Source organism: Pantoea sp. 9140 (genome assembly GCF_000745295.1).
GTDB lineage: Bacteria > Pseudomonadota > Gammaproteobacteria > Enterobacterales > Enterobacteriaceae > Pantoea > Pantoea vagans.
The window spans coordinates 1,771,667-2,002,352 of the sequence record NZ_JQNO01000001.1; the positions used below are offsets into that span (position 1 = coordinate 1,771,667).

The 230,686-nt window shown below is 54.8% G+C and carries 211 protein-coding genes, 2 tRNA genes, 2 other RNA genes, 2 pseudogenes and 1 other annotated feature (2 of these 218 cut by a window edge); of the genes and pseudogenes, 110 read left to right on the forward strand and 107 right to left on the reverse strand.

Features of this window, described 5'->3' with window-relative positions:
* The 3 genes in view from xdhB to guaD are tightly spaced (each overlapping or abutting the next) and all read right to left on the reverse strand, a layout consistent with a single transcriptional unit that may run on beyond the window.
* A protein-coding gene (gene xdhB, locus FA92_RS08395; RefSeq protein ID WP_033783142.1) for a xanthine dehydrogenase molybdopterin binding subunit crosses the window boundary here: on the reverse strand, positions 1-405 show its beginning. 1,962 nt of this gene lie to the left of the window's left edge; only the first 405 of its 2,367 coding nucleotides appear in the window; its start codon is at positions 403-405; its stop codon lies off the left edge, out of view.
* Positions 395-1,837, reverse strand: a complete 1,443-nt coding sequence (xdhA, locus tag FA92_RS08400; protein WP_033783143.1) for a xanthine dehydrogenase small subunit — start codon at positions 1,835-1,837, stop codon at positions 395-397. Before xdhA ends, xdhB begins: the two co-directional genes overlap by 11 nt.
* Entirely contained in the window at positions 1,834-3,162 is a 1,329-nt protein-coding gene (gene guaD / locus FA92_RS08405) for a guanine deaminase (RefSeq protein WP_033783144.1), read from the reverse strand. The genes xdhA and guaD overlap by 4 nt, the downstream gene beginning before the upstream one ends.
* Before the next feature lie 401 nt (positions 3,163-3,563).
* Between guaD and ydfG the strand changes: the two genes are divergently transcribed.
* Entirely contained in the window at positions 3,564-4,310 is a 747-nt protein-coding gene (ydfG, locus tag FA92_RS08410) for a bifunctional NADP-dependent 3-hydroxy acid dehydrogenase/3-hydroxypropionate dehydrogenase YdfG (RefSeq protein WP_033733008.1), read from the forward strand.
* Between the two features lie 31 nt (positions 4,311-4,341).
* On the opposite strand, the gene FA92_RS08415 is transcribed toward ydfG, so the two are convergent.
* Entirely contained in the window at positions 4,342-4,668 is a 327-nt protein-coding gene (locus tag FA92_RS08415) for a YnfA family protein (protein WP_033784586.1), read from the reverse strand.
* Positions 4,669-4,801: 133 nt separating this feature from the next.
* Between FA92_RS08415 and FA92_RS08420 the strand changes: the two genes are divergently transcribed.
* Positions 4,802-5,125 carry a DUF1283 family protein gene (locus FA92_RS08420; RefSeq protein WP_013357904.1) on the forward strand — a complete coding sequence of 108 codons (324 nt, stop codon included), beginning with the start codon at positions 4,802-4,804 and terminating at the stop codon, positions 5,123-5,125.
* A 45-nt stretch (positions 5,126-5,170) separates the two neighbouring features.
* On the forward strand, positions 5,171-5,467 hold the full coding sequence (locus FA92_RS08425) for a DUF1161 domain-containing protein (protein ID WP_013357905.1): 297 nt from the start codon (positions 5,171-5,173) through the stop codon (positions 5,465-5,467).
* A gap of 39 nt (positions 5,468-5,506) precedes the next feature.
* On the opposite strand, the gene FA92_RS08430 is transcribed toward FA92_RS08425, so the two are convergent.
* Complete coding sequence (locus FA92_RS08430; protein ID WP_033783145.1) at positions 5,507-6,973, reverse strand: MDR family MFS transporter; 1,467 nt, start codon at positions 6,971-6,973, stop codon at positions 5,507-5,509.
* Positions 6,974-7,365: 392 nt separating this feature from the next.
* On the opposite strand from FA92_RS08430, the gene FA92_RS08435 reads away from it, so the two are divergent.
* The 4 genes from FA92_RS08435 to osmV are packed head-to-tail and all read left to right on the forward strand — an operon-like array spanning position 7,366 to position 10,804.
* On the forward strand, positions 7,366-8,082 hold the full coding sequence (locus FA92_RS08435) for an ABC transporter permease (protein WP_013357908.1): 717 nt from the start codon (positions 7,366-7,368) through the stop codon (positions 8,080-8,082).
* Positions 8,083-8,099: 17 nt separating this feature from the next.
* Positions 8,100-9,011, forward strand: a complete 912-nt coding sequence (locus tag FA92_RS08440; RefSeq protein WP_033783146.1) for a glycine betaine ABC transporter substrate-binding protein — start codon at positions 8,100-8,102, stop codon at positions 9,009-9,011.
* A 9-nt stretch (positions 9,012-9,020) separates the two neighbouring features.
* Positions 9,021-9,668: an osmoprotectant ABC transporter permease OsmW gene (gene osmW, locus FA92_RS08445; protein WP_010244802.1), complete on the forward strand. Its 648-nt coding sequence runs from the start codon at positions 9,021-9,023 to the stop codon at positions 9,666-9,668.
* Positions 9,668-10,804 carry an osmoprotectant ABC transporter ATP-binding protein OsmV gene (gene osmV, locus FA92_RS08450; protein WP_013357910.1) on the forward strand — a complete coding sequence of 379 codons (1,137 nt, stop codon included), beginning with the start codon at positions 9,668-9,670 and terminating at the stop codon, positions 10,802-10,804. The genes osmW and osmV overlap by 1 nt, the downstream gene beginning before the upstream one ends.
* 540 nt (positions 10,805-11,344) lie before the next feature.
* Here the strand turns inward: osmV and FA92_RS08460 are convergent.
* The 4 genes from FA92_RS08460 to FA92_RS08475 form a co-directional block, all read right to left on the reverse strand.
* A complete protein-coding gene (locus FA92_RS08460) occupies positions 11,345-12,721 on the reverse strand; it encodes a nucleobase:cation symporter-2 family protein (protein ID WP_033783148.1) in 1,377 nt (458 codons plus the stop codon).
* A 180-nt stretch (positions 12,722-12,901) separates the two neighbouring features.
* Positions 12,902-13,600 carry a dethiobiotin synthase gene (gene bioD / locus FA92_RS08465; protein ID WP_033783150.1) on the reverse strand — a complete coding sequence of 233 codons (699 nt, stop codon included), beginning with the start codon at positions 13,598-13,600 and terminating at the stop codon, positions 12,902-12,904.
* Between the two features lie 113 nt (positions 13,601-13,713).
* On the reverse strand, positions 13,714-14,931 hold the full coding sequence (locus tag FA92_RS08470) for an ROK family transcriptional regulator (protein WP_013357913.1): 1,218 nt from the start codon (positions 14,929-14,931) through the stop codon (positions 13,714-13,716).
* 130 nt (positions 14,932-15,061) lie between these two features.
* Positions 15,062-15,955, reverse strand: a complete 894-nt coding sequence (locus FA92_RS08475; RefSeq protein ID WP_013357914.1) for a LysR family transcriptional regulator — start codon at positions 15,953-15,955, stop codon at positions 15,062-15,064.
* Positions 15,956-16,049: 94 nt separating this feature from the next.
* Between FA92_RS08475 and FA92_RS08480 the strand changes: the two genes are divergently transcribed.
* The 3 genes from FA92_RS08480 to FA92_RS08490 all read left to right on the forward strand — a co-directional run bounded on the left by FA92_RS08480 (position 16,050) and on the right by FA92_RS08490 (position 19,200).
* Positions 16,050-17,300, forward strand: a complete 1,251-nt coding sequence (locus FA92_RS08480) for an MFS transporter (RefSeq protein ID WP_033783152.1) — start codon at positions 16,050-16,052, stop codon at positions 17,298-17,300.
* Between the two features lie 168 nt (positions 17,301-17,468).
* Entirely contained in the window at positions 17,469-17,729 is a 261-nt protein-coding gene (locus FA92_RS08485) for a hypothetical protein (RefSeq protein ID WP_033732735.1), read from the forward strand.
* A 286-nt stretch (positions 17,730-18,015) separates the two neighbouring features.
* A complete protein-coding gene (locus tag FA92_RS08490; protein WP_013357917.1) occupies positions 18,016-19,200 on the forward strand; it encodes a sugar transporter in 1,185 nt (394 codons plus the stop codon).
* 78 nt (positions 19,201-19,278) lie between these two features.
* On the opposite strand, the gene FA92_RS08495 is transcribed toward FA92_RS08490, so the two are convergent.
* Together FA92_RS08495 and FA92_RS08500 are read right to left on the reverse strand one after the other, a co-directional pair.
* The gene (locus tag FA92_RS08495; protein ID WP_013357918.1) at positions 19,279-19,536 is read right to left on the reverse strand and encodes a YdgH/BhsA/McbA-like domain containing protein; all 258 of its coding nucleotides are present in this window, start codon (positions 19,534-19,536) and stop codon (positions 19,279-19,281) included.
* Between the two features lie 37 nt (positions 19,537-19,573).
* Positions 19,574-19,831: a DUF1471 domain-containing protein gene (locus FA92_RS08500; RefSeq protein ID WP_013357919.1), complete on the reverse strand. Its 258-nt coding sequence runs from the start codon at positions 19,829-19,831 to the stop codon at positions 19,574-19,576.
* A 308-nt stretch (positions 19,832-20,139) separates the two neighbouring features.
* On the opposite strand from FA92_RS08500, the gene FA92_RS08505 reads away from it, so the two are divergent.
* Positions 20,140-20,790, forward strand: coding sequence for a TetR/AcrR family transcriptional regulator (locus FA92_RS08505; RefSeq protein ID WP_033732736.1), 651 nt, complete (start codon positions 20,140-20,142; stop codon positions 20,788-20,790).
* Positions 20,791-20,823: 33 nt separating this feature from the next.
* Here the strand turns inward: FA92_RS08505 and rhaM are convergent, their stop codons facing one another.
* The 4 genes from rhaM to rhaB are packed head-to-tail and all read right to left on the reverse strand — an operon-like array spanning position 20,824 to position 24,702.
* On the reverse strand, positions 20,824-21,138 hold the full coding sequence (gene rhaM / locus FA92_RS08510; protein WP_033732737.1) for an L-rhamnose mutarotase: 315 nt from the start codon (positions 21,136-21,138) through the stop codon (positions 20,824-20,826).
* The gene (gene rhaD / locus FA92_RS08515; RefSeq protein ID WP_033783155.1) at positions 21,128-21,970 is read right to left on the reverse strand and encodes a rhamnulose-1-phosphate aldolase; all 843 of its coding nucleotides are present in this window, start codon (positions 21,968-21,970) and stop codon (positions 21,128-21,130) included. The genes rhaM and rhaD overlap by 11 nt, the downstream gene beginning before the upstream one ends.
* 10 nt (positions 21,971-21,980) lie before the next feature.
* The gene (locus FA92_RS08520; protein ID WP_033783156.1) at positions 21,981-23,237 is read right to left on the reverse strand and encodes an L-rhamnose isomerase; all 1,257 of its coding nucleotides are present in this window, start codon (positions 23,235-23,237) and stop codon (positions 21,981-21,983) included.
* Entirely contained in the window at positions 23,230-24,702 is a 1,473-nt protein-coding gene (rhaB, locus tag FA92_RS08525) for a rhamnulokinase (RefSeq protein ID WP_033783158.1), read from the reverse strand. Before rhaB ends, FA92_RS08520 begins: the two co-directional genes overlap by 8 nt.
* A gap of 291 nt (positions 24,703-24,993) precedes the next feature.
* Between rhaB and rhaS the strand changes: the two genes are divergently transcribed.
* Both rhaS and rhaR read left to right on the forward strand, forming a co-directional pair.
* Positions 24,994-25,815 carry an HTH-type transcriptional activator RhaS gene (gene rhaS, locus FA92_RS08530; RefSeq protein ID WP_033783160.1) on the forward strand — a complete coding sequence of 274 codons (822 nt, stop codon included), beginning with the start codon at positions 24,994-24,996 and terminating at the stop codon, positions 25,813-25,815.
* Between the two features lie 11 nt (positions 25,816-25,826).
* On the forward strand, positions 25,827-26,693 hold the full coding sequence (rhaR, locus tag FA92_RS08535; RefSeq protein WP_013357926.1) for an HTH-type transcriptional activator RhaR: 867 nt from the start codon (positions 25,827-25,829) through the stop codon (positions 26,691-26,693).
* A 286-nt stretch (positions 26,694-26,979) separates the two neighbouring features.
* Here the strand turns inward: rhaR and rhaT are convergent, their stop codons facing one another.
* Positions 26,980-28,014 carry an L-rhamnose/proton symporter RhaT gene (gene rhaT, locus FA92_RS08540; protein WP_013357927.1) on the reverse strand — a complete coding sequence of 345 codons (1,035 nt, stop codon included), beginning with the start codon at positions 28,012-28,014 and terminating at the stop codon, positions 26,980-26,982.
* Between the two features lie 358 nt (positions 28,015-28,372).
* Between rhaT and FA92_RS08545 the strand changes: the two genes are divergently transcribed.
* A complete protein-coding gene (locus tag FA92_RS08545; protein WP_013357928.1) occupies positions 28,373-28,696 on the forward strand; it encodes a hypothetical protein in 324 nt (107 codons plus the stop codon).
* 43 nt (positions 28,697-28,739) lie between these two features.
* Positions 28,740-28,838, forward strand: coding sequence for a YoaK family small membrane protein (locus FA92_RS23260; RefSeq protein ID WP_008925225.1), 99 nt, complete (start codon positions 28,740-28,742; stop codon positions 28,836-28,838).
* Positions 28,839-28,841: 3 nt separating this feature from the next.
* Here FA92_RS23260 and FA92_RS08550 read toward each other — a convergent pair whose 3' ends face one another.
* Positions 28,842-29,108 carry a DksA/TraR family C4-type zinc finger protein gene (locus FA92_RS08550; protein ID WP_013357929.1) on the reverse strand — a complete coding sequence of 89 codons (267 nt, stop codon included), beginning with the start codon at positions 29,106-29,108 and terminating at the stop codon, positions 28,842-28,844.
* A gap of 196 nt (positions 29,109-29,304) precedes the next feature.
* Between FA92_RS08550 and aldA the strand changes: the two genes are divergently transcribed.
* Positions 29,305-30,741 (forward strand): aldehyde dehydrogenase, encoded by a 1,437-nt coding sequence (gene aldA, locus FA92_RS08555; protein ID WP_033783162.1) that lies wholly within the window; start codon positions 29,305-29,307, stop codon positions 30,739-30,741.
* Positions 30,742-31,005: 264 nt separating this feature from the next.
* Here aldA and FA92_RS08560 read toward each other — a convergent pair whose 3' ends face one another.
* Positions 31,006-32,274: an MFS transporter gene (locus FA92_RS08560; protein ID WP_013357932.1), complete on the reverse strand. Its 1,269-nt coding sequence runs from the start codon at positions 32,272-32,274 to the stop codon at positions 31,006-31,008.
* The gene (locus FA92_RS08565; RefSeq protein ID WP_033783164.1) at positions 32,271-33,692 is read right to left on the reverse strand and encodes a M20 family metallopeptidase; all 1,422 of its coding nucleotides are present in this window, start codon (positions 33,690-33,692) and stop codon (positions 32,271-32,273) included. Before FA92_RS08565 ends, FA92_RS08560 begins: the two co-directional genes overlap by 4 nt.
* 140 nt (positions 33,693-33,832) lie before the next feature.
* Between FA92_RS08565 and FA92_RS08570 the strand changes: the two genes are divergently transcribed.
* On the forward strand, positions 33,833-34,747 hold the full coding sequence (locus FA92_RS08570) for a LysR family transcriptional regulator (RefSeq protein ID WP_033784587.1): 915 nt from the start codon (positions 33,833-33,835) through the stop codon (positions 34,745-34,747).
* A 62-nt stretch (positions 34,748-34,809) separates the two neighbouring features.
* On the opposite strand, the gene FA92_RS08575 is transcribed toward FA92_RS08570, so the two are convergent.
* Entirely contained in the window at positions 34,810-36,405 is a 1,596-nt protein-coding gene (locus FA92_RS08575) for an ABC transporter substrate-binding protein (RefSeq protein ID WP_013357935.1), read from the reverse strand.
* A 127-nt stretch (positions 36,406-36,532) separates the two neighbouring features.
* Between FA92_RS08575 and pepT the strand changes: the two genes are divergently transcribed.
* Positions 36,533-37,759, forward strand: coding sequence for a peptidase T (gene pepT, locus FA92_RS08580; protein ID WP_033783166.1), 1,227 nt, complete (start codon positions 36,533-36,535; stop codon positions 37,757-37,759).
* A gap of 36 nt (positions 37,760-37,795) precedes the next feature.
* Here the strand turns inward: pepT and FA92_RS08585 are convergent, their stop codons facing one another.
* Both FA92_RS08585 and FA92_RS08590 read right to left on the reverse strand, forming a co-directional pair.
* Positions 37,796-38,572 (reverse strand): transporter substrate-binding domain-containing protein, encoded by a 777-nt coding sequence (locus tag FA92_RS08585; protein ID WP_013357937.1) that lies wholly within the window; start codon positions 38,570-38,572, stop codon positions 37,796-37,798.
* A 63-nt stretch (positions 38,573-38,635) separates the two neighbouring features.
* Positions 38,636-39,802: a methionine aminotransferase gene (locus tag FA92_RS08590; protein WP_033783167.1), complete on the reverse strand. Its 1,167-nt coding sequence runs from the start codon at positions 39,800-39,802 to the stop codon at positions 38,636-38,638.
* A gap of 125 nt (positions 39,803-39,927) precedes the next feature.
* Here FA92_RS08590 and FA92_RS08595 point away from each other — a divergent pair, with 125 nt between their 5' ends.
* Positions 39,928-40,809 carry a LysR family transcriptional regulator gene (locus FA92_RS08595; RefSeq protein ID WP_033783169.1) on the forward strand — a complete coding sequence of 294 codons (882 nt, stop codon included), beginning with the start codon at positions 39,928-39,930 and terminating at the stop codon, positions 40,807-40,809.
* On the opposite strand, the gene FA92_RS08600 is transcribed toward FA92_RS08595, so the two are convergent.
* From FA92_RS08600 to FA92_RS08615, 4 genes are all read right to left on the reverse strand, one after another.
* Positions 40,767-42,431, reverse strand: a complete 1,665-nt coding sequence (locus FA92_RS08600; RefSeq protein WP_033783171.1) for a methyl-accepting chemotaxis protein — start codon at positions 42,429-42,431, stop codon at positions 40,767-40,769. The two genes, FA92_RS08595 and FA92_RS08600, sit on opposite strands and share 43 nt — an antisense overlap.
* Before the next feature lie 217 nt (positions 42,432-42,648).
* Positions 42,649-44,169, reverse strand: coding sequence for a carboxylesterase/lipase family protein (locus FA92_RS08605; protein WP_033783172.1), 1,521 nt, complete (start codon positions 44,167-44,169; stop codon positions 42,649-42,651).
* A 429-nt stretch (positions 44,170-44,598) separates the two neighbouring features.
* Positions 44,599-45,942, reverse strand: a complete 1,344-nt coding sequence (locus FA92_RS08610; protein WP_033783174.1) for a VOC family protein — start codon at positions 45,940-45,942, stop codon at positions 44,599-44,601.
* Positions 45,943-46,009: 67 nt separating this feature from the next.
* Positions 46,010-47,344: an aromatic acid/H+ symport family MFS transporter gene (locus FA92_RS08615; RefSeq protein ID WP_033783176.1), complete on the reverse strand. Its 1,335-nt coding sequence runs from the start codon at positions 47,342-47,344 to the stop codon at positions 46,010-46,012.
* A gap of 322 nt (positions 47,345-47,666) precedes the next feature.
* Here FA92_RS08615 and FA92_RS08620 point away from each other — a divergent pair, with 322 nt between their 5' ends.
* Positions 47,667-48,587: a LysR substrate-binding domain-containing protein gene (locus FA92_RS08620; protein ID WP_003853723.1), complete on the forward strand. Its 921-nt coding sequence runs from the start codon at positions 47,667-47,669 to the stop codon at positions 48,585-48,587.
* Here FA92_RS08620 and smrA read toward each other — a convergent pair.
* Complete coding sequence (gene smrA / locus FA92_RS08625; RefSeq protein ID WP_033783177.1) at positions 48,584-49,150, reverse strand: DNA endonuclease SmrA; 567 nt, start codon at positions 49,148-49,150, stop codon at positions 48,584-48,586. The genes FA92_RS08620 and smrA overlap by 4 nt on opposite strands.
* A 317-nt stretch (positions 49,151-49,467) precedes the next feature.
* Between smrA and FA92_RS08630 the strand changes: the two genes are divergently transcribed.
* Positions 49,468-50,220, forward strand: coding sequence for an FNR family transcription factor (locus FA92_RS08630; protein ID WP_010244686.1), 753 nt, complete (start codon positions 49,468-49,470; stop codon positions 50,218-50,220).
* A 117-nt stretch (positions 50,221-50,337) separates the two neighbouring features.
* Positions 50,338-51,294 (forward strand): universal stress protein UspE, encoded by a 957-nt coding sequence (gene uspE, locus FA92_RS08635; RefSeq protein ID WP_033783178.1) that lies wholly within the window; start codon positions 50,338-50,340, stop codon positions 51,292-51,294.
* A gap of 282 nt (positions 51,295-51,576) precedes the next feature.
* On the opposite strand, the gene pntB is transcribed toward uspE, so the two are convergent.
* Both pntB and pntA read right to left on the reverse strand, forming a co-directional pair.
* Positions 51,577-52,965 (reverse strand): Re/Si-specific NAD(P)(+) transhydrogenase subunit beta, encoded by a 1,389-nt coding sequence (pntB, locus tag FA92_RS08645; RefSeq protein ID WP_033783181.1) that lies wholly within the window; start codon positions 52,963-52,965, stop codon positions 51,577-51,579.
* Between the two features lie 3 nt (positions 52,966-52,968).
* On the reverse strand, positions 52,969-54,501 hold the full coding sequence (gene pntA / locus FA92_RS08650; protein ID WP_033783183.1) for a Re/Si-specific NAD(P)(+) transhydrogenase subunit alpha: 1,533 nt from the start codon (positions 54,499-54,501) through the stop codon (positions 52,969-52,971).
* A 539-nt stretch (positions 54,502-55,040) separates the two neighbouring features.
* On the opposite strand from pntA, the gene ydgH reads away from it, so the two are divergent.
* The gene (ydgH, locus tag FA92_RS08655; RefSeq protein ID WP_033783185.1) at positions 55,041-55,994 is read left to right on the forward strand and encodes a DUF1471 family protein YdgH; all 954 of its coding nucleotides are present in this window, start codon (positions 55,041-55,043) and stop codon (positions 55,992-55,994) included.
* Positions 55,995-56,199: 205 nt separating this feature from the next.
* Positions 56,200-57,591, forward strand: a complete 1,392-nt coding sequence (locus FA92_RS08660) for a basic amino acid/polyamine antiporter (protein ID WP_033783186.1) — start codon at positions 56,200-56,202, stop codon at positions 57,589-57,591.
* A 19-nt stretch (positions 57,592-57,610) separates the two neighbouring features.
* On the opposite strand, the gene FA92_RS08665 is transcribed toward FA92_RS08660, so the two are convergent.
* The gene (locus tag FA92_RS08665; protein ID WP_033783187.1) at positions 57,611-58,024 is read right to left on the reverse strand and encodes a hypothetical protein; all 414 of its coding nucleotides are present in this window, start codon (positions 58,022-58,024) and stop codon (positions 57,611-57,613) included.
* 178 nt (positions 58,025-58,202) lie between these two features.
* On the opposite strand from FA92_RS08665, the gene rstA reads away from it, so the two are divergent.
* The 5 genes from rstA (at position 58,203) to FA92_RS08690 (ending at position 63,521) form a co-directional block, all read left to right on the forward strand.
* The gene (rstA, locus tag FA92_RS08670; RefSeq protein WP_013357953.1) at positions 58,203-58,928 is read left to right on the forward strand and encodes a two-component system response regulator RstA; all 726 of its coding nucleotides are present in this window, start codon (positions 58,203-58,205) and stop codon (positions 58,926-58,928) included.
* Positions 58,925-60,226 (forward strand): two-component system sensor histidine kinase RstB, encoded by a 1,302-nt coding sequence (gene rstB, locus FA92_RS08675; protein ID WP_033783189.1) that lies wholly within the window; start codon positions 58,925-58,927, stop codon positions 60,224-60,226. Before rstA ends, rstB begins: the two co-directional genes overlap by 4 nt.
* Before the next feature lie 19 nt (positions 60,227-60,245).
* Entirely contained in the window at positions 60,246-61,733 is a 1,488-nt protein-coding gene (locus FA92_RS08680; protein ID WP_033783191.1) for a carboxypeptidase M32, read from the forward strand.
* Positions 61,734-61,892: 159 nt separating this feature from the next.
* Positions 61,893-62,417, forward strand: a complete 525-nt coding sequence (asr, locus tag FA92_RS08685) for an acid resistance repetitive basic protein Asr (protein WP_013357956.1) — start codon at positions 61,893-61,895, stop codon at positions 62,415-62,417.
* A gap of 294 nt (positions 62,418-62,711) precedes the next feature.
* Positions 62,712-63,521, forward strand: coding sequence for a serine protease (locus tag FA92_RS08690; protein WP_008925243.1), 810 nt, complete (start codon positions 62,712-62,714; stop codon positions 63,519-63,521).
* Positions 63,522-63,573: 52 nt separating this feature from the next.
* On the opposite strand, the gene hrpA is transcribed toward FA92_RS08690, so the two are convergent.
* Entirely contained in the window at positions 63,574-67,476 is a 3,903-nt protein-coding gene (gene hrpA, locus FA92_RS08695) for an ATP-dependent RNA helicase HrpA (protein WP_033783193.1), read from the reverse strand.
* A 257-nt stretch (positions 67,477-67,733) separates the two neighbouring features.
* Between hrpA and FA92_RS08700 the strand changes: the two genes are divergently transcribed.
* Complete coding sequence (locus tag FA92_RS08700; RefSeq protein ID WP_013357959.1) at positions 67,734-68,333, forward strand: FMN-dependent NADH-azoreductase; 600 nt, start codon at positions 67,734-67,736, stop codon at positions 68,331-68,333.
* A gap of 61 nt (positions 68,334-68,394) precedes the next feature.
* Here the strand turns inward: FA92_RS08700 and FA92_RS08705 are convergent, their stop codons facing one another.
* Genes FA92_RS08705 through FA92_RS08715 form a run of 3 tightly spaced genes read right to left on the reverse strand, consistent with a single transcriptional unit; the run spans position 68,395 to position 71,557 of the window.
* Positions 68,395-68,733 (reverse strand): YdbL family protein, encoded by a 339-nt coding sequence (locus tag FA92_RS08705; protein ID WP_013357960.1) that lies wholly within the window; start codon positions 68,731-68,733, stop codon positions 68,395-68,397.
* An 11-nt stretch (positions 68,734-68,744) separates the two neighbouring features.
* Positions 68,745-68,933, reverse strand: a complete 189-nt coding sequence (locus tag FA92_RS08710) for a YnbE family lipoprotein (RefSeq protein WP_013357961.1) — start codon at positions 68,931-68,933, stop codon at positions 68,745-68,747.
* Complete coding sequence (locus FA92_RS08715; protein ID WP_033783194.1) at positions 68,930-71,557, reverse strand: YdbH family protein; 2,628 nt, start codon at positions 71,555-71,557, stop codon at positions 68,930-68,932. Before FA92_RS08715 ends, FA92_RS08710 begins: the two co-directional genes overlap by 4 nt.
* Positions 71,558-71,702: 145 nt before the next feature.
* Between FA92_RS08715 and FA92_RS08720 the strand changes: the two genes are divergently transcribed.
* Positions 71,703-72,695, forward strand: coding sequence for a 2-hydroxyacid dehydrogenase (locus FA92_RS08720; protein WP_033783196.1), 993 nt, complete (start codon positions 71,703-71,705; stop codon positions 72,693-72,695).
* Positions 72,696-72,741: 46 nt separating this feature from the next.
* Here FA92_RS08720 and FA92_RS08725 read toward each other — a convergent pair whose 3' ends face one another.
* Positions 72,742-73,017, reverse strand: coding sequence for a DUF333 domain-containing protein (locus FA92_RS08725; RefSeq protein ID WP_003853763.1), 276 nt, complete (start codon positions 73,015-73,017; stop codon positions 72,742-72,744).
* 184 nt (positions 73,018-73,201) lie between these two features.
* On the opposite strand from FA92_RS08725, the gene FA92_RS08730 reads away from it, so the two are divergent.
* The 4 genes from FA92_RS08730 (at position 73,202) to ttcA (ending at position 76,407) form a co-directional block, all read left to right on the forward strand.
* Positions 73,202-73,858 carry an MgtC/SapB family protein gene (locus tag FA92_RS08730; RefSeq protein WP_013357964.1) on the forward strand — a complete coding sequence of 219 codons (657 nt, stop codon included), beginning with the start codon at positions 73,202-73,204 and terminating at the stop codon, positions 73,856-73,858.
* A 219-nt stretch (positions 73,859-74,077) separates the two neighbouring features.
* Positions 74,078-74,344 carry a hypothetical protein gene (locus FA92_RS08735; RefSeq protein ID WP_033783197.1) on the forward strand — a complete coding sequence of 89 codons (267 nt, stop codon included), beginning with the start codon at positions 74,078-74,080 and terminating at the stop codon, positions 74,342-74,344.
* Positions 74,345-75,083: 739 nt separating this feature from the next.
* The gene (locus tag FA92_RS23265; RefSeq protein WP_156105690.1) at positions 75,084-75,329 is read left to right on the forward strand and encodes a hypothetical protein; all 246 of its coding nucleotides are present in this window, start codon (positions 75,084-75,086) and stop codon (positions 75,327-75,329) included.
* Between the two features lie 142 nt (positions 75,330-75,471).
* Positions 75,472-76,407, forward strand: coding sequence for a tRNA 2-thiocytidine(32) synthetase TtcA (gene ttcA / locus FA92_RS08740; RefSeq protein WP_033783198.1), 936 nt, complete (start codon positions 75,472-75,474; stop codon positions 76,405-76,407).
* 491 nt (positions 76,408-76,898) lie between these two features.
* Here ttcA and zntB read toward each other — a convergent pair whose 3' ends face one another.
* Positions 76,899-77,882, reverse strand: a complete 984-nt coding sequence (gene zntB, locus FA92_RS08745) for a zinc transporter ZntB (RefSeq protein ID WP_033783199.1) — start codon at positions 77,880-77,882, stop codon at positions 76,899-76,901.
* A 118-nt stretch (positions 77,883-78,000) separates the two neighbouring features.
* Positions 78,001-79,620 (reverse strand): peptide ABC transporter substrate-binding protein, encoded by a 1,620-nt coding sequence (locus FA92_RS08750; RefSeq protein WP_033783200.1) that lies wholly within the window; start codon positions 79,618-79,620, stop codon positions 78,001-78,003.
* Positions 79,621-79,772: 152 nt separating this feature from the next.
* On the opposite strand from FA92_RS08750, the gene mpaA reads away from it, so the two are divergent.
* Positions 79,773-80,480, forward strand: a complete 708-nt coding sequence (gene mpaA / locus FA92_RS08755) for a murein tripeptide amidase MpaA (RefSeq protein ID WP_033783201.1) — start codon at positions 79,773-79,775, stop codon at positions 80,478-80,480.
* On the opposite strand, the gene ycjG is transcribed toward mpaA, so the two are convergent.
* Positions 80,455-81,438, reverse strand: coding sequence for an L-Ala-D/L-Glu epimerase (gene ycjG / locus FA92_RS08760; RefSeq protein WP_033783202.1), 984 nt, complete (start codon positions 81,436-81,438; stop codon positions 80,455-80,457). The two genes, mpaA and ycjG, sit on opposite strands and share 26 nt — an antisense overlap.
* Before the next feature lie 146 nt (positions 81,439-81,584).
* Here ycjG and tpx point away from each other — a divergent pair, with 146 nt between their 5' ends.
* On the forward strand, positions 81,585-82,088 hold the full coding sequence (gene tpx, locus FA92_RS08765) for a thiol peroxidase (RefSeq protein WP_013357974.1): 504 nt from the start codon (positions 81,585-81,587) through the stop codon (positions 82,086-82,088).
* Between the two features lie 49 nt (positions 82,089-82,137).
* Here the strand turns inward: tpx and tyrR are convergent, their stop codons facing one another.
* Positions 82,138-83,703, reverse strand: a complete 1,566-nt coding sequence (gene tyrR / locus FA92_RS08770; protein ID WP_013357975.1) for a transcriptional regulator TyrR — start codon at positions 83,701-83,703, stop codon at positions 82,138-82,140.
* Between the two features lie 229 nt (positions 83,704-83,932).
* Between tyrR and FA92_RS08775 the strand changes: the two genes are divergently transcribed.
* The 3 genes from FA92_RS08775 to FA92_RS08785 are packed head-to-tail and all read left to right on the forward strand — an operon-like array spanning position 83,933 to position 86,708.
* Entirely contained in the window at positions 83,933-84,289 is a 357-nt protein-coding gene (locus FA92_RS08775; RefSeq protein WP_033783203.1) for a GtrA family protein, read from the forward strand.
* Complete coding sequence (locus FA92_RS08780; protein WP_013357977.1) at positions 84,289-85,239, forward strand: glycosyltransferase family 2 protein; 951 nt, start codon at positions 84,289-84,291, stop codon at positions 85,237-85,239. The genes FA92_RS08775 and FA92_RS08780 overlap by 1 nt, the downstream gene beginning before the upstream one ends.
* A 47-nt stretch (positions 85,240-85,286) precedes the next feature.
* Positions 85,287-86,708 (forward strand): hypothetical protein, encoded by a 1,422-nt coding sequence (locus FA92_RS08785; protein ID WP_239780518.1) that lies wholly within the window; start codon positions 85,287-85,289, stop codon positions 86,706-86,708.
* 43 nt (positions 86,709-86,751) lie between these two features.
* Here the strand turns inward: FA92_RS08785 and FA92_RS08790 are convergent, their stop codons facing one another.
* Genes FA92_RS08790 through pspA form a run of 6 tightly spaced genes read right to left on the reverse strand, consistent with a single transcriptional unit; the run spans position 86,752 to position 90,766 of the window.
* The gene (locus FA92_RS08790) at positions 86,752-87,813 is read right to left on the reverse strand and encodes a YcjF family protein (protein WP_033783206.1); all 1,062 of its coding nucleotides are present in this window, start codon (positions 87,811-87,813) and stop codon (positions 86,752-86,754) included.
* Positions 87,810-89,207, reverse strand: a complete 1,398-nt coding sequence (locus FA92_RS08795) for a YcjX family protein (RefSeq protein WP_033783208.1) — start codon at positions 89,205-89,207, stop codon at positions 87,810-87,812. The genes FA92_RS08790 and FA92_RS08795 overlap by 4 nt, the downstream gene beginning before the upstream one ends.
* Entirely contained in the window at positions 89,188-89,436 is a 249-nt protein-coding gene (gene pspD / locus FA92_RS08800; RefSeq protein ID WP_003853796.1) for a phage shock protein PspD, read from the reverse strand. The genes FA92_RS08795 and pspD overlap by 20 nt, the downstream gene beginning before the upstream one ends.
* Positions 89,437-89,490: 54 nt before the next feature.
* Entirely contained in the window at positions 89,491-89,841 is a 351-nt protein-coding gene (pspC, locus tag FA92_RS08805; protein WP_013357981.1) for an envelope stress response membrane protein PspC, read from the reverse strand.
* The gene (gene pspB, locus FA92_RS08810) at positions 89,838-90,065 is read right to left on the reverse strand and encodes an envelope stress response membrane protein PspB (protein ID WP_033783210.1); all 228 of its coding nucleotides are present in this window, start codon (positions 90,063-90,065) and stop codon (positions 89,838-89,840) included. Before pspB ends, pspC begins: the two co-directional genes overlap by 4 nt.
* Before the next feature lie 35 nt (positions 90,066-90,100).
* Entirely contained in the window at positions 90,101-90,766 is a 666-nt protein-coding gene (gene pspA / locus FA92_RS08815; RefSeq protein ID WP_033783211.1) for a phage shock protein PspA, read from the reverse strand.
* A 164-nt stretch (positions 90,767-90,930) separates the two neighbouring features.
* Here pspA and pspF point away from each other — a divergent pair, with 164 nt between their 5' ends.
* Positions 90,931-91,932 (forward strand): phage shock protein operon transcriptional activator, encoded by a 1,002-nt coding sequence (pspF, locus tag FA92_RS08820; protein WP_033783213.1) that lies wholly within the window; start codon positions 90,931-90,933, stop codon positions 91,930-91,932.
* Between the two features lie 138 nt (positions 91,933-92,070).
* Here the strand turns inward: pspF and FA92_RS08825 are convergent, their stop codons facing one another.
* Positions 92,071-93,360 (reverse strand): MFS transporter, encoded by a 1,290-nt coding sequence (locus FA92_RS08825; RefSeq protein WP_071822208.1) that lies wholly within the window; start codon positions 93,358-93,360, stop codon positions 92,071-92,073.
* A gap of 108 nt (positions 93,361-93,468) precedes the next feature.
* Here FA92_RS08825 and FA92_RS23270 point away from each other — a divergent pair, with 108 nt between their 5' ends.
* The 4 genes from FA92_RS23270 to FA92_RS23275 all read left to right on the forward strand — a co-directional run bounded on the left by FA92_RS23270 (position 93,469) and on the right by FA92_RS23275 (position 96,654).
* A complete protein-coding gene (locus FA92_RS23270) occupies positions 93,469-93,660 on the forward strand; it encodes a hypothetical protein (protein WP_033783215.1) in 192 nt (63 codons plus the stop codon).
* 152 nt (positions 93,661-93,812) lie between these two features.
* A complete protein-coding gene (sapA, locus tag FA92_RS08835) occupies positions 93,813-95,435 on the forward strand; it encodes an ABC transporter substrate-binding protein SapA (protein WP_033783217.1) in 1,623 nt (540 codons plus the stop codon).
* On the forward strand, positions 95,436-96,401 hold the full coding sequence (gene sapB, locus FA92_RS08840) for a putrescine export ABC transporter permease SapB (protein ID WP_033783219.1): 966 nt from the start codon (positions 95,436-95,438) through the stop codon (positions 96,399-96,401).
* Positions 96,402-96,483: 82 nt separating this feature from the next.
* Positions 96,484-96,654 (forward strand): hypothetical protein, encoded by a 171-nt coding sequence (locus tag FA92_RS23275; RefSeq protein WP_156105692.1) that lies wholly within the window; start codon positions 96,484-96,486, stop codon positions 96,652-96,654.
* A gap of 692 nt (positions 96,655-97,346) precedes the next feature.
* Here FA92_RS23275 and FA92_RS08850 read toward each other — a convergent pair.
* Positions 97,347-98,933 carry a sensor domain-containing diguanylate cyclase gene (locus FA92_RS08850; protein WP_081917131.1) on the reverse strand — a complete coding sequence of 529 codons (1,587 nt, stop codon included), beginning with the start codon at positions 98,931-98,933 and terminating at the stop codon, positions 97,347-97,349.
* Between the two features lie 595 nt (positions 98,934-99,528).
* Positions 99,529-99,708: a general stress protein gene (locus FA92_RS08855; RefSeq protein ID WP_033783222.1), complete on the reverse strand. Its 180-nt coding sequence runs from the start codon at positions 99,706-99,708 to the stop codon at positions 99,529-99,531.
* Positions 99,709-100,818: 1,110 nt separating this feature from the next.
* Between FA92_RS08855 and sapC the strand changes: the two genes are divergently transcribed.
* The 5 genes from sapC (at position 100,819) to FA92_RS08880 (ending at position 105,770) form a co-directional block, all read left to right on the forward strand.
* Positions 100,819-101,709 (forward strand): putrescine export ABC transporter permease SapC, encoded by an 891-nt coding sequence (gene sapC, locus FA92_RS08860; RefSeq protein WP_033783223.1) that lies wholly within the window; start codon positions 100,819-100,821, stop codon positions 101,707-101,709.
* Complete coding sequence (sapD, locus tag FA92_RS08865) at positions 101,710-102,705, forward strand: putrescine export ABC transporter ATP-binding protein SapD (protein WP_013357992.1); 996 nt, start codon at positions 101,710-101,712, stop codon at positions 102,703-102,705.
* Between the two features lies 1 nt (position 102,706).
* A complete protein-coding gene (gene sapF / locus FA92_RS08870) occupies positions 102,707-103,510 on the forward strand; it encodes a putrescine export ABC transporter ATP-binding protein SapF (protein ID WP_013357993.1) in 804 nt (267 codons plus the stop codon).
* 141 nt (positions 103,511-103,651) lie between these two features.
* Positions 103,652-104,440 carry an enoyl-ACP reductase FabI gene (gene fabI, locus FA92_RS08875; protein ID WP_010244547.1) on the forward strand — a complete coding sequence of 263 codons (789 nt, stop codon included), beginning with the start codon at positions 103,652-103,654 and terminating at the stop codon, positions 104,438-104,440.
* 217 nt (positions 104,441-104,657) lie between these two features.
* Positions 104,658-105,770 carry an oxidoreductase gene (locus FA92_RS08880; protein ID WP_033783224.1) on the forward strand — a complete coding sequence of 371 codons (1,113 nt, stop codon included), beginning with the start codon at positions 104,658-104,660 and terminating at the stop codon, positions 105,768-105,770.
* A 6-nt stretch (positions 105,771-105,776) separates the two neighbouring features.
* Here the strand turns inward: FA92_RS08880 and FA92_RS08885 are convergent, their stop codons facing one another.
* The 4 genes from FA92_RS08885 to FA92_RS08900 form a co-directional block, all read right to left on the reverse strand.
* A complete protein-coding gene (locus tag FA92_RS08885; protein ID WP_033783225.1) occupies positions 105,777-106,673 on the reverse strand; it encodes a LysR family transcriptional regulator in 897 nt (298 codons plus the stop codon).
* A gap of 199 nt (positions 106,674-106,872) precedes the next feature.
* Positions 106,873-107,595, reverse strand: coding sequence for a YoaK family protein (locus tag FA92_RS08890; protein WP_033783226.1), 723 nt, complete (start codon positions 107,593-107,595; stop codon positions 106,873-106,875).
* 152 nt (positions 107,596-107,747) lie between these two features.
* Positions 107,748-109,292, reverse strand: a complete 1,545-nt coding sequence (locus FA92_RS08895; RefSeq protein ID WP_033783230.1) for a methyl-accepting chemotaxis protein — start codon at positions 109,290-109,292, stop codon at positions 107,748-107,750.
* Between the two features lie 185 nt (positions 109,293-109,477).
* Positions 109,478-111,064, reverse strand: coding sequence for a PTS transporter subunit EIIC (locus FA92_RS08900; RefSeq protein ID WP_033783231.1), 1,587 nt, complete (start codon positions 111,062-111,064; stop codon positions 109,478-109,480).
* 261 nt (positions 111,065-111,325) lie between these two features.
* Between FA92_RS08900 and FA92_RS08905 the strand changes: the two genes are divergently transcribed.
* The 5 genes and pseudogenes from FA92_RS08905 to pdeR all read left to right on the forward strand — a co-directional run bounded on the left by FA92_RS08905 (position 111,326) and on the right by pdeR (position 120,374).
* A complete protein-coding gene (locus FA92_RS08905) occupies positions 111,326-113,629 on the forward strand; it encodes an FdhF/YdeP family oxidoreductase (protein ID WP_033783232.1) in 2,304 nt (767 codons plus the stop codon).
* A gap of 112 nt (positions 113,630-113,741) precedes the next feature.
* On the forward strand, positions 113,742-115,676 hold the full coding sequence (locus FA92_RS08910; protein ID WP_033783233.1) for an exoribonuclease II: 1,935 nt from the start codon (positions 113,742-113,744) through the stop codon (positions 115,674-115,676).
* A gap of 200 nt (positions 115,677-115,876) precedes the next feature.
* On the forward strand, positions 115,877-117,946 hold the full coding sequence (locus FA92_RS08915) for a carbon starvation CstA family protein (RefSeq protein WP_033783234.1): 2,070 nt from the start codon (positions 115,877-115,879) through the stop codon (positions 117,944-117,946).
* Entirely contained in the window at positions 117,939-118,229 is a 291-nt protein-coding gene (locus FA92_RS08920; RefSeq protein WP_013358002.1) for a CstA-like transporter-associated (seleno)protein, read from the forward strand. The genes FA92_RS08915 and FA92_RS08920 overlap by 8 nt, the downstream gene beginning before the upstream one ends.
* 159 nt (positions 118,230-118,388) lie before the next feature.
* Positions 118,389-120,374: pseudogene (gene pdeR / locus FA92_RS08925) on the forward strand (cyclic di-GMP phosphodiesterase).
* A gap of 12 nt (positions 120,375-120,386) precedes the next feature.
* Here pdeR and FA92_RS08930 read toward each other — a convergent pair.
* From FA92_RS08930 to araD, 3 genes are all read right to left on the reverse strand, one after another.
* Complete coding sequence (locus tag FA92_RS08930) at positions 120,387-121,253, reverse strand: crotonase/enoyl-CoA hydratase family protein (protein WP_003853843.1); 867 nt, start codon at positions 121,251-121,253, stop codon at positions 120,387-120,389.
* Positions 121,254-121,398: 145 nt separating this feature from the next.
* Entirely contained in the window at positions 121,399-122,382 is a 984-nt protein-coding gene (kdgT, locus tag FA92_RS08935; protein ID WP_013358004.1) for a 2-keto-3-deoxygluconate transporter, read from the reverse strand.
* Positions 122,383-122,599: 217 nt separating this feature from the next.
* Positions 122,600-123,298, reverse strand: coding sequence for an L-ribulose-5-phosphate 4-epimerase (araD, locus tag FA92_RS08940; protein ID WP_033783235.1), 699 nt, complete (start codon positions 123,296-123,298; stop codon positions 122,600-122,602).
* A 348-nt stretch (positions 123,299-123,646) separates the two neighbouring features.
* Here araD and osmB point away from each other — a divergent pair, with 348 nt between their 5' ends.
* Positions 123,647-123,862, forward strand: coding sequence for an osmotically-inducible lipoprotein OsmB (osmB, locus tag FA92_RS08945; protein WP_003853848.1), 216 nt, complete (start codon positions 123,647-123,649; stop codon positions 123,860-123,862).
* Positions 123,863-123,940: 78 nt separating this feature from the next.
* Here osmB and yciH read toward each other — a convergent pair whose 3' ends face one another.
* From yciH to pgpB, 5 genes are all read right to left on the reverse strand, one after another.
* A complete protein-coding gene (gene yciH, locus FA92_RS08950; protein ID WP_033783236.1) occupies positions 123,941-124,264 on the reverse strand; it encodes a stress response translation initiation inhibitor YciH in 324 nt (107 codons plus the stop codon).
* Positions 124,264-124,983: an orotidine-5'-phosphate decarboxylase gene (pyrF, locus tag FA92_RS08955; RefSeq protein WP_033783238.1), complete on the reverse strand. Its 720-nt coding sequence runs from the start codon at positions 124,981-124,983 to the stop codon at positions 124,264-124,266. Before pyrF ends, yciH begins: the two co-directional genes overlap by 1 nt.
* 197 nt (positions 124,984-125,180) lie before the next feature.
* A complete protein-coding gene (gene lapB / locus FA92_RS08960) occupies positions 125,181-126,350 on the reverse strand; it encodes a lipopolysaccharide assembly protein LapB (protein ID WP_033783240.1) in 1,170 nt (389 codons plus the stop codon).
* A 6-nt stretch (positions 126,351-126,356) separates the two neighbouring features.
* Positions 126,357-126,665, reverse strand: coding sequence for a LapA family protein (locus FA92_RS08965; protein WP_013358009.1), 309 nt, complete (start codon positions 126,663-126,665; stop codon positions 126,357-126,359).
* A 134-nt stretch (positions 126,666-126,799) separates the two neighbouring features.
* A complete protein-coding gene (pgpB, locus tag FA92_RS08970) occupies positions 126,800-127,558 on the reverse strand; it encodes a phosphatidylglycerophosphatase B (protein ID WP_033783242.1) in 759 nt (252 codons plus the stop codon).
* A 227-nt stretch (positions 127,559-127,785) separates the two neighbouring features.
* Between pgpB and ribA the strand changes: the two genes are divergently transcribed.
* Positions 127,786-128,379 (forward strand): GTP cyclohydrolase II, encoded by a 594-nt coding sequence (gene ribA / locus FA92_RS08975; protein WP_033783243.1) that lies wholly within the window; start codon positions 127,786-127,788, stop codon positions 128,377-128,379.
* 32 nt (positions 128,380-128,411) lie between these two features.
* Here ribA and acnA read toward each other — a convergent pair whose 3' ends face one another.
* The 4 genes from acnA to topA all read right to left on the reverse strand — a co-directional run bounded on the left by acnA (position 128,412) and on the right by topA (position 136,203).
* Positions 128,412-131,093: an aconitate hydratase AcnA gene (gene acnA, locus FA92_RS08980; protein ID WP_033783245.1), complete on the reverse strand. Its 2,682-nt coding sequence runs from the start codon at positions 131,091-131,093 to the stop codon at positions 128,412-128,414.
* Positions 131,094-131,691: 598 nt separating this feature from the next.
* Positions 131,692-131,850 carry a YmiA family putative membrane protein gene (locus tag FA92_RS22570; RefSeq protein WP_003853864.1) on the reverse strand — a complete coding sequence of 53 codons (159 nt, stop codon included), beginning with the start codon at positions 131,848-131,850 and terminating at the stop codon, positions 131,692-131,694.
* A 496-nt stretch (positions 131,851-132,346) separates the two neighbouring features.
* Positions 132,347-133,321, reverse strand: a complete 975-nt coding sequence (gene cysB, locus FA92_RS08985) for an HTH-type transcriptional regulator CysB (RefSeq protein WP_013358012.1) — start codon at positions 133,319-133,321, stop codon at positions 132,347-132,349.
* 257 nt (positions 133,322-133,578) lie between these two features.
* Complete coding sequence (gene topA, locus FA92_RS08990; protein WP_013358013.1) at positions 133,579-136,203, reverse strand: type I DNA topoisomerase; 2,625 nt, start codon at positions 136,201-136,203, stop codon at positions 133,579-133,581.
* Between the two features lie 371 nt (positions 136,204-136,574).
* On the opposite strand from topA, the gene FA92_RS08995 reads away from it, so the two are divergent.
* A complete protein-coding gene (locus FA92_RS08995) occupies positions 136,575-136,823 on the forward strand; it encodes a YciN family protein (protein ID WP_033783247.1) in 249 nt (82 codons plus the stop codon).
* A gap of 26 nt (positions 136,824-136,849) precedes the next feature.
* Here FA92_RS08995 and sohB read toward each other — a convergent pair whose 3' ends face one another.
* Entirely contained in the window at positions 136,850-137,896 is a 1,047-nt protein-coding gene (sohB, locus tag FA92_RS09000) for a protease SohB (RefSeq protein WP_013358015.1), read from the reverse strand.
* 174 nt (positions 137,897-138,070) lie between these two features.
* Between sohB and FA92_RS09005 the strand changes: the two genes are divergently transcribed.
* A complete protein-coding gene (locus tag FA92_RS09005) occupies positions 138,071-138,832 on the forward strand; it encodes a YciK family oxidoreductase (RefSeq protein WP_033784591.1) in 762 nt (253 codons plus the stop codon).
* Positions 138,832-139,422, forward strand: coding sequence for a cob(I)yrinic acid a,c-diamide adenosyltransferase (cobO, locus tag FA92_RS09010; RefSeq protein WP_033783248.1), 591 nt, complete (start codon positions 138,832-138,834; stop codon positions 139,420-139,422). The genes FA92_RS09005 and cobO overlap by 1 nt, the downstream gene beginning before the upstream one ends.
* A 54-nt stretch (positions 139,423-139,476) precedes the next feature.
* Here the strand turns inward: cobO and rluB are convergent, their stop codons facing one another.
* On the reverse strand, positions 139,477-140,367 hold the full coding sequence (rluB, locus tag FA92_RS09015; RefSeq protein ID WP_013358018.1) for a 23S rRNA pseudouridine(2605) synthase RluB: 891 nt from the start codon (positions 140,365-140,367) through the stop codon (positions 139,477-139,479).
* 779 nt (positions 140,368-141,146) lie between these two features.
* Here rluB and FA92_RS09020 point away from each other — a divergent pair.
* Positions 141,147-141,794 carry a hypothetical protein gene (locus tag FA92_RS09020; protein WP_033783249.1) on the forward strand — a complete coding sequence of 216 codons (648 nt, stop codon included), beginning with the start codon at positions 141,147-141,149 and terminating at the stop codon, positions 141,792-141,794.
* A gap of 12 nt (positions 141,795-141,806) precedes the next feature.
* Here FA92_RS09020 and FA92_RS09025 read toward each other — a convergent pair whose 3' ends face one another.
* On the reverse strand, positions 141,807-142,427 hold the full coding sequence (locus FA92_RS09025) for an L-threonylcarbamoyladenylate synthase (protein ID WP_013358020.1): 621 nt from the start codon (positions 142,425-142,427) through the stop codon (positions 141,807-141,809).
* Between the two features lie 12 nt (positions 142,428-142,439).
* Positions 142,440-143,357: a PHP domain-containing protein gene (locus FA92_RS09030; protein WP_197061493.1), complete on the reverse strand. Its 918-nt coding sequence runs from the start codon at positions 143,355-143,357 to the stop codon at positions 142,440-142,442.
* A gap of 120 nt (positions 143,358-143,477) precedes the next feature.
* Positions 143,478-143,579, forward strand: a sequence feature (Trp leader region).
* 23 nt (positions 143,580-143,602) lie between these two features.
* Here FA92_RS09030 and FA92_RS09035 point away from each other — a divergent pair.
* The 6 genes and pseudogenes from FA92_RS09035 (at position 143,603) to FA92_RS09065 (ending at position 150,630) form a co-directional block, all read left to right on the forward strand.
* A complete protein-coding gene (locus FA92_RS09035; RefSeq protein ID WP_033783251.1) occupies positions 143,603-145,168 on the forward strand; it encodes an anthranilate synthase component 1 in 1,566 nt (521 codons plus the stop codon).
* Positions 145,168-146,762: pseudogene (trpD, locus tag FA92_RS23585) on the forward strand (bifunctional anthranilate synthase glutamate amidotransferase component TrpG/anthranilate phosphoribosyltransferase TrpD). The gene FA92_RS09035 and the pseudogene trpD overlap by 1 nt, the downstream one beginning before the upstream one ends.
* A 2-nt stretch (positions 146,763-146,764) precedes the next feature.
* Positions 146,765-148,126, forward strand: a complete 1,362-nt coding sequence (gene trpCF / locus FA92_RS09050) for a bifunctional indole-3-glycerol-phosphate synthase TrpC/phosphoribosylanthranilate isomerase TrpF (RefSeq protein ID WP_033783255.1) — start codon at positions 146,765-146,767, stop codon at positions 148,124-148,126.
* A gap of 46 nt (positions 148,127-148,172) precedes the next feature.
* Entirely contained in the window at positions 148,173-149,363 is a 1,191-nt protein-coding gene (gene trpB / locus FA92_RS09055) for a tryptophan synthase subunit beta (RefSeq protein ID WP_013358026.1), read from the forward strand.
* On the forward strand, positions 149,363-150,166 hold the full coding sequence (trpA, locus tag FA92_RS09060) for a tryptophan synthase subunit alpha (RefSeq protein ID WP_033783257.1): 804 nt from the start codon (positions 149,363-149,365) through the stop codon (positions 150,164-150,166). The genes trpB and trpA overlap by 1 nt, the downstream gene beginning before the upstream one ends.
* A 149-nt stretch (positions 150,167-150,315) precedes the next feature.
* On the forward strand, positions 150,316-150,630 hold the full coding sequence (locus tag FA92_RS09065) for a BON domain-containing protein (RefSeq protein WP_009089937.1): 315 nt from the start codon (positions 150,316-150,318) through the stop codon (positions 150,628-150,630).
* Between the two features lie 48 nt (positions 150,631-150,678).
* Here FA92_RS09065 and ompW read toward each other — a convergent pair whose 3' ends face one another.
* Positions 150,679-151,368 (reverse strand): outer membrane protein OmpW, encoded by a 690-nt coding sequence (gene ompW, locus FA92_RS09070; RefSeq protein ID WP_223811659.1) that lies wholly within the window; start codon positions 151,366-151,368, stop codon positions 150,679-150,681.
* Between the two features lie 197 nt (positions 151,369-151,565).
* Between ompW and FA92_RS09075 the strand changes: the two genes are divergently transcribed.
* Genes FA92_RS09075 through yciA form a run of 4 tightly spaced genes read left to right on the forward strand, consistent with a single transcriptional unit; the run spans position 151,566 to position 153,817 of the window.
* Complete coding sequence (locus FA92_RS09075; RefSeq protein ID WP_013358029.1) at positions 151,566-151,982, forward strand: YkgJ family cysteine cluster protein; 417 nt, start codon at positions 151,566-151,568, stop codon at positions 151,980-151,982.
* Between the two features lie 27 nt (positions 151,983-152,009).
* Positions 152,010-152,744 (forward strand): YciC family protein, encoded by a 735-nt coding sequence (locus FA92_RS09080; protein ID WP_013358030.1) that lies wholly within the window; start codon positions 152,010-152,012, stop codon positions 152,742-152,744.
* A gap of 51 nt (positions 152,745-152,795) precedes the next feature.
* Positions 152,796-153,335 (forward strand): septation protein A, encoded by a 540-nt coding sequence (locus FA92_RS09085; protein ID WP_033783259.1) that lies wholly within the window; start codon positions 152,796-152,798, stop codon positions 153,333-153,335.
* A 59-nt stretch (positions 153,336-153,394) separates the two neighbouring features.
* A complete protein-coding gene (gene yciA, locus FA92_RS09090; protein WP_013358032.1) occupies positions 153,395-153,817 on the forward strand; it encodes an acyl-CoA thioester hydrolase YciA in 423 nt (140 codons plus the stop codon).
* A gap of 36 nt (positions 153,818-153,853) precedes the next feature.
* Here the strand turns inward: yciA and tonB are convergent, their stop codons facing one another.
* Complete coding sequence (gene tonB, locus FA92_RS09095; RefSeq protein WP_033784593.1) at positions 153,854-154,597, reverse strand: TonB system transport protein TonB; 744 nt, start codon at positions 154,595-154,597, stop codon at positions 153,854-153,856.
* Positions 154,598-154,794: 197 nt separating this feature from the next.
* Between tonB and FA92_RS09100 the strand changes: the two genes are divergently transcribed.
* Together FA92_RS09100 and FA92_RS09105 are read left to right on the forward strand one after the other, a co-directional pair.
* Positions 154,795-155,091 carry a YciI family protein gene (locus FA92_RS09100; protein ID WP_003853909.1) on the forward strand — a complete coding sequence of 99 codons (297 nt, stop codon included), beginning with the start codon at positions 154,795-154,797 and terminating at the stop codon, positions 155,089-155,091.
* 76 nt (positions 155,092-155,167) lie between these two features.
* A complete protein-coding gene (locus FA92_RS09105; RefSeq protein WP_033783260.1) occupies positions 155,168-155,353 on the forward strand; it encodes a hypothetical protein in 186 nt (61 codons plus the stop codon).
* 192 nt (positions 155,354-155,545) lie between these two features.
* Here FA92_RS09105 and ycgZ read toward each other — a convergent pair whose 3' ends face one another.
* Complete coding sequence (gene ycgZ / locus FA92_RS09110; RefSeq protein ID WP_033783261.1) at positions 155,546-155,788, reverse strand: regulatory protein YcgZ; 243 nt, start codon at positions 155,786-155,788, stop codon at positions 155,546-155,548.
* Positions 155,789-156,132: 344 nt separating this feature from the next.
* Here ycgZ and FA92_RS09115 point away from each other — a divergent pair, with 344 nt between their 5' ends.
* Complete coding sequence (locus FA92_RS09115; protein WP_033783262.1) at positions 156,133-156,450, forward strand: hypothetical protein; 318 nt, start codon at positions 156,133-156,135, stop codon at positions 156,448-156,450.
* A gap of 22 nt (positions 156,451-156,472) precedes the next feature.
* On the opposite strand, the gene FA92_RS23280 is transcribed toward FA92_RS09115, so the two are convergent.
* Entirely contained in the window at positions 156,473-156,646 is a 174-nt protein-coding gene (locus FA92_RS23280; protein ID WP_095707117.1) for a YciY family protein, read from the reverse strand.
* 170 nt (positions 156,647-156,816) lie between these two features.
* Here FA92_RS23280 and cls point away from each other — a divergent pair, with 170 nt between their 5' ends.
* Together cls and FA92_RS09125 are read left to right on the forward strand one after the other, a co-directional pair.
* Entirely contained in the window at positions 156,817-158,277 is a 1,461-nt protein-coding gene (gene cls / locus FA92_RS09120) for a cardiolipin synthase (RefSeq protein WP_013358038.1), read from the forward strand.
* A gap of 45 nt (positions 158,278-158,322) precedes the next feature.
* A complete protein-coding gene (locus tag FA92_RS09125; RefSeq protein ID WP_033783263.1) occupies positions 158,323-158,646 on the forward strand; it encodes an HI1450 family dsDNA-mimic protein in 324 nt (107 codons plus the stop codon).
* Between the two features lie 43 nt (positions 158,647-158,689).
* Here the strand turns inward: FA92_RS09125 and oppF are convergent, their stop codons facing one another.
* From oppF to FA92_RS09160, 7 genes are all read right to left on the reverse strand, one after another.
* A complete protein-coding gene (oppF, locus tag FA92_RS09130; RefSeq protein WP_013358039.1) occupies positions 158,690-159,691 on the reverse strand; it encodes a murein tripeptide/oligopeptide ABC transporter ATP binding protein OppF in 1,002 nt (333 codons plus the stop codon).
* On the reverse strand, positions 159,688-160,701 hold the full coding sequence (locus tag FA92_RS09135) for an ABC transporter ATP-binding protein (protein ID WP_013358040.1): 1,014 nt from the start codon (positions 160,699-160,701) through the stop codon (positions 159,688-159,690). The genes oppF and FA92_RS09135 overlap by 4 nt, the downstream gene beginning before the upstream one ends.
* Before the next feature lie 11 nt (positions 160,702-160,712).
* Positions 160,713-161,621, reverse strand: a complete 909-nt coding sequence (oppC, locus tag FA92_RS09140) for an oligopeptide ABC transporter permease OppC (protein WP_013358041.1) — start codon at positions 161,619-161,621, stop codon at positions 160,713-160,715.
* Positions 161,622-161,635: 14 nt separating this feature from the next.
* Entirely contained in the window at positions 161,636-162,556 is a 921-nt protein-coding gene (gene oppB, locus FA92_RS09145; protein ID WP_013358042.1) for an oligopeptide ABC transporter permease OppB, read from the reverse strand.
* Positions 162,557-162,648: 92 nt separating this feature from the next.
* Complete coding sequence (gene oppA, locus FA92_RS09150; protein WP_013358043.1) at positions 162,649-164,289, reverse strand: oligopeptide ABC transporter substrate-binding protein OppA; 1,641 nt, start codon at positions 164,287-164,289, stop codon at positions 162,649-162,651.
* Positions 164,290-164,443: 154 nt separating this feature from the next.
* The gene (locus FA92_RS09155) at positions 164,444-166,069 is read right to left on the reverse strand and encodes an ABC transporter substrate-binding protein (protein WP_033784595.1); all 1,626 of its coding nucleotides are present in this window, start codon (positions 166,067-166,069) and stop codon (positions 164,444-164,446) included.
* 581 nt (positions 166,070-166,650) lie between these two features.
* The gene (locus FA92_RS09160) at positions 166,651-167,298 is read right to left on the reverse strand and encodes a YchE family NAAT transporter (RefSeq protein ID WP_033783264.1); all 648 of its coding nucleotides are present in this window, start codon (positions 167,296-167,298) and stop codon (positions 166,651-166,653) included.
* A gap of 459 nt (positions 167,299-167,757) precedes the next feature.
* Here FA92_RS09160 and adhE point away from each other — a divergent pair, with 459 nt between their 5' ends.
* Entirely contained in the window at positions 167,758-170,445 is a 2,688-nt protein-coding gene (adhE, locus tag FA92_RS09165; RefSeq protein ID WP_013358047.1) for a bifunctional acetaldehyde-CoA/alcohol dehydrogenase, read from the forward strand.
* A gap of 68 nt (positions 170,446-170,513) precedes the next feature.
* Here the strand turns inward: adhE and tdk are convergent, their stop codons facing one another.
* Positions 170,514-171,134: a thymidine kinase gene (gene tdk, locus FA92_RS09170; RefSeq protein ID WP_033783265.1), complete on the reverse strand. Its 621-nt coding sequence runs from the start codon at positions 171,132-171,134 to the stop codon at positions 170,514-170,516.
* Positions 171,135-171,542: 408 nt separating this feature from the next.
* Between tdk and hns the strand changes: the two genes are divergently transcribed.
* On the forward strand, positions 171,543-171,953 hold the full coding sequence (gene hns, locus FA92_RS09175; protein ID WP_013358049.1) for a histone-like nucleoid-structuring protein H-NS: 411 nt from the start codon (positions 171,543-171,545) through the stop codon (positions 171,951-171,953).
* Positions 171,954-172,029: 76 nt separating this feature from the next.
* Here the strand turns inward: hns and FA92_RS09180 are convergent, their stop codons facing one another.
* From FA92_RS09180 to rssA, 5 genes are all read right to left on the reverse strand, one after another.
* Positions 172,030-173,037, reverse strand: coding sequence for an NAD-dependent epimerase (locus FA92_RS09180; RefSeq protein ID WP_013358050.1), 1,008 nt, complete (start codon positions 173,035-173,037; stop codon positions 172,030-172,032).
* 14 nt (positions 173,038-173,051) lie between these two features.
* Positions 173,052-174,392, reverse strand: a complete 1,341-nt coding sequence (locus FA92_RS09185) for a UDP-glucose/GDP-mannose dehydrogenase family protein (RefSeq protein ID WP_013358051.1) — start codon at positions 174,390-174,392, stop codon at positions 173,052-173,054.
* Between the two features lie 22 nt (positions 174,393-174,414).
* Positions 174,415-175,323, reverse strand: a complete 909-nt coding sequence (galU, locus tag FA92_RS09190; RefSeq protein ID WP_013358052.1) for a UTP--glucose-1-phosphate uridylyltransferase GalU — start codon at positions 175,321-175,323, stop codon at positions 174,415-174,417.
* 193 nt (positions 175,324-175,516) lie between these two features.
* Positions 175,517-176,533, reverse strand: coding sequence for a two-component system response regulator RssB (gene rssB / locus FA92_RS09195; protein WP_013358053.1), 1,017 nt, complete (start codon positions 176,531-176,533; stop codon positions 175,517-175,519).
* 99 nt (positions 176,534-176,632) lie between these two features.
* On the reverse strand, positions 176,633-177,538 hold the full coding sequence (gene rssA, locus FA92_RS09200) for a patatin-like phospholipase RssA (protein ID WP_013358054.1): 906 nt from the start codon (positions 177,536-177,538) through the stop codon (positions 176,633-176,635).
* Positions 177,539-177,634: 96 nt separating this feature from the next.
* Between rssA and FA92_RS22575 the strand changes: the two genes are divergently transcribed.
* The 7 genes from FA92_RS22575 (at position 177,635) to xthA (ending at position 180,659) form a co-directional block, all read left to right on the forward strand.
* Positions 177,635-178,090 carry a YchJ family protein gene (locus FA92_RS22575; RefSeq protein WP_072008961.1) on the forward strand — a complete coding sequence of 152 codons (456 nt, stop codon included), beginning with the start codon at positions 177,635-177,637 and terminating at the stop codon, positions 178,088-178,090.
* 56 nt (positions 178,091-178,146) lie between these two features.
* Positions 178,147-178,995, forward strand: coding sequence for a formyltetrahydrofolate deformylase (gene purU, locus FA92_RS09210; RefSeq protein WP_003852258.1), 849 nt, complete (start codon positions 178,147-178,149; stop codon positions 178,993-178,995).
* Between the two features lie 144 nt (positions 178,996-179,139).
* Positions 179,140-179,224 (forward strand) — tRNA-Tyr (locus tag FA92_RS09215).
* 38 nt (positions 179,225-179,262) lie between these two features.
* Positions 179,263-179,347: transfer RNA gene (locus FA92_RS09220), tRNA-Tyr, on the forward strand.
* 40 nt (positions 179,348-179,387) lie between these two features.
* Positions 179,388-179,515: non-coding RNA, RtT sRNA (locus tag FA92_RS22580), on the forward strand.
* 40 nt (positions 179,516-179,555) lie between these two features.
* Positions 179,556-179,682: non-coding RNA, RtT sRNA (locus FA92_RS22585), on the forward strand.
* A 170-nt stretch (positions 179,683-179,852) separates the two neighbouring features.
* A complete protein-coding gene (gene xthA / locus FA92_RS09225) occupies positions 179,853-180,659 on the forward strand; it encodes an exodeoxyribonuclease III (protein ID WP_033783267.1) in 807 nt (268 codons plus the stop codon).
* A gap of 33 nt (positions 180,660-180,692) precedes the next feature.
* On the opposite strand, the gene FA92_RS09230 is transcribed toward xthA, so the two are convergent.
* The 3 genes from FA92_RS09230 to FA92_RS09240 all read right to left on the reverse strand — a co-directional run bounded on the left by FA92_RS09230 (position 180,693) and on the right by FA92_RS09240 (position 183,662).
* Positions 180,693-181,004: a YnjH family protein gene (locus tag FA92_RS09230; protein WP_003852760.1), complete on the reverse strand. Its 312-nt coding sequence runs from the start codon at positions 181,002-181,004 to the stop codon at positions 180,693-180,695.
* Entirely contained in the window at positions 181,001-182,917 is a 1,917-nt protein-coding gene (locus FA92_RS09235; protein WP_033783268.1) for a DNA topoisomerase III, read from the reverse strand. Before FA92_RS09235 ends, FA92_RS09230 begins: the two co-directional genes overlap by 4 nt.
* 193 nt (positions 182,918-183,110) lie before the next feature.
* On the reverse strand, positions 183,111-183,662 hold the full coding sequence (locus tag FA92_RS09240; RefSeq protein ID WP_013358057.1) for an NAD(P)H nitroreductase: 552 nt from the start codon (positions 183,660-183,662) through the stop codon (positions 183,111-183,113).
* A 173-nt stretch (positions 183,663-183,835) separates the two neighbouring features.
* On the opposite strand from FA92_RS09240, the gene sppA reads away from it, so the two are divergent.
* The 3 genes from sppA to pncA all read left to right on the forward strand — a co-directional run bounded on the left by sppA (position 183,836) and on the right by pncA (position 187,422).
* Entirely contained in the window at positions 183,836-185,698 is a 1,863-nt protein-coding gene (gene sppA, locus FA92_RS09245) for a signal peptide peptidase SppA (protein ID WP_033783269.1), read from the forward strand.
* A gap of 85 nt (positions 185,699-185,783) precedes the next feature.
* Complete coding sequence (gene ansA, locus FA92_RS09250; protein ID WP_033783270.1) at positions 185,784-186,797, forward strand: asparaginase; 1,014 nt, start codon at positions 185,784-185,786, stop codon at positions 186,795-186,797.
* A 16-nt stretch (positions 186,798-186,813) separates the two neighbouring features.
* Positions 186,814-187,422, forward strand: coding sequence for a bifunctional nicotinamidase/pyrazinamidase (pncA, locus tag FA92_RS09255; protein ID WP_033783271.1), 609 nt, complete (start codon positions 186,814-186,816; stop codon positions 187,420-187,422).
* Positions 187,423-187,452: 30 nt separating this feature from the next.
* Here pncA and FA92_RS09260 read toward each other — a convergent pair whose 3' ends face one another.
* On the reverse strand, positions 187,453-187,734 hold the full coding sequence (locus tag FA92_RS09260; protein ID WP_033783272.1) for a DUF1315 family protein: 282 nt from the start codon (positions 187,732-187,734) through the stop codon (positions 187,453-187,455).
* Between the two features lie 4 nt (positions 187,735-187,738).
* Positions 187,739-188,149 carry a peptide-methionine (R)-S-oxide reductase MsrB gene (gene msrB / locus FA92_RS09265; RefSeq protein ID WP_013358062.1) on the reverse strand — a complete coding sequence of 137 codons (411 nt, stop codon included), beginning with the start codon at positions 188,147-188,149 and terminating at the stop codon, positions 187,739-187,741.
* Between the two features lie 340 nt (positions 188,150-188,489).
* Here msrB and gapA point away from each other — a divergent pair, with 340 nt between their 5' ends.
* Positions 188,490-189,488 (forward strand): glyceraldehyde-3-phosphate dehydrogenase, encoded by a 999-nt coding sequence (gene gapA, locus FA92_RS09270; RefSeq protein ID WP_013358063.1) that lies wholly within the window; start codon positions 188,490-188,492, stop codon positions 189,486-189,488.
* Between the two features lie 74 nt (positions 189,489-189,562).
* The gene (locus tag FA92_RS09275; RefSeq protein WP_033783273.1) at positions 189,563-190,456 is read left to right on the forward strand and encodes a D-hexose-6-phosphate mutarotase; all 894 of its coding nucleotides are present in this window, start codon (positions 189,563-189,565) and stop codon (positions 190,454-190,456) included.
* Positions 190,457-190,458: 2 nt separating this feature from the next.
* On the opposite strand, the gene FA92_RS09280 is transcribed toward FA92_RS09275, so the two are convergent.
* Both FA92_RS09280 and FA92_RS09285 read right to left on the reverse strand, forming a co-directional pair.
* On the reverse strand, positions 190,459-191,310 hold the full coding sequence (locus FA92_RS09280) for an aldo/keto reductase (RefSeq protein ID WP_033783274.1): 852 nt from the start codon (positions 191,308-191,310) through the stop codon (positions 190,459-190,461).
* A 72-nt stretch (positions 191,311-191,382) separates the two neighbouring features.
* The gene (locus tag FA92_RS09285; RefSeq protein WP_033783275.1) at positions 191,383-192,132 is read right to left on the reverse strand and encodes a MipA/OmpV family protein; all 750 of its coding nucleotides are present in this window, start codon (positions 192,130-192,132) and stop codon (positions 191,383-191,385) included.
* 420 nt (positions 192,133-192,552) lie between these two features.
* On the opposite strand from FA92_RS09285, the gene yeaG reads away from it, so the two are divergent.
* The 6 genes from yeaG to FA92_RS09315 all read left to right on the forward strand — a co-directional run bounded on the left by yeaG (position 192,553) and on the right by FA92_RS09315 (position 201,303).
* Positions 192,553-194,487, forward strand: coding sequence for a protein kinase YeaG (gene yeaG / locus FA92_RS09290; RefSeq protein ID WP_003852739.1), 1,935 nt, complete (start codon positions 192,553-192,555; stop codon positions 194,485-194,487).
* Between the two features lie 89 nt (positions 194,488-194,576).
* Entirely contained in the window at positions 194,577-195,851 is a 1,275-nt protein-coding gene (locus tag FA92_RS09295) for a YeaH/YhbH family protein (RefSeq protein ID WP_033783276.1), read from the forward strand.
* Between the two features lie 248 nt (positions 195,852-196,099).
* On the forward strand, positions 196,100-197,827 hold the full coding sequence (locus FA92_RS09300; RefSeq protein WP_033783277.1) for a potassium/proton antiporter: 1,728 nt from the start codon (positions 196,100-196,102) through the stop codon (positions 197,825-197,827).
* A gap of 78 nt (positions 197,828-197,905) precedes the next feature.
* Positions 197,906-198,139: a DUF1480 family protein gene (locus FA92_RS09305; RefSeq protein WP_013358069.1), complete on the forward strand. Its 234-nt coding sequence runs from the start codon at positions 197,906-197,908 to the stop codon at positions 198,137-198,139.
* A gap of 376 nt (positions 198,140-198,515) precedes the next feature.
* Entirely contained in the window at positions 198,516-199,982 is a 1,467-nt protein-coding gene (gene wbaP, locus FA92_RS09310; protein WP_013358070.1) for an undecaprenyl-phosphate galactose phosphotransferase WbaP, read from the forward strand.
* Positions 199,983-200,109: 127 nt separating this feature from the next.
* Positions 200,110-201,303, forward strand: coding sequence for a multidrug effflux MFS transporter (locus FA92_RS09315; RefSeq protein ID WP_033783278.1), 1,194 nt, complete (start codon positions 200,110-200,112; stop codon positions 201,301-201,303).
* Here FA92_RS09315 and dadX read toward each other — a convergent pair.
* The gene (gene dadX, locus FA92_RS09320) at positions 201,296-202,366 is read right to left on the reverse strand and encodes a catabolic alanine racemase DadX (RefSeq protein ID WP_033732859.1); all 1,071 of its coding nucleotides are present in this window, start codon (positions 202,364-202,366) and stop codon (positions 201,296-201,298) included. The genes FA92_RS09315 and dadX overlap by 8 nt on opposite strands.
* A gap of 19 nt (positions 202,367-202,385) precedes the next feature.
* On the reverse strand, positions 202,386-203,687 hold the full coding sequence (locus FA92_RS09325) for a D-amino acid dehydrogenase (protein ID WP_033784597.1): 1,302 nt from the start codon (positions 203,685-203,687) through the stop codon (positions 202,386-202,388).
* Between the two features lie 504 nt (positions 203,688-204,191).
* Here FA92_RS09325 and FA92_RS09330 point away from each other — a divergent pair.
* Positions 204,192-205,727, forward strand: coding sequence for a SpoVR family protein (locus tag FA92_RS09330; RefSeq protein WP_013358074.1), 1,536 nt, complete (start codon positions 204,192-204,194; stop codon positions 205,725-205,727).
* A gap of 41 nt (positions 205,728-205,768) precedes the next feature.
* Here the strand turns inward: FA92_RS09330 and fadR are convergent, their stop codons facing one another.
* Positions 205,769-206,488, reverse strand: a complete 720-nt coding sequence (gene fadR / locus FA92_RS09335) for a fatty acid metabolism transcriptional regulator FadR (protein ID WP_013358075.1) — start codon at positions 206,486-206,488, stop codon at positions 205,769-205,771.
* A gap of 471 nt (positions 206,489-206,959) precedes the next feature.
* Between fadR and dsbB the strand changes: the two genes are divergently transcribed.
* Positions 206,960-207,490 carry a disulfide bond formation protein DsbB gene (gene dsbB, locus FA92_RS09345; RefSeq protein ID WP_013358077.1) on the forward strand — a complete coding sequence of 177 codons (531 nt, stop codon included), beginning with the start codon at positions 206,960-206,962 and terminating at the stop codon, positions 207,488-207,490.
* A gap of 71 nt (positions 207,491-207,561) precedes the next feature.
* Here dsbB and FA92_RS09350 read toward each other — a convergent pair whose 3' ends face one another.
* The 3 genes from FA92_RS09350 to FA92_RS09360 form a co-directional block, all read right to left on the reverse strand.
* Positions 207,562-208,008 carry a YcgN family cysteine cluster protein gene (locus FA92_RS09350; RefSeq protein ID WP_013358078.1) on the reverse strand — a complete coding sequence of 149 codons (447 nt, stop codon included), beginning with the start codon at positions 208,006-208,008 and terminating at the stop codon, positions 207,562-207,564.
* Between the two features lie 65 nt (positions 208,009-208,073).
* Entirely contained in the window at positions 208,074-208,733 is a 660-nt protein-coding gene (locus FA92_RS09355) for a fumarylacetoacetate hydrolase family protein (RefSeq protein WP_013358079.1), read from the reverse strand.
* 317 nt (positions 208,734-209,050) lie between these two features.
* Entirely contained in the window at positions 209,051-209,326 is a 276-nt protein-coding gene (locus FA92_RS09360; protein ID WP_003852719.1) for a YcgL domain-containing protein, read from the reverse strand.
* A 155-nt stretch (positions 209,327-209,481) separates the two neighbouring features.
* Between FA92_RS09360 and minC the strand changes: the two genes are divergently transcribed.
* The 3 genes from minC to minE are packed head-to-tail and all read left to right on the forward strand — an operon-like array spanning position 209,482 to position 211,314.
* Positions 209,482-210,195 carry a septum site-determining protein MinC gene (gene minC / locus FA92_RS09365; protein WP_013358080.1) on the forward strand — a complete coding sequence of 238 codons (714 nt, stop codon included), beginning with the start codon at positions 209,482-209,484 and terminating at the stop codon, positions 210,193-210,195.
* Between the two features lie 33 nt (positions 210,196-210,228).
* Positions 210,229-211,041: a septum site-determining protein MinD gene (gene minD, locus FA92_RS09370; RefSeq protein ID WP_003852716.1), complete on the forward strand. Its 813-nt coding sequence runs from the start codon at positions 210,229-210,231 to the stop codon at positions 211,039-211,041.
* A gap of 3 nt (positions 211,042-211,044) precedes the next feature.
* The gene (gene minE / locus FA92_RS09375; RefSeq protein ID WP_008925314.1) at positions 211,045-211,314 is read left to right on the forward strand and encodes a cell division topological specificity factor MinE; all 270 of its coding nucleotides are present in this window, start codon (positions 211,045-211,047) and stop codon (positions 211,312-211,314) included.
* A 53-nt stretch (positions 211,315-211,367) separates the two neighbouring features.
* Here minE and rnd read toward each other — a convergent pair whose 3' ends face one another.
* The 7 genes from rnd to FA92_RS23440 all read right to left on the reverse strand — a co-directional run bounded on the left by rnd (position 211,368) and on the right by FA92_RS23440 (position 219,586).
* Complete coding sequence (gene rnd, locus FA92_RS09380; RefSeq protein WP_013358082.1) at positions 211,368-212,489, reverse strand: ribonuclease D; 1,122 nt, start codon at positions 212,487-212,489, stop codon at positions 211,368-211,370.
* A 98-nt stretch (positions 212,490-212,587) separates the two neighbouring features.
* Positions 212,588-214,264 (reverse strand): long-chain-fatty-acid--CoA ligase FadD, encoded by a 1,677-nt coding sequence (gene fadD / locus FA92_RS09385; protein WP_156105694.1) that lies wholly within the window; start codon positions 214,262-214,264, stop codon positions 212,588-212,590.
* Positions 214,265-214,470: 206 nt separating this feature from the next.
* Complete coding sequence (locus FA92_RS09390; protein WP_013358084.1) at positions 214,471-215,067, reverse strand: Slp family lipoprotein; 597 nt, start codon at positions 215,065-215,067, stop codon at positions 214,471-214,473.
* A gap of 60 nt (positions 215,068-215,127) precedes the next feature.
* The gene (gene tsaB / locus FA92_RS09395) at positions 215,128-215,826 is read right to left on the reverse strand and encodes a tRNA (adenosine(37)-N6)-threonylcarbamoyltransferase complex dimerization subunit type 1 TsaB (RefSeq protein WP_033783280.1); all 699 of its coding nucleotides are present in this window, start codon (positions 215,824-215,826) and stop codon (positions 215,128-215,130) included.
* 44 nt (positions 215,827-215,870) lie between these two features.
* The gene (locus FA92_RS09400) at positions 215,871-217,787 is read right to left on the reverse strand and encodes an ATP-dependent DNA helicase (RefSeq protein WP_033783281.1); all 1,917 of its coding nucleotides are present in this window, start codon (positions 217,785-217,787) and stop codon (positions 215,871-215,873) included.
* 249 nt (positions 217,788-218,036) lie between these two features.
* Positions 218,037-218,774, reverse strand: coding sequence for a carbonic anhydrase family protein (locus FA92_RS09405; protein WP_033783282.1), 738 nt, complete (start codon positions 218,772-218,774; stop codon positions 218,037-218,039).
* Positions 218,775-219,418: 644 nt separating this feature from the next.
* The gene (locus FA92_RS23440; protein ID WP_013358089.1) at positions 219,419-219,586 is read right to left on the reverse strand and encodes a hypothetical protein; all 168 of its coding nucleotides are present in this window, start codon (positions 219,584-219,586) and stop codon (positions 219,419-219,421) included.
* Positions 219,587-219,927: 341 nt separating this feature from the next.
* Between FA92_RS23440 and FA92_RS09410 the strand changes: the two genes are divergently transcribed.
* On the forward strand, positions 219,928-220,287 hold the full coding sequence (locus tag FA92_RS09410) for a hypothetical protein (RefSeq protein ID WP_013358090.1): 360 nt from the start codon (positions 219,928-219,930) through the stop codon (positions 220,285-220,287).
* Between the two features lie 68 nt (positions 220,288-220,355).
* Positions 220,356-220,700 (forward strand): RidA family protein, encoded by a 345-nt coding sequence (locus tag FA92_RS09415; RefSeq protein WP_013358091.1) that lies wholly within the window; start codon positions 220,356-220,358, stop codon positions 220,698-220,700.
* A gap of 12 nt (positions 220,701-220,712) precedes the next feature.
* On the opposite strand, the gene FA92_RS09420 is transcribed toward FA92_RS09415, so the two are convergent.
* On the reverse strand, positions 220,713-220,907 hold the full coding sequence (locus FA92_RS09420; protein ID WP_013358092.1) for a YoaH family protein: 195 nt from the start codon (positions 220,905-220,907) through the stop codon (positions 220,713-220,715).
* Positions 220,908-221,017: 110 nt separating this feature from the next.
* On the opposite strand from FA92_RS09420, the gene pabB reads away from it, so the two are divergent.
* The 4 genes from pabB to FA92_RS09440 all read left to right on the forward strand — a co-directional run bounded on the left by pabB (position 221,018) and on the right by FA92_RS09440 (position 226,283).
* The gene (gene pabB / locus FA92_RS09425; RefSeq protein ID WP_033783284.1) at positions 221,018-222,397 is read left to right on the forward strand and encodes an aminodeoxychorismate synthase component 1; all 1,380 of its coding nucleotides are present in this window, start codon (positions 221,018-221,020) and stop codon (positions 222,395-222,397) included.
* Positions 222,381-222,944: a CoA pyrophosphatase gene (locus FA92_RS09430; RefSeq protein WP_033783285.1), complete on the forward strand. Its 564-nt coding sequence runs from the start codon at positions 222,381-222,383 to the stop codon at positions 222,942-222,944. The genes pabB and FA92_RS09430 overlap by 17 nt, the downstream gene beginning before the upstream one ends.
* 186 nt (positions 222,945-223,130) lie before the next feature.
* Positions 223,131-224,495: an L-serine ammonia-lyase gene (locus FA92_RS09435; protein ID WP_033783286.1), complete on the forward strand. Its 1,365-nt coding sequence runs from the start codon at positions 223,131-223,133 to the stop codon at positions 224,493-224,495.
* Positions 224,496-224,720: 225 nt separating this feature from the next.
* The gene (locus FA92_RS09440) at positions 224,721-226,283 is read left to right on the forward strand and encodes a cyclic diguanylate phosphodiesterase (RefSeq protein ID WP_033783287.1); all 1,563 of its coding nucleotides are present in this window, start codon (positions 224,721-224,723) and stop codon (positions 226,281-226,283) included.
* A gap of 136 nt (positions 226,284-226,419) precedes the next feature.
* Here FA92_RS09440 and FA92_RS09445 read toward each other — a convergent pair whose 3' ends face one another.
* A complete protein-coding gene (locus FA92_RS09445; protein WP_013358097.1) occupies positions 226,420-228,012 on the reverse strand; it encodes a TerC family protein in 1,593 nt (530 codons plus the stop codon).
* Between the two features lie 504 nt (positions 228,013-228,516).
* Between FA92_RS09445 and manX the strand changes: the two genes are divergently transcribed.
* The 3 genes from manX to FA92_RS09460 form a co-directional block, all read left to right on the forward strand.
* Entirely contained in the window at positions 228,517-229,479 is a 963-nt protein-coding gene (manX, locus tag FA92_RS09450; protein ID WP_033783288.1) for a PTS mannose transporter subunit IIAB, read from the forward strand.
* Positions 229,480-229,542: 63 nt separating this feature from the next.
* Positions 229,543-230,343 carry a PTS mannose/fructose/sorbose transporter subunit IIC gene (locus FA92_RS09455; RefSeq protein ID WP_033733019.1) on the forward strand — a complete coding sequence of 267 codons (801 nt, stop codon included), beginning with the start codon at positions 229,543-229,545 and terminating at the stop codon, positions 230,341-230,343.
* 15 nt (positions 230,344-230,358) lie between these two features.
* On the forward strand, positions 230,359-230,686 hold the start of the coding sequence (locus tag FA92_RS09460; RefSeq protein ID WP_033783289.1) for a PTS mannose transporter subunit IID. It continues 518 nt past the right edge of the window; the window shows 328 of its 846 coding nt (coding positions 1-328); its start codon is at positions 230,359-230,361; its stop codon lies beyond the right edge, outside the window.

A 230,686-nucleotide genomic window follows, 5' to 3' on the forward strand; every position in this document is an offset into this window, starting at 1 on the left:
CGCGCCAAGACGTGCAGCGTCCGGCGATTCCGCCGCCACGGCGATCACGATCTGCCCCAGATACTCCACTTTGTCATGGGCCAGCAGCGGATCGCCCGGCTCCAGCGGGCCAACATCATTAATGCCCGGCACATCCTGCCAGGTTAAGACGCTGACAACGCCAGGCACGACATAACAGGGCTGCACATCTATGCGCAGGATGCGCGCATGCGCATGTTCACTCAGGCGCGGACAGAGGTGCAGCAGACCCGGCAGTTCCGGCTTGTCGTCGATAAAACGCGCCTCGCCGGAGACATGTTTTTCCGCGCTCTCATGACGGTGACTGCGACCCACGCCGCTCTGTAAATCCGCGGCATACTGCGCCTTGATCACCTCTTCGTTGAGTTCAGGACGGTTATGAGACATAGCGGGAGACCTCAAGACAGGTTATTTCGCCGTTATGGCGATGCCAGTAGCGGCGGAGCAGATTGCGTGCCACCTGAAGGCGGTAGTCACTGCTGGCGCGAAAATCAGAAAGCGGCTGGAAATCTTCTGCCAGCGCGGCGGCTGCCCGTGACACCGTCACGGCATTCAGTGGCTGACCGGCCAGTGCCGCTTCACAGTGCCGGGCGCGCTGCGGTGTGGCCGCCATGCCGCCAAAAGCGATATGGGCGGAACTGACAATGCCCTGTTCCATTTGCAGGTTAAAGGCAGCGAACACGGCAGAGATATCATCATCCAGCCGCTTCGAGACTTTCCATGCCACGAAATCAGGTGACACCGTTACTTTATCGATTCGAATCGCGCGGATAAACTCCCCTTTTTCCAGCTGCGTCTGGCGATAGCCGGTAAAGAACTGGTCAAGCGGCAGGCTGCGCTGCTGCTCTCCGCATTGCAGCAGCAAGCTGGCATTGAGGGCCAGCAGCACCGGCGAGGCGTCGCCTATCGGAGAGGCGTTACCAATGTTGCCGCCGAGTGTCCCCTGCAGGCGGATTTGCAGCGAAGCGAAACGCTGCAGCATCTCGCTGACGCCGGGAATGCGGCTGGCAAGAAACTCGCTGACCTGCTGCAGCGAGGCGCCCGCACCCAACAGGTAGTGGTCATCAAATTCGCTGCAGACTTTGAGCGCGGCAACCTGCTCCAGCGCAATCAGCAGCGGAATTTTTTTATGCTGCTGGGTGATCTGCAGGCTGAGATCGGTACCACCGGCAATCAGCTTCGCGTCGGGATGCGCCTGATAGATTGCCGCCAGCTGGGACGGGGTTTTGGGCAGAAAGCAGCGATGCCCCTTATCGCCTATTTCCTGCATCTCCGGAGTGGCCAGCGCCTCGAGCCGCTGTACGGTGCTGGCAGCACTGTGATCGAACTGGTCATTGACCGGCTGCGAGCAGAGCTGTTCGGCGGCAGCCATAATTGGCCGGTAGCCGGTGCAGCGGCAGAGGTTGCCCGCCAGTGCGGTTTCCGCCTGATGCCGATCCCAGCCCGCTGTTTTTTTTTGCAGGCTGAACAGCGACATCACAAAGCCTGGCGTACAGAACCCGCATTGTGAACCGTGGCAGTCAACCATCGCCTGCTGCGCCGGATGCAGTGCGCGACCGTGACGCAGATCCTCAACCGTGATCAGCTGCTTGCCCTGTAAGGCGGAGACCAGCGTCAGGCAGCTGTTGACCGTTTCATACTGCATCTCTCCCTCAACAGCTTTGCCCAGCGTGACGCTACAGGCACCGCAGTCGCCGGAGGCACAGCCCTCTTTGGTGCCAGGCCGATGCTGACGGGTGCGCAGATAGTTAAGCACGGTGAGATTCGGGTCGAGCGCGTCTTCGCTGACCAGCTGATTGTTTAACAGAAACTGGATCATGCGGCTTGCTCCTTTGCATCGCGCTGCCAGACCGGACGACCGCCGACCCAGGTCTGGGCAATGTTTCGGTCGTCGCCCAGCGTCATTAATACGAACAGCTTTTCCCAGATATCTTTGCTGTTGCCGATGCGGAGTTGCTGCAGCGCAGAGACCGCCGGATCGAGCACCACAAAGTCCGCCTCTTTGCCAACGCTGAAATTACCAATTTCATGGTCGAGATCCAGCGCACGCGCCCCGCCCAGCGTGGCGTGATAAAAGGCTTCGGCGGCGCTGAGCCGGTAGTGCTGCAGCTGGCCCACCTTGTAGGCTTCGCCCAGTGTCTGCAGCATATTAAAAGTGGTGCCTGCGCCGACATCGGTGCCAATACCGACTTTCACGCCCTGCTGCCAGCTGCGTTTGATGTTAAACAGGCCGCTGCCGAGGAACAGGTTTGAGGTGGGACAGAAGGCAATGGAGGAATCGGTATCGTGTAAACATTGCCACTCTTTATCTTCAAGATGCAGGCAGTGCGCAAAGACGCTGCGGCGACCGGTCAGCTCGTGATGATGATAAACATCCAGATAACCCTCGCGCTCCGGAAACAGTTCTTTCACCCAGGCAACCTCCTGCGGGTTTTCGCTGAGATGGGTGTGCAGCCAGGTATCCGGGAATGCCTGACGCAGCTGCTGCACTTTTTCCAGCAGCTGCGGGGATGAGGTCGGCGCAAAGCGCGGCGTCAGCGCATAATTCAGCCGTCCACGCTTGTGCCAGCGCTCAATCAGCGCCCGCGTCTGCTGGTAGCTCTGTTCCGGGGTTTCGATGAGATTGTCGGGCGCATTGCGATCCATCATCACTTTGCCGGCAATCAGCCGCATGTTCAGGGCTTCGGCTGCGCTGAACAGCGCGTCAATCGATTGCGGATGCACGGTGCCAAACACCAGCGCGCTGGTAGTCCCGTTGGAGAGCAGCTGATGCAGGAAAAAAGCGGACATCTTCGCAGCGTGATCGGGGCAGTGATACTGCGCTTCCACCGGGAAGGTGTAGTGATTCAGCCACTCCAGCAACTGTTCGCCAAAGGCACCAATCATCTCCGTCTGCGGATAGTGAATATGGGTATCGACAAAGCCTGGCACAATCAGTTTGCCGCGCAGATCGGTCACGGGATGACCTGCCAGCTTCGCCTCGCTGTTCTCCCAGCTATCCAGCCCAATTACGTGTCCGTCGCGCAGCAGCAGCACCCCATCCTCCAGATAGCGAGCCTTTCCGGTCAAATCGTCGGGATGATCCACCACGCCAGTGAAGTCAAAGAAGCTGGCGCGTATCGCCGTATCGGTTGCTGATAGCATGGTATGTCCTTTCTGAAAGCGCGATTGATTATCTGCAGAGGAATCTCTGTTAAAAACCCTGCAACCTGCGTGCCAGATTTGGAATGCAATAAAAACCTTAAATATCAGTAAATTAACAAAAAAGCAGGGCGTTGCGCAACAAAAGTGGCCTCCGGCAGCGTCGCAACCGTTTGCGGAGCCGATGCAAACGGTTGCGATGCGTTATTACGGAGACAGGTTAACCTGAGTATGGCCTGCCGCCCGACAATCTGCCCTTTTACGGTGCAGGCTGCCCTGAAAAGGCGCAGCGAAATACCCGTTAAAATCCGTTTACAGGCCAGCCTGCTTTTCCACGCGCAGAAGCAGAAATGAAATGCTATGGTGAAGCCATCGACTCTGAAAATGGCATAAGGAACAGTGAGATGATTATTTTTGTCACCGGCGCGACCGCCGGTTTTGGTGAAAGCATCACCCGCCGCTTTATTGAAAACGGTCATAAAGTGATCGCCACCGGACGCCGCGCGGAACGTCTGAAAGCGCTGAAGGATGAGCTGGGCGACAGCCTCTATACCGTACAGCTGGATGTACGTAACCGTGCCGCTATTGAAGAGGCGGTGGCACAGTTACCGGCCGAATGGCGCAATATTGACGTACTGGTTAACAACGCCGGTCTGGCGCTGGGCATTGAGCCTGCGCACAAGGCTAACGTCGAAGACTGGGAAAATATGATCGACACCAACACTAAGGGGCTGGTCTATATGACCCGCGCCCTGCTGCCACAGATGGTGGAGCGGGATGTGGGTCATATCATCAATATCGGTTCCATTGCCGGCAGCTGGCCGTATGCCGGGGGCAACGTTTACGGAGCGACCAAAGCCTTTGTGCGTCAGTTCAGCCTGAACCTGCGTACCGATTTGCACGGCACCGCGCTGCGTGTGACCGATATTGAGCCGGGTCTGGTTGGTGGCACCGAGTTTTCCAACGTGCGCTTCAAAGGCGATGATGACAAAGCCGGTCAGGTCTATGAGGGCGCTACTGCCCTGACGCCGGAAGATGTGACTGAAGCGGTCTGGTGGGTCGCCACACTGCCTAAGCATGTCAATATCAATAGCCTGGAAATGATGCCGGTCAGCCAGACGCTGGCGGGCCTGAAAGTGCATAAGCCGTAAGCCTCTGCCGCGCCAGCCATCACGGCTGGCGCTAGCCGCGTCCCCAGCCCAGCACGATGATCAGCATGCCGCTGAAGGCAATCAATGCACCGCTCCAGTCCCACGCACTTAACTTCACGCCATCCACCACCCGTAACCAGAGCAGTGCGGTCAGCACATAAACACTGCCATAAGCGGCATAGACCCGTCCACTGGAGGCAGGATGCAGCGTCAGCAGCCAGACAAACAGCGCCAGACTCGCCGCGGCGGGCAGTAACAGCCACACCGATCCCCCTTTTTTAAGCCATAGCCACGGCAGAAAGCAGCCGGTGATCTCCGCCAGCGCGGTAATAAAAAAAAGCAAGGCGGTCTTAATCAGCACTCTTACCTCTCCTGAACGTAAACAAACGACTCACCGCTGGTGAGCAAAGAAACGGCGATGATATACTATGAGTACTCGCTGCAACAGCCGTCCCGGATGGCGATGTTTGCGTTAACTAAAGGAAATTGTGATGAAAAAAATGATCCCTGCCGTGCTGATGGTGCTGCTCTCCACAGCGGCGTTGACTGCTACTGCGAATACTAATCGTCTGATCATTGAAGATGGCAGTTCTGCGCTGAGCAATGAAGCAGCGCGTCAGGACAAAGAGCAATGGAATGACACGCGTATGCTGCGCAACAAAGTGAACACCCGCGTCGAAAAAGAGTTTGATAAAACCGATCGCGCCTTTGACACCCGCGACAAGTGCGAGCAGAGCCTCAATCTCAACGCGTACTGGGAACCTAACACCCTGCGTTGTCTTGATCGCCGTTCAGGTCGCCCGGTAGCGCCGTAAATTTGAGCTATAGTAATGACGGACGACTAACATAAGGAAGACGTGATGAAGCTACAGAGGGTTTTGTTAAGCGCGGCGTTATTTGCTCTGCCGCTGATGGCGCAGGCATCCTGCGAATCGGTAAAAGCCGATATCAGCCAGAAGATTATTCAGAACGGCGTACCTGAATCGGGTTTTAGTCTCGATATCGTTGCCAACGATCAGGTCGATCAGGCGGGCGGTCAGGTCGTTGGACATTGTGAAAACGACACACAAAAGATTGTTTACAAGCGTACAGGCCGTGACGATGAAGCCAGCGTCCCAGCCAGTGCCGGCAGTTCTCAGGACGCGCCAGCACAGTAGTGAGCACCAAACCAGGGCGACATCCTGTCGCCCTGCCCGTTATTCCGCCTGTTCCGGCCGCTGACGCGGCATCATCCATGCCACTCCCACCGCAAACAGAGCAATCACCAGGGCTACCACGAATACCCAATGCAGGGATGCGGCTATCGCTGCGACCATCTGCTGCAGGTTTTCCAGCTGTAACTGCTGGCGGCTGGGCTCGGACATAATCTGCTGCACCGGATCCTGCACCTGCGGCAGACGCCACTGCAGATTAAGATTCAGCACCGCCCCCATAATCGCCGTCCCTACCGCCGAACCCATCATCCGGCTGAACATAATAGAGGCGGTACAGATGCCCCGGATCTGGTAATCCGCCTGGTTCTGCACAGAGACCAGGAAGGTGGTGCTGGTCATCCCCATGCCGGTGCCAATCAAAAACGCCGTGAAGCCCGCCTGATAGAGGGAGCTGGCGGGCTGCAGGAACAGCAACAGGGCGCTGCCGGCGACCAGCAGCAGCGCGCCAAGCTGGGCAGTAAAGCGGTAGGAGGTGTGCAGCATCAATCTGCCACTCAGCGTGCTGGCCAGCGGCCAGCCAATCGACATCATTGCCAGCACACTGCCCGCCTGTAACGGTGAGCCGCCGCTGATCCCCTGAATCCAGGTGGGCAGAAACGCGCTGATGCCCATCATCGCCGCCCCGATAATCAGGTTACCCGCATTGCCTGCCACAATTAGCCGGCTGCGCCAGATCACCAGCGGAAACAACGGTGCCGCAGCACGCTGCTCGTGACGCTTGAGCTGCCAGCCCGCGAACAGAGAGAAAAGCAGGAACGGCACCAGCCAGAGGCCCAGCTGTTCCGCCTGCAACAGTGCAATCAACAGGGCCGTCACGCAAAGCATCAGCCAGCTGCTGCCCGCCAGGTTCAGCGGCTGCGATGACTCCTCTTTCTGATGCGCCGGTAACCAGCGCGCCAGCATCAGCATGCTAATCAGGCCAATCGGCAGATTGACCCAGAAAATCACCGACCAGCTAAAGTGCTGCACCAGCCAGGCACCGGTCAGCGGCCCCACTATCGCCGCCACACCCCAGACACTGGAGAGCCAGCCCTGCACGCTGGCGCGTTCACGCGGCGAATAGATGTCGGCCACGATGGTGGAGCTGAGCGGCATGATGGCACCCGCGCCAAGGCCCTGAAAGGCCCGGAAAAGAATCAGCCAGGTCATGGTATGGGCAAAGCCACAAAGCATCGATCCCACCAGGAAAATCGAGGTGCCGACGAAAAACATCGTTTTGCGCCCCACCATATCCGCCAGCCGCCCATAGAGCGGCACGCTGACCGCCTGCGTCAGCAGATAGATGGAGAAGACCCAGCCAAACTGCGAAAAACCGCCAAGGTCAGCAATAATGGTCGGCATCGCGGTGGCCACAATCGTGACTTCAATGGCCGCCATAAACATCGCCAGCATGCAGGCGATTAAGATCCAGTGGCGATGTCCGGTATGGATTTGTGCGCTGTCAGTCATAGGGTTCCTTTTTTAATCTGCAAGGCTAGCTGAAAAACAGCCAGTGCAGTTTCCCACGCGTGCGCATTTTCTGCGCCATCTGTGACGGTGTAACATAAAGTCGATGAATTTTTTTTATTGTCGCATTAGCCCAGCGGCTACGCGGCTTTATCACGCTTTTAACCTGTTTCTATCTGCCTGATTTCGGGCTTAAAAGCTGGCTTGTACAAAAAAGGCCTGCTATAGCATTACACCATCTTATTCGGTATTCACTGAAAAAGAGTGGATAAACAGTCATTTTATCTACATTTTATCGCAGTTTCGGTATTGGGCGCGGCGGCAGTTTTTGCCGTACCTGTCGGACTGTTTATGTTTGTTATAACAATTGAGATCGTTATCAGGGAGATTCTCCTATGCAAAATGCTTCACTGGCCCGACGCGCCGGTCTGGCACTGCTTGCAGTGGTCGCGGTGATCGCGGTGCTGATCTGGGGCTTAGGCTGGGATCAGCTGGTCGCACGTAAAGTCGATCTGCTTTATCTCGGGCAACAACACCTTTTCTTAGTTTTCTGGTCAATGCTGTTCGCCCTGCTGGTCGGTATTCCCAGCGGCATCCTGCTTAGTCGCCCGTTTGCGCGTCGCTGGGCCGAGTATGTGATGCAGATTTTCAATGTCGGTAACACCCTGCCACCGCTCGCGGTGCTGGCACTGGCGATGGTTATTATCGGCATTGGCGACCGTCCGGCGCTGATTGCGCTGTTTCTGGCGTCGCTGCTGCCCATCGTCCGCAATACCTTCTCGGGTCTGAGCGCGGTTCCTCCGTCGCTGATTGAGGCCGCCAACGGCATCGGCATGACCAAATGGCAACGTCTGCGTCAGGTTGAGCTGCCCAACGCGATGCCGGTGATCCTCTCTGGCGTGCGTATCGCCACCGCTATCAACGTTGGCACCGCGCCACTGGCCTTCCTGATTGGTGCCAGCAGTTTTGGCGAGCTGATCTTCCCGGGTATCTATCTGAATGACTTCCCGACCCTGATTCTGGGTGCCGTTGCGACTGCGCTGGTGGCACTGGTTCTGGATATGATGCTGGCCGCGCTGGGCCGCTTTCTGAGTCCGCACGCTGCGGCCTGACCACAAGGAGCTTTGCAATGCTAACGAAGTGGATTAAGAAAAGCGCTGTCGCGGTGACCGCGACGCTGCTGCTCAGCCAGACGGCACAGGCGGCTGCCCCGCTGGTAATGGCAACCAAGAGTTTTACCGAGCAGCATATCCTGTCAGCCATGACGGTACTCTGGCTGCAAAAGAAAGGTTTTGAGGTGGTCCCTAAACGCAATATCGCCACCACCATTGGCCGTAACGCGCTGCTGAATAAACAGATTGATATGGTCTGGGAGTATACCGGTACGTCACTGATTATCTTCAACCACATCAGCCAGCCGATGTCTTCACAGCAGGCGTATGAGACGGTGAAACAGCTGGACGGAAAACTGGGACTGGTCTGGCTGAACCCGGCGCCGATGAACAACACCTACGCCTTTGCCATGACTCAGGAGCGGGCCAAAAAAGAGGGCATTAATACGATGTCACAACTGGTCGCGAAAGTGGAACAGGTTCGTCAGTCTGACCCGGACCACAACTGGCGGCTGGGGCTGGATCTGGAATTCGCAGGTCGTTCAGACGGTCTGAAACCGCTGCAGAAGACTTACAACCTGGCGCTGGATCGCCCGCAGATCCGTCAGATGGACCCGGGTCTGGTTTATAACGCTATTCGTGACGGATTTGTGGATGCCGGTCTGATCTACACTACCGATGGCCGGGTTAAAGGCTTTAATCTGAAAGTGCTGGAGGATGATAAACACTTCTTCCCAAGCTATAACGTGACGCCGGTCGTACGTCAGGATGTGCTGGCGAGCCATCCAGGGCTGGATAGTGCCCTTAATCAGCTCTCTGCACAGATCACCAATGAGGCGATTACCGAGCTGAACAAGCGGGTCGATATCGACCATGAGTCACCGGAAAAAGTGGCACGTGATTTCCTTCAATCCAAAAACATGCTGTAAGGAGGCACTGTGGATACCCTTCACTACATCATGGATAACTGGAGCACCCTGCTCACCCTGAGCTGGCAGCACAGCTGGCTGGTGCTGGTTGCGGTCGGTCTGGCCATTGTGATTGGCGTGCCGCTGGGCATTCTGATCGTGCGCGTCAGATGGCTGGCTACACCGATTCTCGGTATTGCCACCGTAGTACTGACCATTCCGACTATTGCGCTGTTTGGTCTGATGATCCCGCTGTTTTCGCTGATCGGTCAGGGCATCGGCGCGCTGCCAGCGATTACCGCCGTGTTTCTCTACTCGCTGCTGCCGATTGTCCGCAACACGCATACCGCGCTGGAGAATCTGCCGGACGGTTTGCGTGAGGCCGGTCGCGGCATCGGCATGACCTTCTGGCAGCGTCTGCGCTGGGTTGAAATCCCGATGGCACTGCCGGTGATTTTCGGCGGCATCCGAACCGCCGTGGTGATGAACGTTGGCGTGATGGCGATTGCCGCCGTGATTGGCGCGGGCGGTCTGGGCCAGCTGCTGCTGGATGGTATCAGCGGCAGTGATATTCGTATGCTAATTGCCGGCGCATTGATGATTTGTCTGCTGGCTATTTTTCTTGACTGGCTGCTGCACCGTTTGCAGCAGGCGCTGACTCCAAAGGGGATTCGATAATGATTACGCTGGAAAACCTGACGAAAACCTTTACTCAGAAAAACGGCACCACCAATAAAGCCGTCGATAACGTCAGCCTGCATGTGCCAGCCGGTGAGATGTGCGTGCTGCTGGGTCCATCGGGCTGCGGTAAAACCACCACGCTGAAGATGATTAACCGCCTTATTCCGGCCACCAGTGGCCGGATCCTGATTAATGGCGAAGACACCAGTACGCAGGACACAACCACCCTGCGCCGCAACATTGGCTATGTGATCCAGCAGATTGGTCTGTTTCCCAACATGACCATCGAGGAGAACATTACCGTCGTGCCGCGCATGCTGGGCTGGAATAAGAAGCAGTGTCATGAGCGCGCTACAGAGTTAATGAGCATGGTTGCGCTGGACCCTAAAAAGTTCCTGCACCGCTATCCGCGTGAGATGTCCGGCGGTCAGCAGCAGCGTATCGGCGTGATTCGTGCGCTGGCCGCGGATCCACCGGTATTGCTGATGGATGAGCCGTTCGGTGCTGTCGACCCGATTAACCGTGAAGTGATTCAGAACGAGTTTCTCGATATGCAGCGTCAGCTTAAGAAAACCGTAATGCTGGTGAGCCACGACATTGATGAGGCGCTGAAGCTCGGCGATCGCATCGCGGTATTTGGTCAGGGTAAAATCGTGCAGTGCGCCAGCCCGGATGAGTTGCTGGCTACCCCGGCCAATGAGTTTGTCGGCTCGTTTGTCGGTCAGGACCGCACCCTTAAGCGCCTGTTACTGGTGCAGGCGGGCGACGTAACCGATCAGCAGCCGACCATTACTGTGCGCCGCTCGACGCCGCTGGAAGAAGCCTTTGGCACTATGGATGAGAACGATATGCGGTCGATTACCGTGGTCGATGAGGATGGCAAACCGCTGGGCTTCGTGAAGCGTCGTGAAGCACGTAACGTCAGCGGCCGCTGTGAAGAGAAGCTGCACACCTTTAAGGTCACGGGTAAAGCCGAAGAGAACCTGCGAGTGGTGTTGTCGAAACTCTACGAGCACAACACGGTCTGGATGCCGATTGTCGATGAAGAGGGTCGCTACAGCGGGGAAATTTCGCAGGATTATATCGCGGATTACCTCAGCTCGGGTCGAACCCGTCGTCGTCTGAATCCATAGTCCAGTCAGACGAAAGGGCCGCCATGGCCCTTTTAATCGCAGAGAAACCCTAATCTGGGTGAAACTGACAGCAATACAAAAGCTTAATGCGCAGGGAACTGGGTCATAAGAGAAAAGCGTCCCGCGGCATGGACAAAAACGCCGGGAGCGTTTTTGAACAACGCAACGCGTTGGCCCGGTTACGGGCGCACCTCATGGATGTGGTGCGTAATCGCGCGGGCCGAGCGTGCCAGGGATGGCGGCTTTTGCGGCTTTTGCGACTTTCCGCTCTGACCCTGTTCCCTGAGCAGGCTCGCTCTTAAAGCGAATCAGTTTACTGGCTGCATCGGACCATTCTTTCTGGTGTTTCAGGTAATGGCTCAGGGAGCATACGCCCTCCGCAAAGACGCAAAACCCGCCATCCCTGGCGGGCTCAGCGCGGACCATCCCTGGCCCGCGATGCTTTGCTACACGCGTATGCTTCCATCGCTTTAATTTCTGTGTTGTCTGTAAGAAATACATTGATCCTTCTGTGTTTCTAAACTTCCTGATTATCTGCTTTTAACTTCCAGTCAGCGTTTCCGCCTCAACCTCGTCCACCGCAGGTGCCTCATCTGGCAGCACCAGATTGAGCACAATCGCCAGAATGCCGCCGGTCGTCACCGCATGACCAAATAAATTGTTAATCAGCGGCGGGAACTGCTTCAGTACCTCCGGCACGGCTTCCACACCCAGTCCAATCCCGAATGAGATCGCGACAATCAGCATCTCGCGGCGGCCCAGCGGCGTCTGCGTCATCACCCGGATACCGGCAGCGACTACACTGCCAAACATCACCACTGTCGCCCCGCCCAGCACGGGCGGCGGGATCTGCTGCAACAGCGACCCGACATAGGGAAAGAGCCCCAGCAGCGCCAGCATAATCCCCAGCAGCATACCGACATAACGACTGGCAACGCCGGTCATCTGGATCACGCCATTGTTTTGCGCAAACGTGGTGTTAGGAAAGGCAGAAAAGACCGCGGCCAGCACGCAGCTCAGGCCGTCGGCAACAATGCCGCCCTGCAACCGCTGCTGAAAAGGTTTGCCGGTAATCGGCTGTTGTGAAATCAGGCAGTTAGCGGTGAGATCCCCGACCGCCTCAATCACCGCAATCACAGACACCAGCGCAATCGGCAGAAAAATGGTCCAGTCAAAGGCGAAACCAAACCGGAAGAAAGCAGGCAGCACCAGCCAGCTGCTCTCCGGCGCGGCCCTGAGTTGCAGATGACCAGTTAAGGCTGCTGCAATACATCCCACCGCAATGCCAGCCACCACCGCCACCAGTCGCGCCCAGCGGTTACGTGAGCGGTTCAGCGCCACAATCACCAGCAGCGTCAGTGCGCCCAGCGCCAGATTCCCCGGTGAGCCAAAATCTGTGGCGTTGTGGCCACCTGCCCAGTCAGTGATGCTGACTTTAATCAGGCTGATGCCTATCAGGGTAATGACCGTACCGGTCACCACCGGCGTCAGCACTTTGCGCAGCGTGCCAACGCAGCGACTAATCAGAACCGGGATTAGCGCCGCCACCAGATTGCAGCCAAACAGCATCGCCATAATCTCTTCCGGCGAGCCGCCACGCCCTTTTACCATCAGGCCACCGGAGAGAATCACGCCCAGAAATGCAAAACTGGTTCCCTGCAGACAGATCATACCCGCGCCAACGCCATAAAAACGTCGGGCCTGCATAAACGTGCCTAAACCGGAGACGAACAGCGACATGCTAATCAGATAAGGAATATAGGCCTGCAATCCCAGAACCGAGCCAATAATCAGCGGTGGTGTGATAATGCCCACCACGCTGGCCAGCAGATGTTGCAGCGCGGCGAAGAACGCCGGGACGGGGCCAATGCGGGCTTCAAGCCCATATAACAAACCTTTCTCGTGCGAGTGCGACATGGTGGTGCTCCGGCTCTGTGTGATAAGCGGAGTTAATGCATTTTCTGCGCCATGACGTCAGGGTTTCGCGACAGTCGATCCAGGTCTTTCAAATTTAAACAGAAATAGTTGCAGACAGTCCGGGATGAGTCTGAAACTTTAGGCTCACCCCGGACCCAGTTGATTTGTTTTGTTTCATAATCAGGCGATCTTTGCACTCACAGCGTGCAAAGCATCCTTTTCCAGCAGTGAAATATCGACCCAGGACGTGAGATCGCGCTGTTCAGCGCGTGGCAGATAAGGCAGTTCGCCCAGCAGTGGCGCAGCAATTTTTTCCTGCAGCACTTCAATAATGTCGCTGTATTGTGCCAGTCCCGGATTGATGCGGTTCGCAACCCAGCCGACCAGTGGCAGTCCATCCCGCGCTATCGCCTCTGCCGTCAGCAGAGCATGACTGATACAACCCGACTGGATGCCGACCACCAGCACCACCGGAAGCTGCTGCTCAACGACCCAGCAGGAGAGCGGACGTCCGTCATTCATCAGGCTGCGCCAGCCGCCTGTGCCCTCAACTACCACGCGATCGGCCTGCTGCGTCAGGCTGGTTAATCCCCGGGTCAGCAATCCGTAATCGATAACCTGCCCCGGATGGGTGCAGATCTCCTCTTCCTGGAAAGCCAGCGGATTGATCGCCAGATAGGGTAAGTCGATAGATGACGAACTTTGCAGAACCTGTGCATCTTTATTACGCAGGCCATCAGCGGTTTTAAGGGCACAGCGCGCGACGGGCTTGTAGCCCACAGCACTCTGTCCGGTCTGGATAAAACTTTGTAACAGCGCGCGGGACACCACCGTTTTGCCCACTGCGGTGTCGGTGCCGGTAACAAATAATCTGTTCACACAACTTCTCCTCTCGAACCGTTGCGGTTAATCGGTGATTAACCTTGCTGCGAAACGGCATTTTAAGGAATGATGGATGAGAATGGATTGCGTTAGCGCAAGTTCAGGTCTGCTTAACCTTGCAACAGTTTCACTAACAGGTGCCCGTTGTAGAGTGCGTCTTTGATCAACGCGGCACCGCCCAGCGTTCCAGGCTCGCTGAATTCAGTGGGTGCCAGCTGAATGCCGGCGCTGTAGGCAGGCAGTGACTGCTGCAGAATAGTGTTGCTTACCGCGGGAAACAGCACATCAGCGGCGGCATTGAGAGGAGAACCGATAAGAATATGTTGTGGATTGAAGATATTAACCATCATTGCCAGGATCCGCCCAACGTGATGCCCGACGCTGGCAATGGTGTCACGCGCCAGACGATCGCCCGACTGCGCGGCCGCACACAGTGACTGAAGCGTCAGCGGCTGGTTATTGAGCAGGCTGTCAGGCTGGGCAGGCAGTCGCTGCGCCGCCAGCGCGAGTAAACTGCCAGTGCTGGCTACCGTCTCCAGACAACCATGATTCCCGCAGTAACACTGCTGGCCATAAGGGTCGATCTGAGTATGGCCAATCTCGACCAGCGCCCGACCGCTCTTATGCAGCAGCTGACCGCCACTGATGACGCCAGCTCCCACAGTTTCATCAATCACAATCTGAATCACATCCTGGGCACCGCGCGAAGCACCAAACAGCGACTCCGCCAGCGTCCAGGCTGAAATGTCATGCTGTACAAACACCGGCAAGCCGGTTCGCGCCGCCAGCGCATCGCCCAGCGGCATATCGCGTACCTGATAACCCGGCAGCCGATGCACCACGCCTGACGCAGCGTTGATCAACCCCGGCAGCGTAATGGCGATGGCCGTGAGACGTTCCAGCTTCTTCTGATGACGAATAAAGAAAGCATCGACCTGTTCAATCAGCGAGGTCAGTAAGGGCTGAGCAGATTCATCGGGCAGCGGGAGACGCTCTTCCGCCAGCTCACGGCTGCTGAGATCGCGCAGCGTAAAGGTCATGGCACCGCGATGCAGACGAATCGCCAGATAGTGCCAGGCGTCGGTATCCAGTATCAGGCCAATCGCCGGACGGCCACGGCTGCCGGGATCCTGAAACTCGGTCTCCTGCACCAGATGCGCATCCAGCATCTCACGCACAATTTTGGTTATGCTGGCCGGAGCAAGCTGAGCACGGCGGGAAAGTTCGATACGCGAAATGGGACCGTAACGGTCAATTAATCGATATACGACACCTGCATTGGTCTGCTTGATCTGGTCAATGTGGCCAGGTTGACTGTCCGGATTCACAACCCTGCTCCCGGTTATTTTCGCGCTTCTAAATAAACATGCGCCATGGTGAGGCAGATCAGGCGACAGCGTCAAATATTTGATTAGAAATGTGATTTATCGCACAGATTGATGCTGTGTCGCGCTCGCTTCAGACCCGGTTTTCCCGCAGCAACGTCATCATATTCTCCATCTGTGCATTTATTTCGCGTCCGGCTGACCAGACCAGCCAGAGTTCTGAAATCGCATCCTCTTCCGTTAACGGCAGCCAGACCAGATCGGCCAGCCGCGCCCGGCGAAAAGAGGCGGGCAGAATGGAAACGCCTAAACCGGTTGCCACCAGCCCCAGGATGGTCATCGCTTCACCGACTTCCTGAGTAATGTAAGGCTTGATGTGGTAGCGGTGCAGCAGTGCCAGAATGTCGCTATAGAGCGCGGTTCCGCCCTGAGGATCGAAAAAGACAAAGGGTTCAGCCGCCAGCGCCGTCACAGAGATCTTTTCAGCCTCAGCCAGCGGATGCGCCTTGTGGACCACGGCATAGAGCGGCTCGCTCAGCAGCAGCTGATGACGCAGGTCGGCGGGCAGCGGCGTGTTGCGCATCACGCCGAGGTCGAGCCGTCCGTCATGTAACGGGGCCAGCTGCTGGCGGGTATTAATCTCCTGCATCTGAATATGCACCTGTGGCCAGCGCTGTCGGAACCGGAAGAGCGCATCAGAAACGACAGCGGTAAAGGGTGCCGACGAGGTAAAGCCGATACGCAGCTCTCCCTCTTCACCACGATGCAGCCGGGCAGCACGATCGGCGGCCTGCTCAACCTGCAGGATTATCGTGCGGGCATCACTCAGCAGTTGCTGTCCGGCAGCGGTAAGCTGCACGCTGCGGTTGGTGCGATTGAACAGCCTTGCGCCGGTCTCCGCTTCCAGCTGAATAATCTGCTGACTGAGCGGCGGCTGGGAAATATTCAGACGCCGGGCCGCCCGCCCGAAATGGAGCTCTTCCGCCACCGCAATGAAGTAGCGCAAATGACGCAGTTCGATATTCATATTTTAAACGTCTTATTTGAGATTATTAATATATTAGACAGCATAATACCGCTTTCCTAAGCTGACGACAGGTTTCTGACTATGAGGAAGATGTGTGAGTCGCTCAATACAGGCAACAGTGGATGAGAAAGCGGTGACTGAACCGCAGGCGTCCGTTGCCGCAGCTGGTTATATCCGGCGGGGAACACCCGCTTTTATGCGCGTCACGCTGGCGCTTTTCTCTGCCGGGCTGGCGACGTTTGCCCTGCTCTACTGTGTGCAGCCGATTCTGCCGGTGCTGTCACAGCAGTTTGGTATTTCTCCGGCGACCAGCAGTCTTTCGCTCTCTATCTCTACCGGCCTGATGGCGCTGGGTCTGCTGGTGACCGGGCCGCTCTCTGATGCCATCGGGCGAAAATCGGTGATGGTGACCGCTCTGATGCTGGCGGCCATCTGCACGCTGATCTCCGCCACCATGACCAGCTGGCACGGCATTCTGATTATGCGGGCGCTGATGGGACTGTCGCTCAGCGGTGTTGCGGCGGTCGGTATGACCTATCTGAGCGAGGAGATGGATGCGCGGGTCGTCGCCTTTTCGATGGGGTTATATATCAGCGGTAACTCCATTGGCGGGATGAGCGGGCGTCTGTTAAGCGGTGTCCTGACCGACCTCTTCTCCTGGCGCATCGCCGTGGCGGTGATTGGCTGTTTTTCGCTGGCTTCAGCACTGATGTTCTGGAAAATCCTGCCTGCATCGCGTCATTTCCGCCCTATTACGCTGCGCCCGCGCAATCTGCTGATTAACTTCCGGCTGCACTGGCGCGATCCGGGCCTGCCCTGGCTGTTTGCCGAAGGTTTTCTGCTGATGGGTGCCTTTGTCACCCTGTTTAACTATATCGGCTACCGTTTACTGGATGCGCCCTGGCATCTCAGCCAGGCCGTGGTGGGTCTGTTGTCGGTGGTCTATCTCACCGGCTCCTGGAGTTCACCTAAAGCGGGTGCGCTGACCAGTCGCCTGGGACGCGGGCCGGTGATGCTGGGCGCGACAGCCATCATGCTGCTGGGTCTGCTGGTCACTGCCTTCGACTCGCTCTGGCTGATTCTGCCCGGAATGATGCTGTTCACCGCCGGCTTTTTTGCCGCCCATGCGGTCGCCAGCGGCTGGATTGGTCCCCGTGCACGCCGGGCGCGTGGGCAGGCTTCGTCGCTCTATCTGTTCAGCTACTATGTGGGTTCCAGCGTGGCGGGCACGCTGGGCGGTCTGTTCTGGCATAATTTCGGCTGGAGTGGAATCACGCTGTTTATCAGCGTCCTGTTAATCCTGGCGCTGCTGGTTGCCTGGCGTCTGCATAGTAAAAGACTCTGACTGATTTTTCTCATGCCAGGCCCCGACCTCTCCGGCGGGTCTGGCAGCTTGTCACGCTGAACATTCCCTTCAGATCCATAACAAACAAAACGTGCTTTTCCCGCTATAATCCTTTTTATTGTAATAATTCATCTGCTTTGCCTTTTAACACGGCAACAAGGAACGCCTGTGGCTCTCTACTATTACGTTAATAAACAATCGGGATATAACGATAATCATGTTGTTCATGCCGCGGGCTGCCCCCATCTTCCCGACATGGATAACCGACTGTTTCTGGGCAGTTTTTATCATGTGAACGCCGCTATTCTGCAGGCAAAAAAATATTATGCGGGCGCCATCGGCTGCGAAAACTGCTGTCCGCTTAATCACAGCGACCCGCAGGCCAGTCAGCTCAGCGTGGCCCTGAAACATACTCCACCATCGCGTTAATCGACTGGACAGTACGGAGGTAAAACGCTTTCCGCTGTGCTGTTCAATTACATTCTGCCTGAGGGCAAACCCCTGCTCTGAATGATGTCTGCACCGCTTCGCCCTCGATAACCTCAGGCTATCGCCCTGTCACAGGGCGATAATAAAAAATCAGCAATAAAAGGCATTTATAAGGTTTCGCTTCCCGCTTTATTCACTACAATAGTCAGTAATTTGTGACGCAGGTCACTTTCACTGGATGTTTCTGCCACATCCGATTTCGCTGTACTGACTGACTTGACTCCTCATGCAACCAACAACTGTTTCACGTAAAACTGCCTGGCTACGCGTGGTATTGCTGGCCATCGCCGCATTTGTCTTCAATACCACCGAGTTCGTGCCGGTTGGCCTGTTATCTGATATTGCTGCTGACTTTTCAATGCAGACGGCTGATGTCGGGATCATGCTGACCATCTACGCCTGGGTCGTCGCGCTGCTTTCACTGCCGCTGATGCTGCTGACCCGCAATATTGAGCGACGGCTGCTGCTGGGCGTGCTGTTCCTGATATTTATCGTCAGCCACGTGCTTTCAACCGTCGCCTGGGATTTCCGGTCGCTGATGGTGTCGCGCGTCGGCATCGCTCTGTCTCATGCGGTGTTCTGGTCGATCACCGCCTCGCTGGCGATTCGTGTTGCCCCGGCGGGTAAGAAAACCCAGGCGCTGAGTATGCTGGCGACCGGTACCGCGCTGGCGATGGTGCTGGGCGTGCCGATTGGCCGCGTGGTGGGACAGTATCTTGGCTGGCGCACCACTTTCGGCGCGATTGGTCTGTCGGCACTGGTGCTGATGATCATGCTGGTGCGTATTCTGCCGCGCCTGCCAAGTGAGCATACCGGCTCGCTGAGCAGTGTGCCGATGCTGTTTCGCCGTCCGGCGCTGGTCAGCATGTATCTGCTGGTGACGCTGGTGGTGACCGCGCATTACACCGCCTACAGCTATATAGAGCCATTTATGCAGACCGTCGCCCACTCCAGCGGCAATTTCACAACCCTGCTGCTGCTGCTGTTTGGTTCAGCGGGCATTGTCGGCAGCCTGCTCTTCAGTACGCTGGGTAACAAATTTCCTTCCGCCCTGCTGATTGCCGCCATTGCGCTGATCACCCTTTGCATGGGCCTGCTGATCTTTGCCGCCGTTCGCCCTGCCGCTATCTCCACGCTGTGCGTTGTCTGGGGAGTGGCAATGATGATGATTGGGCTGGGTATGCAGGTGCGGGTGCTCTCGCTGGCACCGGATGCCACGGATGTCGCGATGTCCCTGATGTCCGGTATCTACAATATCGGTATTGGCGCGGGCGCGCTGCTGGGCAATCAGGTCAGTCTCCATCTGAGCATGGCGGAAGTGGGGAATGTCGGCGGGATGATTGGTCTGGTGGCGTTGCTGTGGTGTGTTTATATTTTCCGACGCTATCCGCAGTTACGCAGCAACGGATAATCAGCGCCGTACCAAATAAAAAAGGCTTCAGATAAGTGGGTTTATCTGAAGCCTGTTTATGATTATTTATAGCGCCGGTTACTTATAAAGAATGGCTGTGCCATGCAGGTTGTTGCTGCCAGAGGTCGAAGTGATGCGGAAAGACTTTGCGCCGACATCGCTGGCCTTCTCTGACAATTGCTGCTCCAGCGAGGTCAGATTCGTACTGCCCGTTGCGCTGATGACACCGATTTTTTGCTGATCCAACGGGGTGCTGCTCACCTGTTGGGCCGCCACGCTGGCAAAGGAGAGGCCACTTAGCACCGCCGCCGCCACCATCATATTGATACGTTTCATAACGAACCCCTTCTCACATTATCTGATGAACTGCCTGTTACTGATAGATCACAGCCGTGCCGTGCAGTTTGTTCTGACCGCTGGTTGAAGTGATGCGGAATGATTTCGCACCGGCTTCATCCGCTTTGGCACTCAGCTGTGCTTCAACAGAACTCAGGTTGGTGCCACCCAGTACTGAGATGGTGCCAACGGGCTGCTGATTAGCCGGTTCGCTGGTGACGAGATCAGCGGCAGATGCGCCAAAAGCAAGGGTAGTAAGTGCCAGTGCTGCCAGGGTGGTTTTGATGGTTTTCATAATATTCTCTCTGTCCGGTATTTGAATTCGGTGTGTCTGAATTGGGTTGTCGCTATTTAGTTAACGACTGTTAAATAAATGATAGACCCCGTTCTGGTTCGTCGTCAATATTTATTTAATGAGCGTTATTTTATTCGCGAAGTGGCGTGATTATGGGCTTTAGCCTCTTTTATGACTTAACCATAGGGGCGGTAAAAATGCGCTGGCGCACAAAATGACAACGCTTTCGGCTGACATTTTCAGTGGGCCTTGCACATTTTTATAATGATCGGTAATTTAATAGGATGTTTCACTGTGTGTGAGGGTGTATGAGTCAGGTTCAGGATTGCGATGTAAAGAAATGCCGCGGCCGTCCCAAAGTTTTCGATCGCGAAGCTGCACTCGATAAAGCTCTGACCCTGTTCTGGACACACGGTTACGAAGGAACCTCTCTCGCCGATCTGGTCGCCGCCACTGGCGCAAAAGCGCCAACCCTTTATGCAGAGTTTGTGAATAAAGAGGGATTGTTTCGCGCAGCGATGGAGCGTTATGTAGAGAAGTTCAGCGCATGGCGTGAAGCAGCATTAGGCGATGATCAGTTACCGGTGGATCGGGCCATTGAGGCCTATTTCCGCTCTACTGCGGCCTGTTTTACCGAACGCGACTCTCCCGGCGGATGCTTCTTTATCTGTACCTCAACTGCCCTGTCGGCGGCTTCGGCAGAGATTGCCGCCATGCTGCAACAGCAGCATCAGTCGCAGGAGCATGTACTGAGTGATTTTCTGCTGGCGCGCCAGCAGCGTGGCGAACTGAGTCCGGCAGTGAATATTCCGGCGCTGTCACGTTATCTGGGTTGTATGTTGCAGGGTATGTCGGTGCGGGCCCGTGAAGGCGCAGAGCGTGACGATCTTGAGGGTATTATTGATACGCTGATGGCCATGTGGCCAACGCTGACCGGCTTGTGTCAGGCCAGGGGCTAGAAAACAGGGCGGCATTGCCGCCCTTTTCGTCATCTAGTTCAGGAAAAACACCGGTTTTAATGGCTGACTGACAGGACTGTTATCTGCATTAGACGGCATGAGATCTTTCATTGACGCCCACCAGCGCTGACACACCTCCGTTTCTGCCACCGCTTCCCAGCGTGCTTCAGATTCAATCTCAACGCTGGCGAACAGCAGATTCCGCTCTGCGTCCAGCCAGATGGCATAGTTGTGCGCACCGTGTGCCTTCAGCGTCTCAGCCAGTTCAGGCCAGATTGGGGAGTGACGACGTTCATACTCTGCATGACAGTCGGCATTCACCTGCATCACAAAAGCTTTACGCAGCATTGGCTGGGCCCACATCCAGCGCCGGTTGCCATGGCTTGACGCCAAAGCGTTTACCCAGCGCGATCAGCTGTTCGGTGGTGATGCTCTGGCGAATACCGCCCATCGATAGCACTTTGACGATTACTTCTGACGATTTTTCCGCCGTATCAATCAGACCAAAGGTTTCATCGAGTGTCGGGCCTGTGCCAAAGACGCCGTGGAATGGCCACATCACCAGGGTGTGTGACTGCATCTGTCCGGCAGTCGCCGTGCCGATTTCATCGGTGCCAGGAACCATCCATGGCAGCACACCCACGCCATCCGGGAAGACCACCAGACATTCGGTACTGCCTTCCCACAGCAAACGGGTAAAGCGGGCAGAGTCCATCTCAACCACGTAGCTCAGAGCCATAAAGTTGGTCGCATGACAGTGCATAATCACCCGATCTGCGCCTTTGCTGACGGCTTTACGTACCGCATGAGACTGAAAGTGTGATGCCAGCTCAGAGGTCGGCAAACCGCCATTCGACAGGCCCCAGTGAATTTTATAGGAAAGTCCCTTGTCATCGACCTGCAGCAGCGCCAGACAATCCGCCGGATCGAGCTGGACGTTACGCATGAATTTTCCTGATCCGGTCACCAGAAACCAGTCGTTTGCCAGCGCTGGCGCAGGCTGGGTCAGCTCAATGCAGCGCGGTTCCTTATAGAAATCGGCGGCAAAGGGTTTCACCTCCTCCTCCAGCAGACGGAGGCTGACGTTACCGCCGTTACGTTCGTCCCAGCCCTTCAGCCACATGTCGCTGGTCGCTTTGACCATTCCCTTAACAAACCCGGAAGAAAGAATGCTTTGCATAGTGAAATCCTTAACGTTGGCTCAAGATCTGTTGTTCATAATGACGGACATCGCCTAACCAGCTGGCATCAGCCGGGACGTCATGGCGCAGGCACCACGCTTCCCAGACCGCCTGCCATGGCAGTGATTTTTGCTCTTCCAGCAGGGTAAGCCGCTCGGTGTAATCGCCGCTGTTTTCTGCCTGGCGTAAACGGTCGGTTGGCTCCAGCAAGGCACGCAGCAGCGCTTTTTTGGTGTTACGGGTGCCGATAACCCAGGCGGCAATCCGGTTTATTGAGGCGTCGAAGAAGTCGAGGCCAATGTGCACTTTGTCGAACAGCTGATGACGGACGATCTCACTGGCGATAGCCTGGGTTTCATCATCCAGCAGCACAACATGGTCGCTGTCCCAGCGCACCGGACGGCTGACGTGCAGCAGCAGGCGCGGCACATAGAGCATGGCGGCGGAAATCTTGTCGGAGATTACTTCGGTTGGATGGAAATGCCCTGCATCCAGGCATAGCGCCGTCTGGCGACTGGCGGCATAGCCGAGATAAAACTCGTTAGAGCCTACGGTGTAGCTCTCAGCGCCAATGCCAAACAGCTTGCTCTCAACCGCATCAATATGATGCTGCGGGTTGATTTTTTCTGAGATGATTTCATCCAGCGCACTCATCAGGCGCTCACGCGGGGCCAGCCGATCCACGGTGATATCTTTCATACCGTCCGGCACCCAGATATTCATCACTGAGGGGGTGCCAAGCTGCTCACCAAATGAGGCAGAGATGCGGCGACTCGCTTTGCAGTGGTCGATCCAGAACTGACGGACGGTTTTATCACTGTGCGACAGCGTAAAGCCGTCAGCGCTTTTTGGATGCGAGAAGCAGCTTGGGTTAAAATCGAGGCCCAGCTTATTCTCTTTGGCCCAGGCGACCCAGTTGGCGAAATGGGCAGGTTCAATGGCATCCCGGTCCACCGGCTTGTCGCTTTCAAGATAGATAGCGTGCAGGTTCAGACGTTTCGCGCCAGGAATCAGCGACATAGCCTTGTCGATATCACTGCGTAGTTCACTGGCATTCTGTGCCCGTCCCGGGTAGTTGCCGGTCGCCTGAATGCCGCCGGTCAGTGCGCCCTGCGGGTTCTCGAATCCCCGGACATCATCACCCTGCCAGCAGTGCATGGAGACCGGAATGCGGTCCAGCTGGCGCATGGCCTGTTCAACATCAACCCCATTATCAGCGTAGCGTTGTTTAGCCAGTTCAAAAGCCTGTTCAATCTGCTTAGTCATAAGCGGGTTCCTTAGCGGGTTGACTCAGCGTCGCGAAGCGTGCCTGACTGGCACTGAAGACGCTGTGTGTTTGCGGTTCGAATTTTTCGAGTGGGAAGTTGTTAATGACGCTGCAGCGGAAATCAGCCACATCGGTCAGTTCGCCCAGGGCAATCAGCTGGCAACCAACGTTACCCAGCGTGGAGGCTTCAATCGGGCCTGCCAGTACCGGGATCTGGCAGGCATCGGCGCAGAGCTGATTAAGAAAGCGGTTCTGGCTGCCGCCGCCCACCACGTGCAACTGGCAGAAAGGCTTGCCACGCAGTTGAGCCAGCTCCTGAATGACTTCACGGTAGAGCAGCGCCAGGCTGTCAAATATGCAGCGAGCCAGCGCAGCGGCAGATTGGGGCACCGGCATGCCCTGCTCTGCGCAGGCGTTCTGAATCTCATTAACCATGCTGTCCGGATTGATAAAGCGCGCATCATTGGGACTGATGAGTGAAACACAGGCGGGCTGACGGGCTGTCTCTTCAATCAGCATGCTGAGATCGTCAATCTGCAGTTCGCTGCAGATACGCTGCAACAGCCACAGCCCCATGATGTTTTTCAGTACGCGATACCCCTCTGCGCCGCCTTCGTTAGTGATGTTGGCGCGCAGTGCCGTATCGCAGGCATAGGGCTGCAGACTTTCGAAGCCCATCAGCGACCAGGTTCCTGAACTGAGATAAGCGGCGTCGTCCTGCATCAGCGGCGTTGCAAGAACTGCGCTGGCAGTGTCGTGAGTGGCGACGGCAATCACCGGAACCGCCGTGCCTGCGCGATTGATCCAGTGACCGACGGTATTGCCGGGTGCCTGCGGCTGACCGAACCACCGCGCGTCAACGCCCGCCCAGGCGAGCAAATCGCGATCCCACTCACCGCTGTGAATATTGAGCATTTGCGTGGTGGTCGCGTTGGTGTATTCCCAGTTGAGATTACCGGTCAGGCGATAATGCAGGTAGTCAGGTATCATCAGCGCATGCGCCACGCGGGCCTGCCAGTCGGGCTGCTGCTGATGCAGAGCGCGCATCTGGTAGAGTGTATTGAACGGCAGAAACTGAATGCCGGTTCGGGCATAAATGGCGCTGCGGCTCAGCTCATGCTGCGCCTGCTCCATCAGGCCGTGCGTGCGCGCATCACGATAGCTGACCGCTTCACCCACCTGCTCACCCTCTGCATCCAGCAACACCATATCAACACCCCAGGTGTCGATGCCGATACTGTCAGGGACAACGCCTTCATCATCTAACTGAGCCAGCCCGGCGCGTATCTCCTGCTCCAGCATAACCAGATCCCAGCAGTCATAACCGGCACGACGCTGGCGCTTATTTTTAAAGCGCCGGACCTCACGCAGTGCCAGCTGGCGCTGCGCGGCATCCCAGCTGGCGAGCATGACCCGTCCGCTGGATGCGCCGAGATCGATAGCAACAATGTTTCTCCTGGTCATGGCGACTTTTCCCTGTGATTAAGTGGTCACAGAGTAAAAATCTTGCCTGGTTGTCACCTTCCCCAGAATGCCAACAGGCGTAAGTGGCTGGCAGATGGGCAAAGAACTTCGTGAGGGAGATCACAGAGATGGCAGCAGAGGCGATGTGACCCCTGCCGCAAATCTGTTAACTGCCGGGGATTTCTTGAAAAATCAGCATGATTCCTGCTGAGTCCAGCTGAAAATTCAAGGTAAGGTAACGGCGTCCTGATTAGACTGCGTTACGGTTTTGTTAAGCAGCGAGAGACGACGATGACCATATTGCACAGTGCAGATTTTTTTCCCGAAGGCGATTACGCGATAGCGATTGAACCCCGCATACCGCAGGCAGCTTTTCCGGAACATCATCATGATTTTCATGAAATTGTACTGGTGGAGCAAGGCTCCGGCATTCATGTGTTTAATGGTCAGCCGCAGACGCTGTGTGCAGGCTGTGTCTGCTTTGTGCGCGATCACGATCGTCATCTCTATGAGCAGACCGAAAATCTTTGCCTGACAAATGTGCTTTATCGCAGTCCCGGCGCGTTTCGCTTTCTCTCCGGGCTGCAGGCCTTGTTGCCCTGCGATCAGGACGGGCAATACACCTCTCACTGGCGTATCAATCACAAAGTGATGGCGCAGGCGCTGAGTGTGACAGCGAAGATGCAGCAGGATGATACCTGGTCGCTGGAGAAACAGGCGCACCAGGAACAGCTCTTTTTGCAGCTGCTGGTGTTGCTGCGGGAAGCCTGTATTGACGGGCAGAGTCAGGATCAGGAAGCACGGTTGCATCGCCTGCTCGACTGGCTTAGCGACCATTACAGTGACGAGATTGTCTGGGAGGAACTGGCTGATCGCTTCTCCCTGTCACTGCGAACCCTGCATCGGCAGATGAAGCAGCAAACCGGCAGTACGCCGCAGCGCTATCTGAACCGTTTGCGGCTGTTACAGGCTCGTCATCTGCTGCGTCACAGTGATATGCGAATTACCGATATCGCCTTCCAGTGTGGATTTGGTGACAGTAACCATTTCTCAACCCTGTTCAGGCGCGAATTTGGCTGCGCACCGCGAGCGGAGCGCCAGCAGATGTTGTAAAGGAGCAACGTATGGCATTGATACTCAGTCGGGATGACTATTTTCCCGCTACCAGTTTACCGGTGGCGGTTGCCGAAAGGATGCCCCAACCCTCCTTTCCGCCCCATCAACACGAGTTCAGTGAAATCGTGATTGTCTGGCGCGGTAACGGCCTGCATGTCCTCAACGATCGTCCCTGGCTGATAACCTGCGGCGATGTTTTTTATATCCGCGACAGTGACTGCCATAGCTACGATAGCGTCAACAATCTGGTGCTGGATAATATCCTCTACTGCCGTGACCGCTTTGGCCTTGGCCTTGACTGGAATCAGCTGCTGCCTCAACAGGGACCGGACACGCCCGGCTGCTGGCGTCTGACCACGCGCGGCATGTCCCTGGCCCGTGGCGTTATCAGCCAGCTGGAGCGTGAAAGCCGCAAAAGCGATCCGCTGTCAGTACAGCTCTCTGAGGCACTGTTTTTACAGCTGGCATTGATTCTGCGCCGCCATGGCTACGCCGCCGATCGTCCCTGGGCATTGCCGGAGGGTGAACAGCTCGATCTGCTGATGTCAGCCTTACAGGGTGCCCTAGCACGTCCCTTTGATCTGGCGGCGTTTTGTCAGCAGAATCAGCTCAGCGAGCGGGCGCTGCGGCAGCTTTTTCGTCAGCAGACCGGGATGACCATTGGTCATTACCTGCGCCAGTTGCAGCTCTGCCAGGCAAAATATCTGCTGCGCACCCAGGATTGCCTGATTAGTGAGGTCGCCGCCCGTTGTGGCTTTGATGACAGTAACTATTTCTCGGTGGTCTTCGCCCGTGATACCGGTTTAACGCCCAGCGCCTGGCGTCAGCGATTTATTGCGCCACGGCAGGTTTCGAAAAGTACCGAGCCTGACTAAAAAGGGCCTGTGTTGGAGGCCCATTCAACACCCTTCCGGCAAGCAATTTAGCGCACTGAAATTCCCCCAATGAATTATTAGCAGCAATGATTATGCTAAAAAACGCAGGGAACACGGCCAGAAGAGGAAAGCGTCCCGCGACAGGACGTCGCGGGCCGAGCAGGCCATGGATGGCGGCTTTTGCGTCTTTCCGATCTGACCGTGTTCCCTGAGCGGGCACGATCTGACCGCCATTCTGCTAACTCTAAGGGCCTTCTTTATAAAGACACTGTCTTTGTATTCGCATTCAGGCCGCCATACCCAGCCCGACGATGTTTGCGGCAATGATGATCACCACACAGCCGATCGATAACACGCTCACCGGGCGACGCCCTGCTGACTTCCACTCTTTCATCAGCAGACCTACCAGCCCACCACACAGGACGTAAAGGCTCATGTGCAGCATCCAGCTGACATAGTCATACTGCGCCGGGATGCGGGCATGGCCCCAGGCGTAAAAGAAGAATTGCAGATACCACATGGTGCCGCCGAGCACCGCAAAAGCGGTATTGGCAATCAGCAGCGACTTTCCGACAGAGAAATCTTTACGTACCGACAGCTCAGGCCGGGTGGCCAGCCGCCAGAAACAGAAGGCCAGATTCACCAGTGCCCCGCCGCCCATGATGATGACGTAGCTGGGTAAAGCCACATAGAGCGGATCGATGCCCAGATGAGCGGCGGCCTGATGCATCGGTTTCGCCGCGTCCATCGCAAAGGACATACCCGCTGAGAAAATGCCGCACATCACCGCGAGCAGCAGTCCTTTTCTGAGGTTAAACTCTTCGGCGTTTATCCCCAGCGCCCGCTCCTTCAATAGCCCGGCACGCGTCACTATCCCAACACCAATCAGCGCTACCACCACGCCCAGCAGGGTTAACCGGCCCCCTGCCGAAGCAAACAGTTCGCCAAAACGGCCCTGCAAGAGTGGCGTCATCAGCGTGCCAACCACCAGGGTAATGCCAATCGCGATACCGATCCCCATCGACATGCCGAGGTAACGCATGGTCAGGCCGTAGTTAATATTGCCTATGCCCCACATCGCGCCAAAGAGGAAAACCGGCGTCAGTTGCGACAGCGTAAAACTGCTGTAATAGGCCCTGAAGTCTGGCAATAAAATGGCACTGACCGCCCACGGCAGGATAAGCCACGACATCATGCCGCCGATTGACCACATGGTTTCCCATGACCATCTTTTCACCTGTTTAAAAGGCGCGTAAAAACATGCGGCGCTGGCAGCACCGACAAAATGCCAGAAGATACCTGCAATAATGGCGCTGTTCATTGTTATTTCCCGGTTAGGTTGAGGCCTGTCGGAAACCTGTCAGCTTCCGTTCAGCAGGCAGTCTACGTTTTGCAGGAATCCCTCAGCCTTTGGATAAATGCCGGAAGCCGCAGCGGAGTGGCAATATTTACCCGTTATTAACGTTAAGGATCACAATTTCACAGTTGTCAGATAACCGGACAATGAATAAGGTAAGTATCTTATTATTCTGACTTTTTTATCGTTTTGCTGTGTGGCGCAGCACACTTTTAAACTGACTGCCATTTAAACTGGTATGGTGGCAAAAGGGCAAAGAAGCCTTCTTTACCGCAGAGAAGGTCGTATAAACTGGGGCAAATTGATGGGATCAGGGATTGGAATGACAACGAAGTGGTTAACACTGTTTCTTTCGCAGTCAGTCAGCCGGGTGATGCTGGATGATCTCCGGGCGATACTACCTGCAGATGCGATAAAGGTGTTTGTGAATGGTCTGGATGAAACACACTATGCCACCATTGAGTGTGTGCAGGCGGAGCAACATTGCGCCCTGATCGCCTCGGCGATTGTGGTGTGGCGTCAGCTCGGCCATGTGCACCATATTATTTATAAAAAAGGCGAGGTGCTGCGTGAGGAGAACGAGGCAACGCAGTTCCAGCTTTTCACCCTGCTGAAAACCCACCGCGCAGTCCTCCAGATCTCATGATAAGATCGCGCTCCCTGAAATCGCTGTTTGCAGCAGGTTGAATATGAGAATTGGAATTCTGTTTCCGATCGCCATCATCGTAGCGGGCGTGGGCTTTCTGGCGTGGTTTATTGGCAGCGGCCTGGCGATGCCAGGCTCCTGAGCGTTAGCGCAGCTGACTGTCTTTACTGCCACGACGGTTATATAAGCTGCTGGTCTGCTGCTGTTTATCAATTTTTTCCTGACACGCCACGCAGTAATGCACCCCTTTAAGTGCCTGACGGCGCGCTTCAGGAATCGGTTCGCCGCAGAGTTCACATTCGGTGGCGCTTTCGCCCTGCCCGAGCGATTGTCTGACCCGCTCAATCCCGTCGTTAACGGTGCTATCAATCTGTTCCTGTACTGCGCCGTCTCCTGCCCATCCGCTTGCCATTATTTAACCCCTTTTTCACGATTTCGCTCCTTTAAATCTACAACAGATTGACGTTTTTGCCGCAGAACTCACCGATATCTGTGATTGGCTGCCAGCCGGACGCGCAAACTGGCAATAAGCTAAAGGTCACGCTTAGCGATCTGTTTCACCCTGCTATCACATTACTGCAACGTATCGATAGCGGAGAGCCAAACGAATGACAACACATCATCAACATTACATTAATGGCGAGTTTGTCGCCCATCAGGGTGACCAGTGGATTGAAGTCATTAATCCGGCCACTGAAGCGTTGCTGTCACGCATTCCGGAGGGCAGCCGTCAGGATGCCAGCCTTGCGATCAATGCCGCCGAAGCTGCTCAGCCAGCGTGGGAAGCGTTGCCTGCGGTTGAACGCGGTGTCTGGCTGCACAAAATCGCCAGCGCCATCCGCGACCGCGAGCCTGAACTGACGGCGACCATCGTGGCGGAAGGCGGAAAAACCCAGGGCCTGGCGAAGACCGAAGTGCTGTTCACCGCCGACTACCTCGATTACATGGCGGAGTGGGCACGGCGTTATGAAGGCGAGATCATCAACAGCGACCGGCCCAACGAAAACATCTTCCTGTTTAAAAAAGCGATTGGCGTCACCACCGGGATTTTACCGTGGAACTTTCCCTTTTTCCTGATCGCCCGCAAAGCGGCGCCTGCCCTGATCACCGGCAACACGATTGTGATTAAACCCAGCGAGCTGACGCCAAACAATGCCGCACTGTTTGCCGGGATTATCCAGACGCTGGGTCTGCCAGCTGGCGTCATTAACATTGTCTATGGTCTGGGACCGGAAGTGGGACAGGAACTGGCGGCCAATCCAAAGGTCGGGCTGGTGAGTCTGACGGGCAGCGTCGGCGCAGGTATCGCCACCATGGAAGCCGCGGCTAAAAATGTGACCAAAGTGTCGCTGGAACTGGGCGGCAAAGCGCCCGCCATCGTGATGGAGGATGCCGACCTCGATCTGGCGGTGCGATCCATTATCAGCTCACGCGTGATCAACAGCGGCCAGGTTTGTAACTGCGTGGAGCGCGTCTATGTGCAGGAAGGCATTTATGATCGGGTTATCAGCGCACTGACTACCGCGTTTCAGCAGGTGACGTTTGGCGATCCCGCCGAACGCAGTGATATCGACATGGGACCGCTGATTAATGCCGCCGCCCGGGATCGGGTCGAGCAGAAAGTGGCCGATGCCGTTGCTGCAGGTGCAAAATTAATTCTGGGCGGCAGGCGCGCCGGAGAGAGAGGCTTCTTCTTCCAGCCTACGCTGCTGACCGATGTGCGTCAGAATATGGCGATTATGCAGGAGGAGATTTTTGGCCCTGTGCTGCCGGTGATGACCTTTAAAACGCTGGATGAGGTGATTACCCTGGCTAACGATTGCGAGTATGGACTGACTTCCTCAATTTATACCCGGAATCTCAATACCACGATGATCGCGCTGCGCAAACTGAAGTTTGGCGAAACCTATGTGAACCGTGAGAACTTTGAAGCGATGCAGGGCTTTCACGCCGGATGGCGCAAGTCGGGTGTCGGCGGGGCCGATGGAAAACATGGTCTGGAGGAGTATCTGCAGACCCATGTTGCCTATCTGCAGTTCAGTTAAAAGCAGGTCGGTTTAACGGCCCGTTGAGATTGATAACGCAGGCTGGTTCGTTTCGTGGTTGAGATCGCGCCTGCGCAGGAAACGGGGTCAGATCGGAAAGTCGCAAAATCCGCCATCCATGGCATGCTCGTCCCGCGTCGTCCCTGACGCGGGACGCTTTCCTTCTCTGACCCCGTCCCCTGCACTTTGAGCTTTTTTATTGCTGCCAGAGCCTGATGTGACTATGCCAGCTGCCTGAAAAGGCCAATCAACGGGCCTGATTTGCTATGCCACCCGCTTACTGCAACGCAGCAGCGCGATACCGCTCAGCACTGCCACTGCCATCAGGTAGTAGCCTGGTGCCAGACTGCTGCCGGTGGCGGCAATCAGCATGCTGCAAATCAGCGGGGCAAACCCGCCGAATACTGTTACGGCCACGTTGTAACTGATCGCCATCCCGCTGGCACGGGTAGTCGCCGGGAAGAGATCCGCCATTACCGACGGCACCGTCGAGAAGTAGATCGACTTCAGCAGCGCCATCCAGGCCACCAGCAGGATCAGCGTGGTGGGCGTGGTGTGATCGACCATCCATTTAAACGCGGGATAGATAGTGACCACCAGCAACAGCAGCGATCCCCACATCAGCGGCAACCGCCCAATCCGCTCCGCCCACAATCCCATGATGGGCGTCACCACCGTCAGGATGATCCCCGCTATCAGCGTAGCGGTGAAGGCGACCGATCCCGGCAGGTGCAGCGTTTTAGTGGCGTAGGTCGGGATGTAGTTGAGCATGTAGTTGACCGCGGTCGAAATTACCATCACGCCAATCGCCAGCGTGATCAGCGCTTTCTGCCGCCCGAACAGGGTTTTCAGCGGTGCGGCTTCCTTTTCCTGCGAGGCAAAGCTGGCGGGTTCCTGCACATGACGGCGGATGTAGATCCCCAGCGGCCCAATCAGCAAGCCGAAAGCAAACGGGATGCGCCAGCCCCACGCCTGAATCTCACTTTCGCTCAGCCACTGTGTCAGCCCCAGTCCGAAAGCCGATGCCATCAGCGTACTGGCACCCTGGGTGGCGAACTGCCAGCTGGCGATGAACGCTTTGCGCTCGGGAAAATGCTCCACCAGAAAGGCGGTCGAACTGCCAAATTCACCGCCGGCAGAAAAGCCCTGTATCAGCCGCGCCAGAATAATCAGCAGCGGCGCAGCCAGACCGATAGCGGCGTAACCCGGCATAAACGTAATGATCGCCCCGCCCAGCATCATCAGATTAATCGACAGCAGCAGCGCCTTTTTGCGGCCATACCGGTCGGCATAGTTGCCCAGGACGATGGCTCCCAGCGGGCGGATTAGAAAAGAGATACCGAAGCTGCCAAAGGTCAGCAGCAGTGACACCGACGGATCGCTGACCGGAAAGAAAACGTGGGCGATGTAGCTGGCGAAAAAGCCATAAACCGCGATGTCGAACCACTCCAGCGCGTTACCGATGCAAGTGGCGAACAGCGTTTTATGCAGGCTCGGTTTTACCTGCGGGGCACTTTGCGCGATGCTGCTCATTGTTCACCTCTCCGCCACTGATGGTGGCGCGTCATCAGCTGTTCGCCCTCTTCGCCCAGTTGCCAGAACAGCCGGGTCATAATCGCCAGGCCTTCGCGTGCAATCGAGGTGAGCATATGTTCGTTAACGCCATGCTGGCCGCAGGCGGGATAAGAATGTGGCACCCATAGCGTCGGCAGGCCCAGGATATCGGCGAAGACCTCATTGGGCAGTGAACCGCCGAGATTAGGCAGCAGCGCCGGTTTTTTGCCGCTGCTGCGGGCCAGCGTATCCAGCGCCCAGTCCACCAGCGGATCCTGCGGATCAAGCCGCGTCGCCGGTGAGCCGCGCAGAAACTCCACGCTGACGTTATCGAAGCCGTGCTGATGCAGGTGACGTTCGACATGCTCCACCAGATTTTCCCAGTCGGTGCCGACCACAAAACGCAGCTGACACACCGCCGTAGCGCTGCCCGGAATGGCGTTCATGGGTCGTGTCGGATTACCGGTTTCAAAGGCCAGCACCTCCAGGGTGTTCCAGCCGTAAAGGCGTTCGGCAGGCGTCAGGCCAGGCTCGCCCCAGCCGTCTGCAAGTGCGGGATCGCCTGGCATGCCGCCCACATCAATATCACTGAGGATGGCGCGCACGGCGTCGGTCAGGGAGTCTGGTTTCAGCGCGGCAACTTGTAATACGCCCTGCGCATTCACCAGGCAGGCGATCGCACTGGCCAGTTGAGTACCAGGGTTGCTCAGCAGTCCGCCCCAGTTACCGGAGTGGTAGGCGTTGTCACGCGCCTGAATAGTCAGACGAAAGTTCGCCGCACCACGTGAACCCAGAAACAGTGTTGGCCGCAGCGCATTAAGGCGTGGGCCATCCGAGGCGATAAAAAGATCGGCCTTTAACAGCGCCTGCTGTTGCTGGCAGATCTCAGCCAGCCCTGGCGAGCTGATCTCTTCGCCCATTTCGAACAGGATTTTGCAGTTGAAGCCCAGCACGCCGCCGCGTGCTTGCCAAACCTGCTCTAGCGCCGCGAGATTCACGCAGTGCTGGCCTTTGTTATCCGCGCTGCCTCGTCCATACAGGCGATCCCCTTCGGCTGTGAGTTGCCACGGCGATAATCCTTCGCACCAGTTTTCATCGTCACCAAACACTACATCGCCGTGGCCATAGCAGAGCAGCGTGGGTTTAGACGGATCTTCGATACGGGTGGCGATCAGAAACGGCGGGCTGCCGGGCTGCGGATTGTCAAACGGGTGTAGCGTGAATCCCATCGCCGCCAGCTGCGGACCAATTTCCTGCTGCAGATAGTGGTCCAGCTCTGTGCGTCTGCTGGCGTGCTGGCTTTCGGTCACACAGGCGACGCGCCGTGCCAGCAGTTGCTGAAACTCACCGCTATCGAAATAATGCATCGCCTGGTCAACTGCCTGTTGCTCTGTCATGTTTGCCCTGTCTGTTATTTTTATCGTGCTTTATCTTTGACAAACTTCTCCCTTTGCCACAATTATCAATTTATCGAGTGGCCTTTGCTTTTAAAGCAACGCATTGCTGCCCTTTTATGATGCGTTTTGTTGGAGTGACCATGTTAAGCAGCGAAATCCGTTATTTCCTGGCGGTCGTTGAGAGCGGTTCGCTGAGTGCCGCCAGTGAGAAACTGTTTGTGGCGGTGTCGGCGATCAGCCGTCAGATTCAGCGGCTGGAAGCGCAGGTTGGTGTGCCGCTGTTTGAACGGCATGCACGCGGCATGGTGCTGAATGAGGCGGGAGAAATTTTTGCGCATCACGTGCGTAAAAGTCAGCTTGATATGGAATATGCGCTGGCGGAGATTAAGGGCCTGAAAGCGGTACGCCGCAGCCTGATCCGTATCGCCTGCACGGATGGCATGGCGTTCAGTCTGCTGCCTGGCCTGTTGGCGGCGTTTCGTCTGGCGAACCCCGGCGCACTGTTTGCGATTAACGTGACGCACTCGCAGGGCGTGGCGGCATGCGTCAGGGCGGGTGAATGCGATGTGGCGCTGCAGTTCAGTCTGCAACCTGAGCGCAGCGTTGAGGTGCTCGGCTCGTGGCCTGCCCCGGTTCTACTGGCGATGCATCAGTCACATCCGCTGGCGTCACGTGAGGTAACACTGGGCGATTTGCACCGCTGGCCGCTGGCGCTGCCGGGCCATCACACGACCGTGCGGCAGCTGTTTGATCTCTCCTGTCAGATGAATGACTGCGTGGTTGAACCGGTATTGACCTGCGACTATTTCGCCACGCTCTATCACTTTTTGCTGCACACGCCACAGGCGGTGACCATCTGCAGCGCATTTACTCTTTTGTTTGAGCGCGAGTCCCAGAATCTGGTGTTGCGATCGCTGGGGGTAGATCAACTGAGTCAGCGGACGTTGCAGCTTCAGACGGTGTCGGGTCGTCAGCGCAACGCAGCACTGACGTTGTTTCTGGCGTTTTTGCAGCAGCGGCTGACGGAGATGGATCAGCAGGTGAGGATGAGATAAGGGTTACCGGATTTTGGGTAAACTGCACAGGCCCAATACGTATGGGCCTGTGCAGGAAGGTATTACTGCTTAATATCAACCTGATAGAAGATGTGCTTGCCGAACGGATCGACCTGATAACCGCTGACCGATTTGCGCACCGGCTCGAAGATGGTGGAGTGCGCAATCATCACCGCAGGCATCTGGTCATGCATCATCTGCTGCGCCTGCAGATAGAGCGCGGTACGTTTGCCCTGATCCGGCTCGGCGCGGGCTTCGGTAATTAACTTCTCAAACGGCTGATAGCACCATTTTGATGAGTTAGAACCGCCCTGCGCAGAGGTGCAGCTGTAAAGCGGGCCAAAAAAGTTGTCAGGATCGCCGGTCGCGGTGGTCCAGCCCATCAGCGCCGCCTGATGCTCGCCGCTGCGCACGCGTTTCAGGTATTCGCCCCACTCATAGCTGACGATACTGGCTTTGATGCCGACTTTGGCCCAGTCCGACTGAATCATCTCCGCCATGCGGCGTGCATTCGGATTGTAAGGCCGCTGGACCGGCATCGCCCAGAGCGCAATTTCGGTGCCCGGTTTGACGCCTGCCTGCTGCAGCAGCGCTTTGGCCTGCTCCGGGTCGTAGTCGTAATCTTTCAGATCTTTGTCCGCACTCCAGACGCCCGGCGGCAGGATATTTTTCGCGACCGTGCCGGTACCTTTAAATATCGCCTCGATGATTGCCGGTTTGTTGATCGCCATCGCCAGCGCCTGCCGCACTTTAACGTTGTCGGTTGGCGCTTTCGTGGTGTTAAACGCCAGGAAGCCGGTGTTCAGGCCCGCCTTCTGTTCCAGGGTGATATCCGGGTTGGCGCGCATCTTGTCGAGATCGGCGGGGTTCGGGAATGGCATCACCTGACACTCGTTCTTCTCCAGCTTGGCGTAACGCACGGAAGCATCCGGCGTAATGCTGAACACCAGACGATCCAGCTTCGCCTTGCCCTGCCAGTAGTCCGGGAAGGCCTTGTAGAGGATGCGGGAATCTTTCTGGTACTGCACCAGTTCAAACGGGCCGGTGCCAATCGGGTTCATATCGACCTTCTCCGGCGTCCCCGCTTTCAGCATGGCGTCTGCGTATTCAGCCGAGTGAATCGAGGCGAAATACCAGGCGAGGTCGGCAAGGAACGGCGCTTCCGGATGGGCGAGCGTAAAGCGCACGGTATGGTCATCCACCCGATCGATGCTTTTGATTAGCGTGGAAAGCTCGAGGCTTTCAAAGTTGGAATAGGTGCCGCCAGAGACATTATGGTAGGGATTTTTGGGGTCCATCTGGCGCATGAACGAGAAAATCACATCATCGGCATTGAAGTCGCGGCTGGGTCTGAACTGTTTGTTGCTCTGGAACTTCACGTTTTTGCGCAGATGGAAGGTGTAGACGGTGCCATCCGGGCTGATCTCCCAGCGTTCTGCCAGGCTGGGCACCAGATCGGTGGTGCCGGGCGTGAAGTCCACCAGCCGGTTAAACACCGGCACGGCACTGGCGTCGACACTGGTTCCCGAGGTATAGAGCTGAGGGTTAAAATTTTCTGGCGATCCCTCAGAACAGTAGACCAGCGTTTTGGCGTTAACGCTGCCAGCCAGCGCTATCCCAGCAGTAACAAGCGCTAAGGTGGCTATCTTGATTTTCATTATCATCCTCGCTTTGTATTGACTTCCGGTGATCACAATATCTAAATGAATCATTCAGATGCTTCATTGATAGCACGATTCGGCACCATAGCGAACCCCGCCCATGGCTGACTAATAAGGAATAGTGATGACAGACAAACTTGAGTCGCAACTCACCGAACGTTTTTTTCGTTACCTCGCCGTCAGCAGTCAGAGCGATGCCAAATCCACGACTCTGCCGAGTACGCCGAGCCAGCACGCCATGGCGGAACTGCTGGCAAACGAGCTGCGGGCGCTGGGGCTGGACGAGGTGGTGATTGATGACCATGCTACGGTGACGGCGGTGAAACGGGGCAACCGTCCAGACGCTCCGCGCATCGGGTTTATCACGCACATTGATACTGTTGACGTGGGCTTGTCGCCCGATATCCACCCGCAGATCCTCACCTGGCAGGGTGACGATCTCTGTCTGAATACAGAGCAGGATATCTGGCTGCGCCGCGATGAGCATCCGGAGATCGCGCCCTACGTCGGCCAGCAGGTGATCTTCAGCGACGGCACCAGCGTGCTGGGCGCAGACAATAAAGCGGCGGTCACCGTGGTGATGACGCTGATGGCGAACCTCAAAGGCGATCATGGCGATATCGTGGTGGCGTTTGTACCAGACGAAGAGATTGGCCTGCGCGGGGCGAAAGCGCTGGATCTGGACACGCGGTTTAATGTCGATTTTGCCTGGACCATCGACTGCTGCGAACTGGGCGAAGTGGTTTACGAGAACTTTAATGGAGCCGCGGCTGAGATTGTGTTTACCGGCGTTCCGGCACATCCGATGTCGGGCAAAGGCGTGCTGGTCAATCCGCTGCTAATGGCCCATGACTACATCAGCCTGTTTGATCGTCAGCAGACACCGGAGCACACTGAAGGTCGTGAAGGCTATATCTGGTTCAATGAGATTCAGGCCAACGGCAGCAAGGCGACGCTAAAGGCCTCTATTCGTGATTTTGATCTGGCCAGCTTCGCGGCGCGTAAGCAGCAGTTGCAGCAGGCGGCAGAGGAACTGGCGGCGCGCTATCCCACAGGCGAAGTGAGCATCACGATCAGCGATATCTACAGCAATATCAGCAATGCACTGGGTGAGGATCGCCGGGCAATAGATCTGATCTTCAGCGCCTTTGCCGCGCTGGAGATTGAGCCGAAAGTGATTCCGATGCGGGGTGGCACGGACGGTGCCGCGCTGTCAGCCAAAGGCCTGCTGACGCCGAACTTCTTTACCGGCGCGCATAACTTCCATTCACGCTTCGAGTTTCTGCCAGTCTCATCGTTTGTGAAGTCCTATCAGGTGGCAGAAAAGCTCTGTTATCTGGCTGCGGGTTAAGCAGAGAAATCGGGCGCAGAACGCGCCCGATTGCTGTTATGGCTTCGCGCTGACATCAATACCCGGGAAGTATTTTTCAGCCAGCTTTTTGAGGGTGCCATCGCCCTGCACTTTGGCGATTGCCGCGTCCAGTGACTGCTTCAGCGGCGCGTCATCTTTACGCAGGCCGTAGCCGATGCCTGAACCCAGAATCGCATCATCTTCGACGGGCTTGCCCACAAAACCAAATCCTTTGCCCTGCGGCTTATCGAGGAAGCCCGACTGACCGGCAGCGGACATCACCAGCGTGCCATCAAGGCGGCCCGCGACCATGTCGTTATAAACCTGGTTCTGATCCTGATACGACGTCACCGTTACGCCCTGGGTCTCCCAGTGCTTCTTCGCATAGGTTTCCTGAATCGATCCCTGCAACACACCGATGTTTTTGCCCTTCAGACCTTCGGCGGTCGGTGCCAGATTTTCACCCTTTTTCGCCACTAACATGGTCGGAATACGGTAGATCGGCTGCGTAAACGCGATGCTTTTGGCGCGCGCTTCGGTGATATTCATCGCCGAGTTAATGGCGTCGAACTTTTTCGCCTGCAGTGCCGGGATCAGCGCATCAAAGCTGCTCTCAACCCAGTGGCAGCTGAAGTTGCCTGCCTTACAGATGGCATTACCCAGCTCAATATCAAAGCCTTCCAGCTCACCTTTTGCGTTGCGGCTTTCAAACGGCGGATATTGTGACTCCACGCCGTAACGTAAATCCTGAGCCAGTGCCTGTACCGTTGTCATCATGCCCAGAGCGAGAAAAAGCGCGTTCAGTTTTTTCATTATCTATTTACCCCGAAAAGTCCTGGTTACCTGTTTCCCCGTACTGAATCACGCTCGCGTGATTCAGTGAGAAAAAGCACAAAGCGCAGCCGCGCCAGCCTCTAGTGTCGCCTCGTCTTTCGCAAAAGAGAGACGAATCAGTTTATTGTCTGTGCCATCCATATAAAACGCCGACAGCGGTATGGTTGCCACACCGTGATCGACGATAAGACGTTTTACCATCTCACTGTCCGGTTCGTCACTGAAATGTCCATAGCTGGCGAGCATAAAGAACGAACCGGCGCTCGGCAGCAGCCGGAACGGCGAGTTCTGCATCAGATCGATTAGCCGATCGCGCTTCTGCTGATAGAAAGCGTTGAGCGACAGATAGTTTTCCGGCGTCTGCAGATAGTGTGCGAATCCCACCTGCATCGGCGTGTCGGCGGCGTACATCATAAACTGATGCACTTTCACCAGCTCGGTCATCAGCTCCGCCGATGCCAGACAGTAGCCTACCCGCCAGCCGGTGACGTGGAAGGTTTTACCAAATGAGGAGACGATGACGCTACGTGCGGCCAGCTCCGGGTGCGTCGCCATGCCGCAGTGCGGGCGACCATCAAACAGAATATGTTCATAAACCTCATCGGAGAGCACCACGATGTCGGTGTTGCGGATCAACGCGGCCAGCTGGTTGAGGTCATCGGGCGTCAGCACCTGCGCACTGGGATTATGTGGCGTGTTAATGATAATCATCCTGGTGCGTGGCGTGATCGCTGCCCGCAGCTGATCCCAGTCGATAGCAAACGACGGCACCTGCAGCTTCAGGCCTATCGGCGTTCCGCCCTGCAACCGCACCACGGGCGCGTAGCTGTCAAATGCCGGCTCAAAGAAGATCACCTCATCGCCCTGATGAACCAGCGCGGTAATCGCCATATAGAGTCCCTGGCTGGCGCTGCCGGTGATTAACACTTCACTCGCGGCATCATATGTCTGTCCATAAAGCGTCTGCACTTTGCTGGCGAGCGCCTCGCGCAAGGCGGGCAGTCCCATCATGGCAGCATACTGATTATGCCCCTCCTGCATCGCACGACTGACGGAATCGACCAGCGCCGGATCACAGGGGAAACTGGGCGCGCCCTGCGACAGGTTAATCGCCTGATGCTGTGCCGAAAGCTGGCCGATGACGCTAAAGATAGTGGTGCCGACGTCCGGCAATTTTGAGTGAACAGCGACTGGCGTTTTCAGGGACATATGTTCTCCGTCAGGTGCATAACTGGTCAGATGCGATACATCGTTATTCAACGGGCTGCGACTTGAGTCGGCAAGCGAAATGTCGTCATAATAGCCATGACAAAATTGCATAGCTGAGGTCCACCGTGTCACGTTCATCGCTGCCACTCAACGCCATTCACGCCTTTCTGGTGACGGCCCGTCACCTTAATCTGACCCATGCTGCCCGCGAGCTCTGCCTGACGCAGGGTGCTGTCAGTCGTAAGATTGCTACCCTGGAGCAGTGGCTGGGCGTGATGCTGTTTGACCGCCATGCGCGCGGGCTGCGGCTGACCCCGCAGGGTGCCGCGCTGCTGCCTGAACTCAGCCAGGGCTTTGAGCTGATGGTTCAGGCCAGCGAAAAGGTCCGTCGCAGTCAGGTCAGCCTTCGCCTGAAAGCGCCGACCTGCGCCATGCGCTGGCTGGTGCCGCGGCTGATGGCGCTGGAGCTTCACCGCCCTGAACTGCATGTGGCCCTGACGACCACCCTGGATCATGCGGCGCAGCTTGAAAACTTTGACGCGGCGATTGTCTATGGCAAGCCGCATCCTGACGGGATCTGCCTGTTCAGCGAGTCGCTGACGCCGGTGATGGCAGCTGGTCAGCCCTGCCCGGAGACGACGGCGGCGCTGTCCGCAATGACCTTTTTGCATCCCACGTCAGACACGCGTGACTGGCAGTGCTGGTTACAGGCGCAGCAGGTAATGCTCAGCATGAAGCGAAACCAGCATTTTGCCACGATGGATTTAGCGATTAGCGCAGCGATTCAGGGGTATGGCGTGGCAATTGCCGACAGCAACCTGGTGGAGAGTGATATCGCCAGCGGCAGGCTGATTAAGCCGTTCGCTGGCGAGGTTAAAACCGGAGCCGTTTACAGTTTACTGCAGCGGCCCGCGCAGGATGCGCCACCGTTCCTCGCGGAGCTGGTGGCGTGGCTCTGCAGGGATCAGAACGTCACCCAGTCGCCATTATCAGCAGGTTTCGCCTGAGGCGCACTCAGCGCAGGAGCTTTTGGCGCTGCCGGTGTATTGCTGACGGCAGGTGAAGCCGGACGGTTACTGGAAAGGCGGAACTTCGACACAGAGGCCTGCAGCGCTTCAGTCTGCAGCGCCAGCGCACTCGCGGCGGCGGAGACCTCCTCAACCAGTGAGGCGTTCTGCTGCGTCACGCTGTCCATCTCGGTAACTGCGGTGCCCACCTGAGAAATACCCTTACTCTGCTCTTCCGACGCAGAAGCGATCTGTTTCATAATCGCGTCCACATCCTGCACCGACTTCAGAATATTGTTCATGGTGCCGCCCGTCGTGCTGACCAGCTCCGCGCCTTTTCCTACACGCTGCACCGAGTCTTCAATCAGTGTCGCGATCTCTTTGGCGGCGTTGGCGCTGCGCTGTGCCAGATTACGTACTTCAGATGCCACGACCGCAAAACCACGACCCTGTTCGCCGGCACGTGCCGCTTCGACCGCGGCGTTCAGCGCCAGGATATTGGTCTGGAAGGCGATACCGTTAATCACGTTGGTAATCTCAGCAATCTTCTTCGAACTGCCAGAGATGCCCTCCATGGTGCTGACCACTTCACTCACCAGCTGACCGCCACGTTGTGCTGTGGTGGTGGCAGTTTCTGCCAGCAGGCTGGCCTGGCGGGCGTTATCGGCGTTGAATTTCACCGTGGCCGTCAACTGCTCCATGCTGGCCGCCGTCTGTTCCAGCGCAGCGGCCTGCTCTTCGGTACGTGAAGAGAGGTCATTGTTACCGGCAGAAATCTCAGCAGCACCGCGCGAGATATTCTCGGTCCCGCTGCGAATGGCGCTGACCGCTTCACGCAGGCTATCCTGCATGGCGCTCAGCAGCGGCACCAGTTTACCGACACAGTTGCGACCAAAATCGGCTACTGGCTGGCTGAGATCGCCTGTCGCGATCACTGCAAAGTGGGTACGAATACTTTCCAGCGGACGGACCAGCATCGCCACCAGATAGCGGTCGGTAAACAGCAGAATAAGCAGGCCAATAATCACCGTGATAGTAATAATCGTCTTGGTCATCGCGGTGAGGTGGTCGACTTCAACCCGGGTTTTGTCCAGCTTTTCGGCTGCGCCCTGGTTAAACTTCTCTGCGCTGATGCCAAAGGCACGACTGAGCGGCGGGGTGACATTGTTCGCCTGCTGGCGATATGCGTCCGGTGAGGCCTGACGGGCCAGTTGCAGTTGTGGCGTCACGCCCTCATCCAGCAGCTTTTGCCAGCTCTGAATGACGCCATCGACGACGTCCGGATTCATCGGACCGGGAGCCAGCTGTTTAAAGCGCGCCAGTTGCTGAGTCATGCTATCCAGCGCCTGCTGCACAGGAGCATAGGCCTCATCGGTCAGCGTTTTACCAGCGGCTTTACTTTCCATCACGCGGGATAAGCGCGTGATGACGCGAAAATATTGATCGTTGCCTTTGCTCAGCACCGTCATTTGCTCAACCAGATGACGGTCAACGTCATTGCCTTCGCTGAGCGCACCAAGCGAGTGGATGCTGTACAGCCCGACGCCGCTCCACAGTAAACAGAACAGCCCCAGAATTGTGAGCATCACTGCGCGAATGGTAAAATTTTTGAGCATTCCCATACCAAAATCCTATACACGTTGACCCGCAAGCGTCGGGCATAGGAGATTTATCGGCATGAGATAGTGAAAATGTAACTGTTTTGTTACCTGATATTTTACAGCGTCTTCAGGCATGAATTTAGAGAAAATGCCTTATTTTCAATATATTAGATTTTAAAAAGCAGAAAAAATCCATTCACGCAGTTTAATGGTTAGCAGATTAACTATCACCTCCGACCTATAGCCGGACCATACGCGTCATCAACAGCCTGAAAAGCCGCATGCGGGCGCGCATAAAGTTTCGTTTCAGAACCAGTCCGTTCTTACGCTCATTTCCAAGTGACATTGTCACGTCATTGCCGGGATGCCAGGCTGGCCAGACAACCTCGCCTTCAAGCTGATGCTTATATTCCGTGGCGTCACGGGCGAAAGTAAACCAGTATTCGCTGACGCGCGCCGCAAAAGCGCGATCGGCTTCACTGAATGGCCGCGCTTCATTGGGATCCGGCATCTGACTCAGCGTGTTCAGGACATAAGGCACTTCATTGCCGTGCCAGGTGCCATGAGGATAAAGGTCACGAGCGTGCTCAGAAACATAATCGAACCAGTAGCGCCAGCCCGGCATACCGGCACTGTGCTGCGCCCGCATCACCAGCCACGGCACCAGGCTGAAGGCCATATCACGCGCCACGGCACGTCCCAGCAACTGATCGTCATGGATGTCATACATCCATTTCAGCGTCCGATAGGTGAGCCGGTTTTTATCGCGCAGCTGAAGCAATACCGCGGTGGCATCCACGCCAAAATATTCCAGCACGCTGGCTTCATCACTGTTACTGCCCGCCATCAGCGGCAGACGGTGCTGTTTGCCAGCCATGAAGGTTTTCAGCATTGGCTCGGGCAGAACGGCATCACCGGCAATCGGCACCGGCGGGATCGCCAGTTGCCCCTCCAGCGGCCAGAAGGCATCGGCGGGCAGTGCGCGCAGGTCATCCGCGCTGGCATCGGGCGGCAGGCCGAAATGGCGCGCCACTGCCACGCCCTGCTGACGCGCTTTTTTCAGCGGCGTATCCGGCAGGCTATAGGCACTTTGCACGATCCCTTTGTGGAACAGCCCTTCTGCCAGCGGCGAACAGCAAAGCGAGAGCACGCTGCGCGCGCCAGAGGATTCACCGAAAAGTGTCACATTACGGCGGTCGCCGCCAAAGGCTGGAATGTTGCGCTGCACCCACTGCAGTGCGGCAATCTGATCGAGCAGGCCAAAATTGTTTACCGTACCCGCGGCAGGGTATTCTGCATCCAGCGCAGGATGGGAGAAGAAACCGAGGTGACCCAGACGGTAGTTCAGCGTGACCACCACCGCACCACGTGAAGCCAGCGGCTTGCCGTTGTACGGAGCCAGCCCGCCAGCACCGATGGTGAAGCCTCCACCGTGCAGCCACACCATTACGGGCAGCGGCTTTGTCGGCGCAACATCGGGCGTCCAGACATTCAGGTAGAGGCAATTTTCACTAAACTCACCGGGATCGCCACCGCCCACCGCCTGACAATATGTGCGATTTTGCCAGCCGGCAGCCCCAAATGCGGTGGCATCGCGCATCTGCTGCCAGGGCGTGATCGGCTGTGGCGGACGCCAGCGCAGTGCGCCAACCGGAGCCGCCGCATAAGGTATGCCTTTGAATACGAAAAGGTCATCGTCCATGCATCCACACAACTCCCCCTCGGCCGTCATGATCCTCAGACCTGTTTCGTTTTTCATTCCTGTTTCCCTGTTCAGACGTTCCTCCATTATTTGCAGGCCCGCCACCATTGTCCAGGTACGGAGGGGATTTGCAGAATATGCCGAAGCGTCAGAGATGGGCATGAACATGCTCGTCAACAGGTTTAGAGCACCAATCTCAGCCAGGGTTAAGTATTGTTTATCTTTTTGCTCAGGATGAATACCGTGCCACTCCGCCTGTAAGCGGTGTCCGGCTTTGATTCCGCGCCGTTTTTTACACAGCTAAGCAGTCAGCTCGCTAACTGATTAAGATACTCACGCTGCGAAACCTGCGCTGACCGATAAAGCGTAATTTTTCTTCAGTAAGATCAGCCTGTTCCCCCTTATGCTCCGCGTCAGGACCAGGACTTTAAAAAACCAGCTTAGTGAAGGTGGTGCGGGCAACAGAGGCGTTGCCCGGCGAAAACATCAGGACGTCTGTATTCCGCACTGTGCCAGCGAGCGCTGCTGGCGCTCTTCGTACAATGCCATCTCATCCAGTACCGCAGAGCCCAGCGCCGCTTCAAACGCCTGCCGGCTCGCCTGTCCCGCCGAACGGACCTGCGCCCGATCGCCGAGGTTGGACTGAAAAATCCCTGCCGCGCTGACGGGCAGAAAATCCTCATAGACGATCGGGTCTGCCAGCACACGCCCCTGCCTGATCAGATCCTCCAGCGCTTCACCCTTATCCGGCGGTGTCGCGACGCCCTTTTCACTCAGGCGATAGTGGAACCAGGCCAGCCCCTGCTGGCGTAGTGTGGTCTCGTCGTCGGGGAAGTCACGGAAAATGGCCGCCAGATGCTGCTGATGCTGCTGATTGTCCTGACCGCTGCCCGCCTCGCTGAGCAGTCGATCATAGAGCGCACGCCCTGCAGGCGTCAGCGCCGCGCCGCGCTGCTCAATTTCACCAAAGCGCGCTGTGTGGGTGCCCTGATGCCCGTCCTTAAAGATGATCGGCTCCTCCAGCGCTTTGAAACTGGTCTGGCGCAGCAGAATCGGCACCTGACGACGCGGCGGCCCCTCGATCAGCGTTTTCGGATCGATGCCGCGCGACGGCATCAGTTGCTGGACGCGGTCGATATCGAGCGTACGCGGGGTGAGATGGTTGATGTGGCAGCCGGGAAAGCAGACGACATCTGCGATCAAGCGATGCTGCTGGTTCAGCGCCTGATAGGTCTGACTGTCCACGCTGCTGTGGGCGTGCCAGCGGAAGGTTTCCAGTGCTTCGGTCACAAATTCGGTAGCCTGAGCGTCAGTTAATCCGCCCTGCTGCTCATGTAACTGCAGCAGCGCCCGACAACGGGAAGTGAAAATGTCGCGTGCGGCCAGGATCTCTGCCGCCTTTTCGCGCAGCGCGGGATCGTCAATCAGTTCAGGACGTAACAGCGAGGTAAAGACCCGGAAAGGATTGCGCCGAAGCGCCGCATCGGTGACTGGCCGGAACGCCGTGGAGTGCACCGGCACACCCGCCTGAGAGAGATCGTAATAGCCTACCGGGGACATTCCCATCACCGCAAACAGCTGCCGCAGCGTAGCTAATTCGTCTGCCGTGCCAACGCGGATTGCGCCGTGACGTTCAAGGCTGAGCCGGCCAATTTCATCCGCGGCGGTGAGACGATCTTTGAGCGCGATATCGGCTTCCAGCGTGCGCTCGTTGACGGTGGCGACCAGCTGCATCAGCGTGCCATATTGCGGCACCTCCTGCTGATACATCGCTGACATCGCCTGAGAGAAACGGGTGCGGATGAGATCCGCACTGAGAAACTTGTCCATCTTATCAACCTGACACCATGAGCGTTGCTGCTAATGTAATGCAACGCGCTGGCCTCGGTGGAAAAAATCACGAATCTGTGATCGGCTTAAAGCCGTAGCGGTTTTTTAACAGCAGCATCAAGGTGGTGATCACAGCCGGTATCGCCAGCAGCAGAAAAATAACGCTGAAAGACCAGCCAAGTGACATCATCTCTGCACCCACAAAGGCGCTCAGAATTGCGCCGATGCGACCCACGCCATGCATCCAGCTGGAGCCCGTAGCGCGTGCGTGAGTAGGATAGTAGCTGGCAGATAAGGCATTCATGCCGGTATTGGCACCGTTAAAACAGAAGCCGCTGCAAAAGGCGATCGCGCTCATCATGCCTACTTCGGCGGGCGAAAAGCCAAGTGCCACAATAAACAGTCCGCCGCAGCCGTAGATCGCGGCCAGCGCCAGGTTGGCGTTGAAGCGATCCATCATCCAGCCCGCAAAGAGTGAGCCCAGCGTTCCGCCTGCCTGATACATGGCAGTAATAATCGCCGCTTCGGTAACTGACATGCCCAGGGTATTCACCAGAGATGGCAGCCAGCTGCCAATCAGGTAGACCATGAACAGTCCCATGAAATAGCCGCCCCACAGCATTGTGCTGCCAAACAGATAACGGCGCGACAGCACCGTGCTAATCGCGCCGCCTGCGGGTAATGTCGCTTCAGGCGCGTGAAATGCACAATCGGGCGCGGTTTTGCCCGGCATCATCCGTTCGAGGATAGCGTGAATGCGGGCAGCGGATGCGCCACGACTGATAAGAAACCGCACTGACTCCGGCAGGCCACGGATCAAAAAGGGCAACACCATCAGCGGCAGAATGCCGCCCAGCAGCAACACCGAGTGCCAGTTATAGCGTGGTAACAGCCAGGACGCGGCAAATCCGCCGCTGGCGGCACCAAAGGTAAATCCGCAGAACACGACCGTGATAATGAAAGCCCGTCTCCGCTCAGGCGCATATTCCGCCACCAGCGTGCCGACGTTCGGCATTGCCGCACCGAGTCCCAGACCGGTCAGGAAGCGGAACAGCATCATCTGTTCGATGTTCTGAGACAGCGCTGTTGCCAGTGTCCAGAGACCAAAAAAGAAAACGCTGAGGATAATCATCATGCGACGGCCATAGCGGTCAGCCAGCGGCCCCGCCACCATGGCACCCAGCGCCAGCCCGATTAATGCTGCGCTGATGACGACCCCGAGCTGGTGATTGGTTACGCCCCATGCAGCTTTAAGCGTTGGCGCAATAAATCCCATGATCGCAATGTCCATGCCATCGAGTGCCACCACAATAAAACAGAGCGCAATGAGCCGTTTTTGCCAGTGGCTCAGGCTCTGCTGGTTGATAAGCTGGCGGACATCTACCGCCCCGATGCTGGTCAATGGACACTCCCTGGCAATAGCGCAATCTGGCATCAGATTAAGTAAAAAAAACGGCGCTTATGATAGCCCATCGTTAACCTTAAGCGGTCAGATTTTTATATGATAGTGAGAATTATTCAACTTTAGGCCTTTAAGCTCTTGATATCGCGTACTCTCAGGAACCTCTGAGTTAGTAATAAACTGAGTCGAGCGCTCTTTAATCAGAGAGTTAACGGATAAAGTTGCCATTCTGCCCTGTTTGTTAAAATAAATTTGCAGCAAAGTTAACAGAATTCATTTTTAACAGTTGCCTGAAGGCGGTCATTCTCATTAAGTTTAGGGTATGGAAAAAAATATCCTTTTCAATCAGCGCATTCGCTTGCGCCATCTACATACCTTTGTTGCGGTCGCGCAGCAAGGCACACTGGGCCGTGCGGCAGAGACGCTAAGCCTGAGTCAGCCTGCCCTGTCCAAAACCCTGAATGAGCTGGAAGAGCTGACGGGGGTGCGACTGTTTGAGCGTGGCCGCCTGGGCGCTCAGCTCACCACGATGGGAGAACAGTTTCTGACCCATGCTGTGCGGGTGCTTGACGCACTGAACCATGCCGGGCAGAGCTTTAATGAGCAGCCGGGTGATGCGCCGGTGATTATCCGGCTGGGTGCATTAACCACCGCCGCAATGGGTATGCTGCCCCGTATCCTTGATCGTTTTCATCAGCTGCAGCCTAACACCACCATTCAGGTGGCGACGCTGCATAACAATGTGTTACTGGCGGGATTACGCGGCGGCGAGTTCGACATCGGCATTGGCCGGATGGCGGACAGCGACATGATGACCGGGCTGACCTATGAACTGCTGTTTCTGGAGTCATTGAAGCTGGTAGTAAGACCTGAACACCCGCTTTTAAGTGACAATGTCACGCTGTCGCGGGCGATGCAGTGGCCGGTGGTGATTTCCCCCGAGGGCACCGCACCGCGCCGGATTGCGCAGCAGATGCTGGATGAACAAGGCTGTACGTTGCCACCCCACTGCATTGAAACGTCGTCGACTTCACTGGCGCGTCAGCTGGCACTCCGCTACGACTACATCTGGTTCGTGCCGTCTGGCGCGATTAAAGAGGATCTTAGCCATAACGCGGTCTGTGCGCTGCCGATTAACTCCTCCGGGCCAGGCGAGCCGGTGGGCATCATTACCCGGACTGGCGCAGAGTTGAGCCTGAGTGCCGAGGTGTTAATGTCCACCATCCGCAAGTTTCACAGCTAGCGGCTGCGTTTGGCATGCCGCTCGCGGTTCTCAAGGCGTGCCTTATCGCTTTTCCGCAATCCCACATAGAGCGCCCCGGCTCCGCCATGGCGGGTCTGGGCCACGCAAAAGGTCTGTACGTCATCAAACTGCTGTAACCAGCGCGCCAGATAGCTGCGCACAATATTGGCATGGGATTCATCATCACGGCCCTTACCATGAATAATGAGCAGATTTCGTAAGTCCTGCTTTTGTGCCTGCATCATGAAGCTGAACAGGGCCTGACGGCAGGTCTCCACCGGTTGCCGCAACAGGTTGAGACTGGCATCCAGTTTGTACTCACCCCGACGCAGTTTATCCAGAATACCCTGCTGTATGCCGTCGGCTTTATACTCCAGCGGTGTGTTAAGCGGGACAATCTCCAGATAACCCCGTGTCAGGAAATTCTCCTGCTCTGTCTCTCCTGGCGGTTTGCGTGGTGCTTTTGTCGAGGGCGACTTAAGCCATAAGGTTGTGGTGGTGTCTTTTAACGGCGTGACATCGCCCATGGCATCCCGAAAGAGTTCGTTATCATCAAGGTTCATGGTTTTCTCACACCTGATTAAAATTGATGGAGCCGGTAAAACAGGCCTGAACAGTTAGCGTAGCAAAAGCTGTAATCACCGGACTACCCCGCGTTAACCCATGTTGCCGCCGATGAAAATAGGGGTGACAGATCACAAAAACGGAAACTTTTCGTGACAGTCAACCGTAGCGGCATTCTGAGAAGCCCGTCACATCAGCGTTTGTCGATGTGTGCTTCATCCATAATGTTTGTGGGTGTAAAACTGCTCGGATGAGTTCCCTTCAGCACAAAAAATGTTAAAATTGACCCCAGTCAATAATCGTCGAGCAAACCATTATGATCCCTGAAAAACGCAGCATTCGTCGTATTCAGTCGGGCGGTTGTGCCATTCACTGCCAGGATTGCAGCATCAGTCAGCTCTGCATCCCCTTCACGTTAAATGAACATGAGCTGGATCAGCTCGACAATATCATTGAGCGTAAAAAACCGATCCAGAAAGGGCAAACCCTTTTTAAAGCAGGCGACGAACTGAAATCCCTGTATGCGATTCGTTCCGGCACGATCAAAAGTTACACCATTACCGAACAGGGTGATGAGCAAATCACCGGTTTTCATCTGGCGGGCGATTTAGTCGGCTTTGATGCCATCATGGGTTCCAGCCATCCCAGCTTTGCGCAGGCGCTGGAAACGGCAATGGTCTGTGAAATTCCGTTTGAAACCCTGGATGACCTGTCAGGAAAAATGCCTGCCCTGCGTCAGCAGATGATGCGTCTGATGAGCGGTGAAATCAAAGGCGATCAGGATATGATCCTGCTGCTGTCGAAGAAAAATGCTGAAGAGCGCCTGGCGGCGTTTATCTGGAACCTGTCCCGTCGTTTCGGCCAGCGCGGTTTTTCACAACGTGAATTCCGCCTCACCATGACACGTGGTGACATTGGTAATTACCTGGGCCTGACGGTTGAAACGATCAGCCGCCTGCTGGGTCGTTTCCAGAAGTCCGGCATGCTGGCGGTGAAAGGCAAATACATCACTATTGAAAACCACGCCCTGCTGGAAGAGTTAGCCGGTCAGAGCCATCAGGCCGCCTGATCCGCAGCCGGATCAATAAATCTTATTTTGTTGATCCGGCAGTAACTTTTTCCCTTCTTCCGCTGTGCAACATAGGCTATCTTTATTCCAGTCGCTCTGGTTTAAGGAGAACGCCTCATGTCCCAGTACCAAAATATTCTGGTCGCCATTGATGCCCAGCAAGACGATCAGCCCGCGCTGCGACGTGCGGTCTATCTGAATCAACGCATTGGCGGAAGGATTAAAGCTTTCCTGCCTATCTATGATTTCTCATATGAGATGACCACCCTGCTTTCGCCAGATGAGCGCGCGTCAATGCGCCAGGGCGTCATCAGCCAGCGCACTGAGTGGATCCGTGAGCAGGCCCGCGCTTATCTGGATGCCGGTGTCGAAATTGACATCAAAGTGATCTGGCACAACCGTCCTTTTGAGGCCATCATCCAGGAAGTGCTTGCCCATCAGCACGATCTGGTGCTGAAGATGGCCCATCAGCATGACCGGCTTGAATCGGTCATCTTCACGCCGACCGACTGGCACCTGCTGCGTAAATGCCCGTGCCCGGTCTGGATGGTCAAAGATCAGCCGTGGCCGGAAGGCGGTAAAGCCATTGTCGCGGTCAATCTTGCCAGTGAAGAGCCACATCATGATGGCCTGAATCAGAAGCTGATTCGTGAAACGGTCAAACTGGCAGAAAAAGTGAATCAGACCGAAGTTCACCTGGTCGGTGCTTACCCGATTACCCCTATCAACATCGCTATCGAGCTGCCGGACTTTGATCCCAGCGTCTATAACGATGCGATTCGTGGTCAGCATCTGGTGGCGATGAAAGCGCTGCGGCAGAAGTTCTCGATTAGTGAAGAGTTCACCCATGTGGCTAAAGGCCTGCCGGAAGAAGTCATCCCGGATCTGGCGGCGCATCTCGGTGCTGGTGTAGTGGTATTAGGTACCATAGGACGCACCGGCCTGTCGGCAGCGTTCCTGGGTAATACGGCGGAACAGGTGATTGATCATCTGCGCTGCGATCTCCTGGCGCTTAAGCCTGACGATTTCAAATCGCCGATTGACCTGGATGATGAAGAGGATGAGGAGGATTGATTATCCTCTGACAGAAAAAGGGCGGCTGATTAGCCGCCCAGAGATTGTTGACAAAGTCCGGCCCGGTAGCGGTAAGTCCGAGCCAGCTAAGGGAACACGGTCAGATCAGAAAGACGCAAAAACCGCCATCCATGGCCCGCTCGTCCCGCGCCGTCCGTGGCGCGGGACGCTTTCTTCCTCTGACCGTGTTCCCTTCGCATTGAGCTTGTTCATTGCTGCCAGACTCACCCTGATTTGGGTTCGTCAGCTGTCTGCGGGCGGCTGATTAGCCGCCCTTTTTTATTACAGCGCTTTAAGAATGGCTTCTACGCTGGCTTTGGCATCGCCAAACAGCATCTGACTATTCTCTTTGAAGAACAGCGGGTTCTGCACCCCGGCATAGCCGGTATTCATTGAGCGTTTAAACACCACCACGTTGTGCGCTTTCCACACTTCCAGCACCGGCATGCCGGCAATCGGACTGCGGGGATCATCCTGCGCTGCCGGGTTAACCGTATCGTTGGCACCAATGACCAGCACCGTGTCGGTGTCGCTGAAGTCATCGTTGATTTCGTCCATCTCCAGCACCACGTCGTAAGGCACTTTGGCCTCGGCCAGCAGCACGTTCATGTGACCTGGTAAGCGCCCTGCCACCGGATGAATGCCGAAGCGCACGTTGATGCCGAGCGCACGCAACCGGGCAGTCATTTCCGCGACCGGGTACTGCGCCTGCGCCACTGCCATACCGTAGCCTGGGGTGATGATCACCGAGCTGGATGCCTTGAGCATCTCTGCAGTTTCTTCAGGCGTGATCTCACGATGCTCGCCCGCTTCCTGACTTTCATCGCCGCTGCTGACTTCCGTGCCAAACCCGCCCGCAATCACGCTGATGAACGAACGGTTCATCGCTTTGCACATGATGTAGGAGAGAATTGCACCCGACGAACCCACCAGCGCACCGGTTACAATCAGCAGATCGTTGCTCAGCATGAAACCCGCTGCGGCCGCAGCCCAGCCTGAATAGGAGTTCAGCATTGAGACCACAACAGGCATATCCGCGCCGCCAATAGAGGCAACCAGATGCCAGCCAAACGCCAGCGCAATCACCATCATCAGGAGCAGTGCAAACACCTGAGCACCCGTGCTGCTGGTGTTAACAAACCACAGCAACAGCAGGAACGAAACGACCAGCGCCAGCAGATTCAGCTTATGACGATGGGGTAACGCCAGCGGTTTTGAAGAGATTTTGCCGCACAGCTTGCCAAACGCTACCAGCGAGCCGGTGAAGGTGACAGCACCGATGAAGATACCGATAAACACTTCGCTCAGATGGATATTCTCCATCACGGCTGGCAGGCCAGGCGCGTGGTCGATGTAGCTGTTAATACCCACCAGCACGGCGGCCAGACCGACAAAGCTGTGCAGAATCGCGACCAGTTCCGGCATTTCTGTCATTTCGACTTTCTTCGCCAGACGAATCCCGATAGCGCCGCCAATGACCATCGCCAGCAGGATCCAGACGACGTTTCCGCTGTCCGGGCCAAAGATGGTGGCAACCAGCGCAATTGCCATGCCGCTGATACCAAAAATATTCCCGCGCTTTGAGGTCTCGTGACGTGAGAGACCCGCAAGGCTACAGATGAACAGAATTGCAGCCACAATATAGGCTGCAGTGACTAATCCGCCAGACATGTGTTACCCCTTACGAAACATTTTCAGCATGCGCTGGGTGACGGTAAAGCCACCAAAGATATTGATGCTGGCAATCAGCACGGCAATAAAGGAGATAAAGGTGACCCAACCACCGTGGCCCATCTGCAGTACCGCACCGATGACGATAATGCCGGAGATGGCGTTGGTGACGGACATCAGCGGCGTATGCAGCGCATGACTGACGTTCCAGACCACGTAGTAACCCACCACGCAGGAGAGCGCGAACACGGTAAAGTGTGAGAGGAACTCAGCTGGCGCTACGTTGGCCAGGCAGCCAAACAGAACGATAGCCAGTGCGATCAGCAGGGTGTTGCGCCACGGAGACACCGGCTTTGCTTCAGCCTTCTCTGCGGGCTTCTGAGCTGCCGGTTTAGCCTGTGGCGCAGCAGAGACCTGAATCGGCGGTGCCGGCCAGGTGACCTCGCCCTCGCGCACGACAGTCACGCCCCGCACCACCACATCGTCGAAATCGACCTGGATTTCGCCATTTTTCTCTTTGCACAGCAGCTTGAGCAGATTGACCAGGTTGGTGCCGTAAAGCTGGGAAGATTGTGTCGCGAGACGGCTGGGCAGATCGGTGTAACCGATGATTTTCACACCGTTAGGCGTCACGGTCACCTGATCGGCGACGGTCAGCGCACAGTTGCCACCGGTCTGCGCCGCCAGATCAACAATTACGCTGCCAGGCTTCATGCTGGCGATCATCTCTTCGGTGATCAGTTTCGGTGCCGGTTTACCTGGGATCAGCGCCGTGGTGACAATGATGTCGACTTCTCTGGCCTGACTGGCAAACAGCGCCATCTCTGCCTTGATAAAGGCCTCGGACATGACTTTGGCGTAACCATCGCCATTGCCCGCTTCCTCTTCGAAATCGAGTTCAAGGAATTCGGCGCCCATACTCTGCACCTGCTCTTTAACTTCAGGGCGGGTATCAAAGGCCCGGACAATCGCGCCCAGGCTGCCCGCTGCACCAATCGCGGCCAGTCCCGCCACTCCGGCCCCAATCACCATGACTTTGGCCGGTGGCACTTTACCGGCTGCAGTAATCTGACCGGTAAAGAAACGACCAAATTCATGGGCGGCTTCGACGATAGCGCGATAACCGGCAATGTTCGCCATGGAGCTCAGGGCATCCAGCGACTGCGCACGCGAAATACGCGGCACTGAGTCCATCGCCATAACCGTGACCTGACGCGCAGCCAGCTTTGAAAGCAGATCGGGATTCTGTGCAGGCCAGATAAAGCTGACCAGCGTGCTGCCGGCACGGGTGAGCGCAATCTCATCCTCATCCGGTGCATTCACCTTCAGAACGATATCGGACTGCCAGACCTGTTCCTGACTGCTGAGTGTGGCGCCTGCTGCTCTGTAGCTTTCATCATCAAAGCTGGCGCGCTGACCGGCGTCATGCTCAAGGGTGACGCTGAAACCCAGCTTAATGAGTTGTTCCACGGTCTTTGGCGTGGCAGCCACGCGCGACTCGTTTGGCAACCTTTCCTTGGGGATTCCAATTAACATAGTGTTTCCTTTCATCGGTTAAGGATGATGGCCCGAATCTGCACGACGACAGCGTAGCTGAAACAGCGTTTCAGCTACTTATAGTCGGAATGCATGTATTTCAAAGTGTTTATAACCTACTGAAAATGTGACGAGCGATCCAGAGCGGTTACGCTGGGTAGTGACATTCACATGATTATTCAGGCTTCTGCTAAATAAGCTGCGTTATCCCACTGCGAAACAGTCCTGCAGGCAGATAATCTGCCAAGGAAAACTGTGCCCGGCCGAATTAATCATCAATAAAAACCTTTGTTTAACAATGCATTAACTGTTTAAGCGCTAACAGTTACCGTTTTTAGTGGTAACCCGTGCGAAAACACGCCATAACGGCGTTTGATGACAAACAAATGAAAAAATCATGGTTGAATAACGCGATCTGACACAAAAAATCGCTGCGACAGTCTGTTTATAACATGCAATAATCAGCGGCTAATCTGTTATACATCAAGAGTCCAGCACGTTTTCGTACTCATTTTTGCGTAAGGCGAAGGATTATTTTTATGAAGCTGAAGAACACTATTCTGGCGTCCACTCTGTTGTCTCTGCTGGCAGCCAATGCATTCGCTGCGCAGGAGCTAACGCCAGAAAAAGCGGCCGCGCTGAAGCCATTCGAACGTATTAATATCACCGGCCGTTTCAACGCAATTGGCGACGCAGCCGATGCGGTCTCTAAGCGTGCAGATCAGATGGGCGCTGCCTCTTATTACATCCAGGCGATCAACGACAGCAACGGCAACAGCGGTAACTGGCGCGTTACGGCTGACCTCTATAAAGCCGATGCCCCGGCAGCCACGCAGTCCACGACTTATCGTCGTTTCAACGGTGTCAACGAACTGCCAAAAGCAGAAGCCTATAAGCTTGAACCGTTCGATACCGTTTCGGTCAGCGGCTTCTTTGCCAGCCAGCCAGATGTGAACGACGCGATTTCAAAAGCGGCTAAACAGAAAGGCGCGGCCTCCTTCTTTATCGTTCGCCAGATCGATGCCAACAGCGGCGGCAATCAGTATGTCACCGCCTATGTCTATAAAGCGGATGCTAAAGAACGCAAGGTACAGACACCGAATGCGATTCCTGCCGATTCAGAAGCAGGCAAAGCCGCGCTGGCAACCGGTGGTGCTGCAGCTGCTAACGTCGAGATTCCAGGCGTAGCCTCGTCTGAAACACCAAGCAATAAAGTGGGCCGTTTCTTCGAAACCCAAAGCTCAACCGGTAAGCGCTATACGGTGAATCTGCCAAACGGCAAATCCATACAGGAAGTGAACGCAATCACTGCCGCGCAGATGCAGCCGTTCGATACCGTCACCTTCACCGGACACTTCGGTACACCCACTGAGATTTCAGAAGAAGTGGCGAAGCGTGCAGCCGATAAAGGTGCGAAGTTCTACCACGTCACCCGCCAGTGGCAGAACCAGAGTGGCGGTAACCTGACCGTTACCGCTGACCTGTTTAAGTAATCCCTTCAGGGCGGCACCCGCCGCCCTGCTGTTTGCATAATTACTGCGCTGTTTTGCATAGTCACGCATTGCCATCCCCTGTCACTCTCCGTAAAATCCTCCGCCTGTTTTACCGGATATTGTCTCTGTATTTTGCCGCTGCGCTGCGATAACTCAGCGATGAAATCCGGTTTACCCAGCCATATATGCTAGCGGGAAGGTTGTCTTGGAGAAAAAATTAGGTCTCGGTGCGCTGACGGCGCTGGTGCTCAGCTCAATGCTGGGTGCAGGCGTGTTCAGTCTGCCGCAAAACATGGCCGCAGTGGCTGGCCCGGCGGCGCTGTTGCTGGGGTGGCTGATTACCGGTGTCGGCATTATCTTTCTGTCGCTGGCGATGCTACTGCTGACCCGCCTTAAGCCCGAGCTGGACGGCGGCATCTTTACCTACGCCCGCGCCGGGTTCGGCGAACTGATGGGGTTCTGTTCCGCCTGGGGCTACTGGCTATGCGCGGTGATCGCCAACGTCTCCTATCTGGTGATTGTCTTCTCTGCCCTGAGCTTCTTCACCGATACGCCTGACCGGATTATCTTTGGTGATGGCAACACCTGGCAGGCGATGCTGGGTGCATCTGTGCTGCTGTGGCTGGTTCACTGGCTGGTGCTGCGCGGCGTGCAGACCGCGGCCAGCATCAATCTGATGGCGACGCTGGGCAAACTGGTGCCGCTGCTGCTGTTTATTGTACTGGCGGTGATGGCGTTCAACTATAATCGTTTCCGCTTCGATTTTTCCGGCGTCACGCTGGGAAAACCGCTCTGGGAGCAGGTTAAGCAGACCATGCTGATCACCCTGTGGGTCTTTATCGGGGTCGAAGGTGCGGTGGTCGTCTCTGCCCGTGCTCGCCAGAAAAAGGATGTGGGCCGTGCAACCTTATTTGCCGTGCTGGCTGCGCTGCTGGTCTATCTGCTGGTCACGCTGCTGTCGCTGGGCGTGGTGCCGCGTGCTGAACTGGCTGAGATGCGTAATCCTTCAATGGCCGGATTAATGACCCGACTGATGGGTAACTGGGGCGATGCGGTGATTGCGGTGGGTCTGATTGTCTCCGTGTGCGGGGCCTATCTGAGCTGGACGATTATGGCCGCGGAAGTGCCGCTGATTGCCGCACAACAGGGTGCCTTTCCCCGCAGTATCGCCCGGCAAAACCGCCATAACGCGCCAGCCGCCTCACTGTGGCTGACCAACGGCAGTATTCAGCTCTGCCTGATCCTGATTGCCCTGACCGGTGCTGACTACAACAATCTACTGACCATCGCCTCGGAGATGATTCTGGTACCCTATCTGCTGGTGGGGTTATATCTGATCAAAGTGGTGCGCGGACAGCATAAGCCGCTGGCGATGGCGATCGGTGTGGGTGCCAGCGTGTATGGCATCTGGCTGTTGTACGCCTCGGGACCCATGCACCTGATGATGTCAGTGGTGCTCTACACGCCAGGCCTGCTGCTGTTCCTGTTTGCACGACGCGGCGGCCGCGCCGATATTGCGCTGACCTCGCTGGAGCGGATTGCGATGGGACTGCTGATTGCCGCGACATTGCCCGCCGTATGGGAGCTGACGACGTAAAGCCTGCCCGAAAGGGTTTTCAGTGTGACTGCACTGGAATGGATACGCACAGCAGGTCATCCTGCTGTGTGAGATTCAGCGGCTTCGCATATTCGTAGTGGATGGCGTCCAGCTGCTCCGCCGAAAGTGGATAAGGGAGCTGGATATCAAAGCGACTAATCTGCTGCTGTTCTGCGAGAGTAATCAGGCGCGCGATGTTAATTTCGTCGCTGACCTGAGTAGAAATGATTTGTAATGCTAATTCTTTTAACGGGTCGTCACTGCCCTGTAAACGGTTTGCCGATTTACGTGTCACCATGCCAAATATCGGCATCACACCATAAATAGCATCGACGAAGCTCCAGCGCTTTTTGCAGGAAGCGGAAAGAAAGTCACTGTAATTGAAGCAGATGCGGTCGGGGTATATGGCTGATGCCAGCTCTTTATCAGACACACTAACGCTCCTCATGGTAATCATCAATATCCCAAACCTGGCGCAATAAGGCCGCGCTAATGATTGCACATTTTGCCGGATATATACCAGCAAGCCCTGGATATTTAGTGCGATAGCGTAGAGCTCAGGACCAGGAAAAGATATGCTTTCATCCATCCCTGACTCTGCCCTGTGAACTATGAACAAAATTGTTTATGTAGAAGATGAACCCGAAGTGGGTTCACTGATTGCGGCCTATCTTGGCCGTCACGATATTGAAGTCATTGTTGAAACACGTGGCGACCGTGCTGAAGCGGTTATCGCCGAACAGCAACCCGACCTGGTGATGCTGGATATCATGTTGCCGGGTAAAGATGGCATGACCATCTGTCGCGACCTGCGGGCCAACTGGCAGGGACCGATCGTGTTGCTTACCTCACTGGACAGCGACATGAACCATATTCTGGCCCTGGAGATGGGTGCGCAGGATTACATCCTGAAAACCACCCCACCCGCTGTGCTGCTGGCCCGCCTGCGCCTGCATCTGCGCCAGTCCCAGCATGGGCAGCCGGAAGATGCGCCTGCTGCGCCTGCCGCGAATCGTATGCTGCGTTTTGGATCGCTGACCATTGATGCCCTGAACCGTCAGGTGACGCTGTTTGACGAGCAGATCGCTCTCTCCACTGCGGATTTCGATCTGTTGTGGGTTCTCGCCAGCCATGCGGGTCAGACGCTTAACCGGGATGCACTGCTGAAAACATTGCGCGGCGTCAGTTATGACGGCCTGGACCGCAGCATCGACGTGGCCATCTCCCGCCTGCGTAAAAAGCTCCACGACAGCGCTACCGAGCCGTTCCGCATTAAAACCATCCGCAATAAAGGCTATCTGTTCGCCCCCCAGGCCTGGGATACCCGCGAATTATGAGAAAGCTCTTTATTCAGTTCTATCTGCTGCTGTTTGTCTGCTTTCTTGTCATGGCGCTGCTGGTGGGTCTGGTCTATAAGTTCACCGCTGAGCGCGCGGGCCGGCAGTCAATGAATGACCTGATGGCCAGCTCGCTCTACCTGATCCGCAGCGAACTGCGTGAGATCCCGCCGCGTGACTGGAACAAAACTATCAAGAGTCTCGATCTCGGCCTGTCGTTTGACCTGCACATTGAGCCGATGAACAAATATCAGCTCGATGAGAGCAATATGCGCCGGTTGCACGCCGGAGAGATTGTCGCGCTCGACGATCAATACACCTTTCTGCAGCATATTCCGCGCAGCCACTATGTCTTATCGGTGGGGCCGATTCCCTATCTCTTTTATCTGCACCAGATGCGACTGCTGGATATTGCTCTGCTGGTGTTTATTGGCATGTCGCTGGCGCTGCCGGTATTTATCTGGCTGCGTCCGCACTGGCAGGAGATGCAGCGCCTGGAAAAAGCGGCACAGCGCTTTGGCCGGGGCGAGCTGGATGTGCGCACCCATTTCGACAGCACCTCCAGCCTGTTCCGGCTGGGCATCGCCTTTAATCAGATGGCCGAGAACATCAACACGCTGGTCGCCAGTAAGAAGCAGCTGATTGACGGTATTGCCCATGAGCTGCGAACGCCACTGGTGCGCCTGCGCTACCGGCTGGAGATGAGCGATAACCTTACGGATGGTGAACGGGTGGCGCTGAACCGCGACATCGGCCAGCTTGAAAGCCTGATTGAGGAGCTGCTGACCTATGCACGTCTTGATCGGCCGCGCGTCGATCTGAATCTGAAATCGCTGGATCTGGCCAGCTGGCTGAGTGAGCGGCTGGACGATTTCCGCACCATCAATCCGGATATACGACTTGACCTTGACCTGCCGCAGCGTGAAAACATCGGTGTTTCTGACACCCGACTCATGGAGCGGGTGCTGGATAACCTGGTGAACAACGCGCTGCGCTATGCGCAGCAGCGGCTGCGCGTCAGTTTATGGTTCGACGGTCCGGTCGGGTATCTGCAGGTGGAAGATGACGGTCCGGGCATTCCGCCCGACGAACGTGAACGGGTTTTCGAACCCTTTGTCCGGCTTGATCCCAGCCGCGATCGCGCCACAGGCGGCTGCGGACTGGGCCTGGCCATTGTTCACTCCATTGCCCAGGCGCTGAGCGGCAACGTAACCATTGAGTCCAGCCCGCTGGGCGGCGCCAGCGTTCGCTTTTGCTGGCCGGTTGATCTAACCTTGCGGGAAATTCCGCTGCGTTAAAATCCACAAGGAGTCTCACGTGACCTCAGCGTATCAACAACTGACCAAAACCTTCCAGCGCCTTTCCCGTTTCAGTCACGTCACGGCTATCGCTGGCTGTGACATGCAAACCACCATGCCGCCAGGCGGCAGTCAGGCGCGTGGTGAAGCACTGGCCGAAATGAGCGTGTTGCAGCACCAGATCCTGACCGCCCCACAGGTCGGTGAGTGGCTAAAGGCTGCTGAGCAGCAGTCCCTGAACGATGTCGAGCGGGCCAATCTCAACGAGATGCAGCGCGCCTATCAGCAGGCCACCCTGCTTCCTGATGACTTTGTGGAAGCCAAATCGATCGCCGGTTCCGTATGTGAACATGCGTGGCGCACTCAGCGTCCCGCTAACGACTGGCAGGGCTTTGCCGCCAACCTCAAAGAAGTCGTACGGCTGAGCCGCGAAGAGGCACAGCGTCGCGCTGACGCCAGTGGCTGTTCGCGTTACGATGCGCTGCTGGATCTCTATGAGCCGGGTATGACACGCGCCCGACTGGATGAAACCTTTGGCGAGCTGAAAACCTGGCTGCCCGCTTTGCTGCAGCAGGTTGTGGAAAAACAGGCACAGCAGCCATTTATCACGCCGCAGGGGCCGTTCGCCGTTCCAGCGCAGCGTCAGCTCGGTCTGAGCATTATGGAGACGCTGGGTTTCGACTTTAACCATGGCCGCCTCGACATCAGTGCGCATCCCTTCTGTGGCGGCGTCCCGGAAGATGTACGCATCACCACCCGTTACAACGAGAATGAGTTTCTCAGCGCCATGATGGGCGTGATTCACGAAACCGGTCATGCCCGCTATGAGCAGAATCTGCCGCAGCAGTGGCGCGGTCAGCCGGTGGCGCTGGCGCGCTCCACGGCTATTCATGAATCACAAAGCCTGTTTATGGAGATGCAGCTGGGTCGCAGCCGCGAATTCCTGCAGCGCATTCTGCCGCAGGTGATCGCGACCTTTGGCGAACAGCCCGCCCTGCAGGCGGATAATTTCGTGCGCCTGACTCAGCAGGTGAAACCAGGCCTGATCCGGGTTGACGCCGATGAGCTGAGCTACCCGGCGCATGTCATTCTGCGCTATGAAATCGAGCAGGCGCTGATTGAAGGCGAGATTGAGGTTGAGGACATCCCGGCGTTATGGGATGAGAAGATGATGCAGTCGCTGGGGCTGGATACACGCGGTAATTACCGCGATGGCTGTATGCAGGATATCCACTGGACCGACGGCGCATTTGGTTACTTCCCGACCTATACGCTTGGCGCGATGTATGCCGCACAGCTGTTCCGGTCGGTACAGAACGCCATTCCTCAGCTCAGTGAGCTGATTCAGCACGGTGAACTGCAGCCGGTATTTGACTGGCTGCAACAGAACATCTGGCAGCACGGCAGCCGTTTCTCCACCGACCAGCTGCTGATCAATGCCACCGGCGAAGCCCTGAATCCGGCTTTCTTCCGCCAGCATCTTGAACAACGCTACCTGAATAGCTAAGCTTCCGGGCGGTCTGCTGATCGCCCTTTCCCGCCTTTGTACAATCGGTTACACGCCGATACCAAACACCCACGGACACCGTTCATTGATTTCCCTATAGTCTCTTCACCGGCCCCGCAGTGGGCTACACATGAAAAAATAGTCTCCGAGGGATTTGCAATGAAAAAATTATTTGCACTGGTTGTCGCCGCTGCTATGGGTATGTCTTCTGTTGCTTTCGCTGCTGACACCACAGCTGCTCCAGCTGCTGCGCCAGCCGCAACAACTACTACTACCGCTGCAGCACCGGCTAAAACCGTTCACAAAACTGCGCACAAGAAACACCATAAAGCAGCTCAGAAAGCCCAGGCTGCTAAGAAACACCACAAAAAAGCAGTGAAAAAAGATGCCGCGCAGAAAGCGCAGGCTGCTAAAAAAGTGCACCACAAGAAAGCGGTAAAACCTGCTGCACAGAAAGCGCAGGCCGCTAAAAAAGTTCACCACAAAAAAGCAACTAAACCAGCCGCTCAGAAAGCCCAGGCTGCTAAAAAAGTTCACCACAAAAAAGTAACTCAGCCAGCGGCTCAGAAAGCCCAGGCTGCTAAGAAAGTTCATCACAAAAAAGTGGTAAAACCTGCTCAGAAAGCGCAGGCCGCTAAAAAAGTTCACCACAAAAAAGTTGTGAAACCAGCAGCTAAAAACTAAGGTCGCCTTCAGCGCACGGCCACGAGTTGATAATTAAAAACACCCGGTTCTGCCGGGTGTTTCTTTACTGGAGTGGATGAAATGACGAGAGTGGATGAAATAGTGCGTCGCTATCGCTTCGAAATTATTCTGCTTGTTATGATCCTGTGTGGCATTGTTGCAGCCAGTTTTTTTATTTAGCCGCTGTAGCGTACTGATTAACCAATAAAACTCCCTTTTTCAACGCTCACCGACTATAGTTACCGTACTTACGTAATAACAATAACGTTAATTTTTCTCGCCATTGAGATTTCTATGCGCCTGGCTACCCTGTTAATGGTTGGACTCTTCAGCTTTGCCACCACGGTTCACGCCGATGATGACGATGACTCGCCTACTCCTGCTGAAATTAAGATGCTGTTCTTCGGCAAGGATCATCGCCAGGCAATCACCGATATTACCGCTGCCCCCTGGGATGCCATTGGTCAGCTGGAAACCGAAAGCGGCAACCTCTGTACTGCCACGCTCATCTCTCCGCATCTGGCGCTGACGGCCGGACACTGTCTGCTCTCCCCGCCGGGTAATTTCGATAAGCCGGTTGCGCTGCGATTTATGGCCAGTGATAAAGGCTGGCGCTACGAACTTCATGATATTGATGCGCGGGTTGAACCCTCGCTGGCATCAAAATTAAAAGCGGATGGTGAAGGCTGGATCGTGCCGAGCAGTGCTGCGCCCTATGATTATGGCATCGTAATTTTACGCAATCCGCCCTCCGCGATTACGCCCATTCCATTGTTCGATGGCTCACGCAGCGATCTTACTGCGGCACTGAAGCTGACCGGACGCAAAGTGACGCAGGCAGGCTATCCGGCCGATCATCTGGATACGCTCTACTCTCACAGTGATTGCCTGATTACCGGCTGGGCGCAGCGCGCCGTGCTGTCGCATCAGTGTGATACCCTGCCGGGTGACAGTGGTTCACCGCTGCTGCTCAAAAGTGATAAAGGCTGGCAGTTAATCGCGGTACAAAGCTCTGCGCCGGCAGCCAAAGATCGCTATCTGGCTGATAACCGCGCGATTTCGGTCACCTCATTTAAAGATAAGCTGGAATCTCTCGCGCAGTAATCTTTCTTACCCTTCATAGGATGCGCGCCTGTTACGGCGCGCATCCTGGCTTTTACCCTGCTATCTGCTCCATTGTCTGCAGAATTCGCTTCTCTGAGATGGGATACGGCGTACCCAGTTGCTGAGCAAAGTAGCTGATACGCAGCTCCTCAATCATCCAGCGAATGTTCTTCACCTCTTCATCATCCTGACGCTGCGGCGGCAATTTGTTGCGCCACGCCTGATACGCCTGTTCCACTGCCTGCACTTTTAACATGCGCGCGCGATCGCTGTGAGGATCGGCAGGCAGTTTTTCCAGCCGCCGCTCAATGCCATTCAGGTAACGCAGCGTATCCGCCAGTCGCTGCCAGCCGTTGCCGGTGACAAAGCCGCGATAAACCAGACCACTTAATTGCGCCTTGATGTCGGACAACGCCAACGCCATCGTCATATCGACCCGGCCTTTGAGACGCTTATTGATGTTGAAGACGGCCGTCAGGATCTGCTCAACCTGCTTCGCAATGGTCACGACGGTCTCATTGAGTTCGCCGCGAACTTTGTCACGCAACTGCTCAAACGAGGTCTGATCCCAGGCCGGACCGCCCGCTTCACCCATCAGTTTGTCGATGCCACAGGCGATGCAGTCATCAATCAGCTCCAGCACTTTGCCATAAGGGTTGAAGTAAAGTCCGAGCTTGGCTTTGTTCGGCAACTTCTCGTGCAGATATTTAACCGGTGACGGCACATTCAGTAGCAGCAGACGACGCTGACCGCGCCACATCATTTTCTGCTGCTCCTGCTCGCTGTCAAACAGGCGAATGGCGACGCTCTCTTTCTCATCGACCAGCGCAGGCCAGGCTTTGACCTGATAGCTACCGCGCTTCTGTTCGTAGCTGCGCGGCAGTTCACCAAAGCTCCAGATATGCAGACCGCTCTGCTCCAGCCCGTCATCTGCCACTTTTGACAGCGTCTCCTGCACCTTGCCTTTCAGCTGTGCCTTGAGCGCGCTGAGATCTTTACCTTCCAGCAGTTTACGGTTGTGCTCATCCACCACCCGGAAGGTCATTTTCAGATGATCGGGCACCTGTTCCCACTGCCAGTTTTCCCGCTCCAGCGTGACGCCGGTCATGCGGCGAAACTCACGGGACAGCGCATCGAGAAGCGGCATCTCCATTGCGTTGACGCGTCCCAGGAACGCCTCGGCGTAGTTGGGTGCCGGCACCAGGTTGCGGCGCAGCGGCTTGGGCAGTGACTTAATCAGCGCGATGATCAGCTCACGGCGTACCCCGGGGATCTGCCATTCAAAACCGCTATCTTCAATCTGATTCAGCAGCGGCAGCGGAATATGTACCGTCACGCCATCCGCATCGGCACCCGGCTCAAACTGGTAACTCAGCTTCAGTTTAAGGTTGCCCTGATGCCAGAAGTTAGGATAATCAAGCTGGCTGACCTTATCCGCGCCCTCTTTGATCAGCATTTGTTTGTCGAAGTTCAGCAGCTCCGCGTTTTCACGGCTGGCCTTTTTCCACCAGCTGTCGAAATGCTTCGCTGAGACAACCTCTTTGCCAATGCGCTGGTCATAAAAAGTAAACAGCGTTTCGTCATCCACCAGAATATCGCGACGGCGGGATTTGTGTTCCAGATCTTCGACTTCACTGCGCAGCTTCTGGTTAGCACGGAAGAAGGCGTGACGCGTCTGCCAGTCGCCCTCCACCAGCGCGTGACGGATAAACAGCTCACGACTCAGAGTGGGATCAATGCTGCCATAGTTCACCTTGCGGGCGGCCACAATCGGCAGGCCATAGAGCGTAACCTTCTCGGCAGCCATTACCGCGCCCTGCGATTTCTCCCAGTGCGGTTCGCTGTAGCTGCGCTTGATCAGGTGCTGCGCCAGCGGCTCAATCCACTCCGGCTCAATCCGTCCCGCCGTGCGGCCCCACAGGCGGCTGGTTTCAACCAGTTCTGCCACCATGGCCCACTTCGGCGGCTTCTTAAACAGCCCGGAACCCGGGAAAATCGAGAAGCGGGTATTGCGTGCGCCGGTGTACTCCTGCTTGTCGGTGTCCTTCTGACCGATATGCGACAGCAGACCGCTGAGCAGCGCGCAGTGAACGGGCTGCAGCTCAGCCGGTTCACTGTTAACCGGAATGCCCAGTTCTCGCACCACCTGCCGCAGTTGGGTATAAATATCCTGCCATTCCCGTACGCGCAGATAGTTCAGGAAGTCGCTTTTGCACTGGCGGCGGAAAAGGTTGCCCGACAGCGCTTTCTGCTGCTCCGCCAGGTAGTTCCAGAGATTCACATAGGCAAGGAAGTCGGAGTCTTTGTCGGCAAAGCGCCGGTGCTTCTCATCGGACGCCTGCTTTTTCTCTGCCGGGCGCTCGCGCGGGTCCTGAATCGACAGACCGGCGGTGATGATCATCACTTCACGCACGCAGCCAAATTTCTGCGCTTCCAGCACCATTCGCGCCAGACGCGGATCGACCGGCAACTGTGCCAGCTGGCGACCGGAGCCGGTGAGTTTGTAGTGTCCGCTCTCCTCATTCAGGGTCAGTGCACCCAGCTCTTCCAGCAGGCGGACGCCATCCTGAATGTTGCGCTTATCGGGTGCTTCCACAAACGGGAAAGCAGCGATATCGCCGAGTCCCAGCGAGGTCATCTGCAGGATCACCGACGCCAGGTTGGTACGCAGGATTTCCGGATCGGTAAAGGCCGGACGGCTCAGGAAGTCATCTTCCGAGTAGAGACGAATACAGATACCGTCTGAAACACGGCCGCAACGCCCTTTTCGCTGGTTGGCGGAGGCCTGCGATATCGGCTCAATCGGCAGGCGCTGCACCTTGGTGCGGAAGCTGTAGCGACTGATACGTGCCGTGCCTGGATCGATAACATATTTGATCCCGGGCACCGTCAGTGAGGTTTCCGCCACGTTGGTCGCCAGCACGATGCGACGGCCACTGTGCGACTGAAACACCCGGTTCTGTTCGGCATTCGACAGTCGCGCATAGAGCGGCAGCACTTCGGTGTGCGGCAGGTCGCGTTTGTTCAGCGCATCGGCGGTATCGCGGATTTCGCGCTCACCGCTCATAAAGATCAGGATATCGCCGCGACTCTCGCGTCCCAGCTCATCCACCGCATCAAATATCGCCTGCAGCTGATCGCGATCGCCATCATCCGCTTCTTCAACCACCGGCCGGTAGCGCACTTCGACCGGGTAAGTCCGGCCGGAGACTTCAATCACTGGCGCATTATTAAAGTGACGCGAGAAGCGCTGCGGATCGATGGTCGCCGAGGTAATAATCACTTTCAGATCGGGGCGGCGCGGCAGCAGCTCACGCAGATAACCGAGCAGGAAATCGATATTCAGGCTGCGCTCATGCGCCTCATCAATGATGATGGTGTCATATTGCATCAGCAGGCGATCCTGCTGGATCTCCGCCAGCAGGATCCCGTCGGTCATCAGTTTAATCTGCGTCAGGTCGCTGACCTGGTCGTTAAACCGCACTTTATAGCCGACACAGCCGCCCAGTGAGGTACTGAGCTCATCGGCAATGCGATTCGCTACGGTGCGCGCAGCCAGACGACGCGGCTGCGTATGACCAATCAAACCCGTGATTCCGCGTCCCAATGCCAGGCAGATTTTCGGCAGCTGCGTGGTTTTACCTGAACCGGTTTCACCCGCAACAATCACCACCTGATTGTCGCGAATCGCCGCCGCAATATCCTGCTGCTTCTGACTGACTGGCAGATTGTCAGGGAAAGTTATGGCTGGCGTTACCGCGCGACGCTGGGCCACGCGCTGTTCAGCAGCAATAAATTCCTGCTCCAGCTCGCTGGCAATGCCCTGCTGTGCCTCGGGATTTTTAGCTTTTCTGGCCCCCTGCAAGCGGCGCTGCAGACGCTGGCGATCGCGCAGCATGACACCGTCGAGCCGTGGCCAGAGCGCTGCCAGTGGGGAAGTATCGGGAGATGACATAATAGTGACGTACCTTACTCAGACGGTGTCGCTGCCTGAAGCAGCGCCCTGCAAGCCGGGATAACCAGCTGATTCAATAAAAATAATTGTGGGCATCATAGCACATTCTGAACTGTTCCGGCGGCTGGCCACGGTTACGCTTATTCAATAAATTCGAACATGGGTCTCGAAATATTGCGCTTTCACCGCGCCATCGATAACCGTAGAGTGTAAACCATTGAGCGGAAAGTCTTCCGCGTAACAGACAGGAAACCACCATGAGCAAAGTTTTAGTTCTGAAATCAAGCATCCTTGCAGGCTACTCACAGTCAAGCCAGCTCGCTGACTTCTACATCGAACAGGCAAAAGCACAGGGTAAAGACGTCACTGTACGTGATCTGGCCGCTAACCCGATTCCGGTTCTGGATGGTGAGCTAGTGGGTGCAATGCGCCCATCTGAAACGCCGCTGTCACCCCGTCAGCAGGAAGCACTGGATCTGTCCGATGAACTGATTGCAGAACTGCAGGCTCATGATGAAGTGGTGATTGCCGCGCCAATGTACAACTTCAACATTCCAACCCAGCTGAAAAACTACTTCGACCTGATTGCCCGTGCTGGCGTGACGTTCCGCTACACCGAAGCAGGCCCGGAAGGTCTGGTTAAAGGCAAAAAGGCTGTGGTGATCTCCAGCCGTGGCGGCATTCACAAAGATACCCCAACTGACCTGCTGACCCCTTACGTTAAGCTGTTCCTGGGCTTCATCGGCATCACTGACGTTGAGTTCGTGTTTGCTGAAGGCATCGCGTACGGTCCGGAAGTGGCCAGCAAAGCGACCGCTGAAGCAAAAGACACAATTAAGCAGATCGTGACCGCATAAGTCTCAGTCATCTCAGGATGACACTGGAAACCGGGCCATGCGCCCGGTTTTTTTTCGCCTGTCACTGGCCGCTGCCTGCTTCCTTTCTCAGCCACTGACCGTTAATGCCGCGCACATATTCCCCCGCGGCCGCTCGGCCCACCAGCTTCTGTCCGGCAATACTGGCGATATCAGCCGTGGAGAGATTATTCTGCTCTGCCAGTCGCTGATACTCCTGTTTACGTCCGGCGTTGATACGCTGCACCAGCGCCAGAGTTTCACTGTCCTGTGACCGTGCCGCCAGATAACCTGAGAGCGTTTCGCCTGCCAGACCCGCTTGCCGCGCTTCATTGAGCGTCAGTGCCCAGGCAGGCTGCGCCATCGCCAGAGCGAGTAACAGCGCCGCACTTATGCGTTTCATCGTTGCTCTCCTCAGAACAGACCGCTCTGGTTTTTCAGTAACGCTTCCACATCCTTGTCGACTTTGATGTGAATCTCATGCTCGATTCTTACGTTCATATTAATGGTGATGGGATCTTTGGGTGCCGTGACTTCGATGCGCGGCACGCAGCCAATGCTCAGCAGTCCGGCTGCCAGAACCAGTAATGGCCTCAGGCTCATGGTGAATTGTCCTTGTTCGATGGCAAAGTCGCATGTTGCTCTAACCAGGATTGCAAATTATCGCCGAAGCGCAGGCTGCGCCAGAGCTGAAACAGGTTTTCCTGATGATGATAATTAAGATTGACCGTCTGCCGACGGTTACTGAACTGGCTGACGCCCTGCACCTGTGCTTCCATAGTAAGGTCGCCGAGGTTATCCAGATTGATCGTGGCCCAGCTGCGGGAGACCTCCATATAGCGTAACCAGTCCAGCGCCGCGCCGGTCGCTACGTTGTTGCGGGTAATGGCATCCGCCATATCTTTATCCAGCCGGAAGGTCAGCGGGCCGCTGTTGGCAATCCATCCCTTCTCCACCAGCCAGCGCGGATTATTGAGCCACAGCGGCAGCTCGCCGTTAACCTTGCCCGACATGGCGAACTGTTTCGGCTTCAGTGCCGTCACCAGCTCGCTGAGGCTGATTTGACGCAGCGACACCCGGGCGGGTTCATGCTGCGGCATGCGCAGGGAGGGCAGCGTGATTTGTCCGCCCAGCAGATCCAGGCTGACATCCTGCAGCGTCAGCGGCGCCTTTTCAGACCATGGCCAGTTCCCCTGCAGGTCGGCACGAATATTCTGCATCGCAAACTGGTTCTTCACCTCGGCAATGCGCAGTGAAACCGGGCCATGCTGACCAAACTGCCACTGCTGCTCGTGGAATCTGAACGGCAGCGAGAAGTCGATACCGTTTACCTGGCTGTCCGGCGTCCAGACGCTGCCCTGTTTAACCGTCCAGTGGCCCCCGGCCTGGAAGCCCTGATCGCTGGCGGCGGAAAAAGCGACCTGTGCCTGCAGACTGCCGCCCTGAATCTGCATTTTCATGTCGGGGCTGATCAGCGGCTGAAATACCGTCAGCGACTGAGCTGGCCACCAGGCCTGGCCGCGTAATCGTTCGCCATCCCAGCGACCATTCACCCGCAGCGGGCCAACCTTGCCCGCTTTTAACTCGCCCCGCCAGAGGAAATAGCCGGGATCCCGGCCTTTAGCTTCAAAGTCGAGCACTGAGTCAGCCAGACGGCCGCCATAAGTGAAGCGGGTCGGTCCCGCCTGCAGTCTGAAATGACCATTAAAAGAAGGATGTGCCGCATCACGCTGCCAGTTTACCGGCTCACTCAGCGTCAGACGCGGTTTTGCTATGTTGACGCTGCCGTAGGCCAGCTGATTAAAGCCGGCAGACAGAGTATCAAGCTGGATCAGTGTGTCATGCCAGCCGCCGGTTCCTTTAACATCCCAGCGAGCCTGCAGCGGCAGCATCTCGCCTCCGCCCCAGTAGCGCCAGTTCCATTCACCTTTATCGGGCCAGAAATCTGTGGCGCGGCCATCGAGATGCAGCCGGAAGCGGCCAAAACTGGCATCGTGTGCGTTGAGAATCGCCTGCAGGCGACCATCTATGCCCTGTGAGGAGAGACGCACACCCGCCAGCGGCCAGCGCGCCTCATCCACTTCCAGCGTTGACAGCAGCCGGCCACGCAGACGCAGCAGCGATTTAGGTTGCAGCACCAGTGTAGGATCGAGCAGCGAACCACTAAGCACACCCGGAATCGAGCCGTAAAGTTGCAGATCGGCCAGTTTGCTTTCACCGGTCAGCTGAAACGGCAGGTTGCTGTTGGTCAGACTGAGGTTACCGGGACCGACGCCCAGCACCACGTTGCCCTTGCCGCCGCGACCCTGCGTCAGCAGGTTAACGCGACCCGTAATCTGGCTGCCTTCAAAGCCCGACTGCCAGTTATCCAGCGTCAGGTTAACAAACCCAGACAAGGGCTGGTCCGCCAGTGGCCAGAAGTATTCGCCCTTTTTAATCCGAATCTGCTCGCGGCTGATCTGCCACGGTAACCGGAGAAGCGGCCTGCTCTCTTCCGCCATTGCCACCCGCAGCTCGCCCTGCTGCTGCTGCCAGTTGAGCGACAGCTGCAGCGGATGTGGCAGCGCGTCCAGCGCCAGCTGCCCGGCCACCTCACCGTTTACCGGCAGATCTGTAGCAAAAGTGGGCAACGTCAGATGACCACTCAGTGTGACGGGTTCAGGCAGTGCAGGATGGGTGAGCGTCAGGTCACGGATAGCGAGCTGCTGACCGGTCAGCGTGGCCGCCAGCTGCAGATTATCGCCGTGGTAATTGAGTTGCTGGCGATCTTTTTCCAGCATCAGATCCAGCGCGCCCGCATAGGTCTGCCAGGGCGCGACAATCAGTTTGCCCAGATGAACGTCGGCGCCAGGCAGCATTGCCTGCCATTCGGCCAGCGTTTTGGGCGCAGCCGTACTGTTACTGGCCGGTAATTCCTGCAGGCAGTCACTATCCAGCGTCAGCGCTTCCGCATTGAGTTTCCAGCGCGACTGATGCCAGCCCAGTGACACCGCCTTTACGGTAGCCAGTGAGCAATCACCGGCGAGATAATGAATCTGAGGCAACCACAGTCCACCCTCGCGCCAGCGCGGCGCGCCTGACAGCGCAATGCGCGTCCCGTCAGGCAGCCAGATGCCGGCCAGCCGTGGCAGCCATTGCGTCACAGTCAACATCAGGCCGAGCAGCAGCAGAATCAGCGCCAGAATAGTCGCCAGTCGTCGCCGGAAAATCCGTGGCATAAAAGCCATAATCCTTTTCCTTACAGTATCCTGACAGGAATGATGGCATGTAATCTGCCAGAGGTGAAGGCCTGCGCCAGGCGCAAATCAGCTGTTTCAGCAAAGTCAGTCAGAAAACGTTATCCTTGGTTTATCACTCTGCAGGAGCATAACAATGAAGATCGCGGTTTACAGCACCAAACATTACGATCAGAAATACCTTGAGCAGGTTAATCAGCAGTTCGGTTTTGAACTGGTATTTTTTGACTTTTTACTCTCTGAAAGCACGGCGAAAACGGCTGTGGGCTGCGATGCCGTCTGCATCTTTGTCAATGATGACGGGAGTCGCCCGGTGCTGGAAGAGCTGGCCGGATTGAGTGTGAAATATATCGCGCTGCGCTGTGCCGGTTTCAATAATGTCGACCTGGCTGCCGCGAAAGAGCTGGGTCTGGAAGTCGTCCGGGTTCCGGCCTACTCACCGGAAGCGGTGGCTGAACACGCGATCGGCCTGATGATGACCCTGAACCGCCGTATTCATCGTGCATATCAGCGTACCCGTGATGCAAACTTTTCGCTCGATGGCCTGACTGGTTTTAACATGCACAACAAAACTGCGGGGGTTATCGGCACCGGTAAAATCGGGATTGCGACGATGCGCATTCTGAAAGGATTTGGTATGCGGCTGCTGGCATTTGACCCTTACCCCAGCGAGCAGGCACTGGAACTGGGCGCGGAGTATGTCGATCTGAAGACGCTGTTTGCTGAATCCCACGTCATCACGCTGCACTGCCCGCTGACGCCAGAGAATCATCATCTGCTTAACGCTGACGCGTTTAAACAGATGCGCGATGGCGTGATGATTATCAACACCAGTCGCGGTGGTCTGATTGATTCACAGGCGGCGATTGACGCGCTGAAACAGCAGAAGATCGGCGCGCTCGGCATGGATGTTTACGAGAATGAACGCGACCTGTTCTTTGAAGATAAGTCGAATGATGTGATTCAGGACGATGTATTCCGCCGTCTGTCGGCGTGCCATAACGTGTTGTTCACCGGCCATCAGGCGTTTTTAACCGCCGAAGCGCTGACCGCCATTTCTGAAACGACGCTGAGTAATCTCAGCCAGCTCGACCGTGGTGAGGAGTGTCCGAACCGACTCTCTGCCTGATTATTCTCTGTATAGCTATGCGGGCCGGAGCAATCCGGCCTGTTCATCAGCGCGCGCAATTTCCGCCAATTAACGCCTGCTCATCACAGCGACGGCCATTCACTAACTGACACATTCCCACACGCGATCCATCCAGCTGATGCGAGAAGGCCAGCGTTCCACCCGCATTCGAACAGGTGCTTTCTGCCAGGGAAGACATCACCACCCGTGGCTGGATATGGGCGGCGGTGGCTTGTTGTGGTGGCTCGTTATCATCACTGTTGCTGCTGCAGGCAGAGAGTAATAGCGCGGCACCGGCCAGCAAAAAGGTGGCTGCTTTCATCAGTCGGACTCCGGGAATGGGTGTAATAGGCTGGCTCAGCATATGTCAGGCGGCACAAGGGGTCGAGAGGTGAAACAGCTTTTTACAAAATTCTCCGGCGTCATTTGCAAGCAGAATTATCTTGTTTACCTGCTATCGCTGAACTGTCACCCTTTTGCGGCCCCTTTTATTTCGGAGTAAAGCCATGTTAATGGATATGTTAATTCGCATCGCCCTTGCCGGCATTCTCGGCGGCCTGATTGGTCTGGAGCGGCAGATGCGGGCTAAAGAAGCGGGATTGCGTACTCATATTCTGGTCGGAATCGGCAGTGCCATGTTCATGCTGGTGTCGAAATATGGCTTCGCCGACATGCTCAGCAGCGACCATGTGGCCCTTGATCCCAGCCGTATTGCAGCCCAGGTGGTCAGCGGCATGGGCTTTCTTGGCGCGGGCACTATCATGATTCAGAAGCAGGTGGTGAAAGGCTTAACCACCGCGGCGGGATTATGGGTTACGGCGGCGATTGGTCTGGTAATCGGCAGCGGCATGTATGAGATCGGCATTTATGGCACGGTGCTGGCGCTGGTGGTGCTGGAGGTGTTCCGCCGCCTGAGCCATGTTTTAATCGGCAAACACCATACGCTGCTGGTTTTCCTTAAGCCTAAAAGCGTGCCGCTGGTGCTGCTGGTGATGCAGCGCGAAGGCATTCGCTACGGCAATGTGACGGTCATTAATCGTGATGAAGAGAGCGGTCTGTGCGAACTGAGTGTTCAGGTGACGCTTTCACGCAAATCAAATGATGCGCACCTTTATGACAAGGTTATGGAGATCAAGGGTGTTCAGTCGCTGGAAATGATGTAATCCCGCCGGAAATAGGCCTCAGACCAGATATCTTCCTGCAGGCATCCGGACATCGCAGAAGGCGGTTAGTAGCAGCCAGCGCCTTCTGCACTTCCCCAGCCGGATCCATCTGCCCGCCAACCAAAGACGCCACAGCCTGACCTGAGACATAGAGCGAGCCGGTAATTAATGGCATGATCCGTTATTGTTTATCATTGTAATAATTTTCCCCGGGGACCAATGCGCCAAAACTCTGACCATTCTCAAGATACCCTGCCTGCTGCTGCGCGAAAAAATTACCAGCCTGCATTAATGGTGCTGATTTTTACGCTGATTGCGGGCGCGGGTGCTGTGACAATCATGATGATCCTGGATCATCGGAACTCGGTTAATAATGCGCTGGAGACCGGACAATGTCTTGCTGGAGAAGGTGCGGAAGATATTCTGGAAGTACTCAGGCATTTTTTACATCATGCTTATCGCTGGATTTTTCAGGCCTGCGGCTGAATTCAGTGCAGCAAAAAATGGAGTAAACCATGAAGGTTGACCAGCAGCAGAACGCCGCAATACATAACCGCAACATAGCAAAGTAAGAAGAGTATCAATGTCATAATAAATCTGATGCCGTACTTTTTTATTTTGCGATTTTTATCGGGATGCCTCATAGACATTAAATATTGATTCATTTTTTTTCACATAGATAGCCCGACATTAAACGGCTTCACAGGCAGTCTGTATTGACGAAATGTGCGAACCGACAGGTCAATGTAAGAGAGTCTGTGTAAACGCATATAAGCATAAATGTAAACGACCGCGCTCACGCAGTCTGCTTATCGGATGTCATGAACATCCCTGATTTTACTGGAAAGTCATTTTTTATTGCGCGCCACAGGAATTATAAAACTATCGTTTTTAATGAGATACGCAACACGTCAGTGCGTCTGAATTTATTATTATAGACCCAACGGGTCAACGCACATTCAACAGAGCCTGTTTTTAAGATTATCACCTGAAAAATGAAAGCAGCGATTAATATCCGACTCACTGCGAATTTAACGGAAACATTTCTTTTGATGTGCATCAAATCAGACCGATACAACCCGCAATGCATTTAGGCCTGATTGAGTTAAAGCATCGCATGCTGTGTTTTTTATTAATCCGGTAGTGCTGATGAAAATTTTTTTAATTATCTCTGTCATTTTTATGGCCACAGCTTGTGCGGTAAAAAGAGAGCATGCGCGGACTGATGCTTACCCGTCATCACCGCCGTCCTGTTCAACGCACAGTGATGAAATTGATTGTCAGTGGAAAGATGTGCCCGTCAGCTGACATCGCGCAGCTGAAACCTTTTCGAGTCGTCTCAGCCCGCCGGTTTGCTCACGACGAAGCAAAACCCGCCCTCTTTGCTCGCGCTCTTTCGCAGTACCGCATTCCGGCAATCAACGCCCTGACGGGAAAGCGGCCTGTGACTCTGACGGCGATTATCCGCTGATTACTTCACTCCAGTACTGGCATTCGCGGCAACAATCCGTACCATACGCTGCATATTCGTGACATCACAGTGAAGTAACCGGCTGGGCGCGCGCATCAATACGCCCTTTAGCTACGCTTTCTGGTTTTTGAGATAGGTAAAAATGCAAGATAATCAAACGGTTGACAAGAAAGAACAGTACAACCTGAATAAACTGCAGAAGCGTTTGCGTCGTAATGTCGGCGAGGCCATTGCAGATTTTAATATGATTGAAGAAGGCGACCGCATCATGGTCTGCCTGTCGGGCGGAAAAGACAGCTACACCATGCTGGAAATTTTGCGCAGCCTGCAAAAAAGCGCACCGGTAAACTTCAGCCTGATTGCCGTCAACCTTGACCAGAAACAGCCGGGCTTCCCTGAGCATATCCTGCCGCAATATCTTGAGTCGCAGGGTGTTGAGTACCGGATTGTCGAAGAAGATACCTATTCTATCGTCAAAGATAAGGTTCCGGAAGGCAAAACGACCTGTTCACTCTGCTCGCGCCTGCGCCGTGGCATTCTCTATCGTGTCGCAACAGAACTCGGTTGCACAAAAATTGCGCTGGGCCACCATCGCGATGACATCCTGCAGACGCTGTTCCTGAACATGTTCTACGGTGGAAAACTGAAAGGCATGCCGCCAAAACTGATGAGCGACGATGGCAAGCAGATTGTGATCCGTCCACTGGCCTACTGCCGTGAGAAAGATATCATTCGTTTCTCCGAAGCACGTCAGTTCCCGATTATTCCGTGCAACCTTTGCGGTTCTCAGCCGAACCTGCAGCGTCAGGTGGTAGCCGATATGCTGCGTGACTGGGATAAGCGCTATCCTGGCCGTATCGAAACCATGTTCAGCGCGATGCAAAACGTGGTGCCGTCGCACCTGGCAGATATCAATCTGTTCGATTTTAAAGGCATCAAACATGGCGATGCAGTCGTTGATGGCGGCGATCTCGCCTTTGACCGGGAAACGCTGCCAGCTCAGCCTGTGGGCTGGCGGGTCGATGAAGACGATGTACCCGATATCAGCGCGCGTCTGGATGTACTACAGATTAAATAAGTGCGGGAAAGTTTAAGGGCGTGCTGCAGGCAGCACGCCCTTTTTTATATGTTTCGATGAGGCGGAGGATCCATTATCGGCGGAAATTCCGGATCGGTTGGTGGATCAGGCTGCGGTTGCGGCTGGGGAATGGGTTCAGGAATCGGGATTGGATCCGTGGGGATCGGCTCGCTGTTAAGAATCGCGCTCATGCCGTACTCCTTTTCTTACGAATGGAGTTTAAGCTTAGATAAGGAACGGCGTTACAGCCAGGCAGAAAAAAAAAAGCCGGCACACTGGCCGGCATGTTTCGAATTAAATGTGCTATGCAATAATTCTAAATATGGAAGTAAGACAATATGGAGCGCAACGCCCATCGCTTGACGTTGCATTCACCTGCGGGAGAGAGTTTGCGTCAGCAGCGACAACGGGTTCTTGATGTCGATCAGCTTTTGCTCGCTTAACGGGATTTTCAGCCCACATATCGTAATTGCCGCATTCCCTTTGGCGCATCAGAGCCAGCGCCGTTTACGCAGATAGCCCGCGACCCCTACTGCCAGCGCCACCAGCAGCAGACAGAAGATTGAAAACCCATATTTCCATTCACCGCCCGGAATGCCGCCCAGGTTGACGCCAAACAGGCCGGTCAGGAACGTGGCGGGCAGAAAGATCATCGCCATCAGTGACATGGTATAGGTGCGGCGGTTCATCGATTCCGCCATCGCAGAGGCGACCTCATCAGCCAGAATCGCGGTGCGCGCCACGCCTGCATCCAGATCGTCCAGCCCGCGTCCCAGACGGTCAGCAATTTCCTGCATCCGGCGGCGTTCGCTATCATCCATCCAGGCCAGTTTTTCACTGGCCAGCCTGGCATAGACATCGCGCTGAGGTGCCATATAACGTCGCATCACAATCAGTTGCTTGCGCAGCAGGCCCAGCTCGCCGCGTGCGGGCATCCGCTGATCTAGCAGCGCATCTTCCAGCTCGATAATTTTGTCATGTAACTCTTCGATAAATTCGCTGGTGTGATCAGTCAGCGCATCACAGACATCCACCAGCCAGCTGCCGCAGTCAATCGGACCATTGCCGTTTTGCAAATCGATTAGCACTTCATCGACGGCAGAGACTTTGCGCCGCCGGGTCGAGACGATGAGTTTATCGTTGATAAAGACCCGCATGACCACCAGCTGGTCGCGACGTGCATCGCTATTGTGGTTGACGCTGCGCAGTACGATCATAAACCCGTCGCCCAGTCGGCTGACGCGAGGACGCATGCTGTCGCCTGCTAAGGCGTCACGCACCGTATCGGGGATCTGTGGCGTTGACTGCAGCCATTCGGCGCTCTTGCGATGGGTATAGTTGAGATGCAGCCAGCAGGGCTGCTCACACTGGATGACTTCATCTTCAGCAATCGGGATCATCCCACCCTTGCCATCCAGCTGGCAGGAAATGATGGCATCTGAAACCTGTAATGCTTTTCCTTCAATAACGTCCACACCGTCCCCTCTCTACTGAAATCAATACGATACAGTCTAGCGTGACGGTGTTGAGTTGCAATCTCCGGGCTGTGTAGAAAGATGTCAGCCGATGGCCGGAAAACCGGCCATGACAGGCTTAGTGCTTTTCAATCCAGAGTTCACGGCTGTAGGCGACGTCTTCAGGATTTGTGATGGGATAGCCTTTGACCCAGGGTTTAATGAGGCGGCCATTGGTGTACTGATAGATAGGGGCAATGGGTGTCTGTTCAGCCAGGATCTGCTCCGCCCGGTTGTAGTCGCTGTTGCGCGCCTGGTCATTGGTCTCACGGCTGGCTTTGGCGATGACCGCATCATAATCCGCGTTGCTGAAACGCGAAATATTGCTGCTGTTGCCTGAGGTCAGCAGATTCAGGAAGGTAGAGGGCTCATTGTAGTCACCCACCCACGAAGCACGGATCACATCAAAGTTCCCGCTATTACGGCTGTCGATATAGGTTTTCCACTCCTGATTCTCCAGCGTGACATCCACCCCGAGGTTCTTTTTCCACATTGAGGCCACGGCAATCGCAATCTTCTGATGGCTTTCAGAGGTGTTATAGAGCAACTTGAGTTTCAAAGGCTTGCCAGGACCATATCCGGCTGATGTCAGAAGTGCTTTCGCCTGCGCGTTCAGAGTGTTCTGATCGTGCTGCTGCATGAAAGTGGGCAAGGGCTTAAAGCCTGCTGTCACATCTGGCGTAAAGTGCCACGCCGGCTTCTCACCGGTGCCCAGCACTTTTTCAGCAATGACTTTACGGTCAATAGACCATGACAGCGCTTTACGAACCCGCACATCGGCAGTCGGTCCCTTCTGCGTATTAAAGGCATAATAATAGGTACCTAACTGGTCAGGTGTGTAGACCTCTCCCGGCAACGTTTTTTTCAGCATCGCATACATATTCTTAGGGAAGGATTCGGTGATATCGACATCATTCGCGCGATAGCGCTTGGTGGCGCTCGACTCTTCATTGATCGGGACAAAGGTCACTTTTGTCAGCACCGAATGTGCATCATCCCAGTAGTCCGGATTACGGATCAGGACGATTTTTTCATTTACCACCCGCTCGCTGAGCTGATAGGCCCCGTTGCCCACCAGTTTGCCGGGTGACGTCCAGCTGTCGCCCTCCTGCGCAATCGTCTTCTGAGGAACCGGGAAGAGCGCCACGTTAGCCACCAGCGCCGGGAACCACGGCACCGGACGATCCAGCGTCACTTTCAGCTGCGTTTTACCCTGAGCGATCACACCCAGCTTATCGGGCGTCATTTCGCCTTTGGTAATCGCTGCCGCATTTTCAATGCCGCTTAAGCCCGCGAACCAGGCAAAGGGTGAACTGTTTTTTGGATCGACCAGGCGCTGCCAGCTGTATACAAAATCCTGCGCAGTCACCGGATCGCCGTTTGACCAGCGCGCGTTATTGCGCAGGGTGAAGACCCAGGTTTTATTGTCGTTACTGCTCCAGCTCTGTGCCACGCCCGGCACAATCTTGCCCTGTGCATCCTGATTGGTCAGGCCTTCAAACAGATCGCGAATCACCTGAATTTCCGGCAGTCCGACTGCTTTAAGCGGATCAAGTGAAGCGGGTTCATCTTTAATGTGGCGAACGAGCTGCTGCTGTTCAGCCAGCTGTGCGCCAGCGGGTGGATTCGCCGCGATAGCGGGTGTGATAACACTGCTCAGACTGATTGCTGCCAGCGTCATACGAAAGGTCTTAACCATCATCACTCCTTTACCCCAAAGAAGTGCTGCATCAGTCTGTTGCTGATACAGCTTGTGCAGGGCACTTTAGCGCAAATGGCTGACAGATAAATAGCTATTTTCCGCGCACGGCTTTTCCGCTACTTTGAGTAAAACCCTTTGAGGAAATGAGTATGTCACCACTCCATCCGCGACCCCTGCGGGGCAAACTTGACGTTCCCTATCAGCAGTATGGCCGCTCTGTGCTGGGCGCACCGCTGCTGTGGTTTCCGGCTCCGCTCGGCGATCCCGACAGCGGTCTGATCCTGGCCGGCACCCATGGTGATGAGAATGCGGCCATCGCGACGCTCTCCGCCGCATTACGCACGCTGCCCGACGGCATGCGTCGGCACCATGTGGTATTAGCGGTGAATCCGGATGGCTGTCAGCTTGGGCTGCGCGCTAACGCAAATGGCGTCGATCTCAACCGTAACTTCCCGGCAGCAAACTGGCAGTCAGGCGAGACGGTGTATCGCTGGAACAGCGCGGCCGATGCGCGTGATGTGGCGCTCTCAACCGGCACGCATCCGGGCTCTGAACCGGAAACCCAGGCGCTCTGTGCCCTGATTCATCAGCTTAAGCCGCGCTGGATCGTCTCATGGCATGAACCGCTGGGCTGCATTGACGATCCGCATCAGGTGGAGATTGGCGGCTGGCTGGCCAGCCACACCGGCCTTCCCCGCGTCAGCAGCGTCGGCTATGACACGCCAGGCTCATTCGGCAGCTGGTGTCACGATCTCAGTCTGCCCTGCGTCACCGCTGAAATGCCGGTGATTTCCGTGGATGAAGCCACAGAGACTTACCTTGAGATGATGGTCAACCTGCTGCGCTGGCAGCAATAATCAGCTGACCGTTGCGCACGTTGATCGCCGGTTCTGCATCGACCGCCAGCCAGGTTGGCCCGTCGAGATCGGCGAAGCAGGTCTGCGGCACCAGCGGCAGCGCAGCGCGTATCGCCCGCGAGGTACAAAGCATGCAGCCCAGCATCACCGTAAAACCCTGCTGCTGAGCCGCATCGGCCAGCGCCAGCGCCTCGGTCAGCCCGCCCGTTTTATCCAGCTTAATGTTGACCATCTCATAGCGGCCTCGTAGTGCCACCAGGCTTTCGCGGGTATGACAGCTCTCATCCGCGCAGATCGGTAACGGATGGATAAAGTTCTCCAGTGCCGCATCCTCATCCGCGGGCAGAGGTTGCTCCAGCATCGCGACATTGATATCGGCCAGCAGCTGACAGCGCGCCGCCAGCCCCTCAGCATGCCAGGACTCATTCGCATCCACAATCAGCGTCGCGTCCGGCACAGCTGCGCGGATCGCCATCAGCCGTTCGGTGATGAAATTATCGTCCAGCTTAACCTTCAGCAGCGTTGCACCATGCTGCCACAGCGCCAGCGCGCTGCTGGCCATCGCTTCCGGGGTATCGATACTGACGGTCTGTGCGGTGACCACATCCTCAGGCGCACTAATACCGCTAAGCTGCCAGAGGCTGCTCTGCTGCTGATGTGCGGCCAAATCCCACAGTGCGCTGTCAATCGCGTTGCGCGCAGCACCAGCAGGCAGTGCCTGTTGCAGCGCTTCGCGCGTCATGCCCTGTTGCAGCGCGGGCAGCAGCGTGGCGATTTGCGCCAGCACCGAGGCTTCGCTTTCACCGTAGCGCGCATAAGGCGTCGCTTCTCCGACGCCTTTGACGCCGTCTTCCTCAATTTCAACCACCACCACTTTGACTTCGGTTCGCGTTCCACGGGCAATGACAAACGGCGTATGCAATGGCCAGGCTTCGGGATAACTTTTTACCGTTCTCATTTCCACTCCACAGTGTGTGATGCAGTGGCAGACCGCCACGTCAAATTCAACAATTGAACTCGTAAACCCTTAACATTTATGTCATAAACAACGGCTATCTTTAGCCGTTTTGTATTGGATATTTTTTCTCATCAAAAGGAATCACTATGTCTCAGACTGTTCATTTTCAGGGTAACGCCGTACCGGTTGCTGGTCAGTTTCCTCAGGCTGGCGATAAAGCCAAAGCTTTCACGCTGGTCGCTAAAAACCTGGTCAACGTTGCGCTCTCTGAGTATGCAGGAAAACGCAAAATTCTGAACATTTTCCCGAGTGTTGATACCGGCGTCTGTGCTTCATCAGTGCGCAAATTCAATCAGGCCGCGAGCGAACTGAATAATACGGTGGTGCTGTGTATTTCTGCGGATTTGCCGTTTGCCCAGTCACGTTTCTGTGGCGCAGAAAACCTGAGCAACGTAGTCACCCTGTCGACGCTGCGCGGCTCAGAGTTTAAATATGATTATGGCGTGGAAATTGCCGATGGTGCGCTGGAAGGTCTGACTGCTCGTGCGGTGATCGTGCTGGATGAGAACGATAAAGTGATCTACAGCCAGCTGGTGGATGAAATCACCACTGAGCCTGACTACGACGCTGCACTGGCCGCGCTGAAGTAATAAAAAAAGCGGATAACCCGGTTATCCGCTTTCACCTTTTGTTTGCCGCTTATTCGCTTTCGTTGCGCTTCTGCCCCAGACCATATTCCCGCAGCTTATTGGCAATCGCGGTGTGCGACACCCCCAGCCGTTTTGCCAGCTTTCGGGTGCTGGGATAAGAGAGATAGAGCCGCGTCAGAATCGAGCGTTCGAAACGGCTGGTGATCTGATCCAGTGTGCCTTCCAGGGCTTCATCGCCGAGTGACACATCCAGCGCCTGTTCAGGCAACACGATATCCTGCGGACGCAGTTCGTATCCTTCCAGCTGAGTTAACGCCCTGTACAGCGCGTTTTTCAACTGACGCACGTTGCCAGGCCAGGCATAGCGGGTCAGAAACGCGTTGAGCTGTGGCGAGAGACGCGGACGCGCCATCCCCTGCTCATCCGCAAAGCGGGCCACAAACATCTCGGTCAGCGGCAGAATGTCCTGTGGACGGTCGCGCAACGGTGGCAGTTGCAGCGTCAGCACATTGAGACGGTAGAAGAGATCCTCGCGGAACTCCCCGCGCTGCACCAGTTCAATCAGGTTCTTCTGCGTGGCGCAGATCACGCGCACATTGACATGCACTTCATGCTCTTCACCGACGCGACGGAAAGTACCGTCATTCAGAAAACGCAGCAGCTTGGTCTGCATTCTTGGCGACATCTCGCCAATCTCATCCAGCAGAACCGATCCGCCATTGGCCTGCTCGAAAAAGCCTTTCTTGCCTTCCAGCGCATTCGGATAAGCGCCGGCAGCATGTCCAAACAGCTCGCTTTCCGCCACGTCGTCGGGCAAAGAGGCACAGTTCAGCGCCAGGAAAGGATTTTTCCCACGGGCACTGCGCAAATGGCAGGCACGTGCCAGCATATCTTTCCCGGTGCCGGTGTCGCCAACAATCAGCAGCGGCGCATCGAGCATTGCCAGTTTGCGCGCCTGATCGACGACCTGACGCATCTTCGGCGTGACGGCAATGATATGGTCAAACTCCGATTCGTCGGTGACCACCAGATTCTGCAACTGGCGGCCCATGCGGGCTGTCGACTTCAGCATTACCATCGCCCCAACCGGCCTGTCACTCTGGCCCTCTTCACCCGGCAGATAGATAGGACGCGCTTCCATCAGAAAATCACGCCCCTCAATAACGACATGCTGGGCCTGCGCCTCAACCCGATCGCTCTCAAGCCAGCGCTGGAAATTAAAGCCATTAATCAGATGACCGGCGCTAAAGTTGCGCATCTTCTCTTCATCGAGATTAAACAGGTTCTGAGCGGCCGGATTGGCCAGCTCAACCTTGCTTTTCAGGTCAATGGAGAAAACCGGATCCGGCATCGCCACCAGCAGCGCACTCAGCGCGCGATGCTCCCGTTCAGAGGGCATGTACGTCACCGTGCGCACATCTGTTACGCCGGGTGTACGGCGGATTTCCGCCATCAGATTACTGAAGGCGTCAAATTCCAGTGCAGAAAAGTTCAGGTAGATGCGGCCCAGCGCCGTAATTTCGATACCGCGTAAATCAATGTTGCGTGCCACCAGCAGGTCAAGCAGTTCACGCGTCAGACCGATACGGTCCTGACAGAACACTTCCAGACGCATTGCGTTCGCCTTAATCAGGTTCAGATAAAACAATAATACGCTATGTGGCGCACCTGCAGAAAGGTATCTGTCAGGAAATGTTGACAGTTACCGCGCATATGGTGGACTTTTGTACGGACCTGCTGTCGACTGTCATTGCCGGTTGAATGTCAGTCTTTGTCAGCAGCGGACTGTTGATTGCGGGCTAACCAGGGTATATTTTTCACAACTGATTAGAATTGATTATAAAATGCTGACTTTCTTCGCAAAATATCTGACTGTGGGTATGGTTAATACCCTGATTCACTGGGTGACCTTTTTCATCGCCCTGAGCCTGGGTCTCATGCAGTCGACCGCTAACCTGATTGCATTTTGCATGGCCGTCACCTTCTCTTTCTTTGTGAATGCGCGCTGGACCTTTAAACAGCAGGCGACCGCGTGGCGTTATATTCTTTACGTCGTTTTTATGGGTGCGATGGCATTCAGCGTGGGTTATCTGGCCGATCGATTAGGCCTCTATCCGATTATTACCCTTGTCATCTCATCAGCTATCAGCCTGGTGTGTGGCTTTCTTTTTTCCCGCTTTATCGTCTTCAAGGGAGAATAATGAAAATCTCTTTGGTGGTGCCGGTATTTAATGAAGAGGAGGTTATCCCTCTTTTTTATGATGCGGTCAGAAAATATGAAGCGCTGGCAGAGTGGCAGGTTGAGATTGTTTTTATCGATGATGGCAGCACAGACGCAACCTATAAACTGATATCCCAGCTGAGCCAGCGCGATCCGCTGGTGCGCAGTCTGTCGTTTATTCGTAATTTCGGCAAGGAACCGGCGCTGTTTGCCGGCCTGGAAGCCGCCACCGGCGATGCCGTGATCCCGATTGATGTGGATTTGCAGGATCCGATCACGATTATTCCCGACATGATCCGTAAATGGCAGGCAGGCGCAGATGTCGTGTTAGCCAGGCGGATTGACAGGCGTGCCGATGGCCACCTCAAACGTAAAACAGCGCACTGGTTTTATAAACTGCACAACAGCATCAGCGATCCGCAGATAGAGGAGAACGTCGGTGATTTCCGGCTGATGTCGCGTGAAGTGGTTGAGAACATTAAGCTGCTGCCCGAGAAGAATCTCTTTATGAAGGGCATTCTGAGCTGGGTCGGCGGACAGACGGACATCGTGGAATATGTGCGCACTGAGCGGATCGCAGGCCGCAGTAAATTCGGCGGCTGGAAGCTATGGAATCTTGCGCTGGAGGGACTGACCTCATTCTCTACCGTTCCGCTACGCATCTGGTCATATCTGGGCTTTCTGGTGGCCTCGCTGGCCTTCCTGTATGGACTCTGGATGATCGTGGATAAACTGCTGTTTGGTAATCCGGTGCCGGGTTACCCCTCTATTCTGGTTTCGGTGCTGTTTCTCGGTGGGGTGCAGCTTATTGGCATTGGCGTGTTGGGTGAATATATTGGCCGCATCTATATAGAAACCAAAAACCGGCCTCGCTATATTTTGCGAAAATCCGTGACGACCAGACTAAACCCGCCTCAGAACACGGATTAAACTGCCCGTTCAGGCGCAGAGAAGATGGCCAGATTAAAAAAGGATGAATGATGTTCGCCACTGATACCGGACTGACACGTCGTAAGGTTTTTTTACTTATTGCGGTAGTTTTTCTGATTGCTTACAGCCCCGCTTATTTAACCCATTACGCCTATACCGATGACTGGACGAATCTTTACTGGGCTAATTTTGACAGGCTGAGTATTTTAAACTGGGACACGTTATCCGGCAGGCCGGTTTATGGGATTATTCAGTACAGCGCCTCTTTTCTGGTGGAGAGCGTAGAAAAGCTGGCACTGCTGCGTTCAGTCGCGATTGTTCTGCTCATTTTAACCGGTTATTACATCTACAGCCTGTGTCAGAAAGATGGGCTGCTGGAGAATCAGGCTCAGCGAATTACTTTTGCATTATTGCTTTGTCTGCTCCCTTCATTTCAGGTTTATGTTGCATGGGCATCCTGTTTCCCCTATATCGCTGCGATTTTACTGGCGGGTGCCAGCTACCGTTTGTCGATTAAACCGGGTATCCCAGCCCGCCTGTCAGCATTCTGCCTGCTGACCATCGCATTCTGTCTTTATCAACCGGCTGCGATGAGCTTTACCTTCTATGCTGCGCTGCACCTCTGCTTTTCCGCGCGAAAAATTGATAAGAAACAGGCGCTCATCTCACTGATGGTGCTGGGCGCAGGCATGTTTGCAGCGCTAATCGCCTCGAAGGTGCTGCCCGTCCAGCTTTATGGTCATACGCTGCCACGCTCAGCATTCAGCTACGACATCCTGGTTAAACTGAAATGGTTTTTTACCGAATACCTGAAGAACGTGATCTGCAATTTTGACCTTGGCGCAAAAACGGTATCGGTGATCATCTCTTCGATCATTATTGGTTTTGGCCTGAAGAAAATTAAAGCCGCGGGCAACGATAAATTTTATCTGATTTTTGTCTTACTGCTGATTGCCGCACTGCCTAATCTGATAGTCAGTGAAAGCATGGCCGCTTACCGGACATTGATTGCCGGTGCGCTGATAACCACCAGCGCATTTATTCTCGGCCTGTTTGAAATCAGCAAAAAGTTAAAATGGAAAAAGCCATTCTATGCGCTGCTGGTGATAGTGGCTGGCTCGCTGACGATAAGCCATCTGATCAACGGTTACTCAGTTCCGGCTCGCAAAGAGTTTGCCCTGCTCGATCAGGCGATCATTCAGCAGGTTCCGAAAGATTTCAATGGCGCACTCTATTATCGCCTGACCGGCGAGTATTTGCCGAAGGTTGCGACGTTACGAAAATATGATGATTTCGGTGGGCTTGGGCTGAGCATGTCATGGACATTCGCCGGAATGGCACATTTTATCCGGGAGAAAAACGGAATGGCCTTTACGCTGCCAGCGAATCCGGTGATCACCGATGAAGCGGCGTGTCCGGGTAAATGCCTGACTATCGATTCAAGGCAGGTCCTGCGCCAGCCAGACTAATCAATAAAGGCGGCCTGGCCGCCTTTAGTTGGTCATAAGAGCGTCAGGCGGACTTATTGCCACCCTTCTGCAGCGCCTCTTTCATCTGCCCCAGCAGTTCACGACGAAAGTCGCCGAGCCTCGGCTTATCCTGCTCCATCCAGGGCAACGGACGGCAAAGCTCCATCGCTTTGATACCCAGTCTGGCGGTTAATAAACCTGCTCCAATACCCTGCGCGGCCCGCGTGGAAAGCCGGGCGGCGATATCCTGCGACATCCAGTCCATACCCACTTCCCGCACCAGTTCAGACGCGCCGGCAAAGGCCATATTAAGCAGCACCAGACGGAATAGCCGGATACGGCTGAAGTAGCCCAGCTCAATGCCATAGATTGCCGCGATACGGTTGACCAGCCGCAGATTACGCCAGGCGATAAACGCCATATCCACCAGCGCCAGCGGGCTGACCGCAATCATCAGTGTGGCTTCCGCTGCATGACGGCTGATCTCGCGTCGCGCCTGGCGATCCAGCACTGGCTGCACCAGTTGGGCATATAAGCGAACGGTTTCACTGTCATTGTGGGTTTCATGCAGCGAGGCATGCCAGCGCTGCAGGGCCGGATGCGCCTGATCCAGCTCCGCCTGCTGCGCCAGTTTTTCGCAGAAAGTGCGGCCTTTGCCGATGCCATGACTGTGCAGCAGCTCGCGGCCCACATCCCGCTCTTCCGCGCGCTGACGCAACTGATAGAGCCGACGCCACTCGGTGGTCAGCGCGCCCACACCCGCCAGTACAATCAGGCCACCTGCCACGCCGCTGCCCAGCGAAAACCAGTCGCGGGCCAGCCAGGCATCGTGCGTCCACTGTACACCCTGTGCAATCACGCTGACGCCAAACAGCAGCGCGCCTGCCGTCACCATCTTGCGCCACAGACTGCGCTTTGGCTTCAGCGCGGCTTCTACTGCCCGTTCACCTGCGCCCTCCTCTTCGACGGCGGCATCCTCATCCTGCACCGCCAGAAATGCAGCCTGCGCTTCGGCTTCAAAGGTCTGCGCCGGGCGCAGCGGCGTCGTACTGCTCTCATCCAGTGGACGGGCAAAATCGATACGCGGCTTCAGCGGATCGCTCATCGCAATTTATCTCCCAATAAAAATTCCAGCGCGGCATCCATGCGGATATGCGGCAGCGGACGATCAACGTCGAGCTGCTGCGGCCGGAACTGTTCAAACTGAAAGCCCTGCTGCTGCCAGAAGGCATTACCGGGCAGGCGCGGCGGCACTTCGCCGGGATAGACGGTGAGCGGCTCGCCATCGGTCAGACGATGACCGCGCAGGGCCGGGATTTTTTCGCCACGGTGATCGACCAGCCCGCTCTGCGTCGCCTGCACCGACGCCAGCCCGATGCAGTCCATACTGATGCCTTCAAACGCCGCGTTTTGCCAGGCATCCTGCACCAGTTGCTGCAGCAGGGAGACCATGTTGCCATGCTGATCGCTGGTAATGTGGTCCGCCTTGGTAGCGGCAAACAGTAATTTGTCGATCACCGGTGAGAACAGCCTGCGGAACAGAGTGCGCTGACCGTAATGAAAACTCTGCATCAGTTGCGTAAGTGCCAGCCGCATATCGTTAAACGCCTGGGGACCGCTATTCAGCGGCTGCAGGCAGTCAACCAGCACAATCTGGCGATCAAACCGCAGGAAGTGATTCTTATAGAAGCCTTTCACCACATGCTGGCAATAGTAGTTAAAACGCTGCTGCAGCATGCTGAAGTTACTGCCCTTGTCCGCCTGCGCCAGCTTAGTCAGTTGCGCCTCATCAGACGTCGGCCAGGGGAAGAACTGCAGTGCGGGCGCGCCGGCCATATCACCGGGCAGCACGAAGCGGCCGGGCTGAATAAAGTGTAAGCCTTCCGTTTTACAGCGATGCAGGTAGTCGGTCCAGGCGGCAGCAATTTCCGCCAGCTGGGTTTCATCGGCGGGGGCAAGCGGGTCGAGTTTTTCGCAGAGTGCGCGCCACGGCTTAGCCCACTCAGCGCGATCGCCCTGCAGCAGACCGTTCATCTGTCGGGACCAGGCGAGGTAGTCCTGCGCCAGCATCGGCAGATCAAGCAGCCATTCGCCAGGATAGTCGACAATCTCAAGATAGAGCGTCGCCGTCTCTTTCAGGTGGCGCAACAGGGAATCATTGGGCCGGTAGCGCAGCGCCAGACGCATTTCGCTGACGCCGCGGGTTGGCGTGGGCCAGGCAGGCGGCGTGCTGTAGAGCTGAGCCAGGCCTTCGTCGTAGGTAAAACGCGCCGTGCCCATGTCACGCTGTGGCACCCGTTTTACCCCCAACAGGCGTTCATCCCGCACAACGGAAAACAGCGGCAAACGTGCGCCGCTGTGAACCGTTAAAAGCTGATTAACCAGTGAGGTTATAAAGGCGGTTTTACCGCTGCGGCTTAAGCCGGTTACCGCCAGCCGCAGGTGGCGATCGACGCCACGGTTCATCAACGCCACTAATTCAGTTTGCAGTCTTTTCATCGTTCTCCCTGATGAAGCGCGAAGCCACCCGGTTCATTACGCGTTTCAGCAGTGGCTCCAGTGCCACAGCCAGCAACAGACGTAACGGGCGTCGCGCTACCGATTTCACCGCCCAGCCAGTGACACCAGCGGGACCGTAGGTAACAGCATTGATAATGATGAATTTAGCCGCCGACTTCAATGCAGGTGCCGCGCGGTGACGAAAAGCAGTGGATCGCGAAAAAGACATTAAACCTCCATTGAGCCAGCGTTCGGGCCTGAAACAGGCCCGGTAATAGCAGAATTAAATCTGGCGGAAGCGGCTGCGCACGCTGAAGGTTTCAGACGTAACATAGCGCTCCAGGTCGCGCACGTTGCGCTCATCCCGTTGCAGGGTGCTCTCCAGCTGATCCAGCAACTCACTGGCGGTTGGCTGGCGTTCGCCGTCACTGGCGTTGGCAGGCTTCTCATCCAGCACAAAACCCAGCACGAAATAGGCGATCACCGTAAAGACAAACAGTCCAAAGAACAGCGATAACACCACAATAACCCGCAGCAGGCGAACCGGGATGTCGAGATACTCCGCCAGACCCGCGCAGACGCCCATTAGCTTGCCTTCGTCAGGCTTGCGCCATAACTTACGACCTTTCATCATGGCTGCCTCCAGTTAGGATGCTCAGCGTTCAGAATCGCTTCCAGCGCATCAATACGTTCACGCATCCGCTGCGCATCCTGCGTGACGCGCTGCAGCCGCTGGATTTCGCTTTGCGAAAGTTCCGAACCGCCGTTGCGTTTGTTGCTGTAATGCAGCCATAACCAGATCGGTGCGACAAACAGCACAAAGATCGTTAGCGGTATGGCGAGAAAAAGTGCGCTCATTGACTCTCCTTAATCACTTATCGCAACGTCGATGATTACTCACTGCGGTTCATTTTGGCTTTCAGCGCATTAAGCTGCTGGCTGATTTCATCATCCGCTTTCAGGTCAGTAAACTGCTGGTCCAGGGTTTTCGGTTTACCAAAACCGTGGCTTTCAGCTTCCGCTTCCATGTGGTCAATGCGACGTTCAAAAGATTCAAATCGGGCCATCGCTTCGTCGATTTTGCCGCTGTCGAGCTGACGACGCACATCGCGTGACGAAGAAGCTGCCTGATGACGCAGGGTTAACGCCTGCTGACGGGCACGTGTTTCGGTCAGTTTTTTCTCAAGCTCGCTGATTTCGCCTTTCATGCGCTCCAGCGTCTCTTCAACCTGGCCCACTTCCTGTTTCAGGCAGGCGATCAGGTCGGTGAGTTTCTGTTTTTCAATCAGCGCCGAACGGGCCAGATCGTCTTTGTCTTTGCGCAGCGCCAGCTCCGCTTTTTCCTGCCAGTCAGCCTGCTGCAGCTCGGCCTGCTCAATACGGCGTGACAGCTGTTTCTTTTCAGCCAGCGACCGCGCGGAGGTAGAGCGTACTTCAACTAAGGTGTCTTCCATTTCCTGAATCATCAGGCGGACCAGTTTTTGTGGATCTTCCGCACGCTCCAGCAGGGAATTAATGTTGGCATTTACGATGTCAGCGAAACGAGAAAAAATACCCATGATGATGTTCCTCTTATAATGTTTTAAAACATGATGTCCTGCCTGATTAATACAATATGCGTGCCAACTTTTTATCTTTATGATTTAAATCATATTTTAAATTTTACAGGCTTTTCGCCATGTTTTAAGATAGTCAAAATGATTAAGGGGTGGCGAAATTCATCATGACAGGCACGAATGATAATCTGCTGGGTGAGTCTAATAATTTTCTGGAGGTACTGGAGCAGGTTTCAAAACTGGCTCCCCTTGAGAAACCGGTGATGGTTATTGGCGAGCGCGGCACGGGTAAAGAGCTGATCGCCAGCCGGCTGCACTATCTCTCTGACCGCTGGCAGGGACCGTTTATCTCGCTGAACTGCGCCGCACTGAATGAGAATCTGCTCGACTCTGAGCTGTTTGGTCATGAAGCTGGCGCCTTTACCGGCGCACAGAAGCGCCATCTGGGACGTTTTGAGCGTGCTGACGGCGGTACGCTGTTTCTGGATGAGCTGGCAACCGCACCGATGCTGGTTCAGGAAAAACTGCTCAGGGTAATTGAGTACGGGCAGCTCGAGCGCGTGGGCGGCAATCATGCCTTGCAGGTTAACGTACGGCTGGTCTGCGCCACCAACGAAGATTTGCCCGCCCTGGCAGCGGCAGGCAAATTCCGCGCCGATTTGCTGGATCGTCTTGCCTTTGATGTGGTGCAGTTGCCGCCACTGCGCGAACGCCGCAGTGATATTCTGGTGATGGCCGAGCATTTTGCGATTCAGATGTGCCGCGAGCTTGGCCTGTTGCTGTTTCCCGGCTTTACCGCTAAAGCGCAACAAGCCCTGCTTGATTATCACTGGCCCGGCAATGTTCGCGAGCTAAAAAACGTGGTTGAGCGCTCCGTCTATCGTCACAACAGCAGCGAGCTGCCGCTGGATAATGTCATTATTAATCCGTTCGCTTCACGCTCTGAACCGGTTATGCTCCCGCGTTCCAGTCAGGAGACAGAGAGTAGAGGCCTGCCTGCCCTCCCGCTGGATCTGCGTCAATGGCAGAATCAGCAGGAGCGGGAGCTGGTCGATGCCAGCCTGCACCAGGCTCGTTACAACCAGCGCCGCGCCGCCGGATTATTAGGCGTTACTTACCATCAGCTGCGCGCGATGATGAAAAAGCACGATATAAAAGCGGAAATTTGATTCGCCCCCGCCGATGAATGCTCACCCTGCCTCATGAAGAATTATCTCAACGAGGCAGGCGATTGTTGGCAAGGTTTCTTACCTTCCAGAGAAATGAAAAGCTGATTCCCTGCTGCTTTGTCATGAATAAAATTGCTATCACGTGTTGTACGGCTTAGTTCCCATTCGTTCAGGTTGCCTGAGGGCGGGAACCCATCCGACGGCAGCGGTAACAATGACAATCGCCAGTGCTGACATCAGTAAGACACGCTCTATGCCATATTGTGCCGCCAGCGGCCCCGCAACCAGTTGTCCAAAGGGAATGGCAATAAAAGAGCCCATCGCATCGTAAGCGTACACGCGTGCCAGTTTATCCGCCGGAATGTGAGTCTGTAATGAATGCGCCCAGGTTACGCCGAATAGGCCTAATGAAACGCCAGCAATTAAGAAACCCACAATCAGCCCTGCTGCTGGCATATTCTGGCTCAGCATAAATATTGGGAGTGCGCATAGACCCGCCAGCATCGCGCCAATCAAGAGATCGCGACGAGGATGCCATTTCATAGCCAGAAATGAACCCGCAATTAAACCCACGCTATGTGCAGCCACAATAATTCCCCACTGCGCCCGCCCGAAAGAGGCGTCGGCAATCATCGGGCCATAGACCTCCACAATCCCATTGAACGCGACGTTGATAATGGCGAACTGAAGGACTATCGACCAAATCCAGCTTCGCCCGGCAAACTCTACCCAGCCTTCTTTGATATCGCTCAGGATATTGCCTTGCGTCGTCCCGGCATTATTCGGGTTGACGCGCATAAGAAAATAAAGCGGCGCGGAAGCCGCAAAGCCCAGCGCATCAATCGCCAGTCCCCAGCCCGGCCCGACAGCGCTGGTGATCACGCCTCCCATCGACGCCCCCATCACGGTGCCACCATAAACACCGAGCTGAATTAATGCATTAGCCTGACGCAGGTGCTTTGCAGGCACGACCTGCGGAACCAACGCAGACGAAGCAGGCAAAGCAATCCCCGCTGCCGCGCCATTCAGAGCACCCAGCAAGGTGAGGCTCAGTACCGTGGCTGAACCATCAAGCACAGACCACGCAACGATAGCCTGAGAAACAGCGGCAACCAGCGCCGATACAACTAACACCCGACTGCGTGAATAGCGGTCAGCAACGACACCCCCCACCAGCAGAAACAGCACGTTGAACAGGGAACGGGATGCAACCACTACGCCTAAATCTGAGGCAGAGCCGCCAATATCCAGCACCGCAAAAGCCAGCGCAATGGGTGCGATTCCATTGCCCAGTACGGTGAACAGACGTCCTAAAAAGAGATAACGAAAGGATGCATAATGGAAAACCTGAGCATTTTTCTGGAATTTATTCATTGTCAGGAGTTGGTTGAGCTGAAGTTGTGCATATAGTAACTGCGTTTCTGTAATAGTTAAGTCCGGTTTTATGCAGGTCTCCCGCACGTTATTGCGAGGCTTTACAGATAGCACCGTCTTTTACTCTCTTTTCCAGAGACGTGCATTCCACGCAAAATCGCAATGAATTCAGCTGCTCACTCAAAGGCGATCCTGCCCTTCAGACCTGACCGTTCAACTGCAAAAGCCAAAAAAAAGCCCGCCATTAAGGCGGGCAACAATACTGGAAGCAATGTGAGCAATGTCGTGCTCTTCTTCGGCAGAGCCACCGTCGAAGTGCAGGTGAATAATAATCATTCTTATTATCATCTGTAAAGCAGTTATTGAGAACTTTTCTCATCACCACATCATTTGTGCGCTCATTTTAAGTTGCGATGACGAAAATCAGGCTGGCAGTGGTTGCAGGTTTTGGGACTATGCCTGCTTTGCGATACACTCTGGTTAATGCCTCAAAATCGTTGAGTTCTATGTCAAAACTACTATGTTCGCTGTTGCTCAGTCTCAGCGCGTTGAGTTCGCCTGCGTGGTCAGCGCCTGCGGGTGATATCCGCCAGACCGGCTTTGTCTATTGCGTCAGCGGCACGCTGAACACGTTTAATCCGCAGATGGCCAGCAGCGGGCTGACTGTCGATACGCTGGCGGCACAGTTATATGACCGCTTGCTGGATGTCGATCCCTATACCTATCGTCTCAAGCCCGATCTGGCGTCGAGCTGGGAAGTACGCGATAACGGCGCGACGTATCGCTTTCATCTGCGCAGCGGCGTCCAGTTCCAGCAGACTAACCAGTTTCGCCCTACCCGCGCACTAAACGCCGACGATGTGGTATTCAGCTTCGCAAGGATGTTTGACCGTCATCATCCCTGGCATAACGTCAACGGCGGTAACTACCCCTACTTTGATAGTCTGCAATTTGCCGATTCCGTCCAGAGTGTTAAAAAGATTGACAACAGGACGGTTGAGTTCAGGCTGAACAGCCCGGACGCCTCGTTCCTGTGGCATATGGCGACCCACTATGCGCCGGTACTGTCGAAAGAGTATGCCGACCAGCTCACCGCTCAGGGCCGTCAGGAAGAGATGGATCGTCAGCCGGTGGGCACCGGTCCTTATCAGCTCAGCGAATATCGCACCGGTCAGTACATCCGTCTGGCGCGCAATCCACACTACTGGCGTGGGGTGCCGCGTCTGCAACAGGCGGTGATCGATCTTGGTTCCGGCGGAACCGGTCGCCTTTCCAAACTATTGACCGGTGAATGCGACGTACTGGCCTACCCCGCGGCAAGCCAGCTCAGCATACTGCGTGATGACCCGCGCCTGCGGATGACACTGCGTCCCGGTATGAACATTGCTTATCTGGCTTTTAATACCCGTAAGCCTCCACTCGACCGGCCTGAAGTCCGGCATGCGCTGGCGCTGGCCATCAACAATGAGCGGTTGATGGAGTCGATCTACTACGGCACTGCCGAAACGGCCGCTTCGATATTACCGCGCGCGTCCTGGGCTTATGACAATGATTCGCGCATTACCGGCTACGATCCTGAGAAGTCACGCGCCGCGCTTGCCGCACTCGGCATCAGCGATCTGCATCTGCGGCTGGTTGTGCCTGCCGCCTCGCAGTCGTGGAATCCCAGCCCACTGAAAACCGCCGAACTGTTACAGGCGGATCTGGCGCAGGTTGGTGTCCGGCTGACCATTGTGCCGGTCGAGGGCCGTTTTCAGGAGGCGCAGCTGATGGCGATGAACCATGATCTGACGTTGTCAGGCTGGGCCACCGACAGTAACGATCCGGACAGCTTCTTCCGCCCGCTGCTCAGCTGTGCGGCGATTCGCTCGCAGACCAATTACGCGCACTGGTGCTCTCCGGCCTTTGACGAAACGCTGCAGAATGCTCTGCTATCACAACAACTCTCTGGCCGCATCGACAGTTATGACAAAGCGCAGCAGATTCTGGCACAGGAGTTACCGGTGTTACCGCTGGCCTCCTCTCTGCGACTGCAGGCATTTCGTCATGACATCAAAGGGCTGGTACTGAGTCCGTTTGGCAACGCCTCGTTTGCCGGGGTTTATCGTGAAGCTGATGAGGGTAAGTAAGTGATTATCTATATTTTGCGCCGTCTGCTGCTGCTGCTCATTACCCTGTTTCTGCTCTCGCTGGTCAGCTTCAGCCTGAGCTACTTTACCCCTAATGCCCCGCTGGAAGGCGCTGCGCTCTCCGATGCCTGGTGGTTCTGGTTCAAAGGGATGCTGCAGTTTGATTTTGGCGTCTCCAGCACTAACGGTCAGGAGATTGGGCTACAGCTGCGTGAGGTTTTCCCGGCTACCATGGAGCTCTGTATCCTTGCGTTTCTGTTTGCGCTGCTGGTAGGTATTCCGCTGGGGATCTGCGCCGGTGTGATGCGCAATAAATGGCAGGATAAAACCATCAGTGCGCTGGCACTGGTCGGCTTCTCTGCGCCCATCTTCTGGCTGGCGCTGCTGCTGACGCTGTTCTTTTCGCTGACCCTGGGCTGGCTGCCGGTATCGGGACGTCATGACCTGCTCTATCCGGTGCAGAATATCTCCGGCTTTGCGCTGATTGACGCCTGGCTAAGTCCTTCGCAATGGCGGCATGAGATGATTATCAGCGCCCTGTCCCACCTTATTCTGCCGGTGCTGGTGCTGGCGATGGCCCCGACGACAGAAGTGATCCGCCTGCTGCGCAACAGCACCAGCGACGTGATGGATAAAAACTATGTCAAAGCGGCGGCCACACGCGGTCTTTCGCGCTTCACGGTGATCCGTCGCCACGTATTGCACAACGCGCTGCCGCCGGTCATCCCGCGTCTGGGCCTACAGTTCTCCACCATGCTGACGCTGGCCATGATCACCGAAATGGTCTTTAACTGGCCGGGTCTGGGCCGCTGGCTGATTAACGCGATTCGTCAGCAGGATTATGCCGCGATCTCAGCCGGTGTGATGGTAATTGGCGGGCTGGTGATTCTGGTGAATGTGATTTCTGATGTGATTGGTGCGGCAATGAATCCGCTGAAACACAAGGAATGGTATGCCCTCCGGTAGGGCTTATGCGCCGCGGGAAAGTTATTCAAAACATGCCGGTATGAATTTGGGCTGTTAAATGACTTTCAACCTGGATGAGGCTATGAAATTATGGATGATGCTGACCTCGCACAGGAACGCGAAGAAGCACATCCTGTTGCCTTTCTGGCAATTCCTTAAAGCTTCAATGGCTTATGCGTCTGGTGCAATGATGGAGCCGTATTGGCCGGGACGGCTTTCTGTTTGTATTTCCAGGGACACCGCAGGATTCTGACTATCGCGACCAGACTTTACAAATTCTGGTATAAAGACCACAGGTTATTCATCAGGGAAAAGATTATGAGTCTCAGCAGAGTGTTACTTGTACTGGTTTTTGCAGCATGTATTGCCCTGTTACTCAAGGCGGGCTCATTCAGGGTTACGCATTATCTTGATGACAAAATCGATAATCAGATTACCCGATGGGCTGATGGCAAGTAAGCAATCAGGTTCATTCAGCAGACCTGGTCCGGGCGGGTCTTTTTCAGCTCCCGCCACCATAACGTGCTTACGCTTCGCTATTAAATCTTTTGTCACTATCAATCGCACAGTAACACTGTATGGTGTGCGAATCAGCCTTTGCTGATGCTACGATTTTCCTTTTTTGATGCAATTCATGCCTGCGTAACGCGGGCTTTTTTGTGCCCAAAACCAGCCAGCGCTTACCGACATCTCTTCACAGGAACCAGACAATCCCCGGGTTAAATCGGTAAAGCTGAAGGGTGACTCAGAGGGTAAGTGTTTTTCGATAGCGTTAACGGAGGGTGAAACAACGTCAGCCTCTGGCACAAACCTGCGTCAGGCCGCCTTCGTCGCCAAAACCCTGGAATGGTCAGCCGATTGATTTATCACCCCAGCCAGGTCATGCGCGGCACCAGGCTCCCAAACGGCCAGGGCTGGACGAACTCATCACATCCTGAATTTCATTTAATTCAGCCCATGGACACGGTTGCGGCCATTGTGTTTTGCTTCATAGAGCGCCTTATCAGCCTGTTGCTTAAGTCTTTTGGCCTCATCTGGCTGGCCGTTTGAAATCAGGCTACTGTATCCGGCGCTAAGGGTCACAATACCTTCAGGAATACCGGAGGTTTCGTGCGGTATTCCGGCAGACATAACTGCGTTTACTGCGCGCTCCGCCACCTTTTTCCCCATGCTTTCTCCACCCGAAGGCAGGATAATGGCAAACTCTTCTCCGCCGTAACGTGCAACCACGGCATCCTGTCGCTGCGTGATTTCTTTCAGAATGGTGCTGACACGCTGCAGACAGGTATCGCCGGCGACATGCCCGTAGGTATCGTTGTAACGCTTGAAAAAGTCGATATCAAACATGATCAGTGCCACGGGTTCACCCGACTTTTGAGAGCGCTTCAGGACCTGATCTAACATCGCATCAAACTGGCGGCGATTAGCCAGTCCGGTTAGCCCGTCAATTAATGCCAGTGACTGCAGCGTATGGTTGATCGTGGTCAGCTCATCCCTGATCTGTGTTAATTCCAGCTGATTTCTGACGTTCTTTTTAACCTGTCTGAGAACAAACATCCCCATCCCGGAAATCATTACAAGCAGAACCACGTTCAGTATGACGTCGATGATATTGGCGGAGAACCAGTCGCTCCGGATCTTATCGAGGTCGTATCCCGCCGTGACAATGAGCGGATACTGCTCAAGGCGGGCGTAGCCATACACCCGCTCTACCCCATCCAGTGCAGAACGCCACGTTGCGCTGCCACTGGCAGAGGTTTTCAGGACAGTTGTAAATAATGGACTCATGGACAGGCTGCGGTTGATGGCAGAATCCGGGAAGGGCCGGATATACAGGACAGAGGTATCAGCAAGAATCAGCCCCAGAACGTCGCGATCACCCAGCGTATAGTAGCTATAGAACTGCCGGAAATAGTCTACTTTGACCGTTGCCAGCGCGACGCCGGCAAAGTTGCCTTTTGAATCATTCAGTCGCAACGATACCGGAATAACAAGGTCACCTGTAGACCTGCTGCGGATAACACGGCCAATCCTTACGCGGGTATCCTCATGGGTACGGTGCCAGATAAAATAGTCCCGATCGGCGTTGCTTCCGTTTGCCGGAACGTAGTTGCCTGACGTGGCAATCCATTTCCCTTGTGCGTCATAAATAAACAGCCCATGAAGCTGACGCAGTTTACCCTGCTGCTCTTTAAGCTGACGAGCGAAGACGGGCGTGGCCGCGTAATCCAGCCCGTTCAGACTGAGCAGTCTGACGGCATCCGCCAGCGTAATATCCACCTGCAGAAAGGCATCTTCTGCCTGTTTGGCGAGAGAAACAGAGAGGTTACGGGCATCATCTTCACGGATATTCTGATTGTGCTGCCACGATCCCCAGAGCGTAAATATGTTAATCACAACAACAGCAAGCACGGTTGCAAAAAGGAAAAACGCCATCGTGCGGCCAAGAGAATTACGGATACCTGAAGGTACAACACCGCCACTGTTTTTATTCAACACAATGATTTCCATTAAATCCTGATACTTAAACATAATTTACGCATGAGATAACCGCAAGCAGACCGGGATGACTCACGATGTTGTTGTGATTTCTGTGAGCGTCCAGCCTGCCGCTGCCAGACAGCATGTTTCCTGATTAAATTGAATCCTTTGATCACCACGGTCTTCACGCTGCGGATGCCACGCCGGAAAAATATATCAACCGTTGTCAGCTTTATTCTCTTTATGACTTAAGTATTTTATTTTAAGAGATTGAATCAGGTCTGGCAGAGAGTAAATGACAAAGTCCAGACAGCGTTACTTTTGCATAAACGACTGCCGGGCTGAGGTTGCAATATTTTAATGATGTCGCGCGGTGAATGGCTGATTAATTTAACACGCTCTCTTTTCAGACCTGCTTCGTTTACTCTGTTATGACAATCCAGCAAGCGAATGAGAAACATTTTATAATCACTGGGATAGTTAACGCAGGCAAACACATAACTCCCCGCTAATAAACCGTACATTTTCGGCAGGGATTTATTCAGAGCAGATACTTCCATTTTAAAAACCACGTTATTTAATAAATATTTGAACGTGAAAGCCCCGACTGGTTTGCCGGGGCCTGCGGCCTGATCAGAATATCAGATTATTCAGACTTACGTCCGCCGCTGTGGCTATTCTGGCCACCTTTCTTACCGGCTTCTGAAGCTTTTTCACGGTCATTGGCGAAATTATCCCCGCTATGCTGCCCGCCTTTTTTACCCGCTTCAGATGCTTTCTCAGGGTTTTCTGCAAAATTACCTGAACCACCACGATGTTCGGCCATGATATCCTCCTGGATAACTCTATTTATAGATGGCAACCGGTATAAATAAGTCATACTGGTCATAGTCATATTGTAATATTTATTCCAGATGCACCCCTGATGTTTGCAAGCGCACCCGGAAAGACCCGGCGATAAAAACCCGTTAAGCGAAACGCACCGATAAAAAATAAGCCAGACGACAAAGGTCAAGTTTTAAAAAGAAAACATAATTTTAAGGTGACGACATAAAAACATAAACTATCAATACTGTTAATAAAATATTACGTTTATATAAAAACCATAAAACATACGCCTTAAATATTACCCACCGCTTTAATGTCACTCACATCAAAAACCGCTTAAAAATCGCGGTTTTTTATTTCATCAGGCGATCGCTACCGTCATCAGGGTTCACACATGAATCGTCTTGCCCGAGTGCTCTGACAGTGGCTGACCGGATTCGATTAACATCGCCGCGTGGCTTATCCCTGTCCGTTTGCATGGCACGCTGTAGCGACGGTAACGGCAAGTATCCGACAGACCTGCCACTGACCTGAGCGAGCGACTATCTTCCCATAACGTCACTATTAATCATTTGATTCACTCCCCTTTGCCCAGGACCGCCAGAATAGGATCCAGGAAGTTTTGCTGATTTATGTGGGTCTTAACGTTCTGTCGTCTTTGCCACCCTTTTTTGCAGCCTGTCATGGAACACCCGATGGCCCGGATTGTAATTCTCTGTAACCCAGCGCCGAAATTGCTGACGCCGTTTCCTTGCCTGTGACGGGGATCTCGACGGATAATCCCCTATAGTCAGTTGAACGGGCTTACCCTCCAGCAATTACGGTTGAAAATGCCACTTCGCCAGTAAGGGAGAGGCTGACATGCAGGCTGGACGAGTTTGGGAATACCTTCGTTTTATCGCGGCGCTTAACGGTGTCTGATATCGATAAGCGACAGGTACATTCTCTCTGCGTATTCGCAAAGACGTACACAAACCCTGTAAATTAAAGCTGTTCAGAGTTTTCCATGACAAAGCAACATAAAGCAGACCCACGGGGCAAGTAACTAAAATGACTGATTTTTCTGAAGCAATATTGCCCGGCCTTAAGGATAGTAAAGTGAAAACGTATGCCCTCCGATAATATCTACGCCGAAAAACGCCTGCCCAGCGCGTTTCGTCAGAGCTGGCATCATTTCTATGGCAACCCGATTTCGATGGTCGGCCTGTATGGCTTTGGCGCACTGCTGCTGCTCTGCCTGTTTGGCGGTTTCATGGCACCTTATGATATTGACCAGCAGTTCCTGGGATATCAGCTGCTGCCACCGTCATGGTCGCGCTACGGCGATGTCTCATTTTTCCTCGGCACCGACGATCTGGGCCGGGATGTTCTGAGTCGCCTGCTGAGCGGTGCCGGTCCGACGGTGGGTTCCGCGATTCTGGTGACGCTGTTCGCTACGCTGGGCGCGCTGGTGCTGGGCGTGCTGGCGGGCATGACGCACGGCATTCGCTCGGCGGTGATGAACCATGTGCTGGACACCCTGCTCTCTCTTCCGTCGCTGTTGCTGGCGATTATCGTGGTGGCGTTTCTCGGGCCGCGTCTTGAGCATGCGCTGCTGGCGGTCTGGCTGGCGCTGATGCCACGTCTGGTGCGCGAAATTTACAGTGCCGTGCATGATGAGCTGGAAAAAGAGTATGTGGTTGCCGCGCGCCTGGACGGTGCCAGAGGTCGTAATATTCTGCGCTACGCCATCCTGCCCAATATTCTGCCGCTGCTGATTACCGAAATTACCCGCGCGCTGTCGATGGCGATTCTGGATATTGCCGCACTCGGCTTTCTTGACCTCGGTGCGCAACTGCCTTCGCCGGAATGGGGCGCGATGCTGGGCGATTCGCTGGAGCTGATCTACGTTGCGCCCTGGACCGTGATGCTGCCCGGGGTGGCGCTGATGGTCAGCGTATTAATTGTTAACCTGCTCGGTGACGGCATCCGTCGCGCCGTCGAAGCGGGAGTGGAATAAATGCCGTTACTTGATATCCGTAATCTGACCATTGAATTTATGACCGCTGACGGGCCGGTCAAAGCGGTCGATCGCGTCAATCTGACGCTGGGCGAAGGTGAAGTCCGGGGGCTGGTCGGTGAATCCGGCTCCGGTAAAAGTCTGGTCGCCAAGGCTATCTGCGGCGTGACCAACGATAACTGGCGTGTGACGGCCGATCGCATGGTGTTTGATGATGTGGACCTGCTGCGCCTCTCCCCGCGCGAGCGCCGTCGCATTATCGGGCATAACGTCTCGATGATTTTTCAGGAGCCGCAATCCTGTCTGGATCCCTCCGAGAGCATTGGCCGTCAGCTGATGCAGGTGATCCCGCGCTGGACCTATAAAGGCCCCTGGCTTAAACGCTTCTGGTTCTGGCGCAAAACCCGCGCTATCGAACTGCTGCATCGCGTCGGCATTAAAGATCATAAAGACATCATGCGCAGCTTCCCCTATGAGCTGACCGAAGGCGAATGCCAGAAAGTGATGATTGCCATTGCGCTGGCTAACCAACCGCGTTTGCTGATTGCCGATGAACCCACCAATGCGATGGAACCGACAACGCAGGCGCAGATATTCCGCCTGCTGAGCCGCCTGAACCAGAATAACAACACCACTATTCTGCTGATCAGCCACGACCTGCGCACCATGAGCCAGTGGGCGGACCGTATTAACGTGATGTACTGCGGTCAGACGGTGGAAACCGCTCAGAGCGAAGATTTAATGAGCACGCCACATCATCCTTATACGCAGGCGCTGATTCGGGCGATGCCCGATTTTGGCCGCGCGCTGCCGCACAAAAGCCGTCTCAATACGCTGTCAGGGGCGATCCCATCACTGGAGAGCCTGCCGATAGGCTGCCGCCTGGGGCCTCGCTGTCCTTACGCGCAGCGTAAATGTGTCGAAACGCCGCGCCTCACCGGCAGTAAAACACATCTCTTTGCCTGTCATTTCCCGCTGAATATGGAGGGCCAGTAATATGGAGACCCTGCTGGAAGTGCGCAACCTGAGCAAAACTTTTCGCTATCGCACCGGCCTGTTCCGCCGTCAGCACGTTGAGGCAGTAAAGTCTGTCAGCTTTACCCTGCGCGAAAAACAGACGCTGGCGATTATCGGTGAAAACGGTTCCGGCAAGTCCACGCTGGCGAAGATGCTCAGCGGCATGATCGCCCCCACCGAAGGTGAGATTCTGATTGACGACCACCCGCTGACCTTTGGCGATTACGGCTATCGCAGTCAGCGCATCCGCATGATTTTTCAGGATCCCTCAACCTCACTGAATCCGCGTCAGCGCATCAGTCAGATTCTGGAATTTCCGCTGCGACTTAATACCGAACTGGATGCAGAAGCGCGCGAGAAACGCATTATCGCCACCCTGCGTCAGGTAGGATTACTGCGCGATCACGCCGGATATTACCCACACATGCTGGCACCCGGTCAGAAACAGCGTCTGGGTCTGGCGCGCGCGTTGATCCTGCAACCCAAAGTGATTGTGGCCGATGAAGCGCTGGCCTCACTGGATATGACCATGCGCTCCCAGCTGGTAAATCTGATGCTGGAGCTGCAGGAGAAACACGGAATCGCCTACATTTATGTCACCCAGCATCTGGGCATGATGAAGCACATCAGCGATAAAGTGCTGGTGATGCATCAGGGCGAAGTAGTTGAGCGTGGCGGCACGGCTGACGTGCTCGCCTCCCCCCTGCACGATCTGACCCGGCGCCTGATCAGCAGCCATTTTGGCGAAGCACTCAGTGCCGAAGCCTGGCGGCGCGAGCGCTGATTTTTGCTGCATATCGCGGAAATTGCGGGCCGATTTACCTGATTTATGAGAGACGTGCTAGAATCCGCACGTCGATTAACGTCGGTCGCTTACTTTTTAACCATGCGGCCGCCAACTACAATGACCATAAGGATTACAGCTATGGGTTTTCTTTCCGGTAAGCGCATTCTGATTACTGGCGTTGCCAGTAAACTTTCCATCGCCTACGGTATTGCACAGGCGATGCACAAACAGGGCGCAGAACTGGCTTTCACCTACCAGAACGACAAGTTAAAAGGTCGTGTGGAAGAGTTTGCTAAAGATTTGGGTTCAGACATCGTGCTGCCATGTGACGTAGCCGAAGATGAGAGCATCAAATCTCTGTTCACTGAACTGGCAAAAACCTGGCCGAAATTTGACGGTTTCGTTCACTCTATCGGTTTCGCCCCTGGCGAGCAGCTGGTTGGCGACTACGTGAACGCCGTTACCCGCGAAGGCTTTAAAATCGCGCATGACATCAGTGCTTACAGCTTCGTCGCGATGGCCAAAGAGTGTCGCGAGATGCTGAATCCACACTCTGCGCTGCTGACCCTCTCTTACCTGGGTGCTGAGCGCGCGATCCCGAACTACAACGTAATGGGTCTGGCGAAAGCGTCGCTGGAAGCGAACGTGCGTTACATGGCGAACGCCATGGGCCCGGAAGGTGTGCGTGTTAACGCCGTTTCTGCCGGTCCAATCCGCACCCTGGCTGCATCAGGCATCAAAGATTTCCGTAAGATGCTGGCACATTGCGAAGCGGTTACCCCGATTCGCCGTACCGTAACCATTGAAGATGTCGGCAACTCAGCAGCATTCCTCTGCTCTGACCTGGCTGGCGGCATCACCGGTGAAGTGGTACACGTTGATGGCGGCTTCAGCATCGCCGCAATGAACGAACTGGAACTGAAATAAGTTCTGCAAGGGCGAGCCTGGCTCGCCCTTCTCTTTACGCCCATCCTGCCCTTCCCGCCTGATTTTGCTGCCGTTATACCGTAACGCTATTAATTATCACCGATCAATCTTTTGCCCCGGACTGGCCATCAGCGACGATAAGCCTGCCCTTCGGTTTATGCATATTTTCAGATTCTGCCGCCTGCATACCGAACCCGAATTTGCAAAAGGATTGATCATGGAACAACGCCGCTATCCGGGCCATAACCACTGGTTTTACGAGAGCCAGACCAGTCCACGTACCACACAGGCCGCACCGCTGGTGCCAGAGGCTGCCCATATCGATGACCGTTTTTTGCTGGGATGCCACGCCAGCGACGCCGTAGTGCAGTCACTGCTGCGCACGCATCAGCCGGCTCTGCTGGCGGCGCGCGATCTGGCACAGCTGCTGTTCCCCGATCGCGTTGTCACCTCGCTGACGCACACCTTAACGCTTTACGACCGCCTCAGCACCGCACTGACCGTGGCGCAGGTCGCGGGTGTGCAGCGGTTGTGTAATCACTACTCTGCCCGCCTCAATCCGCTGCCTGGCCCTGACTCTTCACGAGAGAGTAATAATCGCCTGACCCAGATTACGCAGTATGCGCGCCAGCTGGCGATGCAGCCTGAACTGATCAATGCCAGCGCCATCACCGCCCTGGATGCGGTCGGCCTGACCGAACCCGATATTGTGACGCTGAATCAGCTGATTGGCTTTGTCAGTTATCAGGCGCGCGTCGTCGCCGGATTACAGGCCCTGCAGGCCCAGCCGGTACGCTGGCTGCCGGGCAGTACTGCGCCACCCGATGCTGAGGCTACAGGATTTGATGAGCCTGCCCGCTGGCAGCCAGTGCTGAAGCCGCTGGAGCTGCGGTATGCCAGTGCTGAGCAGCTCGCTGCCGTTACCCGTTGTCAGACTCTGCCTGGCATGCAGGACGCGGTATGGTTGCTGGCCCATGACCCATCGGCGCTGTATGGCTGGGCGCAATTGCGTCAGCATCTCTCACAGGAAAACACCCTGGCGGAAGCGACAGCCGCCCGTATTCTCGGCAGCCGCTGGGCGTTCCGGCTGCTGGCCGGGAATGAGGTATTGATCGAGGGTGTCGATGACACGAATTTAAAAGGAGAAGAGCAGCAGATCGTCGCGCTGTCGGCGCAGCTGACCCGTTCACCCGAGCGTTTCAGTGCGGCCCATCTGCAGCCGCTGATGGAGGCGGGCTGGGAACATGAGGCGCTGTTCGCGCTGATTCAGAGCGTGGCGATAGGCAACTGGAACAGTCGCCTGTTTTACGCGCTGGGCGAGGCGCAGTAGCCTGAGCTAGAACGGCAACTGACCGCGCGCTTCGTCGAAAAAGTGCTGTGCCAGCGGAGTGGCACGGCCAGGCTCGGCTATCACCAGCGCCGCCTGGCGCGCCATCGGCGGCAGCGTAATGCCGCGCTGCTGTAACCCCTGAAGTGATGCGGGTAGCAGATGACCCACCGGCGAGACCAGCAACCCCAGACCGACCTGAGCACACTGCATCAGCTGCATGATAGAGGCGCTCTCCACGATAACCCGCGGCACCAGCGCCGCCTCGCGAAAGGCCATATCAAGATAGCGACGGAAATAGCGTGTTGGCTCCGCCAGGCAGAGCGGCTGTTGTGCCAGTTCGTCGAGCGTCAGCGGGGTTTCTCCCACCAGCGCCGGGAAGTGATCAGGATGGAATACGGCCTCAACGCCCTGATCAGCCAGCATCTCGGTCTGAAAATGAAGCTCCCGCAGCGTCGCCATCTCAAAAAAGCCAATGCCGACATCCACAGTGTGGCTGTTAAGCGCTTCCAGCAGCTGGTCAGCACTGAGTACCGCAATGCGGTAATCGAGCTGGGGATAACGCGCCTGCACGGCTTTCAGCAGCAGCGGCAGTGCCACGCTGCACTGCGGCACCACGCCAACCCGCAGTGTGCCGTTTACCCCATGTTTCAGTGATTCCACTTCCAGCTTCAGCCCCTGATAGACCGAAACAATTTCTCGCGCCCACGCCAGCACGCGATCGCCCTCTGGCGTAAATCCGGCAAAGTTATTGCTACGGTTAATCAGCGGCAAGCCCAGCTCGCGCTCGAGATTTTTCAGGCGCATGGAGAGGGTTGGCTGTGTAACAAAACTGGCTTCCGCGGCCCGGCCGAAATGGCGTTCCCGCTCCAGGTTACACAGGTAAATGAGTTGTTTAATGTCGATGTTAATTATCCATCAGCAGGTTTAAGACTGTTCGTGTGACAGTCTCAATGGCAGTATCAACCAGAGTATAAGGCTCAATGTTACCCTGCGCGGGCTATGATCTTTTAACCGCACGGATCATCGGCGCAGTCGGGACAAATAAATCAGAGCTACGCGCGACGGTTATCTGAAACGCAGCGATAACCGCAAAATCACCGTCTCAAACCCTCTGGTTTACTGGCTTAGTTACCAGAGCATTCAGCGCCAGGCAGATTAACCCGAACCCTATGGGCAACAGGAAATCGTAGCCGAGCAGTCGGTAAAGCCCGATGCCGGCCACGCCACCTGCAAGGAAAGACAGCAGGGTCAGACTGTGCAGCCGCAACCGCCCCAGCAAGTTCGGCGCATCTTTCGGTGAGGCTTTACGCCGCAACACTTCAAACAACATCGCCAGCTCAATCCCGATATCAGTCGCCGTGCCAGAGATATGGGTGGTGCGAACCCGGGCATTGGAGATCCGCGTGACGACCGCATTCTGCAGCCCCATTAAAAAGCTCAGGCTCATGATCAACACCACACCGGGCGACCTCGGCGGAAAGTGATTCTCAATCACGCCCAGCGTCATCAGCGCGATGCCCTCAATCAGAATAACGAAGGCATAGATAGTACGGATATTCCTGCGGTGCCCGGCATTAATTATCAGAGTTGAAAACATGGAGCCCGCAATAAACAGCAGCACGATCGACAAAAAAAACAGGCCAGGCCCCAGGTTCGCTTTTGCCAGATGATCGGACAGCAGCGAGACATTCCCGGTCATGTTAGCTGAAAAGAAACCGACAATCTCGAAGGCGGCGGTATTCAGCGCGCCTGCGGCAGCGGCCAGCGTGCAGGCCAGTCGGGTATCGGCGCTGTTGCTGCGGGCACTTTCTGTGCTGATTAGCATGACAACCCCGTGTTCAGTGGAAAGCCGTAATAATCCGCTCATTCTGCCGCCGTCACAAGGCGCTGAATCAAACACGTTATTCTCTGCCTCACGATGCGCATCACCGCATCATTCAGGATCCCGCGCGGCCTGGACGCCGTGCGGGAAACCGATTAGCTGTTTGCCAGACGGAAAGTCGAGACCGACTGCGTCAGGTACTGCACCTGCTCTTCCAGTGAGGCCGATGCCGCCGCAGACTCCTGCACCAGCGCCGAGTTCTGCTGGGTCACGCTGTCCATCTCGGTAACCGCCTGCTCGATCTGACCGATGCCGCGACTCTGTTCATCAGACGCGGTAGAGATATGCTCCATCAGCAGATTCACGCGGCTGACCGATGAGATAATGGCACTCATCGCCTCGCCGGTCCGGCTGACCTGATCGGAACCGGCGTGGATGATGGAGACCGATTCTGCAATCAGTCCTTCAATCTCTTTGGCTGCGGTGGCGCTGCGCTGGGCCAGGTTACGCACTTCTCCTGCGACGACCGCAAAACCACGTCCCTGCTCACCCGCACGGGCGGCTTCGACGGCTGCGTTCAGCGCCAGAATATTAGTCTGGAAGGCGATGCTGTCGATAACGGTGGTAATTTCCTCAATCTTCTTCGAGCTGGCGTTGATCAGCGCCATCGATGTCACCACTTCCTGCGAGACTTTTTCGCCGCTTTCCGCGTTTTTCACCGCTTCACTGGTCAGACGGCAGGCTTCAAACACGTTTTCAGTGTTCTGTTTCACCGTTGCGCCCAGTTGCTCCATGCTGGCTGCGGTTTCCGTCAGCGCAGCGGCCTGCTGTTCAGTGCGCGAGGCGAGATCGATGTTGCCCGCCGCAATTTCCTGCGAGGCGGTAGAGACTGAGCGGGTTGAATCACGCACCTGAAGAATAATGGCGGTCAGCGCGCTGCGCATCTGCTCCAGCGAACCCATCAGCATCTGAATTTCACTGCGTGAACCCGGTTTCACCGGCACGGTGGCATCCAGCACGCCCGCCGCAATCAGCTTGCAGTGCTCCTGCGCTTCATTGATTGGCGAAAGGACATAGCGCCTCATGAAGATGTAAATGGCGATGATGATGCCGAAAAACAGCACGCCAAACAGACCCAGCAACGTAATACCAGAGGTGAAGTGACTCTGGGCGTCGCTGTTGAGCTTTTTGGCGTAAGTTTCGTGCTGGGCCAGAACACGGTCCAGAATAATTTCATACTGACGATCCAGACGAACCACGGTCGGGATCTGATTTTTAAAACGCACCTGATCGTGCGCCTCTGCGGCCTCAATTAATGGCTGCAACCCCTGCTGACGATAGGCCTGATAAGCCTGACTGTAGGCATCTGCCTCTGCCTCTTCGCCCGGCAGACGCGGCGCATTCATATAGGCCTGGAAGGCGGCATCGGCTTTACCTGCCACGGTCCGCACGCTGTCCAGCGTGGCCGGATTGCTGGCGTCACTGCCCTCAATCTCCTTCATGTACTCCATCAGGCGGACACGCAGCGTACGGCTGTGGTTGATCGGGTCAATGACCGAGAGCACCACGCGGATCTCTTTGTTGACCGCGTTCAGGGAGTGATTGCTCTGAATCAGCAGCCAGGTACTGATCGCCACGCTGGTAAGAAACAACGCCAGCAGGAAGGAAAAGATGATGAGTGAGGATTTTTTTAACGACATTGCAACATTCCGATAATAAACAGGGTTAGTCGCTATATCGGCAAAAAGGGACGGTGCATTAGGGGTCGGCTTTTTTTAGTTACAATAAGCGGGACGGTAGTGTTCAACCTCCCCCAGTCAACAGGCGCTAACCGCCCGGAGCAACCGGGCGTCTGACCGAATGATAAACCTGAAACAGCCTGCTGCTACGCAACGCCTAGCGCCATTTTCACTTCGTTAGCGATCTTCTCGACCTGAGGACCGTAGATCACCTGAATGTCATGCTCGCTGACGCGATTAACCCCGTTAGCACCGGTGCTCATCAGCGTCTGATCGACCACCTGATTCATCTCTTTGACCCGTACCCGCAAACGGGTAAAGCAGCAATCGACATCCTCGATATTGGCCTGCCCGCCCAGTCCGCTGATAATCACCTGCGTCCGCTCATCCGCCGTCACCTGCTGCGGTTTCTCCTCCTCTGACTCCCGGCCCGGCGTTTCGACATGCATCCGGGTAATCACCAGCCGGAAAGCATAGTAGTAGATCGGCGCATAGATGACGCCCAGCGCCAGCGTCCACCACCAGTGGGTTTTCGCGCCGCCCAGCATGCCGAACACCACCAGATCGATAACGCCGCCCTGCACGTTGCCGATCATCAGATGCAGCATCGACATCAGCATAAACGACAGGCCGGTCAGAAAAGCATGCAGCAGGTAGAGCACCGGCGAAACAAAGATAAAACAGAACTCCAGCGGCTCGGTAATCCCGGTGGTAAATGAGGTCAGCGCGCCCGCCATTACCAGCGCTTTGACCCGTTGCTTATGTTCGGGCCGCGCGGTGTGATAGATCGCCAGCGCCGCCGCGGGCAGACCAAACATCATCACCGGAATCTTGCCCTGTGCCAGAAACTGCGTGGCGGTGCGCAGCGTCTCATCGGGTATTGATCCCGGATGGGTCAGCGAGGCATTGAAAATGTTCAGCGCACCGACCACCGTCTGACCATCGACCACCGCCATGCCGCCAATTGGCGTGAAGCGCACGGTTTCGTTGAGGATATGATGCAGGCCGGTAGGGATCAGGATGCGTTCAAAGGCCCCCAGCAGAAACGCGCCATACTGGCCGCTTTTGCCAATCATCTGGCCAATCCAGGCGATACCCTGCCCGATGGTAGGCCAGACCAGCGCCAGCAACACCCCAATCAGCGGCAGACAGACCACGGTCACGATCGGCACAAAACGCCGTCCGCCAAAGAAGCTGATCGCCGTGGGCAGCTGCTGGGTATAGAAACGATTGTGCAGCGCCACCGTGATCAGACCGGCAATCACCCCGCCCAGCACACTCATGTTGTAGGTGAAGACGCCCAGCATGTTGATGTACTCCGCCGAGGTCATCATGGCGGTGGTCTGATCCATCCCCGCCTGCTGCAGCGCGGCGGGTGTAGTAGTGGCTGCGGTGATCCCTTTCGCCGCCAGCGTGGCGCTGATACCCACGTTCATCACGATATAGCCAATCACCGCGGCAAAGGCGGCGGTAGGTTTTTCCGCTTTCGCCAGTCCGATGGCGCTCGCCACTGCAAAGAAGACCGGCAGGTTGGCAAACAGCGCCCCGGCGACCTTGCGGATAAATCCAATGATTAACTGCGGCACCTGCATCTGCGCAAAGGCCTCGCCGGTCACCGCCGGGTTCTGCATCGCCGCCGCCAGCCCGAGGAAAATACCCGCGGCAGCGATGACCGAGATTGGCATCATCAACGCTTTGCCAAACGCATGGATCTGGCTGGTCAGCTGTTTCATGGAGTCGCGCCCTCTCTGATAGTGAACAGCAAGTATTAGCCTGTTGTGGGGAGAACTCCCGTTATCAGCCGGTTAAAGGCGGGTAAAATCTGACCACCATCACAATTCTGGCCGATGCACGATAAACGCCAGCTATCGCACCATTAAGTCAATCAATTAGACAAGGTATGAGGATATCTGCAGACTTTGTTTCACCATCAGGCTATAACCTGATAACAAACACCAAACAATAATTCCTACTATAAAAAGCCTGCACTCAATATGAAATTTAAACGCCAAATCAAACCCTACCGCGCGGCTGCGGGCGGCTGGGGTTCACTGGAAGCCACTACGCGTTTCGTTCTTGACAGCAAAGCGGCCCTGAAAAATATGCGCAACCTGATGCGCATGAACAAAGCACGCGGTTTTGACTGTCCGGGCTGCGCCTGGGGTGATGACAATAAAAGTACCTTCAGCTTCTGCGAAAACGGCGCCAAAGCGGTGACCTGGGAAGCGACACGCCGCATGGTCGACAGCGATTTTTTCGCTAAGCACAGCGTGACAACGCTTTATACCCAGAGTGACTACTTCCTGGAGTATCAGGGGCGTCTGACCCATCCACTACGCTACAACGCGGAAACCGACCACTACGAGCCGATCAGCTGGGATGATGCCTTTGCACTGATCGCGCAGCACATCAAGGCGATGGACCATCCGGACCAGATGGAGCTTTACACATCCGGTCGTGCCAGCAATGAAGCCTCCTGGCTTTATCAGCTGTTTGGCCGCCTGATGGGCACCAACAACTTCCCTGACTGCTCCAACATGTGTCACGAAGCCAGCGGCACCGGGCTGAAGCGTAGCATTGGCGTCGGCAAAGGCACTATTCGCCTGGATGATTTCGATCACGCTGATGCCATTTTTGTCTTCGGGCAAAACCCTGGCACCAACCATCCGCGTATGCTGCACAGCCTGCGTCACGCTGCCGATCACGGCGCGAAGATCGTCACCTTTAATACCCTGCGCGAGCGCGGTCTGGAACGTTTTGCCGATCCGCAGAAACCGCTGGAAGTGGTGACCTCGAAAGCCGGCAACATCAGCTCCTCCTATTACCAGCCGAACCTGGGCGGTGATATGGCGGCAGTGCGCGGCATGGTTAAATCCCTGCTGGAAACCCATCGTGCGCGTCTGGCCGCCGGTGAAAGTGGCCTGTTTGATCAGACCTTTATCAATGCCAAAACCAACGGCATTGAGGCCTATCTCGATGCGGTGGATAACACCAGCTGGATGCAGATTGTGGCGCAGTCTGGCCTGACACAGGCGCAGATCCGTGAAGCGGCTGCGATCTATCAGAGCGCTGATCGTGTGATCTGTACCTGGGCGATGGGCATCACTCAGCATAAGCATTCGGTCGACACGGTACGCGAAATCACCAACCTGCAGCTGCTGTTTGGCCAGCTGGGCAAAAAAGGTGCAGGCCTCTGCCCGGTTCGCGGTCACAGTAATGTGCAGGGCAACCGCACCATGGGTATCGATGAGAAACCGGCCAAAGCCTTCCTGGATGCGCTGGGTAATCATTTTGGTTTCGAGCCACCGCGTGCGCCAGGCCACAACACCGTTGAAGCGCTGAACGCGATGCTGCGTGATGAAGTCAAAGTGCTGATCGCGCTGGGTGGCAACCTGGCTGCGGCTGCGCCCGATTCACCGCGCACCGAAGAGGCGCTGTCACGCTGTGGTCTGACCGTCCATATCAGCACCAAACTGAACCGCAGCCATCTGGTGCCGGGTCACGAAGGGCTGATTCTGCCAACACTGGGTCGCACCGAGCGCGATACCCAGGCAACCGGCAATCAGTTCATTACCGTGGAAGACTCTTTCAGCATGGTCCACGCCTCTGAAGGTATCGGTATTCCGCTGGCGGAAACACAGCGTTCAGAGACTTCGATTGTTGCGGGTATCGCCCAGGCCGTGCTGGGTGATGAGAAAGTGAAATGGCGCGAGCTGGCGGGTGATTACAACCTGATCCGTGAGCACATTGCCGCGACGATTCCGGGCTTTGCCGACTTCAACGCCAAATGCGATATCCCGGGTGGTTTCTATCTGGGCAATGCAGCAGCAGAGTTGCGCTTTAATACGCCAAGCCAGAAAGCGGAGTTCAACGCGTCGGCGCTGCCGACCTCGCTGTTCCCGACGCTGGATCAGGACGTGCCATTTACGCTGCAGACGCTGCGTTCCCATGACCAGTACAACACCACTATTTACGGCCTTGATGACCGTTACCGTGGCGTGTTTGGTCAGCGTGAAGTGGTGTTCATCAACCCGGACGATATGGCAGACCTGGGCTTCACCGAAGGCCAGAATGTTGATATCGAAACGCTGTGGAATGATGGCATCACCCGTCGCGTCAGCGGCTTCAAACTGGTTCCCTACAATATTCCGCGCGGTAACCTGGCGGCTTATTATCCGGAAACCAACCCGCTGGTGCCGCTGAACAGCTTTGGCGATGACAGCGGTACACCGACCTCTAAATCGGTGCCGGTGAAGCTTGAACTCTCCGAGGCACTGGCCGATCAGCGCATCGCCTGATAGCGCCTTCGCCACACCCTGAAAAGCCGGTTCGTCCGGCTTTTTGCCTTGCCGCGCGGCGTCGATTCGCGTAAAACTGTCAGCCGCAATCAGCCAACGAAACGTAAAAATTATGTTCCAGGATAACCCGCTGCTCGCGCAGCTGAAAGAGAAGCTCCATTCGCAAACGCCTCGTGCTGAAGGCGTCGTTAAAGGCACCGAAAAAGGCTTCGGCTTTCTGGAAGTCGATGCGCAAAAAAGCTACTTCATTCCGCCACCGCAGATGAAGAAAGTCATGCATGGCGATCGTATCACCGCCGTGATCCACAGCGATAAAGATCGCGAAAGCGCTGAGCCGGAAACCCTGATTGAACCGTTCCTGAGCCGCTTTGTTGGCCGGGTGCAGAAAAAAGACGATCGCCTGTCGATTGTGCCGGATCATCCCCTGCTGAAAGATGCCATTCAGTGTCGCCCTGCGCGCGATGTCAGCCATGCATTTGAAAATGGCGACTGGGCCGTGGCAGAAATGCGTCGCCATCCCCTGAAGGGCGACCGCGGCTTTTATGCCGAACTTACCGATTTTATTGTCAAAGCTGATGACCATCTGGCGCCGTGGTGGGTGACGCTGTCGCGTCATAACCTTGAGCGTGAAGCGCCTGACGTCAGCTTTGGCGAGATGCTGGATGAAAATCTGACGCGTGAGGATCTGACCGCGCTGGATTTCGTCACCATTGACAGTGCCAGCACCCAGGATATGGATGATGCGCTCTATGTGGAAGCGCAGGATGATGGCGCCCTGCGTCTGACTATCGCTATCGCCGATCCGACCGCCTACGTGCCGGAAGGCAGCCAGCTTGATAAGCTGGCGGCGCAGCGCGCATTCACCAACTATCTGCCGGGCTTCAACATCCCGATGCTGCCGCGCGAACTCTCTGATGATGTCTGCTCGCTGCGTCCGAATGTGCGCCGTCCGGCGCTGGCCTGCCGCGTCACGGTGGCCGCCGATGGCACCTTAAGTGATGACGTCGAGTTTTTTGCGGCCTGGATTGAGTCCAAAGCCAAGCTGGCCTACGAAGACGTCTCAGACTGGCTGGAAAACAGCGGCAGCTGGCAGCCGGAGAGTGAGGCGATTGCGGAACAGATTCGTCTGCTGCACAGTCTGTGCCTGGCGCGCAGCGAATGGCGTCAGACCCACGCGCTGGTATTTAAAGATCGCCCGGACTACCGCTTCCTGCTGGGTGAAAAAGGCGAAGTGCTGGAGATCGTGGCTGAACCTCGCCGTATCGCTAACCGCATCGTTGAAGAGTCGATGATTCTGGCGAACGTCTGCGCGGCGAAAGTGCTGCGTGACCGTCTTGGCTTTGGTATCTATAACGTCCATGCCGGTTTCGATGCGACCAATGCTGAGCAGGCCGCCGCCGTGCTGGCCAATCACGGTATTACCGTGGATGCACAGGCGATCACCACGCTGGACGGTTTCCGCGTGCTGCGTCGTGAGCTTGATGCCCAGCCAACCCAGTTCCTCGACAGCCGCATCCGTCGTTTCCAGACCTTCGCGGAGATCAGCACCGAGCCAGGCCCGCACTTTGGCCTCGGTCTGGAGGCGTACGCCACCTGGACCTCACCGATTCGTAAGTTCGGCGACATGATCAACCATCGTCTGCTGAAAGCGATTATTCGCGGTGAGCAGATTGCCCGCCCGGATGATGCTGTAACGGTGACGATGAGTGAACGCCGTCGCCTGAACCGGATGGCGGAACGTGATGTCGGCGACTGGCTCTACGCCCGTTATCTGGCCCCGTTTGCGGGCACCGACCGTCGCTTCAGCGCTGAGATTATCGATGTATCGCGCGGCGGTATGCGCGTTCGCCTGGTCGAGTTTGGCGCCGTCGCCTTTATCCCGGCACCCTTCATTCACGCCGTGCGTGATGAGCTGGTTCTCAGCCAGGAAAATGGCAGCGTGCAGATTAAAGGTGAAGTGGTTTACCGCGTAACTGACGTGATTGAGGTGACCATCGCCGAAGTCCGTATGGAAACCCGCAGCGTTGTGGCCCGTCCTGCCGTCTGAACACTGCGTGATTAAGCTTTAAATCTGGCGGGATAACTTCGGTTATCCCGCCTGTTTCCGTCCCGTCCGCGTTACAAAAACGTTAAATTTGTACCCCGCTTCACACTTCTCCACTGATTAACTTTCACTTACATTCCATTACATTAAGTTTAACTCGTTGTTTTTGATCGCCTTCCCTCGGTCCCTACAAGGAGTTAGTCATGAAAAACGTCAAAACCAGTGTCATCTGGTTAGTGGTGGCGTTAATCGGCGCAGGCGCTTTCGCCATGCTGGCCCTCAGCCGCGGCGAACACGTCAACGCAGTCTGGCTGGTGATAGCCGCTGTCGCCTGTTACAGCATCGCGTATCGCTTCTACAGCCTGTTTATCGCCCGCAATATCTTCGAACTTGATGATCGCCGGATGACTCCCGCCGAGCGGCTGAGCGACGGACTCGATTATGTCCCGACCAATAAATGGGTGCTGTTTGGTCATCACTTCGCGGCTATTGCCGGTGCCGGTCCGCTGGTCGGTCCGATTCTGGCGGCGCAGATGGGCTTTCTGCCAGGCACCATCTGGATTCTGGTCGGCGTGATGCTGGCGGGCGCGGTACAGGATTTCCTGATCCTGTTTATCTCCACCCGCCGTGACGGCCGCTCACTGGGCGAGATGGCGCGGCAGGAGCTGGGGGCCTTTGCCGGTGTGGTGACGATGCTCGGCGCGCTGGGCGTGATGATCATTATCCTGTCGGCGCTGGCGCTGGTTGTCGTGAAGGCGCTGGCGAACAGTCCGTGGGGCCTGTTTACCATCGCGGCCACTATTCCCATTGCGCTGTTTATGGGCGTTTACATGCGCTTTATCCGGCCCGGTAAAATTGCCGAAGTGTCACTGATTGGCTTTGTGCTGATGATGGCGGCGATTATTTATGGCGGTGACGTGGCACAGCATCCTTACTGGGGCCCCTTCTTTACCCTGAAAGGCACCTCGCTGACCTGGGTACTGGTGATTTACGGCTTTATTGCTTCGGTGCTGCCGGTCTGGCTGCTGCTGGCACCGCGCGACTACCTTTCGACCTTTCTTAAAATCGGCGTGATTGTCGGGCTGGCGGTGGGCATCGTTTTTGCGATGCCTGAGATGAAAATGCCAGCGGTGACCAAGTTTATCGACGGCACCGGCCCGGTCTTCTCCGGTGCGATGTTCCCTTTCCTGTTTATTACCATCGCCTGCGGCGCGATCTCCGGCTTCCATGCGCTGGTCTCCAGCGGCACCACGCCGAAGCTGGTGGAGCGGGAAAGTCATATCCGCTTTATTGGCTATGGCGCCATGCTGATGGAGTCGTTTGTGGCGATCATGGCGCTGATTTGTGCCTCGGTGCTGGATCCGGGTGTCTACTTTGCCATGAACTCACCCGCCGCGCTGATTGGTACCACCGTTGAAAGCGCGTCACAGGTGATCAACGGCTGGGGCTTTGTCGTGACGCCAGAAATGCTGAGCGGCATCGCCCGTGACGTGGGTGAAGGCTCGATTCTCTCCCGCGCAGGCGGCGCGCCCACTTTCGCTGTAGGTATGGCTCACATCATTACCGAGATCTTTAACAGCCGGGCGATGATGGCGTTCTGGTATCACTTCGCCATTCTGTTCGAAGCGCTGTTTATCCTGACCGCTGTCGATGCGGGTACCCGCGCCTGCCGTTTTATGGTGCAGGATCTGGTAGGCACCGTGGTGCCTTCTCTGGCGAACAACCGTTCCTGGCTGGGTAACATGGCGGGCACCAGCGTCGCAGTCGCGGGCTGGGGCTTCTTTGTCTATCAGGGCGTGGTCGATCCACTGGGTGGCATCAACACCCTATGGCCACTGTTTGGTATCGGCAACCAGATGCTGGCGTCGATGGCGCTGATTCTTGGCACCGTCGTGCTGTTCAAAATGAAAAAGCAGCGCTACGCCTGGGTGACTATTCTGCCCACCGTCTGGCTGTTTATCACTTCGATGACCGCGGGCTGGCAGAAAATTTTCCACGAAAAACCGTCCATCGGTTTCCTGGCCCAGGCGAATAAGTTCCGCAAAGGGCTGGATGAAGGCGTGATTATTGCGCCGGCAAAAAGCGTGGCGGATATGCAGACCATCGTGTTCAGCAATCAGATTAATGCGGCGCTGTGCGCTTTCTTTATGCTGGTGGCAGTCACGATGCTGGTCGCCGCGTTCTTTGTGATTCGTCGCGCGCTGAACAGTGCAGTGCCGACCACCAGCGAGACGCCGGTGGCACTGCGCAACAAGGCGGTGCGTCATGTCTGATGCCATTCATCAGGGCCATCGTCCGCAGGGTGAGTGGCAGATTATCCGCTGCCACCTGACGGCTTCGCCGATGCCGCAGGCCCTCAGCTGGCGAGGATTCTGGCGCGGTCTGCAACAGTGCTTCCGCTTAATGGTCGGGGTCCAGGATTATCAAAAATATCTGCAGCATATGCGTCTGCATCATCCCGACCAGCCGCCGATGAACGAGCGCGATTTCCATCGTTACTGCCTGGACGCCCGCTTCCCAAGCCAGGCGGGTAAACTGGGCAAATGCCCCTGCTGACCGCACGCTACAGCCCCGCGCCGCCGGGGCTTTTTTGTGCCATTCTTATCTGGATGGAAAAATATATTTGGTTTGCATCTTGTGCTGGCGTCAGATGATGAATACTGTTGCTAAAATAATGAGATAACGCCTGCAGAGCACTTCCCGGAGGAAGTTTCCATGACCGATGAACACGGGCAAACGTTGTTGTACACTCTTTTTGGTACAACCAGCCCTCATTGGCGTCTGACCGCGGACAGCGATGCGTTGCATTTTGCCGAAGATGAGTCATCACAAACCAATATCGCCCTGCCGCTGACCCCCGGCCAGGCCGCAATGATCCGCGCGATGCCGGTCATCACCTCAAGCATCAATCTGACTATGACCCTTCAGGGCATTGATGTGCCGATGCATTTTGTCGGACGTAAAGTGAATCAGGCTTCATGGGCCGGCACCGCCTCTGCCTGGGGCGATACATCTGCAGTTGCCCGCGATTTAACCCTGGGGCTGTCTTTCGCTGAACAGGTGGTTTCTGAAGCTAATTCGGTGATTGTAATCCTCGATCAGCGCGGCAATATTCAGCGTTTTAACCGCCTGAGTGAAGAATATACCGGCCTGAATGAGCACGAGGTTATTGGCCGTAACGTCTTTCAGCTTTTTATGACCAAACAGGAAGCCTCACAGTCACGACGCAACATTGCGGGCTTCTTCCGTGACGGTAACTCTTATGAGGTTGAGCGCTGGGTCAAAACCAAAAAAGGTCAGCGACTGTTTCTTTTTCGTAATAAGTTTGTTCACAGCGGCAGTGGCAAAAATGAAATTTTCCTCATCTGTTCTGGCACAGACATCACCGAGGAGCGACGCGCCCAGGAACGCCTGCGGGTGCTGGCAAACACCGACACGGTGACCGGTTTACCCAATCGCAACGCCATTCATCAACAGATTAGCCTGGCGCTGGAGTGATCCGAGGGGGATGAGACCGGCGTGGTTTATCTCGACCTCGATAATTTTAAAAAAGTGAACGACGCCTACGGTCATATGTTCGGCGATCAGTTACTGCAGGCAGTTTCACTGGCCATCCTCAGCTGTCTGGGTAAAGACCAGACCCTGGGCCGTCTGGGTGGCGACGAATTTGTGGTGCTGGCTGAGCACACCAGTCAGGCTGCACTGGAAGCGATGTCTTCCCGCATTCTTGAGCGGCTGCGTCAGCCTTTCCGTATCGGGCTAATCGAAGTTTACAGCGGCTGTTCAATTGGCATCGCTTTTGCGCCGCTGCATGGCGACGACCGCGAGAGCCTGATTCGCAACGCAGACACCGCGATGTATCACGCCAAAGAGAACGGGCGCGGCAAGTTCTGCGTGTTTGCGGCAGAGATGAACCAGCGGGTCTTTGAGTATCTGTGGCTGGATACTAACCTGCGCAAGGCGCTGGAACTGGATCATCTGCTGGTGCACTATCAGCCAAAAATCGACAGCGACGGCCAGGTCCGCAGCGCTGAAGCACTGGTGCGCTGGAACTCACCAGAGCGTGGTCTGGTCTCGCCCGCTGACTTTATTCCCTATGCTGAAGAGTCAGGGCTGATTGTGCCGCTGGGACGCTGGGTCATGCTCAACGTGCTGAAGCAGATTATCGCCTGGCGTGAGCAGGGCATTTTTCTGCGCGTCGCCGTCAACGTTTCGGCCCGTCAGCTGATTGATCAGAGCATCTACACTGACCTGAAACAGGCGCTGCACGAGGCTAATATCACCGACTGCCCCATCGATATTGAGCTGACCGAAAGCTGCCTGATTGAGAATGAAACTGAAGCGCTGAAGCTGATGAAGCAGTTTCAGGAACTGGGCGCACAGGTGCACCTGGATGACTTTGGCACCGGTTACTCCTCGCTTTCTCAGCTGGCACGCGTGCCAATCAATGCCATCAAACTCGACCAGAGCTTTATCCGCGATATTAACAAGCAGCCGGTTTCACAATCGCTGGTGCGCGCTATCGTCGCCGTCGCCAAGGCGCTCGATTTGCAGGTCATTGCTGAGGGTATTGAGACCCCGGATGAAGAGAAGTTTGTCCTCAAAAGTGGTGTCGATGGGCGTCAGGGTTACTATTACGCAAAACCAATGCCCGCGGAACAATTTGGGCATTGGCTGGCTAAGCATCCTGCCCGCGTTTAACGCTGGTTAAGATTAACCCGCTTTACGCAGTGATGCGCTGTGGCGGTTTTGTAACTGCACCAGGCGTTCCATATAAGCAATATCTTTGGGTTCGATAGTGAAAGCATAATCAACCCAATCCTCAGTAATATCCATCAGCTCAGCGCGTGACAGTTGCAGCACGCGCTGACGCGCTTTCAGCATCGCCCGCACGCCATTGAGCTTAGGCCGTAACGTATCAATAAAGGTGCGTGTGGCGCGGTAGCTGTCGCCAGGCTGGAAGACTTTATCCACCAGTCCGCGCGTCTCATACCACTCCGCGCTATGGGACTCCCCTTCACAGATTAACTCCTCTGCCAGCTTCATGCCGGAACGACGCGCCACCAGCGAGTAGCCACCCATGCCAGGAAACAGGTTAAAGGCAATTTCCGGGAAGCCCATCCGCGCGTTGTTCTGCGCCAGAATGAAGTGATGCGCCAGCGCCGCTTCAAATCCACCGCCCAGCGCACTGCCTTCAATCATCGCCAGCGTCACCGCGCCGGTGTCGAAACCGCGTGCTGCTGAGTGGATGCAGTCCACACAGGCACGGGCATAGGCCCGCAGCGCCTCACGGCGGTTGTTGCGAATGCACTCGACGAAGAAGCGCAGATCGCCACCGGCGTTGAACATCTGCGGCACCAGTGAGCCGGTGACCCAGAAATCGATTGGCAGACCGGAGCGCTGAGCGGCATAGCTCAGGTTCATGATCTCCTCAATCAGTTCGTGGTTGAAGCTCGGACGGGGCTGAGCGCGCAGCATCATCCACATGGTACGACGCCCTTCTTCGTAATAGGCGACTAACTGCGTGGTGTTGCCGACTTCTGTAAATAATCTGCACGTTGCTTGGTTAATAACTGTCATTGTCTCATCCTCTGTTTATATTTTGATGCGTTAAATACGCCACATCAGCGTAATGCAGAGTGAGGCCAGACCAAATGAGAGATTGATTTACAACACAAAATCCAGAGTGATCCCCGACTGGCGCGTCGGGGATTGATTAGGCGGGTTACTTAATAGCGGCACGCTGCCCGACGGCAACATGAAGACGCTTAAGACGTTTTGAATAGATGGCGGTGATGATGGGCACCAGCACAGAGGTCACAATCACGGACGTGGCAACCAGCGCCGTGGCTGCCGGGGCAACCGGTTTAAACTGCGGCAGCATTTCGGCAATCAGCACCGGTGTGGCCACCGCCGCGCCTGCCGTACTGGATGCAGCCACGCCAGCCGTGCCATCTCCCCCGCCAATCAGCCGATCGGCCAGAATAAGCGGGATGCCGGTAATGATGATGACGGCTATGCCCAGCATGATGCCCAGCAGACCGGTTTCCGCAATCACCCCAAGGTTAATGGTGTTACCCAGGGCAAAAGCGAAGAAGGGAATCAGCGTATGTACCGCTTTTCCGAAGAAGTCGCGCAACTCCGGATCAAGATTCCCTAATGCAAATCCGACCACAAACGGCAGGACAGCGCCGACAAACACGTGCGGCTCGAATGAGGCGATGCCGGCGGTGCCCAGAATCACCATGGTCATCAATGGCCCGGACTCCAGCGACATCAGCACAAAAGCGCCCGCTTCCTCTTTCGAACCGTACTGTTGCATGATGGAGGCATAAAGACCGCCATTGGTCATATCCATCGCGGCGACCAGCGCCAGCGTCGATAAGCCGGCAAACATCCCCACTTCTACGCCATTTTCCGGCATCACCCGCGAGGCGATCGCCGCTACCACCCATGCCACGGCAATTTTGGTAAGCACCAGCGTGCCTGATTTACGCAGTACCGTTCCGGTGGCGCTGAGTTTTATCGACGCCCCCATACAAAAGAACCAGACGGCCAGGATGGGCACGGTGCCGGTCATCAGACCGTTGGTGAAAGAACCGAAATATTTCCCGGCCCCTGGTGAGAACGTATGGCAGAGTGCGCCGATAAACAGCGGTACGAGCATCATGCCGCCCGGAATTTTATCTATTGCCCGTTTGATGTGCATATAAATGTCACCTTTGCTATGCCAGAGGGTGGTGCTGGAGGTGCCCGAAGGCGATGCAGGCAAAATAGTGACTTGAGGTAATCAAAACAGTGATCGATTCGATTAAATGAAACACTGTTTTATTTTTGTTGTTAGGTTGTTTTATTAACTATGATGCGGATCGCCATACCAGTCTCAAAAGAGACCAAAAAAACGGGACGCTATTGCGTCCCGCCTGTTATTTCTGGCCATACCAGGCATTCTCGCCATGCTTTCGCAGATAGTGCAGGTCAAGCAGCGTCTGATTGATAGGCGGGAGGTTAGCGGTCAACTGCTGGCTGAACAGACCCATATATGCTACCTCTTCCAGCACAACCGCGCTGTGCACGGCGGCGTGGGCATCTTTCCCCCAGGCAAAGGGGCCATGGGAGTTGACCAGTACCGCCGGGATCGCCGAGGGTGACAATTCACGCTGCGTGAAGGTCTCGATGATCACCTGGCCGGTATTCCACTCATAGTCGTGCTGAATCTCTTCATTACGCATGGCGCGAGTACAGGGGATCTCGCCATAGAAATCATCAGCGTGGGTGGTTCCCCAGGCCGGAATGGGGCGTCCGGCCTGTGCCCAGATAGTGGCATGCCGCGAGTGAGTATGGACAATACCGCCTACCTCAGGCCAGGCAAGATAGAGCGCCCGGTGTGTCGCCGTGTCCGATGAGGGTCGTTTATCCCCTTCTGCCACCTCACCAGTCGCCAGATCGACCACCACCATGTCGTCGCGCTTCATCACGTCATAGCTTACGCCAGACGGTTTAATCACCAGCAAGCCCTGTTCGCGATCAACCGCACTGACATTGCCCCAGGTGAAGGTCACCAGGTTATATTTGGGTAAATCCAGATTCGCTTCCAGAACCTGTTGTTTAAGGTGTTCCAGCATGCCTTTTCTCCTGCTGACAATCGTCCCTGAATTTTGCGGAGTCAGACGCCAAAGGGTTATGGAGCAAATGGCTATAAACGCAGAAGGAATGGCTGTGAATCGAAAAATGTGTGGTGATTTAAGAGTTTTCTATCTTCGGAATTTATCCAGAATGCTTAGAATCTTCTCAGGCAATGCGTGGACCTGTCGGGTCCGGCATTGCGCCTCACCCGCTACAAACGGTTTGTCCATGGTGATCACATTTCGATGCCGTCACGGATGCGGCAATGATGCGACACAAGCGGGCTGAGGAAATATCGGAGCTATACTAAGAGTGTTGCCTCTGTGAGCACATCAAAGGAGAAGTGTATGACAACAACAATGAAACGAATCACTGCCGTTGTACTGGCGACCACGTTAGCTGTTGCACTGAGCGGCTGTTCTAACTGGTCTAAACGTGACCGCAACACCGCGATTGGCGCGGGCGCGGGCGCAATTGGTGGTTCAGTATTGACCAATGGTAGCGCACTTGGCACAGTCGGCGGCGCCGCTGTCGGTGGCATTATCGGTCATCAGGTCCACTAAGGACCTTATTAAAAGAATAATCGGCTACGCTAAGCATCTGCATGACAATCGGGCTACTCTGGTAGCCCGATTTTTTATTCATCCACCCGCCAGTTTGACTTTCATCCCTTTGGCTTCCAGCAGCGTTTTCAGTAAATCGCGTTTATCGCCCTGAATCTCAATAACGCCCTCTTTTACCGAACCGCCACAGCCACACTTCTTTTTCAGTTCAGCTGCCAGCAGCGTCAGAGACGCATCATCCAGGTCGATGCCGGTGATCAGGCAGACGCCTTTGCCCTTGCGTCCGCTGGTCTGACGCTGGATCCGCACAACACCATCCCCTTTTGGCCGTTCCGCTTTTGGCTCAGGCTGCGTGATGCGCCCGCTGTCGGTTGAGTAAACCAGTGGATTGTCATTCGCCATTATTGTGTCTCCAGACTGTCCAGGATCGCCTGCAGGGCGGCGGCGGGATCGGCGGACTGCGTAATCGGACGCCCGATAACCATATAGTCTACGCCCGCCAGCTTCGCCTGCTGCGGTGTCATGATACGACGCTGATCGCCGGCATCGCTGCCTGCCGGACGAATCCCCGGCGTGACCAGCGCAAACTCCTGACCCAGAGCCTGTTTGAAGCGGACCGCTTCATGTGCAGAACAGACCACACCATCCAGTCCGCACGACTGGGTCAGCTTCGCCAGTCGCTCTGCCTGTTCGGCAGGGGAAAGCGTAATGCCCAGCTCTCGGAGATCGTCGGTATCCATGCTGGTCAGTACGGTCACCGCAATCAGCAGGGGCGCATCTTTACCAAAGGGAAGCAGCGCCTCACGCGCCGCATTCATCATCCGCGCCCCGCCGCTGGCATGCACATTGACCATCCAGACGCCAAGATCGGCTGCGGCAGCCACGGCATGCGCGGTAGTGTTAGGAATATCATGGAATTTAAGATCGAGGAACAGCTCAAAGCCGCGCTGCTGCAGAGTGTTAACCAGCGCGGGACCAAACAGCGTAAACATCTCTTTGCCCACTTTCAGGCGGCAACTGCGGGGATCGATCTGGTCGACAAAACGCAACGCGCTGTCGTGGTCATGATAATCCAGCGCTACCAGAATCGGCGAAGCGGTCACGTTGTGGGGTGAAGGCATGGCATTTCCTCTGCAGTGAGCACCCGCAGGCGCGATTGACAAACGGCAAGCATTCTACCTGCGGTGTCTGGCCATCACAATCGCCATTGCCCCTCTGCCTGGCAATAAATGCACCTCTGCCGAAGCCTGCTGATTATTGCCTATATAGTATGTTGTAACTATTATGGGGTGATGTTAATTCAGTTATAACGGCCGCTTTACTGGCCGTCGAGACCACGGATGGGCTTCACTGAAGACCACGTCCGGCAGGATGGACAGTGCCAGTAAAGTGCATGTGCGGTAAAACCACACTTCTGGCAGCGATAGCGTGGCTTGGTGCGAATCTGTTCACCCACCATGTCGCGCAGCACCATCAGACTCTCTTTGGCCCGGCCATCTTCGGCTTCACGCAGATTTAAATCCATCAGGCGATGGAAGACTCGCATCGTCGGATGGCGCTCAAGCTGACGACTGATGTAATTTTGTGCCGCTTCAGCGCCCTGCTGCTGTTCAAGGATGTCTGAAAGATAAAGTTCCGCTGCCGCGCCGGTGTTCTGTTCCACACAGCGCTGCAGAAAGTCTGCCCAGGCATCAGGCTGATTGAGCCGCTGGAAACAGGTCTCCAGCATGCCCAATGTTTCACTCACCAGCTCTTTATCCTGATCCAGCACGCGCTGCAAATGACCCACCGCTCTGGCGAAGTCTTCTTTTTCCATCAGAATACGGCCCATCATAATGGAGATGCGTGCGCTGTTGCGGTCGGCCGCCTCCCCTTTCTTCAGCAGGCTCATGGCACGATCCAGATCGTCGCTGCTCATCGCCTGCAGTGCGAGTTCACAGTAGAAGTGAGCAATTTCGCCTTTCTGCTTCTCTTTGCCGAGCTTAACCAGGCGTTCTGCGACCTCGATGGCCTGTTGCCAGTCACTGGTGGCCTGGTGAATCAGTAACAGCTGCTGCAGCGCGCCGATACGAAAATCCGTTTCATCGGTGAGCTGCTTAAACATATCTTCTGCGCGGTCATATAAGCCCGCCGCCATATAGTCGCGACCCAGCTGCTGAACGGCAAGCAGACGCTGCTCGTAGCTCAGGGAAGCACTTTCCATTAATGCCTGATGGATACGGATAGCGCGGTCAACTTCTCCGCGCGATCGGAACAGGTTACCCAGCGTCAGATGTGCCTCTACCGTGCCGCTGTCCTCTTTAAGCATGTCGAGGAACAGATCAACGGCTTTGTCCTGCTGATTTGAGAGCAGGAAATTGACGCCCGCCACATATTCACGTGACAGCCGGTTGGCTTCCTGTTGCTTATCCTGATGCGCGCTGCGGCGGCCCATATACCATCCATAGGCAGCCGCAACCGGCAGTAACAGAAACAGCAATTCATGCATTGAGGATTATTCCCGGCCAGCCGGAGAAGATGGCGTTGTCGCCAGGGCGGTGCTCTGCTCAATTTGCGTCTGCATACGCTTAATTTTCCGGTTGGCATTGGCCAGTGAAACACGGGTCCGCAACCAGAACAGCCCGCAGATGACCCAGCCAAGCACAAAACCTGCGCCAAACAGTGATGCCAGTAAGGTCGAGATGCTGAACTCACCCTGCGCCAGCAGATAGTTAAAAGTAATGACCTGATCGTTATGCGCGCCTAAGGTGACGGAAATGATAAAAATGACCAGTACCACTAAAAAAATCAGCAAATATTTCACAGTGCATCCTGTTGTGAGGTTATCGGGTAGAATTATGCCAAAAATCCAGCATAAATGCTGCTCCCAGCAGCATCGGGCGAGTCGCTTTTGCGCAGGCCCGACTAATAATATGGGGTCTTAAGGGTGAATTACAATCAGGGCTCCCGCTGTGCCACCTCTTTTTGCTCTTCCGGCGGCAGCGTCAGCGGGCCGCAGAAGCGCTGTGCCAGCCAGGTCGCAACGGTGACCAGCAACCAGGAGAGCACGGTTGCCATCGCCAGATCGCGTGGCCAGTGCATGCCCAGCAGCAGGCGGCTCGCCATCACGCCCGTCGCCCACAGGAAAATCACCACCACAGTTTTATAATGCCGACGCGGCCAGAGCAGTCCCAGTGCCAGCAGTGCCCAGCTGGCGGCGAACATGGTATGCCCCGACGGAAAAGCAAAGCCGGTTTCAAACGCCCAGTGTCGTTTCAGCCAGCCCGGAATCTGCGTCTCATCGGCAATCAGTGACGTCACCATCTCACCACGCTGTTTACGCTTCAGCTCGTAGAACGTTTTCTCATCCAGCCCGTGATGCTGCTCCAGCCAGATCACATAGGGACGCGGCTCCTGAATCTGCTCTTTGATAAAGGATTTGGTGTATTGTCCCGCCAGAATAGTGGCGTTCATGATCAGCAGCAGCAGGATGGCGGGCTTCAGGCGAAAGCGCAGGCACCAGAGCATCCAGGCGCTCAGCAGCACGCTGGTGACTATACCCCACGGATTGGTGACGGTTTCCGTCATCCAGAAGAGACTCTTCAGCAGCGCATTACTTTCACCTGGCTGCCAGCGCCAGCCGGTAAGCCAGACGGCAACCGGCATAATGAGCAACAGCAGCATTCCGAAGGTGGTACGACGCGAAATCTTAAACATCCTCTTCCCTTATCCTGGTGTCAAATGTCAACATTTGAATAACTTTAGCTTAAAAAAGAATAACATAACCGTTGCCGATTGGATAATCGTGCTTTATCACTGCAATTGGTCTCAGAGATTACCAGCCCGCTTCCGGGTTGTGGCACAATATTGCACGTTTGTCAGGCCACACTGGCCTGTGCGCTATCATGATGATAGTGCATCCTCTGAAGGTTCTGGAGAGTCACATGCAGCTTAAACGGGTGGCAGAAGCCAAACTGCCCACGCCATGGGGAGATTTCCTGATGGTTGGTTTTGAAGAATTGGCAACCGGACATGACCATGTTGCACTGGTCTTTGGCGATATTAATGATAACGAGCCGGTACTGGCGCGCGTTCACTCCGAATGCCTGACCGGCGATGCACTCTTCAGCCTGCGTTGCGACTGTGGTTTTCAGCTGGAAGCCGCGCTCAATGCCATCGCAGAAGAAGGTCGCGGCGTGCTGCTCTATCACCGTCAGGAAGGCCGTAACATTGGTCTGCTGAATAAGATCCGCGCCTATGCGTTGCAGGATAAAGGTTATGACACCGTAGAAGCGAATCATCAGCTTGGCTTTGCCGCCGATGAGCGCGACTTCACCCTGTGCGCAGATATGTTCAAACTGCTGGGCGTGAATGAAGTGCGTCTTCTGACCAACAATCCGCGCAAAGTGGAGATCCTCAGCGAAGCCGGGATCAACATTGTTGAACGTGTGCCGCTGGTCGTGGGACGTAATCCGAAGAATGCGCACTATCTGGATACGAAAGCGGAAAAGATGGGGCATCTGCTGCCGAAGTCATAAATGAAAAAGCCGGGTTTTACCCGGCTTTTTTGTCAGTCCAGCATGTTGCGGATAACGTAGTGCAGGATGCCGTCGTTGCGGTAATAGGTCAGCTCATTACCGGTATCGATGCGACAACGGGTGTCCAGCTCTTCCTTACTGCCGTCAGCACGGGTCAGCGTGACTTTCACGCTGCAGCCTGGCGTCAGTGCCTGAAGATCTTCCACGTCAATGCGCTCTTCACCGGTCAGCCCCAGAGTTTTGCGGGTCACGCCCTGCGGGAACTCCAGAGGCAGAATGCCCATCCCAATCAGGTTAGAGCGGTGAATACGCTCAAACGATTCGGCAATGACGACCCTTACCCCCTGCAGACGTGGCCCTTTAGCAGCCCAGTCGCGGCTCGAGCCAGAGCCGTACTCCTTACCTGCAATGACCGCCAGCGGCACGCCTTCCGCCTGATATTTCATCGCCGCATCGTAGATGGCCAGCTGTTCGCCACTTGGATAGTGTCGGGTATAGCCGCCCTCCACGCCTGGCACCATCTCATTGCGGATACGAATATTGGCGAACGTGCCGCGCATCATCACTTCATGATTACCGCGACGCGACCCATAAGAGTTAAAGTCGTTGCGCTCAACGCCGTGTGACAGCAGATAGCGTCCGGCGGGACTTTCCGCTTTAATGCTGCCCGCTGGCGAGATATGGTCCGTGGTGACAGAATCGCCCAGTAATGCGAGCACCCGCGCACCGCGAATATCCTGCACCGGCTTAGGTTCTTTCTCCATATCATCAAAGAACGGCGACAGGCGGATGTAGGTCGAACCTTCATCCCAGTCGTACGTTGCCGCTTCACTGACCCTGATCGCCTGCCACTCTGGCGTGCCATCGAAGACTTCGGCGTACTCTTTGTGGAACATATCACTGGTGACCTGCTGCACGGCTGTGGCTATCTCTTCCGGCGACGGCCAGATATCTTTCAGATAGACCGGCTGGCCCTGCCTGTCGTGGCCCAGCGGCTCCGTCTGCAGGTTGATCTTCATGTTACCCGCCAGCGCGTAAGCCACCACCAGCGGCGGCGAAGCCAGCCAGTTGGTTTTAATCAGCGGATGAATACGGCCTTCAAAGTTGCGGTTGCCGGATAAAACGGCACCGACCGTGAGATCGCCCGCTTTGATCGCAGACTCAATCTCATCTTTCAGCGGACCGGAGTTACCGATACAGGTGGTGCAGCCATAGCCCACCAGGTTAAAGCCCAGCTCGTCGAGATACGAGGTCAGCTGCGCGACGGCCAGATAATCGGAAACCACTTTGGAACCGGGTGCCAGCGAGGCTTTGACCCACGGCTGACGTTTCAGACCACGCTCTACCGCTTTCTTCGCCAGTAAACCGGCCGCCATCAGTACGCTTGGGTTAGAGGTGTTGGTACAGGAGGTAATCGCACTGATCACCACCGCGCCATCGGTCAGTGTGTGAGTCAGGCCAGTGTCGCTGTCGGTATACTCAACATTTTTGTGCGGTTTTTGCGCCTGATTCACTTCCAGCTCGTTGCTGGCATCAAACGCAGCAGGCACATCGCCCAGCGACACCCTGTCCTGCGGACGTTTTGGTCCGGCCAGGCTCGACTCCACCTCGTTCATATCCAGTGCCAGAGTACTGGTGAAACGCGGCTCATCGCCGGGATTGCGCCACAGACCCTGCGCTTTAGCATAGGCTTCCACTAAGGCGACCTGATCGGCATCACGTCCGGTCAGCGTCATGTAGCTCAGCGTGACGTCGTCGACCGGGAAGAATCCGCAGGTGGCGCCATACTCCGGTGCCATATTGGCGATGGTCGCACGGTCGGCCAGCGGCAGGTCGGCCAGGCCGTCACCGTAAAACTCAACGAATTTGCCGACGACGCCATGCTTACGCAGCATCTGAGTGACGGTCAGAACGAGGTCGGTTGCGGTAATGCCTGCGCGCAGTTTGCCGGTAAGTTTAAAACCAACCACATCCGGGATCAGCATGGAGACAGGCTGACCCAGCATGGCTGCTTCAGCTTCGATGCCCCCTACTCCCCATCCCAGCACGCCGAGCGCGTTGATCATGGTGGTGTGTGAATCGGTACCGACCAGCGTGTCGGGCCAGGCATACTCTTCGCCATTGAGGGTTTCATGCCAGATCGCCTTGCCAAGATATTCCAGGTTGACCTGATGGCAGATGCCGGTTCCCGGCGGCACGACGCGGAATTTATCAAACGCTTTCTGACCCCAGCGGAGGAAAACGTAGCGCTCATGGTTACGCTCCATCTCCAGCCGGACGTTCTCTTCAAAAGCGTCATCATCACCAAAATGGTCCACGGTGACCGAGTGGTCGATAACCAGATCGACGGGCGACAGCGGATTCACTTTAGCTACATCGCCGCCCAGACGACTCACCGCTTCGCGCATGGCCGCCAGGTCGACCACGGCCGGCACGCCGGTAAAGTCCTGCATTAATACGCGAGCTGGCCGGTAGGCGATTTCACGGTCAGCGTGAGCATCTTTCTGCCAGTCAACCAGCGCCTGGATGTCCTCTGTGGTGACAGAGTCGCCATCCTGCCAGCGCAGTAAATTTTCCAGCAGAACTTTAAGAGATTTGGGCAGGCTATCGATGTTGCCGAGATGTTGAGCCGCGCGGGGAAGACTGAAAATGTGATATTTGTTGGTGTCGACCTGCAGTATTTCCTGACTCAGCTCGCGTAGGGTAGACGACATAGCTCCTCCTTTTTTGTTCATGGTCTTAAACCTTAGTGAGATAAAGGTTTATGTTAAAGATAGACCACAAATTCGTTAACGTTTTGATTACAACACAAATTGCTACAATCGCCGAAAACGAAAATGCCCCGTGAAAACACGAGGCATCAGAAAGAGGTGATTTAATTCAAATTACAGCGTTATCCACACCGCCGCAGACCAGAACGCAAAGGAGAAAGCATACGCGCTAAGCCAGGACATTTTAATAATATTCATTTGGTTCACTCCTTCGCCGGAATCGGGCGCAAAAGTTTTTGCGGTCGCCAGTCAATCGGCGACACCCTTTGGTCTTACAGGATGTGGAAAGGGGCATTTAAAAGCCCACCGGAAACTCCGGTTATAAAAGAGCAGTGACGAATAGATGGTCTTACAAGGTTATTTGTTTTTAGGGTCCAGAAACGACTCAATAAACAGTCGCTGGTTATTACTCAAATCCCATGACTCGGGGATAGACACTTTTTCGTCCTTTGCAAGGGCTTCTTTTCCTTTGCAGGAGACTGACTTGTGCTGACCCGTGGTCAAAGAACGTTTATGACTGAGTGTATGTGCCCACATGGCTTTAGCCCCAGATACGCCAAATCATTAACGCTACAACCACCCAGAACAGCGCAGAGGCAGCGAATACGGTTAACCAGGCATTGCGACGGGTGTTGCCGGTACGCTCAACCTTGGTGCTTTTTGCCGGGAAACCCGGTTGTACAGTCAGTCGTGTATTCATAGTTTTTGATAATCACTCTCAACAAAATGATTGATAACATCGATTAAGATTTAGGAGGAATCCTAAACGCGTTAAGGCCAAAAATCCAGTTATTTTTATTGAGTAAAACGATTAACGGTATTAATCAATAGGCTTCGGTAACGTAAGAAATCATTAACTCCTGAACGAATATTTAATTAAACAGTCAGCTAATAAATTTGAGTTAATTTAAAAAAAAGATCCATTTAAAACTAAAGACCCATCTAAAGAACCTTATGTTTACTGGCTTCACACATCAGCTCTTAACTGGAGTATGGGAATAATCCTGGCGAGTCGCAAAGTGACATAGTTAAAAGTGTGTTGTATTTCGCATTTAAGAAAGCCCAACCGGAAAACATGTGATCAATGTTTCATTTACAAAAAAATCATAAAAACTTTTGATTCTCATTTGGCGCTAAAGCCTGGCAACAAAAAAGCTGCACCAGGCAGCCTTATGTTGTCGTGGAGAGCATCAACGCTATTTAAATGGCAGCTTAATGTCCTTAAACATCGCCTCAATGTCTTCGTTTGAGCGCAGCGCCACGGCGGTATCCACCACGTCGCGAGTCAGGTGTGGCGCAAAACGCTGGATAAAATCATACATATAGCTGCGCAGGAAGGTGCTGCGGCGGAAGCCAATCTTGGTGGTACTGTTGGTAAAGATATCGGCGGCTTCAATACGAATCAGGTCAGGATCGGCCACCGGGTCAACCGCCATACTGGCAATAACCCCCACGCCCAGACCTAAACGGACATAGGTTTTGATGACGTCAGCATCAGTCGCGGTGAAGACAATGCGGGGTGTTAATCCTGCCCGATTAAAGGCCGTGTCGAGTTCTGAGCGTCCGGTAAAGCCAAAGGTGTAAGTCACCAGCGGATATTCAGCCAGTTCTTCGATGCTCACCTGCCCTTTTCCGGCCAGCGGATGATCCGCCGTGACGACAATCGCGCGGTTCCAGTGGTAGCACGGCAGCATGATGAGATCGTCATAGAGATGCAGCGCTTCAGTGGCTATGGCAAAGTCCGCATTGCCCTTGGAAACCGCTTCGGCGATCTGGGTTGGTGAACCCTGATGCATATGCAAAGAGACGCGCGGATAGCGCTCGATAAATCCTTTGATCACGCCTGGCAACGCGTAACGTGCCTGGGTATGTGTGGTGGCGACATAAAGCGAGCCTTTATCCGGCCAGGTGTGCTCGCCGGCGACAGATTTGATCGCATCCACTTTGGAGAGAACTTCACGCGCTATACGAATGATCTCTTCGCCTGCAGGCGTCACCTGGGTGAGATGTTTACCGCTACGGGCAAAAATTTGCACGCCCAGCTCATCTTCCAGCATACGCACCTGTTTGCTGATGCCGGGTTGAGAGGTGTAGAGACCTTCCGCTGTCGAAGAGACATTGAGATTATGGTTCACCACTTCGACGATATAGCGCAACTGCTGTAATTTCATATCTATTCCATCCCGGTAAGTTACAGAGTCGCATCCCCGCTTGACGTATAGTCGCAAGGGTCAAGAAATGCTATGCATCAGGAAAGGTCGGAAATGCTATAACAACTATATCAGTTTAAGTGACAGAGTAGAACGGATTGATATAAGGCTCAGAAAAAGGCCAGCGAGCGCTGGCCTGAATGTGGTGCGTTGTCAGTGTCAGTGGATAAATCGGATAAACAGAGTAAGAAAAAGGCCAGCAAATGCTGGCCTGAGACTTACTTTTTCGCTTCCTGCCACTTGCCATCTATATAGAAGGCGGACCAGCCTGTTGCCTTACCCTCTTTTTCAGAGGAGACATACTGCTGTTTGGTTTTGCGGCTGAAGCGCACCAGCGTTTTATTGCCTTCCGGATCGGCTGCTGGCGCGTCGGCCAGATACTTCAGCTTCTCAGGCAGGCGATCTTTGAAGCGCTGAAGCTCCTCCACCAGCGGCGCACGCGTTTCGCGTGATTTCGGGAAGGTGTTGGCCGCGAGGAAAACGCCCGCTGCGCCGTCACGCAACACGAAGTAAGCATCGGACTTCTCACACGCCAGCTCTGGCAGCGGAACCGGATCTTCTTTCGGCGGTGCAACTTCACCACTGCGCAGAATCTTGCGGGTGTTTTTGCACTCTTCGTTGGTACACGCCATGTACTTACCAAAGCGTCCCATCTTCAGGTGCATCTCCGAACCACATTTCTCGCACTCCACCACCGGGCCGTCATAGCCTTTGATACGGAACTCGCCCTTCTCGATTTCGTAACCGTCACACTCCGGGTTATTACCACAGACGTGCAGTTTACGTTCGTTGTCGATCAGGTAGCTGTCCATCGCGGTACCACACTTCTGGCAGCGACGACGGGCACGCAGGGCGTTGGTTTCAGCATCATCGCCTTCCAGAATATTGAGGACTTCATTTTCCGGAATCAGGTTGATGGTCTGTTTGCAGCGCTCTTTAGGCGGCAGCGCATAGCCGGAACAGCCCAGGAAAACACCGGTACTGGCGGTACGGATTCCCATCTGACGGCTACAGGTCGGACACTCAATCGAGGTCAGCACCATCTGGTTCGGCTGCATGCCTCCCTCTTCAGGATCTTTCTCAGCCAGCTCAAGCTGCTGAGTAAAGTCGGCGAAGAAGTGATCGAGAACCGCTTTCCATTGCGCCTCGTTATTCGCCACCTGATCGAGATTGCTCTCCATGCGGGCGGTGAAATCGTAGTTCATCAGTTCGCGGAAGTTCTCTTCCAGACGATCGGTGACGATTTCACCCATTTTTTCCGCATAGAAGCGGCGGTTTTCTACCCGCACGTAGCCGCGATCCTGAATGGTCGAGGTAATGGCTGCGTACGTGGATGGACGACCAATGCCGCGCTTCTCAAGTTCACGCACCAGTGACGCTTCGCTGAAGCGCGCCGGTGGCTTGGTGAAGTGCTGGCCCGGAAGAAGCTGTTGCAGATCCAGAACATCACCCACGCTGACGGCAGGCAATGTACGATCTTCATCATTCTTACGCAGCGCTGGCATGACTTTGGTCCAGCCATCAAAACGCAGAATACGGCCTTTTGCTTTGAGTTTAAATTCACCCGCCGCCGCTGTAATGGTGCTGGAATCATATTTTGCTGGTGTCATCTGACAGGCAACAAACTGACGCCAGATCAGCTGATAGAGTTTCTGCGCATCCGCTTCCATATCCTTCAGCTTTTCCGCCACCACTTCCACGTCGGAAGGACGAATCGCTTCGTGCGCTTCCTGGGAATTCTCTTTACTGGCGTAAGTAATGGCGGTTTCAGGCAGATACTTTTTACCGAAATTGCTTTCGATATAGCCACGCGCCATGGCGACCGCATCCTGACTCAGGTTGGTCGAGTCGGTACGCATATAGGTGATGTGACCGGCTTCGTACAGGCGCTGAGCCATCATCATCGTTTTCTTCACGCCAAAGCCCAGACGGGTGCTGGCAGCTTGCTGCAGTGTCGAGGTGATATAAGGCGCGCCCGGCTTGCTGCTGGTCGGCTTATCTTCACGGTCGACGATCTCATAGCGCGCTTTTTCCAGCAGCGCCACCGCGGCATAAGTCTCGTCGCGATTGACCGGACGGAAGGCTTTATCACCTTTGTGCGTCACGTCCATCGACAGCTCATCGCCTTTTGGCGTGGTCAGTGCGGCATTAACTTCCCAGTACTCTTCGGGAACAAAGGCTTTGATCTCACGTTCACGTTCCACCACCAGGCGAACCGCAACAGATTGCACACGTCCGGCCGAGAGGCCACGGGCGATTTTTTTCCACAGCAGTGGCGAGACCATATAGCCCACCACGCGGTCCATGAAACGACGCGCCTGCTGAGCATTTACCCGGTCAATATTCAGTTCGCCCGGCTTTTCAAACGCCTGACGAATCGCATTCTTGGTGATTTCGTTAAAGACCACGCGGCTGAAGCGCGAGTCATCACCACCGATCACTTCCCGCAGGTGCCAGGCAATGGCTTCCCCTTCGCGGTCAAGGTCGGTTGCGAGATAGATGTGGTCAGCATTGGCGGCTAACGCCTTCAGTTCAGCAACGACTTTCTCTTTCCCGGGCAGAATCTGATAATCCGCTTCCCAGCCGTGATAAGGGTCTACACCCATGCGGCTGACGAGTGCGGCTTTCTCATCTTTTTTAACTTTTTTGACTTTCTTGTCAGTTGAAGCGTCTTTGACTTTCTTATCTGTCGAAGCGTCAGCACTCTTCTTCGCGGTTGAACCACTGGTCGGCAGATCCCGGATATGACCCACGCTGGATTTAACCACGTAGTCACTACCCAGGTATTTATTGATTGTTTTAGCCTTTGCCGGGGACTCAACAATAACGAGTGCTTTACCCATATTTACCTTTACCTAATGAAAACATCCTGCTTAACGGGAGAGGATTGGATGCCCAAAAACCCAGTGGGTTCAATATTGCTGCGCCTGTTTAACATTTCAAGGCGGAGGGGTCAATCTCAGATCAGATGATGCGGCCTGCTGCAACTGCATGATAAAGCGTGCTTTTTCCATCTGAACTCTTCGCACATCCCGGTGCAAAATCCCTGAAATCGGAATCGCCCACACTCTACCTGATAAAATCTGTTACGCAACTTAATTAGCACTCAGCCCGAACTTACGCCAGGTTTTCATCGTTCAGACCGATTTGTCACAGCATGTGACAGGCCAGTAATATAGAAAGGATTTGGATGCTGTCAAAAAGGAGCGAATAAATGCAGAGATCAACTCAGGCTATTTCCCGCCAGGCGTTGCTGGAAAAGGCCAATGCGCTAATTAAAGAACATAATGATTATTTAGCGGGCATGCAGGCGGATGAGGTAAGTCAGCAGGCGGATGTGCTGGTCTTTCGCGGGCCGTTCTTTCTTGATGCGGATGGACTGCCGACCGCGAAAACCACGGCGGTGTTTAACGTCTTCAAATACCTTGCTGTGGAGCTGTCGCCGCGCTATCACCTGGAATAAAAACCCGGCACAGGCCGGGTTTCGCATCAGAGCAGTGGCTTTTCGCCGCGCTGCCAGAGTTTCAGCAGCAACCGCTCAGCCACCGAGCCGGCGCTCTGGGTAAAACGGTCCATCATTTTACGACGGCGGGCGTAATGCACACCGAGCACGCTGAATTGATCCATCTGACGGATAATCAGGTCATCGCTGGTGCCGATTTCGTCAATCAGGCCGAGATCCAGCGCCTGACGACCATACCAGTGTTCACCAGTTGCCACCCGGTCGATATCGAGTGTCGGGCGCATCTGGTGAACAAACTGCTTGAACAGCAGGTGCGTTTCGTCGAGATCTTCCTGGAATTTTTCACGTCCCTCTTCGGTATTCTCACCAAACAGCGTCAGCGTGCGCTTGTACTGTCCGGCAGTATGCAGCTCAACATCAATATCGTTACGCTTCAGCAGGCGGTTGAAGTTAGGGATTTGCGCAACCACGCCGATGGAACCAATGATCGAGAACGGTGCCGCCACAATGCGATCGGCCACGCAGGCCATCATGTAGCCCCCGCTGGCTGCCACTTTATCTACAGCCGCCGTGATGCGCAGATCCGCATCACGCAGACGCTGAAGCTGCGACGCTGCCAGCCCATAGCCATGCACCACGCCGCCAGGGCTTTCAAGCCGCAGTAGCACTTCATCGCCAGGCTGCTTCACCGCCAGCACAGCTGAAATCTCTTCACGTAGTGAGCTCACCTCACCGGCATCCATGCTGCCTTTAAAATCGAGTACGTAAAGCGTGGGCTTAACGCTCTTTGTCTGTCCCTGCTTTGCCGCCTGTTTTTCCGCTTTGGCTTTCAGCTTTTCACTTTTTTTATGATTTTTCAGCCAGACTTTCTGCGCCTGCGGCTTCATTTTTGCCAGCTGCAAATCCTCTTTCATCTGCTGATAATCATCACCCAGATGGGTCAGACGAAGCTGACCACTTTGTGCCCGTTTGCGTAACGCGGCATTCATGATAATCATGACAATCGCAGCGACGGCAACCACCAGCGTCACCGCTTTTGCTAAAAACAGTCCATACGTTGAAATAAAATCCATCAGGTCGCCTTAGTCACAAAGAATAAAAAAACAATTCGCCAGTTTAGCCGTTTTACCCTGCTCCGTCGCCTGAAATGCCAGCAGCCGGCACAGAATGGGTGGTCTGGCGATTGCGCCCATTCGTAAATTCAGGCATAAAGCGGAATCATGCTGTTTTCGCTGGAGGACCCCGCTGTGCATTATCAACCGAAAAGCGACCTGCTCAATCACCGTATCATCCTGGTCACTGGCGCTTCTGATGGCATTGGCCGGGAAGCGGCGCTGACGTATGCCCGTTATGGCGCTGAAGTGATCCTGATGGGCCGTAACCCTGAGAAGCTTCAGCAGGTCAAAGAGGCAATCGATCAACTTAATAAATGTGCTGCTCATACCGTCGTGTTTGATCTGGCTGAAGCAACACCGGAACGTTGTCATCAGGTAGCAGAACAGCTGTCACAGCAGTTTCCGCGTCTTGATGGCGTGCTGCACAATGCCGGTATCCTCGGTGAAATCGTGCCGCTGGCGGAACTCGACCCTCAGATCTGGCAGCAGGTCATGAACATCAACCTGGACGCTACCTTTTTCCTGACCCAGGCGCTGTTGCCGCTGCTGTTAAAGTCAGATGCCGGTTCACTGGTATTTACCACCTCCAGCGTTGGCCGAACCGGTCGCGCAGGCTGGGGGGCTTATGCCGTCTCTAAATTTGCCACCGAAGGGATGATGCAGGTGCTGGCGGATGAGTATAAAACGCAGGCATTGCGGGTTAACTGCATTAATCCGGGCGGAACGCGAACCAAAATGCGCGCCAGCGCCTTCCCGCAGGAAGATGCTAACAAGCTGAAAACGCCTGCCGATCTGATGCCGCTCTACCTTTATCTGATGGGTGATGATAGCCGACGCAAAACCGGTATCAGCTTTGATGCGCAGCCGGGCAGAAAACCCGGAGCCGCAGAGTAATGGCTGACGATCGTCATCAACAGCGTCAGCAGCGGCTAAAGGAGCAGGTCGATGCGCGGATTGCGGCAGCCACCGAGGTGCGTGGCATCCTGATGGTGTTCACCGGCAATGGCAAAGGCAAAACGACGGCGGCTTTTGGCACCGCCCTGCGCGCTGCCGGACATGGCAAGCGTGCGGCGGCGATTCAGTTTATTAAAGGTGACTGGCCGAATGGTGAGCGTAACCTGCTGGAACAGCATGGTGTAGAGTTTCAGGTGATGGCAACCGGTTTCACCTGGGACACCCAGAACCGCGAAACGGATACCGCCGCCTGTCTGACCGTGTGGCAGCATGCAAAACGGATGCTGGCCGATACGCAGCTTGATTTGGTGGTACTCGACGAAATCACCTATATGGTCAGCATGGATTATCTGCCGCTGGACGATTTGATTACCGCCCTGCAACAGCGTCCGGCGCATCAGAGCGTAATCATTACCGGACGTGGCTGTCATCGCAGCCTGACTGAAATGGCGGATACGGTGACAGAAATGCGGCCGGTGAAGCACGCCTTTGATGCCGGTATCCAGGCTCAGCAGGGCATTGACTGGTAACAGAAAAAGAAAACGCAGCCCTGGGGCTGCGTTTTTAGCGATCGGGCAACACGATTAACCGGAGTTACGTTTGCTGCCCGGATTGCGGCGTGGCGCACGTGGCGTGCTGCTCACTTTGCTGTGGCGTTTCACCGCACGACGAATCTGGTTCGCCTTGGTACGACGACGATCTTTTTCGACCACCAGCTTGGTGACCGTTTCATCATCCAGCTCCACCAGGTTACGCAGATAGTTCACCGCAGGCAGATCCAGTTCGGTCCAGCCACCGCGCGGCAGGCCTTTTGGTAACGTGATATCGCCGTAGCGGACACGCATCAGACGACTCACCTGCACCCCGACCGCTTCCCACAAACGACGCACTTCACGGTTACGTCCTTCGGTCAGGGTAACGTTGTACCACTGGTTGATGCCTTCTCCACCGCCAAACTTCAGGGTTTTAAACGCAGCCGGACCATCTTCCAGCTGAACGCCCTTGCTCAGCTGACGAATTTTATCATCGTCGACCTGACCAAATACGCGCACCGCATATTCACGTTCCACTTCACGGCTCGGATGCATCAGGCGGTTCGCCAGTTCACCGTCGGTGGTGAAAAGCATCAGACCACAGGTGTTCACATCCAGACGGCCAACGGCAATCCAGCGTGAACCGCGCAGACGTGGCAGACGGTCAAACACCGTCGGGCGGCCTTCAGGATCGCTGCGGGTACAGAGTTCGCCTTCCGGTTTGTAGTAAGCCAGCACGCGGCAGACTTCGGTTGCTGATTCAGCAATCGAAACCAGATGGCCATCAATACGGATTTTCAGGGATTTGCTGCTTTCGACGCGGTCGCCTAAGGTGGCGATCTTGCCATCAACGCTGACACGGCCGGCCGCAATCATTGATTCGATTTCACGACGCGAGCCATGACCGGCACGCGCTAAGACTTTCTGTAACTTTTCGCTCATTGAGCTTCCTCTTTGTCGCCTTCCCAGGCGTCATGATTGGGTGATAATCCTTTCTAAATCAACAGGTTAACTTAGCAAGTTTGCCCCATTATACAGGCATTTAATGCTGAAGTAACGCCCTTTATGGAGAGTGTCATAGTAAATAAAGAAAGGTTAACCTCTGATAGTTTGAGATCTGATAATCCTTGATGCTGATTTAATAAAACCCGGCATATGATAAGAGAATATGTTTAATAAAACGCCTAGATCGAAAACTTTATAGCTGATGACAATTAAATTTTCTAACCACTCATTTTTCATCAAAGCGATATTCGGAGAGTAAAATCTTAACGCTATCTTACACTTCCATCATTCTTACCGTACTTTAGATCATCTAAAAAAAATATTAAAGTCAGCATGAAATGCTGGTTAGTTGAATTTAATCATGATGCACCCACTCTAAAAACAGAAAAGTCAGATTATTCCTAATAGAGATTCGTTTATAACCTTATTTTTCATAACATTTGATTGTCATTAGCTTTAATAAATTGTACGACACTATTAAGCTGATACACTTTATCCCGGCAGCATAATAAAAAAGCAAAATACGCGGCAAAGCGTTCTTGCGACATTTGAGTCTTGCTTAATTCATTCTTTAATAAAAATAGTGTTTTTACATTAATCCAATAAACCGGCGCATCCGGAGTTGTTGCGTTAATACGGTTCAGTGATGAACCCTGCTTGCATGTCAAAAATCTTCACCAGGGATTTCCCGACATGCCTGAATAAAGAAAAACATCATGAGAAACCTGTTTCTGTGCCCGGTGCTTGCTGCACTGGTGCTGAGCGGGTGTTCCGTGGGCCACACCGAGTACAGTCGTACGGCGATGCAGCACGTTGATATGAGCGTGACAGGCATTCCGACGATCCTCGGTCTGGGTACACTGGGCACCAGCATTCCTCTGACGCCTGAATATAGCCTCACGGCTGCGCACGTGGCTAAAACTGCCGTGCAGCGTGTGAAGTCTTATCACCCTTATTGCGACCTTGCGATTATTTATCACAAGAATGATGCCAGCACGCTGACTAAGTTCCGCAGCAGCGACATCGGCGATCCGGTTAAAATGTATGGTTACAGCTTTATTTCCGCGATGCCGGTTGAGTCGTCCGGGGTTAATTTAGCCCGCACGGCTATTCGGAATAAATGGAATAAAAGTCCCTGCTTAGCGATGGCTTCGAATGCGGGGGTCGTTCAGGGAATGTCTGGCGGTGGCGTTTATAATCGGGATGATACGCTGGGCGGCGTTATTGTTGGCTATTCTGACTCGATTAAAAATGGGCGTAATAACAAAGTGATCCTCAAAGATGTATCACTTTATATTCCTTACGGTCAGTTTAAGAACTGGTTAGAGTCGAATCTGGCTCAGACACCGTCGCGCGGTGTCTGAAGCCCGACGTAATTACAGGAACGGGCGGGTATCGCCCACGCCTTCACGCACGATTTCTGGCGAATCGGTGGTCAGATCGACCACCGTGGTCGGCTGCTGACCCAGCGTACCGCCGTCAATGATCAGATCGACCAGCTTACCAATGCTGTGCTGGATCTCTTCCGGGTCTGACTCGGTAAAATCGTTGCCCGGCAGAATCAATGAGGTCGACATCATCGGCTGATTCAGCGCTTCCAGCAGCGCCAGCGCCACCGGATTGGAGGGCACGCGCAGACCAATGGTCTTACGCTTTTCATTCATCAGGCGACGCGGCACTTCTTTGGTCGCCTTGAGAATAAAGGTGTAGTTGCCTGGCGTGTTGTTTTTCAGCAGCCGAAAAGCCGAGTTGCCTACCTGCGAATAAACCGACAGCTCCGAAAGATCCCGGCACATCAGGGTGAAGTTGTGGTGCCCGTCGAGCTGACGGATACGGCAGATACGCTCCATTGCGCCCTTCTCCTCCAGCCGACAGCCCAGCGCATAGCCGGAGTCGGTAGGATAGACAATGACGCTGCCTTTGTTCAGGTAGTCGACCGCCTGGTTAATCAGCCGTGGCTGAGGATTGTCCGGATGGATGTGAAACAATTGACTCATAGAAACCTCGTGTCACCTTTCCGTGATTGTCAGGCCGGGCGCGAGATCCGGGAAGCGTTCCCAGACCGGCTCAACCGCTGCAGGCAGCCAGAGTTTACGGCCCAGCTCAATCCACGGGCAGGGTTGATGAAAATCAGAACCTTGTGATGCGGCCAGTTCATTATCTCTGGCGTATTGTGCCAGTGTTGTACGCTCATTGGGTGGCTGCTGGCACTGCGCGACTTCCATCGCATCGCCGCCCGCCTCGCGGAAATGGGCGACCAGCCGTTTAAGCCACTTCGCCGATAAGCCATATCGGCCAGGATGCGCCAGCACGGCACACCCACCAGAATGATGAATCGCATCAATAGCTTGTTTAATTGTACACCATTGTGGCGGCACGTAGCCGGTTTTGCCACGCGCCAGATAATTTTTGAATACCTGTACCATATTGTCCGCTTTGCCCTGTTCAATCAGGAAGCGGGCAAAGTGACCACGGGTAATGATGCCGCCATCAGCCAGACGCATCGCACCCGCCAGCGCATCCGGGATACGTGCCCTGGCGAGTCGCTCACCAATCTCTTCCGCCCGCGTCCGGCGGCAGTCATGTTGTCCGGCCAGAAACGTCATCATCGTCGGATGATGAATATCAATGTTCAGGCCGACGATGTGAATCTCATGGTTCTCCCACAGCGTGGAGATCTCTGCCCCGGCCAGCACTTTTATCGGTAAATCGTGGTCGCGTGCCGTCTGTTGCGCTTCCTCTACCCCTGCAACGCTGTCGTGATCGGTGATCGCCAGTACGCCAACGCGCATCTCAACGGCTCGCTGCACCAGGTCTGCTGGCGTCAGTAAGCCATCGGAGGCGCGCGTGTGGCTGTGTAAATCATAAACCGGAAAACGGGCGATATCGCTCAAGAGAACTCCTGCTAAAACTAAACCGGCCAGCATGATAACGATTTTCGCCGTCAGTGAAAAAGTGTATTGACATTTACGTCATGAACCCGTTAACTAGTACACAAGTTCACACGTAACGGGTATTCAATCATGGCTGTTGTAATCACGCATTTAAACGGTTGGCGCGATGTTCCCGAAAACGGGCGACAGGATCGTGCACACTTTGCGTAACCGCTGTGCTAATACCTGAGCCCGCCACCGAGCGGGCTTTTTTTTGAGCGAAATTCAGAGAAATCATCATGCCAAATGCGAAACCTACAGTGAAGTTGATTACCGGCACCGCGCCTTACCGCGAAGATCCGGCCGCAGTGTTTCACCAGCTGTGCGGCGCACGTCCGGCAACCCTGCTGCTTGAATCTGCGGATATCGACAGCAAGCGTAATTTAAAAAGTCTGCTGATTGTCGACAGCGCGCTGCGTATCAGCGCCATGGGTAATACGGTGACCGTTCAGGCGCTGTCAGAAAATGGCCGTGCCGTGCTGCCGCTGCTGGATGAGGCTCTGCCCGCTTCCGTCAGCAATCAGGTCCGTCCCGATGGCCGAGAGCTGACTTTTCCACAGAGCACCGATCCGCATCAGGACGAAGATTCCCGTCTCAAAGCACTCTCGGTGTTTGATGCACTGCGACTGATTCCCCAGCTGGTTAACGCCCCTGCCGACGAGCGCGAAGCCGTGCTGCTGGGTGGTCTGTTTGCCTATGACTTGGTGGCTGGTTTTGAAACCCTGCCGGAACTGGATAATCAGCAGCGCTGCCCTGACTACTGTTTTTACCTGGCAGAGACATTACTGGTGATCGATCACCAGACCCGCAGCGCGCGTCTGCAGGCCAGCCTGTTCTGCCCGTCCACCAGCGAGTTCCAGCGTCTGCAACGCCGTATCGAGCAGCTGCATGGCCAGATGCTGCAGCCAGCACCTGCGCTGCCGGTACAAAAGGTCGAACAGATGACGCTGACTACCAGCCAGAGCGATGAAGAGTATTGTGAAGTCGTTCGCACCATGCAGCAGGCGATTCGCATCGGTGAAATTTTCCAGGTCGTGCCATCACGCCGCTTCTCGCTGCCGTGCCCGTCACCGCTGGCTGCCTATGACACGCTGAAAAACAGCAATCCCAGCCCGTATATGTTCTTTATGCAGGATCAGGATTTCTCCCTGTTTGGCGCGTCACCAGAGAGCTCACTGAAGTATGACGCCACCTCGCGTCAGATTGAGATCTACCCGATTGCCGGTACCCGCCCGCGCGGCCGCCATGTTGATGGCTCGCTGGACCGTGACCTCGACAGCCGCATTGAACTGGAGATGCGCACCGACCATAAAGAGCTGGCTGAACATCTGATGCTGGTCGATCTGGCGCGTAACGATCTGGCGCGCATCTGCGTGCCCGGCAGCCGTTACGTGGCTGACCTGACCAAAGTTGATCGCTACTCGTTCGTGATGCATCTGGTTTCCCGCGTCGTCGGCACGCTGCGCGCCGACCTCGACGTGCTGCACGCCTATCGTGCCTGTATGAACATGGGCACGCTGAGCGGTGCGCCAAAAGTTCGCGCTATGCAGCTGATTGCCGGTGCTGAACGCACCCGTCGCGGCAGCTACGGTGGCGCGGTGGGCTACTTCACCGCGCAGGGCGATCTCGACACCTGCATCGTTATTCGTTCGGCCTATGTCGAAGATGGCGTCGCTACCGTTCAGGCGGGCGCTGGTGTGGTGCTGGATTCTAATCCGCAGGCTGAAGCTGATGAAAGCCGCAATAAGGCCCGCGCCGTTCTGCGCGCTATCGCGACTGCCCATCACTGCAAGGAGATCTTCTGATGGCCGATATTCTGCTGCTCGATAACATCGACTCTTTTACCTACAACCTGGTTGATCAGCTGCGGACCTTTGGTCACAACGTAGTGATCTACCGCAACAACCTGCCCGCTGAACTGTTAATTGCTCAGCTGGAGCGGATGGAAGATCCGGTGCTGATGCTGTCACCCGGCCCCGGCGCGCCAAAAGATGCCGGGTGTATGCCGGAGCTGCTGCGGATGCTGCGCGGACGCCTGCCGATCATCGGCATCTGTCTGGGACATCAGGCGATTGTGGAAGCCTATGGCGGCCATGTAGGCCAGGCGGGCGAAATCCTGCACGGCAAAGCCTCGTCTATCGTTCATGACGACGAGGCAATGTTTGCCGGCCTGAGCAATCCGCTGCCGGTGGCGCGCTATCACTCGCTGGTAGGCAGCAACACGCCGGATGAGCTGACGGTTAATGCCAGCTTTAACGGGATGGTGATGGCGGTTCGTCATGAAACCGATCGCGTCTGCGGGTTTCAGTTCCATCCTGAATCGATTTTGACTTCTCAGGGCGCGCGCCTGCTTGAGCAGACGCTGGCCTGGGCGCTGGCGAAGTAACAGGGAGAATAACGATGCAACAGACACTGGAAAAACTTTACCAGGCGCAGACGCTGAATCAGGCTGAGAGTCATCAGCTGTTCAGCGCCATTATTACCGGACAGCTGGAACCCACGCAGCTCGCCGCTGCACTGGTCGCCATGAAAGTACGTGGTGAAACGCCGGAAGAGATCGCCGGAGCCGCCACCGCGCTGCTGGAAGATGCGAAACCCTTTCCCCGCCCGGATTACGCTTTCGCGGACATCGTCGGCACCGGCGGCGATGGCAGTAACAGCATTAATATCTCGACGGCCAGCGCCTTTGTTGCCGCCACCTGCGGTCTGAAAGTGGCGAAGCACGGCAACCGCAGCGTCTCCAGCAAATCGGGCTCGTCTGACCTGCTGGCCGCCTTTGGTATCAACCTCGATATGCCCGCTGATCGGGCGCGTCAGGCGCTGGACGACCTTAACGTCTGCTTCCTGTTTGCGCCGCAGTATCACACCGGCTTTCGCCACGCGATGCCAGTGCGCCAGCAACTGAAGACCCGCACGCTGTTCAACGTGTTAGGCCCATTAATCAATCCGGCGCGCCCGCCACTGGCGGTGATTGGCGTCTACAGCCCGGAACTGGTGCTGCCGATTGCGCAGACCCTGAAAGTGCTGGGTTATCAGCGTGCGGCGGTGGTTCATGGTGGCGGTATGGATGAAGTCGCACTGCACGATGTGACCCATGTTGCTGAGCTGCGTGAAGGTGAAATCACCCGCTATCAGCTCTCGCCAGAGGACTTTGGTTTTGGCTTCCATCCCAAAGAGGCGCTGGCAGGCGGCACGCCGGAAGAAAATCGTGACATTCTGACGGCTTTACTCCAGGGTAATGGCCAGCAGGCCCATGAGGAAGCGGTCGCCGTTAACGTGGCGATGCTGCTTAAAGTATTCGGTCAGGAAGATCTGCGTGAAAACGCACAGCAGGCGCTTAACGCCATCCGCAGCGGGCAGGCTTATGAACGCGTCGTCGCACTGGCAGCAAGAGGATAATCATGAAAGGCACCGTGTTAGAAAAAATTGTTCAGGACAAAGCGATTTGGGTTGAAGCCCGTCAGCAGCAGCAGCCTCTCTCCACCTTTCAGAACAGCATTGAACCTGCCAGCCGTCATTTCTACGACGCGCTGCAGGGTGCAAGAACCGCGTTTATCCTGGAGTGTAAAAAGGCGTCCCCCTCAAAAGGCGTGATTCGCGAGGATTTCGATCCGGCCGCCATTGCCGGGGTCTACCGCCACTATGCTTCTGCGGTGTCCGTGCTGACCGATGAGAAATATTTTCAGGGCGACTTCGCCTTTCTGCCAATTGTCAGCGCCGCCATTACCCAGCCAGTGCTGTGTAAAGATTTTATTATCGATCCCTATCAGATCTATCTGGCCCGTTACTTCCAGGCGGATGCCATTCTGCTGATGCTGTCGGTGCTGGATGATGAGCAGTATCGTCAGCTGGCCGCCGTGGCGCATAGCCTGAAGATGGGCATTCTGACCGAAGTGAGTAACGAAGAGGAACTGGAGCGGGCTATCGCGCTAAAGGCAAAAGTCGTGGGGATTAACAACCGTGACCTGCGCGATCTCTCTATCGATCTCAACCGCACCCGTCAGCTGGCGCCGCGCCTGTCACACGGCGTCACCGTGATCAGCGAATCGGGCATAAACAGCTACGCTGATATTCGTGAGCTGAGCCACTTTGCCAACGGCTTCCTGATTGGCTCTGCCCTGATGGAAGAAGCTGACCTGACCGGTGCGGTGCGTCGGGTTACGCTGGGTAGCAATAAAGTGTGCGGTCTGACGCGTGCCGAAGACGCCCGTGCCGCCTATGAAGCCGGTGCAATCTTTGGTGGTCTGATCTTCGCGGAAGGATCACCACGTCAGATTGACATCGTTACCGCGCAGAACGTGATCGCCGCTGCGCCGCTGCGCTACGTCGGCGTGTTCCGCAATAACTCTGTCAGTGACGTTGTCACGCAGGCTACCGCACTTTCACTGTCTGCAGTGCAGCTGCATGGTAATGAAACACCAGAATTTGTGGGCGAATTACGCGAGGCTCTGCCAGCAGAGATTCAAATCTGGAAGGCGCTGCGCATTGAAGGTGCCCTGCCGGCACGCGACTGGCCGCACGTCGACCGTTATGTGTTTGATAATGGCGATGGCGGAACCGGACAGCGTTTCGACTGGTCGCTGTTACAGGGGCAGACGCTGGACAATGTGCTGCTGGCCGGGGGCCTGAGTGCGGATAACTGTGTTGAAGCCGCGCAGCTGGGCTGTGCCGGACTGGACTTCAACTCGGGCGTGGAAAGCGCGCCTGGCATCAAAGATGCCCGTAAAATTGCCGCGGTGTTTCAGACACTGCGTGCCTACTGATTTGCCTGGCCTGCTCGACGGCGGGCCCGAGAAAGGAAGATAAAAAATGACGTTACTGAATCCCTACTTTGGCGAATTTGGCGGAATGTATGTTCCGCAAATCCTGATGCCAGCCCTGCGCCAGCTGGAACAGGCGTTTGTCGACGCCCAGAAAGATCCCGAGTTTCAGGCCGAATTTACCGATCTGCTGAAGAACTACGCGGGCCGTCCTACTGCCCTGACGCTGTGTAAAAATCTGACGAAAGGCACCAAAACCCGCCTCTATCTCAAGCGTGAAGATCTGCTGCACGGTGGCGCGCATAAAACCAACCAGGTGCTGGGTCAGGCGCTGTTAGCCAAACGCATGGGCAAAAACGAAATCATTGCCGAGACCGGTGCCGGTCAGCATGGCGTCGCTTCTGCGCTGGCCTGTGCGCTGCTGGGCATGAAATGCCGCATCTATATGGGCGCGAAAGATGTCGAGCGTCAGTCCCCTAACGTGTTCCGTATGCGTCTGATGGGCGCAGAAGTGATCCCGGTTCACAGCGGCTCCGCCACGCTGAAAGATGCCTGTAACGAAGCGCTGCGTGACTGGTCAGGCAGCTATGAGACCTCACACTACATGCTCGGCACTGCGGCGGGTCCGCATCCCTTCCCGACTATCGTGCGTGAGTTCCAGCGCATGATTGGTGAAGAGACCAAAAAGCAGATTCTGGAAAGAGAAGGCCGCCTGCCCGATGCGATCCTCGCCTGCGTAGGCGGCGGTTCAAATGCCATCGGGATGTTTGCCGACTTTATCGATGAAACCAGCGTGAAGCTGATCGGTGTTGAGCCTGCGGGTCACGGCATTGAAACCGGCGAGCATGGCGCACCGCTTAAACATGGTCGCGTCGGCATCTACTTCGGTATGAAATCGCCGATGATGCAGACCCACGATGGCCAGATTGAGGAGTCTTATTCCATCTCTGCCGGCCTCGACTTCCCATCGGTCGGTCCGCAGCATGCGCATCTGAACAGCATTGGTCGCGCGGAGTATGTCTCCATTACCGATAATGAAGCGATGGACGCCTTTAAACAGCTGTGTCGCGCAGAAGGGATTATTCCGGCGCTGGAGTCTTCTCACGCCCTGGCGCACGCCCTGAAGATGATTCACGCTGAACCAGAAAAAGAGCAGTTGATTGTGGTCAACCTCTCTGGCCGCGGCGACAAAGATATTTTCACCGTTCATGACATTCTGACAGCGCAGGGAGAAATCTGATGGAACGTTACAATCAACTGTTTACGCGGCTGTCAGCGAATAACGAAGGCGCTTTCGTACCTTTCGTTACGCTGGGCGATCCCTCTCCGGAGCTTTCACTGCGCGTGATTGACGCGCTGGTGGAAGGTGGCGCAGATGCACTTGAGCTGGGTATTCCCTTCTCCGATCCGCTGGCAGATGGCCCGACCATTCAGAACGCGACGCTGCGCGCCTTTGCGGCGGGCACCAACACCAGCCAGTGTTTTGAAATGCTGGCGACTATCCGCCGTAAATACCCGGATCTGCCGATTGGCTTGCTAATGTACGCTAACCTGGTCTTCACCAACGGCGTGGATGAGTTCTATGCCCGTTGTGCTGAAGCCGGTGTGGATTCAGTGCTGGTGGCGGATGTGCCGGTTGAAGAGTCTGCGCCCTTCCGTCAGGCAGCGCTGCGTCATGGTGTCGCACCCATCTTTATCTGTCCGCCTAACGCCAGCGATGAGCTGCTGCGTGAGATCGCGTCGCACGGACGGGGTTACACCTATCTGCTGTCACGCGCGGGTGTGACCGGTGCTGAAAACCGCGCCAGCCTGCCGCTGAAGCATCTGATCGACAAGCTGCGTGAATACCACGCCGCGCCACCGCTGCAGGGCTTTGGTATTTCAGAACCGGAACAGGTGAAGGAGGCGATCGCTGCCGGTGCAGCGGGCGCTATCTCCGGCTCTGCGATTGTCAGAATCATTGAAAAACACCATGCAGAGCCTGAAGTGATGCTGAGTGAACTGAAGAATTTTGTCAGCCGCCTCAAGGCCGCCAGCCGTTAATCCTGCCATAATGCCTTATCGCGCGATAAGGCATGATTTGTTTCCTTTTTTTTCATTCCGCTATTTGCCCTTTTTGCAAAATCTGCACCACAATGACAATGCGCCGTTACGGTAACGTCGCATCCATTTTGTGACAGGGAGAGAAAGCAATGAAATTCGTTAAACTGCTGACAGGTGCTGTACTGGCGGGCGTGGTTGCGCTGACACTGAGCGCCTGTGCGCCAACCGCAACCAAAGAGGGAACCGGTGGCTATATTGATGACACCGTGGTGACCACTAAAGTCAAAGGTGAACTGCTGAAAGATGACTCGCTGAAATCGACTGAAATCAACGTAGAAACCTTTAAAGGTAAAGTTCAGCTGAGCGGTTTTGTTTCATCACCACAGATGGCGAATCGTGCCGTTCAGGTTACGCGCAGCGTGCCGGGCGTGAAATCAGTCGTCAACAATATGCAGATCAAATAACGTCTTAACAGACAAAAAAAGGCCGCTCATTCAGCGGCCTTTTTCTCATCAGAACCGGTATCCCGCCCCGAAGAAGAAGACCCATGGGTCGATGCGCATATTGATGTTCTGCTGCTCGCCAGCGGCTTTGAACTTCACTTCCGTATCAATATCCATGTACCACACCGACGCATTCAGCATCCAGTCGCGGTTAATCTGGTAATCCAGACCGACCTGGCCCGCCACACCCCAGGAATCCTTGACGCTGAGATCGGTCAGGCCAGCATCGCGACCGGTCTGGTTAAAGTCGGCATCATAAAAGGTGGTGTAGTTGATCCCCACGCCAACGTAAGGGCGCGCTTTGCTTTTACTGTCGAAGAAGTAGTACTGCGCCATCAGCGTCGGCGGTAACTGGCGTACGGTAGCCAGCGTACCGGTCGGGCCAAGACCCACTTTGTGACGGAAAGGCGTGGCGGCCAGTAACTCGACACCGATATTGTCCGTTGCCATGTACGTGAAGGTCAGTCCCAGCTGCGTGTCGTTAGTGGCGCTGAACTCACCCATACCTAACACGTTATCGGAACCCTCGGTGGGCCGGACGGTGGCGCTGCCGGCACGCATAAAGAAGTCGCCTGCTTCGTGGGCCATCGCCAGTTGAGGCAGAGCCAGGGCCAGCAGCATCGCGCATTTTGCCAGTTTCATTATCACTCCTTTGCTTAATGTTAATGTCGCGAACGGAATCGCTTTTTTTGCTGGCAATTATTTAACGTGATTTACAGAAAATTGCACTCAGTAGCCCTGAGATAAATTACTTAAAAAACAATGAATTGATTTAGATCAATTTCGGCGCTTTCAGCAGCACGCAAATACCGCTTGCTGAATAATTTCGCCAGCTCTATGTTGCTTATCTTCATTGTTGATTTTGGTTCGATGCCCTCGGAGGGGCGGGTGATCAAATGAGTGAGCTCTCTAACCCTTGTGTCAGCTGTGGCGCCTGCTGCGCCCATTTCCGCGTCTCATTTTACTGGGCTGAAGCCGACGATGCAGGCGGTCTGGTGCCCACTGAATTAACTGAGCCGTTAAGCCTGTTAATGCGCAATATGCGTGGTACGAACGATCGTGCGCCTCGCTGCGTCGCCCTGCAGGGTGACATTGGCGGCTGCGTCTCCTGCGGCATTTATGAACAACGCCCGACGCCCTGTCGGGAGTTCTCAATGTCGGGTGAAGAAGGTATCCATAACGAAGCCTGCGATCGCGCCCGCGCGCGTTATGGCCTTCCTCCCCTTTTTGCGCCCTCTTTACCTCATATTACAGAAAGTTATGCCCTGCCGGGTGCCCCGGAGCTGCCAGAACATGTACAATCGCCGGGTTAATTAACCCGGTTCCTCCAAGGAGTGTACATGTCTATCACGGCAAGCTCGTTATACCGTGACACAGGAAATTTCGCGCGCCATCAACTGGCTACGGTGCTGTTGATGTCGCTGCTGGCCGCGTTTGTCACCGTCATGCTGGTGCATGTGCTGACACCTGGTGCCGATCAGATGGCCATCCTGCAGCAGGGCGATGACAGCGCCAGTTCGTTGTTTGAGATAGTGCAGAATATGTCACCGGAACAGCAACAGGTGCTGCTGCGCGCCTCGGCGGCCAGCACCTTTGCCGCGCTGATGGGGAATACGCTGCTGCTTGGCGGTATGCTCTATCTGATTCCGATGGTCTCTTCCGGCCAGCGCGTCAGTGCGTTGCGGGCCATTGGCGCGTCAGCACCGCTGCTGCCAAAGCTGCTGCTGCTCACCTTCCTGATGACGCTGGTCGCACAGCTGGGCTTTATGGTGCTGGTGGTGCCAGGCATTCTGCTGACGATCCTGCTGTCGCTGGCGCCAGTGATGGTGGCCAGTGAGAAGATGGGTGTCTTTGCTGCCATGCGCGCCAGCATGCGGATGGCGTGGAAGAATGTCAGGCTGATCGCCCCGGCAATTCTGCTCTGGCTGCTGGCTAAAGTCATTGTGATGCTTTTCTTCTCATCGCTGACGGTATTACCCCTCAATGTCTCGTCGGTGATTTTTACCGCGGCAGGCAATGTGGTTTCAGCCATGTTGATTATCTATCTCTATCGGCTCTATATGCTGTTACGTTGATTGACGGTGTGCCTTCGGGCACATTCGCAGGCAACTCTGAATGGAAAAACTATGAAGCAGCTACTCGACTTTCTTCCCCTGGTGGTCTTTTTCATCTTCTACAAGCTGTATGACATTTTTGTCGCCTCGGGCGCTCTGATTGTGGCCACTGGTTTGGCCCTGGTCGTCAACTGGGTGCTCTATCGCAAGCTGGAAAAGATGACGATTTTCACCTTTGTGCTGGTGGCCGTCTTTGGCACCCTGACGCTGGTGTTCCACAACGATGAGTTCATTAAGTGGAAAGTCACAGTGATCTACACCCTGTTTGCCGCCGCCCTGCTTTACAGCCAGTGGTTTATGCAACAGACGCTAATTCAGCGCATGCTGGGTAAAGAGCTGCAGTTGCCTGATGCGGTCTGGCGTCGGCTGAACGTCGCCTGGGCGCTGTTCTTTCTGATCTGCGGCCTGGTGAACATCTATGTCGCCTTTTGGTTATCTCAGGCGTTTTGGGTTAACTTTAAAGTGTTCGGTCTCTCCGGTCTGACCTTACTGTTTACCCTGCTCAGCGGGCTTTATATCTGGCGTCAGATGCCGCAGCAGGAACAAAAATAATCATCTGCCCGGTACGCCGGGCATTTTTTTAGCATTCATCTGCATAAGAAGTGGAAGCAATGAGCGAAAAACATAAATTGCCGCAAGGCGAAATGGTGCTGCGTACGCTCGCCATGCCGGCAGATACCAACGCCAATGGCGATATTTTTGGCGGCTGGCTGATGTCACAGATGGATATGGGCGGCGCTATCCTGGCGAAAGAGATCGCTGAAGGGCGCGTTGTTACCGTGCGCGTCGACGGCATGTCATTTATGAAGCCTGTCGCGGTGGGTGACGTGGTGAGCTGTCATGCAAGCTGTCTCCGGACCGGCAACAGTTCGATGACGATTAATGTGGAAGTGTGGATCAAAAAAGTGTCGTCTGAACCCATCGGACAGACCTACTGTGCCACAGAGGCGGTCTTTATTTATGTGGCGGTCGACAATGAGGGCAATTCACGTCCTCTGCCAGCCGGTCGTGCCAATCAGCAGCCTGCCGGATAAGTAACGGGTCAGGCGGCTTCTGCCTGACCCGACGCCTTATTCAATGCTGGCACCACCATTAATTTTAAACACAATATTCATGGTAAGACCCTGTCCTGGCTGTCCGCTCTGATAGCGCCATTTTTTCATCGCCTGCTTAACATCCCGCTCAAACATATTGCGCGGTTCAGCAGAGAGAATCTGGATGTTATCCACCCGTCCGTCGCTGTCCACATCAAACTTCACCCTGACACGCCCTTCTACCCGCAATGCAAAAGCACGTTGAGGATAACCAGGCTTACTCACGCTCAGTGCCTTAGGGCCGTTTGATGCCGACGCGGTAGGAGCCGGCGTCGCTTTTGGTGCCGTCGCCGGTTTGCTTTGCGTCGCCGGTGCTTCCTGCTTAAACGGATCGGCCTGAGGCTTACTCTCCTGACGCGGCTTCACCTCGCGTTTTGGCTGCTGCCGTTTGTGCTCCGGCTTTGGTTTAGGTTTAGGCTCAGGTTTCGGAATAGGTACCGGCTCCGCTTTTGGCGGTTCCGGCACGGGCTGCGGTTCCGGCTCTGGTTCCGGCTGCGGTTCAGGTTGTGGCGCAGGCGGCTCTGCGATAGCCGGTGCAGGCTCGGGCTGAACTTCGGGCGCGACCATGGTAACGCTGATGGGCTGGGATGCTTTGGGTACCTCAATCACCTGCTGGAATGAAGCATAAAGAATTCCGGCAATCACGACGCCATGTAGCGCAACAGACAACAACATAGAGACAGGGGTGCGTTTAGGTAATGGCATAGTCAGCGTGGTCATAACAGTCGCAGTGATTGAATAGAACAGCGATTTTAAATGCAAATAGCAATCAGTTTCAATAACTCCCGCCATCCGGCCTGAAGAAAAGCGCTTTTTAGCCCTTTATGCTGAGCCATTAGCCGCCCACAGGTTTCGTTTGCACTCTAATCGTCAATCCCTTAACGTGTTGCAAAATTCTGATAACCAGGAGTTCCTTAGTGCTTTACGTCATTTATGCAGAAGATACTGCAGAGTCACTGGAAAAACGTAACGCCGTGCGCCCTGCCCACCTGGCGCGACTCAAACTGCTGCAGGAAGAGGGACGCCTGATCATCGCAGGCCCGATGCCTGCTGTGGATAGCAACGATCCTGGCGTGGCGGGCTTTACCGGCTCAACCGTTATTGCTGAGTTCCCATCATTAGAAGCCGCGCAGTCCTGGGCCCAGGATGATCCTTACTTTGCGGCGGGCGTCTACAAACAGGTCTCGGTTAAACCGTTTAAACGCGTCTTCTGATAACGTATCTGCAGTCAGAATGGCTTCTGTGCCTGGCACAGAAGCCATTTTTGTTTTGAATATTCAGAGAGGAAAGATGCAGATAATCATTCTGGGGCTACTGGCAATTATCGCTTTACTGATTGGCGGTGCGCTATACCTCTGGCGAACAAAGGGCTGGCGTAATAAAAAGCAGTGGATTGTGATGCTGATCGTGCTGGCGGCAGCATTGCAGTTAGTGAATGTCACGCTGATGATGACGTCACAACGTCTTTCGGGTTAATTATTAATACAGCTTATTAACGTAAATACCCTATGCGCAACAGGGCTTTCGCACTGCATTACGCCTCTGCCCATACGGCTGAACGCGACGATCGCTGTATAACCGTTAAGCGCTTATTCATGGCTAAGCGGGCCTGCCTGCTCAGTTAACCCGCTTTGATTTCCCGTCACTCACTGGCATAGTTGCGTTGAATTAACCCCTGTCCAGAATCAGACCGATCAGCGCATGATAGTGCTGCTCTTCTTCCGGGCTGGTGACATGCTGTAAACGGCTGATGAGTTTTGAGCAAATCGCTTTACGATTCAGGCTACGGCCAGAGGCGATAATTTCCGCCACCACAGAACCCAGAATGGCCTGCTGGGAAGGCTGCGCAGCACTGTGTAAATAGGCAGAGATATCAGATACTGAAGCGGGAATACGAACGTTAGTCTGCATGGTTGACCCTCATAGGATTCATTAAAAGTTACTAACCGATGCGGTAAAGTTATACAACAACGCCTAACTTGTACAGGTATTTAACGAAAAATATCGCCCTGCCTTGCAGCTTAATAATAAAAAACTTATATAACAATGAATTAATAAAATGTAAAGTTGTACAGGTTTAACGTCAGCGGCTGTACACCCCATAAATTACACCCTGATATGGCCTGTTTTGCATTAAATATGATCTCTGTGTGATTTTTTTATCAGTCGGGAGGAATTATCTGGCAGAGCTGTCTACATTTAGCTTTTGTGAGTTAAACCTCTGAATGGAAGCACAGCGGAATCGCGGGCAAATTATGAATAAAACGTATCCCGGCCAGGCACTTACTCTGCTCGACCCACTGTTATCACGAATTGTGGCGATTGTTGATCCGAAAATCGAAGTCATGAGTGGTTACCCTGCAAACTGCTCTGCGTGGCTGACCATCTATTACCAGCGTAAATCGGGAAAATGGTCTTACGAATGGTACGATCGGACGGGATATCGCAGGCCGACGGCGCTGGGCAGCACGATGGAGTGCCTGATGCGCGAAGTCACCGACCGGGGTGCGTCGCGTCAGGAGCATTCAATGGCGCGACGCGTCATGGCAGAATTGGGATTTTTTGAAGCCTGAACAGGGCTGCTCCCGACATAACCTAGACTAACTGTGTAATAAACAGGATCGAGCGTCGTTGCTGCTGGGCCAGCTGATGGCGAATGCAATGGATACGCTTGTAACGCCGCGACTGTCCTTCCAGCCAGCGGGAGCGGCGGCGATGCACCTGACGTAACATTCTCCAGCGCGCCACTTCATTTCTGCTTCTTTTCATCACTTCCTCTCTGACTTCATACGTGCAAGACCTGTGCGAGGGCATTATAGAGATCTCCGCCGTAATGCCAAATCAGATCTCTCATCGAGACTGTCCGGGATAAAGGGTTTCGCTAGCGGTGATCTGCACGTAAACTTGCCAGACGAAAGCGCGAACGGGATGTCCACTTTATGACCACTTTTTATACCCTGATCAGCTGGTTGCTGGTATTTGGTTACTGGCTGCTGATCGCCGGGGTTACGCTGCGCGTGTTAATGAAGCGCCGGGCCGTAACCTCGGCGATGGCATGGCTGCTGGTAATCTATATTCTGCCGCTGGTGGGTATTATCGCTTATCTCTCGTTTGGCGAACTGCATCTGGGCAAACGTCGCGCGGAGCGCGCCCGCACCATGTGGCCGTCGACCGCCCGCTGGCTCAACGACCTGAAACAGTGCCGTGAAATTTTTGCCACCGAGCACAGCGACGTGGCCCGTTCACTGTTTGAGCTTTGCTACCATCGTCAGGGCATTGCCGGGGTCAAGGGCAACCAGCTCCAGCTGCTCACCAGCGCGGACGACGTCATGCAGGCGCTGATTCGTGATATCCAGCTGGCCCGTCATAACATTGAGATGGTGTTTTACATCTGGCATCCCGGCGGACTGGCGGATGAGGTTGCAGAATCGCTGATGGCCGCATCACGCCGTGGCGTTCATTGCCGACTGCTGCTCGACTCCGCAGGCAGCGTCAACTTTTTCCGCAGCCCATGGGTCGGCATGATGCGCAACGCCGGTATCGACGTCGTGGAAGCCTTGCAGGTCAGCCTGCTGCGCGTGTTCCTGCGTCGAATGGATTTGCGTCAGCATCGCAAAATCGTTCTGATTGATAATTACATCGCCTATACCGGCAGCATGAACCTGGTGGATCCGCGCTTCTTTAAACAGAGCGCGGGTGTGGGCCAGTGGATTGACCTGATGGCGCGTATGGAAGGTCCGGTCGCGACCGCGATGGGCATTGTGTTCAGCTGTGACTGGGAGATTGAGACCGGCAAACGTATTCTGCCACCACCGCCCGATCGCAACATCATGCCGTTTGAGCAGGAGAGCGGCCACACCGTGCAGGTGATCGCCTCCGGTCCTGGCTTCCCGGAGGATATGATCCATCAGGCGCTGCTGACCGCGGTTTATTCCGCGCGTGAACAGCTGATTATGACCACACCCTACTTAGTGCCGAGCGACGATCTGCTGCATGCTATCTGCACGGCCGCACAGCGTGGCGTCAGTGTCAGCGTGATTGTGCCGCGTCACAATGACTCGCTGCTGGTCGGCTGGGCCAGCCGCTCCTTCTTCAGCGAACTGCTGGAAGCGGGCGTGAAGATCTATCAGTTTGAAGATGGGCTGTTGCACACTAAAAGCGTGCTGGTCGACGGACAGCTGAGTCTGGTGGGAACCGTCAATCTCGATATGCGCAGTTTATGGCTGAATTTTGAAGTAACGCTGGTGGTGGATGATGCCGGATTTGGCAGCGATCTCGCCTGTGTGCAGGATGACTATATCGCCCGCTCACGCCTGCTGGATGGCAAGCGCTGGGCAAAACGTGCGTGGTGGCAGCGCATCGTCGAACGACTGTTTTACTTCTTCAGCCCTTTACTGTAAAACGAGCCAGATTGTGTAAATGGCCGCAGGCCGACAGGACAGACTATGGATTTGAATAATCGCCTTACCGAAGATGAAACGCTGGAACAGGCCTACGATATTTTTCTTGAACTGGCCGTCGACAATCTCGACCCGGCAGACGTCATTCTCTTCAATCTGCAGTTCGAAGAGCGCGGTGGCGCAGAACTGTTTGATCCCACTGAAGACTGGAAAGATCATGTCGATTTCGATCTGAACCCGGACTTTTTTGCCGAGGTGGTCATCGGGCTGGGTGAAGCGGATGGTGAGCCGATCACTGATGTCTTTGCCCGCGTGCTGCTGTGCCGCGAGAAAGATCACAAGCTCTGTCATATCCTGTGGCGCGAGTAAGCATCAGATAACAAAACGCCGGGCAATTGCCCGGCGTTTTGCTTTATAGCGGATCGACCTTCAGACAGGAGACCGCATGGTGGAAACTGCCTTCCAGCAGCGGCCGGGTTTTCGCACACTCCGGACCGGCGATCGGACAACGAGTGCGGAACACGCAGCCTGACGGCGGATTAATCGGCGACGGCAACTCCCCTTCCAGCAGCTGAATCTGCTTATTCTTTTCCAGATCGGGATCGGGGATTGGCACGGCAGACATCAGCGCACGGGTGTAAGGATGCTGCGGATTGCTGTAGACCTCGCTGTAGGTACCCAGCTCCACCGCATGCCCCAGATACATCACCAGCACCCGGTCAGAGATATGCTTCACCACAGCCAGATCGTGGGCAATGAAGATGAGCGACAGCCCCATCTCACGCTGTAACTGCTGCAGCAGATTCACCACCTGCGCCTGAATCGAAACATCCAGCGCCGAAACCGGTTCATCGCAGATGATCAACTTCGGCTCCAGAATCAGCGCACGGGCGATACCGATACGCTGACACTGACCGCCCGAAAACTCATGCGGGTAGCGGTTAATCAGGTTAGGCAGCAGCCCCACTTTCATCATCATATTTTTGACGCGGTCTTTCACTTCCTGCCGCGCCATTTTCGGATGGTAGGTGCGCAGTGGCTCGGCGATGATATCGCCGATGGTCATACGCGGGTTCAGCGACGCCAGCGGGTCCTGGAATATCATCTGGATATCGCTGCGCGCTTTGCGCCACTCCTCTTCACTCTGGCCGAGCAGATCGCGGCCTAACCAGGCCACCCGACCTTCTGTCGCTTTAACCAGCCCGATGATGGCGCGCGCCAGGGTCGATTTACCGCAGCCAGACTCGCCTACCACGCCCAGCGTTTCTCCCTCATAAAGGCGCAGGCTGACGCCATCCACCGCCTTCAGGGTTTTTGACGGCTGCCAGAACCATTGCCTGCCATCTTTGATGTCGAAATGGACTTTGAGGTCGGCGATTTCCAGTAACACTCTTTTTTCAGCTACGGTGCTCATACTAACTCCTCCACCGGCTTAAAGCAGGCACGCAGACGGCCATCGCCAAACGGCTCCAGCGGCGGAGCCTGGGTGCAGATATCCATGGCGTGCGAACAACGCGGCTGGAACGGGCAACCCTGCGGCAGACGCAGCAGATTGGGTGGATTACCCGGAATGGTGGTCAGGCTCTCGCCCTCCGCATCCAGGCGCGGCACTGCATTCAGCAGACCGATTGAGTAAGGGTGCGCAGGCTGATAAAAGACATCGCGGGCGCGGCCATACTCCATGGTACGTCCGGCATACATCACCAGCACCTTGTCGCAGATCCCGGCTACCACGCCGAGATCGTGGGTGATCATGATAATGGCGGTGTTGAATTCACGCTTCAGATCGTTGAGCAACGTCATGATCTGCGCCTGCACCGTCACATCCAGCGCTGTAGTGGGCTCGTCAGCGATCAGCAGTTTTGGCCGGCACAGCAGCGCCATCGCGATCATCACGCGCTGACGCATCCCGCCAGAGAACTCATGCGGGTACATCTTCATGCGTTTGCGCGCTTCCGGCATTTTCACCGCGTCCAGCATTCTCACTGACTCTTCAAACGCCTGTGCGCTGTTCATTCCTTTGTGCAGCTTAAGCACTTCCATCAACTGCTCGCCCACCCGCATATAGGGGTTCAGCGACGTCATCGGGTCCTGGAAGATCATTGCAATCTGTTCGGCGCGCAGTTTATTGAGCTGGTTCTCAGGCAGGTTCAGGATCTCTTTGCCGTTGAACATCGCCGAGCCGCCAATGCGGCCATTTTTTGCCAGCAACCCCATCAGGGCAAAGGCCGTCTGTGATTTGCCGGAACCCGACTCACCAACAATGCCCAGCGTCTCACCCGCGCGCAGCGAGAAGTTCAGGTCATTAACAGCGGTCACATCCCCATCGTGCGTGCCAAAGGTCACGCGTAAATCTTTGACCGTAAGTAGCTGTTCGCTTCCCGCGCGGGCCGCCATCGCTGGCTGAAATTCATGAATAGTCATCGGGAAACTCCTTAACGATCTTTCGGGTCGAGGGCATCACGCAGGCCATCGCCGATAAAGTTGAAACAGAACAGCGTCACCACCAGGAAGCCCGCCGGCCAGAGCAGCAGCCACGGCGACACCTCCATCGAGTTGGCGCCGTCGCTGAGCAGTGCGCCCCAGCTGCTTAAAGGTTCCTGCGTACCCAGACCCAGGAAGCTCAGGAAGGATTCAAACAGGATCATGCTTGGCACCAGCAGCGAGGCGTAAACCACCACCACGCCCAGCACGTTCGGCACGATATGGCGCACCACGATTTTCCAGGTTGATACCCCGCCGACATGGGCCGCTTCGATAAACTCTTTACGCTTCAGGCTCAGCGTCTGGCCGCGCACAATACGCGCCATATCCAGCCACGAAACCATGCCGATAGCGGCAAAAATCAGCAGGATGTTGCGACCAAAGAAGGTCACCAGCAGGATCACGAAGAACATAAACGGGAAGGAGTTGAGGATTTCCAGAATACGCATCATCACCGAGTCCGTTTTGCCGCCGAGATAGCCAGCAATCGAACCGTAAAGCGTACCCACGATCACCGCGATCAGCGCAGAGGCCACACCCACCATCAGCGAGATGCGACCACCAATCGCCACGCGCACCAGCAGGTCACGACCCGATGAATCAGTGCCGAACCAGTGGCCTGAAGTGGTATCCGGCGGCGAGGACATCATGGCCCAGTCGGTATCGTCGTAGGTGAACTGCGCCAGCATCGGCGCAAAAATCACGAACAGGGTAATCAGTAACAGCACCAGCAGGCTGATTGAGGCAGCACGGTTATGAATAAAACGACGACGCGCGTCCTGCCAGAGGCTACGCCCTTCTACTTCCAGCTTCTCACTGAACGCATCGAGAGCTTCGCTATTTTTCTTACTTAACATCATGGCGAACTCCGCAATCAGTAACGAATTTTTGGATCGATAACGGCATAGAGCACGTCAACAATCGCGTTGAAGACAATGGTCAGCAAACCGACCAGAATGGTCAGGCTCATCACCAGTGAGTAGTCACGGTTCAGCGCACCGTTCACAAACAGCTGACCGATGCCCGGCAGACCGTAGATCGACTCAATCACCATCGAACCGGTGATGATGCCGACAAACGCCGGGCCCATGTAGGAGATCACCGGCAGCAATGCGGGCTTCAGCGCATGACGCAGCACAATGCGGCGCAGCGGCAGGCCTTTGGCACGCGCGGTACGGATAAAATTGGAGTGCATCACTTCAATCATCGACCCGCGGGTAATACGCGCGATACTGGCGATATACGCCAGCGACAGCGCCACCATCGGCAGCAGCATGTAGTTCCACTGCCCGCCATTCCAGCCGCCGCCCGGCAGCCATTTCAGGCTGATGGCGAACAGCAGGACCAGCAGCGGCGCGACCACGAAACTGGGTATGACCACGCCGGTCATTGCCACCCCCATCACCGCGAAGTCCCACAACGTATTTTGTTTGAGCGCGGCGATGACGCCAGCGGTTACGCCCAGCACTATCGCCAGCAGGAACGCGGCCAGGCCGAGTTTGGCAGAAACCGGGAACGCATGTGCGACCAGATAGTTGACCGAATAGTCTTTGTATTTAAACGACGGGCCGAAATCGCCGTGCGCCAGCTGCACAAGGTAATCGACATACTGCTTACCAATGGGATCGTTGAGGTGATACTTCGCCTCAATGTTGGCCATGACTTCGGGTGCCAGCGTACGCTCGCCGGTAAAGGGACTACCGGGGGCCAGGCGCATCATAAAGAAGGAGATGGTAATCAGGACGAACAGCGTCGGTAGCGCTTCAAGCAAGCGACGCAGGATGAATTTTAACATTGCCGTACCTACCAGGCTGTTGCTTCACAACATATAAAAAATTAAAAAAGGCGGCGCCAGACGCGCCGCCACTGCTGATAGCCTGAAAGCTATTAGTGTTTAATGATGTAGAAGTCTTTAGACAGCGTTTTATCCAGGGGATCTTTACCGGTGTAACCGCCGACATAAGGTTTCACCAGACGCGTATTCACGTAGTAGTAAACCGGTACGATGGTGCTGTCTTTATCCAGGATCTGTTCAGCCTTCTGATAGTCCGCTGCGCGGGCTTTGGCATCCGGCGCTTTGATCGCATCACGCACTACTTTGTCAAACTCATCGCTCTTGTAGTGCGATGTGTTACTGCTGCTGTTGGACACCATGGTGTTCAGGAAGGAGGTCGGCTCGTTGTAATCCGCACACCATGCCGCACGTGAAACATCGTAGTTACCCTGATGGCGGGTATCCAGGAAGGTTTTCCACTCCTGGTTTTCCAGCTTGATGTTCACGCCGATATTTTTCTTCCAGATCGACGAGGCGGCAATCGCCAGCTTCTTGTGCAGATCGGAGGTGTTATACAGCAGGTTAAAGGTCAGCGGTTTGTCGGCGGTGTAGCCCGCTTCAGCCAGCAGTTTTTTCGCTTCGGCGTTACGTTTGTCCTGCGACCATGTGAACCAGTCTGGCGGCAGAATGTCCATGCCGTCAGTGGATGGCGGCGTGTAGCTGTAAGCCGGTTTCTGGCCCTGCGCCAGCACTTTATTCACCATGATGTCACGATCCAGACCCAGCTTCAGGGCCGCGCGCACGCGGGGATCGGTGAATGGCGCTTTCTGGTTGTTTATTTCGTAGTAGTAGGTGCAGAGGTAAGGATCGACGTGCAGCTCTTTACCATTGTCACGCTGCAGCTTTTTAAACAGCTCAATCGGCAGATTGTTGTAGGTCATGTCGCTGCCGTTCTCAGAGAAGTAACGGTTAACGTCACTGACTTCAGAACTGATTGGCAGGTAGGTGACCTTGTTCAGCACGGTGTGTGCGTTATCCCAGTAGTTCGGGTTACGGACCAGGGTGATACGCTCGTTAATCACGTGCGCGTCCAGTTTAAAGGCACCGTTGCCGACCCAGTTCTGTGGCTGGGTCCACTGCTCGCCAAACTTCTCAATTGCCGGTTTATAAACCGGTGACATGACGGAGTTAATCAGCAGCTTATCAAAATAGGGAACCGGCTCGCTCAGGGTGACTTCCAGCGTGTGGTCATCAATGGCTTTTACGCCCAGATCGGTAATCGGTTTTTTCCCGGCGATGATGTCATCGACGTTCAGGATATGACCATACTGCGGATAGCTGGCGTACGGGGACGCCGTTTTAGGATCGACCAGACGCTCCCAGCTGTAGACGAAGTCCTGCGCGGTCACCGGCTCGCCATTGGACCATTTGGCATTTTTACGTAAGTGGAACGTCCACACTTTGAAATCTTTGTTTTCGTAACTTTCCGCTACGCCCGGGATCGGTTTACCGTTGCTGTCATTGACCAGCAGACCTTCATAAAGGTCGCGCGCCACGTTGTCTTCCGGCACGCCTTCAATTTTGTGCGGATCGAGCGACTGGACTTCATCGCCATTGCCGCGAACCAGCTCCTGTTTTGCAGCCAGCTCAACGCCCGCAGGCACGGTTGCTGCGAAAGCCGCATTACCTGCCAGGGCACTCACTGCGGCGAAAACGCCCGCTGCAATCAGGCTTTTTTTCGTGATGTTGTTCATTATTACACTCCAGTTTTATTATCGTCACCGTGGCGATGCTCTGCCCCGGCGTCCCCCGTCTCCGGGCTCCCTGGCTTGTTCCCAGGGAGATTGACCCCAAAATGGTCTGTACGCTGATGCGTGTCCCGACTGTCTCGCCGAAGCGGCGATCAGATCAGTGTTGTTTGATGAAATAGTACTTCAGGTCTGTCATGTCCTGCGGGTCTTTGCCCGTAAAGCCGCCAACCCAGGGCTTTACCAGGCGCACACTTACGCGGTAGTAAACTGGCACAATTGGTGAGTCTTTGTCGAGTTGTGTTTCAGCCTGCTGATACAGGCCGGCGCGCTGCGCCTCGCTGCCCGCCGTCAGCGTTTCCGCCATTAAACGATCAAAGGTCGCGCTGCTGTAAAATGCGGTGTTGATCGAGGCGTTACTGATCAACATGTTCAGGAAGGTGGAGGGCTCGTTGTAATCGGCACACCAGGTGGCACGGACCACGTCATACTGAGCCTGATGACGGGTCTCCAGCATGGTTTTCCACTCCTGATTCTGCAGCGTCACTTTCGCGCCCAGGTTTTTCTGCCACATCGACGCGGCCGCAATTGCCTGGCGTTTGTTCTGATCAGAGGTGTTATAGAGCAACGTAAAGGTCAGCGGATGGCCGGCATCAAAACCGGCCTCGGCCAGCAGCTTCTTCGCGGCTTCATTACGCTGCGCCTGCGTCCAGGTGAACCAGGCGGGTGGATTCAGCTTAATACCCGCCGTGAAAGGCGGCGTCAGGCTGTAGGCCGGAATCTGCCCCTGGGCCATAATCTTATTGGCAATCACCTCGCGATCGAGCGTCATTTTCAGCGCAGCACGCACCCGTGCATCGGTGAACGGCGCTTTTTTGTTGTTAATTTCGTAATAGAAGGTGCAGAGCAGCGGGCTGACCTTTACTTCATCGCCCAGCTCTTTGCGCAGCTTGCCAAACATCTCCGGCGGCACCGCACTATTGGTAATGTCCGTTCCGCCGCTGCGGTAGCGATTGATATCACTGTTTTCAGAGGCGATCGGCAGGAAGGTCCCCTGCTCAATCACCGTATGCGCATTATCCCAGTAATGGGGATTACGCTTCACGACGATTTTTTCATTCACCACCCAGTCGCTCAGCGTATAGGCACCGTTACCGATGTAGTGATCGGGACGGGTCCAGGCGTCGCCCCACTGCTTAATGGCTGGCGCATAAACCGGTTTCATCGCCGTATGCGCTAACATCGCCACCAGATAAGGCACCGGTTCACTCAGCGTAATCTGCAGGCGATGGGCATCCAGCGCTTTCACGCCCAGCTGGTCGGGTGATGCTTTACCGGCAAGGATGGCATCGATACTGGCAAAATGAGCGGCCTGTGGATAGCTGGAGTAAGGCGACGCCGTTTTCGGGTCTACCAGACGACGCCAGCTATAGACGAAATCAGCGGCAGTTACCGGTTCACCATTGCTCCACTTCGCATCGTCCCGCAGAGTAAAAATCCAGACTGTGGGTTGTGGATTTTCCCAGCTTTTGGCGACGCCCGGCACAACCTGACCAAAGTTATCGGTGTTTACCAGGCCATCCAGCAGGTTATGAATAACATTGGATTCCGGCACGCCTTCGGTTTTATGCGGATCCAGTGAGGAGACTTCGCTTCCGTTATTGATCACTATTTGCTGTTGCGTTGCCAGAACCATTCCAGGCGGAACCGTGGCGGCGTAAGCCGGAGAAAAAGCCGTGAACAAAAAGAGTGCGATTGCTGACCGCTGTTGTTGCAAGTTTTTCATCCCAATCATGCGAAACGCCAACCTTTAATTAAGTATCCCGATAGGCTTAAGCAAAAAGCGTTCTCACTTTGGACTTTCGGAGAAAAAAATTACGCTGGGCCAAAAATTATCAGAAGCCGCGAAGGGGCGCCAAAGCAAAATAGCTAAAATGTTAACTAATTCTCTTTTATCATGAGATGTCAGGCAGCGAAAGTGTTAATTTTCGTCCTGAAAATATTATATCGATATGAAAAATAGGCTATTTAGCTGGAAACCTGCTTCCAGGGCGTTATGGAGCCACAAAAAGCGTCTGTTTTGGTATTTGTATTGATAAAAACGGCAAGGACGTGATGAAATTCAGGCTGAGTATTGAAGCATGGGGATTTATCGGGTTAAGTGGAAATCAGATAGCAGATTGTCGTGTGAAAATAGTGACATTATTTTGCAAAAAAAAGTCTGTGAGCAACCCCGCAGTAACGGAATTTATAATCGTCTGTTTTTATTAAGCAGGATGAATAACTGCATTGTTATGGTGCAATAAAACGCTTTACTGCACCACTTCAGGTCACCCTTTCGCTTCGCTGCATGAAATAAGTGAGTATTTAGTTCAGTAAGCCGGGGAAAATCGACTTCAAACCGGTTACGACAAATTCAATGCCCAGCGCCATCAGTAACAGACCCATAATTCGGGTAATGACGTTAATACCGGTTTGCCCAAGAATCCGCACCATTAATGGCGCAGCCCGGAACAACAGCCAGCAGCAGAACGCAAAAATGGCAATCGCCAGCGTGAATCCCAGCAGATTTATCCAGCTGTGGTAGCGGGTACTCCAGACGATGGTCGAGCTGATGGCCCCTGGTCCCGCCATCAGTGGTAATGCCAGAGGTACTACACCCACGCTTTCACGAATCGCGGTTTCTGACTTCTCCTGTTTATTCTGCTTATCCTCGCCCAGCTTGCCGCTGATCATCGACATCGCAATGGTGACAACCAGAATGCCGCCCGCAATGCGGAACGAGTCAATCGAAATGCCAAACACACGCAAAATCGCATCGCCGAGGAAAAGTGACGTCCAGAGAATAATGGCAACGGCCAGATTAGCCGTAAGGTTGGTTTTGTTACGCTCCGCCACCCCCTGATAACGCGTCATGCTGATGAACACCGGAATAATGCCTACCGGATTGACCAGCGCAAAGAGCCCGACAAAAAATTTTATATAGCCTGATAGATCTAACAGCGCTGGATTCACAACATTACTCCGTACCACAGGGGGAAAACGCGCCTAATGTATGTGAAAACGTGCAGAGACGCCAGATGTGCGCCTGGCTATTTATCCTGATGAACAGCAAAGCATTTAGCGCTTTCCGCCAGAGATTAAAAAGTGGCTGGATTTAGCCACTATCATAAGGGCTAAGCGCAGGAGCAGACCGGCTTAACAGAAAAGCAGTAAAAAGGGGTGCTGAAAGGTGTCAGCTTGCGCTTAAATTGATCTGCATCAAAATTGACCTACCCCAAACCAGGTAATCTTTTCTTAACGGAAGTATAAGCGTCAGCGTAAGAAAGCGCGTTAACGCCAGCAAAAGACTCGTTCAGTAAACAGTTGAAAATCCACGCGTTACCTGCCAGCCAGTCACGTTATTTCAGCATGACTATACTCAGGACGCAGGATTGTTTACTAAAAAAGTTTAACTTCCTTCAGGAGAACACCATGGCCGTAACCAATGTCGCTGAACTCAATGCACTGGTCGAACGTGTAAAAAAAGCCCAGCGTGAATATGCCAACTTTTCTCAACAACAGGTCGACGCCATCTTCCGTGCCGCCGCCCTTGCCGCCGCAGACGCCCGAATCCCGCTAGCTAAGATGGCCGTTGCCGAATCCGGTATGGGCATCGTCGAAGACAAAGTCATTAAAAACCACTTTGCTTCTGAGTATATCTACAACGCCTATAAAGATGAAAAGACCTGTGGCGTGTTGGCCACTGATGATACGTTCGGTACTATTACCATCGCCGAGCCGATTGGCCTGATTTGCGGTATCGTCCCGACCACCAACCCAACCTCAACCGCCATCTTCAAAGCGTTAATCAGTCTTAAAACGCGTAACGGCATTATCTTTTCGCCCCACCCACGCGCCAAAGACGCAACAAACAAAGCTGCCGATATCGTCTTACAGGCCGCCATTGCTGCCGGTGCGCCTAAAGACATTATCGGCTGGATCGATGCCCCGTCTGTTGAGCTGTCAAACCAGCTGATGCATCACCCTGACATCAACCTGATTCTCGCCACCGGCGGTCCGGGCATGGTGAAAGCGGCATACAGCTCCGGTAAACCGGCGATTGGTGTCGGTGCCGGTAACACGCCGGTAGTGATCGATGAAACTGCCGATGTGAAACGTGCCGTTGCCTCCATTCTGATGTCGAAAACCTTTGATAACGGGGTGATCTGCGCCTCTGAACAATCTGTCATTGTGGTTGATTCAGTTTATGACGCCGTGCGTGAACGTTTCGCCAGCCATGGCGGCTACATGCTGCAGGGTGCTGAACTGAGCGCTGTACAGAATATCATCCTGAAAAACGGCGGCCTGAATGCGGCCATCGTGGGTCAGCCTGCCTTCAAAATTGCAGAGATGGCGGGTCTCAGCGTGCCACCGAGCACTAAGATCCTGATTGGTGAGGTAAAACTGGTGGATGAGTCTGAGCCATTCGCCCACGAAAAACTCTCACCTACCCTCGCGATGTATCGGGCAAAAGATTTCCAGGATGCCGTAGATAAAGCGGAGAAACTGGTCGCCATGGGCGGTATCGGTCACACCTCCTGTCTTTACACCGACCAGGATAACCAGACTGAGCGCGTGCACTACTTCGGCGACAAAATGAAAACCGCGCGTATTCTGATCAATACCCCTGCCTCTCAGGGCGGTATCGGTGACCTCTACAACTTTAAACTGGCACCGTCTCTGACGCTGGGTTGTGGTTCCTGGGGCGGTAACTCTATTTCAGAGAACGTCGGTCCAAAACACCTGATCAATACCAAAACTGTCGCCAAGCGAGCTGAGAATATGTTGTGGCATAAACTTCCTAAATCCATCTACTTCCGTCGGGGTTCACTGCCAATTGCGTTGGAAGAGGTGGCAACGGACGGCGCGAAACGTGCCTTTATCGTCACTGACCGCTTCCTGTTCAATAACGGTTATGCTGACCAGGTGACCCGCGTGCTGAAATCACACGGCATCGAGACTGAAGTATTCTTCGAAGTTGAAGCTGACCCAACGCTGAGCATCGTACGCAAAGGTGCAGAGCAGATGAACAGCTTTAAACCTGACGTCATCATTGCGCTGGGCGGCGGTTCCCCAATGGATGCCGCGAAAATCATGTGGGTGATGTACGAACATCCGGAAACCCACTTCGAAGAGCTGGCATTACGTTTCATGGACATCCGTAAACGTATCTACAAGTTCCCGAAAATGGGCGTCAAAGCACGCATGGTTGCCATTACGACAACCTCAGGTACCGGTTCAGAAGTCACACCGTTCGCTGTGGTAACCGATGATGCGACCGGTCAGAAATATCCTCTGGCTGACTATGCATTGACGCCGGATATGGCGATTGTTGATGCCAACCTGGTGATGGATATGCCGCGTTCACTCTGCGCCTTCGGTGGTCTGGATGCGGTAACCCACGCGCTGGAAGCCTATGTTTCCGTGCTGGCAAATGAATACTCTGATGGTCAGGCGCTGCAGGCACTGAAACTGCTGAAAGAGAACCTGCCGGCCAGCTATGCCGAAGGTGCTAAAAACCCGGTGGCGCGTGAACGCGTTCACAATGCCGCGACTATCGCCGGTATTGCGTTTGCCAACGCCTTCCTCGGGGTCTGTCACTCAATGGCACACAAACTGGGTTCAGAGTTCCATATCCCACACGGTCTGGCGAATGCCCTGTTAATCTCGAACGTTATCCGCTACAACGCGAATGACAACCCGACCAAACAGACCGCGTTCAGCCAGTATGATCGTCCACAGGCGCGCCGTCGTTACGCTGAGATTGCTGACCACTTAGGTCTGAGCGCACCGGGCGACCGCACCGCGCAGAAAATTGAGAAGCTACTGGCATGGCTGGACGAGATCAAAACTGAACTCGGTATTCCGACCTCAATCCGCGAAGCCGGTGTGCAGGAAGCGGACTTCCTGGCGAAAGTCGACAAACTGGCCGATGATGCGTTCGATGACCAGTGTACTGGCGCGAACCCACGCTATCCGCTGATTGCTGAGCTGAAACAGATTATGCTCGATACCTACTACGGACGTGAATTTGTCGAACCGTTCTCAAGTGTCGCCGAAGCCGTAGCTGAGCAGCCGGTAAAAGGCGTGAAAGTTGATAAGAAAGTGAAAAAAGTCTGATAGACCGCTTCTGACTATGTGATAAAAAAACCCGCCTCGGCGGGTTTTTTATTGCCTGAATGACGCGGTTAATTCAGCGGAGTCTGTGCGCCGTGAATCGCCTGTAACGATCCCTGCTCTATCGCCTGTTTATAATGCTTACGGCAGACAGAGATATAGCGTTCATTACCGCCAATGACCACCTGCTCGCCTTCACTGAAAGGTTTACCTTCGCTATCCAGTCGCAGCACCATGCTCGCCTTGCGGCCACAGTGACAAATGGTTTTCAGTTCAACCAGCTTATCTGCCCATGCCAGCAGATACTGACTGCCCACAAACAGCTCACCACGAAAATCGGTTCTCAGGCCATAGCAGAGCACCGGAATATCCAGATCGTCTACGACATCAGAGAGCGCTTTAACCTGCTCCCGGGTCAGAAACTGACTCTCATCAACCAGCACGCAGTGGATTGGCTGCGCAGCATGTTCGGCGGCAATGTCGCTGTAGAGTGCGGTTTCAGCATTGTAGAGCATGGCCGGCGACGAGAGTCCGATACGGGAACTCACCTGCCCGGCACCGAACCGGTTATCGATCTCAGCGGTATAGACCAGCGAACGCATGCCGCGCTCCTGATAGTTATAGGAGGATTGCAGCAGTGCCGTCGATTTCCCTGCATTCATAGCAGAGTAATAAAAATAGAGTTGAGCCATAGGAGCGTATCTTCATCAGGACTTAACGGAATGGCGCGCATATTATCACAAAGTGCAGGTAATACGTTGCGCTGTAGCGGTAATTAAAGCGTAACGGCTGAGTGATTATTCCACTTCGTGCTTCACAGGGTGCCGGTTATGTACACTTCACACTGGATAAGTTTTGCTTATTTTACCCGCAACAAAAGGAATGACATTTTTGTTACCAGGCTAAATACATTAAATTTATTGCATATCAGACCCGCGGAAACTATTTTTTATTTGCCATTACCGTGGAATTTTGAGGGTGATTATTTTAATTACTCTGGCAATTATCGTTCTGAATATTTTTTTAAGATTGAAGTTATTTAATGTCACCACTACTATTAGCGGGCAACACAACTTTTCCCTTATTCAGAGACCAGGACAATGAGCGAAGCACTAAAAGTTCTTAATAATATCCGTACGCTGCGCGCCCAGGCCAGAGAGTATTCCGTCGAAACACTGGAAGAGATGCTGGAAAAACTGGACGTGGTGGTAAAAGAACGCCGCGAAGAAGAGTCACATTTTCAGGCAGAAAATGAAGAACGCACCCGTAAGCTTAATCAGTATCGTGAAATGCTGCTGGCGGATGGAATCGACCCGAATGAACTGATTAACACGCTGAACGCCGCTCCCCGCGCTGCGGCAAAAGGTAAACGCTCAGTGCGTCCGGCCAAATATGGTTATACCGATGAAAAAGGCGAATCCAGAACCTGGACAGGTCAGGGACGGACTCCGGCCGTGATTAAAAAGGCGCTTGAAGAACAGGGTAAATCACTGGACGATTTTTTACTGTAATGCATACGGCTTCGCCGCTTAAGCGTTAGCCTGATAACCAATAAAAAAGGAAGCCGAAGCTTCCTTTTTCTGTTAATCAGACGCGGTAGAAATCGCGATACCAGTCAACGAAGTTTTTAACGCCCTCTTCGACCCCGGTCTGCGGTTTAAAACCAATAGCCTTATACAGCGCTTCGGTATCCGCACTGGTTTCCAGTACGTCGCCGGGCTGCATTGGCATCAGATTCTTCTTCGCCGTAATCCCCAGGGCTTTCTCAATCGCTTCGATATAGTTCATCAACGTAACCGGCTGACTGTTACCAATATTGTAAACCCGATAAGGCGCAGAGCTGGTTGCGGGTGAACCGGTTTCAACGGTCCAGTTATCATCCTGTTGCGGAATAACATCCTGCAGGCGGACAATCGCTTCAGCAATATCGTCAATATAGGTAAAGTCGCGTTTCATCTGGCCCTGGTTATAAACATCTATCGCTTCACCCGCAATCATTGCCCGGGTGAACTTAAAGAGTGCCATATCGGGACGGCCCCATGGACCGTAAACGGTAAAGAAGCGCAGTCCGGTCGTCGGCAACTGATAAAGATGTGAGTAAGTGTGCGACATTAACTCATTAGCTTTTTTGGTCGCCGCATATAAAGAAACCGGGTGATCAACGCTGTCTTCGGTTGAGAACGGCATTTTGCGATTCAGGCCATAAACTGAACTTGATGAAGCGTAGAGCAGATGTTCAATTTTATGATGACGGCAGCCTTCAAGAATATTGAGGTGACCGATCAGATTTGAGTCTGCGTAGGCATGGGGGTTTTCAATGGAGTACCTGACGCCAGCCTGAGCGCCAAGGTGAATAACGCGCTGGAATGTGTGCTGGTCGAACAGTGACGCAATTGCGTCACGGTCCGCCAGATCCATCTCAATAAATGTAAAACCGGAATCAGCTTTAATTAAATCGAGACGGGCATGCTTGAGATTTACGTCGTAATAATCATTCAGGTTGTCGATACCGACAACCTGGTGACCGGCGGCCAGCAGACGCTGACTGACATGAAAACCAATAAAGCCTGCGGCGCCGGTGACCAGAAAGTTCATAAATCCCTCGTTAATTATGCAGTTTGAATAGACGCTCCGCGGCCGATTGCATAATAAACGAAACCGCGTTTGCTGATACGCTCTGGATCATACAGGTTACGACCATCAAAAATCACGGCTTCTTTCAGTGCATTTTTGATAACGTCGAAGTCAGGCGCACGGAAGTTTTGCCACTCCGTACAGATGACCAGACCGTCTGCGCCCTGCAGTGCGGCTTCTTTGGTACCCATCAGCTTCAGATCGCTGCGGTGACCATAGATGCGCTGCGCTTCATCCATCGCTTCAGGGTCAAACGCCTGAACAGATGCGCCTGCTTCCCACAGCGTTTCCATCAGCACACGGCTGGAGGCTTCACGCATGTCGTCAGTGTTCGGCTTGAATGACAGGCCCCAGAGTGCAAACGTTTTACCTTTCAGATCGTCACCAAAATGACGCTTAATGAAGGTAGGCAGCTTGTTTTTCTGGTTGTCATTCACATCTTCCACCGCCTGCAACAGACGTGGCTGATAGCCAATGGACTCTGCGGTACGGATTAACGCCTGCACATCTTTCGGGAAGCAGGAGCCGCCGTAGCCACAGCCAGGATAGATAAAGTGGTAGCCAATGCGGGGATCAGAACCGATACCCTGGCGTACTTTCTCAATATCCGCGCCTAAACGTTCAGCCAGGTTAGACATCTCGTTCATAAAGCTGATTTTGGTTGCCAGCATGCAGTTTGCGGCATACTTGGTCAGCTCTGCGCTGCGGATATCCATCATGATCATGCGATCGTGGTTACGGTTAAACGGCTCATAGAGCTCGCGTAACAGTTCGACCACGTCGTCGTTGTCAGTACCGACAACAATACGCTCCGGACGCATACAGTCATTAACTGCTGCACCCTCTTTCAGGAATTCCGGATTTGAAACCACATCGAAGGTGATGTTGGCGTCACGCGCTTTCAGCGCTTCCGTCATTACTGCACGAACTTTGTCTGCTGTGCCAACCGGAACGGTTGATTTGTCGATAACCACTTTGTGATCGTTCATATGCTGCGCAATGGTGCGCGCTACGGCGGTCACATATTTCAGATCGGCAGAGCCGTCTTCGTCCGGTGGTGTACCAACTGCAATAAACTGCATAACACCATGGTTTACGCCCAGCTCAGCATCAGTGCTGAACTTCAGACGACCCGCTTCGTAATTGGACATTACCAGCGGCGTTAAACCTGGTTCGAAAATAGGAATGATGCCTTTTTTCAGATTTTCGACTTTATTAGCGTCGACATCAATGCAGAGAACGTCATGTCCGACTTCGGCTAACACCGCAGCCTGAACCAGACCGACATAGCCGATACCAAATACAGTGACTTTCATCGAGTTATCCTGTGTTTATGAATTACTTTTTGTTGCCAACTGCGCCATCGAGCCATTCAGAGAAATCTTTGCCCAATACCGGATGACGAACACCGTACTCAACGAAAGCCTGCATGTAGCCCAGCTTGTTACCACAGTCATGGCTCACGCCTTTCAGGTGATAAGCTTCGACAGTCTCTTTTTCCATCAGCATAGCAATGGAGTCAGTCAGCTGAACTTCGCCGCCTGCACCTGGAGGCGTTTTCGCCAGCAGTGGCCAGATATCTGAAGACAGCACATAACGACCTACAACGGCCAGGTTTGATGGTGATTCTGACGCTTTAGGCTTCTCAACCACACCGACCATAGGTGCGCTGTCGCCTGGGTTCAGTTCTGCGCCCTGGCAATCAACAACACCGTACGCGGTAACATCGGCAACCGGCTCAACCATGATCTGGCTGCGGCCAGACTCTTCATAACGGCTCAGCATCTCTGCCAGGTTATCTTTGGTTGGGTTGGATTCATATTCGTCGATGATGACGTCTGGCAGGATGACCGCAAATGGCTCATCACCGATCAGCGGGTGCGCACACATCACAGCGTGACCCAGACCTTTAGCGATGCCCTGACGGACCTGCATGATGGTAACATGTGGCGGGCAGATAGACTGGATTTCATCCAGCAGCTGACGCTTAACGCGTTTTTCCAGCATTGATTCCAGTTCGAAGCTGGTATCAAAGTGGTTTTCGATGGCATTTTTTGATGAATGCGTAACCAGCACAATTTCGTTGATGCCAGCAGCGATACACTCGTTAACGACATACTGGATTAACGGCTTATCAACCAGCGGTAACATCTCTTTTGGAATCGCTTTGGTAGCCGGGAGCATACGCGTACCCAAACCCGCTACCGGGATTACCGCTTTTTTTACTTTGGTATTATTGGCAGACATTAAGATACCTCTCTCATAGGCCGTTCAAGTTAATACTTGATATGTCGGTTTAAAATCGGAAATGAGTATATCAGTTAGTATCGAACGGATTTATCCTGGAAGGGACCAAACCGTCGAAATTAAGACTATTACCCAACTGTAAAGCTAAACTCTGGCCCTGAGATCAGCACCAGAATCTCACTGTTTTTTGCACTTATTCTTCCGTGGACAGCATCAGCCGGATACGACCGCCCGCGCCCCAGACGTGGCACTGCCAGTTGTCTGCGCGCTGACTGATTTGATTAAGATGGGTGCTGCCCATAGTGCCAAGCGGGACACCATTACTGAGCTGAATCTGATGGGCATGAACATGAAGCGTGGCGTTTAATCCGGCCGAAACCAGAATCAGATTTTTTAAACCGCGATGATAGTAACCCACCAGCAGCGGGAACTGACCGCTCAGGTTCGCCTGGCGCAGCAGCAGATTGACTTGTCTGAGTAGTCCATTCAGCTCCGGCAGACGCTGTTTTTGGCCCGTAAGCTGCTCCTGCAGCAGGCCATTAAACAGTGCACGCAGTAATAGCGCCGCCAGCACGCCGTTATCACCGGCGCGCGTCACGTCGAGACAGTAGAACGCCAGATCTTTATCGGAGAGTGCCGCGATATCAAGTACCAGCCCAGGCTGCTCGGCCATCGTCAGCTGACGATAGTTAATCCGGCAGTTAGCAATGGTCTGTTGCACTGGCGGCTGGAGTTGCTTGAGCAGCTTGGCGGCTGCTTTTGGATCGCGAACCAGCGCATCCCAGTCCTGGAAAAGCTGCTCATCCTCTTCCACCTTTGAGGTGAACATTGAGGGATAAAGGCACTCATAAACCGCTTCACGGAAGCGTTCGAAGTTTTTGAGTGGCTTAAGCAGCACATCCTGCACCCCAAGACGCAGTACGTGGGCGATATCGGACATATTTTCAGTGGCCGAGATGATCAGAATCGGCACGACATTGCCACGGGTACGAATATGCTCAACGAACTGGATGCCACTCATACGGGGCATTTCCAGATCGCAGATAATCAGGTCGACAGTATGCTGTTGTAGTTGTGCAATTGCTTCCAGACCATCTTCCGCTTGTAACGTCACAGCACCCATCGATAACAAAAATTGGTCCAGCAACGAACGGAAAACAGCCTCATCTTCGACAATGAGTATCTTTTTGCCGAGTAGTGGTTTTTCCATTCTTTCCCCCTGCGTACCAGATAATTCAATAGTGGTTCATAAAACGCAGTTGCGCCTTTCAGAATTGCCCGAAGTCACCGTTTTGAATGAACAACCTGATTATCTGCCACGGACCAGTGGTAATAGTTCATCCATTTTCTTCTCTACGGCGGCCCTGCCTGCCTCAATGGCCTCTTCAGCACGATGAAAGTCCAGCGTCGAAATTTGCGGACAGACCGGCTGTATCAAAACATCGGGCGGATCGCCTGCCATACGGTTTCGCTTAAGGCGATTCTCCAGCACCTGGATAGAGGTAGACATAATCTCCATCGCGCCAGGTGACTGAGATGCACGGCGCTGAGTGAAATTCACCAGGCGCTGTCGCAACTTTCCACTCCAACTCAATGCCGCTGCGGCGGCTTCTTCTTCACTGTTCTGAGGTGTAACGGAAAAGAGATCCTGCTGCATTAAATGTGCGTCATGCTGTAAGTCAACGGCGATAACAATGTCTGCCCCCAGGGCACGCGTCAGTGAAATCGGCACCGGGTTCACGACGGCGCCATCCACCAGCCAATACCCATTGTAGCCCACCGGCGGTAATAAACCTGGCATACTGCAGGATGCGCGTACCGCCTGATGAAGATCGCCTTCAGTCAGCCAGAGCTCACGCCCCGTACTCAGGTTGGTCGCCACCACGCCGAAGGGTTTATTACAGTGCTCTATCGCATCATTCGGGATCAACTGACGGACATGGCTGAATACCCGCTCGCCGCGTAATAGCCCGCCACGCTGCCATGAGACATCCATCAGGCGAATTACATCCCAGTAGCGAAATGCGCTCACCCATTTCTGCATCAGCGGCAGACGGTTATTCACATAGGCAGACCCGACCAGTGCGCCGACTGAGCAGCCTGCAACAACGTCGATCTCAATGCCCGCACGTTCCAGCGCGTTAATCACGCCAATATGCGCCCATCCCTTGGCCGCTCCAGACCCCAGAGCCAATCCAATTTTTACCTTTCTCATTTGTATCTGGTCCTGCCGTCAATACGTAGCGTCACAACGTGGGGTCAGCTAACATAGCGCGCTTGTGAAAACGACTCATCATTCCCGGGAGACAATGTGTCAGAAACCTGCCCATGTTGTAGCGGAGAGCAGTATAGCGTATGTTGCGGGCCCTTTCTGCAGGGTAACCAGATTCCTGTTACAGCTGAACAACTTATGCGATCCCGTTATTGCGCCTATGTTCAGCATAATGCGGACTATCTGGTTGCAACCTGGCATCCTGAGAAACGCCATCCGGCGCTGTCGGGGCTTTTATCTGAAAGTTTTCCAGGCACCGAATGGCTTAGCCTGAATGTAACCCGTTGTAATCATGGAAGCCATGAGAACGAAGCTTTCGTTACCTTTTTTGCGCGATACCGCGAGAAAACCAACATTCATACCATTCATGAGTGTTCACGCTTTCTTCGCGAGGATCAACGCTGGTACTATGTTGACGGAACAAAACCGCCCGTGGGGCGTAACGATCCCTGCCCGTGCGGCAGTGGCAAAAAATACAAAAAATGTTGTGGTTAAGCTGACGGCTACCCCAGCGGTTTACACCCTAATGCTTTGACAGGACTCTGATTGAGATGCAAGCGCAAACCATGCAAAGAAAAGTTTTACGAACCATTTGTCCCGATGCAAAAGGTCTGATCGCCAAAATCACCAATATTTGTTACAAGCACGAACTTAATATTGTGCAGAACAATGAGTTTGTTGATCATCGCACCGGGCGTTTTTTCATGCGCACCGAGCTGGAAGGGATTTTTAACGACAATACCCTGCTCGCCGATCTCGACAGCGCCCTGCCGCAGGGTTCCGTGCGGGAACTTCACAGTGCCGGTCGCCGTCGCGTGGTGATTCTGGTGACTAAAGAGGCACACTGCTTGGGCGATCTGTTAATGAAGAGCGCATTTGGCGGCCTGGATATGGAAATTGCAGCGGTAGTGGGTAACCACGACACCCTGCGTTCACTGGTTGAGCGTTTCGATATTCCGTTTGTGCTGGTGAGTCATGAGGGGCTGACGCGTGAAGAGCACGATAACCGCATGGTAGAAGAGATTGACCGCTATCAGCCCGATTACGTGGTGCTGGCAAAATATATGCGCGTTCTGACGCCCGCTTTCGTGCAGCGTTATCCGAACCAGATTATCAATATTCATCACTCCTTCCTGCCCGCCTTTATCGGAGCCCGCCCTTACCATCAGGCTTATGAGCGTGGCGTGAAAATCATCGGTGCTACCGCGCACTACGTGAATGACAATCTCGATGAAGGTCCAATCATCATGCAGGATGTGATTAACGTCGATCACAGCTACACCGCGGATGAGATGATGCGTGCCGGTCGCGACGTAGAAAAGAATGTCCTGAGTAACGCTCTGTACAAAGTACTGGGACAACGCGTGTTCGTTTACGGTAACCGTACGATTATTCTTTAATCAGCCAGGGCGCTGAATTGTCTGCAGATTCAGCGCTACGTGTAAAAAGTGGGCAAACAGTTGCGGTTTTGCCAGTGGGCGCTTTACACCCTTATCGCATTTGGTATGATGCGCCCCGCTTTAAGAGACAAAGATTCAGGCCATGGTGGGATTCCCGAGCGGCCAAAGGGAGCAGACTGTAAATCTGCCGTCACAGACTTCGAAGGTTCGAATCCTTCTCCCACCACCATCTGAATCTGAATCATCTTAAGCTATTTCAACATCCCTGGTGGGATTCCCGAGCGGCCAAAGGGAGCAGACTGTAAATCTGCCGTCACAGACTTCGAAGGTTCGAATCCTTCTCCCACCACCATCTTGCATGTTGCAGACAATCCCAAACTAACTCAAAAGCTTCCTGTTCTGCGGGGAGAGGGATGAGAACCTTCGATCAAGGTTCGTGTCGAGCATCGCGAGACAACGCGCTTCAGCGCGGCCCGAAGGGTGAGGCGCAACGCGCCGAATAATCCTTCTCCCACCACCATCTTGTATATTGCAGACAATCCCAGACTGATTCAAAAGCTTCCTGTTCTGCGGGGAGAGGGATGAGAACCTTCGATTAAGGTTCGGGTCGAGCTTGCGAGACAACGCGCTTTAGCGCGGCCCGAAGGGTGAGGCGCAACGCGCCGAATAATCCTTCTCCCACCACCATCTTGTATATCGCACACGACTCCCAAAAAATATCTGAGCCCCTTGTTCTGCCTTACACCTCCTCACGTTTCTTACCCGCTTTCGCACAATCTCAGCCTGTTCTGCCATGACTTCTTCAATAAAAATCGCTACCATCTTTGCCCATTACTCGCTGAACAATGGTCGATCTCATGAAATTTGTTTCATTTAACATCAATGGGTTGCGTGCCCGCCCGCATCAGCTTCAGGCGCTTGTCGAACAGCATCAGCCCGATGTGATCGGTCTGCAGGAAACCAAGGTCCACGACGACATGTTTCCGCTGGAGGAGGTGGCAAAGCTTGGCTATCACGTCTTTTATCATGGACAGAAAGGCCACTACGGCGTGGCTTTGCTAACCAAAGCGCAGCCCGTTTCAGTGAGCCGGGGCTTTCCGGGCGATGACGAAGAGTCCCAGCGCCGCCTGATCATGGCGGAAATCCCCAGCCCGATTGGCGACATCACAGTGATCAATGGCTATTTCCCACAGGGCGAAAGTCGCGACCACCCCACCAAGTTCCCTGCTAAAGAGAAGTTCTATCGCGATCTGCAACGCCTGCTGACCGACGATTTGCCTGCCGATAAACCGGTTCTGGTTATGGGCGACATGAATATCAGCAGCACCGATCTGGATATTGGCATTGGTGAGGAGAGCCGCAAGCGCTGGCTGCGCACCGGCAAATGCTCTTTCCTGCCGGAAGAGCGTGAGTGGATGGATCGCCTGCTGGGCTGGGGACTGGTGGATACCTGGCGCGAGCACAACCCGGAGGTGGCGGACCGTTTCTCCTGGTTCGATTATCGTTCGAAAGGGTTTGATGATAATCGTGGCTTACGCATTGATTTAGTGCTGGCAAGTAAAAATCTGGCATCACACTGCGTTGAGAGCGGCATTGATTATGAGATTCGGGGCATGGAGAAGCCGTCTGACCACGCCCCCATCTGGTCAACCTTCCGCTTTTAATTAATGGTCGCGTGGCAGAACGCCACGCGACGGCTATTTCACTATTTTCCAGATCAGATTGTTGGTGCCAAGAGACTGTTCATCACGCGCGCACTGCAGCAGCACACCCTCAGATTTCACTACCGCGCCTTCTGTGTAGTTGCGGTTCTCAAAAATACAGCAGCGGAGACAGTCCTGCTGGCGTCTCTCTGACTGCGTCCAGGCTTCCGGCGGCATATCCACCACCACATCTGTGTTCACACCGTTGCTGCCCTGTTGTGGCATCGACTGATAACGACTGTTGGCCTGCACTGCGCTGGTCACCAGCGTCAGAGCCACGACCAGAAATACCGAATAATGCCTCATTCCGTCTCCTTCACTTTACGCCTGGTTTTGCGCACCGGACGTTTCTGTCCGGTGGACGGTAATCCCCGAAATGCATGCGCCGCAGGCTGCTGCCGCGCCTGCTGGATAAGGCCGGTTAAGGTCTGCACCAGCGGCTGCATAAACTCATCATAGCGGCAGGCCTTTTCGCTGATACGCGTCAGTGTCGATTCCCACTGCGCCGTCATATCCGGGCGCGCTGCCAGATCGGGCAGAGAGTGAATCAGGGCGCGTCCGGCATCCGTGGAATTGATGTAACGGCCCTTCTTCACCAGGAAGCCACGACGAAACAGTAATTCGATAATGCCGGCGCGTGTGGCTTCCGTTCCTAAACCATCGGTCGCACGCAGCACTTTCTTTAATTCTTTATCCTGAACGAAACGGGCGATGCCGGTCATTGCAGAAAGAATCGTCGCATCGGTAAACGGTCGAGGCGGCTGAGTCTGCTTCGCCAGCACCTCGCCACGCTCACACAGCAACTCATCGCCTTTCGCGACTACCGGCAGCGGCATGCCGTCGTTCTCTTCATCCCGCTCTTTGCTGCCCAGCAGCGCACGCCAGCCAGCCTCTGCGAGGAAGCGCGCTTTCGCCATAAACTTTCCGCCCGCAATATCAAGATCGATGACACATTTACGGAATACCGCATCCGGGCAGAACTGCATCAGATACTGGCGCGCTACCAGCTCATAAATGTGCTGTTCGTTTTCACTGAGCTTCACCGCGCTGCTTCGGGCCGTGGGAATAATGGCATGGTGAGCATCGACTTTTTTATCGTCCCAGCAGCGATTTCTGCGATCGGCGTTAAAGTCTGCTGGTGGGGTGAGCTGGGGCTGATGCGCCTGTATTGCCTTTAACACCGCATGACGACCGGCAAAATGCTCTTCCGGCAGATAGCGGCTGTCTGAACGCGGGTAGGTAATCAGTTTGTGGGTTTCATAGAGCCGCTGACAGGTGTCCAGGACCGTCTGGGCACTCAGTCCGTAACGTTTCGCGGCCTCGATCTGCAGACTGGACAGGGAGAATGGCAACGGAGCGACGTCATTTTCGCGCTTATCGCTGTAGGCCGTGACGATGGCGGGCTGACCGGTGATACGCGCCACCACATGATCGGCCAGTGCGCGTTTGAGCAGCCGTCCCTCTTCATCCTGCCACGGCTCACAGGCTTCGCTGGGGATCCAGCTGGCAACAAATCTGGCACCATCAGGCGTGAGGATATGCGCTTTAACTTCGAAGTAGTCTTTCGGCACGAAGTTCTCGATCTCTTCATCGCGCCGCACTACCAGCCCCAGCACCGGTGTCTGTACCCGGCCTACTGACAGCACACCATCGTAGCCGGCATTGCGTCCCAGCAGCGTCCAGGCGCGGGTCATATTGATGCCGTAGAGCCAGTCAGCCCGGGCGCGGGCCAGCGCAGAGACGCACAGCGGGATAAACTCGCGATTCTCACGCAGGCGATTTACGGCGCGATCCACTGCCTGAGGGTTAAGATCGTTGATCAGACAGCGCTGCACTTTACTGCGTTTTTCAGCGGGCAGGTTCAGGTAATCCAACACCTCATCCACCAGCAACTGCCCTTCCCGATCCGGGTCACCGGCATGTACCACTTCACTCGCCTGCGCCAGCAGACCCTCCACCACTTTCAGCTGCTTCGCAACCGACGGACGTGGTTTCAGCTGCCATTTTTCCGGAATGATCGGCAAATCGTTCAGCGACCAGCGCGCGTAACGGCTGTCATAACTGTCGGGCTGCGCCTGCTCAAGAAGGTGTCCCACGCACCAGGTGACGATCTGATCGTTGCCGCAGGCAATAAAGCCATCACCGCGGCGATGCGGTTTCGGCAGCACATCTGCGATAGCACGCCCAAGGCTCGGTTTTTCCGCAATAAACAAACGCATTGAATCAGGACATCCTTAACATCAGGGGAACACAGTGATAACCGGTTGTTCGCTGTCGGTTTGAATCTCGCGGGCTATGTTAGCCTGGCAGGGCTTCGGGTGTAAGCATGACGCGCGGTGTTAGCGATCGTTCGCACAGGAACCGTGCAACAGGCAGGGCTGAAATGCACCCTGCCGGAACCGGACAGGCAGATCAGAAGTAACGGACGAAAGGCGCAGTGTCTGGCGGGAGCACCGTAGTGCTGGATTTCAGTTGCGGGGTACCCAGGTAAAGGAAGCCGACGATGGCATCCTGCTCGCGGCAGCCAAAGCCCTGCCGGACCTGCTCGTCATCGGTCCAGGGACCGCTGCGCCAGATACCGTTGTACCCCTGAGCAAGCGCCGCCATCTGCATCGCCATCACTGCACAGCTGGCCGAGGCAATCTGTTCCCAGCGCGGCACTTTGTGGTGCGCTTCGCAATGTGCCACCACTGTAATGATCATCGGTGCGCGAAACGGCGCCTGGCTTGCTTTATTAATCGCCTTTTCATCCAGCTGGCTATCGCGTGCCGCCTTCTCCAGCAGCTGACTCATCCGGTCACGCCCTTCATTTTCTACAATGATGAAGCGCCAGGGTTGCAGCGTGCCGTGATCCGGGGCGCGCATACCCGCCCGCAGGATATTTTCCAGTGCGTCACCCGCGGGTGCCGGCTCAGTCAGGCGTGAAGCCGAACGTCGGTTGACCAGTAACTCCAGTGCGTCCATGTTTCTCTCCCGATCTCTGTAATGTTGCCGTTATCCTGGCACAGGCAGATTTTTTGTAACAGTGCGCAGTGATTTCCTGCTGACTTTTAACACGCCGCTCTTTAGGATGAGCTCGTCGGGGAAGTCTGGTCCGCGCGGCGGCCACTTCCTGCTACATATTTATGGAGAGTCTGATGCGCACATTGTGGCGAATAATTGCAGGTCTGTTCCGCTGGAGCTGGCGGGTATTGAATTTTATCAGGGAATTCATTCTGAATATTTTCCTGATTTTATTGATTGTGGTGGGTGTGGGGATCTGGCTGCAGGTCAGCGGTTCGGGCGGCAGTTCAGCGCCGATTCAGCAGGGCGCACTGAAAGTCGATCTCAGCGGCGTACTGGTGGATAAACCGTCGGTAAGCAACCGTCTGAGTAAAATTGGCCGCCAGCTGCTGGGTGCCAGCAGTGACCGCTTACAGGAAAATTCGCTGTTTGATGTGGTCGATGCCATTCGCCAGGCAAAGGGCGACAGCAATATTAAAGGCATGGTGCTGGATTTACGCGAATTTGCCGGTGGCGATCAGCCTTCGCTGCAATATGTGGGTAAAGCGCTGCGTGAATTCCGCGACAGCGGCAAGCCAATTTATGCTCTGGGCGACAGCTACAGCCAGGCGCAATACTACCTTGCCAGCTACGCCACAAAAATCTATCTGTCGCCGCAGGGCACAGTGGATCTGCATGGCTTCGCCACTAACGGACTCTATTACAAAACCCTGCTGGAGAAGCTGAAAGTCACCTCACATGTCTTCCGTGTCGGGACCTACAAATCAGCGGTCGAGCCGTTCCTGCGTGACGACATGTCACCCGCGGCACGTGACGCTGATAGCCGCTGGGTAGGTCAGCTGTGGCAGAACTACCTGAATACCGTGGCGGCGAATCGCCAGCTGACGCCGGAACAACTCTTCCCGGGCGCAGCAGCGATCATTGCTGGTTTAAACGCGGTTAAAGGCGACACCGCGCAATATGCGCTGGATAACAAGCTGGTCGATGCCCTGGGTTCCCGTGCAGCAGCCGATCAGGAGCTGGTGAAAACCTTTGGTCTGGATAAGCAGAGCAACGATTACCGTAGCGTCAGCATCTATGACTACAGCGTGAAACCGGCCTCCTCGCAGCAGGATGGCAACATTGCGGTCGTCATGGCCAGCGGTGCCATCATGGATGGCGAAGAGACGCCGGGCAACGTCGGTGGCGACACGACAGCCGCTCAGATCCGCGATGCGCGTCTCGATCCAAAAATCAAAGCGATTATTCTGCGGGTGAACAGCCCGGGTGGCAGCGTGACAGCATCGGAAGCAATTCGTGAAGAGCTGGCGGCGGCCCAGGCCGCAGGTAAGCCGATTGTGGTCTCTATGGGCGGCATGGCGGCATCCGGCGGTTACTGGATCTCAACGCCTGCCAGCTACATTGTGGCGAACCCCAGCACGCTGACCGGCTCGATTGGTATCTTCGGCGTGATCAATACGCTGGAGAACAGTCTGGACAGCATTGGCGTGCACACGGATGGCGTCGCGACCTCCCCGCTGGCGGATATCTCCACCACCAAAGCGCTGCCAGCAGAAGTTCAGCAGCTGATGCAGCTGACTATCGAAAATGGTTACCGCAATTTTGTGGGTCTGGTGGCGAAGTCGCGTCATAAAACTCCAGAGCAGATTGATGCAATCGCGCAGGGCCATGTCTGGACCGGCAGCGATGCCAAAGCCAATGGTCTGGTGGATGCGCTGGGTGACTTCGATGATGCCGTGAAGAAGGCGGGCGAGCTGGCGAAAGTCAGTAAACCCATGCTGAGCTGGTATCAGGATGAACCGACCTTCCTGGATATGGTGCTGGGCCAGATGAACGCCTCGGTACAGGCCGTATTGCCGGATACGCTGAAAGCCTGGCTGCCTGCACCAATGCTGGATGTAATGAGTGCCATGAAAGCCCAGCCGGGTCTGTTCGACAAGCAGAACGATCCTCAGAACCGTTATGCCTTCTGCCTGAACTGCGGCGAAGTGCGATAAACCTCTCAGCCCGGCCGCTGGTCGGGCTGCTTTTCCCCGCTATTCCCCTTATACTGCGCGTTTTATGGCGAGTCTGAGTTCTCTAATGCAAAAGAAAAACATCTACGTAGCCTACACGGGCGGGACAATCGGTATGCAGCGCTCTGCGCAGGGCTATATTCCGGTCTCAGGGCACCTGCAGCAGCAGCTGGCGAATATGCCCGAGTTCCACCGCCCCGAGATGCCTGATTTCACCATTCATGAATATCAGCCGCTGATCGACTCATCGGACATGACCCCGGAAGACTGGCAGTTTATCGCCAACGATATCCGGCAAAATTACGATCGCTATGATGGCTTTGTGATTCTGCATGGCACTGACACCATGGCGTTTACCGCTTCCGCGCTCTCGTTCATGCTGGAAAATCTGGCCAAGCCGGTGATCGTGACCGGGTCGCAGATTCCCCTGGCGGAGCTGCGCTCAGATGGTCAGCAGAATCTGTTAAATTCGCTCTATGTGGCGGCTAACTACCCGATTAGCGAAGTGTCTCTGTTTTTCAATAACACACTTTATCGCGGTAACCGTACGACCAAGGCCCATGCCGATGGCTTCAACGCCTTTGCGTCGCCGAACCTCTCTGCACTACTGGAAGCGGGCATTCATATTCGCCGCCTCAATACGCCGCCTGCCCCATCCGGTCAGGGCGAACTGAAAGTTCACACCATTACGCCTCAGCCCATTGGTGTGGTCACCATCTACCCTGGAATTTCCGCCGACGTGGTGCGTAACTTCCTGCGTCAGCCGGTGAAGGCGCTGATTCTGCGTTCTTATGGCGTGGGCAATGCCCCGCAGAACAAGGAATTTCTGGCCGAACTTCAGCAGGCCAGCGAACGTGGTATCGTGGTAGTTAACCTGACCCAGTGTATTTCAGGCAAGGTGAATATGGGCGGATACGCCACCGGCAATGCGCTGGAAGAGGCTGGCGTGATTAGCGGATTTGACCTGACGGTAGAAGCCGCGCTGACCAAGCTACACTTTTTACTCAGCCAGGAACTCTCTGCCGATCAAATCCGTGCCAGAATGCAGCAGAATTTGCGCGGCGAACTGACTGAAGACTGAAACGGAGCGACATGTAATGAAGCGGGCACTCATCATTATTGATATTCAGAACGATTTTTGCCCCGGCGGCCCGATGGCAGTCAATGAGGGCGACCACACGGTCGAGGTGGCCAATCGCTATGCGCGGCTGTTCCGTGAAAACGGTGAATGCGTACTGGCCCTGCAGGACTGGCACCCGGCCGATCACGGCAGCTTTGCCTCGGTTTCCGGTGAGCCGGTCTACACGCTGGGCGAGTTAAATGGTCTGGCGCAAATCTGGTGGCCCGATCACGGCATTCAGGGCTCAGAAGGTGCCGACTTCCATCCCGGTCTGGATCGTTCACTGTTCGATGCGACGTTCCATAAAGGTGAAGATCAGGATGTCGACAGCTACAGCGCCTTTTTTGATAATGGCCACCGTCGTAAAACCGAGCTGGACAGCTGGCTACATGAGCGTGGCATCACCCATCTGGTGATGCTGGGGCTGGCGACAGATTACTGCGTGAAATATAGCGTGCTGGATGCGCTGGAACTGGGGTATCACGTCGAGGTGGTCAAAGAAGGCTGCCGCGGCGTCAATCTGAATCCTGATGACAGTGAAATCGCCTTTGCTCAGATGACGGCTCAGGGCGCGATTCTGATTTAAAAATGGAGCTGGCATGACGCCAGCTTTTTTTTAGTGCAGGTGAATGCGGGTGACATCCGGGTCGATGCCGAACGCTTCTTTCAGCTCTTTTTTCGACTTCATCACCATCTTGCCGCCCTTAGCGATGGTCATATGCTGCGGCGCATCGTTGTGTCTTGCCTGCCACAGCATAACCAGTTGCAGGCAGTTGTCGCGCTGCTCCTGCGTCAGTGCCACACCATCCGGCCATTTTCCAATCTCAACGGCTGTTGCCAGTCGTTCGTAGACTTCAGGTGTCATCGACGCAAGCATTGCTTCAAGTTGTTCCTTCATCGCCTTACCCTTTGGTCTGTTCGCCCTGCTCGTCAGTGAAATTCAGCGAGGCGGAGTTAACACAGTAGCGTTCACCGGTCGGTTGCGGACCATCGGGGAAGACATGCCCCAGATGCGCATCGCAACTCCCGCAGCGGATCTCAACACGCTGCATGCCATGAGAGTTGTCTTCGATATAGCGAATCGCATCATCATTCACCGGCTGGTAAAAACTGGGCCAGCCACAGCCTGAATCATATTTGGTCTCTGAGAGGAAAAGTGGCGCCTCACAAACCAGACAGTGATAAATCCCTTCCTGCTTGTTGTGGAGCAACGCGCCGCTGTAAGGCGGTTCCGTTCCGCGATGCTGAGTGACGTAGCGCTGCATTTCAGTCAGCTGCGCAATTTTTGCTTCGGGTGCGGTGTCTTTAGCCATTTTAGGATTCCGGGAAGTGCCATTCTGAAAAATTCGACTATTATTCTAACAAACGATCAACATTACTGGGTCTTTTTTTGTGCTCACCCTTTCATGCCGTTTACTGCAAAGCGTAATTGTGACTTCGATCACCTTTTATCCCGGGCATCCCTATATATTCGGCGATTGATTCGACGAAACGCGATAACATTGGCGGCGCGCAAGCGGTTGCGCATTGAATTATTCCTCTCAGGCGAATTGACCTGTCGCAACAATTGACACGATTCCGCTTGACGCCTGGTAAGGTTTTTGTAATTTTACAGGCAACCTTTTATTCACTAACAAATAGCTGGTGGAATATATGACTATCAAAGTAGGTATCAACGGTTTTGGCCGTATCGGTCGCATCGTTTTCCGTGCTGCTCAGAAACGTTCTGACATCGAAATCGTTGCTATCAACGACCTGCTGGACGCGGATTACATGGCGTACATGCTGAAGTATGACTCTACGCACGGTCGTTTCGACGGCACCGTAGAAGTTCAGGATGGCGCACTGGTCGTTAACGGTAAAAAAATCCGTGTTACTGCTGAGCGTGATCCGGCCAACCTGAAGTGGGATGAAGTTGGCGTTGACGTTGTTGCTGAAGCAACCGGTATCTTCCTGACCGACGAAACCGCGCGTAAACACATCACCGCAGGTGCTAAGAAAGTCGTTCTGACCGGTCCATCTAAAGATGACACCCCTATGTTTGTTCGTGGTGCAAACTTCGACAAATATGATGGCCAGGATATCGTTTCTAACGCTTCCTGTACCACTAACTGCCTGGCACCACTGGCAAAAGTCATCAACGATAAGTTTGGTATCGTTGAAGGTCTGATGACCACCGTTCACGCTACCACTGCGACTCAGAAAACCGTTGATGGCCCGTCTCACAAAGACTGGCGCGGCGGCCGTGGCGCATCGCAGAACATCATTCCTTCATCAACTGGCGCAGCAAAAGCCGTTGGTAAAGTTCTGCCAGAGCTGAACGGCAAACTGACTGGTATGGCATTCCGCGTACCTACCCCTAACGTTTCCGTTGTTGACCTGACCGTGCGTCTGGAAAAAGCGGCTTCTTACAAAGAAATCTGTGCTGCAATCAAAGCGGCTGCAGAAGGTGAGATGAAAGACGTTCTGGGCTACGTTGAAGATGACGTGGTTTCTACCGACTTCAACGGCGAAGTCCTGACTTCAGTATTCGATGCTAAAGCGGGTATCGCGCTGAACGACAACTTTGTGAAACTGGTTTCCTGGTACGACAACGAAACTGGCTACTCAAACAAAGTTCTCGACCTGATTGCGCTGGTTTCTGCTAAATAAGGCAGACAGACATCATTGAGATTAAGGGCGACTTCGGTCGCCCTTTTTTTGATCCGCACAGGAAGGAATCGAACATGCAAAATAAACTGTTTTCTCTGCCCGTGGTTACGCAGATCTCCCCTTACCTTTCGCAGCGTCAGGTTGGCGAATTACCGACGATTGTTGTCAGTCATCCAAAAGTACGGGCAGCGATCACGCTGCAGGGCGCGCACCTGATCGCCTGGCAGCCGAGTGGCGAAAAGCCGGTACTGTGGCTGAGCGACAAGAGTCTGTTTTCACCAGGCAAAGCGATACGTGGCGGCGTACCAATCTGCTGGCCCTGGTTTGGTCCGGCAGGCGAACCGGCACACGGTTTTGCCCGGATTCAGACATGGAAGCTTACGGCGCATGATGAGAATGAAGATGGCGTAATGCTGACGCTGGTGCTTGAGAGCAACGCTCAGACGCTGAAACTGTGGCCACACGAATTTACCCTGATCGCCCGTTTCCGCCTGGGTCAGCATTGTGAGATTGAACTGGAAGCGCATGGTGACTTTGACGCCACGGCAGCCCTGCATAGCTACTTTACCGTCAGTGACATCAACGGCGTTGAGGTTTCCGGTCTGGGCAACAGCTATATCGACAAAGTAAATAACGGTGAGGTTGCCAGCAGTGATGGCAAACAGCGCTATCCGGGACGCATCGACCGTATCTTCACTGCAGCAGAAGATTGCTCGGTCATCAATGATATAGCCGGTGAGCGACAGATCGAAGTTTACCACCATCATCACAGTGACGTTGTCACCTGGAATCCGGGTGTGGAACTTTCCTGCAGCATGGCGGATATGGCGAATGAAGGTTATAAGACAATGGTCTGTGTAGAGACGGCCCGAATCAGTAAGCCGCTGCGCAGTGCGGGTGAAAAGCCGGCACGCCTGGCTACGACATTCCGTCTTAAGAAGAAAGTCGCAGCCAGCGACAAAGCTTAGGGCTAAACGATATCCAGCGGTAATTTATGCTGTGGTGCTGGCCAGGCACGATCGATGAGCTGCAACTCTTCATCGGTCAGTTCCACCTCCAGCGCCGCAGCATTTTCCTGAACATGAACCACAGAACTGGCTTTGGGAATGGCAATGACGCCAGGCTGACGAATCACCCAGGCCAGCAGTAATTGCGCCACGCTGATGCCCTTCTGTTGTGCAATCTGATTCAGCACCACATCAGTAAACAGTGCGTCCCGCAACCGTCCAGCCTGTGCCAGCGGACAATAGGCCATCACCGGCACGCCACGCTGCTGACAGACGGGCAGCAGATCAAATTCAATACCGCGTGAAGCCAGATGGTAGAGTACCTGATTGGTCACGCACTGATTGCCTCCGGGTTCGTCCCACAGTTCGGCCATATCATCAGTATCAAAATTCGAGACGCCCCAGTGACGAATCTTGCCCTGCTGCTGCAGGCGCTCCATGGCGCGCAGAGTCTCTTCCAGCGGAATATTACCGCGCCAGTGCAGCAGATAGAGATCAAGGTAATCGGTCTGCAGACGGCGCAGGCTGCGTTCACAGGCTTCAATGGCATCTACTTCGCCGGCATTCCACGGATAGACCTTCGACACCAGCAACGCTTTATCGCGACGCCCCAGCAGTGCCTGCCCGACCACCTCTTCAGCGCCGCCGTCTGCATACATTTCGGCGGTATCAATCAGCTGCAATCCACACTCAAGACCTGCCTGTAATGCCGTGACTTCACCGGCCCGCTGCGCCGGGTTTTCGCCCATATACCACGTGCCCTGACCGATTACCGGCAGTTCGCTGAAGCCAGCGAAGTTGATCGTGTTGCGCATTCTGCTCTCCCGCCTCATTCTGAGGCCCCATAAAAGAACAGAGGGCACTGGGTGCCCTCTTTCGGTGCGTTATCAGAAGGTGTAGCTGACACCTGTCCAGATCGTCGCCTGCCCGCTCTTATCAATCATCGGGCTTTCTTTGATTTCGCTGTCGAAGCGGGTGTAACGTCCCACCACGCCAACATTCCACTGCGCTGCAATCTGATAGCTGGCACTCAGCTCAACATAAGGTGACCAGCTGTCGTCCGGATTGTAACGACTGATGCCGGTACGTGCGCTTTCATGCGCGGAAACACCGTAATAATAACGGTTTTGATTGGCGCTATTCCACATGGCACCGATGCCCGGCGTCAGGCTGAAGTCGCCCATCTGGATGGGGTACAGGTAAGTCAGGTCCCAGATTATGCCGTTGCTGTTATTGAGCACGTCGCCCAGCAATGCCGTGCGGACAACCCCCCATTCGGCGGTGTGGCGATAGGTTGCGCCACCCATCAGCGTCATGCGGCGCTTATCCAGCCCTTTCATATCGCCCAGATCGTTGTCGCTGGGTTTGTACTCCTGCGGTGAGCCCAGCAGCGTCAGCGAGAGCTGATTCTGAGGATCTTTCCACAGGTAGTAACCGCCCTGCAGGCTACGGAACCAGAAGTCTTCACCCTCATAATTGATGACCGGAACCGGAAGATAACGGTCCTGTCCGCCACGATAAGGTGAGTCGGCATAGATGACCGATGCCCCTACAGAAAGCGGAGCGGCATTGGCGTGCGCCGCCAGTAAATAACAGGGTAAAAGTGCAACAAGCGTCTTAAATTTGAATTGGTTCACAATTTATTCATTCCATAAATATAACAATCAAACAGGAAGTCTAACGTTTTTTTACGGCTGGATTAACTTATATCGAAATCCTTTAAGCAACCGACAGATGAAAGTGGCACCAAAGGTTAAAAACAAGTTAAGTTAAAGCATCACCCATATGAACTCATCTCACAACTGACCCGAATTAGTCTTGATCTCCCCCTCATTCGCCCAAACCCATGGAGGAAATTTCCTAGAAGCCATCTACAGTTAGAATTAACAGCAGAGATTTTGTACGAGCAGAGTAACCACAAAAGTTGTGTATCCCGATAAAAAAGATCAGGTTGGCATAAGGGTTGCTGTACTCAACAGAGAATATCTTCCGGGAGCTGCTACAAGTCTTAAATTACGCTCCTTACCTGTGCTAAAAACGAAAGGACGGGCATCGCTATGAATATATTCGATCACTATCGTCAGCGTTATGAAGCTGCCAAGGACGAAGAGTTCACACTGCAGGAATTTCTTGCCATCTGTAAGCAGGATCGCAGTGCATACGCCAACGCTGCAGAGCGACTGTTAATGGCTATCGGAGAGCCAGTAATGGTCGACACTGCTCAGGAGCCACGCCTTTCCAGAATATTCTCCAACCGTGTGATGGGACGCTATCCGGCGTTCGAGGAGTTTTACGGCATGGAGGAAGCGATTGAACAGATCGTCTCCTATCTGAAACATGCCGCTCAGGGACTTGAGGAGAAGAAACAGATCCTCTATTTACTGGGTCCGGTGGGTGGCGGTAAATCTTCCCTGGCGGAACGGCTTAAGTCGCTGATGCAGCGGGTGCCCATCTATGTGCTAAGCGCTGACGGTGAACGTAGTCCGGTCAACGATCATCCTCTTTGCCTGTTCAATCCGCAGGAAGACGCGCATATTCTTGAAAAAGAGTATGGCGTGCCGCGCCGTTACCTCGGCACTATCATGTCGCCCTGGGCTGCGAAACGCCTTCACGACTTTGGTGGCGATATTTCGCGGTTCAAAGTCGTAAAAGTCTGGCCGTCGATTCTGGAACAGCTGGCGATCGCCAAAACCGAGCCGGGTGATGAGAACAACCAGGATATCTCTGCGCTGGTGGGTAAAGTGGACATCCGTAAACTGGAAAACCACGCGCAAAACGATCCTGATGCCTACGGTTACTCTGGCGCACTCTGCCGCGCGAACCAGGGCATCATGGAATTCGTGGAGATGTTTAAAGCGCCGATTAAGGTGCTGCACCCACTCCTGACAGCAACGCAGGAAGGTAACTACAACGGCACCGAGGGGATTTCGGCGCTGCCGTTTAACGGCATTATTCTGGCGCACTCCAACGAATCAGAGTGGGTGACGTTCCGTAACAACAAGAATAATGAGGCGTTCCTTGACCGTGTTTACATCGTCAAGGTGCCCTACTGCCTGCGGGTCTCTGAAGAGATCAAAATCTACGACAAACTGCTTAATCACAGTGAGCTGGCAACCTCGCCCTGCGCTCCGGGCACGCTGGAAACGCTGGCACGCTTCTCTATCCTGTCACGACTCAAGGATCCTGAGAACTCCAGCATCTACTCCAAAATGCGGGTGTACGATGGTGAGAGCCTGAAAGACACCGACCCTAAAGCGAAGTCCTGGCAGGAGTATCACGACTACGCCGGTGTGGATGAAGGCATGAACGGCCTTTCAACCCGCTTTGCCTTTAAAATCCTGTCGCGGGTATTTAACTTCGATCACGCCGAAGTCGCGGCTAACCCGGTGCACCTGTTCTACGTGCTGGAGCAGCAGATTGAGCGCGAGCAGTTCCCGCAGGATCAGGCGGAGAAATACCTTGAGCACCTCAAAGGCTATCTGATTCCCAAATATGCTGAGTTTATTGGCAAAGAGATTCAGACCGCCTATCTGGAATCCTACTCTGAATATGGTCAGAACATTTTTGACCGCTACGTGACCTATGCCGACTTCTGGATTCAGGATCAGGAGTATCGCGATCCCGATACCGGACAGTTGTTTGACCGTGAATCGCTCAACGCGGAACTGGAGAAGATCGAGAAGCCTGCTGGCATCAGTAACCCGAAAGATTTCCGTAACGAGATCGTCAACTTCGTGCTGCGTGCCAGGGCACACAATAACGGCCGCAATCCGAACTGGACCAGTTACGAGAAATTGCGCACCGTGATTGAGAAGAAAATGTTCTCGAATACGGAAGAGTTGCTGCCGGTCATCTCGTTTAATACCAAGACCTCTACCGATGAGCAGAAAAAGCATGATGATTTTGTCGATCGCATGATGGAAAAAGGGTATACCCGCAAACAGGTTCGCCTGCTGTGTGAATGGTATCTGCGTGTGCGTAAATCGTCCTGATAAGAGTCTGTAAGCTTGCCGGTAAGTGATACCGGTCTGACAGGGTCGGGTTCGCCCGGCCTGCTTACAATGTAGTTTGGGGGAATACCATGGCCTATTTCATCGATCGCCGGCTTAACGGCAAAAACAAGAGCGCGGTAAACCGCCAGCGCTTCTTGCGCCGTTATAAGTCGCAAATTAAGCAGTCGATCTCCGAGGCCATTAATAAACGCTCGGTGACCGACGTAAGCAGCGGTGAGTCCGTCTCTATCCCGATTGACGATATTAATGAGCCGATTTTCCATCAGGGGCGCGGCGGTAACCGCCATCGGGTCCATCCGGGCAACGACCATTTTGTGCAGAACGATCGCGTTGAGCGTCCGCAGGGTGGCGGCGGCGGCGGCAGTGGTCAGGGCAATGCCAGTCAGGATGGTGAAGGTCAGGATGAGTTTGTCTTTCAGATATCGAAAGATGAGTATCTTGACCTGCTGTTTGAAGACCTTGCCCTGCCTAACCTGCGTCGCAACCAGCATCGTCAGTTGAATGAGTATAAGACCCACCGGGCCGGTTTCACCTCCAATGGCGTGCCGGCCAATATCAGCGTTGTGCGCTCATTGCAGAACTCACTGGCGCGTCGTACGGCGATGACAGCAGGTAAACGCCGGATGCTGCATGAACTGGAAGAGACGCTGCAGGAAGTTGAGAGCTCTGAACCGGCACAACTGCTGGAGGAGGAGCGGCTGCGCAGAGAGATTGCCGAGTTACGGGCGCGCATTGAACGCGTGCCCTTTATCGACACCTTCGATCTGCGCTACAAAAACTTTGAGAAGCGCCCGGAGCCTTCCAGCCAGGCAGTCATGTTCTGTCTGATGGATGTGTCCGGCTCAATGGATCAGGCGACTAAGGATATGGCCAAACGCTTCTATATCCTGCTTTACCTGTTCCTGAGCCGCACCTACAAGAATGTCGATGTGGTTTATATCCGCCATCATACGCAGGCTAAAGAAGTCGATGAACAGGAGTTCTTCTACTCTCAGGAGACCGGCGGCACTATCGTTTCCAGTGCGCTGAAACTGATGGATGAGGTGGTGAAAGAGCGTTATGACCCGGCGCAATGGAACATCTATGCAGCACAGGCCTCGGATGGGGATAACTGGGCTGACGACTCACCGCTTTGCCATGAAATTCTGGCGAAGCACATTCTGCCGGTCGTGCGTTACTACAGTTATATCGAGATCACCCGCCGGGCGCATCAGACCCTGTGGCGCGAGTATGAGCATCTGCAGGCGACGTTTGATAACTTTGCCATTGAACATATTCGCGAGCCGGAAGATATCTATCCGGTGTTCCGATCGCTGTTCCATAAACAGGCAACGGAAGCCTGATGCACTAAGCCGGCTAATCGCCGGCTTTTTTTATCTGCCGAATAACCTGATAAAACAGTCTGTTTTCTCCCGCTTGCCTGCCAACCCCCTCATTCTTCACATTAATCTGATTCCATATGCTGTTAAGCAATTCGTATAATACGCATTTTCACAATGACAACTCCTTGATAAAACATTATCTTTCAGAGATAGCATGGATATTTGTCATCAGTTGCCGCATCGCACTGCCATATCTCAGGAGACCGGGTTTGAACCACACTATTGTCTACAGTCTGTTTATCATCGGTTCCGTGCTGGTCGCATCGAGTATTCTGCTCAGCTCTTTCTCATCCCGGCTGGGTATTCCTATTCTGGTTATCTTCCTCGCACTGGGCATGCTGACCGGTATTGATGGTATCGGCGGCATCGCCTTTGATAACTATCCTGCGGCGTATCTGATTTCAAACCTGGCGCTGGCGATCATCCTGCTGGATGGCGGCATGCGAACTAAGGCCAGCTCGTTTAAAGTTGCGCTGGGGCCTGCGCTGTCGCTGGCAACTGTCGGGGTAATGATTACCGCGGGCTTAACCGGCGTAGTGGCGGCCTGGTTATTTAACCTCGATATGATGCAGGGCTTCCTGATTGGTGCCATTATCGGCTCTACGGACGCTGCCGCCGTCTTCTCTCTGCTGGGTGATAAAGGCCTGAATGAGCGCGTCAGCTCTACGCTGGAGATTGAGTCGGGCAGCAATGACCCGATGGCGGTGTTTCTGACCATCACCCTGATTGAGATGATCGAGCAGGGCCGTAGCGGCCTTGACTGGATGTTCCTGGTGCATCTGGTGCAGCAGTTTGGTCTGGGTATTGTGTTAGGCCTGGGCGGCGGCTGGGCGCTGCAGCAGCTGATTAACCGCATCAGTCTGGCCCCAGGGCTTTATCCGCTGCTGGCGCTGAGCGGTGGCATTCTGGTATTCGCCCTGACCACGGTGTTAGAGGGCAGCGGTATCCTGGCGGTCTATCTGTGCGGCTTTTTACTGGGCAACAGCCCGATCCGCAACCGACACGGCATTCTGCAGACCTTTGATGGGATGGCGTGGCTGAGCCAGATTGGCATGTTCATCGTGCTGGGGCTGCTGGTGACGCCCTCTGATTTATGGCATATCGCGGTGCCGGCGATGATCCTCTCGCTATGGCTGATTCTGGTAGCGCGCCCATTATCGGTGTTTATTGGGCTGCTGCCATTCCGCAGCTTCACCACGCGCGAACGCTTTTTTATCAGCTGGGTCGGCTTGCGCGGTGCGGTGCCGATTATCCTTGCGGTCTTCCCGATGATGGCCGGATTAGAGAACGCCTCGCTCTATTTTAATATCGCCTTCTTCGTGGTTTTGGTTTCCCTGATGTTGCAGGGCACCTCGTTGGGCTTTGCGGCGAAAAAAGCCAAAGTGGTGGTGCCGCCGACCGCCTCGCCGATCAGCCGTGTCGGCCTGGATATTCATCCGGAAAATCCGTGGGAGCAGTTTGTTTATCAGCTCAGCGCTGACAAGTGGTGCGTGGGTGCCGCACTGCGTGACCTGCAGATGCCGCGCGAGACCCGCATCGCCGCCCTCTTCCGTGACAATGTACTGATGCACCCAAACGGCGGGACACGGCTGAAAGAGAACGACGTCATCTGCGTGATTGGTCGTGAGCGCGATCTTCCGGCGCTGGGCAAGATGTTCAGCCAGTCACCGCCTGTTTCGCTCGATCAGCGCTTCTTTGGTGACTTTATTCTGGATGCAGAGGCCCGCCTGCGCGACGTTGCGCAGATTTACGGACTCGAGCTGGATGAGAGCACTAACGATCAGCAGTCACTGGGGCAACTGGTGCTGGCAATGCTGGGCGGCTCGCCGGTCGTCGGCGATCAGGTGGAGTGGAATCAGCTGACCTGGACCGTCGCAGAGAAAGAGGATAACCGCATCGTGAAGATTGGTGTCCGTCCGGCTGAAGAGAAGGAATAATCCTAATCATTCAGCCACGTTATTTTCTCTCAGTGCGCTAAGCTTAACTGTCTATGCCAGTTAAAACGGGAGAAATGAATGGGACACGTGGTTAAAATTGGTCGTTATGAGATTGTAGATGCCGATCTTGACAGTGAGAACGCCGACACCGTCAGTATCCCCTGTCACACCAATCCCGGCTTAATTACCCAACTCGATGGCTGGGATCGTGATACCAGCGTACCGGCCTGGATTGACGGGGAGCCAGTGAATCTGCAGATTGGCCACTATGATAAACAGCAGGACCGCTGGATTTTAAAGAAACCTGCCTGAGCCACTATCACTACCGCCAGTCATATGATTTGGCGGTAATTCCTAAAAAGCGTCTTAAACAGTTTGGTTATAACCGACCCCTTCCTTATTTTATTCAATAAAAACCTGCAGTTAGCGATTTAAAACTTTAATCACTTTTGATGTTTTCAGATTTTTTCCGTATTAACTCTGTCAAATAACTCCTGCATACTCATTCTCAATGCTGCAACATTTCGTGAGTACCATCACGCTTTAATCGTTACCTTTTTTGCAGCTGCACTGGCTGTACTGACTGCAACAGACTGAAAATTATTTTTTAATTTTTCAGAGGCCCACTCCTGAGCGCGTATTTGATTCTGATCAGGCCATCTTTTACTTGAGAAAGAGAGCAGGTTTTATGGCAAGTACATTGATAATGAATAGCCCGAGCCGCTCGTGGAGCGGAACGCGTAAAAATATCATCGTGAAATTCGCCCTGAGTTTTTCCGATCTGATTGCACTTAACCTGGCGCTGTTTTTATCTGCCGCGACAATACAGGGTATTTGGGGCGAGCTGGATACCTTTATTCCACCGCATCAGATTGAATATCGTTTTGTGGCGCAGTTTATTATGTCAGTGATGTGTACCGGCTGGTTCTGGGTACGACTGCGCCATTATACCTATCGCAAACCCTTCTGGTTTGAGCTGAAAGAGATCGTTAAAACATTATTTGTTTTCTCGCTGCTCGACCTGGCGCTTATCGCCTTCTCTAAATGGGACTTCTCCCGCATGGTGTGGGTCTTCAGCTGGACATATGCCCTGCTGCTGCTGCCGTTGATGCGCGCTCTGGTTAAACGTGCCATTAACAAGGCGGGCCAGTGGCAGAAAGAGACCATCATTATCGGTTCCGGCCGCAACGCCACTGAAGCGTATGCGGCGCTGCAGAGTGAAGAGATCCTGGGCTACAACGTGCAGGCCTTTATCTCGGTGGATGATGTTCCGGCTCAGCAGAGCGTGAATGGTGTGCCAGTGATCACCTGGAAAGATATTAACTGGCAGACCATTGACCGTGACAACGTGCAGTTTATTGTTGCTATGGAATATGAGCAGCAGCCGATGCGCGATCGCTGGCTGAAGTTCCTGTCGAAGATGAACTGCCGGTCAGTTTCGGTGATCCCGACGCTGCGCGGCGTGCCACTTTACGGCACGGACATGTCTTTCATCTTCAGTCATGAAGTGATGATCCTGCGCGTCAGCAATAACCTGGCGAAACACTCTTCCCGTTTCATGAAGCGTGCCTTTGATATTGTCGTCGCGTCGATGCTGCTGCTGTTCCTTGGCCCAATCTTCGCCCTGCTCTGCTATATGGTGAAGCGTGACGGCGGGAATGCAATTTATGGTCACGAGCGTGTGGGCCAGAATGGCAAAAAATTCAAATGTCTGAAATTCCGTTCCATGGTGACCAATTCCAAAGAGGTGCTGGAGAAATTGCTGGCGACCAGTGAAGAGGCCCGGATGGAGTGGGACAAAGATTTCAAACTGAAGAATGACCCGCGCGTGACCCGGATTGGCAGCTTCCTGCGTAAAACCAGCCTCGACGAATTGCCGCAGCTGTGGAACGTGATTCGTGGTGAGATGAGTCTGGTCGGCCCGCGTCCGGTCATCGAAGCTGAACTGGAGCGTTATGCCGGTGACGTCGACTACTACCTGATGGCCAAGCCAGGCATGACCGGCCTCTGGCAGGTCAGCGGACGTAACGATATCGACTATGATACCCGCGTCTATTTTGACTCCTGGTATGTTAAAAACTGGGCGCTCTGGACCGATATCGCGATCCTGTTCAAAACCGCAGGCGTGGTGCTACGCCGCGACGGTGCTTACTAAGAAAGACCCTGCGATGCCTGTTTACAGCAGGCATCGCACTTTCCGCACGACTTCCTCTATCTTTTTTGCCTCTGAATCATTACCCTCTGCGCTCGTTTTTTAACAGAACGTTTACCCTCTGGTTGTTATGCAAAAATTTACTCTGCTGTTATTAAGCCTGGTGCTGCTGGCACCTTTAGGCATCGATCTCTATTTGCCCACGCTGCCGCAAATCGCAGAAGGGCTGGATACGCCGGTCTCACTGGTACAGACCACCATTCCCCTGTTTCTGCTGGTGATGGGACTGGGACAACTGGTGACCGGTCCGCTGGTGGACAACTATGGCCGTAAGCCGATTGCCCTGCTGGGGCTGGGGCTCTACATCACCGGCAGCGCCATCGCCGCTACCGCGACCTCATTTCCGCTGTTCGTCGTGGCCCGTCTGGTGCAGGGCTGTGGCGTCTGCTGCAGCGCGGTAGTCGCCTTTAGCGGCGTGCGTGACCGACTCAGCGGTGATGATGCCGCCCGCGCCTATGGCTTCCTGAACGGCGCACTGAACATCGTCCCGGCTCTGGCCCCGCTGCTGGGCGGACTGCTGGCCAGCGCCTTCGACTGGCGCGCCCCCTTCTGGTTCCTCTGCGCCTATGGCGTGCTGATTACGCTGCTGGTGATTATCTGGCTGCCGGAAACACGTCCGGCGAATACGCTGCGGGTGAAAGGCTTGCCGATTAAGCAGTACGCTGAAATCCTGCGTCAGCCGCGCTTCCTGGCCTTCGCCTTTGCCAATGCCGGTGCGCTGGGTATGGTGCTGACCTATGTGTCGCTGGCACCGCAGGTGTTAATGACCGAAGGCGGGCTGACGCCGATCCAGTTCTCCTTTGCGTTTGGCGCTAACGGTTTCTGGATCATGTTTGTCAGCATGTTCGTGAATAAAGCGATTCGTAAAGCGGGTCGACCATTCTGTCTGGCGATGGGATTTTTCACCATGCTGCTGGGCGCGGTGCTGCTGATGGCAGGGATGCAGATTTTCCCGGCAGAGATGCAGACGCACTGGGCGCTCTACATGTTCCCGGTCGCCGTGTCGGTGGCAGGACTGGCCTTTACGGTGGGGCCGGCCACCAGCTATGCGCTGGAGCCCTATCAGCAACAGGCGGGCGTGGCGTCCGCCCTGCAGGGCTTTATTCAGATGGCCGGTGGTGCGGCAGGCAGCCTGGTGATCGTCGCGCTGCCGGTGGCGGAGAAGCTGTCGCTGAGTCTGATGATGCTGCTGGGTGCAGCGCTGGCCTTTATCGCCTGGCGCTGCAGCAGAAAGATGCGCGGTAGCCTGACCGCGCTTAAATAACCGTGACCGGGACGCGGGGTGCCAGCGCGCACATCAGCTCGTACCCTACCGTTCCGGCCGCTTTTGCCACCTGATCGATTTTCACCTGCTCCCCCCACAGCTCAACAGATGAGCCGATGCCCGCCTGCGGACAGGGGGTTAAATCCACCGTAATCATATCCATTGAAACCGCGCCAACCACCTGTGTCATCACGCCATCGACGCAGACCGGCGTGCCGGTCGGGGCATGGCGCGGATAGCCATCGGCGTACCCACAGGCTACGACGCCAATCCGCTGCGCTGTGCTGGCGTGATAACGGTAGCCGTAACCGACGCCATCGCCCGCCTGTAACTGCTGAACCGCAATAATCTCACTGCTCAGGGTCATCACTGGCTTCAGGCCGCTGCCGGCAATGTCCTGCCAGTCACCGCTGGGCGACGCGCCGTACAGAATAATACCGGGCCGGACCCAGTCAAAATGCGCTTCAGGATGCCATAAGGTGCAGGCGGAATTCGAAAGCGACCGTGGGCAGTTCAGCCCCTCTGCCGCCTGCTCAACACGCTGCAGCGGTGCAATCAGGCCCTGCGGATTTTCGGCATCAGCAAAATGGGCCATCAGCGTCATCTCACCGACATTGCTCAGCGCCCGCAATTTCTGCCAGGCGCCAGAAACCTGCTCCGGGCGAAAGCCCAGCCGGTTCATGCCGCTGTTCATTTTGAGATAGATATCAACCGGCGCAGAGAGGCTGGCACTGGCCAGCGCTTTGATTTGCCAGTTACTGTGTACGCTGGTCGTCAGGCGATAGCGGTCAATCAGCTGCAGATCCTCTGGCTGGAAAAAGCCCTCCAGCAGCAGAATCGGTTTTTTCCAGCCCTGCTCACGCAGCAGAATGGCTTCTTCCATATTAAGCAGCGCAAAGCCGTCGGTGGCAGATAACGCTTCGCGTACGCGATCAATGCCATGGCCATAAGCATTGGCTTTCACCACTGACCAGACGCGGGATGCGGGTGCCGCCTGGCGAACAACAGTCAGGTTATGACGAAGCGCCTGCTGGTTAATAGTAGCGACAATCGGACGTGACATCCTTTCTCTCCCTGAATACTTAACGAGTTGCGTTGGCGTTACGCAGCGGCGATGAGGTCGCCGCGAAACCGGGTAAGTAGCGGAACACCGCTAAGTCATCCGCCGCAATGGCTGGCTTTTTACCGGAGATGAGATCGGCCAGCAACTGACCAGAACCACACGCCATCGTCCAGCCCAGCGTACCGTGACCGGTATTAAGATAAAGATTTGAGAGTGGCGTGGCACCGACAATCGGCGTACCGTCCGGCGTCATCGGACGCAGACCGGTCCAGAAACTCGCCTGCGCGAGATGACCGCCTTCAGGATAGAGATCACTGACCACCATCTCCAGCGTTTCCCGCCGCGCTTCGGTGAGTCTGGTGTTAAAACCAACAATTTCCGCCATCCCGCCGACGCGGATACGATCGTCAAACCGGGTCACCGCCACTTTGTAGGTCTCATCCAGAATCGTCGAAACCGGTGCAGCCTCAGGATTTTTAATCGGAATAGTGAGTGAGTAGCCTTTCAGCGGATAGACCGGAATATCAATGACGTTTTTCAGCAGTGCGGTCGAGTAGGAACCAAAGGCCACTACATAGCTGTCTGCCTTGATGATCTCCTCGCCGCACTTCACACCATAAATGCGATTGCCATCGCGCAGCAGGTGATCGACCGGGGTGTTAAAGCGGAAAACCACGCCCGCCTCTTCGGCCATTTTTGCCAGCCGCTGCGTGAAGAGCTGGCAGTCACCGGTTTCATCGTTAGGCAGGCGCAGTCCGCCAGTGAGTTTATGATGGGTTGCCGCCAGCGCTGGTTCCACGCGAGACAGCTCATGCGCCTCCAGCAGCTCATAGGGCACGCCCGCGTCGCGCAGTACCGCAATATCTTTACTGGCGCTGTCGAACTGCTGCTGCGTGCGAAACAGCTGCAATGTGCCGCCCTGACGACCCTCATAGGCGATGCCGGTCTCAGCGCGCAACGCTTTCAGACAGTCACGACTGTATTCGGCAATCCGCACCATGCGGCTTTTGTTCTGCTGATAGTGGTTGATGTCGCAGTTGCGCAGCATGTGCCACATCCACTCCAGCTGAAAACTGCTGCCATCAAGCCGGATAGCCAGCGGCGCGTGGCGCTGGAACATCCACTTCACCGCTTTCAGCGGCACGCCAGGCGCCGCCCAGGGTGCGGCATACCCCGGTGAGATTTGACCCGCATTGCCTGCGCTGGTCTCCATCGCGGCAGCGGGCTGACGATCGATGACGGTAACCTGATGTCCGGCACGCGCCAGATACCAGGCGCTTGCCACGCCAACCACACCACTTCCAAGAATGACTACGTGCATAGCTCCCCCACCCGGCATATAAAAGCATAATTCACTGTTCAGCAGATGATAGTCAGCGGATTTACACAGCGGACACCACCCCATAAATTCAGCATCTATTTCACATCTTTTTCACTTTTCAGGTAACTAAAATCTTGTCGTACGGCCAATTTCAGCGCTTTATGCGCCTTAATCCATAAACACAGAAATAAATGACAACGAAAGCAGTTAAATCTGCGCATGGCAGGAGAATCATTCAACCCCATACATTCTGCTTATAAACAGGATGATATTCCGCGTTTTGAAATAACGTTCGAATTAAAGGCTATTAAATTCTCTGCCGCACCTGTCTTAATGATTTTGTGCCAAAGAATTCGTTTGAGTTCGCATTTCGGATAAGCGACAGTGGGCTATCATTGTTGTGTTCGCTCAGTTTTTTTCGGGTTCCCTTTTTCAGGATGAAGCCTTAAATAACCAGAACGGGTTGTCTTTCGGGTCAGCCGGTTTGCAAAAAAGAGGTGCGCTATGACGACAATCTTTGACGAAGCCATCAGAGACAGCAAACGACTCAATGACGGACCAGACTGGACATTCGAACTGCTTGATGTCTATTTAGCAGAGATAGACCGGGTTGCTAAACTCTACCGGCTTGATACCTACCCGCACCAGATTGAAGTGATTACCTCAGAACAGATGATGGATGCCTATTCCAGCGTTGGCATGCCCATTAACTATTCACACTGGTCATTCGGTAAAAAGTTTATCGAGACCGAGCAGCGCTATAAGCATGGTCAGCAGGGTCTGGCCTATGAAATCGTTATCAACTCAAACCCCTGCATCGCCTATCTGATGGAAGAGAACACCATGACCATGCAGGCGCTGGTGATGGCGCATGCCTGCTATGGCCATAACTCCTTCTTCAAAAATAACTATCTGTTCCGCAGCTGGACCGATGCCGGCTCGATTGTCGATTACCTGCTGTTCGCCAAAAACTATATCAGTGACTGCGAAGAGCGTTATGGCGTCGAAGAGGTCGAGCGACTGCTCGACTCCTGCCATGCCCTGATGAATTATGGCGTCGATCGCTATAAACGCCCGCAGAAAATCTCCCTTCAGGAGGAGAAGGCGCGGCAGAAAAGCCGTGAAGAGTATCTGCAGAGCCAGGTGAATACGCTATGGCGAACGCTGCCACGGCGTGAGAAAGAGACAGTAGCTTTTGAAGCGGCACGCTACCCTTCTGAGCCGCAGGAAAACCTGCTCTATTTTATGGAAAAAAATGCGCCGCTGCTGGAGTCCTGGCAGCGTGAGATCCTGCGCATTGTGCGCAAGGTGAGCCAGTATTTCTATCCGCAGAAGCAGACGCAGGTAATGAATGAAGGCTGGGCGACGTTCTGGCACTACACCATCCTTAATCACCTTTACGATGAAGGCAAAGTGTCGGAACGCTTTATGATGGAGTTCCTTCATAGTCACACCAACGTCGTCTATCAGCCGCCCTATAACAGTCAGTGGTACAACGGCATCAACCCTTATGCGTTAGGGTTTGCGATGATGCAGGATATCAAGCGGATCTGTCAGTCACCGACTGAAGAAGATCGCTACTGGTTCCCGGATATCGCCGGCTCCGACTGGCTGGAAACGCTGCATTTTGCGATGCGTGAGTTTAAGGATGAAAGTTTTATCAGCCAGTTCCTGTCGCCGAAAGTGATGCGTGATTTCCGTCTCTTCACCGTACTGGATGATGACCGCAACAACTATCTGGAGATCGCTGCCATCCACGATGAGGCGGGCTATCGTGCCATTCGCCAGCAGCTCTCTGCACAGTACAACCTGAGTAATCTTGAGCCTAATATTCAGGTCTACAACGTCGATCTGCGTGGCGATCGTTCGCTGACTTTGCGCTATGTGCCACAGAGCCGTACGCCGCTCGATAAGAGTCGTCGTGAGGTGCTGAAGCATGTGCATCGTCTGTGGGGATTTGATGTGATTCTGGAACAGCAGAACGAAGATGGCAGCGTCGAATTGCTGGATCGTAATCCGCCGCGCGGTTCATCGCTCTGATGGGCTAAAAACAAAAAACCGGACGCGATGTCCGGTTTTTTTTATCGTTTATTGCCGAGGTCGTCTGGCAGGTTCTTCTGCATGCTGTGCCAGATTTCGCCGCTGCGGCGGCCATAGTTGCGCACCACCTCTACAATCTCATCCTGTCCTGGCTCTTTGTCGCACAAGGCCAGAAGAGTCAGATAGAAATCCCGCGCAACCTGGCGCGCTTCCGCACTGGAAAAGTAGTGACGACCCACTCGGGTATAGAGGCCTTTCAGGCCGTTGAGAATCAGACCGTAAATCGGATTGCCTGATGCAAATGCCAGACCGCGAAACACCCGGTAGTCGAGCTCGGTATAAGCATCCGCCTGATCGGCCGCGGCACTTACCGTTTCCAGCACTTCACGCGCTTTGTCCGGATGATGGCGCAGCGCACGGCTGATAAAAATCGATGAAATGTTGCTGCGGACTGACAGCAGGTTGTCAATCAGCACCGGCACACTGTCGTGATCGAGGCGGGCGAGCGTTTCCAGAATATTAAGGCCGGAGGTCTCCCAGAAATCGTTTACGCGCGTCGGTTTGCCGTGCTGAATCGTCAGCCAGCCGTCACGTGCCAGACGCTGCAGCACTTCACGCAATGTGGTGCGCGTTACCCCAATCAATTCAGAAAGCTCACGCTCAGCAGGAAGAATCGATCCGGGCGGAAAGCGACTGTTCCAGATGCTTTCAATAATATACTCTTCAGCAAATCCCGCTGGACTCTGAGCCTTTATAACCATAGCAATGTGTTCTCGTTGCTTTTCTAATCATGATGGGGACTCATCATACCAGACGCCCTATAGCGGATATAGCCTGCGTAACCATTAAAACCTGGCGCGGGCGCATATTTCAGACTGGCTGACGGCGAACGCTGCTGTTATAAGACGATGGCCGGATGCACGCTTTTCTGCGCCGGAACATTCAGTCTCAAAAGCAGCAGAAAATCATCCTGAAAGCACAGTATGCGGGTTCCGGATGGCCTGCACTTGCCGTTTCGCTTTCTGCCAATTGCAGCCGGGTTTTTCTCAACGTCGACATCCTGGCGCTGTTAACCGAGCAGGCATCAGCTGGAAGACCTCCGCTTATCCTCCTGTAACCTGCTCTGGATCAGAATCAGGTCATGTTTGCACACGATTTTTCCCTGTACCTGGCTGGTTTGCCCGCGCTTTTGGTTTACACTGCGTGGCATTAACGTTTACAGGGAATGCAATATGTTGCGATATCTGAATCAATGTTCTCGTGGTCGGGGAGCCTGGTTATTACTGGCACTGACGGCGCTTGCACTGGAATTGACGGCACTCTTCTTTCAGCACGTGATGGGATTAAAGCCCTGCGTGATGTGTATTTATGAACGTAATGCGCTGTTTGGTGTGCTGGGCGCGGGTCTGGTCGGTGCGATTGCGCCGAAATCACCGCTGCGTCTGGGCGCTCTGGCATTATGGATCTACAGTGCCTGGGAGGGCCTGCGTCTCTCTTATGAACATACGATGATTCAGTTGCATCCAAACCCGTTTACGACCTGTGATTTTGCTGCCCGTTTTCCCAGCGGGTTACCGCTGGATAAGTGGCTGCCGTCGGTGTTTCTGGCCAGCGGCGACTGTGCAGAACGCAGCTGGACTTTCCTGACACTCAGCATGCCGCAGTGGATGATTGGGGTGTTTGCTGGTTATCTGCTGGTCGCCGTTCTGGTACTGATTGCTCAGCCTTTCAAACCTAAGCGTCGCGATCTCTTTGGTCGCTGACACGAAACGTGCTGAGATCGAAAAAGGCTGCCACTTGCAGCCTTTTTACGTTTCAGATGATACCGTGGCGTTTAGCCGTTACGATCGGGGCGATCAATAATGTGATCTTCCCAGTCCCGCACTTCACTCTCCCGCACCGCAATATAACGCACCGAAATTCGCTGCGCATGCATCGCGGTTTTCGAACCGGCCCGCAGCGGATGCCAGACTGGCAATCCTTTGCCCTCACCCAGCAACCGGTAGGCGCAGGTGCGCGGCAGCCAGTTAAAGGTGGTCAGATTTTCGCGCGTCAGCTTGATGCAATCCTCTTCTAATTCGAAGCGGCGCTCATAGTTACGGCACTGGCAGGTTTTAATATTGAGCTGATTGCAGGCGACGTTGGTGAAGTAAATCTCATCCGTGTCAGCGTCCTGCAACTTGTTCAGGCAACACTGGCCACAACCATCACACAAGGATTCCCATTCCTCATCGCTCATTTGTGCCAGGCGTTTTTGTTGCCAGAAAGGGGTGTCAGTCATGATGATTTGTCCGGGTTGTGCCTGAAACGCACCTTATAAAGCCTATGCTGTGGTGATGCAAGTTTTTAGAGTACGCGCGTGCTGATGCCGTGACCCGCCAGCGACACTTCCAGCTTGTCACCCGAGCGCATCGGACCCACACCCTCAGGTGTCCCGGTCAGAATGACATCGCCTGCACGCAGCGTAAAATAGTGGCTCATATGGGCAATCAGCGGCAGAATTTTGTGAATCATATCGGCGGTGTTGCCGTGCTGACGCACTTCTCCGTTTACCACCAGCTTAAGCTCGACATTCTGTGGATCATCACTGAATTCGGCTACCGGGATGAAACCGGAGATGGGACAGGCGTTATCAAAGCCTTTTGATTTTTCCCATGGCTGGCCCGCTTTTTTCAGCCCGGACTGCAGGTCGCGCAGCGTCAGATCCAGCGCCACGCCATAGCCTGCAATCGCCTTAGCCACGTGTTCTTCACTCGCCTGCTTCAGCGTCGCACCAATCAACACCGCCAGTTCGACTTCGTGATGAACTTCGCCAAAAGCGTCGGGAATGGAGAGCGGCTGGCGCAAATCACACAGCGCCGTTTCCGGTTTGATAAAGATTACCGGCTCGGTTGGCGTCGCACTGCCCATCTCTTTAATGTGTTTTGCATAATTACTGCCGACGCAAACCACTTTGCTGACCGGAAAATCTAACAGAGCGCCTTGCCAGTTATGATGCTGATACATGCTCATCCCCTGTTCAGGTTAGGTGTGATGCCAGCGCGGCTGGCGGGTTGATGTTTGCTGATGCATTGATCGAAATGCCAGCAACAGAGCGTGATAATAAGATCCTTTTAACCATTCGGGGTGCGGAATTTGTCAAAAAGCGTAAACGATGCCCCTGGCATGCTGAATAATCGTACAAATAAGGTGTGAAAATGTGGACTGGGTATTTAAACAGGGGTGAAACAGATAAGCTGCGCCGTTAATTTTGCGCAGCTTCAGAGCAATATTAACCCTGCAGTATCGCACCAACAGGATTTATATTTACAGAAGAATCCGAGTTAAACTTTTTTATCGGCCTCTAAATGAATTTTTAGCAGACTTTCAATCGGCGGTGGAAGCTGTAAATAATAACCCTGCTCGCTCAATCCCTGCTTAACTTTATTGATATCCGCATTAGCCAGCCTGTCGCGGCCTGCCAGCTTTAGCACCATCGCCAGCTGCGGCTTGCCAAATCCTTTCAGCAATTCTTCCGGAACGCGCGAGAAATCGTCCTTTTTTTCAACATAAAGATAAGTCTGGTCACGTAACGGGCTTCTGTAGATCACACAAAACATATTTTTTACTCGAATTAACCGGCGTTGAGGCTTGTCTGAATATAGCTGTAACTATAACATGCTTGCAGAACTTCGAATATTCACCGTTAGCGCTTCAGCGATGATTTTATCATCGTCAGGTTAACGGTAGTGAAAACAGGACTGAGTCGGGACAGATGTCGCAAACGCCAATCGAATTCAAAGGTAGCAGTTTCACCCTGTCTGTCGTCCATTTGCATCACCATGACCCTGCGGTGATTCGCAAGGCACTCCAGGACAAGATTGACCAGGCTCCCGATTTCCTGAAAAACGCCCCGGTGGTGCTTAACGTCGCTACATTGAGTGCCGATGTTAACTGGAAACAGCTGCAGCAGGCGATTCTTGCTACCGGCTTGCGCATTGTCGGCGTAAGCGGCTGCAAAGATGAAGCACTGAAACGCATGATCGTGCGTGCAGGGCTGCCGGTACTGGCAGAAGGCAAAGAGGCCAGGCCGCGCGCCGAGGCACCGCAGCCGGCCCCCACTCCTGAACCGCAGCCGGTTGTAACCGAGACGGCAGCAGCGAAAACCCGCATCGTGAACACGCCGGTGCGCTCAGGCCAGCAGATTTATGCGCGTGACGCCGACTTAATTATCACCAGCAGCGTCAGTGCCGGGGCCGAACTGGTCGCCGATGGCAACATTCATATTTACGGCATGATGCGCGGTCGCGCCCTGGCAGGTGCCAGCGGCGATCGTAACTGCCAGATTTTCTGTACTAACCTGGCGGCCGAGCTGGTCTCGATTGCCGGGGAGTACTGGATCATGGATCAGATCCCACAAGAATTTTTTGGTAAAGCCGCGCGCCTGTGCCTGCAGGATGGCGCGCTGACTATCCAGACACTTAATTAGGCCCCTTTTCTTTTGTTAAGGAAATCAACATTTATGGCACGCATTATTGTAGTTACATCCGGTAAAGGGGGCGTTGGTAAGACCACGTCAAGCGCGGCCATCGCCACCGGTTTAGCGCAGAAAGGCAAAAAGACGGTCGTTATCGACTTTGATATCGGTCTGCGTAACCTGGATTTGATCATGGGCTGTGAGCGCCGTGTGGTCTACGACTTCGTTAACGTTATTCAGGGCGATGCCACGCTCAACCAGGCGCTGATTCGCGACAAACGTACTGAGCAGCTCTACATTCTGCCTGCATCGCAGACCCGCGATAAAGATGCGCTGACGCGTGAAGGTGTTGAGAAAGTCCTGAACGATTTAGCCGCAATGGAGTTTGATTTCATCGTCTGCGATTCACCGGCAGGGATTGAAACGGGCGCACTGATGGCGCTCTACTTTGCTGATGAAGCCATCATCACCACCAACCCGGAAGTCTCTTCTGTCCGCGACTCCGACCGCATCCTCGGCATCATCTCCTCTAAATCCCGCCGCGCTGAAAACAGTCAGGACCCGGTGAAGGAGCATCTGCTGCTGACCCGTTATAACCCTGGCCGGGTAAACCGTGGCGATATGCTGAGCATGGAAGATGTGCTGGAAATTCTGCGCATTCCTCTGGTCGGCGTGATCCCTGAAGATCAATCGGTGTTACGTGCCTCTAACCAGGGCGAGCCGGTGATTCTTGACGGCGAATCTGATGCTGGCAAAGCCTATGCCGATACCGTTGAACGGTTACTCGGTGAAGTACGCCCCTTCCGCTTTATCGAAGAAGAGAAGAAGGGTTTCCTGAAACGCCTGTTCGGGGGATAAACCATGGCATTACTTGATTTCTTTTTATCCCGGAAGAAGAACACTGCCAACATAGCCAAGGAACGGCTGCAGATTATCGTGGCAGAACGGAGAAGGGGCGACAGTGAGCCCCACTATCTTCCGCAACTTAAGCGCGACATTCTGGAAGTGATTTGCAGATATGTGAAGATCGATCCGGAAATGGTCACGGTACAGCTCGATCAGAAAGGTGATGACATCTCGATTCTGGAGCTGAACGTCACGCTGCCGGAAACGGATGAAGTGACTAAATGACGCTGACCGTTTCCTGAATTTCCCCTGCGCAGTGGCAGGGGAAATTTAACCGGTTAACAACCCGCAAGAATCTCCTCAATGCCGGGTTTCAGCAGTTCGCCCCGCCATCCGGTAAGTAGCTCCGGCTGACGTCCCTGTGGCTTCAGGCCCCAGTGCAGGCTTAACACCTGATTAATCTGACGTCGTGACGCCAGTAACTCCTGACTGAATCCGCTCTGCTCGCTCACCTGCTGTACCAGCGCCTTCATTGCCTTAAACACCTGCTTGTAGTGCGGATGGTCGATCAGATTGCCCAGCGGAGCCGGCAGTTCATTCTCGTCAAGCGCCTCTGCTTCGGCCACCAGCGCCACCAGCGTTTTGCCGTGGAAACGGATTTCGTGGCCTGACAGCCCCAGATGATCCAGCTCACCCAGAGAGCCTGGCATAAAGCGCGCCACTTTCCACAGATGCTCTTCACGCACCACAAAATTAACCGCCATATCCTTTTCACGCGCCAGCTTCAGACGCCAGGCCGCCAGCCGTTGTAGTGCCGCCAACTGACGCGGACGCAGTTGCCAGGCGTTGGTGATATCCCGCCAGGCTTCATCCGGTGCCACACTGTCGAGACGGCGCTGACACAGGTTATCGCACTCACTCAGTGCCGCCGCCATGTTCCCGGCCTCTTCCGTGTTAATCATCAACTGACGGGCAATCGGCAGCAGATAGTGAACGTCCGCCGCCGCATACTCGCACTGACGCTGGGTCAGAGGGCGTGCCAGCCAGTCGGTACGTGATTCACTTTTATCCAGCTCGACCTGCGTGAAATGCGCCACCATGGAGGCAAAGCCCCAGGAGAGGGGCTGGCCGGAGAAGGCTGCCAGAATCTGGGTGTCGATCATCGGCGTCGGCAGCACGCCGAAACGGTGCAGGAAGACTTCCAGATCTTCTCCTCCGGCATGCAGGAATTTAGTCACGCTGGTGTCGGTCAGTAGCGCAATAAAGGGTGACCAGTCACGGATATTCAGCGGGTCAATCAGCACCAGCTGGTGATCGTCGAACAGCTGGATCAGGCCAAGCTGAGGGTAGTAGGTGCGGGTGCGGACAAATTCGGTATCCAGTGCTACCGCTGCATGCTGGCGGGCTTTCTGGCACACGTCAGCCAGTTGTTCATCCTGGTCAATAAGGGAATAGTTCACGTCTGATTTCCACCGCAGCCAACAACGCGCGGCGCTCCATGTTAAACACAATAAAAACGCCGGACATGCCGGCGTTCAACCTCAATTCTGATACAGATTCAGTTCGCGCCGGGCTTCGCCTCGTCGCGCAGCTCACGTCGCAGGATCTTGCCTACATTGGTTTTGGGTAGCTCATCACGAAACTCAATGATTTTTGGCACCTTGTAACCGGTCAGCTGGCGTCGACAGTGATCGAGCACCTCTTCTTTGGTCAGCGACGCCTCTTTTTTCACGATGCAGACTTTTACTGCTTCACCTGACAGATCGCTGGGTACGCCAATTGCCGCGGCTTCACGCACTTTCGGGTGCTGCATCAGCACATCTTCGATCTCATTCGGATAGACATTAAAGCCTGAGACCAGAATCATATCTTTTTTGCGGTCTACGATGCGAATAAACCCTTCCTCGTCAACGGTAACAATATCACCGCTGTGGAGCCAGCCATTTTTCAGCACTTCCGCTGTCGCTTGCGGATGCTGCCAGTAGCCCAGCATCACCTGCGGGCCGCTGATACAGAGTTCGCCCGGCTCCCCCGGCGGCACTTCGTTTCCGGCATCATCCAGAATGCGTACGTCGGTTGAAGGAACCGGCAGGCCGATACTGCCCGTGTGACAGTTGATGTCATACGGATTGACGGATACCAGCGGCGAACATTCGGTCAGGCCGTAGCCTTCCAGCAGATAGTGTCCGGTAAGCTTTTCCCAGCGCTCAGCTACCACTTTCTGCACCGCCATTCCGCCACCCGCAGAGAGACGCAGCGTTGAAAAATCGAGTTTATTGAACTGCTCATCGTTGAGCAGCGCATTAAACAGCGTGTTCACGCCGGTAATCGCTGTAAACGGCACTTTACCCAGCTCTTTAACGAAGCCGGGAATATCGCGGGGATTGGTGATCAGCAGATTCTGACCGCCAAGCTCCAGGAAGAGCAGGCCATTCACGGTTAAAGCGAAGATGTGATAAAGCGGCAGCGCGGTGACCACAAATTCTTTTCCGTCACGCAGCACTTTGCCATAGGTCGCGCGGGTCTGCTCCAGGTTCGCCAGCATGTTGCAATGGGTCAGCATCGCCCCTTTCGCCACGCCGGTGGTGCCACCGGTGTATTGCAGGAAGGCGAGATCGTCATTCGAGACCGTCGGTCGCTGATAATTGAGCGTGGCACCCACTTCCAGTACCTGGCGAAACGAAATGGCGCCCGGTAAATAGTATTTCGGCACCAGCTTCTTCACATACTTAACGATAAAGTTAACCAGTGTGGCTTTTATCGGTGCCAGCTGATCGCCCATCCGGGTCAGGATGACATGCCGCACAGCGGTTTCCGCCACCACTTTTTCCAGCGTATGCGCAAAATTTGAGACGATCACGATGGCGCTGGCTCCACTGTCATTGAGCTGATGCTTCAGCTCACGCGGCGTGTAAAGCGGATTCACGTTGACCACCACCATACCGGCACGCAGCACACCAAACAGGGCCACCGGATACTGCAGTAGGTTAGGCATCATCAGCGCCACCCGGTCACCTGCTTTCAGGCCCAGCTGGTGCTGGAGGTAAGCAGCAAAGGCACGGCTCTTCTCTTCCAGCTGACGATAACTCATCTTCTGACCCATGTTCAGGAACGCGGGTTGATCGGCGTAGCGTTTTGCGGCCTGCTCAAACAGATCCACCAGCGAGGTGTAACGATCTGCACTTATTTCGGCAGGCACATCTGCCGGGTAGCGTTTCAGCCAAACCTTATTCAAGGATCCACCCCGATAATTATGTTGTATTTCCATCGCTGCCTCAGCCAATCTGGTTTGTTAACAATATTTTAACTGATTGTACCAGTTTGCCTGTTTCGGCATGTTGAGGTTGCGAAGTGCATCACTAAATTTCGTGCCGGGAAAACAGGCCAATAAAAAGCCCGGTAGCGAGCACCGCGACCGGGCTGGATAAATCATGTTTACACTTATTCGGTCAGGATGGTCTGCACCTCTGAAGGTCCGGTGTTAACCATTCCCCAGTAGGGATTAGGCCCCCAGTATCCGCCGCGATGACGGGTCGGACCATACCAGATCCAGGGATCCATCGGCTGTGGTGGTGCTGTTACCTGCTGGGCAATCCGCCAGCGCTGATAACCGCGCACATCGATGACCGCAAATTTGTAATCGGCCTCACCAATTTTACCCTGCTCCGTGCCCTTCAGCGTACCCAGCACGGTAACGTACTGGTTTCTGACATCCACCGGATCAACAAAACCGTGAATGTCAGCATAAATCCGGCCAACCGAGGCCGCACCCAGACGCGGTCTGGCGCTCTCATCCAGCGGCTGTGCCGCAATCTCAAGCCGGGTTTTGCCGTTCAGGTTAGTGACATTCACCACCTTGCCGCCAAAGCGCGATTCCTGCCCGACAAAGAGCGAGGGATCGCTCATCACCCGCAACAAATCCTGCTGCGGCTGAGGTGAGCTGCCCTGCAGCGTGTCAGGAATGGAAACACAGCCGGTTAACGCCAGCACACAGGTCAGCAGCAGACCTGAAAGCCCTTTACCACACATTGACGACATAGACGTTCTCCCGTTAGGTAAAGACTTAGACTTGACGTATAACAATAAGTTGCGTGTATTTTACCGGCCTGGTAATTTTTTCCAGGCAACTTCATTCCGCAGATAGGTCGGCTCCGCCGTTTCCGGCAGCAGCGTATTTCCCCGCGCCAGCGCCAGAGTCGCCAGTGGCAGCATATCCTGAGCGGCGGGCAGTGTAACGTCGCTGGCGTTCAGGGTCAGATCGTGTCCCTGCTGCAAGGCTGGATAAGCCTGCCAGCCGGTGCCGGCGGTCATCCAGTCGCCAGAAAGCGCCTGCATCCGGGCGAGTGCTGCCTCGGGTGACAGCACGCTTTCACTGGCCTCACCCTGCCAGGCACCCTGCTCATCACGCTGATATTCGGCCCAGTAAACCTCGCCCATCCGCGCATCGATAGCGGTTAAGACCCGGGTTGCCCCGTGCAGACGCCAGGCCCCTTCCGCCAGCGTCGCCAGAGTGGAAACGGCGATCATCGGCAGTGATGCGCCCAGTGCCAGTCCCTGCGCAATACCAATACCGATCCGCACGCCGGTAAAACTGCCAGGACCCCGGCCAAAGGCAAGCGCGTCCAGTTCGGTCAGCTCCAGCTGCTGCGCCAGCAGCAGCTCCTCGACCAGCGGCAGAATACGCTGCGTATGATCGCGCGGAGCAATCTCGAATCGGGCATCAATCTGTTGCTGATTCAGCAAGGCGGCTGAACAGGCTTCTGTCGCCGTATCCAGCGCTAAAATTCGGGCTGACATGACTACCTCAGAAGAAAGAAAACGGCGCGCATCTTAGCATAAAATTATGCGTCTGGTTCGGGTTGCTGGCGGATAAAGGCGATGGCACGGGCAATGTCCCGTGTGCGCGGCGTCGGCGGCAGGCTGTTGAGAAACAGCGCGCCATAAGGCCGTGAGACCAGACGCTGATCGCAAATGACCAGCACCCCACGATCGTCCGTATCACGAATCAGACGGCCTACACCCTGCTTCAGGGTGATTACCGCATCCGGCAACTGCACATCGGCAAAGGGATCGCCGCCGCGAATCCGGCAATCTTCCATTCGGGCTTTCAGCAATGGATCTTCCGGTGAGGTAAAGGGCAGTTTGTCGATGATCACCAGCGACAGCGCATCACCCCGCACGTCCACCCCTTCCCAGAAGCTGCTGGTCGCCACCAGCAGAGCATTGCCCTTCTCAATGAACTGCTTCAGTAACTGACCTTTGCTGGTTTCACCCTGTACCAGCACCGGCAGTGTCATCGAGGCGCGAAACTCTGCGGCCAGCTCTCGCATCATCAGATGCGAAGTACAGAGGAAGAAACAGCGGCCTTTATTGGCATCGATCAGCGGTTTCATCATCGCGGCCAGCTGGCGAGCGCTACCGGGACGGTTAGATTCCGGAAGATTGCGTGGTACACAAAGCAGGGCCTGCTTCGCAAAATCGAACGGGCTGTTCAGAATCAGGCTCTTTGCCGCATTCACACCCAGTCGTTCGGCGAAGTGGGCCATTTTCTCATCTACCGCCAGTGTCGCCGAGGTGAAAATCCACGCCGCCTTGCGGTTATCCATTACCTCACGAAAACGTTCCGCTACCGAGAGCGGCGTCAGCGCCAGGATAAAGTGACGCGAGGTGCATTCATACCAGTAGCTGTAGCCCGGCTCGTTGATCGCCCGCAGCCGTTTTAACCGGCCACGATAGAGCGCGGCCCGCTCAAAGGCGGCATCCAGCAGGGCTGAACGCCCCAGAGAAAGTTTGATGACGTCGTAACAGAGCTCCAGCGCATCATCCAGCAGGGTGAACATACGCAGTATCTGATTATCGCTGAGCAGTTCGCGCAGATTTCCGCGATAGCCGGGATCGCCTAATGCCAGGCGGAAATCCTGCGCGCACTGCGCCAGGCGGTCAGCGGATTTCTGCAGCTGCTGAGCATCACGCACCTCGGTGCGGTAGGCGGTAATAATATCTTTGGCGAGATCGAGTAACTGACGGCTGGAGAGCTGCTGACCAAAATACTGACTGGCGATGTCAGGCAACTGATGGGCTTCGTCGAATATCATCACATCCGCTTCGGGAATCAGTTCACCGAAGCCGCCCTCTTTCACCACCAGGTCGGCAAGAAACAGGTGGTGGTTAACCACGACCACATCGGCGTCCATAGCGCGCTTACGCGCTTTAACCACAAAGCACTCTTTATAGCGCGGGCAATCGGTGCCAAGGCAATTATCGTTGGTGCTGGTCACCAGCGGCCAGACCGGGCTGTCTTCGGTGACGCCCGCACAGCTGCTGATGTCGCCATCTTCCGTCTGTGATGACCAGCTGCGCAGCGTTACCAGGTCAGTCAGAGCCTGTACAGTGAGATCGCCGCCTGCCATAGATTGCTGTTCCATGCGTTCCAGACAGAGATAGTTGGAACGTCCTTTCAGTAAGGCAGTTTTGCCTTTGAACTTTAGCGCCTTGATCATCGTGGGCAGATCGCGGGCATAGAGCTGATCCTGCAGCGCTTTGGATCCAGTGGAGACAATCACTTTTTTACCGGCCCGCAAAGCGGGTGCCAGGTAAGCATAGGTTTTACCGGTGCCGGTGCCGGCTTCGACCACCAGTTCACCCTGCTGTTTTACGGCTTCAGATACCGCCTGCGCCATCTCACGTTGTGCTTCACGCGGCTTAAAGCCTGCGATCGCCAGCGCCAGAGCGCCATCCACTGCAAAATCGTCTGCCACATACCCTCACTAAGAACGGCAAAAACACTGTAATTATGTCAGTATTGGATTAACAAAGCAAAATCGAAAAATATCAACCACTTATGATTTTCATGCCGATAGCAATGCCGTCTTAAGCCACCCGAATTTACAGCTGACAGACACAGAAAAGGCGGCCCGAAGCCGCCTGAAAAGAACCCGTCGCGTTGCCGGTATGCCTGAGGACATATCAGTCATTTGCGCAGGTTTAAGAAGCGCTAAAAGCCGTTATTACTGAACAATCATCCGGCCATTAAGATGCTGCAGCGGACGGTTATTGGTGGTTTTCAGCGCCTGCTTAAACGCGTCGAGCTGCGCCTGAGAGAGCGTAACCGGCTCTTTCAGCACCAGCCAGCGAATACCTTCGCTGCAGGGTGGCGTCGTGAGGGAACCACTGAAACGATAGTAGTGCAGGTCTGCCGGAAAGAGTGCGCGTAAATCTACCTGCCGGTTAATGTTTACCTGTTTGTTTTGCTGTTTCGGCATTGCGTCAATTAATGGCACCAGTGCCGGATTCTCTTTACCAACCTTAAACATCACCGCGACCACGGCCAGATCGCCATCCTCTTTGCTGTGAACAAAGTGGGCTTCAAGCGGAAACGTTTCTCCGTTAATCTGGTTTTCACTCGGCGTATGAAAATGATACTGACGCAGTGTGAATTTTTCACCATCCAGTACAAAGTCATCTTCCTCATCAACGGTTACCTGAATGGTGTGACCATTATTAATAACCTTCTCAGCGGATGTGTGATAAGCCAGATCAAGCGGCTGTAAATGTCCCTCGATCGGATTTGTAATATTAATGGGCGACTGTGACTTGCCTTCGTGACACATGTGGAAGTCGCTGGTCAGTTCACTCCAGTGCGCCGGACCGGCTTTGCCTTCATACGTCCAGTGTGGCTCTGCGGCGCCTGCTGCGCTGACAGACGAAATCGCTATAACCAGACTTAACATTTTTAGTTGTTTCATTTTATCCCTGCTTAATAAGCAAATGTGCGGCAGGGATACTATTCCTCTCAGCGTTGCGTCAGCAAGATGACAAAATGCGGTTAATCAAAAGAGGAATGAATAACGAGTCTATAATTTCTATCAATGTTAATTTAATAAATATGACTTGTAGGATTTATATTTCAAATAACGCTTTACGCGATAATTAAAATGGATTATCTGCCTCAGGAAATAGACTCAGCAGAAAACCTGAAGAACAAATTGATCGGCAGGCTCAGAGATAAAACAGCTTAGAAAGAGGCGAATCGATGCAGGCTACAGAAGTGAGAAACCGCAAAACTGCACGACTGGCGGTTTTGCGGTGTAAGCCTGAATCAGAAGAAAGGCACTTCGATAGATATCCCTTTCAGACGGTTAAACATCCTTTTCTGACGGATCGTCTTCCTCATTCTCTTCTTCATCTTCCGGATAGATCTCAGCATCATCTGGCAGCGGTTCATCATAATCAGGACGTTCAGACATAATTACCTCCGGTGATAAATAGCAGTGCTGCTATTTCAACTGAGCATAGTTAACCGGCACACGAGGCCGCACATTTTCCGCCTGAAATGTGAGCAAGGCGTGAAATTGCTGTAACAGTCTGAAAATGATCTGATTGCTTAGCGCTAGTGGTGTATGTAAAGCGCGCCCGCCAGCATAATGACGAACAGTACCGCAAATGTAATCACACCCTGCTTACTGCCTTTGGATAACCCCACAAACGCCGCAATAACAATAAACAGCAGCGTCAGTGCGCCAGCCATCACCCAAAACAGATACTGCGTATTCGCCATATTCTCATCCTCATCCTGTGGCGTTAACTTTGGCGGATTTATACCATTTCTAAGCCATCAGCGCCCTCAATTCCGTGCCTTTGCCCGGCTGTTAACGTCATGGGCTGGCAAGTAACCTTTGACACCTCATTCAATCCTGCCAGACCGACAGTGTGATGCAGTTATCAAATGCAGAGGAACGCAGCGAGGAAATAACCGCCCGGATTATAATGATTAAATCAGCTTACGGTTGGGATGTGGCACCCGCAGGCTGACGTGCTGAGACTGGTTTAACATTGCCATTCAGGCGGTGTTATGCAGATGGCCTTAACCCGACTGCCTGACTCAGGCGGAGGCATGTTATGAACTATTACCGCATCGGCTCTCTGGCTGGCGTGCTGCTACTTTGTGGCTGCCAGGCTCCCACGCCTGATCAGGCTCGTCTGCAGCCACCCGTTTTTCAGGGTCAAAGCACCCGTACCGTCCCTCAGCTCAGCGACTGTATTTATCGTGGCTGGTCCACCACCCGCGTTATTGCCCGGGATAACACCACTCACACCCAGCCTGCCGGCAGCGAGATCAGCGTCTTCACCTGGGAAGATTCTATTTTTGCGGATGTCTCACCCCATAGAAAAGGGGCGGAGGTGAAATATTTCACGACCTTCCGGATGTCCCCGGATGTGATGGCAGACAGACAGGCGATTGTTGAGCGCTGCCTGTAAGGCGTAAGGGGGTGACAGCCATATCGGGAGTGTGCCAGGCTAATGCGCACTTAACCAGGGAGAAACCGATGAGTATTACCCGCATTGACCCGGAACATCGCATGTCCGAAGCTGTTATTCATAACGACACCATCTATTACACCAGCGTGCCTGAAAATCTGGAGGCTGACGCAGAAGCGCAGACCGCTAACGCGCTGGCGGTGATTGATGCCATTCTGACCCGGCTCGGCAGCGATAAAAGTAAGATCCTTGATGCCACGCTCTTTCTGGTGGATAAGGCTGATTTCCCCGCCATGAACCGGGCCTGGGACGCCTGGGTCTCACCGGGCAATGCGCCAGTGCGCTGTACGGTTCAGGCCGGGCTGCTGAATCCAAAGTACAAAATCGAAATTAAAATCATCGCTGCACGCTAAAGACGTCGGGTGTTATTCCTCTTCGTTTTCTTCATCTTCGTCGTCGAATAACGCCCGAATCTGTTCGCCCTTGTGATTCTGACGGATTTCCTGCGCCACCTGGGCGATCGCTTCACCGCTCGATAAACCACCCGTCATTAACTCCTGAATACGTTCGACGGCCTGCTGTTGCTGCTCATGTGAGAGAGCCGGTAATCCAATAAACATGTTCTACTCCTGCGTTGGGGCCGACAGTATCCCATGCGGAACTAACAGGTGCCAGTCGGGAAAAAATATGTCAGTCTGACCGCCTCTTTGCCTGCTGATTTGTCTGCCCGATGATTGTTGAAACCCTCACGCTTGATTATACCCCGGATGCGCTGACACAGCGTTTTGCCACCCTTGCCCATCTGCCGTGGGCGATGCTGCTCTCCTCCGCGCAGGCCAGCCACAGCGACAACCGCTTCGATATTCTGACGGCCGATCCCCGCGCCACCCTGGTGACCCGCGGGCCGATCACGACCATCAGCGACGCGACCGGCACGTCCGAATCGGCCGCGGATCCCCTGCTGCTGGTGCAGCAACAATGTGATGCGCTGGGCGTGACGCCTGCGGCCTGCGAAGCGCTACCGTTTCAGGGCGGCGCGCTCGGCCTGTTTGGTTATGATCTGGGCCGCCGGTTTGAGTTGCTGCCCCAAAAAGCCGCAGCCGATCTTACAACCCCGGACATGGCCGTGGGGATCTATGACTGGGCCTTGATTGCCGATCATCATCAGCAAACCCTGACGCTGGTGGCCTTAAATGACGCTCAGGCGCGCGCCGCCTGGCTGGCGCAGTGGCCCGCGCGTGAAGCCGTGCCTTTTTCACTGACCAGCGGCTGGCGTTCTAATCTGAGCTATGCCGATTACGCCGCGCGTTTTGCTGCGGTTCAGGCCTATATTCAGGCCGGTGACTGTTACCAGGTTAACCTGGCGCAGCGTTTTCAGGCCGGTTATCAGGGTGATGAGTGGCAGGCGTTTACTCTGCTTAACGCGGCTAACCGCGCGCCGTTCAGCGCGTTTCTGCGCCTGCCAGAAAGTGCCATCCTCAGCCTGTCGCCGGAGCGCTTTCTGTCGCTGAATCAAAACCAGATTGAAACCCGACCAATTAAAGGCACACGGCCACGCTGTGCCGATCCGATTGCCGATGCGCAACAGGCTGAGGCACTGCGTTATGCGGAGAAAGATCGGGCTGAAAACCTGATGATTGTCGATTTGCTGCGCAACGATATTGGCCGCGTGGCGCTGCCCGGCTCGGTCACGGTGCCGGAACTGTTTGTGGTTGAACCCTTCCCCGCCGTCCATCATCTGGTGAGCACGGTACGGGCGCAGTTGCCTGACACCCTGCAGGCCACCGATCTGCTGCGCGCCTGTTTTCCGGGCGGCTCGATAACCGGTGCGCCCAAAATTCGGGCGATGGAGATTATTGATGAGCTGGAGCCGCAGCGGCGCAATGCCTGGTGCGGCAGTATCGGCTATCTCAGCCTGTGTGGCCGGATGGATACCAGCATCACGATCCGCACACTGATTGCCGAAGGCCAGCAGCTTTACTGTGCCGCGGGTGGCGGGCTGGTGGCAGACAGCGATCCTGAAGCGGAGTATCAGGAAACGCTCGATAAAGTCAGCCGGATTTTACCGGCTCTGGAACAGACAGGAGGTTCAGTTGGCACTGACGCTTGAGGTTTTCCGCAGCCGCTTTCTTCTGCAGCAGCCGGCCCGCAGCACGCAGCGTCTTTCCGGACGTCATGCCGCGGTGCTGGTGCCGATTGTAGCCCGTCATGAACCGGGTCTGTTGCTGACGCAGCGCTCACACGCCCTGCGGAAACACGCCGGCCAGGTCGCCTTTCCCGGCGGCATGCAGGATGACACCGATGCCTCGCTGATCGCCACCGCCCTGCGTGAGGCGCAGGAAGAAGTCGGTATCGATCCACAGCAGGTCGAGATATTAGGCGCGCTGCCCGCCGTCACCAGCAGCACCGGCTTTCAGGTAACACCGGTGCTGGGCATTATTCCGGCCGATCTGCGCTTAACGATTAATCCGGATGAGGTGAGCAGTGCCTTCGAGATGCCGCTGGCTGAGGCACTGCAGCTCAGCCGCTATAGCGCGCTGGAGGTGCATCGGGCGGGTGTACGCCATCCGGTCTGGCTGTCGCGCTATCAGGATTATCTGGTGTGGGGCATGACAGCAGGGATTATCCGTTCACTGAGTACACAGATCGCCTTCTGAGACCTTTCTACTTCTTTTTCTCCCTTCCAGCCCGTCAGCGAGCTGCCGGGCTGAGCTATAATTTTTTCTATCAGTTTTGATAAGTTTATTTCATGCGAAAAGCTGCTCTTTTCCGGTGCATGACCATTACTATGGGCGCCATAAACTGCCCCGGCAGACTGAGAATAAATGTGAGGAGTGTCACCTGTGATTAGTGTTTTCGACATGTTCAAAGTGGGCATTGGCCCCTCGAGTTCGCATACTGTCGGCCCGATGAAAGCGGGTAAACAATTTGTGGATTTGCTCTGCGAACAGGGAAAGCTGCAGGAGGTCACCCGGATCGCCGTGGATGTTTACGGTTCTCTGTCGCTGACCGGCAAAGGGCATCACACGGATATCGCCATTATTATGGGTCTGGCTGGCGAATCGCCGGACACGGTAGATATCGATGCCATTCCCGCATTTATTAAAGATGTTGAACAGCGTGAGCGTCTGCTGCTGGCAAAAGGCGCGCATGAAGTTGATTTCCCGCGCGAAGGCGGCATGGTGTTCCGCAGTGAGAACCTCTCACTGCATGAAAATGGCCTGCGCCTGCTGGCATTTGCGGGCGACCTGCTGATCCTGTCGAAAACCTACTACTCCGTGGGCGGTGGGTTCATTGTGGATGAAGAGCACTTCGGTCAGTCGGCACTGGATGAGGTCTCTGTGCCCTGGCCGTTCCACTCCGCCAAAGATCTGCTGGCGCACTGTCGCGAAACCGGCCTGTCACTGTCGGGCCTGGTGATGAAAAATGAGCTGGCACTGCACAGCCGCGACGAGATTCATGCCTATTTCACCAAAATCTGGCAGACCATGCAGGCCTGTATCGATCGCGGTCTGAATACTGAAGGCGTGTTGCCAGGCCCGCTGCGCGTGCCCCGTCGTGCCGCCTCCCTGCGTCGCCTGCTGACCTCCTCCACCAAGCACTCCAGCGATCCGATGATTGTTATCGACTGGATCAATATGTTTGCGCTGGCGGTCAACGAAGAGAATGCCGCAGGTGGCCGTGTGGTCACGGCGCCGACGAACGGTGCCTGCGGTATCGTGCCTGCGGTGCTGGCTTACTACGATCACTTTATCGAGCCGGTGACGCCCGATATTTTCCTGCGCTATTTCCTCGCCTCGGGCGCCATAGGCGTGCTGTACAAAATGAACGCCTCTATTTCGGGTGCGGAAGTGGGCTGCCAGGGTGAAGTGGGTGTCGCCTGTTCGATGGCGGCGGCCGGTCTGGCAGAGCTGCTGGGGGGTAGCCCGGAACAGGTGTGTGTCGCCGCTGAAATTGGCATGGAGCATAATTTGGGACTGACCTGCGACCCAGTGGCCGGTCAGGTTCAGGTTCCCTGCATTGAACGTAATGCTATCGCCTCGGTTAAAGCCATTAACGCGGCGCGTATGGCACTTCGTCGCACCAGTGAACCTCGCGTCTCGCTGGATAAGGTTATTGAGACCATGTATGAGACCGGCAAGGATATGAACGCGAAATACCGTGAAACTTCCCGTGGCGGTCTGGCGATTAAAGTTCAGTGTGATTAAGCGAAACGTTTAATCGCATAAATAACGTGCAAACGTAATAAAATCCGCATCCTGCGCTATCTCAGCGCAGGTTTAAACGGTAGAGTGTTTTCCGCGCAGCCGTCCGGTCTGCGCAGCTTTCCAGACCCGCTTTTCTGCATTCCGGCCTCAATATTGACCTGGCCGTGCCGATACTAACCCCGTTATTTTTTGCTTTTTTCTGGCTTTTTGGGAAGGTGGATACTGATGTTTATGGCCCAGCAATTTGTTGGACAATTCAGACGCAAGCGTTTGCTGATCGCACTGTCAATCGCCACCGTGGTGCTGATATTAACGCTGGCCTTTCGCTACATCGAAGAGAAGTCACGTATTGAACAGCAGGCGATGGATTTCGCCGACAAAGCGATTATGCGGTTTGACCGGATGTTTTCACCGCTGGAGGTTTCAGCCAATAATACGCTGGGGCTGGTGGGCGTTCCCTGTCAGGACGTGCGTTTTCCGCTCGTCGAAAAAATCTCCTCTCTGCAGACGGTACGTGCCATTCTGCTGGTCGAAAACGACATGCTTTACTGCTCCAGTATTTACGGCCCGCGCACTATCCCTTTCAGCCAGACTTATCCTGACCTTGCCTTCAACAGCCAGCGTATGACCCTCTCAACCGATCAGTATCTGCTGAAAGGCTCGCCGGTTTTACTGCTGTGGACGCCAAAAAGCCTGGATAACCGTTCGGGAATATTGCAGGTCATCAACATTGAAATGATGAGTAACTACCTGCTGGAGCCTCAGTTGCCCTGGGTTGAACGCGCTGTGTTTAATGTTAATGGTGAGAGCCTGGAGTATGGCAATCCGCTGATAGAACCAACGGTGCCGGCAGATGACGAAGTGAGTTACGAGCAGGGTTCGCTGCGCTACCCGTTTACGCTCACCCTCTATGGCCCTTCGCCGACACGGCTGGCGCTGGCGACACTTCCCTCACAGCTGCCGCTGGCGCTGCTGCTGAGCCTGCTGATGGGCTACATTATCTGGCTGGCAACGGCAAATCGCATGAGCCTCAGCTGGCAAATCAGCTATGGCATTACGGCCCGTGAGTTTATGGTCTATTGCCAGCCGCTGATCAACAGCAAAAGCGGCGAGTGTGACGGGATAGAATTGCTGCTACGCTGGCATAACGCCCGCCAGGGCTGGATCGCACCGGATGTCTTTATTCCGCTGGCCGAGCGCCAGAACCTGATCAAGCCGCTGACGCGCTTTGTGCTGAACGAGGTGGTGAGAAAGCTGCCGCAGTTGCCCGATGATCCCGCCTTTCATATCGCCATCAATGTGGCCGCCACTCATTTTCGCGACCGCGCCATTCTGGAAGATCTGCAAAACCTGTGGTGGCCTGCCAGTCCGGTGCCGCAACTGGTGGTGGAACTCACTGAGCGGGATGCCCTGCCGGTCGTCGATCAATCGGTGATTGCACAACTGCACGACATTGGCGTCCGGCTGGCGATTGATGACTTTGGCACCGGTCACAGCTCGCTCTCCTACCTGAAAGATTTGCAGCCAGACGTGCTCAAAATCGACAAGATTTTCACAGCGGCTATCGGTACGGATGCCATTAACGCCACGGTAACGGATATGGTGATTTCGCTGGCACAGCGCCTGAATATCAGTCTGGTAGCCGAAGGGGTAGAAACGGCTGAACAGGCGGATTATCTGCGCGAACGCGGGGTGGATCATCTGCAGGGCTACTATTTTGCCCGCCCGATGCCGCTGGAAGACTTTCCAGCCTGGCTGACGCTGCATCAGGCTGATGCCCGCCGTTAACTGCCGCGTCAGCGCCGCGCCGCCCTGATACGACTCCCCGCACATAAAAAAACAGCCGCGGCGTTTCAGCAGCGGCTGTCAGAGAGATTCAGCGCGGCCGGTGATACCGGCAGCGCCTCGGTAACAACGTGAAGCGTTACCCCTCTTCTTCCTCGTCATGCGGTTTATCTTTGGTGACGCGCACCAGATCGATACGGTAATCCGTCGCTTCGATAATCTGGAAGTGCAGCGGCGTGATATCAATCACCTCGCCGGGAAGCGGTAACTGCCCTTTCTGCTCAATCAGCAGGCCCGCCAGCGAGGCGTGATCTTCTGTTGGATCGACCAACTCATGGAAGTCGAGTAACTGCTGCAGCGAGTGCAGATCGGTTCCGCCTTTCACTAACCAGCCATCGCCATCTGCAACAATATCAGGCGTTTCATCTTCATCCGGGAATTCACCCGCAATCGCTTCCAGCACATCCAGCGGGGTAATCAGACCCTGCACCACGCCAAACTCATTGGTGACGATCACGAAGCTGCCTTTAGCACGACGCAGCACGCCAAGCAGGTTGATCGGATCCAGTGTCTCCGGCACCACAATGGTTGGTGTATTCGCTGCGAAGGTCGCCACATCCACACCCTTCTCCAGCGCCACCAACAGCTCTTTGGCGCGCACCACGCCAACAATTTCATCCAGTTCACCCCGGCAGACCGGGAACAGGCTGTGAGGCGTATCCAGCAGCTGACCGCGAATCTCATCTACCGGACGATTCGCATCAACCCAGGAGATATCACCGCGTGGCGTCATAATGCTGCGAATCGAGCGGGAAGCCAGCGTCAGCACGCCATTAATCATGTAACGCTCTTCATCTTTAAACGCTTCCTGCGGCATCGCTTCCGTCAGCGCCGACTCTTCACTGGTGCTGGTGTTACTGCTGCTATTGCCATTGCTGGCCGTCTGAGCACGGTTACGGCCGCCCATCAGGCGCAGAATCGCCTCTGCGGTGCGCTCACGCATCGGACGATTTGACTGATGGCGAATAAAGTTACGACGTGCAATCTGGTTGAAAAGCTCAATCAGAATCGAGAAGCCAATCGCCGCATAGAGGTAGCCTTTCGGAATATGGAAACCGAAGCCTTCTGCCACCAGCGACAGACCGATCATTAACAGGAAGCTCAGACAGAGCACCACCACGGTCGGATGCGCGTTAACAAAGTTGGTTAACGGTTTAGACGCCAGCAGCATCACACCCATGGCAATCACCACGGCAGTCATCATCACCGGCAGGTGGTTCACCATACCCACGGCGGTAATCACCGCATCCAGTGAGAAGACCGCGTCCAGCACTACAATCTGCAATACCACTGCCCAGAAACTGGCATATCCCCGATTTGCGGAACCATCAAGCTGACGGTTCTCCAGCCTCTCGTGTAGCTCCATGGTCGCTTTAAACAACAGGAAGAAACCACCGAACAGCAGGATTAAATCTCGTCCGGAAAAGCTGAAACCGCCTACGCTGAAGAGAGGCGTGGTCAGCGTGACAATCCAGGAGATCAGCGACAACAGGCCCAGACGCATCACCAGCGCCAGCGACAGGCCAATCAGACGTGCTTTATCACGCTGCTTTGGCGGCAGTTTGTCGGCCAGGATAGCAATAAACACCAGGTTATCGATACCGAGTACGATTTCCAGCACGATAAGCGTCAGTAAACCCGCCCAGATTGAGGGGTCGAATAAAAATTCCATTATTTATGACTCCAGAACAGGGAACAGATCGAGCCGGTGCCTGTCAGCGCAGCGTGACATCCGGGTAGTCGGGAAAGCGGTGAAAACGCCGCGAGGCGAAAGGTGACGCGCCAGCAGGCGCAAAGAACAGATTAAGCGACGTCGGTGACGATCCATAAAGGTGGGCTGAAGCCCGTTACTCCTGAGTAATAAACAGAACGTTAATGTATCAGGTCGGTAAATTGCGTCAAAAAATTTTCTTATTTTTACAATCTGCATAACGGATGATCGGGCGCATAAAAAAGGTAAAGCGCCACCTGACGGGGTGAATAGCTGACAGACATCACATAATTTATTTTTTCGATCACTAAAATAAATCGCGACTTTACCGCCTTGATGAAGTTAACCCCTGTTTTTTCGGCGCTATATCAGAAAGTCGAACGACCGGGTTAAACAGATAATCAAAACATGTCTCAATACAGTTCATTTACTCAGATGAGCATCTCTAGCGAACGGAGGTAGCACGTGACCATTGCGATAGTAATTGGTACACACGGCTGGGCAGCGGAACAACTGCTGAAGACAGCAGAAATGCTGTTAGGCGAGCAGGAGAATATCGGCTGGATAGACTTTGTCCCCGGTGAAAATGCAGAAACGCTGATTGAAAAATATCAGGCACGACTGGCAGAACTGGATACCAGCAAGGGGGTTCTTTTTCTGGTCGATACCTGGGGCGGCAGCCCGTTCAATGCGGCCAGCCGCATTGTTGTCGACAAGCCACTCTATGAGGTCATCGCCGGGGTCAATATTCCGATGCTGGTCGAAACCCTGATGGCGCGCGATGACGATCCCGGATTTGACGAACTGGTCGCCGTGGCGGTGGAGACCGGTCGTGAAGGGGTCAAAGCCCTGAAAGCCAAAGAAGAAGCGCCGGCACCGGCTGCGGTGAAACCGGCCGCTGCAGCACAACCGGCTAAGCCAATGGCGCCTGGTGATCACATGAAGATCGGGCTGGCGCGCATTGACGACCGTCTGATTCATGGACAGGTCGCGACGCGCTGGACTAAAGAGACTAACGTTCAGCGTATTATCGTGGTCAGCGATGAAGTGGCCAACGATCACGTGCGCAAAACCCTGCTGACGCAGGTCGCGCCGCCCGGCGTGACGGCCCATGTGGTGGATGTCGACAAAATGGTGCGGGTGTGGAACAACCCGAAGTATGGTCAGGACCGCGTCATGCTGCTGTTTACCAACCCCACCGATGTCCTGCGTGTAGTTGAACAGGGTGTCGATATTAAAACGGTCAACATCGGCGGGATGGCGTTCCGCCAGGGGAAAACCCAGGTCAATAATGCGGTCTCGGTTGATGAAAAAGATATCGCCGCATTCCGCAAACTCAATGAACGCAATATTGAACTGGAAGTGCGTAAAGTTTCCAGCGATCAAAAACTGAAAATGATGGATCTGATTGCGAAAGTAAACGCGTAACAGAAGCACTTCTGCGCCTGCGTTTCCGGGCTCCTGATTATCCTGCTGAGGACAAGAAGTATGATGGAAATTACCTCGCTACAAATTATTTTGATTTTTATTGTCGCCTGTATTGCCGGTATGGGGTCGATTCTGGATGAGTTCCAGTTTCACCGCCCACTGGTCGCCTGTACGCTGATTGGTATCGTACTGGGTGATATGAAAACCGGTATTATCATCGGCGGTACGCTGGAGATGATTGCACTGGGCTGGATGAACATCGGTGCGGCGGTTGCCCCTGATGCCGCCCTCGCCTCTATCATCTCCACTATCCTGGTCATCGCTGGCGGTCAGAGTGTGGGTGCCGGTATTGCACTGGCGATTCCGCTGGCTGCCGCCGGACAGGTGCTGACCATTATCGTGCGTACACTCACCGTGGCCTTCCAGCATGCGGCTGATAAAGCTGCCGAGAAAGGCAACCTTACGGCCATCTCCTGGATCCATGTCTCTGCCCTGCTGTTACAGGCGATGCGTATCGCCATCCCGGCGCTGATTGTGGCGATTTCGGTCGGCACCAGTGCCGTTCATGCGCTGCTGAGTTCCATTCCTGAAGTCGTCACCAACGGCCTGAATATCGCCGGTGGCATGATTGTGGTGGTCGGTTACGCGATGGTCATCAATATGATGCGCGCAGGCTACCTGATGCCGTTCTTCTACCTCGGCTTCGTTACCGCGGCCTTCACCAACTTCAACCTGGTGGCGCTGGGCGTCATTGGCGTGGTGATGGCGGTGCTCTACATTCAGCTCAGCCCGAAATATAACCGTGTGGCGGGCGCACCCACGGGTGCTGCAACCGCAAACGATCTTGATAACGAACTCGATTAAGGAACAGGTGATCACATGGTTGATATGACGAAAGTTGAAAAGAAACTGACCCCCGGTGATGTCCGCGCCGTCTTTCTGCGCTCTAACCTTTTCCAGGGTTCATGGAACTTTGAGCGTATGCAGGCGCTGGGCTTCTGCTTCTCAATGGTGCCGGTCATCCGCCGTCTCTATCCTGAGAATAACGATGAGCGCAGGCAGGCGATAAAACGTCATCTGGAGTTTTTCAATACCCATCCTTATGTCGCCGCGCCGGTACTGGGCGTTACCATGGCGATGGAAGAGCAGCGTGCCAACGGCGCACCTATCGACGACGGTGCGATTAACGGCCTGAAAGTCGGGCTGA

What these genes read in the sequence shown, in the direction of transcription:
- FA92_RS08600 (WP_033783171.1), bottom strand. Translation starts at nt 42,431, where the DNA reads ATGGGAATGCTCAAAAATTTTACCATTCGCGCAGTGATGCTCACAATT.
- FA92_RS09065 (WP_009089937.1), top strand. Translation starts at nt 150,316, where the DNA reads ATGAAATTCGTTAAACTGCTGACAGGTGCTGTACTGGCGGGCGTGGTT.
- pspF (WP_033783213.1), top strand. Translation starts at nt 90,931, where the DNA reads ATGACAGGCACGAATGATAATCTGCTGGGTGAGTCTAATAATTTTCTG.
- rhaT (WP_013357927.1), bottom strand. Translation starts at nt 28,014, where the DNA reads ATGAACAGCGCCATTATTGCAGGTATCTTCTGGCATTTTGTCGGTGCT.
- tonB (WP_033784593.1), bottom strand. Translation starts at nt 154,597, where the DNA reads ATGACCACGCTGACTATGCCATTACCTAAACGCACCCCTGTCTCTATG.
- smrA (WP_033783177.1), bottom strand. Translation starts at nt 49,150, where the DNA reads ATGAACCTTGATGATAACGAACTCTTTCGGGATGCCATGGGCGATGTC.
- oppA (WP_013358043.1), bottom strand. Translation starts at nt 164,289, where the DNA reads ATGAACAACATCACGAAAAAAAGCCTGATTGCAGCGGGCGTTTTCGCC.
- sapD (WP_013357992.1), top strand. Translation starts at nt 101,710, where the DNA reads ATGCCGTTACTTGATATCCGTAATCTGACCATTGAATTTATGACCGCT.
- xdhA (WP_033783143.1), bottom strand. Translation starts at nt 1,837, where the DNA reads ATGATCCAGTTTCTGTTAAACAATCAGCTGGTCAGCGAAGACGCGCTC.
- oppC (WP_013358041.1), bottom strand. Translation starts at nt 161,621, where the DNA reads ATGATGTTAAGTAAGAAAAATAGCGAAGCTCTCGATGCGTTCAGTGAG.
- FA92_RS08785 (WP_239780518.1), top strand. Translation starts at nt 85,287, where the DNA reads ATGATGTTCGCCACTGATACCGGACTGACACGTCGTAAGGTTTTTTTA.
- FA92_RS09035 (WP_033783251.1), top strand. Translation starts at nt 143,603, where the DNA reads ATGCCAAATGCGAAACCTACAGTGAAGTTGATTACCGGCACCGCGCCT.
- FA92_RS08565 (WP_033783164.1), bottom strand. Translation starts at nt 33,692, where the DNA reads ATGACAGAGCAACAGGCAGTTGACCAGGCGATGCATTATTTCGATAGC.
- guaD (WP_033783144.1), bottom strand. Translation starts at nt 3,162, where the DNA reads ATGCTATCAGCAACCGATACGGCGATACGCGCCAGCTTCTTTGACTTC.
- asr (WP_013357956.1), top strand. Translation starts at nt 61,893, where the DNA reads ATGAAAAAATTATTTGCACTGGTTGTCGCCGCTGCTATGGGTATGTCT.
- pspB (WP_033783210.1), bottom strand. Translation starts at nt 90,065, where the DNA reads ATGAGCGCACTTTTTCTCGCCATACCGCTAACGATCTTTGTGCTGTTT.
- FA92_RS09420 (WP_013358092.1), bottom strand. Translation starts at nt 220,907, where the DNA reads ATGTTTATTGGATTACCGGCTCTCTCACATGAGCAGCAACAGCAGGCC.
- FA92_RS08590 (WP_033783167.1), bottom strand. Translation starts at nt 39,802, where the DNA reads ATGTCCCTGAAAACGCCAGTCGCTGTTCACTCAAAATTGCCGGACGTC.
- FA92_RS08910 (WP_033783233.1), top strand. Translation starts at nt 113,742, where the DNA reads ATGTTCCAGGATAACCCGCTGCTCGCGCAGCTGAAAGAGAAGCTCCAT.
- ydgH (WP_033783185.1), top strand. Translation starts at nt 55,041, where the DNA reads ATGAAGCTGAAGAACACTATTCTGGCGTCCACTCTGTTGTCTCTGCTG.
- FA92_RS23440 (WP_013358089.1), bottom strand. Translation starts at nt 219,586, where the DNA reads ATGGCGAATACGCAGTATCTGTTTTGGGTGATGGCTGGCGCACTGACG.
- tsaB (WP_033783280.1), bottom strand. Translation starts at nt 215,826, where the DNA reads ATGTCAGCCCGAATTTTAGCGCTGGATACGGCGACAGAAGCCTGTTCA.
- FA92_RS08605 (WP_033783172.1), bottom strand. Translation starts at nt 44,169, where the DNA reads ATGAAAAACGAAACAGGTCTGAGGATCATGACGGCCGAGGGGGAGTTG.
- hrpA (WP_033783193.1), bottom strand. Translation starts at nt 67,476, where the DNA reads ATGTCATCTCCCGATACTTCCCCACTGGCAGCGCTCTGGCCACGGCTC.
- rhaD (WP_033783155.1), bottom strand. Translation starts at nt 21,970, where the DNA reads ATGCAAAGCATTCTTTCTTCCGGGTTTGTTAAGGGAATGGTCAAAGCG.
- FA92_RS08725 (WP_003853763.1), bottom strand. Translation starts at nt 73,017, where the DNA reads ATGAAAGCAGCCACCTTTTTGCTGGCCGGTGCCGCGCTATTACTCTCT.
- FA92_RS08930 (WP_003853843.1), bottom strand. Translation starts at nt 121,253, where the DNA reads ATGACAGTTATTAACCAAGCAACGTGCAGATTATTTACAGAAGTCGGC.
- rstA (WP_013357953.1), top strand. Translation starts at nt 58,203, where the DNA reads ATGAACAAAATTGTTTATGTAGAAGATGAACCCGAAGTGGGTTCACTG.
- sohB (WP_013358015.1), bottom strand. Translation starts at nt 137,896, where the DNA reads ATGGATTTTATTTCAACGTATGGACTGTTTTTAGCAAAAGCGGTGACG.
- mpaA (WP_033783201.1), top strand. Translation starts at nt 79,773, where the DNA reads ATGTCACCACTCCATCCGCGACCCCTGCGGGGCAAACTTGACGTTCCC.
- ydfG (WP_033733008.1), top strand. Translation starts at nt 3,564, where the DNA reads ATGATTATTTTTGTCACCGGCGCGACCGCCGGTTTTGGTGAAAGCATC.
- FA92_RS08620 (WP_003853723.1), top strand. Translation starts at nt 47,667, where the DNA reads ATGGAAAAAAATATCCTTTTCAATCAGCGCATTCGCTTGCGCCATCTA.
- xthA (WP_033783267.1), top strand. Translation starts at nt 179,853, where the DNA reads ATGAAATTTGTTTCATTTAACATCAATGGGTTGCGTGCCCGCCCGCAT.
- FA92_RS09305 (WP_013358069.1), top strand. Translation starts at nt 197,906, where the DNA reads ATGGGACACGTGGTTAAAATTGGTCGTTATGAGATTGTAGATGCCGAT.
- FA92_RS08710 (WP_013357961.1), bottom strand. Translation starts at nt 68,933, where the DNA reads ATGAGCCTGAGGCCATTACTGGTTCTGGCAGCCGGACTGCTGAGCATT.
- aldA (WP_033783162.1), top strand. Translation starts at nt 29,305, where the DNA reads ATGACAACACATCATCAACATTACATTAATGGCGAGTTTGTCGCCCAT.
- pyrF (WP_033783238.1), bottom strand. Translation starts at nt 124,983, where the DNA reads ATGCCTTCACCCCACAACGTGACCGCTTCGCCGATTCTGGTAGCGCTG.
- FA92_RS08545 (WP_013357928.1), top strand. Translation starts at nt 28,373, where the DNA reads ATGACAACGAAGTGGTTAACACTGTTTCTTTCGCAGTCAGTCAGCCGG.
- FA92_RS08790 (WP_033783206.1), bottom strand. Translation starts at nt 87,813, where the DNA reads ATGAGCGATCCGCTGAAGCCGCGTATCGATTTTGCCCGTCCACTGGAT.
- minC (WP_013358080.1), top strand. Translation starts at nt 209,482, where the DNA reads ATGTCGCAAACGCCAATCGAATTCAAAGGTAGCAGTTTCACCCTGTCT.
- FA92_RS08750 (WP_033783200.1), bottom strand. Translation starts at nt 79,620, where the DNA reads ATGGTTAAGACCTTTCGTATGACGCTGGCAGCAATCAGTCTGAGCAGT.
- minE (WP_008925314.1), top strand. Translation starts at nt 211,045, where the DNA reads ATGGCATTACTTGATTTCTTTTTATCCCGGAAGAAGAACACTGCCAAC.
- dsbB (WP_013358077.1), top strand. Translation starts at nt 206,960, where the DNA reads ATGTTGCGATATCTGAATCAATGTTCTCGTGGTCGGGGAGCCTGGTTA.
- topA (WP_013358013.1), bottom strand. Translation starts at nt 136,203, where the DNA reads ATGGGTAAAGCACTCGTTATTGTTGAGTCCCCGGCAAAGGCTAAAACA.
- rssB (WP_013358053.1), bottom strand. Translation starts at nt 176,533, where the DNA reads ATGGAAAAACCACTACTCGGCAAAAAGATACTCATTGTCGAAGATGAG.
- ribA (WP_033783243.1), top strand. Translation starts at nt 127,786, where the DNA reads ATGCAGCTTAAACGGGTGGCAGAAGCCAAACTGCCCACGCCATGGGGA.
- sapA (WP_033783217.1), top strand. Translation starts at nt 93,813, where the DNA reads ATGTCAAAACTACTATGTTCGCTGTTGCTCAGTCTCAGCGCGTTGAGT.
- FA92_RS09230 (WP_003852760.1), bottom strand. Translation starts at nt 181,004, where the DNA reads ATGAGGCATTATTCGGTATTTCTGGTCGTGGCTCTGACGCTGGTGACC.
- rhaB (WP_033783158.1), bottom strand. Translation starts at nt 24,702, where the DNA reads ATGACCAGGAGAAACATTGTTGCTATCGATCTCGGCGCATCCAGCGGA.
- rhaR (WP_013357926.1), top strand. Translation starts at nt 25,827, where the DNA reads ATGGCATTGATACTCAGTCGGGATGACTATTTTCCCGCTACCAGTTTA.
- FA92_RS08850 (WP_081917131.1), bottom strand. Translation starts at nt 98,933, where the DNA reads ATGTTTAAGTATCAGGATTTAATGGAAATCATTGTGTTGAATAAAAAC.
- pgpB (WP_033783242.1), bottom strand. Translation starts at nt 127,558, where the DNA reads ATGTTTAAGATTTCGCGTCGTACCACCTTCGGAATGCTGCTGTTGCTC.
- fadR (WP_013358075.1), bottom strand. Translation starts at nt 206,488, where the DNA reads ATGGTTATAAAGGCTCAGAGTCCAGCGGGATTTGCTGAAGAGTATATT.
- FA92_RS08500 (WP_013357919.1), bottom strand. Translation starts at nt 19,831, where the DNA reads ATGAAAACCATCAAAACCACCCTGGCAGCACTGGCACTTACTACCCTT.
- FA92_RS23275 (WP_156105692.1), top strand. Translation starts at nt 96,484, where the DNA reads ATGAAATTATGGATGATGCTGACCTCGCACAGGAACGCGAAGAAGCAC.
- sapC (WP_033783223.1), top strand. Translation starts at nt 100,819, where the DNA reads ATGCCCTCCGATAATATCTACGCCGAAAAACGCCTGCCCAGCGCGTTT.
- FA92_RS08730 (WP_013357964.1), top strand. Translation starts at nt 73,202, where the DNA reads ATGTTAATGGATATGTTAATTCGCATCGCCCTTGCCGGCATTCTCGGC.
- FA92_RS08705 (WP_013357960.1), bottom strand. Translation starts at nt 68,733, where the DNA reads ATGAAACGCATAAGTGCGGCGCTGTTACTCGCTCTGGCGATGGCGCAG.
- FA92_RS08435 (WP_013357908.1), top strand. Translation starts at nt 7,366, where the DNA reads ATGCAAAATGCTTCACTGGCCCGACGCGCCGGTCTGGCACTGCTTGCA.
- FA92_RS09410 (WP_013358090.1), top strand. Translation starts at nt 219,928, where the DNA reads ATGAACTATTACCGCATCGGCTCTCTGGCTGGCGTGCTGCTACTTTGT.
- FA92_RS08585 (WP_013357937.1), bottom strand. Translation starts at nt 38,572, where the DNA reads ATGAAAAAACTGAACGCGCTTTTTCTCGCTCTGGGCATGATGACAACG.
- cysB (WP_013358012.1), bottom strand. Translation starts at nt 133,321, where the DNA reads ATGAAATTACAGCAGTTGCGCTATATCGTCGAAGTGGTGAACCATAAT.
- FA92_RS09135 (WP_013358040.1), bottom strand. Translation starts at nt 160,701, where the DNA reads ATGACTATTCATGAATTTCAGCCAGCGATGGCGGCCCGCGCGGGAAGC.
- pspA (WP_033783211.1), bottom strand. Translation starts at nt 90,766, where the DNA reads ATGGGTATTTTTTCTCGTTTCGCTGACATCGTAAATGCCAACATTAAT.
- rhaM (WP_033732737.1), bottom strand. Translation starts at nt 21,138, where the DNA reads ATGCTGCGTAAAGCTTTTGTGATGCAGGTGAATGCCGACTGTCATGCA.
- FA92_RS23270 (WP_033783215.1), top strand. Translation starts at nt 93,469, where the DNA reads ATGAATTCAGCTGCTCACTCAAAGGCGATCCTGCCCTTCAGACCTGAC.
- FA92_RS08495 (WP_013357918.1), bottom strand. Translation starts at nt 19,536, where the DNA reads ATGAAACGTATCAATATGATGGTGGCGGCGGCGGTGCTAAGTGGCCTC.
- FA92_RS08715 (WP_033783194.1), bottom strand. Translation starts at nt 71,557, where the DNA reads ATGGCTTTTATGCCACGGATTTTCCGGCGACGACTGGCGACTATTCTG.
- hns (WP_013358049.1), top strand. Translation starts at nt 171,543, where the DNA reads ATGAGCGAAGCACTAAAAGTTCTTAATAATATCCGTACGCTGCGCGCC.
- cls (WP_013358038.1), top strand. Translation starts at nt 156,817, where the DNA reads ATGACCACTTTTTATACCCTGATCAGCTGGTTGCTGGTATTTGGTTAC.
- FA92_RS23280 (WP_095707117.1), bottom strand. Translation starts at nt 156,646, where the DNA reads ATGAAAAGAAGCAGAAATGAAGTGGCGCGCTGGAGAATGTTACGTCAG.
- FA92_RS09185 (WP_013358051.1), bottom strand. Translation starts at nt 174,392, where the DNA reads ATGAAAGTCACTGTATTTGGTATCGGCTATGTCGGTCTGGTTCAGGCT.
- FA92_RS08735 (WP_033783197.1), top strand. Translation starts at nt 74,078, where the DNA reads ATGCGCCAAAACTCTGACCATTCTCAAGATACCCTGCCTGCTGCTGCG.
- ycjG (WP_033783202.1), bottom strand. Translation starts at nt 81,438, where the DNA reads ATGAGAACGGTAAAAAGTTATCCCGAAGCCTGGCCATTGCATACGCCG.
- FA92_RS09415 (WP_013358091.1), top strand. Translation starts at nt 220,356, where the DNA reads ATGAGTATTACCCGCATTGACCCGGAACATCGCATGTCCGAAGCTGTT.
- FA92_RS08855 (WP_033783222.1), bottom strand. Translation starts at nt 99,708, where the DNA reads ATGGCCGAACATCGTGGTGGTTCAGGTAATTTTGCAGAAAACCCTGAG.
- FA92_RS09315 (WP_033783278.1), top strand. Translation starts at nt 200,110, where the DNA reads ATGCAAAAATTTACTCTGCTGTTATTAAGCCTGGTGCTGCTGGCACCT.
- FA92_RS23260 (WP_008925225.1), top strand. Translation starts at nt 28,740, where the DNA reads ATGAGAATTGGAATTCTGTTTCCGATCGCCATCATCGTAGCGGGCGTG.
- FA92_RS09355 (WP_013358079.1), bottom strand. Translation starts at nt 208,733, where the DNA reads ATGTATCAGCATCATAACTGGCAAGGCGCTCTGTTAGATTTTCCGGTC.
- FA92_RS09440 (WP_033783287.1), top strand. Translation starts at nt 224,721, where the DNA reads ATGTTTATGGCCCAGCAATTTGTTGGACAATTCAGACGCAAGCGTTTG.
- oppB (WP_013358042.1), bottom strand. Translation starts at nt 162,556, where the DNA reads ATGTTAAAATTCATCCTGCGTCGCTTGCTTGAAGCGCTACCGACGCTG.
- FA92_RS08775 (WP_033783203.1), top strand. Translation starts at nt 83,933, where the DNA reads ATGCTGACTTTCTTCGCAAAATATCTGACTGTGGGTATGGTTAATACC.
- FA92_RS09180 (WP_013358050.1), bottom strand. Translation starts at nt 173,037, where the DNA reads ATGAACTTTCTGGTCACCGGCGCCGCAGGCTTTATTGGTTTTCATGTC.
- FA92_RS08575 (WP_013357935.1), bottom strand. Translation starts at nt 36,405, where the DNA reads ATGAAAATCAAGATAGCCACCTTAGCGCTTGTTACTGCTGGGATAGCG.
- FA92_RS09455 (WP_033733019.1), top strand. Translation starts at nt 229,543, where the DNA reads ATGGAAATTACCTCGCTACAAATTATTTTGATTTTTATTGTCGCCTGT.
- FA92_RS08425 (WP_013357905.1), top strand. Translation starts at nt 5,171, where the DNA reads ATGAAGCTACAGAGGGTTTTGTTAAGCGCGGCGTTATTTGCTCTGCCG.
- FA92_RS08720 (WP_033783196.1), top strand. Translation starts at nt 71,703, where the DNA reads ATGAAGATCGCGGTTTACAGCACCAAACATTACGATCAGAAATACCTT.
- yciA (WP_013358032.1), top strand. Translation starts at nt 153,395, where the DNA reads ATGAGCGAAAAACATAAATTGCCGCAAGGCGAAATGGTGCTGCGTACG.
- FA92_RS09125 (WP_033783263.1), top strand. Translation starts at nt 158,323, where the DNA reads ATGGATTTGAATAATCGCCTTACCGAAGATGAAACGCTGGAACAGGCC.
- msrB (WP_013358062.1), bottom strand. Translation starts at nt 188,149, where the DNA reads ATGGCTAAAGACACCGCACCCGAAGCAAAAATTGCGCAGCTGACTGAA.
- FA92_RS09350 (WP_013358078.1), bottom strand. Translation starts at nt 208,008, where the DNA reads ATGACTGACACCCCTTTCTGGCAACAAAAACGCCTGGCACAAATGAGC.
- FA92_RS08700 (WP_013357959.1), top strand. Translation starts at nt 67,734, where the DNA reads ATGAGCAAAGTTTTAGTTCTGAAATCAAGCATCCTTGCAGGCTACTCA.
- adhE (WP_013358047.1), top strand. Translation starts at nt 167,758, where the DNA reads ATGGCCGTAACCAATGTCGCTGAACTCAATGCACTGGTCGAACGTGTA.
- FA92_RS08430 (WP_033783145.1), bottom strand. Translation starts at nt 6,973, where the DNA reads ATGACTGACAGCGCACAAATCCATACCGGACATCGCCACTGGATCTTA.
- pspD (WP_003853796.1), bottom strand. Translation starts at nt 89,436, where the DNA reads ATGTCTTTTTCGCGATCCACTGCTTTTCGTCACCGCGCGGCACCTGCA.
- FA92_RS08780 (WP_013357977.1), top strand. Translation starts at nt 84,289, where the DNA reads ATGAAAATCTCTTTGGTGGTGCCGGTATTTAATGAAGAGGAGGTTATC.
- FA92_RS08905 (WP_033783232.1), top strand. Translation starts at nt 111,326, where the DNA reads ATGAAATTTAAACGCCAAATCAAACCCTACCGCGCGGCTGCGGGCGGC.
- trpCF (WP_033783255.1), top strand. Translation starts at nt 146,765, where the DNA reads ATGAAAGGCACCGTGTTAGAAAAAATTGTTCAGGACAAAGCGATTTGG.
- FA92_RS08520 (WP_033783156.1), bottom strand. Translation starts at nt 23,237, where the DNA reads ATGACTAAGCAGATTGAACAGGCTTTTGAACTGGCTAAACAACGCTAC.
- FA92_RS08630 (WP_010244686.1), top strand. Translation starts at nt 49,468, where the DNA reads ATGATCCCTGAAAAACGCAGCATTCGTCGTATTCAGTCGGGCGGTTGT.
- FA92_RS08915 (WP_033783234.1), top strand. Translation starts at nt 115,877, where the DNA reads ATGAAAAACGTCAAAACCAGTGTCATCTGGTTAGTGGTGGCGTTAATC.
- dadX (WP_033732859.1), bottom strand. Translation starts at nt 202,366, where the DNA reads ATGTCACGTCCGATTGTCGCTACTATTAACCAGCAGGCGCTTCGTCAT.
- kdgT (WP_013358004.1), bottom strand. Translation starts at nt 122,382, where the DNA reads ATGCACATCAAACGGGCAATAGATAAAATTCCGGGCGGCATGATGCTC.
- ansA (WP_033783270.1), top strand. Translation starts at nt 185,784, where the DNA reads ATGCAAAAGAAAAACATCTACGTAGCCTACACGGGCGGGACAATCGGT.
- FA92_RS08570 (WP_033784587.1), top strand. Translation starts at nt 33,833, where the DNA reads ATGTTAAGCAGCGAAATCCGTTATTTCCTGGCGGTCGTTGAGAGCGGT.
- FA92_RS08610 (WP_033783174.1), bottom strand. Translation starts at nt 45,942, where the DNA reads ATGGACAAGTTTCTCAGTGCGGATCTCATCCGCACCCGTTTCTCTCAG.
- FA92_RS09075 (WP_013358029.1), top strand. Translation starts at nt 151,566, where the DNA reads ATGAGTGAGCTCTCTAACCCTTGTGTCAGCTGTGGCGCCTGCTGCGCC.
- FA92_RS08890 (WP_033783226.1), bottom strand. Translation starts at nt 107,595, where the DNA reads ATGCTAATCAGCACAGAAAGTGCCCGCAGCAACAGCGCCGATACCCGA.
- oppF (WP_013358039.1), bottom strand. Translation starts at nt 159,691, where the DNA reads ATGAGCACCGTAGCTGAAAAAAGAGTGTTACTGGAAATCGCCGACCTC.
- trpA (WP_033783257.1), top strand. Translation starts at nt 149,363, where the DNA reads ATGGAACGTTACAATCAACTGTTTACGCGGCTGTCAGCGAATAACGAA.
- FA92_RS09235 (WP_033783268.1), bottom strand. Translation starts at nt 182,917, where the DNA reads ATGCGTTTGTTTATTGCGGAAAAACCGAGCCTTGGGCGTGCTATCGCA.
- tpx (WP_013357974.1), top strand. Translation starts at nt 81,585, where the DNA reads ATGTCTCAGACTGTTCATTTTCAGGGTAACGCCGTACCGGTTGCTGGT.
- rhaS (WP_033783160.1), top strand. Translation starts at nt 24,994, where the DNA reads ATGACCATATTGCACAGTGCAGATTTTTTTCCCGAAGGCGATTACGCG.
- FA92_RS08880 (WP_033783224.1), top strand. Translation starts at nt 104,658, where the DNA reads ATGGAACAACGCCGCTATCCGGGCCATAACCACTGGTTTTACGAGAGC.
- FA92_RS09390 (WP_013358084.1), bottom strand. Translation starts at nt 215,067, where the DNA reads ATGTCGTCAATGTGTGGTAAAGGGCTTTCAGGTCTGCTGCTGACCTGT.
- FA92_RS08920 (WP_013358002.1), top strand. Translation starts at nt 117,939, where the DNA reads ATGTCTGATGCCATTCATCAGGGCCATCGTCCGCAGGGTGAGTGGCAG.
- FA92_RS09105 (WP_033783260.1), top strand. Translation starts at nt 155,168, where the DNA reads ATGCAGATAATCATTCTGGGGCTACTGGCAATTATCGCTTTACTGATT.
- FA92_RS08900 (WP_033783231.1), bottom strand. Translation starts at nt 111,064, where the DNA reads ATGAAACAGCTGACCAGCCAGATCCATGCGTTTGGCAAAGCGTTGATG.
- FA92_RS08995 (WP_033783247.1), top strand. Translation starts at nt 136,575, where the DNA reads ATGCAGAGATCAACTCAGGCTATTTCCCGCCAGGCGTTGCTGGAAAAG.
- ttcA (WP_033783198.1), top strand. Translation starts at nt 75,472, where the DNA reads ATGCAAGATAATCAAACGGTTGACAAGAAAGAACAGTACAACCTGAAT.
- pntA (WP_033783183.1), bottom strand. Translation starts at nt 54,501, where the DNA reads ATGTTAATTGGAATCCCCAAGGAAAGGTTGCCAAACGAGTCGCGCGTG.
- FA92_RS09325 (WP_033784597.1), bottom strand. Translation starts at nt 203,687, where the DNA reads ATGCACGTAGTCATTCTTGGAAGTGGTGTGGTTGGCGTGGCAAGCGCC.
- osmB (WP_003853848.1), top strand. Translation starts at nt 123,647, where the DNA reads ATGACAACAACAATGAAACGAATCACTGCCGTTGTACTGGCGACCACG.
- tdk (WP_033783265.1), bottom strand. Translation starts at nt 171,134, where the DNA reads ATGGCTCAACTCTATTTTTATTACTCTGCTATGAATGCAGGGAAATCG.
- trpB (WP_013358026.1), top strand. Translation starts at nt 148,173, where the DNA reads ATGACGTTACTGAATCCCTACTTTGGCGAATTTGGCGGAATGTATGTT.
- wbaP (WP_013358070.1), top strand. Translation starts at nt 198,516, where the DNA reads ATGGCAAGTACATTGATAATGAATAGCCCGAGCCGCTCGTGGAGCGGA.
- lapB (WP_033783240.1), bottom strand. Translation starts at nt 126,350, where the DNA reads ATGCATGAATTGCTGTTTCTGTTACTGCCGGTTGCGGCTGCCTATGGA.
- FA92_RS09240 (WP_013358057.1), bottom strand. Translation starts at nt 183,662, where the DNA reads ATGGACGCACTGGAGTTACTGGTCAACCGACGTTCGGCTTCACGCCTG.
- yciH (WP_033783236.1), bottom strand. Translation starts at nt 124,264, where the DNA reads ATGGCGAATGACAATCCACTGGTTTACTCAACCGACAGCGGGCGCATC.
- FA92_RS09445 (WP_013358097.1), bottom strand. Translation starts at nt 228,012, where the DNA reads ATGGAATTTTTATTCGACCCCTCAATCTGGGCGGGTTTACTGACGCTT.
- minD (WP_003852716.1), top strand. Translation starts at nt 210,229, where the DNA reads ATGGCACGCATTATTGTAGTTACATCCGGTAAAGGGGGCGTTGGTAAG.
- FA92_RS09295 (WP_033783276.1), top strand. Translation starts at nt 194,577, where the DNA reads ATGGCCTATTTCATCGATCGCCGGCTTAACGGCAAAAACAAGAGCGCG.
- FA92_RS08550 (WP_013357929.1), bottom strand. Translation starts at nt 29,108, where the DNA reads ATGGCAAGCGGATGGGCAGGAGACGGCGCAGTACAGGAACAGATTGAT.
- gapA (WP_013358063.1), top strand. Translation starts at nt 188,490, where the DNA reads ATGACTATCAAAGTAGGTATCAACGGTTTTGGCCGTATCGGTCGCATC.
- osmV (WP_013357910.1), top strand. Translation starts at nt 9,668, where the DNA reads ATGATTACGCTGGAAAACCTGACGAAAACCTTTACTCAGAAAAACGGC.
- ycgZ (WP_033783261.1), bottom strand. Translation starts at nt 155,788, where the DNA reads ATGCAGACTAACGTTCGTATTCCCGCTTCAGTATCTGATATCTCTGCC.
- pspC (WP_013357981.1), bottom strand. Translation starts at nt 89,841, where the DNA reads ATGATGAAAGGTCGTAAGTTATGGCGCAAGCCTGACGAAGGCAAGCTA.
- FA92_RS09085 (WP_033783259.1), top strand. Translation starts at nt 152,796, where the DNA reads ATGAAGCAGCTACTCGACTTTCTTCCCCTGGTGGTCTTTTTCATCTTC.
- cobO (WP_033783248.1), top strand. Translation starts at nt 138,832, where the DNA reads ATGGCTGACGATCGTCATCAACAGCGTCAGCAGCGGCTAAAGGAGCAG.
- tyrR (WP_013357975.1), bottom strand. Translation starts at nt 83,703, where the DNA reads ATGCGTCTGGAAGTGTTCTGTCAGGACCGTATCGGTCTGACGCGTGAA.
- FA92_RS09360 (WP_003852719.1), bottom strand. Translation starts at nt 209,326, where the DNA reads ATGTTTTGTGTGATCTACAGAAGCCCGTTACGTGACCAGACTTATCTT.
- pepT (WP_033783166.1), top strand. Translation starts at nt 36,533, where the DNA reads ATGACAGACAAACTTGAGTCGCAACTCACCGAACGTTTTTTTCGTTAC.
- FA92_RS09080 (WP_013358030.1), top strand. Translation starts at nt 152,010, where the DNA reads ATGTCTATCACGGCAAGCTCGTTATACCGTGACACAGGAAATTTCGCG.
- fabI (WP_010244547.1), top strand. Translation starts at nt 103,652, where the DNA reads ATGGGTTTTCTTTCCGGTAAGCGCATTCTGATTACTGGCGTTGCCAGT.
- rstB (WP_033783189.1), top strand. Translation starts at nt 58,925, where the DNA reads ATGAGAAAGCTCTTTATTCAGTTCTATCTGCTGCTGTTTGTCTGCTTT.
- pncA (WP_033783271.1), top strand. Translation starts at nt 186,814, where the DNA reads ATGAAGCGGGCACTCATCATTATTGATATTCAGAACGATTTTTGCCCC.
- FA92_RS09030 (WP_197061493.1), bottom strand. Translation starts at nt 143,357, where the DNA reads ATGCTGGCCGGTTTAGTTTTAGCAGGAGTTCTCTTGAGCGATATCGCC.
- FA92_RS08420 (WP_013357904.1), top strand. Translation starts at nt 4,802, where the DNA reads ATGAAAAAAATGATCCCTGCCGTGCTGATGGTGCTGCTCTCCACAGCG.
- FA92_RS09025 (WP_013358020.1), bottom strand. Translation starts at nt 142,427, where the DNA reads ATGAGTCAATTGTTTCACATCCATCCGGACAATCCTCAGCCACGGCTG.
- rluB (WP_013358018.1), bottom strand. Translation starts at nt 140,367, where the DNA reads ATGAGCGAAAAGTTACAGAAAGTCTTAGCGCGTGCCGGTCATGGCTCG.
- yeaG (WP_003852739.1), top strand. Translation starts at nt 192,553, where the DNA reads ATGAATATATTCGATCACTATCGTCAGCGTTATGAAGCTGCCAAGGAC.
- FA92_RS09330 (WP_013358074.1), top strand. Translation starts at nt 204,192, where the DNA reads ATGACGACAATCTTTGACGAAGCCATCAGAGACAGCAAACGACTCAAT.
- galU (WP_013358052.1), bottom strand. Translation starts at nt 175,323, where the DNA reads ATGTCTGCCAATAATACCAAAGTAAAAAAAGCGGTAATCCCGGTAGCG.
- FA92_RS09155 (WP_033784595.1), bottom strand. Translation starts at nt 166,069, where the DNA reads ATGAAAAACTTGCAACAACAGCGGTCAGCAATCGCACTCTTTTTGTTC.
- FA92_RS09115 (WP_033783262.1), top strand. Translation starts at nt 156,133, where the DNA reads ATGAATAAAACGTATCCCGGCCAGGCACTTACTCTGCTCGACCCACTG.
- araD (WP_033783235.1), bottom strand. Translation starts at nt 123,298, where the DNA reads ATGCTGGAACACCTTAAACAACAGGTTCTGGAAGCGAATCTGGATTTA.
- sapF (WP_013357993.1), top strand. Translation starts at nt 102,707, where the DNA reads ATGGAGACCCTGCTGGAAGTGCGCAACCTGAGCAAAACTTTTCGCTAT.
- pntB (WP_033783181.1), bottom strand. Translation starts at nt 52,965, where the DNA reads ATGTCTGGCGGATTAGTCACTGCAGCCTATATTGTGGCTGCAATTCTG.
- FA92_RS09260 (WP_033783272.1), bottom strand. Translation starts at nt 187,734, where the DNA reads ATGAAGGAACAACTTGAAGCAATGCTTGCGTCGATGACACCTGAAGTC.
- FA92_RS08560 (WP_013357932.1), bottom strand. Translation starts at nt 32,274, where the DNA reads ATGAGCAGCATCGCGCAAAGTGCCCCGCAGGTAAAACCGAGCCTGCAT.
- FA92_RS08795 (WP_033783208.1), bottom strand. Translation starts at nt 89,207, where the DNA reads ATGAAAAGACTGCAAACTGAATTAGTGGCGTTGATGAACCGTGGCGTC.
- FA92_RS09405 (WP_033783282.1), bottom strand. Translation starts at nt 218,774, where the DNA reads ATGAAACAACTAAAAATGTTAAGTCTGGTTATAGCGATTTCGTCTGTC.
- purU (WP_003852258.1), top strand. Translation starts at nt 178,147, where the DNA reads ATGCAAGCGCAAACCATGCAAAGAAAAGTTTTACGAACCATTTGTCCC.
- FA92_RS08490 (WP_013357917.1), top strand. Translation starts at nt 18,016, where the DNA reads ATGCAACCAACAACTGTTTCACGTAAAACTGCCTGGCTACGCGTGGTA.
- rssA (WP_013358054.1), bottom strand. Translation starts at nt 177,538, where the DNA reads ATGAGAAAGGTAAAAATTGGATTGGCTCTGGGGTCTGGAGCGGCCAAG.
- sppA (WP_033783269.1), top strand. Translation starts at nt 183,836, where the DNA reads ATGCGCACATTGTGGCGAATAATTGCAGGTCTGTTCCGCTGGAGCTGG.
- FA92_RS08505 (WP_033732736.1), top strand. Translation starts at nt 20,140, where the DNA reads ATGAGTCAGGTTCAGGATTGCGATGTAAAGAAATGCCGCGGCCGTCCC.
- FA92_RS08460 (WP_033783148.1), bottom strand. Translation starts at nt 12,721, where the DNA reads ATGTCGCACTCGCACGAGAAAGGTTTGTTATATGGGCTTGAAGCCCGC.
- FA92_RS09020 (WP_033783249.1), top strand. Translation starts at nt 141,147, where the DNA reads ATGAGAAACCTGTTTCTGTGCCCGGTGCTTGCTGCACTGGTGCTGAGC.
- acnA (WP_033783245.1), bottom strand. Translation starts at nt 131,093, where the DNA reads ATGTCGTCTACCCTACGCGAGCTGAGTCAGGAAATACTGCAGGTCGAC.
- uspE (WP_033783178.1), top strand. Translation starts at nt 50,338, where the DNA reads ATGTCCCAGTACCAAAATATTCTGGTCGCCATTGATGCCCAGCAAGAC.
- FA92_RS08895 (WP_033783230.1), bottom strand. Translation starts at nt 109,292, where the DNA reads ATGTCGTTAAAAAAATCCTCACTCATCATCTTTTCCTTCCTGCTGGCG.
- FA92_RS09280 (WP_033783274.1), bottom strand. Translation starts at nt 191,310, where the DNA reads ATGCGCAACACGATCAACTTCGCTGGCTTCAGCGAACTGCCGGTAATC.
- FA92_RS08475 (WP_013357914.1), bottom strand. Translation starts at nt 15,955, where the DNA reads ATGAATATCGAACTGCGTCATTTGCGCTACTTCATTGCGGTGGCGGAA.
- FA92_RS09275 (WP_033783273.1), top strand. Translation starts at nt 189,563, where the DNA reads ATGCAAAATAAACTGTTTTCTCTGCCCGTGGTTACGCAGATCTCCCCT.
- FA92_RS08440 (WP_033783146.1), top strand. Translation starts at nt 8,100, where the DNA reads ATGCTAACGAAGTGGATTAAGAAAAGCGCTGTCGCGGTGACCGCGACG.
- FA92_RS22570 (WP_003853864.1), bottom strand. Translation starts at nt 131,850, where the DNA reads ATGAATACACGACTGACTGTACAACCGGGTTTCCCGGCAAAAAGCACC.
- FA92_RS08690 (WP_008925243.1), top strand. Translation starts at nt 62,712, where the DNA reads ATGCGCCTGGCTACCCTGTTAATGGTTGGACTCTTCAGCTTTGCCACC.
- pabB (WP_033783284.1), top strand. Translation starts at nt 221,018, where the DNA reads ATGATTGTTGAAACCCTCACGCTTGATTATACCCCGGATGCGCTGACA.
- FA92_RS23265 (WP_156105690.1), top strand. Translation starts at nt 75,084, where the DNA reads ATGCTTACCCGTCATCACCGCCGTCCTGTTCAACGCACAGTGATGAAA.